The organism is Roseibium algicola, assembly GCF_001999245.1.
Lineage (GTDB): Bacteria > Pseudomonadota > Alphaproteobacteria > Rhizobiales > Stappiaceae > Roseibium > Roseibium algicola.
Map to the genome: position 1 here is coordinate 1,425,841 of NZ_CP019630.1, position 227,701 is coordinate 1,653,541.

The following is a 227,701-nucleotide window of genomic DNA, read 5'->3' on the forward strand; positions in this document are numbered from 1 at the left end:
AGAAACCACTTCCGATTACGACCGTGAGAAGCTCCAGGAGCGTCTTGCAAAGCTCGCAGGCGGCGTTGCCGTTATCCGCGTTGGCGGTGCGACCGAAATCGAAGTGAAAGAGAAAAAAGACCGCGTCGACGACGCTCTGAACGCAACCCGCGCTGCCGTTGAAGAAGGCATCGTCCCGGGTGGCGGTACCGCTCTGCTGCGCGCCAAGAAGGCAGTCGAAGGCCTGGCCTCCGACAACGCCGACATCGCAGCTGGTATCAAGATCGTCCTGCGCGCTCTGGAAGCTCCGATCCGTCAGATCGCTGAAAACGCTGGTGTCGAAGGCTCCATCGTTGTTGGCAAGATCCAGGAAAACGACGATCCGTCCTTCGGCTTCAACGCTCAGACCGAACAGTTCGTCAACATGATCGAAGCTGGCATCATCGACCCGACCAAGGTTGTCCGTACTGCTCTGCAGGACGCAGCTTCCGTCGCTGGTCTGCTGATCACCACCGAAGCCATGGTTGCTGAACTGCCGAAGAAAGACGCTCCGGCAATGCCGGGCGGCGACATGGGCGGCATGGGCGGCATGGGCTTCTAAGAAGCCCAAAGCTCACAAGCTTTGCAGAAAGGGCGGTCTTCGGACCGCCCTTTTTTCTTGGCCGCCCATCATCTCATGCTTGTGCCGCCTCGCGGCACGGGCTTCTAAGAACCTCATAGCGTCAACGATTCAGCTTGCTGCGAACGCGGCCATCCGGACTCCGCAAACGATCATCAGCAAAAGTCCGGCTATGACAGAAATCACTCCAACCGCAATTGCGTGAAGCCATTGGCTTGCCGCTTTCGACAAGTAAAAAGCATCGTGATTACCCCGGACAGGACCCAAAGGCGACCTTGGTGACTGTTTCCAACCATTTGTCTTCAGACTAATTTTGGTGACCGGAAAATCCGTCCGATCGAACCTTGATCCGGACTGGATAGCAAGTTGGTCGGCAAAACCTGAATTTTCGTAGACAGGAATTATATCGGGCGCTGGATAGTTTTCGCTGACGCCGGCACCTAATGCTTTCAGGCCGAAACCGGAAAGTAAAAACGATATCAATACAAATCGTCTTACCTGCCGCAGAATACGGTAGACATATTTTTTGCTCTTACTTGAGTGGCCGTTCGCTGCCGCTTCCCCCAAATATGCCCCCTTACAAAGCCCGTTCCTCAATACAAATGTTGAAGGAATCGAGCCAGCTAAACCATAGGTGTAGATTTCCTGGCTCGAATTCAATCGGAAGTGCAAGATTTCAGATTTAGAACGACCTTCCGTTCAACCAAGCGGCGCACTTGCCCTTCTTGCTACCTCTGTGTTTTCATATCGGTCCAAGATAGCCCTGCTCTTCGCGCATCCTTCAAATGTCCAGCCCAGCCAATGTCTTTCGAGAACTGCACGAGACCGGGTGCTTTATCGTGCCCAATCCGTGGGATGCCGTATCCGCCAGGCTGTTGGTGCACTGCGGCTTCAAGGCACTGGCCACCACGTCGTCGGGATATGCCTTCACGACAGGCCGGCGCGATAGTTCCCGGCAAATTTCCGGACAGGAAGCAATCGACCACGCATCGGCATTGTCCCGTGCAACTGGCCTTCCCGTCACGCTGGACGGAGAAGACTGTTTTGCAGACACACCGGAAGGTGTCGCGGAGACGGTCGCACGTGCCGTGAAAGCCGGGCTTGCCGGCATCTCTATAGAAGACCGGGACACGTCCAATCCCGGTCACATAAGACCATATTCCGAAGCTCTCGAGCGCGTTCACGCCGCTGTCTTGGAGGCCCGGAAATCCGGGATCGTGCTGACGGCTCGCGCCGATGGTCTTGGCAAGGGAGCCTATGATCTTGATGAGGTTCTTCGCCGTCTGTCCGCTTTTGCCGAAGCAGGGGCAGACGTCGTCTACGCCCCGGGCCTACCTGATCTTGAAGCCATACGGACGGTCTGCGCATCGGTACCTGTTCCGGTCAACCATGTCATCGGGCAAGGTGCAACGGGCCTGTCCTTCGACCAACTCGCAGACGCTGGCGTGCGGCGGATCAGTCTTGGCGGATCATTTACCCGCGCGGCCCTCAATGCGATCAATACACTGGGTCAAACCATCGCCGCGGGAGATTTTACCAGCCTTGATGCTGCTCCCGCCTGGTCAAGGCTTTGTTAGATGCCAAAGCCCAACACCCGCCTCGCCCGGCGACAGATCAGGGCCGCGAGATTGACAACATACCAACTGGTCGGTATCTTTTGATTGCCTGGTGGCCGATCGGCAAGACCACTGGCTATGGCCACATGTAATTCAGCCACGGCTGCACCTGAAATCGGCCTGAACACACCGCTGTTTCCAACTACCGGTCAATAGAGGAACCACTATGCCACTGTCCCCGGGACTTCGTTTTCTGTCTGTACTTTGCGGTGTCGCAGCGGTGCTGTTGCCATCACGTGCTGCAAATGCAGGTGACGCCGCGACAGCTCTACCGGCAGGCGGTTACAAGATCGACAAATTCCATTCGACGCTCGTCTTCCGGGCAAATCACCTCGGCTTTTCGTACTACAGCGCATCCTTTGCTGACTTTGACGCCGCGCTGGAACTCGATCCCGCTGATCCGGCCAACGCCAGCCTGAGCGTCGACATAAACGTCGCATCCCTGCATCTGACAGCAACGCCACCCGATGGCTTTCGAGACATGCTGCTTGGCCCGGACTGGCTGAATGCAGGAGATCACCCGAAGATCACCTATCGATCGACCAGCATTGAACTGACCGGCGCTGAAACTGCCGTCGTGACAGGCGACCTGTCATTCAGGGGAGAAACGCGGCCAGTTGAGCTCGACGTGCGTTTCAACGGCGGTTATCCGGGCCTGGCGGTTTACGACCCACAGGCTCGGATCGGATTTTCCGCAACAGGTACGCTGAGAAGGTCCGATTTCGGCATGTCCTACGGACTTCCGCCAGAAGGCTCCAACCTCGGGGTGGGGGATGATGTTGAGTTCGTTATCGAAACGGAGTTCAGCGGCCCACCACTGAAAGAGGCTGAAGCGCAGTAGTCCGGTCAGCATCCGTTCTTCATGCGTGACCGTTTCACACGGTTTTCGGAACCTTAGCCGCCTCTGACGGTTTTCTTCCTAGAATTGAACCATGGAGGGACCGATGGCACAGAGTATGCGACAGACTGCGTCAGACCAGTATGAGAATGCCGATCAACTCAACAGGACGATCGCCCAGGATGCCCAGACCGATCAGGAACTGGAATCCCAGGTTCCCCCGGTTTCCAGATATGGCACCATCTGGCGGGTCGCAGCGGTGATCATCCTGCTGCTGGCATTGCTGACTTCGGTCGTCTTCCTGGCCTGATCAACACCGTTTCACGTTTAGTCGCGCGAGGGAATGTTGACCGCCTTCTGGCTTGCCGGACGGCTCATGCAGGTGTCGACCCAGCGAACCACATTGGTGTGGGACGCGAAGTCGGTCACCTCGCCGGCCTCGTAGAAGCCGTTGAGATTTCGCGCCCAGGGCCAGCAGGCCATGTCTGCAACGGTATAGTCACTCCCCATGATGAAATCGCGCCCATCCAGCTGCCGGTCCAGAACGCCAAGCAGGCGTTTCGTCTCGTCCCGGTATCGCTCGAAGGGCCGACGGTCTTCATAGTCCCGGCCCGCGAACTTGTGGAAGAAGCCCAACTGACCCGCCATCGGGCCAAATCCACCCATCTGCCACATCAGCCACTGCAGCGTTTCGGCGCGCCTTGCCGGCTCCTGCGGCAGGAACTTGCCCGACTTTTCCGCCAGATAAATCAGGATCGCGCCGGATTCCCACAAAGGCAGCGGCTCGCCGCCTGGGCCGTGCGGATCGATGATTGCCGGGATCTTGTTGTTCGGATTGAGCGACAGGAATTCCGGGCTCAACTGGTCATTGCTGCCGAAATCGACCACATGCGGCTCATATGGCAGGCCCGTTTCTTCCAGCATCGCCGAAACCTTGATGCCGTTGGGCGTCGGCAGCGAATAGAGCTGAATACGGTCAGCGTGTTTGGCAGGCCATTTGCGGGAGATCTCGAAGTCAGACAGATCGGTCATGTAGCCCTCGTTGGGGATTGCAGGTCCCGACCCCTGTCAGGATTACGCATAGATATAGCGCAGCTTCGCGCGGCGCAAACTCACAGTCCGCTAACAATGAGAGTTGGTGTTTCCCTGCCGCCGCAATATACCTGCCTCGACAGACATCGGGCGGGTGCCGAAAGAAGCCACATAGCCCCAGGACGACGCAGGAGACACCCATGGCGGACGACAAAGAAGCGCGAATTGAGAAGCTCGAGATCGATCTCGCCCATGCGCTCAACACCATTGATGAACTGAATACGGTCGTCTTCGATCAGGGACGCCAGCTTGACAGGCTCAACCGGCTCGTCACCAACATGACAGACCAGGTCACGGAACTGATGGAGAACGTTCTGCCCGGCCACCAGATTGAAAAGCCGCCGCATTACTGATCTTCGACGAGGGCGTCACCTGATCGCGCTCTTGAGGCACACGTCTGGCCAGCCTTTGCGCGCTGGCATCCTCGTTTGATCCAGGCCATGGCGTTCCTCGCTCGAAACGTTATTGTGGCGGCAGATCCGGCAAGGGTGTGCCATGCGCTTTTTAAAACTTTTGATATTTGTTCTGCTGATCGCGGGAGCCGTCGCGGGCTCACTTTGGTGGTTCAAGAAACCGCCGGAAGTGCAGACCGTGATGCCGACGACCGGGCGGGCGGCCGAAGTGGTCTATGCCACCGCAGTCGTTGAACCCGTCCGATGGGCGAAGGTTACCAGCATCATCCGCGAGCGGATCGTCTCGCTGTGCGGCTGCGAGGGTGACCAGGTCCAGAAAGGCGACCAGCTGGCGGAACTGGACAGCGGCGATGCCCGTGCGACGCTTGCCGAACTGGAAGCCCGCCAGGAGCTGGCACAATCCGACAAGGAACGTGCGCTGCAACTGCTGGAACGCCGCGTCGTCAGCCAGCAGGTTTACGACAAGGCCCAGAACGAACTGATCCGCATCAACGCCATCACCGCGGCCCAGAAGGAACGGCTGCGCGACTATGTCATCGTGGCGCCCATGGACGGCATGGTTCTGAGGGCGGACGGGTCGGTGGGGGAAGTTGCCGAACCCGGTGAAATTCTCTTCTGGATCGGTCAGCCTTCTCCCCTTCAACTGGTGGCGGAAGTCAACGAGGAGGACATTCCCAAGGTCGCCAAGGGTCACAAGGCCCTGATCCGTGCAGATGCCTTTCCAGGCAAGGAACTGACGGCGGAAGTTGCCAGCATCACTCCGAAAGGCGATCCGGTGCTGAAGAACTACCGGGTCTATCTCGATCTCCCGGAAGACACGCCGCTGCGCATCGGCATGACTGCCGAGATCAATATCGTCACCTCGGAGAAGGACGACGCGCTGCTTCTGCCGACCGCGGCCTTCGACGGCTCGAAACTGCTGACGCTGGATGGGGATAACAAAATCGTTCTGCTGGAGGTCGAAACCGGGATCAAGGGCACCCGCGCCACGGAAGTGCTGAAGGGGATCACCGGAGATAACCGGGTCGTCTTTCCCTATAACCCGGATCTGGCAGAAGGACAGAAGGTCAGGCCGGTTCCCGGAGACAGCAAATAATGCTTCTCCTGCGCATCGCCTCCACCCACATTCGCAACCGCTTGCGCCAGACCATTGTCTCAACGCTTGGCGTTGCACTTGGTGTCGGATTTTCGGTGGCGATGGCGAGCCTCATGGAAGGGTCTCAGCGGGATTTTACCGCAACACTGATCGACGCCATTCCCCATGTGGAGATCCTGGACGAGCAACGCGCACCGGCGGAACAACCGGCCAGTGCAGTCTATGACGCTGTCACCTATCATGGTCTCAGACCGAAGGAAGACCTTCGCGGCATCCGAAATCCGACCGAAGCGCTTGCCTCGCTGCGCGACTGGGTGAACGGATCGATGGCGCAGCGTCTGAGCGGCCAGGCGGTGCTGCGCTATGCCGGACAGGACATCGGCATGACCCTGGTTGGTGTGGAACCCAAGCGCGAACTGACCGTCTCCAAGATCGGCGAGGATATGCGCCAGGGCTCCTTCGAGGACCTGGACACGACGTCAAATGGCCTCGTTGTCGGCGACAAGGCCGCGGAACGGCTGGGGGCGGACCTGGGCGATACCGTGACCCTGACATCCGCAAACGGTGTCGCCAAGCGCTTCAAGATCGTCGGCCTGTTCCACAGCGGCATCACCACCAGCGACGAAGGGCTTGCCTATGCGCCGTTGAAAGCCGTGCAGATCCTTCTGGAAAAACCGGACGTCATCAATTCGATCGCAATCCACCTAAATTCCATCGCCGAAGCCAACGCGGTTGCCGCACGGGCCGAGCGGCAGCTCGGCTACAAGGCGGTTTCCTGGGAAGAGGCCAACGAGGGGCTGATGGAGGCCTTCTTCGTACGCAACGTGATCATGTACACGGTTGTCGGGGCCATTCTGGTGGTAGCCGGCTTCGGCATCTTCAACATCGTCTCGACGATCGTGCACGAAAAGGCGCGTGATATCGCGATCCTGAAGTCACTGGGATTTCCGGAAGTCGATATTCAGCAGATCTTCGTGCTTGAAGGGCTGGTGATCGGTATCCTAGGCGCTATTGCAGGTTCGGCGCTCGGCTTCGGACTGTCGAGCTATCTCGCGTCGGTCAAATTCGAATTTACCCAGGACGTGGAGATGACCCACCTGCCGATCTATTTTTCCGCCCTGCACTACATCATAGCCTGCCTGTTGGCGCTGTTTTCATCCGGGATCGCCGGCTACATTCCCGCCAGGAAAGCCGCCCGGCTCAATCCTGTCGACATTATCCGAGGGGCGACATGACCCCTTCCCCGGAAAAACAGACGGCTCCCGGCCACGTTCTGCTGGAAGCGAGCAACCTCACCCGCATCCTGCCGGCCATCGTGCCGGTGACACTGGTACAGGATGTCAGCTTTCAGGTTGGCGAGGCCGAGTTCGTTGCCATTACCGGTCCGTCCGGTTCCGGCAAATCATCGCTTCTGTATCTGCTTGGCCTTCTGGACAGGCCGACGTCCGGCGAGGTCCGGATAGACGGCCTTCCCACCCATGCGCTGACATCTGCCGAAATGGCGCATCTTCGCCTGGAAAAACTCGGCTTCGTCTTCCAGTTTCACTTCCTGCTGCCGGAATTTACCGCACTGGAAAACGTGATGATCCCGATGCAGCGGCTCGGCAAACGCAGCCCCAAGGCCCAACTCGACCATGCGACGGAGCTTCTGGCGGCGCTGGGTCTGGAAGAGTTTCTTCACCGCCGGCCGGAGCAATTGTCCGGCGGCCAGCGACAGCGCGTCGCTGTCGCCCGAGCACTTGCCAATTCACCGCAGTTGATCCTTGCTGATGAACCGACCGGCAGTCTCGACAGTGTATCGACGGAACAGGTGTTTGAAAGTCTTCAGGCCATTGTGAAGACCGAAAGGACCACCGTCGTCGCCGTTACCCATGATATCGATCTCGCCGACAGGATGGACCGGCGTATCCACCTGGTCGACGGCCGCATCGATTACGACCGGCACCACCAAAGGGAAGAAGCACCCGGCTTGGGCGCTTAATTTTCGGCCTAAGTAGCTGGCACCGGTTTCAGGCGACTTGAGGCTCATGCACCGGCTGGACTATCGCCAGCAGCATCAGGAGCGCAACAGGTATCGCAAGCGCCCAGAACCCCATGACGGTCATCAGGAAACTCGCCAGGAGACCTCCGGCCGCGAAGGCCATCAGGACGAAGGCCTGGTGACGGATCCGGGAGCGGCTGTCGGGCCGCGTTTCGGGATGCGTGAAATAGTCGGCGATGCCGAGCACAAGCTTCAGCGTATTGCCGGTCATGATGGTCGTGGGAACATGCCTGTTGAGCAGGGTCAGCATGATGACGTTCTGCAACGACATGGCCACGGTCGAAAACCCGACTGCCGTCAGAGTGACGGCAGACAACGGTCCTCCGGCTGACGGATCTCCAAGACCGGCGACGAACATGAAGCCCGCCACCAGCAAAGCTTCGAGCGCGAACAGATGCCGGACGGCAATCCTGTTTTTGCGCACCAGTGCAGTGACCGAAACGAACCAGAAGAGCGTCGAACCGAAGAAAACCGCGAGCACGAAAACCTTCAGAGCCGCGTTTTGCCCCTGGTGAAACACCTCCGTGCACAAGACGACAAGCGTTCCGGTAATGAATGCCGTGAAGGTGTGAAACAGGCCGAGAATGCAGACCACATCGATGAAGCAGGCACAAAAGGCGAGCAGGATCGGCACCAACGGCCGACTGTGATGCAACATGGATCGGTCCAATTGCGGAGCTCCCGAGCTAGTCCTTTCAGGAAGATGTGCCATGCACTGGCGGACTTGCCAAGCCGGATTGGACATGGCATAAGCGCGCCATCATCAAGAGAAGGGCTGGCGCCCTCGCCAACCTGCCATTCCGGGCAAGGTGGTTTCCGCAACAGGGATGCGGCTGGTCAGACCCTCAACCGAGGCTTTCCGGCAACTAAGCGGTTATTTTGCATGCGCCAGTCCTCCTCGGGCAACCGATGGAGGATTTTTTGTCTCAGGACCCTTTTGCCGGACGTGCGGCAGATCTGATCGAGAACCATGTGGCGGCGAGCTCCAAGCTTGCCGGAACGGATATCTGGTACCAGGCCGCTGAAGACTGCGTGCTGGCGCGGATCAAATCCCTGCGCATCCTGGGTGGGCTGCCGCGGCACAAGGCGCCGCTCAGCCAGACCGCCCGCACCGAGCGTTTGAAAACACTGCTTCAACTGTGGGCGAACGGCTGCACCTGCGCTGTCGACGAAGACCTCTTTGCCGATATTCTCAACCGGCACGGACCCGTCAGGCACTGACGGGGCGTGCCCCCGTGTGGTGCACAACGTCTGCATTCTGCCAATTTCTTTGATACAGGCGTGCTGCAACAACTCGCACTATCCTGAGGAAGGCCCAAGGCCTGTCTCGAAGGCCCGTATCGAGCGATGGGCCGCTTGCTCATCAGAATGCCGCCCATCCTTCGAGACAGCGCTGAAGCGCTTCCTCAGGATGAGGTTTTTTGGGGAACCAAGCCGGATGAGATCGCGGCGCTCAGTCCCTCTTGGGGACCGGGCGCGGCTTGCCGCCGTCATCGACGGCCACCATGGTGAAGACCGCTTCGGTCACCTTTTCACGGTGACCGTAGCGATGGCGCAGGGCCCAGGATTCAAGCTTGATTTCCATCGACGAATTGCCGACACGAAGGACTTCGGCATAAACGCACAGCACGTCGCCCACATGCACAGGCCGGATGAATTTCATCTTGTCGACCGCGATGGTCACGACACGTCCCTCGGCCCGTTGACCGGCTGCGATACCGCCCGCCAGGTCCATCTGCGACAACACCCAGCCCCCGAAAATATCTCCCGAGGCATTGGTATCGGCAGGCATTGCCATGGTGCGCAATGTCAGATCGCCTGTCGGCTTTTCGTCGTACACGCCTGAGCCCCTCCGCTGATTCTCGCAAGAAGACTAGGTCATCACCTGCAAGAATAGAAGTGGTTGATCGGAGGGCCTCAGAAGGAACTGCGGATCAAGTCCACCGTCAAAGGACAAACATCAGGATTGCCATGATCCACAACGGCATGGGGGCAGCGACCCAGATCAGCAGGATCGGCAGGCCGCGATGCAGAAGGTTGGAGGTATTCATTTCGGTTGCTTTCTAACTAAAGGCCTGGATTTCAAGGACTGTCATCGCCGAAAGGGCGACGATACCGGTGATGAAGGCGAGTTTCGCGCTGCCGATGAGTGTGCGGCCGGCGACATCCAGTTTCGGCAGCGGCATGCCGCGCGAATCCAGATACATGGACAGAAGCATCAGCGAAAAGACGGTGAACCAGACGAACACCAGCACTTCCGCTATCAGGACAATCGTTACCAGCATGATCCGCTCCATTCAGAGGATTGCGATGTCAGTTCGGCAGGCGGATTGGCTCCGGGGGTTCCGAAAGTGGCCAGCCACAGGCTCTGCGCGATGCGTTCGGCAATGGCCACAATCTCGTCTGCAAGGTCCGGCACGAACAATTCACGGATCACGGGCCGGAAGACACTGAGCCATTCGCCATAATCCGTGCTTACCAGCTCCTTCTGCTTCAGGTGAGCCGGCACGGGCTTACCCTTGTAGGCGCCGTTCTTCATCAGGACGGATTGCCAGAAGGCTTCCATCTTCGGCAGGTGCTCTTCCCACCGGCCAGCCAGACGGCGCTCGAAGATACCTCCGAGCCGTGGATGCTGGCGAATGCAGCCATAGAAGGTATGCACCATCACATGGATCGCCTGTTCATCGACCTTCTCGTAACGGCGGAGCCGGTCGCCCTGGTCCGGCGTTTCGCGTCTCTTCAGCTTGTATCTGTTGGTACTGGAGTTAGGGGCTTCCATAGCCGCCTCCATAACATTCATTTAAGATGCATCTTTTAAATGGCACAGCAACCCGCTAAAATCAACATATAAGATGAATGTTTAAAGAGACCCAGCCATGCGCCTCAGTCAGGCCAGCGATTTTGCCTTGAGAATTCTGATGGCGACCGGCCAATCCGACGACCCGCAAACCGTCGACAAGCTTTCGCGGCAGCTTGGCCTTGCCAAATCACATGTCATGAAAATCGTCGCTCATCTCGCCAAGGGTGGCTATCTGGAGACGACGCGCGGGCGTGGCGGCGGGATACGGCTGGCGAAAACACCGGACATGATCCGGCTGGGGGATGTCGTGCGGCTGATCGAGCCGGACCTTGGCGTCGTCGCCTGCCTGAAGCCTGAGCCCACAGTCTGCGCCTTCCTGCCCCGGTGTGCCCTGAAAGGCGCAATGGCGCGAGCCTCGGAAGCCTTTCTGGAAAGCCTCAATACCGAAACGCTGGCATCCATTCTGGCCGGAACACAGATGGCATTGCCGGTCGAAACCAGCGCCTGAGGCAACCCCGGCTGCAACGAGGCAGACCGGGACCATCCGTTTCGAGCCTGGTTTTCCTAGAGCGTCGAAGCCTTTTCCAGGAAGTCCATCTGCTCCAGGCAGTAGTAGCCGGAAATCCGGCTGATGGTGCCTGCCCTCTTCCAGTCGTTGAGGACGCGGCTGACGTTTTCGCGCGCGGCACCTGCCATGTTGGCGATATCTGCCTGGCTGAGCTTGTAATGGATCAGCAACCGGCCATCGTCGAGCGGCTTGCCGAAGGTCTCCGCCAACTGCAGCAGGGTCTGGGCGACCCTTCCCGGCAAGGGTAGGAACGAGCGTGCCGCCAGCACATCATTGGCATGGCGCAGCCGCTTGCCGACGATCGACAGCATATGCCGGTAGACGGCCGGGTTCTCGTCGGCAAACCGCTGGAAGGCGGCCTTGTCGATGAAGGCAAGCTGGGCTTCCTTCAGGGAGATGACCGTTGCCGACCGCGGACGGCCATCAAGCAGGGCCAGTTCGCCGACAAGATCGCCAGGGCCAAGCACTGCAAGCAGCTGCTCGTCGCCTTCAACGGACAGAAGCGATACCTTGAGCGAGCCCTCCAGAACCGCGTAACAGCCGTTTCCGGGATCGCCATTTTCGAAGAGAATGGTGCCAGCCGATATTTTCATCGGCCTTGCAAGGCGCGACAGGCCGACAGCCAGTTCCGGGTCAAGCCCTTCAAGCGAAAAGCTATTTTTTAAAAAATCCTTGATTTCAGCCACACCTTACCCCTGCCAAAAGCGCTGCTGCCCGCGAAATTACAAGATCAAACGCCATCTTGTGATGCCCATCACGTGCATTCCAGCAAAATAACCCTATATCTAAGGACATGGAAGCGGGGCCGCCCCTCCCCTCTTCCGGACCTCCACGAAAAACGGCCCTGTACCCCGCAGGGCCGTTTTTTCGTTTCACCACTTCGTTAGACTCACCGGCCGATCCGAATTCGCAAGTCCGAAATAAACCTCACAAAAGCCTGACTGCCAGCACCTTAAGCGAAAGTTCGGCGTCAGTTCAGAAAAACGTCCTTCTTCTCCAGCGTCTGAAAGAACCTCTGGCTGGAAAGAACCTCAAACTGGCATTCGCGTATCGCAATCTTCCGGCGCGGTTCGTCCCGCCGCAGGCGATCATCCGAACGGCCGGGAATGGCAGCCACGAAACTGAGATCGCTCATGCCGTCAAAATGGTTATGCAAAAGAGCGTGCAGCGCTTCCTGATCCTCGGTCTCCGGCAAGGGATCCGCCTTGGGAAGCAGCTTCAGGCCGTGCGCCTTGGCAAGCCGTGCCAGGCGGACAGCCTTGAGACCTGATTGCACCGGCGAAATCAGCAGTGGCGGTTCGGGATAATCGGCATGCTCGATCGCCTTCAGAACGGTCCGCGCAAGGGACGTGCGCTCCAACAGACCTTCACGCACCGCCACGAAATCCGGCTGACGTTTCATCAACACGCTGTAGCGGGCAAGCTGAGCCTGGGCTTCCTCCTGCAGAAGCTGGTCCGGCAGAAGCCGCAGCAAGGCACGGCGCTGCAGTTGTTCGCGCGTAAACATCCGGTCGCCATAGATTTCCTGCATGCGGGCGCTGACCGGCGAAACACGATCACCGCTGAAGGCCAAGGTCACCCCGAAGAGTGCCCGTTTGCCGACCTTCTCCGCGGTTTCCTGCAACGGACGGAATTCGCGTGGCCACAGCTCGGTGGCAACCATGGCTCCAAGAGCGCTCAGGCGCCCCCGTTCCACAAGTTCACGCAATGCGCGATCGACCCCGAAGGCAAGGCCGTAGTCCAACGCTCCAAGTGTAATTCGCTTCATGAAATTCCGCAGGCGGACCGGACAATGTGAATATTAAGCCACATCCCTGCGTCATTCAGCCAAGCAAATCAAGTCGGATGTTGGGTGGAGCCGACATCTCCTGCCGGTTCAATTTGGGTCAACCGGCTCGAACACCGGGCCGATACGCCCCTCAACCTTGTAGACGACAAGCTTTTCCAGCGGCACATGTTTAACCTTGCGTGTCAGCTCGGCAACTTCCTCGACGTTGGCAAAGGACTGCCGCAGGTCGCCTTCCCGGTTCCGGCGCTTTTCAGCAACATAGAGCCCCGGCCCGTCGAACAGCGACAAGTCAGGCGCAGGCTGCATGACATAGCGGATACGCTCGGTCAGCTGGAACACCGGCAGGTCGTCTTTCATCAGGAAATCGAGCTGGCCGTTGAGGCCGTAGCTGGTCGTTGCCACGAAACCGGCCCCCTCCCTTTCTGCCAGTTCCTTCACTTCCTGTCCGATCTCCGGCCACCCGCGTAACTGGAAGGTCGGGTCCTTGCGGGCAAAGGTACCCGTCAGCGGCCAGACTGCGTGCAGTTGCACCACGACGGCAACTGCAAGTCCAAGGACGACACCGGCTTGCGCCAGACGCTGCCACAGGGCTGGGCTGGCAGGCCGGCTGGTGACAAAGACCGCAGCCATCATGGCAAAAGCGGGAAAAAGCGGTGCCGGCCAATTGGCCTGCACGCGCGAATGCAAGGAGTGATACCCGAGATAGAGCAGGAACGGCAAAACGGTCAGGAGCAGGAGAGACGCCGCGTTTTCCCGCGCCCGAAGCCCCTTGAAAAGCCTGGCGGCACCAGCAAACGCCAAAACAGCGATCAGCGGGTTCATCAGCCCGACAAGCGCGCCCAGGAACTCTGGAATATATCTTGCCGTGTAACCGCCGGTGCCAGCCCGGCCGAACTGCTTGTAGAAGCTGACCCATTCGTGGACGTGGTTCCAGTAAAGCACCGGCGAAAAGCAGAGCAGCGCGATCAGTCCACCGGCCCAGAGTTGCCAACAGCGCCACCAGCGGCGGGCATCCGGCACCCAGATCAGCCACAGGACGATGCCCGCGCCAAGAAACAGAACCGAATATTTGGCAACCAGGCCGCAACCGGCCATCAGCCCGACCACGAACCACCAGTTGGCGTTTCTGGACGTTGACAGTTCTGTCAGCGCCCACAGGCTGAGGCCCCAGAACAGCACTGACGGAGCGTCGGGCGTTGCCAGAATGCCGCCGATGCCCACCAGCAGGCTGGCGTTGAGGAACAGGACGGACCAGGCCGCGGCAGTGCGTCCAAACAAAAGGGAGGCTGTGCGCCACAGGGCCAGGGAACCGATCACGCCTGAGGCGATGACAAGGGCGCGAACCGCGAAGACCGTGTCACCGAACAGTGCCTGACCGATACCGATCCACCAGCCGATCATCGGCGGATGGTCGTAATAGCTGAGCGCCGGCGAAAGCCCCCAGAGGCGGTAATAGGCTTCGTCCTCGACAAAATGCGAGTGGCTGGCGGCAAAGATTTTCAACGCCGTCAACAGGCCGACAATCAGGATCAGGCCTGCGGGCCGCAGGTAGAAAGGCAAGGATCCGGTCTGAGATTCAGCGGTCACAACGGGCCTTTACGACTTGCGCCAGGTCAGGGCGGAGCTGGCCGCGTAGTTCCAGACAGCCCCCATGATCGCCCCCGCCGTACCGGCGAACCACCAGTAGGATGGATCGGCGTAGATCAGGTTGGCGACACCGACGTTGGCCAGCACGCCGACCGAACACACCGCGTAGAAGGTCAGGAGGCCGACCAGCGCCCTCATGCCGTTCAAGCGGCGGTCGCGATAAGTCAGCTGGTTGTTGAGAAAGAAGTTCGAAGTCATTGCGACGAAGGACGCCGCCGTCTGGGCGAGGTTGAATTCCATGTCGCTCAGCAGGAACACGCGCAGCGCCGCCAGATGGACGAAGAGACCGCTTGCCCCTACGAGGCCGAACATCAGGAAACGGACCGAAACGATATTGCCGAAATATTTCGCGAGCAGCAGACCGAAATAGTCGAGCGTGACCAGCGTATCCAGCTTGCTTTCGCCGTGCTGGCGTTCGCGGAAGGTGAACGGCAGTTCCTTGATCTTCAAGGTACCACCCGCACTGGAGACCAGGTCGAGCAGGATCTTGAAGCCCTGGGGCGAGAGCTTCGGTGCGAGAGCTTCAGCCTTGTCCCGGCGGATCATGAAGAACCCGCTCATCGGATCCTTGAGGGTGACGTTCAGCAGCTTCTGAGCGAGGCCGTTGGCGAGGTTGGAGCCCCAGGCGCGAAAGGACGACAGGCCTTCGCCAATGGTGCCGCCATCGACCTTGCGGCTTGCGACGACCAGGTCCGTCTCGTCTGCCTTCAGGGCGGCCAGCATCTTCGGCAGCATGGTCTCGTCGTGCTGCAGGTCCGCATCCATGACGGCGACAAAGGGGGCGGAGGACGCCAGGATGCCCTCTATACAGGCCCCCGACAGGCCCCGGCGGCCAATACGGCGGATGACCCGGACGCGCGCATCGGTCCGGGCAATCTCGCGGGCAACCTCGGTGGTTCCATCGGGCGAATTGTCGTCAACGACGATCGCTTCCCAGGCGATCCCGGCGAGCGCCTCGTCCAGGAGGCCGATCAGGATTGGAATGTTCGCAGCTTCGTTGAAACTCGGCAGGATGACACTGAGTTCAGCGGCCTTCGGCCCTTTCAGAGCCTCGGCCCCAACTTCGCCGGCATTCCCGTCCGCCATGCGCACCGCACTGTCCATACTGAGCCCTGTCCGCCGGTCCCGTGCCTTCCTTGCAGCACCGGGACGGCCCTTTTCACCCGATCCGCGCGGACCATAGCCCGGCAGAGATTAAATACAAGAAAAGACAATGGATGCCCGCACTGCCCGGCCGATTTACCGGCCCAATGTGCTTCACCTGTCTTTTGCAGCTGCACTTCCACTGTTCCTGAAGCGCCCTTTTACCGCGAACTGTGATGCAAACAAGGCACGGACTGCAGAATTGCTTCCCTGTCGCTGGTCCCGCACGACATTCACTGGTTCGCGGCCAGAACCACCAGCTTCGATCGAACGAACCGGCAGGATGTTGCACCGCCTTGCCCTTGCGCCTTGTTTCGTCTACGACAGCCGCAATATCAGACAGCCGGATGCGAGAGGTTTCCTTGGGCGCGTCCGGCCGGGAACTCGCCAGGATTCAAGACCTTTATGGCCAAAAAACCGAACAAGCTGAAAGCCCGCCTGCCGCGCGGCTTCGTTGACCGCTCTGCCGAGGACATCCGCGCCACCGACGAGATGCTGGCGAAGATCCGCGCTGTCTATGAGCGTTACGGTTTCGATCCCGTCGAAACCCCTGCCTTTGAATATACCGATTGCCTCGGCAAGTTCCTGCCAGACACCGACCGGCCCAATGCCGGCGTCTTTTCCGTACAGGACGAAGACGAGCAGTGGATGAGCCTGCGCTACGACCTGACCGCACCGCTGGCCCGACATGTTTCGGAAAACATCAACGAGATCCAGCTGCCCTATCGCACCTACCGTGCCGGCTGGGTGTTCCGGAACGAAAAGCCCGGGCCGGGCCGTTTCCGCCAGTTCATGCAGTTCGACGCCGACACCGTCGGTGCGCCCGGCGTCCAGGCGGATGCCGAAATGTGCATGATGATGTCCGACACGATGGAAGCGCTCGGCATCGCGCGCGGGCAGTATGTGATCCGCGTCAACAACCGAAAGGTCCTGGACGGCGTGCTGGAAAGCATCGGCCTAGGCGGTGAAGAGCACGAAGAACGCCGGCTGACGGTGCTGAGAGCGATCGACAAGCTCGACAAGTTCGGGATTGAAGGCGTTCGCCTGCTGCTGGGCGACGGGCGCAAGGACGAGAGCGGCGACTTCACCAAGGGTGCGGAACTCGACCCGGCTGCCATCGACAGCATCGTTGCCTTCGTCTCCGGCACGGGCACGCTTGAGAATGATGGCATCACCGAGCTCAACACCATGGCGGAAATCTTCTCAGCCTGTGGTTATGGCGAAGACCGGATCAAGATCGACCCGTCCGTCGTGCGCGGCCTGGAATATTACACCGGCACCGTTTTCGAAGCCGAACTCCTGTTCGACGTGACCAACGAGAAGGGCGAAGTCGTCCAGTTCGGGTCTGTCGGCGGTGGTGGCCGTTATGACGGGCTGGTCAAGCGCTTCACCGGACGTGACGTGCCCGCGACGGGCTTTTCCATCGGCGTTTCCCGCCTGATGACAGCACTGAAGAACCTCGGCAAGCTCGGCACGTCCGACGTTGTCGCGCCGGTGCTGGTCACCGTGATGGACGGCGACGTTGCCGCGCTCGGACGCTACCAGAAGATGGTACAGGACCTGCGCGAGGCCGGTATTCGCGCAGAGATGTACCAGGGCAACTGGAAGAAGTTCGGCAACCAGCTGAAATATGCCGACCGGCGCAACTGCCCGATCGCCATCATCCAGGGCTCTGACGAGCGGGAAGCCGGCGAAATCCAGGTCAAGGACCTGATCGAGGGCAAGCGTCTTTCCGAAGAGATAACCGACAACATTACCTGGCGTGAAAGCCGTCCGGCGCAGGTCACCGTCAAGGAGACGGAACTCCTTGCGACCGTGCGCGGCATCCTGGGCGGGCAGGCGGAAGACCGCCAGCGCCAGAACGAGGGCTGATCATGAGTGGGGCGGCACAGGTGACCGGACTGGCTCCGGAGAAGATCGAGACGGTTCTTGGCCTCTTCAAGGCCGCGGGCCATGACGAGGTCAGCCCGCCGATCCTGCAACCGGCGGACGTCTTTCTGGATCTCACCGGCGAGGACATCCGACGTCGGCTCTATCTGACCAGCGGTACCGACGGGCTGGACCTGTGCCTGCGCCCCGACTTCACCATTCCGGTTTGCCGTCATCATCTGGCGCAGGACGCCGTCAAGCTTCCGGCCGCCTATTGCTACAACGGCCCGGTGTTCCGCCAGCGCCCGGACGGCCTGGGCGAAATCCCGCAGCTCGGCGCGGAAAGCCTCGGCCGTACGGACACGGCCGAAGCGGATGCGGACCTGCTTGCGCTTTCCGTCAAGGCCCTGGAGGAATTCGGCCTGTCGGACATCGTCATCCGAATTGGCGACGAGACCCTGTTTGCCGCCGTGCTGGAAGGGCTTGACCTGCCGACCGTCTGGCGCCGCCGGCTGCGTGATTTCTTTGGCGAGACCGACCGTCTGACCGCCGCGATCACCCGCATGGCCGGAGCCTCCTCCTCCAACGATGACAGCCGCGACGTCCGCCTCGGTTTCCTGTCTGCGCTGGAAGGGGCTGATCCGGAGGCAGCTCATGCAGTCGTCGAGGACCTTCTGTCGATTGCCGGAATTTCCGCCGTCGGCGGACGCACGCCCAGCGAAATCGCAGACAGATTTCTGGAACAGGCAGCCCTTGCCAGCGGTGCCCGCGGCCATGACAAGGCGGCGGAAACACTTTCCGCCTATCTGGCCCTGAAGGCGGATGGCGCCAGCGCCGCCGGAATGCTGCGCGATTTCTCCCGCGATTTCGGCCTTGGCCTGGATACGCCCATCGCCGCCTTCGAACAGCGCCTTGCGGCCCTTGAAGCCAAGGGCATCGATCCCGCCCGGCTGACATTCGCAGCCGAGTTCGGCCGGCGTCTTGATTACTATTCCGGCTTTGTCTTCGAGATCCATGCAGTCAATCCACCGGTAGAAGGACCGCTGGTCGGCGGCGGGCGCTACGACAAGCTGGTGACCCTTCTTGGGGCCGAAGACGACGTACCGGCCATCGGCTTTTCCATGTGGCTCGACCGGATTGCAGCGAGTGTTAGGTCATGAGCAAACTGATTATCGCCATTCCCTCCAAGGGCCGTCTGCAGGAAAACACGCACGAATTCTTCGGCCGCGCAGGCCTGAAGGTGGTGCAACCCGGCGGTGCGCGGAACTATCGCGGCGCCATCAAGGGTCTGCCGAACGTCGAGATCGCGTTCCTGTCGGCTTCCGAAATCGCGCGGGAACTTTCCGACGGCACGGTCCATTTCGGGATTACGGGTCTGGATCTGGTGCATGAAAACATCGCCAACCCGGAAAGCACCGTTCACATCGTCACGCCGCTTGGCTTTGGTCCGGCGGATGTGGTGGTTGCCGTGCCGAAAGCCTGGATCGACGTTGAAACGATGGCGGATCTTTCCGATGTCGCTTCCGATTTCCGCAATCGCCATGGCCGCCGTCTGCGCGTTGCGACCAAATACGTCAATCTCACGCGCTCGTTCTTCGCCGGTCACGGCATTGCCGACTACCGCATCGTGGAAAGCGCGGGGGCGACCGAAGGCGCACCGGCAGCCGGATCCGCTGAACTCATCGTGGACATCACCACGACCGGCTCGACGCTGCAGGCCAACAACCTGAAAATCCTTTCAGATGGTGTGATGCTGAAAAGCCAGGCCAATCTGGTGGCCTCCCTCAACGCCGACTGGTCCGCCACCGCCCTTGGCGCTGCCCGCGCGATCCTCGACCGCGTGGCCGCGGAAGAAGCAGCGCGCAACGTCAAGCTGGTCAAGGCCGTGGTTGCCGACCGCACACAGGCCCTTCGATCTGTCAGCAAGGTTGGCGCTCTTCAGCGTTTTTCCGAAGTCGACGACCTGCACCACGTCAGCGTCTTGTGCCCCAGGGACGCGGTTGCCGACTGTGCCCAGCTGTTGATCGAAGAAGGCGCGGAAACGGTTACCGTCGAAACGCTCGACTATGTGTTCTCCAAGGAAAACCGCCTGTTTTCGCCGCTGAAGGCGAAGGTGAACGGGTAAGCACACAGCAGCGTTTCCGAGCCGCGTGACATGATTGCGGAGGTTGCTTGCGGACGTTGTTTTTCGGCTTCGCCGAATACCCCCTTCCCTAACCCTTCCCCACAAGGGGGAAGGGAATCCAGCCGAGTAACTCGTCAGGACCCAGTCACCTTCAGCGCCTCACAGGACGCTTGAATGCCGTGCGTGCGGCTTCAACGCTTTCCCGGCAGCAGCAGCCTTCCAGGTGGTCGTTGACCATGCCCATGGATTGCATGAAGGCATAGACGGTGGTCGGGCCGACAAAGCTCCAGCCGCGTTTCTTGAGATCCTTGGAGAGTTCGGTGCTTTCGGCCGTCTTGCCCAGGGTCTTTGCCGTGGCGAAGTCCAGCTTCTCAGGCCGGTTTTCCGGTTTCGGCTCGAATGACCAGAAGTATGCGGCAAGCGTGCCGAACTCCTGCCTCAGCTCCAGTGCCCGCCGGGCGTTGTTGATGGTGGATTCGATCTTGCGGCGGTGACGGACGATGCCGCTGTCCTGAAGACAGCGTTCGACATCCGCCTCGGTAAACTCTGCCACCCGTTCAAATTCGAAATTGGCGAAAGCTGCCCGGAAGGCGTCGCGCTTGCGCAGGATGGTCAGCCAGGACAGGCCCGACTGGAACCCTTCCAGGCAGATTTTCTCAAAAAGACGCCTGTCCTCGTCAACCGGCCAGCCCCACTCCGTATCGTGATAGCGCTGGTAGTCCTCCAGACCGCCATGCCACCAGCAGCGGTTCCTGTCGTCCTCGCCCAGCAGCAGACCTGTTACCGGATCGCGTTCCGCTTTTGCCGTTTCCGCCGGTTTCTGCTCTGCCATACGCCACCTTGATATTCACTGTTTGTTCCCATCTTGGTACCCTCCCCGATACCTTGAAGCAACCCGAAATGCGAGCCCGGCTTCAAAAACAAAAAACCCGGCCAGGCCGGCCGGGTTTCGAATTTTAAAGGCTAGAGACCTTTCTCAGGCGAACAGGGCGTCGATATCGTCCTGGGTCGCCACATCGATGTCGCTTTCCAGTGCGGGACCGTTGAGAAGGGCAGCGTCGCCTTCCTTCAGGTCGCGCTGTTCGACTTCGATATCCTTGAAGGTTTCGATGCCGCCCCAGATATCCATCATCTGCATGATGCGGTCTTCGACGAACCGCAGCGTCGATACCACCTTGGTGATGCGCTGGCCGGTCAGATCCTGGAAGTTACAGGCTTCGAAGATCTGGATGACCTTGTCCTGGATGTCGTTTGCAAGTTCGGCGTCTTCCTTGCCAAGTCGCGCGGACAGCGTGTTGGCGGTCTCGTCGATGAACTCTGCAGACGACAGGATCGTTTCGGTCGCCCCTTCCGTTCCGATCACCACGGCGTCAAGCTCGTTGGTGACCCGGGTCATCTCCTCGCCCTTGGAACCAGTGGTGTGATGCAGCGTCGCGATCTCGCGCTTTGTCTGGGCGATTGCCTCGTAGATGGCGTCGAGTTCAACCTTCAGCTTGGCGGCCTCGGACAGTTCCTTGCGGAATTCGGCCATGAACTTTGCGCTCATGGCTTCCGGATCAAGCGGTGCCTGTTGGTCCGGTCCGCTTTTCAGCATGGATTTGAGGCTGGCGATCTCTGCCAAGACTTCCTGGTGACGACGTTCTTCGGCATAGGCGGGGTTCTCGTTCGCCCCGGAATTCATGCGTATCAAGCTTTCCGCTCGAAAGGATCTTTTCACCGCGGCCATGCCTACTCCCGTTCCCCGCCCCTGCAGGCTTTCTTAAATCGCAATACCGACCCTTATAGCGCGGGAAGTTTAAAGAATTGTTTTTTCAATGCTTGGCGCGCCTTACGGCATAATTTGGTGTTTGGTAACGGTTTCTTGGCTTTCCTCGCGGCGGCGCTTTGGTTATCCTCGCGCAGATTGACAACGAACTGCTGCGCGCATGATCAGGCATGACCCTCAGGCCAATGTGGCTGCAAACGGTGCTTTGACCTAGATGAATTTCCTGCGCATCCTTTTGACCTGCCTGCTCTTTCTTACGGCCTCGATCACGCTGAGTTCCCCTTCGGCCGCAAACGATTCCTTTTCAACGGAAGAGCTGCTGGAAGGATTCGAGAAGACCGTATTCGGGCTTGAATACCGCAGCTGGAGCTGGCGTCCCTATCTGGTCAAGAAGTTCACCACCCCGGTCCTGTTCTACGTCCATAACCTGTCCGCGCGCGACAGGACACAGACGGTCCATCGCTTCATAAAGGAAATCGACAACCGCATTGGCGGATTGACGACCGGCGTCACGAACGATCCGGCCAAGGCGAATTTCGAGATCTATGTGGTCGACCGGGCTCAGTACGAACCGGTGGTGAAGAAGGACATTTACAAGAACGAACATGCCCGGGTTCCAGGCAGGTGCCTTGTTCGTGTCGTTTCCGGCCGCAAGGGCATCAAGCGCTCGGCAGCAGTCATCGTTTCCGACGAAGGCGAATTTCTTTTCAAGCGTTGTCTTGTCGAGGAACTTCTGCAGGGGCTGGGGCCGATGAACGACGACGAGCAGCTCACCCATTCGGTGTTTAACGATTCCTCGCGCCACAGCCGCTTTACGGTGTTCGACCAGATCATTTTGAACATGCTTTACGATCCGCGTATCAAACCAGGCATGTCGATGCAGCAGACCCGGCCGATCCTGCCGCTGGTGGCGCGCGATGCCAGAAGGCGCGTGCGTTAACCAAGGAATCGCGGAAAGCTTTGTCTTTTCAAACCACCTTCAAAGGTTAATCCGGCGACGACCGAAGCGCCTAGGATTTCATTAAGCCTGTTCCTCAACCAACAACTAACCATAAGAAAAGATTACCTGATTTCCGTGCGCCGGATTCATCTTTGCAACAGCCTGAGCTGCTTATCATCCTTGCCAATCCGTTAACCGGCGGCTGTAAAAGGCCGCTGAACGTGGTCGATGACAAGTTGATGAGTACTGCCATGTTGCTGCTGCGAAATATGTTTCCCAAGGCTCTCGCGTTTGCCGGTGTCCTGGTTCTTTCCACCGGCCTTTCCGGCACTCCGGCAACCGCGGGCCAGGTCTCGCCACCGCCGCTCGTGCTCAGCCCGAACCTGACAGAACCCTGGATGCTGCAACTGCAGCCCCAGGTCCAGCGGCGTTCGACGGCGCAGCGCTACCAGTTCAAGCAGCAACGTGTGCAACGGCCACGTGTCCAGCAGCAACAGCCGCAGGTGCGCCGCGCCAACTGGTGGTCTCCCCGCCAGCAGCCGGTCCGTCAGCAGCCGCAACGCCAGACACGAGCCCCGCAGTCGCGGCAGATTGCACCGCAGTTCCTGCCGACCATCGTGAACTATGACGGTCCGCACAAGGCCGGTACGATCGTGATCGATACCAACGAACGCTTCCTCTATCTGGTTCAGAGCGACGGCACCGCGCGGCGCTATGGTGTCGGCGTCGGCAAGCCCGGTTTCGAATGGGCCGGCACCCACAAGGTCACCCGCAAGGCCGAGTGGCCGGACTGGCGCCCGCCGGCGGAAATGCGCAAGCGTCGTCCCGACCTGCCGACCTTCATGGCCGGCGGACCGGAGAACCCGCTCGGCGCACGCGCCATGTATCTCGGGTCCACCCTTTACCGCATCCACGGCTCCAACCAGCCGTGGACCATCGGCCACGCGGTCTCCTCCGGCTGTATCCGCATGCGCAACGAAGACGTCATGGATCTCTACGAACGGGTCAAGGTCGGCACCACGGTGCACGTGATCTGACGAAGTTTTCCGCTTTCCGGCAAACGGAACACAGACGCGCGGCTCTGCCGCGCGTTTTTGTTGCCGGCACCTGCTTTTCTTTGCAGTCTGACGTCACGACAGGTCGAATCGCCGGCCTAGAGCAGTCTCCCTAAAGTCTCTTTCAGGACCGCGGCATGAAAGCCCCCCACATCTCCTTTTCGGTTCGATCGGATGCCGCCTATTTTCTCAAGGCGACGCTGGTCGGCATTCTGGTTGGCGGTCTGGCAACCGGATTTCACACCGGACTCGATTTCCTATTCTCCCGTTATGCGGCACTGCGACTGGCTCTTGGCCCGGGATACATGCCTTATGTCGTATCCATGGCCATTTCGGCAGCCTGCGTCACGGGAGCCTTTCTGCTCATCAGGCGGGTTGCCCCGGAAGCGGCAGGAAGCGGGATCCAGGAAATCGAAGGGGCCATGGAAGACAAGCGGCCGCTGCATTGGCCGCGCGTCCTGTTCGCCAAGTTTTTCGGCGGTCTGCTGGCGCTTGGGTCAGGGCTTGTGCTCGGCCGGGAAGGCCCCACCATCCACATGGGTGCGATGACCGCCGAGGCCCTGTCGCGGTCGCAGGACCTTTCGCCCGATGATCACAAGGGACTGCTGGCGGCCGGCGCAGCCGCGGGACTGGCCGCCGCTTTCAATGCCCCCCTGGCCGCGATCCTGTTCATTGTCGAGGAAACCCGCCGACAGTTTCCCTTCGGCTATCGCACCTACATGGCCGTCATCATCGCATCGATCCTGAGTGCGGCAATCACCGAACAACTGACCCATATCGGCCCGCCCCTGCAGGTGGATGTCGGCTATGTTCCGGTCTGGAGCTTCGCGCTGCTGGCGGTTCTGGGGGTTTTCCTCGGCGCGCTTGGCGTTTTCTTCAACCGGGCGCTGATCACGGTCATGGATCTCTTCCTGAAGATCCCTTCCGGCTTGCGCTGGGTCCCGGCGCTTGTCATCGGTGCGGTAACAGGCCTGTTGCTCAACGCCCTTCCCGCCGCGACCGGCGGCGGCGAAGAACTGGTCCACAACCTCATTTTGTCGAACTATGGCGTGATCACGTTACTAGTGCTGACGCTCCTGCGTTTCGGCGGGGTGCTGTTTTCCTACGCATCCGGTGTTCCCGGCGGCATCTTTGCGCCGATGCTGTCGATCGCGACCTGTGCCGGCCTCGCCTTCGGTGTCGCGTCGGCCGAATTCCTGCCGGTGGAAGACGATTTCCGCAGTGCCTGTGCCGTTGCCGCCATGGGCGGCTTCTTCGCAGCCTCTGTGCGCGCACCACTCGTCGGTGTTGTGCTGGTCATGGAACTGACCGGCGCCTATTCGCTGATCATGCCGGTATTGATCACCTGCACGACGGCATCATTGACGGCACACCACATGGGTGGTCGCCCCATCTACGAGGAATTGCTGGAACGCACGTTGCGGCTGGCCGGACAGCCTGTGGACGGCCCTCCGGACGGAGACAAGACACCGGTTCAGCTGGGCACACGGGAGAGCTGACGGGCTGAAAACAAGCCCGCGAGCCACTCGTCCTGCCGTTCAGCTATTCCGCTGCCTGACGCTGCTGAAGTACCGGCGTCAAGCTGTCGGGCTGAGGGCCGCCATAGACCCAGTCGAGCAGTTCCGCCGTGTGCAGGATCGGAATTTCCGTGCCAAGACCGATTTGCGTCATGCAACCGATGTTGCCGGTTGCGATCACATCCGGCCGGGTCTTTTCGATATTGGCAACCTTGCGGTCGCGCAGGCGGCGCGCGATCTCCGGCTGGAGAATGTTGTAGGTGCCGGCAGAGCCGCAACAAAGGTGGCCTTCAGGAACGTCCTTGACGGCAAAGCCTGCAGCTTTCAGGAGATCCTTCGGCTGCCGGGTGATCTTCTGGCCGTGCTGCATGGAACAGGCGGAGTGATAGGCAACCGTCAGGCCGGGCTTCATCGGCGGTTCACCGAGATCGACACCGGTCAGGAACTCGGTCACGTCCTTCGCAAGAGCTGACACCCGGGCCGCCTTTTCGGCATAGGCCGGATCGTCCTTCAGCATGAAGCCGTAGTCCTTGATTGTGGTGCCACAGCCGGATGCCGTGATCAGGACGGCATCCAGCCCTTCGCCCTCGGCTTCCTTCATCCACACATCGACGTTGCGACGGGCGTTTTCCAGCGACGCTTCTTCCTTGCCCATGTGATGAACAAGCGCACCGCAGCAGACTTCCCCCTTCGGCATCACGATCTCGTACCCGGCCCTGCGCAAGAGCCGGATGGTCGCGTCGTTGATGCCGGGATTGAGCACAGGCTGGGCGCAGCCGCTGAGGAGTGCAACACGCCCCTTGCGTTTGGGGCTTTCGGCCGCAAAGACCCCCGGTCCCTCCAGCTGGCCGCGGCCCGGCGCCTTTGCCGGGGCCAGTTCCAGCATGGCGCCCATCCGGGCAAGCGGGCCGCCCATCATCTTCAGCAGCCCGGCGAATGGCCGGCCGAAATAGGCGCCGATCAGCGCCAGCCGGAACCGTTTCGGATAGGGCAAGACAAACGCAAGGACCGAGCGCATCAGGCGGTCGGCAAACGGTCGCTTGTAGGTCTTCTCGATGTGGATGCGTGCGTGATCGACCAGATGCATGTAGTGCACGCCGGACGGACAGGTGGTCATGCAGGCAAGGCAGGACAGGCATCTGTCGATATGCTTGACGATGGTTTTGTCTGCTGGACGGTCGTTTTCCAGCATGTCCTTGATCAGGTAAATCCGGCCTCGAGGGCTGTCGAGCTCATCTCCAAGCAGTGTGAAGGTCGGACACGTGGCCGTACAGAAACCGCAGTGCACGCATTTGCGCAGGATCTTCTCCGACGCTGCAACGTGACTGTCCTTGAGCTGCTCTGCGGTGAAATTTGTCTGCATTGCTCCCCGTATCCCTCAATGACCCGTCGTTGCGGGTTTCTCCTTCCGAGCGAGGCGGATCGTACGGTCAGAAGGAAAACGGCACAAGGCACCTTTGTGGCACAACGGTTTTGCCGGCACGGACTTTCTGCCTCACCACCTCCCCCTTCCCTGAACGGACAGATGGAACATGAACCCGGGATAAACAGTGCACTCAGAACCGGTTCAACCGGGTCTGCCTAAGTTCCGAAGCGTGGGCGAAAGAAATGCCAACCAAGGAATTGATTTGATGATTAAGACGATTTCAAAAACTGCCGTTCTGACCGCTGTTCTCGCCAGTGTCGCAACCGGAGCCATGGCCAAGGACTGGATCGAGAAAGTGGAAGTCAAGCGCGACGGCATCGACGTCATTCCCGTCGAAGTGAAGGCCAACGCCTACAATTACACCAAGATCAAGTCCGGCAATCACCGGTTCCTGCTGCGCCTGTCGGCAAAGGCGACGAATGGCGAGCGGATTGTTGCCATGAAGGTCGGTTCCTTCAAGGACGTGCTTTACTTCGAAGGGGACGGCAACCTTTGGAGCAAGAGCTTCCAGAACCGCGACGTCGGCGCGGGCACGAAGCGTTCGGTTTCCATTTCCTACACGCCGGTTATCCCGATGGCGAACGTCAAGTGGCAGGGCTGGGATCCGGTCCAGGCCTGCTCGCTCAACCTGGACAAGGTTCTTAAGAGCGGCATGAAGAAGTCGGTCGCGCTCAGCAAGACCTGGACGGTGTCGGCCAAGGCCTATTTCGAGCTGGACGCTGTGGCCGCGAAGAAGAACAAGGCCGAAAAGAACAAGTGGTCGTTCAAGAACACCACGCATCAGCGCGATGGTTATGGTTACGACGTGACGGTGAAGTGCCTGCCGGCGCAATGACGTTCGCCGCACCGGCAGCCTGGTAAAGGTTCATGGCCCGTGCCGCGCCTTGCGGACGGGCCTTGCCCTCTTGTCAGAACATCCAGGTTTCCGGGTTGGGCACAGGCTCGTTACGGCCTGCAAGCTGAAGCCCCTTGATGCAGCGGACGATCATCCAGATCAGTACGGCAATCAGCATCAGGAAGCCGATCAGGATCAGGGTCAAAAGACCACTGACGATGCCGAACAGCAGCCCGATCCAGAAAGTGCGGATCTGATAGGTGTAGTGACTATCAACCCAGGCCGAGCCCTTGCCCCGATTGAGATAGGCAAAGATGACACCGACAATGGCGGTGAACGGCACGATGATATTTGCCAGATAAAGAATATAGATGAGCGTGGCGTTCTTGCCGCCTGGCTCCATGTAGCCTGAAACGTCGGACTGTTGATCCATGAAGGCACTCCGTTGGAAATGCGTGTGACAATTATGGCCTCACACTACACACCACTGACCATTTTTCCAGGATTTAGAATGCCTTTCGGGTCGAACTGTTCCTTCAGGCGGCGAGACAGTGCCGCGAGCGGAGCAGGCTGCGGGTGAAACACCGGCACATTGGACCGCTGGGACGCATCGGCCCGCACAAGTGTTGCGTGACCGCCGCCGACGGCATCGATCGCAGCCCTGATTTCCGCCTCATGCAGGCTGCCATCCAGACACGAGAGCCAGACAAGGCCGCCACTCCAGTCGTAATAGGCCTGAAGCTCGAACGCCTCCCCCAGGTTGGCAACCAGTTGCGGCCCTGCGGTCGGGGCAACGGAAAGCCGCCAGACCGGGGTTTCACCACCCGCGTAGGGTTTGACATCCCGGATCGTCTGCCAGAGAGCACCTGTTTCCGATGCCTCCAGTCGCGACGGCGTGCCATAGGTGCCAAGCAAGGCCTGCAGGGTCTTGAAGCGGTAATCCACCGAGGTCGAGAATCCTTCCAGGCGCAATACGGTTGAGCTGCTGCCGCCGTTCACCCCCGCAGGCAAATGGGCCGCGCCAGACACTTCCGCCGACGATCCCATGGCCTTGCACAATGCCTTGATGCCATCGTCGTCATCGAGCCCGGAAAGCACGAATGTTGCAGAGGTCTCCGGCTTGGGATTGACCTTCAGCGTCACGGTCGTTGCAACGGCAAGCGTGCCATATGCGCCGCACAGAGCCCGCGGCAGGTCATATCCGGTGACGTTCTTGACCACCTTGCCGCCGGAATTGAAGATCTCGCCGCGCCCGGACACCGCCTCCATGCCAAGCACATGATCGCGAGCAGCCCCGGCCTTGATCCGGCGGGGGCCGGAAAGGTTGGCTGCAAGCACGCCGCCGATTGTCCCCTGTGCCGGTGTAACGCCCAGGAGCGGGCCGAAGTCCATCGGCTCGAACGAAAGCTCCTGACCGTTGTCGTCGACCAGCTTTTCCACTTCGGCAATTGGCGTACCCGCCTTGACCGTCAGCACCAGTTCCGCAGGTTCATAGCTCTCGACCCCGGTCAAACCCGACAGGTCCAGCACATGAGCGGCCTGCACAGGGCGTCCGAGCGTTCGTTTCGAGCCCTGACCGATGATTTCCAGCGGCTGGTCTTCGGCAGCAGCCCAGGCCACCACCTTTTCCACGTCGCCGGTGTTTCGCGGTTTCATTGTCGCGTCCATGCCCCTACCCTCAGAACCGCGGAATATCTGGAAAGGGCAACTGGCCCTTGTGTACATGCATCTTGCCAAGCTCGGCGCAGCGGTGCAGCACCGGAAAAACCTTGCCCGGATTGAGAAGATGCTTCTGGTCGAAAGCGCATTTGACCCGTTGCTGCTGCTTCAGGTCCGCTTCGGAGAACATGTCTGTCATCAGATCGCGTTTTTCGATGCCGACACCGTGCTCGCCGGTCAGAACGCCGCCAACCTCAACGCAAAGTCGAAGAATATCGGCTCCAAAGGCTTCCGCCGCATCGAGTTCACCCGGCTTGTTGGCGTCGTAAAGGATGAGCGGGTGCAGGTTGCCATCACCGGCGTGAAAGACATTGGCAACGCCCAACCCGTGTTTTTCGGCCAGCTCCCGCATGCGGGCCAGCACCTTCGGCAGTTCGCGGCGCGGGATGGTACCGTCCATGCACAGGTAATCCGGGGAAATGCGGCCCACCGCCGGGAACGCGGCCTTGCGGCCGGCCCAGAAGGTCATGCGCTCTTCCTCGCTTTCTGAAATGCGCACGTGGCTGGCCTGGTTGGCCCTGGCGATTTCCTCGACACGGCCGATCAGGTAATCGACCTCGCGCTCCGGCCCATCCAGTTCCACGATCAGCAAGGCCTCGACATCACGCGGATAACCTGCGTTGACGAAATCCTCCGCGGCGTGGATGGCGGGCTTGTCCATCATCTCCATTCCGCCTGGAATGATGCCGGCGGCGATAATATCGGCCACACAGCGCCCCCCGTCCTCGCTGGTCGGAAAGCCGATCAGGAGCGCCCGCGCCGTTTCAGGCTTTTGCAGGATCCGCACGGTGACTTCGGTGACGACGCCGAGCAGGCCTTCCGAACCGGTCATCAGCGCCAGCAGGTCATATCCCTCGCTGTCCAGATGCTTGCCGCCGAGGCGAATGACCTCGCCGGTGACAAGCACCATTTCAAGGCCGAGAACGTTGTTGGTGGTCAGGCCGTATTTCAGGCAGTGCACACCACCGGAGTTCTCCGCGATGTTGCCACCGATGGAACAGGCGATTTGCGACGAGGGATCCGGCGCGTAGTAGAAGCCCTCGTGCTCGACCGCACGTGTAATGCCCAGATTGGTGACACCCGGCTGAACGACCACGGCCCGGTTGTCATAGTCGATATCGAGCACGCGGTTGAACTTCATCATCGACAGCAGAACGCCATCTTCCAGAGGCAGCGCGCCGCCGGAAAGCGAGGTGCCCGCCCCGCGTGGCACGACTTTCACGTCATTGTCATGACAGTATTTCAGAACCTTCGATACCTGCTCGACCGTCTCCGGCAGGACGACGATCAGTGGCAACTGGCGATAAGCCGTCAGCGCATCGGTCTCATAGGCGCGCATCTCGCGTTCGTCATGGATTACCCCTTCTCCGGGCACAATCGCCTGAAGCGCGCTCAGGATTTCCTGGCGGCGGGCCAATACGGCCTGATCTGGCGCGGGCATCGCAATGGCGGTCACGAAATGAACTCCTTCTACTTTTTAATACGTTGATCCAGTTGAATTGGTCCTACGTAACATGAGATGGCAGTGAATTACCCTTGCTTAAGTGTGGCAAGGTTCGCGCCCGAGGAAAACGACCGGCAAATACTAATTGTCTTTCTGAGAGATTGAAAATGAGCAATCTGACCGACATGGAGATTTTCGCAAGGGTGGTAAGCGCCGGCAGCATGTCGGCAGCCGGCCGCGAAATGAGCCTGTCGCCCGCAGTCGTCTCCAAACGCATCCGGCGTCTGGAAGAAAAACTCGGTACCAGACTGCTGCAACGGACCACTCGCCAGATCGCCATGACGGAGGCCGGACAGGGCTTTTACGAGCGCGTTGTGGCCATTCTTGCCTCCGTTGAAGAAGCCGAATCATTTGTCTCGCGCGGCTCGGCCAAGGCACGCGGCAACCTGAAGGTGGCCGTTCCGACGTCCTTCGGCCGGCTTCACATTGCTCCGCACCTTGGCAAGTTCCTGGCTGAAAACACCGATCTTTCGGTCAATCTCGATCTGTCCGACGATTTTGTCGACATCGTCGGTGACGGCTATGACCTTGCCATCCGCATTGCGGAGCTCTCCGATTCCAGCCTCGTCGCGCGGCGCCTGGCACCGGTCCACCGCGTCCTGTGCGCAAGCCCGACCTATCTCGAAAAATACGGCACTCCGCAAAGCATCGAGGATCTTGTCGCAAACCATGTGACCATTGCCGCAACCAACCAGGACCCTTGGCGGCTCGCCGGTCCGGACGGGATCGAGACCGTCCGCACGCAGGCGCCGGTCAAGACCAACTCCAACGAGGTCGTGCGCGAATGCCTGTTGGCCGGCGTCGGCGTTGCGCTTCGATCGACCTGGGACGTAGGTCCGGAGTTGCGTGAAGGCAAACTGCAAATTCTCCTGCCCGAGTACCGGGCCTCGAAGGATGTCGGACTTTATGCCGTTTACCCCAGCCGCCAGTTTCTGCCGGCCAAGGTGCGTGTCTTTATCGACTTCCTTGCCGGGCTCTATGGCTCATCCCCCTATTGGGACCATGGGCTTGAGGACTGGTTACGCCTGCCGAGCAACGCCCGCGCAGGCTGACCTTCCACCCGGACGCCAAACGATCCCAGTCGGCGATCGCAGCTTGGCATGCGGGATGCGACGGTCCGTCACTTGCATCAAGGCCTGACATCCTGTTCTGTTGACGGGGGTTTTAAACACCCAAACCGAGGGAGATATACATGCAGCGACTGCTGATGATCGCCGGAACCGCGCTTCTGGCCCTGACCGTTCAGGCAAGCGCCGAAGGCGACCCTGCCAAGGGTGAGAAAGTATTCAAGAAATGCGCCGCTTGCCATGCGGTTGGACCCGAAGCCAAAAACAAGGTCGGTCCGGAACTGAACGGCATTGTCGGCCGGGCATGGGGCGCGGTTGACGGCTACAAGTATTCCGCCAACCTGCTCGAATTGGCCGATGGCAAGGTGTGGGACGCCGAGACGCTTGACGTTTACCTGACCAAGCCGAAGGATCTGATTCCGAAAGGCAAGATGGCTTTTGCCGGCCTGAAGAAGGAAGACGACCGCGCCAACGTGATCGCCTATTTGAACCAGTACAACGAAGACGGTTCCAGCAAGTAAGCACTGCTTGCCGACTGACGACAAAAGGCCGGGATTACCCGGCCTTTTTTTCTCTGGTGAAGCCTCTCGTCAGTCATCCCGGACGCAGCGAAGCGCGCTGCCATTTACGTCTTCAGTGCTCACCGTGTTGCTGACGGATGCGCTTGACGGTCCACCAGATCACCAGCACGACCAGCGGCACGGATATGCCGGTCATCAGGTTGGAGTCAGGCAGAGGCAAGCCGGTTTCCTTGGCGGCTTTCGCCAGATAGGAAATCAGGCCGACGACGTAGTAGCTCACCGCGGCAACGGACAGGCCTTCGACGGTCTGCTGCAGGCGGAGTTGCAGATGGGCACGCCGGTTCATGGATTCCAGCAGCGAACGATTCTGCTCTTCCAGTTCGACGTCGACCCGCGTGCGCAGGAGCGTGGTTGCCCGCGCCAGTTTGCGCGAGAGCATCGCCTGACGGTCTTCGATCGCCTGGCAGGTGCGCATGGCCGGGGCAAGCCGGCGGACGAGGAAGGACGCCATTGAAAGTTCGCCGGGGGCAGCCTCTTCACGCAAGGTTTCCAGCCGTGCCCGGACGATCTGGTCATATGCGCGGCTCGCGCCGAACCGAAACGTGCTGGCGGTTGCCCCCGCTTCCAGCGCGGCGGCAAGGCCGCTCAGTTTGTCCAGAAGCTCCTGATTGGCGCCGAGCGCGGAGGTCTCCTGCATCTGGCCGGTCAGTTCCGCAAGCTCGATCTCGAAACGCCTGATATCCGGCTGAAGTCTGGTTGCCTCGAACAGGCCCAGCATGGCCAGCGTTCGATAGGTCTCGACCTCGAGAAGCCGCTGGACAACGGCGCCGGACTGAACGTCGCTCAAGGTCCGGTTGCAGACCAGGAGCCGCGTGAGCCCATCGCCATCCTGCCGGAAGTCGGTCGCCACCATCGCAGCGCCGTCTTCAAGGTTGGAAACCGTCAGGCTGGCTTCATCGAACTGGCTTCGCCATTCCTTGCCTTCATCACCACCGCGCAATTCCAGCCGGACGGCGACCAGCAGATCGCCGGGCGCCCGAAACGCAGCGCCAAAGGGGTGCTTGATCGGCACCTGCCCGAAAATCGTTTGTTCGTGGGCGCTACCATCCCAGGTGTAGGTGGTGAATTCCGCGTGCTGTTCCCAGCTCAAGGTGCCACCGCCGAAATTGACGGTGTGATGACGGGCTCCGGGCGCAGGACCGTGGCCACCGCGGGAAATGCAGAACTCAGACAGCCAGGCATGATCTCTGGCGGCTTCCTCAGCATCTGTCAGGAAAGCGTAGTGAAGCACCGTCCGCGGACAGGGCAGCGGACGAAACGGCCGCGCATGAACCTCCCCCAACACCTTTTCCCGCAAGGGAGATGTGCGAAAGGCAGGAAAGGTGGACCCGTTTTCTGATCCCTGATCCAAGGAGCAACCCCGACTTTGGAAATGTTCTGTCAATTCTACATTCCGCTAAGGCACCGCCGAAACCAATCCGCATTTTTGCCGCAGCAGACAATTGGGTTTCCGGAGAGACATTTCAGCAACAAATAATTGGACAAAAAAATTGACCAATTTTGAAAGCGGCGCTATTTTCCGCGCCAACAATTGGAGCGGGAGCGGCATGTTTCAGCCGGTCGATCATCAGAAGACGGCAAATGCCGTGGTGGAGCAGATCGAAGATCTGATCCTGAAGGGCGTGCTGCAGTCCGGCGACAGGCTGCCAGCCGAGCGCGACCTTGCCGACCAGATGAACGTCTCCCGTCCTGTGCTTCGCGATGCCTTGAAGACGCTTGAGGACCGCGAGCTGATTTCGTCGCGCCGGGGTGGCGGCACCTATGTTGCCGAGCTGATCGGCCCGATCTTTTCCGAAGCAGTGGTGCAGCTGATTGCCCGGCACCCGGGCGCGGTAAACGACTATTTCGAATTCCGGCGGGGCATCGAGAGCCAGGCGGCAGCCCTTGCAGCCGCACGGGCCGCCCCATCCGACCTTGCCCGGCTGCAGGACATAGTCCGCCAGATGCAGGAAGCGCATGACAGCGAGGACCTGCCTGCAGAAAGCCGGCTGGACGTTGCCTTTCATCACGCGGTCGGTGAAGCGGCCCACAATGTGGTGATGCTGCACACTCTCAGGTCCTGTTACCGGCTTCTGGAAAACGGCGTCTTCTACAATCGCGGGCGCCTTTACCACCACCCGTCGGCACGGATCGAGCTGCTGCAGCAGCACAAGGCCATTGCCGACGCCATTCAGACCGGGGATGCCGACCGCGCGAGGCAGGCCTCGGAAAACCATATCGACTATGTGCGCGGCACCCTTGCCGAAACGAAGGATCTGGACCGGCGCGAGCAGCTGGCCGGCCTGAGACGGACCCGAAAACCGGCTCGCGCGTGAGCCTCAGGAGGAATTCGATGACTGTTGTGACCGATGTTGCCGACATGCAGGCCCTTGCCCGGCGCCGGGTACCGAAGATGTTTTACGACTATGCGGATACCGGTTCCTGGACGCAGAGCACCTACCGCGAGAACGAAGCGGCGCTGCAGCGCCAGAAGCTGCGCCAGCGCGTGGCCTGCAACATAGACAACCGCTCGGTCAAGACCACCATGATCGGCCAGGACGTAACGATGCCGGTTGCCCTTGCCCCTGTCGGCCTGACCGGGATGCAGCGCGCCGACGGTGAAATTCTCGCGGCCCAGGCCGCAGAAGAATTCGGTGTCCCTTTCACCCTGTCCACCATGAGTGTCTGCTCGATCGAGGATGTCGCCGAGAACACCAAGAACCCGTTCTGGTTCCAGCTCTACGTCATGCGCGACAGGGGCTTTTCGGAAAACCTGATGCAGCGTGCAACGGCTGCCGGCTGTTCGGCACTCGTTCTGACGCTTGATCTTCAGGTTCTGGGCCAGCGGCACAAGGATCTGAAAAACGGCCTGTCCACGCCGCCGAAGCCCAAACCGCACGTTCTGCTGGATCTTGCCTTCAAGCCGCGCTGGTGCTGGCACATGCTGCAGACCAAGCGCCGCCAGTTCGGCAACATCCATGGCCACGTGTCCGGTGTTGGCGACATGACCTCGCTTGCCGAATGGACCAACAGCCAGTTCGACCCGACCCTCGACTGGTCCTCGGTGGAATGGGTGAAGTCCCATTGGAAGCGCAAACTCATTCTCAAGGGCATCAACGATGTGGAGGATGCGAAGATCGCGGCGGACGTCGGGGCCGACGCGATCGTCGTCTCCAACCATGGTGGCCGTCAGCTTGACGGAGCTCTTGCCTCCTATGAAGTGCTTCAGGACATCGTCGATGCGGTCGGCGACAAGATCGAAGTGCATTTCGACAGCGGCATCCGGTCCGGTCAGGATGTCTTCAAGGCCGTCGCGATGGGAGCCAAGAGCACCTACATCGGCCGCGCCTTCATCTATGGCCTCGGCGCCATGGGCAAGGAAGGGGTCTCGAAGGTGCTGCAAATGATGCACAAGGAACTGGACGTCACCATGGGCCTTTGCGGCGAAACCGACATCAAAAAGGTCGGCCGCCACAACTTGGTGCTCTGACGGATCAGCGATCCGGGCGCGCGAACTTGGAGGGACTGACCCCGAGGCGCGTCCGGAAACTCGCCGTCATGTGGCTTTGCGAGGAAAAGCCCGACCTGAGGGCGATTTCCGCAAGCGGCTTGCCGGTGGAAACGATGAGCGCCCGGGCGCGTTGCAGCCGCCGGCTGACGATATAGTCGTAGGGCGACTGCCCACAGTAAGCCGAGAAGGCACGGCTCAGGAAACTGGCCGAAACGCCGATTTCCTGCGCCAGAACGGCAACGGACAGATTTGACCCAAGATCGGCCTCGATCCTGTCCGCCACTTTCCGAAACCGGTTGCCTGTCATCCATCTGGCAGCCTTGCCAGGGCGCTGCGGCTTCAGCCCCGCCTCTGCAAGTGCGTTGATGCACGCTTCGGTTTCCAGATGATCCAGAGGCGTATCCGACAACATCCACTTGCGCAGTCTGCCTGCGGCCATGGAAGCAGATTTCGACAGGATGTTGGTGCGGTAACACCCTTCCGTCAGACGGATTTCGCGACCGCTGACCAGAAGATATTCACCGCCCATTTCTGACTGGGAGCGGATGTCGCAGCCGCTGGGTGTCAAAGCCAGCGTGTTGGGCAAGCGAACGAAATCTTCTCGCCTGTCCGAAGCGATGGCATGGCTGCCCGCCTGACAGTCAAACGCAAAGCCGATGGTTCCCGTATCTGCCACGAAACCGACATCGTAACCGGCGGCCGGCAAAAGGCAGAGCCCATATCCGGCGACCTCCCGGTGGATGGGCACAGATCCAGGCTGGGTATGAACAGTGTCCGTTTGCATGGCGCGCAAACCTGACGCAGGAACAGGGGCCGCGCAAGTCCGAATAGGTTCAGGATCCTGAAAGACAGTGCGGAGAACGCGGATATACTTGCGGCCGACCAACACCAGAAACCGGACCTGACCACGCCCATGACCGCTCTCTTCACCCTGGACGACCTTGAAGCCGCTTTTCCGATCGTGCGCCAGCTTGTGCCGGAAACGCCAAGTTATGCCTGGCCACTCCTGAAGGAGCGGTTCGGCCTGGAAATCGCGGTCAAACACGAGAACCACACCCCGATCGGCGCCTTCAAGGCGCGCAGCTCCATCGTCTACATCCAGAAACATATCGAAGAACACGGCCGCCCCAGCGGCGTCGTAACGGCCACCCGCGGAAACCACGGCCAGTCCATGGCGCTGGCTGCCCGAACGCTTGGCCTGCCCGCCACCATCGTGGTGCCGGAAGGAAATGCGGAGGGCAAGAACCGGGCGATGAAGGCCTTTGGTGCTGATCTCGTGATCGACGGTCGCGACTTCGACATTTCCCGGCGCACTGCCGAGCGACTGGCCCGTGAGAGCGGTTTCCTGATGGTGCCGAGCTTTCACAGGAACATCGTCCTTGGCGTTGCGACCTACGCGCTGGAATTTTTCAGGGCGCATGACGATCTCGACGTGGTCTATGTCCCCGTTGGCATGGGTTCCGGCGCCTGCGGACTGATCACGGTGCGCGACCTTCTGGGGCTTAAAACCGAGATCGTGCCTGTCGTCACGGAAAACGCCCCCGCCTACAGGCTGTCCGTCGAGGCGGGAAAAATCGTGACCACGGAAACCGCAGCCACTTTCGCCGACGGCATGGCCTGCCGGGAGCCGGTACAGGCGGCGCTTGATATCCTGCAGACCGGCTCCAGCCGGATCGCAACGGTTACGGATGACGAGATCGCTGCCGCCATCCGCGTCCTGTTTGCAGATACGCATAATCTCGCCGAAGGTGCAGGTGCTGCCGCCCTCGCCGCATTGATGCAGGATGCGCCAAAGCTTCATGGCAGGAAGGCCGGTATCATTCTGTCAGGAGGCAACCTGGACGAAACAGCAATGCAGACAGTTCTGACCGGTGGAACACCGGTGGTCTGAATACCGGGATGATAATACCCCGGGACACAACCCCGGAACCAGAAGTGCGATAAGTCTCAAAGCAACGACAGCCAGGCCTTTGCAATTGCGGCTCCGGTCTCGTCGGCCTTTGCTGCATGGCGGGACGCTTCGGTGTCGAAACGGCTGTGCCAGTCCGGCGTATGCGCACGAATGTCCTCACTGAAGGCTTCGCTCCAGTTACGTACTTCCGGAAGGCCGGTTTCGAAATGGAACTGGATTGCGTAGGTCAAATCGCCCATGCGGAAGGCCTGGACCGGTGTCATGGCGCTGCTCGCCAGAAGCACCGCCCCGTCCGGCAGCGTTACGGTGTCGGAATGCCAGTGGAACTGAGGAGCACCGGCCCCGAGCTTGCCGACCACGGGGTCTTCCAGCCCTGCGTCGGTCGGTGTCACGTCGCGCCAGCCGAATTCAACCGGCAAGCCCAGAAGGTTCTCTCCACCAAAGGCGCGGGCGATCAGCTGCGAGCCCAGACAAATGCCGAGGACGGGCTTGCCGGCATCGTCAAAGGCACGGATCAGGTCGCAGACCTTCGGCAGATGCGGGTAGGCTTCGTCCGCCAGCGCATCCTGGGCTCCGCCCAACACGACCAAGCCGGCAAACGCATCGGTGGCTTGGGGTAGCGGCTCGCCTTCAAATGCCTTGACGGTGTGCCAGCTGTGACCTTCCTGCGTAGCGACACGACCGAGAATGCCAAGTTCCGTATGCTGATAGTTCTCAACGACGAGAAAATGCATGTTGTCCTCTAACCTGCTCACAAGCCTTACCGCTTCAATTCCGGCAGGACTTTATCCATGCGCAACCTTGATGAAAACATCAAAAACAATCATTTGCATTGAAGTGTCCTGACCGCCAATCTTAGGAACAACATCCCCATAAAGATCGGTTCATTCATGAGCGTTGCATCCCCCAGCCTCCGGCCCGGCTCTGCCGGTTTCAGTGCAACCGACTATGGTCTTTACGCGGCGACGGTTCTTGCCTGGGGCTTCAGCTGGATTGCGATGAAGGGCCAGGTGGCAACGGTCGCGCCTGAAGTGTCTGTGTTCTGGCGCTTTGTGCTGGCAGCGTCGATCATGATGGCGTGGGCACGCTTTCGCGGACACCATCTTGCCTTCGGCCTTCAGGATCACCTGCGGTTTGCCGGACTTGGCGTGTTTCTGTTTTCCACCAACTTCACGCTGTTCTACTACGGCGCGGCCATTTTGCCGTCCGGTTTGCTGGCGGTGATCTTCTCGACCGCCTCGATCTTCAACCTGTTTCTGGGACTGATCCTGTTCGGCCAACGGCCAAGCCCGATCGCTCTCGGTGCCGGGCTGCTCGGCTTTCTGGGTATCGGCCTGATGTTCTGGCCGAAGCTGGCCGGGGCAGAGTTCAATGATGAAGCTGCCATTGGCCTCGCCATGTGCGTCGGCGGCACATTGTCCTTCTGCCTGGGCAACATGCTGTCGGCTGACACCCAGCGGCGCGGCATCGGCGTTACACCTGCTACCGCCTGGGGCATGGTCTACGGCATGCTTTTCCTGGGGGTCTTCTCGGCCCTGCGCGGCCAGAGTTTTTCCGTCGAATGGTCCGTGAACTATTTCGGAAGCCTGATCTATCTGGCTGTTGTCGCCTCGGTCATCGCCTTTGCTTCCTACCTGACCCTGCTCGGCCGCATCGGCTCGGCGCGGGCAGGCTATGCCACCGTGATGTTCCCGGTGGTCGCTCTCACTCTGTCGACCATTTTCGAAGGCTATCAGTGGACGCCAGTGGCCGCCGCCGGTCTGGCCTGTGTCATCGGTGGCAACCTGATGATGCTGCGCGCCCGATAGGTCTATCCCTGACATGAGAAGAAACCGGACGGCGGAGGTTTATTCCGCCGCCAGTTGCGTTGTGCCGCTGCCAACGTTGCCGATGGCTGCCACCAGGTGGTTGCACAACGTATCGTGCATGGTTTCGCGTGCCGTATCCGAGCGCAGCAGGGCGATGTCGCAATAGGGCAGCGTCGGAAAGCCGTCCTTCTCGTCCAGAATACGCATGCCGTCTCGAATCGCGCTTTCAGGAAACACCGTCACGGCAAGTCCGGCCTGAACCGCACCGACGAGAGCCGCCGCGCTGGAGCTTGTGTAGGAGACCCGGTAGGGGCGTCCCGACCGGTCGAGCGCATCCATCGAAATCCGGCGCCAGCCACAGGTGACCGGTCCGAGTGCCAACCGGACAACGTCCTGTGTGTGGGCGCAATGTTGGTTAGACGTAACCCAGTAGAGCGGCTCACGGCGAATGATTTCACCGCGCAGGTCCATCGTATCCTGGGAGGTCGTGATGGCGACGTCGAGCGTTCCTTCCCGGATCGCATCCGTCAGCCGGGCACTGGACAGACATTCCACCTGCACTTCAATGGAAGGATTGAGCCGGTTGAAGGCCGCCAGCACCTGCGGCAGCAGCCGGTCGGCATAATCGTCCGGCACGCCCAGCTTCACATGGCCGACTTCCTTCTGGCCATTGAAGGCAGACAGGGTCTCGTCATTCAACATGATCATCCGGCGGGCGAACTCGACCAGCCGCAGGCCGTTTTCCGTCAGCCGGGACTGGCGCCCGTCCTTGATGAAGATCGGCTGACCAACACGCTCTTCCAGCCGCCGCATCTGCATGGAGACTGCCGACTGCGTCTTGTGCACAGCCTCACCAGCCTTGGTGAAGCTTCCCAACTCCGCGATCGCCAAAAACGTTCGAAGTTGGTCGATGTCCAGTGCGTGATGCATGCAAGGACCCTATGAAATGAGCCACAAACCGGTGGTGAAATTTGAGATTCGAATTGATTTACTAAAGATACATCACAACTTCTTACACTTCAATCGATATTTGGCCAGCAGGACAAATCAATACTCTAGGTAAGATTTTGAAATCGTTCCGGGAATTCCGTTCGCCTGCAACTATTCGGCCGCGAGTGGAACCGAAAGGTTGTCGAGCGATGAAACAATGTGCTCGACCAGGGCATCCGTGACCCGGGAATTGTTATGCCAGGACCGCATGATACCTATTTCGCAATCGGGCAATTTCGGGAAACCCTCGGCTTCCGTCAGGACCCGCATGCCGGACCGAAGCGCAGATTCCGGCAGAACGGAAATGGCAAGCCCGGCCAGGACGGCGGCGCCGACTGCCGTAGAGTTCCAGCTTGAATAAAGCAGGCGATGTTCGCGCATCTGATCGCTGAGCGCATTGATCGCAGCCCGGCGCCAGTCGCAGGTAGCGCGTCCCAGCGCCAGAGGCAGGGGCGACTCGTTTTCCACCGCGTGGCGGGCCGAGACAACCCAGAGCAAAGGTTCGCGCCGTACCAGATCTACGTTCTTGCGACCACGCTTCTGTACGTGGGTGATGATGGCGACATCCAGCTCACCCTCGGCGATCATGTCGGCCAGATTGGGTGTCGGGGCGCAGACGACGCTGACCTCCGCCTTGGGGTTGGACCTGGAAAAGCGCGCCAGAATTTCCGGCAGGAACCGATCTGCGTAGTCGTCCGGTGTGCCCAGACGCACGAGCCCGGCAAGTTCCGTGTCATCGAAAGCGGCAAGCGTCTCGTCGTTCAATTGCACGAGCCGGCGCGCGTAGTGAAGCAGACGCTCGCCATGTTCGGTCAGGCGGGACTGCCGGCCAACCCGGACAAAGAGCGGTTTGCCGATCCGCTCCTCCAGACGGCGCATCTGCATCGACACCGCCGACTGTGTCTTGTGCACATTGTCCGCCGCCTTGGTGAAGCTGCCGCTTTCGGCAATGGCCACAAAGGTCCGGAGCTGATCCAGGTCGAGCATGAGCGCCTCACTGATAAAGGATGCTCATATTTAACATGGCATCCATTTAAAGGGGAAATGATTTCGCGAAGCGGCCGCCTTGCTTGAATCGAAGCGCTTTGGGGATTTTGACTTCACAGAAAGTGATAATTTCAATCACAAACATTCGTTGGATTAATAGCAGCAAACAGTCCACATAGGAGATGTTCCACAACAAGCGACGCCAAATCAGGCTCGGAACAGGCAGTCGGAATCCCTCCGTCCGCCAACAGGAGAATTTTGCCATGACACATACAGCAAGCACCCCGTTCTTCGCTCTCTTCGGGCAGATGGTTGCCCGTGTATGGCGTGTGTCCAAAAACCGTCGTCAGTTCGCGGAACTGAATGACTGGTCCGACGAGCAGTTGAAGGACATCGGCCTGACGCGGAGCGACGTTCGACGCGCATTGGCCCAACCGTTCTATACCGATCCGACATCCTTGGTGAACGGATCTTCAGCGCTCCGCGAGACCATCGGCTATAGCGCCGCCAATTCGGCGCAGGACAAGCCGATGATGACGCTCGTGACCGAAAGCAAGACCCGCCAGCTGGCGGCCTGACCTTTCGGCTGACCTCCCCTCATTTGCAGCCCCTGTCGGCAAGCCTTGCTGACGAACCTGACCCGCCTCCCGGCGGGTCTTTTTTTTGCAAAAAGCGTTAAGGGCGGCCCAAACCTGAAGACGGCTCAAACGTCGCGGAAATCCTTGGCGGCCTTTTCGAAGAAACTGTCGAAAGCCTTGAACTGGTTGGACTGGAAATCACGGCCGGCGGACATCCAGCTCGAAACCATTTCCTCAAACTCGGACGCATTGCCCTCAGGGGCGTCCGGCTCGTCGTCCGGGGGCAAGTCTTCTTCCTGCGGCTCGGGCTCAGGCTCTGGTGATGCGGATTTCGTAACAATGCTGGCCGGTTGCAGGAACGCGCCCCAGAAGGATTGCATCGCCTCGGCATAGCCTTGCAGGTAGTCGACCGGGGTCGGTTGCGGTTTCGGCCGGCCTCTGGCAAAGCCGCGCAGATAGGCGTCAAGCAGGTTACGAGCTTCACCGTGGACAAAAGGCCTGGCGATCTGCCCCATGGCAAGCGTCGCCGCCACGGGCATCATTTCCTGGATGGCATCGCGCTGAAGGCCTGTGAGGCCGGAAATCTGGCTGGCAAGCGCCTTTTGAACAGCTTCAGGCCCGAAAAAGGGTGTCAGGGCCGCATCGGACGGACTCTGGAACAGACCTGCGTAGCCGGCAAAGGGGTTTTGCGCGACTGTGCCAAGCGGCGACGTCTGCCCGAGGAACTCCGAAAAACCCGGTACCGTGCTGCCGAAGTAGCGGAAACCGTTGAGCGCGGCAGGCAGGAGCTGCTCCATCACCCGGCTAAGGTCTTCATTCGACCAGCCGAAGCGGTTGCGCACATCTTCCGACAAGGAAAAGATGTCGAAGGGAGGAGCTCCCGTCTCGCTGCCAGTCATTTGCGTCGCTCCGCTCACGCTGTTGCAAGGCCTTGAGAAAAAAGACCGATCACAGACAGAGTGACGCTTCGCGGGCCTCAGGTCAATTCAGGCCTTTTGCGGACAGTGCCGGTCGCCCACAACTTGATGCTGCGGGCGGAGCTTGTTCAGTAGGCGTAGTCGCGGAAGACCTGGCTGATATCGCCCTTCCAGGAACCGTTATAGCGCTGCAGCAGAACGTCTGCCGGGCACATGCCGGAGGCGAGGCCTTCCTCGATCGGAGCCAGATGCACGCGCTCGTCCAGATCGCCATCGCTGAGGCGATTGCGACGCTTGAGACCTTCCTGGGACAGGGCAAGCACCTGTTTGGCGACATCCAGAACGGTGCCTGAGCGGAAAGGTGTCTGCAGGGCGGTTTTGGGAACGCCTGCACGAAGAGCCGCGCGCTCTTCCTGGGTCCAGTCCTTGACCAGTTCCCAGGCCTGATCGAGCACGCCCTTGTCGTAAAGTAGGCCGACCCAGAGTGCCGGCAGAGCGCAGATGCGCCGCCACGGGCCACCGTCTGCGCCGCGCATCTCGATGTATTTCTTCAGACGGACATCGGGGAAAAGCGTGGACAGGTGGTTGTTCCAGTCACCGATATTTGGCGTTGCATCCGGAACCTTGCCTTCCAGCGCGCCATTCATGAACTGGCGGAAAGTGGTGCCCGTAACGTCGTAGTAGGTCGAGCCGCGCTTGACGAAATACATCGGCACATCAATTGCCCATTCCACATAACGCTCGAAGCCGAAGCCTTCCTCGAAAGCGAAGGGCATGTCGCCGGTGCGGTCGTGATCGGTGTCGGTCCAGATCTGGGCGCGGAAGGACTTGAAGCCGTTCGGCTTGCCTTCCGTGAACGGCGAATTGGCGAAAATGGCGGTCGCGATCGGCTGCAGAGCCAGGCCGACGCGCATCTTGAGGGCCATATCGGCTTCGGACGAGAAATCGAGGTTCACCTGGATGGTTGAGGTCCGGTACATCATGTCGAGACCAAGCGAGCCGACCTTCGGCATATAGTTGGTCATGATGTCATAGCGGGATTTGGGCATACGCGGCATGTCGGCACGTGACCATGTCGGGGTCATGCCGATGCCAAGGAAGCCGATACCGAGCGGTTCGGCCACGCGGCGCACATCGGCAAGGTGCTGGTTGGCTTCGCGGCAGGTCAGGTGCAGGTTGTCGAGCGGCGCGCCAGAAAGTTCGAACTGACCGCCCGGCTCGATGGAAATCGCGCCGCCGCCGCGGTCGTCGGCCAGACCGATGATCTTGCCGGCGTCCTCGATCCGCTCCCAGTTGATCAGCTTTTCCATGCCGGTCAGGATGGCCTCGACGCCCTTTTCACCGCCATAGGGAATTGGCGTCAGTTCGTTCAGGCAGAAGCCGAATTTTTCGTGCTCGGTGCCGATGAGAAACTTCTCTTCCGGCTTACAGCCCTCCTCGAGCGTCGCGGCAAGATCCGCAACCGTTTCAATCGGGGTGGAGTCGACCGTATCGCGGGCCATGAAAGCGTCCTAAAAACTGCGCGGCCCGTCAGGCTGCCCCCTACAAACCGCAGTGATCCGGCGCGTTCCGGGAGGAACGCTTTTGAGCCTCGGTGATTTAGGTTTCTTGAAACAAGAATGCAAGCAAGGAAACGACACCGAAGTGTGCGTGGTGATCATGCCGGTCCGTTTCAGGAACGCAAGCCGTTCGTCGGGGAATGTGCAACCGGCTTCTGCAACGGTGCCGATCCCAGCTTTGCCCTGACCTCGCAGAGGAGCGATACCAGATCAAGCAAGGTCCCTTCCCCCAAAGCTTTCACGTGATCCTGAACATGAATAACGGTTCCGTGCAGCCAGAAAGCCGGACAGCCGCCTACCTCCAGTCGCCCACCGTTGCCTGCAGAACCGCCAGGGCTGCGACAGCTGCCGTGTCGGCGCGCAGGATACGTGGGCCCAGGGGAATTGGCGTGACAAAATCGAGACTGCACAGAAGAGACCGCTCCTCCTCGGAAAAACCGCCTTCCGGCCCGATCAGTATGGCGAGCGGCTTCGGACCGCTTTCCTTCATCTGGGCCAGGGTCAAAAGCGGATTGTTTGTCCCTTCCGCTTCATCGCAGAACAGCAACCTGCGGCCGGGCTGTGCTTCGTTCCAGACCGCAAGCACATCTGTCAGCGGCTGGGGCGCAAGAACTTCCGGCACGGCCAGAACACCGCATTGCTCGGCCGCTTCGATCACATTTGCTTCCATCCGCTCGAGATTGATTCGACTGGCCTGGGTATGCTGGGTCAGCACCGGCTTCAGGCTGCCAGCTCCCATCTCCACGGCCTTTTGCACCATATAGTCCAGCCGGGCGTGCTTGAGCGGCGCGAACATGTACATCAGGTCATTTGCCGAGGTTTGCTCACGGGTGCGTTCCATCAGCTGCAAAGTGCAGTCGCGCCGGCCATTGCTGACAATCTTGGCCAGCCATTCACCATCATTGCCATTAAAGACAAGCACGTAGTCGCCATCCTTGAGGCGCAGAACGTTCAGCAGATAGTTCGCCTGGCTGCGGTCCGCTTCTATGCGTGCGCCATCGGCAAGGATATGTCGCAGGAACAGTCGTTGCATATTGAACTCGTATTTGGCCATGGTGCTTAGGTATGCGCTCGATTGTGAGGGTTTCAAGGCGGTTCGGATGGCTGTGGAAGCTTCCACAGCCTATTCGATTCTTACGCGCCTGCTTAAGCCGTATCTTCTTTTCCCAAGCCTTGGGCAAAGGCGGTCCGCACGGTCCTTGACCCTGCCTCCCCGAACGGCCACTTTCGGGGCAGAAGAGGAATCACCTGCGTGAGCGAAACCCAGTCCAACGTCGCCGAATTCTCAGTCTCCGAAATTTCCTTCTCCATCAAGCGTACGATGGAGGATGCTTTCGGTTACGTGCGTGTGCGCGGCGAGCTGGGCCGGATCTCCCGGCCGGGGTCCGGTCACATCTATCTGGACCTGAAGGACGACCGCTCGGTCCTGTCCGGTGTTATCTGGCGCGGAGCAGCCTCCAAGCTGAAGATCCAGCCTGAACAGGGGTTGGAGGTGATTGCCACCGGCAAGATCACCACGTTCCCGGGCCAGTCGAAATACCAGATGGTGATCGACTCCCTGGAACCGGCGGGAGCTGGCGCCCTGATGGCGCTGTTGGAAGAGCGAAAGAAGAAACTTGCTGCGGAAGGCCTTTTCGCGGAGGAGCGCAAGCGCCCGCTGCCGCCCTTGCCGAGTGTCATCGGCGTGGTTACTTCGCCGACCGGTGCCGTCATCCGCGATATCCTGCACCGGATCGCAGACCGCTTTCCGCTGCATGTGCTGGTCTGGCCGGTCCGCGTCCAGGGCGAGACCTCGGGTGCGGAAGTCGCCAACGGCATTCGCGGCTTCAACGCCCTGCAACCCGGCGGACCGATCCCGCGACCGGACGTCCTGATCGTAGCCCGCGGAGGCGGCAGCATCGAGGACCTGTGGGGCTTCAACGAGGAAGCGGTCGTCCGCGCAGCCGCAGACAGCCAGATCCCGCTGATCTCGGCCGTCGGACATGAAACCGACTGGACGCTGATCGACCTTGCCGCCGACCTGCGCGCCCCGACGCCGACAGGCGCAGCCGAATTTGCCGTGCCGGTGAAGGCCGAGCTGATGGCCATGGTCGACGACCGTTCCCGCAGGCTCAATTCGGGCCTGGTGCGGTTCGTGACTTCCCGGCGCACAGAACTGCGCGCCGCCAGCGCCGCCCTGCCCGCGCCGCAAGACCTTCTCGCCCTGCCGCGCCAGAAATTCGACACGCTGGCCAGCAGCCTGGAACGCGCACTGATCGTGAGCACCAGAACGCACCGGACCCATTACCAGAATTTTGCAGGACGCCTGTCACCGTTGCTCCTGTCTCGCCTGAGCACGAAAGCCCGGCAGGATCTTGTCCAGGCGAGCGAGCGGAAGCAGCGCGCGCTGCAAGTCGCGGTCTCGCAAAAGCGGCATGCCTTCGAAGCCCTGGCCGTGCGGCTGACACCGGCCCGGCTCGCCCAGCAGACGACGCTCGGGACCGAGCGCCTGTCCGGTCTGGGTGACCGGCTTGACCGGGCCTATCTTGCCCGTCTTTCGCAGGAAAAGGCGCGCCTTGACGGTTTGCAGAAACTCCTGAAGTCGCTTTCCTACAAGGATGTACTTGCACGCGGGTATGCCGTGGTGCGCGACGACAGCGGGCAGCCGGTACGCTCGGCAGCAGCGATCGCGTCTGGTGCAGCCCTTTCCATAGAACTGGCGGACGGTACGGTTGACGCCGTCGCGCTCAGCGACAGTGCCGGCCCGAAGCCTGCCAAAGTGAAAAAACCGGCGACCGGCAAGGGACCGGCAACCAGCCAGGGCAGCCTTTTCTGAACGGGTAGAAAACCCTCCGCAATTTCACCAAGATTTAACCACGTCCCTTACGTCAATCTTAAGCCGGCTCGCGTAAGGTTACCTTCGTTCTGACAAGAAATTTTCGGACGGGGGATACTCATGCCTGTGCAGCGCAAGCAATTTGGAAAACGTGGACTGGACCCGCAAGGTCAGGGCCAGTGGGGCCCGAGCCAGAACGGCTATTCGGGCAACAATGCCTATGCTTCGAGCGCCGGCGGGTATGCGCGCGCCGGAGGCGCCGCCGTTCAGGTTGCCGGCGACAGCAGTCTTTCCATCATCGATGCGGTGATGCAGTTCCTCGGTTTCTTTTTCAGCTTCAACGGCCGCATCGGCAGGCTCGGTTACTGGGGTATCGGCACATTCAACCTGATCATGATGGTCGCGGTCATCTTTGCCTATTTCACCGCGATCGAGAACGAGATTCAATACTACGCAAACGCGGACGAACTACTGGCAAGCGGAAGTGGACTGACCATGTGGTTGCTGATCCTGCCGTTCTCCATTTCGAACCTCTCCGTTCAGGTTCGCCGGTTCCACGACAGGGATGTGTCGGGCTATTGGCTGCTCGTCTGGTTCATCCCGATTGTCGGCAGTCTTTTCGCCCTCTGTCAGGGGTTCGCCAACATGTTCTTCTCCGGCACACAGGGACCCAACCGGTTCGATACGCCGCAGAGCCAGGCTCACATCTTCGATTAACCCGAACCCGGGGCAATTCCCCGGCCAGCAACAAAAAACGCCGCCGGAAAGACCTTCCGGCGGCGTTTTGTTTTCTTCATCTCGGCTTTCCCGTCAGGCCATCAGCTCGGGCAGGATGGTGATGATCGAGGGGAATGCCAAAAGGCCTGCGATGGTCAGGACGTCCGCGACGAAGAACGGTACGCAGCCGCGGAAAACTTCCTGCACCGGAATATCCGGCCGCACTCCCGAGACAACGAAACAGTTCAACCCGATCGGTGGTGTGATCAGACAGAGTTCCGCCATCTTCACCACCAGAATGCCGAACCAGATCGAACAGGCCTCACCCGACATGCCGAACGCACTGTCGGCAGCCGACACGCCTTCACCGCCGTTCAGCGCCATCACCGCAGGATAGACCACCGGCAGCGTGAGGATGAGCATGCCGATCGCATCCATGAACATGCCGAGAACGGCGTAAGCCAGGAGGATGCAGACCATCACCACCCAGGGCGAATAATCCAGGGCGACGATGAAGTCCCTGAAAGCGTCCGGCAGGCCGGCGAAACCCAGGAACCGCACGTAGACAAGCACGCCCCAGATCAGGGTGAAGATCATCACCGTCAGTTTCGCGGTCTCGTGCAAGGCCTGGCCGAGCTGCTTGGTGCGCATGCCTTTCATGAACGCAACGACCAGCACCACGAAGGCTCCGAGCGAACCGGCTTCGGTCGGGGTGGCCAGACCGAAGAAGAACGAACAGAAGATGATCGCGACGACGGCGATGATCGGCAGGGTTCCGGGGACGCTTTCAAAGCGCTCTTTCCACGTAAAGCCGCCGACCGGTGGTGCATCGCCACGCCAGGCGGCAACGGCCACGATGATGCCGACGTAGATCAATGCCGAGAACACGCCCGGCAGGAAACCGGCGATCAAGAGCTTGCCGACCGACTGTTCCACCAGAATGGCGTAGATCACCAGGATTGCGGACGGCGGGATGAGCGAGGCCAGCGTGCCACCGGCGGCAACGACGGCAGCCGACAGTCGTTTGGAATAACCGGCGGCCAGCATTTCGGGAATGGCGACGCGCGCAAAGACCGCGGCCGTTGCCACAGATGCACCTGATACAGCTGCGAAACCGGCGGTGGAGAACACCGTGCCCACGGCCATGCCGCCCGGCAGCCAACCCAGCCAGCGCTTCGCCGCTTCGAAAAGCTGCTTGGTAAACCCGGCGTAGAAAGCCAGGAAGCCGATCAGAATGAATGTCGGCAGCACCGACAGGGCATAGGTGACCGACTTGGAATGCGGGATCGTGCCGGCCATCTGCAAGGCCACGAAGAAGCCTTTCGAGAATCCCATTTTCAGGGAGAACAGCACGATAAGGCCGACCAGTCCCGTAAAGGCCGCGGCAAAAGCCACACGCACACCCAAGACAACGAGGACCAGCAGGACGCCGGTCATCAGGAGGCCAACTTCAAACGGCGTCATCGCGCGCCTCCTTCTTCCACGTCATCGCCAAAGGCTTCTTCGATCTCGTGTTTGGCGTGTTCCTCGACACCCTCGATCATCGGCACGCAATAGGCTTCACGAGACGGGTTCACGACCAGACGGGCGTACCCGTAGATCTGCATGCACAGGCGCAGGAACAGGAGACTGAGCGCGACCGGAACCATCAGCTTGGACGGCCAGGTTGGCAGGCGGATATCCATGGTGCTGTCGCCGATCGTCCAGGACCGGTCGAAATGGTACCAGGAGCCCCAGATCAGGAGCGCGACCGTGAAGGCGATCAGGATGACACCCAGCATTTCGCAGATGTAAAGCGTCCGGCCGCTGAGCCGGCCGAGCACGATCTCCATGCGGATATGGCCCCCGACGCGTTGGCAATAGGCAATACCGGCGAAAGCGAAGATGGCCATTGCCTGTTCGGTGATGTCGATGAAGCCGGGTACCGGGGTGTTGAAGCCCAGGCGGCCGACAACCTGAAGGACAGCCAGCAGCATCAAGGCCAGGATGGCTCCTGCGGCAAACAGGTTGAAGGCATTCTCGACGTGAGCGAGCCAGCCGTCAAAGCGGATATAGGTGACCGGGCGCTCCGAAACGGAACGTCCTCCGGGATCGATTGTGTTCATGAGTTAAGCCCCGAGCATTGGCTTCCCGGCGCAGGTCGCGCCGGGAAGAGTGTGAAACAGTCCAGGCTTGCCGGGCTTATTCCGCGAGGGTCGACTTGACCATGTCCAGGATGTCCTGCGCCGGCAGACCGTTGGCGGACTGCTCTTCCACCCAGGCGGCCTGGATCGGACCGGCCTTTTCGGCAAAGGCAGCCAGTTCGGCATCGGAGAACTCAATCTGCGTCACACCGCGGCTTTCCAGTTCCGGCCACCACTTTTCGTAGACCTTGTCATAGGTCTCCAGGTAATGCGCCAGGGCCGGCTCAACCGAGCTGTCGAGAGCTGCCTTGAAGTCGTCCGGAAGGGCATTGTAAGCGTCGATGTTCACGATCACCGGGCACTGCACGGTTCCCGGGTTCAGGTTCTTGGTCCACCAGTTGGCGACTTCAACCACCTTGAACGACAGATGCGCATGCGGTGCGAAGCTGGCAGCCGCCACCGTGCCGGAATCAATCGCCTGATAGGTTTCCGAAGCGGTCACGGAGGTCGGCACCGCGCCGACAGATTCCATCAACTGGCCGATGCCGCCAAGGGCACGCACGCGCATGCCGTCAAAGTCGGAAATCGAGCTCGGCACATCGCCCTTGCCAGCAAAGTTGTACTGCGGCATCGGCGAAGGCATCAGAGCCTGAGCGTTCCAGCGGCCAAGGTCTTCCTTAACGGCGGGATGCTCATAGAGCTTCATCGATACCTTGATTTCCTGGTCTAGGTCCTTCACGCCCAGGAACGGCAGTTCCAGAACCGTCAAGCTCGGGTTCTTGTCCGGGTGATAGGAGGCGCAGATCTGCGCCATTTCGAACGCACCGAAGGAAATACCGTCGAGGTTCTCGCGAGACTTCGACAGGGCTTCGCCGTACTGCAGTTTGATTTCGAACTTGCCGTCGGTCTTTGCGGCCACTTCTTCGGCCAGCTTTTCGACATGCTCGGTAAACGCACGGCGCTTGCCCCAGAGCGACACGTTCCAGGTTACGTCGGCGGCGAAGGTTTCGGTGGCGAATACCAGAGACAGCGCAGCCGCGGATACAGCGGTTGCGGATTTCAGTGAAAAGAGCATGCAATCCTCCCAAGACGTTTGCTCATTTCCTTGACAGCTCGGCCTGAACACCTCCGCGCACAAGCCCGTGCCAAGTCGATGAGCCTGTAGCATGACCCGTGCCAGTTCTTGCTGGCAACACTTTCCGGCAGGAAATCGATGCTTCTTTCCGCCCCACCCTCGAATTGCTGCAGTGCAGCTCGGCAAGATCTTGCCGATAGCCCGATACCCTCGGCGGATTTCCGCCGGTTCGGGATGATGTGGGGAGCTTGTCTGCCAGCTTCGAACCGCCGTCTCATGTCCCGATTACCTCCATCCTGAGGAGGACCATCAGGTCTTTCTCGAAGGATGCGCAGCACACTCGGGAGCCAGCGGCCCGTCCTTCGAGACAGCGCTCACGGGCTTCCTCAGGATGAGGCTGGATGTTGGAGCATCGTTCGGGTGAATGCTCTCGGGAATGCCTATCCCTCGACAGTCTCGGCATTCGCCTGATCGCGGCTGAGGCCGAGGCGGGTCATTTTTTCGTTGAGCGTTCGCCGCGGCAGGTTGAGTTCCTGCATCACGTCGGCCATCCGCCCACCGTGACGACGCAAGGCACCTTCGATCAGGTTGCGCTCATAGGCGTCCATCAGCTCCTTCAGTCCACCTTCAACGGGAACCGGTCCCGTTTCCCGCTGGCCGGTCACCAGTTCTTCCAGCGGCTGCGGCGAGACCGGTGCGTTGAGCACGAAGCGCTCGGCGGCGTTGCGCAGCTCCCGGACGTTTCCGGGCCAGCCATAGGTCTGCAGGAACGCCTCGTCGCGAGCGCTTGTGGCCGGGGCATCCAGACCATACTGGGCGGCGAAGCGGTTCAGGAACGTGTCGAACAGCAGGAGCGCATCACGGCCTCGTTCGCGCAGTGGCGGTACCCGCAGTTCAATCGTATTCAGCCGGAAGAGCAGGTCCTCGCGCAGCCGTCCGCTGCGCACAGCTTCCCTGGGGTCGACATTGGCGGCGCTGACCAGACGGATATCGACATCGACGGGTCTTGTGCCGCCGATACGGTCTACCTTTTTCTCCTGCAGCACGCGCAACAGCTTCGGCTGCAACGCCAGCGGCATGGAGACAATCTCGTCCAGGAACAGGACGCCGCCACTTGCCGCCTCGATCCTTCCTGTCCTTTGCTTGTCTGCACCGGTGAAAGCGCCGGCCTCATGGCCGAACAGCTCCGCTTCCACCATGGCCTCCGGCAGGGCTGCCGCGTTGATCGCCATGAAAGGCCCCGCCTTGCGCGGGCTGAAATCATGCAGAGCCTGGGCAATCACTTCCTTGCCTGTGCCGGTTTCACCGGTAATGAGAACCGCAGCATCCGTTGCAGCAAAATGCAGGATTTGCTGGCGCAGGGCCTGCATGGCGGGGCTATTGCCGATCAGGCGGCTTTCCAGACCCGCGCTATCGAGCAATTGCGTGCGTAGCGAACGGTTCTCCAGAACAAGCGCACGCCTGTCACACGCCCGGCGAACCACGTCGGCAATCAGATCTGGATCGAACGGCTTTTCGACAAAGTCATAGGCCCCGGCCCGCATCGCCTCGACCGCCATCGGCACATCGCCGTGACCGGTAATCAGCACCACTGGAAGATCCGCGTCGAGCGCCCCGATCTTGCGCAGAAGCGAGACGCCGTCTTCCCCGTCCAGCATCACATCCGAAACGACGCAACCCCGGAATTCGGCGGACAATCTGGCAAGCGCCTGACCTGCCGTTGCAACTTCATGGGTTTCAAAACCTGCAAGTCTTATCCATTGCCGCAGGGCCGCGCGCATGGACGGATCGTCGTCGACGATGAGGACTGGAATCTTCTGGGAAAGGTCGGTCATTCTGCGGCTTCTGGTTCCCGTTCGGTCCTGGTGCCGGAGGCCCTGTCACCGGCGCTGTCACTGGCTCTTTCACTGGCTTTCTCGCCGGACAAGGCAGGCAGACGCAATTCGAACACAGCACCCTTGGGGGTGTTTGCACGCACCGACAAGCTGCCGCCCAGGTCCTCCGCGAGCCGCATCGATATGGCAAGGCCGAGCCCCATGCCCCCGCTGCTGGTCTTGGTGGAAAAGAACGGGTCGAAGATCCGTTCCTTCAGGTCCTCCGGGATGCCGGGGCCGTTATCGGAAATTGCCAGCACCAGCTCTGTCCCTTGCCGTTCCGCGTGCAGTTTGACTTCACCGGCCTCTTCGCCCGCCGTTGCATCGGCACCGTTGCGCAAGAGATTGACCAGGATCTGCTCGATCCTGAGCGGAGCGGTTTCCGCCTCCAGCGGATCGGGCGGAAGGTCCAGTTTCAAAAGGCAGCCGGTCTCTTCAAACCGGGGCCGCACGATCTTTTCGGCGGTCCGGACACTTTCTGTCAGGTCAATCTTCTCGATACGGCTTTCACCGGGCCGCGCAAAGCGCTTCAGTTCCTGCGTGAGGCTGGCCATGCGCATCTGCAGGGAATCGATTTCGTCAAGGTTTTCCGAGGCGGTTTCCGTGTCGCCCTTTTCCAGGAACTTGCGTGTTCCGGCAACGAACATGCGCAAGGCCGCCAGCGGCTGGCTGAGTTCGTGCACGACTGCCGCGGACATTTCGCCCACAGCCGCCAGACGGCTGGAGCGGGCAAGGCCGCGCTGTGCTTCCAGAAGCTCTTTTTCAACGCGCCGCCGTTCCTGAATCTCCTCCACCAGACGGGTGTTCAGCTCTTTCAGTCCGGCCGATTCCTGACGCAGCAACGCGGAGGCCTGGCGCAGACGCCGACCGCGCAGTACAAGGACAATGACCGCATATACAAGGCAGAGCGAAATGGTTGCCGCCCAGATCGGCAGCACGCTCTTGCGGGTCTCTTCCACCGGGACCAGGAAATGCAGGGTCCAGCCAAGCAGGCCGACATCCGCCGAATTGTGCCGGTAGTTCTTGCCGTCGATGACGAGCTGCTGTCTTTCCTGATCCAAACTATCGCTGACCGGGGACAATTCCCGACCGGCATACTGGCGCGTTGCCTCAATCATCTGGCGCACCTCCTGCGGCAGCGCCGTCAACGTCCGGTAGCGCCAATCGGGCTGGCTCGACAGGAAAATCACGCCATTGGCGTCGGAGGCAAAGACGGTCTCACCACCTTCGGCCCAGGCTTCTTCCAGGGGGCCCATGTCCACCTTGACCACAGCCACACCAACCGGCTTGCCGCTGACCGGCGTCGGCCGTGCCAGGAACAAGCCCGGCTCGTCCGAGGTCGCGCCGATTGCAAAGAAGCGACCTTCCTCGCCTTCAATGGCGGCTGAAAAATAAGGCCTGAAACCGTAGTTTCGGCCGACCAGCGACAAGTCTTCCTGCCAGTTGCTGGACGCCAGGGTCGTGCCTTCAGCATTCATGACATAGAGCAGATCCACGCCTGAATTTTCGGCCATTTCCTGCAGGAACCGATTGGCGCTTTCCGATGGCTGGCCAAGGCCCAGCGCTGACGTTGCGCGGGGATCCCGCGCAATCATGTAAGGCAGATAGCGGTACTTCTGATATTCGCCCAAAATCGTCTGGCGATAAAGCGTCAGCCGCTCGGCGGCCTTCCTGTCAACGCTGTCCTCATCCAGCTCCATGAAGAGCTGAACCAGCATGAAGGCGACAGCCACGAGCAGGAACGGTGGCAGGGCCAGATAGAGCCAGCGGTTTGACATGGCTCCATATTGCGCATTTTTTTCATTCCCGCCACCCGACCGGCTATCAGAACAAGTTGGTGACATTGATGCGCGTCAAGGACTCACCACATTCAGACCTATAGATTTTTAACGAGGCTGGTTCGATGACATGATACCGGCCGCTGGAGGGATATATGCCTATCAAAGATATTTTGACCGTTCTGGATCTCGCAGGTGACCAGCCGGCCGCCAAATACGCCCTGGAATTCGGCCGAAACTACGATGCCCATGTCACCGGACTGGCTGTGTCGTTCGAGCCGGTCGTTCCCGCATTCGCGGCCGCGCCGATGCCGGTCGACTATTTGCAGGCAGCACACGAACAGGCGGTTGCCGCGGCCACCGAGGCCAAGAAGGAATTCGACGAGCTGGCCCGTCTGGCAGGTGTGAAGAGCGAAAGCAGGCTCGCGGAAATCCTCACCGGCGGCCCCCTGGAAAACGTGCTGGTTCATTGCCGCCCGACAGACCTGGTGGTCATCGGTCAGGCCAATCCGGACAAGCCGGAGCCGATGCGTGAACTCTTGATCGAGACCGTCCTGTTTGAAAGCGGCGTACCGGTTCTGCTTGTGCCTTACATCGGCAGCAAATCCTTCCAGCCGAAGAACGTGCTGGTTGGCTGGGACGGCAGCTCCACCGCGACACGGGCCATCCATGCGGCTCTGCCCGTTCTGGAAAAGGCGGAGAAGATCACGGTCCTGGTCGTCGAGAAGAAAGCCACGAAAGCAACCGGCCAACCGGGTGCCGACGTCGCCAACTATCTGGCACGCCACAACATGGATGTCACCGTCGAGGTTGTCACCAACCCGCAAGCCGGCATTGCCGACACGGTGCTCAACCATGTCTCCGACAACAGCAACGATCTGGTTGTGATGGGCGGTTACGGCCACAGCCGCATGCGTGAATTCCTGTTCGGCGGGGCAACCCGGGAAATCCTGGAAGCCATGACCGTACCGGTTCTGATGGCCCATTAAGCCACTGGCGCACACTCGATCGCCGAGATTTTGCGATGCATGAAGCCCGCGAACCTGACACACTCCGGTCCGCGGGCTTTTTTTGACCGGAAAACATGATGAAACTGCAGGCTCGAAACACCGGCAAGGCCGGACGCTCGTCTGCAACCACCCTGTTGTTTTTCGCTTCTTGTTCGTGAATTTTGCGACGCGAGACCTAGGTTCGTTTCAGACGCCTTGTTCCTTGCGGAGCTTTTCAAAGGATCGATCTCATGACCATTCGCAACCTCGACGGTTTCTTTGCGCCAGGATCGATAGCCATTATCGGCCCTTGCAGGCATCCGGGCGTCCTGACCAGCAAGTTGATTTCCTGCCTGCAGGATATCGAGGCCGGCCATCCGGTAACGCTCGTCGGGATCGACGAGGATGTCCCTTTCAAGGGCCGAAAGGTCGCTCGGCTGGCCGATCTGGAGAAAATGCCGGATCTGGCAATTTATCTCGCCAAAGCGGAAGCGCTGCCGGAAAAGATCCGGATCCTTGCTGCCGGTGGAACCAAGGCCGTGCTTATCCCTTCGCCCGGATTTGAAACTTGGCCTGAAGAGTTGCTTCAGGAGTGCCGCGAAGCCGCGCAGGCGACGAACTTGCGACTTATCGGACCAGGCACGCTTGGCCTTGCCGTTCCCGCCAGGGGACTTAACGCACTCCTCAGCGCGGAGCGCCCCGAAAAGGGGGAAGTCGCGTTTTTCGCTCGTTCCGGTACCGTGCTCAATGCAACGCTTTCCTGGGCGAAGACCCACAACACCGGATTTTCCGCTGTCGTTTCTCTCGGCGCGCGGATGGATGTCGATATCAGCGACCTGATCGACTATTTCGCGCAGGACTATCATACCCGTGCGATCGTGCTTCACCTGGAAGGCATCGCGGTCCCGCGAAAGTTCATTTCCGCCGCCAGGGCAGCTGCCCGCAGCAAGCCGGTAATCGTGATCCGCTCCGGCAAGAGCCGGGATACAGGCGGCTCGGGCAGAACCCACGCCGGGCGACTCGCACGAACTGACCGGGTCTATGAGACCGTGTTTCGCCGCACCGGCCTTTTGCGGGTGCATGATCTTGACGAGATGTTCGAGGCACTGGAAACCCTCTCCCACATTCGCGTTCCCCGCTGCGACAAGCTTGCCGTCATTGCGAACGGGCGCAGTCTTGCCAGTCTTGCCGTCGACAGGCTGATGGATCTGGGCGGCTCCTTCGCCGAGCTTGGCACCGAAACTCGAACAGCCCTTGAAGACACCAGCCGGAGCCATGCCGGCCTGTCGGTGACACCCGCTGCCGATGGTTCGGTAATCCTGAAGGAGAACGTGACACCGGAACAGATCACCGAGGCAATCGTCACGGTGTTGAAAGATCCGAATGTGGATGGTGCGGTCGTGCTTCAGGCTGCCAGTGCCTTCCAGCCCTTGTCGGCCATCGCAAAGGCAATTGCCGATGCGGCGGCACTGGACAGGCGACGCACCGGGCGGCGCAAGGCCCTTGTCGCCGGTCTTATCGGTGGTGATGGGGCAACGCGTGCTGCCCTTTCCCAAGCGCGCATCCCGAACTATGCCAGCCCGGCAGAGGCTGCCCGCAGCCTGATGCATCTGGCGCATGATGCGCAGGCGCGCGAATTCCTTATGGCGGCCCCGGCCAGCCTGCCCAGCACGTTTTCACCTGATGTTGCGCGGGCACGCGGCATTGTCACAGCGGCGCTACAGGAAGACCGCACCTGGCTCAGCCCGCCGGAAGTGGTCTCCGTTCTGGAAGCATATGATCTGCCGATCATGGCAACCGCCATGGCGACAACGCCAGAGGAAGCCGGCAAACTGTCGGAGCCTTTCTTCAAGACCGCGGCTCATTGCGTTGCCAAGCTGATTTCACCGGATCTGCCGTTCAAGTCGCGCATCGATGGTGTGCGGCTGGGGCTGGAAAGCCCTGAAGCCGTCCGTCACGCGGCACAAGAACTGATCGAAAAGACCAGACGGGACTACCCGGACGCCCGGATCGCCGGGCTCTCCATTCATCCGATGCTGGAAGACCGGCACGGGCTGGAACTTTATATGGGCGTTGCCGAAACACAGGACTTCGGCCCGGTCCTGGTGTTCGGCCATGGTGGTACCGCAATCGAGGAAAGCGAAGACGTCGCGCTGGAATTGCCGCCGCTGGATCTCAATCTGGCAGAAGCACTGATTTCCCGCACACGAATTGCCAGGCTTCTGGATGGCGGACCGGCGCGCCCAGCCCTCGACAAGGCAGCCCTTGCCCAGGCGCTGGTGAAACTCTCCCAGATCACCATCGATATTCCCGAGATACAGGAACTCGACATCAACCCACTGGTTGCCCTGCCGAGCGGGCTTATCGGGCTCGATGCCCGCATGACGTTGTGCCATCCGGAAAAGCGACCGGGACGTGCCGGCAGTTCCCGCCTGGCCATCGCCCCCTATCCCCAGGAATGGGAACAGACACTTGAGTTGAAGGATGGGCACGAGATCTTCATCCGGCCCGTGCGCCCGGAGGACGAGGACCTGTTCAAGACGTTTTTCGAGCAGGTAACACCCGAAGACCTGCGCCTAAGGTTCTTTGCACCTGTGCGCGATTTCAGCCACAGGTTCCTGTCCCGGCTGACGCAGCTCGACTATGCCCGCGCAATCGCCTTTGCTGCCATCGAACCCAAAGACGGCAGTTTGCTCGGCGTCGTCCGCCTGCACGCGGATCCCGACCATCAAACCGGCGAATACGCGATCATGGTCCGCTCCGACCTGAAGGGACAGGGCCTCGGCTGGACCTTGATGAAACTGCTCATTCGCTACGCCAGGGAAGACGGCATCGAGGTCATCAAGGGCGAGGTTCTGAAAGAAAACACCTCGATGATCTCCATGTGCCAGTCGCTCGGCTTTTCCGTCGGCACTTCTCCGGACGATCCCGGCATAGCCCTCGTGACGCTGCCTGTGGCGGAAGTGCCGGAACAAATCTGAACGCGTTGCGCAGTCCGCAACGCATCTGATTGCCGTTTGCCTGTCAGCACGCCCACATGGGCGTTGCCCCAAACAAAAAACGCTCCCCGCAAGGAGGAGCGTCCCGGGTGGTTCATCTGCAGATGCTCAGTGCGTTGCGGCCATACCGAAAGGCAGTTGTTCGCGGGCGTTCTTGTACCATTCGATGATCTTCTTGCGCTCGTCTTCTTCCATGAAGGAGACGTTGGCGGGCGGCATGGCGTTGGTAACGCCTGCCTGGAGGTAGATCTGCTTTGCGGCGCGCACGACGTCTGCCTTGGTTTCCAGATGCAGGCCCTTGGGTGCCCAGTGGATGCCTTCGTAGAAGGGTTCGCGGGCGTGGCACATGCCGCAGCGGCCGGGAATGATGTTCATGACATCATCGATGCCTTCCGCATTGGCGAATACCTGTTCGGTCTGCGTCAGCGGACGGGCCTCCGAAGCTTCCCAGGTATCCTGCTGGAGCGGTGCCATGGACAGCTGGATAATGGCGACGAACAGGATCGCCGTTGCCAGCCAGGTCCAGGTCGGTGCCGGAGCACCCGTGTGCTTGGTGTTGAAGTAATGCCGGATGGTGACCCCCATCAGGAAGACAAGGGCAGCGATCAACCAGTTGTATTCCGAGGCGAAGGCGAGCGGGTAGTGGTTGCTCAGCATGAGGAACACGACCGGCAGGGTCAGGTAGTTGTTGTGGGTGGAGCGCAGCTTGGCGATCTTGCCGTATTTTGCGTCCGGGGTCCGCCCTGCCTTCAGGTCCGCCACCACGATCTTCTGATTCGGAATGATGATGAAGAACACGTTCGCGGTCATGATCGTCGCGGTGAAGGCACCGAGATGCAGCATGGTGGCGCGGCCGGTGAAGATCTCGTTGTACCCGTATCCCATGGCCACCAGCAGCGCGAACAGCAGCAGCATCAGCAGCGTCGGGCTTTCGCCGAGCTTCGACTTGCACAGCCGGTCATAAACCAGCCAGCCGATGGTCAGAGAACCGGCGGAAATCAGGATACCCTGCCACAGGGCAAGATCGGCCTTTGCCGGATCGATCAGGTAAAGCTCGCCGCCGACCCAGTAGACGACCATCAGGAGAGCCGCGCCGGACAGCCACGTGGAATAGCTTTCCCATTTGAACCAGACCAAGTGTTCCGGCATGTTTTCCGGGGCCACCAGGAACTTGCGGATGTGATAGAAGCCGCCGCCGTGGACTTGCCATTCCTCGCCATGGGCACCCTTGGGCAGGTCCGGGGCTTTCTTCAGGCCAAGGTCCAACGCGACGAAATAGAACGACGAGCCGATCCAGGCCATCGCCGTAATCACGTGCAGCCAGCGAACCGCAAAGGCGATCCAGTCCCAAATGATGGCAATGTCCAGCATTGCTTCCCCTCCAAATTCGTTTGACCCAAGCTAGCTCATGCAAGAATTTTCTGGTATCTCGGGATAATTCCGAGCAGTTTCAAAAAAATCGGAACAATAAACCGGCCCGGTTGGACATCCTCATGGCGTATCTGGAAAACATCCGAACCTTTCTGCGCGTTTACGAGCTGGGCAACATGTCCGCCGCCGCACGCGATCTGCGGATTTCCTCCGCCGTCGCGTCGTCGCGGGTGTCCCAACTGGAAGAGCACCTGAACGTTCGCCTGTTCCAGCGAACCACCCGAGCCCTTAGCCCGACAGAGCATGGCAACTTGTTCTATCGCGGTGCAACAAAAATAATCGAGGCGGTGGAAGAAGCAGAAGCGGAGATCAGCAATGTCACCCGTTCACCGCGCGGCACGCTGTTTGTTGCCGCCCCCATCGGCATGGGCCAGCGGCTGATCGCCCCGGCGATCCCGAAATTCAAGGAAGCCAATCCGCTGATCGACATTCGCCTGCGCCTGTCCGACCGCAAGGTCGACCTGACGGGCGAAGGTCTCGATGCCGCGTTCTTCCTTGGCCTGCCGGAAGATTCCAATCTCAAGATCCGCAAGATCGCCGATTGCGACCGGCTGCTTTGCGCCTCTCCGGAGTATCTCGCCCGCAAGGGCAACCCGAAAACAAGCGACGAGCTTGCCGCCGGCCGCCATGACTGCCTCAACATGCGTTATCCCGGTGCACCGGAATTCCAGTGGCCGCTGCAGACGGAAAATGGCGTCAAGCGCGTCGCAGTGTCCGGCCCGTTCGAATCCGACCATGGCGATGTCCTGACCGGCTGGGCGCTGGAAGGCCACGGCATCGTGCTGAAACCGACATTTGAAGTTGCCGACTATCTGGCTTCGGGAAAACTGGTGCCGGTGCTCGAAAACGAACCGCCAATCCCGGTGCAGATGGCCTGCCTTTACACGCACCGCCGCCGCCAGGACCCGAAAGTACGCCTGTTCCTGGATTTCATGGTGGCGCATATCCAGAAGTCACTGGCGGAGTTGGCGAACGCCCACTGAGGGTTAGCCTTCTCACCTCTTCACCAAGACCTCATGGAAGATCGCGGAGACCGGCGGCTCTCTCCACGAGTGCCTTGATCTCGGCACGCAAAACCTCAGCAAAGCTTTTCACCAGCAGGGAAAGCGGCCGGTTGGCCGGAGTAAGCAGCGACATGTTGAGGAAGCACTCCGGCTTGAAAGGCCGGAAGACCAGGCTGTTCCGGTCGCCGAAACTTTCCTGGTGGCTGATCGCCGACAACCCCTCGCAGATCGTGTAGCACAGACCTTCGGAAACCAGCTGCAGCGCGGGCAGAAACGTCCTGAGCTCGAAGCGTTTGTTGAGCCTTGCTCCCGCCTCATTGAAGGCCTTGCGGGTCTGTTCGCTGATCGAGTGATCGTCAAACAGCATCGCCATCGGCTTGCCATCAAGATCAGCGGGTGTGATGACTTTCTTGCGGGCAAGCGGATCGTCCTTCGGCACAGCGCAGACCCCCGGCAAGGCAAAGACTTCCGAGATAATGGTCCGCCGCGGCTCCGGTGTTTCGGCAAAGCCGATATCGTATTGCTGGGAGGCGATCCAATCGGTGACGACGGGCGATGAGCGCATCATCAGCGAGGCTTCGATGTCCGGTTTATCCCGCAAGAAGTTGGCCAGAACCCGGGGCATGAAGAAACTGGAGGCAGCCGGATTGCAGGCAATACGCAGCTTGCCTTTTTCCAGGTTGCCGATGTCCTGCAGCGTGCGGGTGGAACGTGTCAGCCGTTCCAGTAGAAACTCCGCTTCCTCCAGAAAATAATGCGCTTCGGGCTTGGGCACGAGGCGGCCGCGTTCTCGCTCGAACAGCTGGAAGCCGACCTCCCGTTCCAACCCTGCGATCATGGCGCTGACGGCAGGCTGCGTTCGCCCCAGCGCACGCCCTGCTTCGGAGACGGATCCGGTGCGCATCACCTGCACGAAAGTCTGCAATTGGCGGAAGGAGAGGTTCATAACCAAACTATAAAGTCACTCTATCAAAGTAGCAATATTTCGAATTTGCCTTTATGGATTAGCCAACTCCATACTCCCCTTCCAGACAGAGGGTGTTCGAGCGCCAAAAAAAGGGCGCCAACAATACGGGGGTGGTTTTGGAACGGTTCACGCAGTGCCTTTTGACGGCTCTGATCCTGATCGTTGCGCTTGGCCAGTTTGTTCAGGTCGTCACGCGCTACGTGCTTCAGGTCCCGGTGATGGGGCTGGAAGAAACGATCATGTATCCGACGCTGTGGCTCTATATTTTCGGCGCGGTCAACGCCTCGCGGGAAAACAGCCACATCCGCGCCAACGTCCTTGAAATCTTTCTCAAGACAGAGCGCCAGCACACCATACTGGCCATCGTCGGCGAGTTGATCAGCCTCGTTGTCGGCATCTGGCTGCTGACCTGGGCGTGGGACTACACCCGCTATGCCTGGCGGGTCTGGCGCGAGAGCCCGACCCTTTACATCCCGACCTTCTATGCAGATGTCGCGCTGGTCGTCGGGCTGGTGCTGATGATGGCCTACACCGTCACCTATCTGCTGATGCATGTCCGCAGCCTGCGGACGGCGGAAGGAGGCGCACGATGATCGAGATCGCGCTTCTGGCCATTCTTGTTCTGGTTATCACGCTGACCCTGGGCGTCCCGCTGCCCTGGTGCTTCGGCGCCGCACTGATGGTCATGTATTTCATCGGCGACGTAACCATGAAAGGCATGGTACTCTGGGGCTTCCAGCAGCTCGGCAACCCGGCGCTGCTTGCCATTCCTCTGTTCGTTCTGGCCGGCACCATCATGTCGGAAAGCGGAATTGCGGCGGCCTTACTGCGGTTCGTCAATGCCTTTGTCGGTCATGTCCGTGGTGGTCTGGGTGTCGTCGCGGCGGTCAGCTGTGCCATCATCGGTGCAATTTCCGGTTCGGGCCTCACCGGTATTTCCGCCATCGGGCCTCTGCTCATTCCCGAAATGGAAAAGCGCGGTTATCCGCGGGAATACGCCACCGCGCTGATCGCAAACTCGTCGATCCTCGGCCTGTTGATCCCGCCGTCCCTCTCCATGATCCTGTTCGGCTGGGTAACGGACACGTCGATTGCAGCCTGTTTCCTGGCAACGCTCGGCCCGGGCCTCCTGATCATGTTCAACTTCTCGGCCGTGAACCTCTGGATGGCGCGCAAGTTCAACCTGGTTCTGGACGAAAAGCCGACTGCGCGAGAGTTCACCGCCGATATCACGAAACGCGGCATCTATGCCTTTCCGGCCCTCCTGATGCCGGTGATGATCCTTGGCGGCATCTACGGCGGCATCATGACACCGACCGAATCCGCCGCCCTTGCCGTCATCTACGCAATCCCGGTCGGCTTCCTGATTTACAGGGGCCTGCGTCTCGACAACTTCCTCTTTGCCGGCAAGGAAGCGGCAACGGCTGTCGGCGCGATCATGCTGATGATCCTGTTTTCCATGATCCTGGGGCAGATGTTCGTCTATGAGGGCGTGCCGCAGAAACTGGTCAGCGTCATCTTCGGCATCACCGAGAACAAGGTCGTTCTGCTGATCCTCATCAACATCCTGCTCTTCCTGATCGGCATGGTCGTCAACGATGCCACCGCCATCATCCTGGTGGCGCCGCTTCTGCTGCCGCTGATGCAGGCGCTTGACATCAGCCCGGTCCAGTTCGCCGCGATCATGGGCGTCAACACCGCCATGGGTGGGGTCACCCCGCCCTATGCGTCGATCCTCTATCTCGGCGCACGCATCGGCAAGGTGAAGGTCACCAAGGTCATTCCGCCGGCGATGTTCCTGGTGCTCACGGGATATGTGCCGGTGGTCTTCCTGACCTCTTTCTGGCCGGATCTTTCACTCTACCTGCCGCGTCTCTTTGGCTACTGAGCCGGCTCATAAACACAGAACCGAACCGACTTTCTTGGGAGGACAAACATGAAAACCACGGGGAACACCAATATGAAGAAATTTCTGACCGCGACCGCCGTCGCAACACTGATCGGGCTTTCCGGCGCTGCCCAGGCGGCCGATTTCAAGATGAGCCATGTCCGCCCGCAAGGCGCCACCATAGACGTTGAACTGAAGGCCTATGCCGAAGCCGTGAAGGAAGCCACCGGCGGCGACGTCAACATCGAGATCTACGCCGCTTCGGCACTAGGTGACTACACCACCGTCCAGGAACGAGTTTCCGTCGGCGCCATCGAAATGGCAACCCAGCCGGCGGCAACCGGCACGGACCGGCGCATGCAGATCGCGTCCGTGCCGTTCCTTGCCTCCAACTGGGAAGACGCCCGCAAGATCTATGGGCCTGGCGGTGTGCTGCACGAGACCATGGCTGAACTGTTCTCAAAGCAGGACATCACCATGCTCGCGGCCTATCCGGTCTATTTCGGCGGTATTTCGCTTAACCGCGACGCTGTCACGCCGGGCACCACCGAGCCGAAGGGCATCAAGGTTCGTGTCCCAGGCATCAAGAGCTTCCAGCTCACCGGTGAGGCGCTCGGCTATATTCCGGCACCGATCCCCTTCTCCGAAGCCTTCACGGCCATTCAGGTCGGCGTGGTCGACGGTGTCATCGGCTCCGGCGCGGAAGGCTACTACGCGTCGTTCCGGGACGTGACCAAGTCCTACATTCCAGCGAACACCCATTTCGAGGTCTGGTTCATGATCATCTCCAACGAGGCGCTTTCCGGTCTCGATGAAGACGACCAGGCGGCCATGAGGAAGGCTGCTGAAGATTTCGAGGCGGCACGCTGGGTTGTTGCCGAGGAAGACCAGGGCAAATGGGAACAGCGTCTTGCCGACGAACTCGACGCGAATGTGGTTGAACTCACCGACGAACAGCTTGCAGGCATGGCCGCCAAGGTTCGCGAAACGGTCTGGCCGGAGCTTCTCAACGATGTCGGTCAGGAGTGGGGCCAGTCGATCCTAGACAAGGCCCTGAACTGAGGGGCCCCTCACTGAGGTGTGCTGAACTGACAGCCGTGAACCGCTGGGCGGCAACCGCCGCCCGGACATTGATCTTATTCGGGAAACATCATGGAATCGGACTACGCCATCATTGGTGGAGGCGTCGTGGGGCTTTCCGTTGCCTGGGGTCTGCTCCAGCGCGGCAGGTCGGTCACCGTTCTTGACGGTGACGACGGCAGTTTCCGCGCCAGCCGAGGCAACTTTGGCCTCGTCTGGGTGCAATCCAAGGGCATGAAACAGCCTGCCTATGCCCGCTGGTCTCAGCGCTCCGCCGCCGCGTGGGCAAATTTCGCAGCCAGCTTGCGCGAAGCCACCGGCTTTGACGCTGCGCTGGAGCAGAAGGGCGGCTACGATCTCCATTTCTCGGACGAGACACTAGCCGAGACAGTTGCCCAGTATGAAATTCTGAAGGCAAAGCTTGGCGGTGATTATCCTTATGAAATCCTGGGCCACAACGAACTGCGCCGGGAAGAGCCGGAAGTCGGCCCGAAGGTTGCCGGGGCCATTCTTCATCATCAGGACGGCCACGCCAATCCGTTGAAGTTGCTGCGAGGCCTTACTGCCGGTGTACGCGGCAACGGCGGAACCGTGCTGAACGGCAAGACGGTCGACACGGTCACGCGTGACAGCTCTTTCAGGATCAACTGCAGCGATGGCACCGTGGTCGAAGCGAACAAGCTGGTGCTGGCTGCCGGTCTCGGTTCGGCTGCACTCGGCCCGAAACTCGGCTTCAAGGCGCCTATCCGGCCGCAGCGCGGCCAGGTTCTGATTACGGAAAAACTGCCCAGAATCCTCAACCGGCCATCCCTGATTGCACGCCAGGTCGATGAAGGTGGCATACAGATCGGCGCGACCAACGAAGAAGTCGGCTTCAACGACAAGGTCACCGCCAAGGGGCTTGCCGGTCTCGCGGCGGAAGCGATCGCCGCCTATCCCATTCTGGCCAAGGCTCAACTGGTGCGCAGCTGGGGTGCCTTGCGCGTTCTCTCGCCTGACGGCCTGCCGATTTATCAGGAAAGTCCGGAGATGCCGGGCGCGTTCCTCGTGACCTGTCATAGCGGCATCACGCTAGCCGCCGCCCATGCCTCTTTCCTGCCCGACTGGCTGGAAAAGACAAACACGGCGCCAGACCTGGAGGTGTTCAGTGAAGACCGCTTCGCCCTTTCGTGAGCTGGAACAAGGTACCGGGCGGGTCCGCGTTCGCTTCGCCGGCAAGGACCTGATGCTGCGCGACGGTGGTAATCTGGCAGCCGAACTTCTGGCTGCCGGTGTCCGTTCCTTCCGGCAGACGCCCGTTTCAGGCGCAGAGCGTGGGCCGTTCTGCATGATGGGCGCCTGTTTCGACTGCCTGGTTGAAATAGACGGCGTTACCCGGCAGGCCTGCATGTGCGAGGTCAGCGCCGGCATGAATATTGGCATGCCGGGCACCGGAGGAGATGGTGATGCTTGAAGCTGATCTCCTTGTCCTCGGCGCCGGTCCGGCGGGAATGGCGGCTGCCAGAACGGCTGCGGATGCTGGGCTTTCCGTTCTGCTTCTGGACGAGCAGGCCCGGCCTGGCGGACAGATCTATCGCAGCGTCGGAAACGCGCCGGAAGGCCGGGCGCAGATCCTTGGCAGCGATTACACCAAGGGTAACGCTCTCACTGAGGAGCTGGATCATCCGATGATCCGGCATCTGAGCGGCGCAACCGCGTGGCAAATCGAAAAAGGGCCACGCGTCTCCTTCACACGAGACGGTGCTGCCTCCGCCGCAAAAGCCAGACGCCTGCTGATAGCCACCGGCGCGCTGGAACGGCCGATGCCAGTCCCGGGCTGGACCCTGCCAGGCGTGATGACCGCAGGTGCGGCGCAGATCCTGCTGAAGCAATCCGGCCTCATGTGCGAAAGGGCGGTTCTGGCCGGAAGCGGCCCACTGCTTTATCTGGTCGCCGCCCAGATGTGCCGGGCAGGCACACCGCCCCTGGCTCTGGTGGAAACACAGACATTCGCCGACAGGCAGGCAGCGCTGCGGCATTTGATCGGAGCGCTGCGCGGCTGGCGGCTGCTTGCCAAGGGTTTGGGTCTGCTTGCCGAAATCCGCAAGGCGGGCGTTCCCCGCTACACCGGCGCATCGGCAATAGCCATTCAAGGCAAGACGCAGGCCGAAACGATAAGCTTCACGTCGGGAGGCAGAGGCCACAATCTGGAGTGTGCAACGGTGCTGCTGCATCATGGTGTGGTTCCTAACACCCAGGCTGCACGCTCCATCGATGTGCCGCATCACTGGAACGAAGTTCAGCAATGCTTCGTGCCGGAAAAGGATGGCTGGGGCCGCACGCAGCTTCCGGACGTATTCATTGCCGGTGATGGCGCGGGTATTGGCGGTGCAACAGCTGCGCAACTTCAAGGCAGGCTGGCCGCTCTGGCAATCGCTTGCGATCTCGGCAAAACCACGCCGGCAGATCGTGACCGGAACGCCGCCCCACTGGATCGGCAACTGGAAACCGAACTGGCCGCCCGGCCATTCATAGACAGGGCCTATCCGCCCTTCCGCGAAGCCTTGCTGCCTGCCGACGACACCATCGTCTGCCGCTGCGAGGAAGTCACAGCAGGCGATATTCGCCGCTATGCCGGTCTGGGCTGCGTTGGACCCAACCAGACCAAAGCTTTCGGACGGCCCGGCATGGGCCCGTGCCAGGGCCGCTATTGTGGCCTGACGGTCACGAACCTTCTTGCGGACGAAAGTGGACGTTCACAGGACGACACCGGCTATTACCGCATCCGGCCACCCCTGAAACCGGTCACACTCGGTGAGCTGGCAGCCATGACAGATCTAGAAACCGACGAACAGGAACCCGTCACATGATAGAACGCATCGAAACCGGCCCCCGCATGAGCAAAATCGTCAAGCACAACGGCGTTGCCTATTTGTGCGGACAGGTGGGCGATGGCACGAGCGTCGCCGACCAGACCCGGGATTGCCTGTCGCGCATCGACACTTTGCTGGAAAAGGCAGGATCCTCACGCAAAAATATTCTGCAAGCCATCGTCTGGCTGTCGGACATGAGCGACTTCGCCGACATGAACTCCGTCTGGGACGCCTGGGTGCCCGAAGGACATGCCCCTGCACGGGCCTGCGGCGAATCCAAACTTGCCCGGACGGAGTTGAAGGTCGAGATCATTATCACCGCCGCCTGCGACTGATGGCGGTCTGACAGTCGTCGCTTGGCGTAACTTGAGTGCTTGCCAGCAAGACCTCAGAAGCAAACATACGCCGGTGTTCATCCCTTGAAGTCCCCCCGGGCGAGCAAAGCAAGACCCGGGGGCTGCTCATTTCCAGAATTCAGGTGTGGTTCTCAATGCGACCGCTTCAGCGAGCTGGCTCTGCGAGTAGGCCCCGGATTTGCGCTGCGCTTGTCCGGGGTGACTGTTTTGCACAGGGTGAGACTTGAGCGAAAACGGCACTGCCGGCTATGGCAAACGAAACGTCTGCGGTTGGCAAGGTATCCCAAAGCCTGTCCGGCAACAGAGACGATCTTCCAGCCCCCCAGCCCCCAGCCCCCTCATCCTGAGGAAGCGCGCAGCGCTGTCTCGACGGATGGGCCGCTTGCTCCGGATTTGCCGCCAATAGTTCGAGGCATCGGCCAACCTCGGGATGAGCGATCCTCTCTGGCAAATTCACGGACAGAGTGTTGCTCGCCAGACACCCCTTGATCAAATTCCGTCGCAAATTCAAGCCTGTGTCCGGTGCAATCCCCTAGCTTTGCTTCAGGTGTCTTGCACCTGTCACCGATCCTTGAAATGAACACCCCATGATCGGCTACTCGTCCTACATCCTGTGCACCTCCCCCCGTAGCGGCAGCACGCTGCTCTGCAAGCTTCTGGCGGCGACGGGTGTTTCCGGGCATCCGGGCTCCTATTTTCACGAGCCGTCCAAGGAGGATTGGCTTGAGGACCTGAATGTCGATGTTGTGCCGGGGGAAAACGAGCAGGCAACGCTGCGCCGCATCTTTGCGGCAGCTATCGAAAAGGGCACTCGGGGCAAAGGTCTTTTTGGCCTGCGGCTGCAGCGGCACAGCTTCGATTTCTTCATGAAACAACTTGCCATCCTTTATCCGGACGGTTCGAGCGATCTGACGCGTCTTGAAGCAGCCTTCGGCAAGACGCTGTTCATTCACCTGACCCGTGCTGACAAGGTCGACCAGGCAGTTTCCTTCGTTCGCGCCGAGCAATCCGGCCTCTGGCACAGGGCTCCGGACGGCACCGAGCTCGAGCGATTGTCGGAACCGCGCGAATTGCAATATGACGCCGCTGAAATCCGCGCCTGTCACGATCGCTTCACCCGGTTTGACCGCGACTGGCAAGCCTGGTTCGAAATCCAGGGTATTTCCCCACTTCGGATTACCTATGACGCGCTTTCGGCAGATCCGCAGGCCACGCTGAGACTGGTTCTTCAACGGCTCGGCCTGGATGCGTCAGCAGCGGAGGGTATCGTGCCCGGCGTTGCCAGACTGGCAGATGCCACCAATGCCGACTGGGTGTCCCGTTTCCGCGCTGAGCTGGAGATCGACAGCGCCACCTAAAGCCGCCTGTGTGAACCACCTGTGCGGCCGCGCCGTATCCTTCTCGAAGAAGCACGCGTTTTGCAGCCGCCTTGGCCGCGGGCCAGGAATGCTGTTAAGCTGTTGATGCTTCGACGGGAAACAGACGGACGGGTGGTTTGATGAACCTCGAAAGTTTCGTTGCCGAACTTCAATCCTGGGCCACGCTGGCTCTCAGCTACCTGACGGCGCCCTGGTTTGCCTATCAGCTCGCCATCATCGTAGTTCTGTTCGGCCTGGCCAAGCTGCTGAGCCTTCGCGTCGAGCCGAGGCTTGAAGCCCGTGCACGTGAAATCAGAGGCCATCCGGGCCTGCTTCGTGTGGTGGTGGCCCTGCTCCGGCGGATCGAGTGGATCTTCTTCAGCCTGTTCCTGTTCATTGCGCTTACGGTGATGCGCAGCGTCACCTGGCCGAGCCGGAGCCATTTCATCGCGATCGCCCTGTCGCTGTCGCTCGCCTGGCTGTTTGTCTCGGTTCTGTCGAGGGTTATCCGCAACCGGCTGGTGGCAAGAACGCTCAGCTGGCTCGCCTGGATCTATGTTGCGCTGGTCATTCTGGGCTTTGACGACGAGGCCGGCACCTTCCTCGACAGTCTGGCATTGCCACTCGGCGAGATGCGGTTGTCCTTGCTGCTGATCCTGAAGGCGGTTCTGCTACTGTTTGCAACCGTCTGGGTCGCGGTGGTCCTCGGGCGCTATTTCGATGAGCAGGTACAAAAGTCGGATGAGCTGACCCCGTCGATCCGCGTGTTGATCGGCAAGGTCGCCAAGTTCGGGCTGATCCTGGTGGCCGGAACGGTTGCGCTTTCCTCGGTCGGTATCGATCTCTCCGCCTTCACCGTCTTTACCGGGGCGGTCGGCCTCGGTCTCGGGTTTGGCCTGCAGAAGGTCATTTCCAACTTCATTTCCGGCATCATCATCCTGCTCGACAAGTCGATCAAACCGGGCGACACCATCTCGCTGGAAGGCACGTTCGGCTGGATCCGCGAGTTGCGCGCCCGCTTCGTTTCCGTGGTAACGCGGGACGGACGCGAATATCTGATCCCGAACGAGGACTTCATCACCCACCGTGTGATCAACTGGTCCTTCAGCGACGAACTTGTCCGCCTCGACGTCAATTTCGGCGTCTCCTACGACGCCGACCCGCATGAAGTTTCGAAGCTTGCCATCGAAGCGGCGATGACGGTCGGCCGGGTGGAAGGCTCCCGCCGTCCGGTCTGCTGGCTTACGGGCTTCGGCGACAGTTCGCTCGACTTCGTCCTGCGCTTCTGGATCCGGGATCCGCAGCAGGGACTTACCAACGTACGCGGCAAGGTGTTGCTGGCGCTTTGGGACACCTTCAAGGAAAATAAGGTCGGCATCCCTTATCCGCATCGGGAGATTATTTTGAAGAAGGAGACGGGCAATGGATTGCCTGCCGAGGCGTTCCATGAGGTCCGCGGAAAGCAGAAAGAAATCGATTAGCCGGTAGCGCTTCAACCTTGTCCGGACGGGTGTTCACCGATCGAAGCTGTCGATACCCCAGCTCAGCAAAAAACCTCATCCTGAGGAGGACCTTGGGTCCGTCTCGAAGGATGGGCCGCTTGTTTGGAGCAAGGGTCCCATCCTTCGAGACGCGAGCAGGCTCGCTCCTCAGGATGAGGCTGAAACTTTGGAAAGACACTCGAAACAGCGACTTTCCTCAACTCCCCCGGTAAGTCGAATAGCTGAACGGCGAGACCAGAAGCGGCACGTGGTAGTGGGCTTCTTCCGACATGCCGAACCGCAGCGGCACCGTGTCGAGGAATTTCGGGTCCGGCAAAGCGATCCCAGCGGCGTCGAAATAGGCGCCGACATGGAACACCAGCTCGTAGGTTCCGGTCTTGAATTCGTCTTTCGGCAGGATCGGGCTGTCGGTGCGGCCGTCGTCGTTGGTTTCCAGGCTGCGGACGTAGGTCCTGTTGTCACCATCAATTGCATAAAGATCGATCTTGATGCCTTTTCCAGGGCAACCCTGGGCGGTGTCGAGCACGTGAGTCGTCAGGTAACCGGCCATCTTGGCCTCCTCCAAATGTCAGTTTGCGCGCATGATGCTGTGGGCCTCAATCGAAGGGCACCCGTGGTTCACAGGAAGCACTTTCTAAAAAGACGAGAAAGTCATGTCCATTATTCTGTTTTATAAGAAGACAACATGCCAGCCCTTGAATGAGGCATAGTCTTTGCTTGGTTCAAAACACGTTGGTATCACGAGGAGGTCCGTCTTGAATCGCTATTCCCGGAACATGCGTGGCTATGGTCAGAACCCGCCGGATCCAAAGTGGCCAGGCGGGGCCAGAGTCGCTGTCCAGTTCGTGTTGAACTACGAGGAAGGCGGCGAGAATTGCGTGCTGCATGGCGATGCGGCGTCCGAGGCGTTCCTGTCCGATATTCCGGGTGCCGCCCAGTGGCAGGGCAAACGCCACTGGAACATGGAATCCATCTATGAATACGGCGCCCGCGCCGGTTTCTGGCGCCTGCACCGGCTGTTTACGCGGGCTGATATTCCGCTGACCATCTATGGTGTCGCTTCCGCTTTGGCCCGCAGCCCGGAACAGGTGCAGGCCATGAAGGACGCCGGTTGGGAAATCGCCAGCCATGGCCTGAAGTGGGTCGAACACAAGGATATGCCCGAAGCAGAGGAACGTGCGGCCATTGCCGAGGCGATCCGACTGCACACGGAAGTGGTCGGCAGTCGCCCGCTCGGCTGGTACACGGGCCGCTGCTCGGAAAATACCGTTCGCCTCGTCGCCGAGGAAGGCGGTTTTGCCTATATTTCAGACACCTATGATGATGATCTGCCCTATTGGCTGGATGCCGATGGCCGTGATCAGCTGATCATTCCCTATACGCTGGAAGCCAACGACATGCGCTTCGCGACGGCACCGGGATGGACGGATGGAGAGGATTTCTTCCTCTATCTGAAGAACGCCTTCGACTTGCTCTATGAAGAAGGCACGACGGACACGCCGAAGATGATGTCCATCGGCCTGCATTGCCGCCTCGTCGGCCGTCCGGGCAAGATCATGGCGCTGAAGAAATTCATCGATCATATCCAGGCTCATGAAGGCGTCTGGTGTCCGCGCCGCATCCAGATTGCGGACCATTGGGCCAAGACGCACCCGCCGCAGAAGGGTCTTCGCCCCAGCCGCATGGAAAAAGCCGAGTTCGTCAAAACCTTCGGCGGCATCTTCGAGCACTCCCCCTGGATCGCCGAACGTGCCTTCGAGCTGGAACTCGGCCCGGCTCATGACTGTGCCGCCGGTGTTCACAACGCGCTTTGCCGGATGTTCCGCTCCGCAAGCGAGGAAGAGCGCCTCGGCGTTCTGACTGCCCACCCGGATCTTGCCGGAAAGCTGGCACAGGCAGGCCGCCTGACGGCGGAAAGCACCAACGAGCAGGCCAGCGCCGGTCTCGACATGCTGACCGACGAGGAACGCGAGACCTTTACCCGGCTGAACAATACCTACGTCGAAAAACACGGCTTCCCGTTCATCATCGCGGTGCGCGATCACGACAAGGCCTCGATCATGGCCGCCTTCCAGCGCCGGATCGACAACGACCGGGCGACCGAATTCGAAGAAGCCTGCCGCCAGGTGGAACGGATTGCCCAGTTCCGGCTCAAGGACCTGCTGCCGTGAGCCGTCTCATTGCCCCATCGATCCTGACCGCAGAGGCCTTCGCCCCCTATGGCGATGTTCTCGAGGTGGCGGGCGCGCCCGACAAAATCATAAATCAAGGCATGTGCGGCCGTCATCATGACCGGGCGAAGCTCGACTTCGGCGAAGGCCGGGCAGGCATCAGCCTGTTCGATGCCAAGGCCCGGTCGTTTCCCTATGTCGTCGACATGGTCGAGCGACACCCGGAAGGCAGTCAGGCCTTCATACCACTGGACGGTGTGCCGATGCTGGTTGTCGTCGCTGACGACGAGAATGGCCTGCCGGTCAACCTGAAGGCATTCATCAGCCAGCCCGGACAGGCGATCAACCTGTATCGCGGCACCTGGCACGGTGTTTTGGCCCCGCTCTGGCAAGCGGGCCGCTACGCGGTCGTGGACCGCATCGGGGACGGAACCAACCTGGAGGAACACTGGTTTCCCGACCCTTGGACAGTGGAGGCCGACAACAAGGAATAAGCCTCCCTTTCAGAACGATCCCTGCCCGCTCAACGAGGCGGAGACGTTCACACGACCTTCAGAGGAGCAGAAATGTCTAATTCATCGATCGGATCTCCGGAGCAGCTCCGGGATCCCAATTACACGCCACCGCTTTACAAGGCGATCCCGCTCGGCATCCAGCATGTCCTGGCCATGTTCGTCTCCAACGTCACACCTGCCATCATCGTGGCCGGTGCAGCCGGGTTCGGCTTCGGGTCCAATTCTCCCGACTTTCCCGAACTGCTTTATCTCATCCAGATGTCGATGGTCTTTGCCGGCGTCGCGACCCTGTTGCAGACGATCACCCTCGGCCCGGTCGGTGCGGCATTGCCGATCGTTCAAGGCACATCCTTTGCCTTCCTGCCGATCATGATTCCGCTTGTTGCCGGCAAGGGGGTCGACGGTCTCGCGGCTCTGTTCGGGGGCGTGATCATCGGCGGTTTCTTCCATGCGTGCCTTGGCCTCGTCATCGGCAAGATTCGCTTCGCCCTGCCTCCCCTGGTGACAGGACTTGTGGTGACGATGATCGGTCTCGCGCTGGTTCAGGTGGGCATCCAGTATGCCGCCGGCGGCGTCCCCGCCATCGGCACGCCGGAATACGGCTCGCTGCTCAACTGGGCGGCCGCTCTGGTGGTGATCGTGGTGACACTCGGGCTGAAGTTCTTCGGCAGGGGCATGATGTCGGTCTCCGCGGTTCTGCTCGGGCTGATTGCCGGTTACATCTTCGCCCTTGCCACCGGCATGCTGACCTTTGAAGCCGTCTCCACGTCCTGGGACCGTGCGGCTGTCTTTGCCCTGCCGCAGCCGTTCAAATACGGCTTCGAATTCTCGTTCGCGGCCGTGCTCGGCTTCTGCCTGATGGCCTTCGTTTCCGCGGTGGAAACCGTGGGCGATGTATCCGGCATCACCAAAGGCGGCGCCGGCCGGGAAGCGACCGACAAGGAAATCGCCGGTGCGACCTTTGCCGACGGTCTCGGCACGGCTGTCGCCGGTTTCTTCGGCGGTTTCCCGAACACCTCTTTCAGCCAGAACGTCGGCCTCATCGCCATGACCGGCGTCATGAGCCGCCATGTGGTGACTATCGGCGCGATCTTCCTGATCGTCTGCGGTCTGATCCCGAAGGTCGGCGCGGTCATCCGCACCGTTCCGATCGAGGTTCTCGGCGGGGGGGTCATCGTGATGTTCGGCATGGTTGTTGCCGCCGGTATCTCGATGCTGTCGGATGTGAACTGGAACCGGCGCAACATGGTGATCTTCGCCATTTCGCTTTCCATCGGTCTCGGACTGCAACTGGAACCGGGCGCCCTGCAGCACATGCCGGACACCGCGCGTATCCTTCTGACCAGCGGCCTGCTGCCGGCAGCCCTGATCGCCATCGTCCTCAACCTGGTGCTGCCGGAAGAACTCTCCGACGAATCCACCGAAGAGGTTTCCGGTGGTCTCTCCGGCCACGGACGCGGCTCCCTGCCGAAGGAAGAAACCGCGTAGGGGCAAGCGTTACACGAGCATGAGAAAGGGCCGCGTGAGCGGCCCTTTTTTTGTGATCGGTCACCCGTCCTTCTGGACGCGAACATTCCGGACCGGGTTACGAGGCATTCGATAGATAACGTGTGACTATCCAGTCTCGTTGGTCCCCGATCCCGGCTCGCACTTCGTTTGGCCGGGATGACGATGGAGGGGGGCTGCAGGGAAGAATTTCAGGCGTTTCAGCAGTTGCCCCCCTCCGTCATTCCGGACAAGGGTGTTGCAGCCGGACGCAGATCCGGACTCCATGCATATTTCGCGCTGAAGGCGCGTCTCTATTTTTGAGAAGTCTTCGCTTTGCTCACGCTGACGCGCTGGGTTCCGGATCTGCGTGCAGCCAAGCTGCACTTGTCCGGAATGACGGGGGAGGAGAAATTGTGTCCCTACCGTCCCGCCATCAGCCGTGCCATGTCGATCATCCGGGCAGAAAAGCCCCATTCGTTGTCGTACCAGCCGAAGATGCGCACCTGGTAGTCATTGGCCTCAAGCGTTTCAGGCAGATGGATGACCAGGGATTCCGGTCGGGCACGCATGTCCGTCGAAACCACCCGGTCCCGTACGAAGCCGATCACAGGATTGCCGGAAAAGATCTCGAGCAGCCTGGTGTTGAAGGGGGCCTTCACGGGCTGCGCGAGCGTCACGGTCAGGTCGACCGCGGAAACGCTGATCGCTGGCACCCGGACCGCAGCGCCGCTGATTTTGCCCTCAAGCTGCGGCAGAACCTTGCCGACAAGCTTGGTGGCGCTGGTGGTGGTGGGCACCATGGAGACGCCGCCGGCACGACTGCGCTCCAGCGGCCCCCTCGGGGCGTCCACCATCGGCTGACTGCCGGTGTAGCAGTGGATGGTGGTCATGTGCCCGCTCTTGATGCCGATAGCATCATCAAGACCGCGTAGCAGAGGGGCAAGCGCGTTGGTGGTGCAGGAGCCGTTCGAGACGATGCGGTGATGGCCTAGCTGGTCTTCGTTCGCGCCAAGCACCAGGGTGATGTCGGCTGCCCCGGAGGGGCCTGAAATCAACACGTTGGCAGCGCCGGCTTTCAGGCCACGTTCCGCAATCTCGCGCGTGTCGGCCTTGCCGGTGCATTCCAGCACCACATCCACCTGGGAAAGATCAAGGAGAGACAAGTCGGGTTCAGCGGAGAAGACGATCTCGCGTCCGTCTACCGTCAAGGTGCCTTCGCCCGCTGTTACTTCGCCCGGCCACGGGCCGAAGACGCTGTCATACTTGAAGAGATAGGCACAGGTCTCAAGCGGTGCGATATCGTTGATCCGCACCACCTCGATGCGTTCCGTTTCCGGAAGCTTCAGCACTTGACGCAAGAGGGTCCGGCCGATCCGGCCGAACCCGTTGATCACAATCCGCATTTTCCACGGTCCGTCTAGAAATCCACTTCGATCGCGACGCCCTTCTGGATTGCCAGATCGACCGCGGCGGATGCCACGGCAAGATCCTGAAGACCGACGCCGGTACCGTCGAAGAGGGTGATATCGCTCTGCGACGTCCTGCCTGGATGATTACCATTAATGACCGCGCCGATCTCAATTATATTGTCCTCAGAGACAATTCCGCTGGCCACCGCATGCTGGCATTCACCGATCGTCGCCGACTGAGCGACTTCATCCGTGAAGAGCTTTGCCTTGGCAACAAGCGCAACATCGACTTCCTGTTTGCCCTTGGTATCGGTACCCATGCACGCGATATGCGTGCCCGGCGAAACATGCTCTTCCATCAGGATCGGATCGAAGCTGGAGGTGATCGAGATGATCACGTCGGCTTCCGCACCCAGCCTGGCCAGATCGACGGATTCGTAAGGCAGACCGAGTTCGTTCGCGGTTTCCTCCAGACGCACCAGCATCTCCGGATGAAGGTTCCAGCCAAGCACCTTTTCGAAGTCGCGCTGTTCGGCGGCGGCCCGCATCTGGAACGCGGACTGGTGGCCGGCTCCGATCATGCCAAGCACCTTCGCGTCCTTGCGTGCCAGATGCTTGATGGAAACCGCAGATGCTGCCGCTGTTCTGAGGGCGGTCAGCAGGTTGCCGCCGACGACGGCCTTCGCCTTGCCGGTATCGGCATCGAACAGGAACACGGTCGACTGGTGGTTGGTCAGGCCCTTTGCCATGTTGCCCGGCCAGTATCCGCCGGATTTCAGGCCGAGCGCGAGCGAGGACCGGTCAAAGCCCGACTTGAACCCATAAAGCGCATCGGCATGGCCGATTGCCTCGCGAATAACCGGAAAATTATAGGCCGCCCCGCCCGCCATGGCGGCAAAGACGCTTTCGACAGCGTCAAAGGATTCCTGGCGGCCGATCAGGCCGGCGATTTCCTTTTCAGGAACGATGATCATGTGTGTCTCCAGCAAAACATCGTCTTCCCCCGACCTCATCCTGAGGAGGTGCGAAGCGCCGTCTCGAAGGATAGGCGGCTCGCTCGGAGTGTTTGGCCCATCCTTCGAGACGGGCTTGTCTGCCCTCCTCAGGATGAGGTGTTGGTGTTCGTTTGCGCACTTAATGCCAAACCCTCCATCGTCATCCCGGACGCAGCGTAGCGGAGATCCGGGATCGGTGAGCCGGGGCGTATCGGGTTAAACCCGAAGACCAGGTGGCTCTCCGGTCCCGGCTCGCGCTGCGCTTGGCCGGGATGACGAAGGGGAGGCCTTAAGTCGTAACTTCAGTAAGCCTTGCCGCGGGCCGAGACCGGCCAGACCGTCTCGACCTTGCCGCCCCGCACGCCGACATACCAGTCGTGGACGTTGGCGGTCGGGTCGCAGTGGCCGGGCACCAGCTTCAGCTTCTCGCCCACCTGCAGAACACCCTTCGGGTCGGCAATGACCCCGTGCTCGTCCGAGCACTTGATATATTCGACATCGTTGCGGCCGTAGATGAACGGCAGACCGCTGTCGACGGACTGGGCCTTGAGGCCCGCGTCACAGATCGCCTTGTCGGCTTTCGCGTGGCTCATCACCTGGGTCAGGATGAAGAAGGCGTTTTCCCATTCCCCCTGGTCGATGCGCTTGCCGTCCTTATCGAGAATGCGGCCGTAGTCTGCATCCATGAAGGCATAGGAACCGCATTGCAGCTCGTTGTAGACGCCAGAATTGGACTCAAAATAGTAGGAGCCCGTGCCGCCACCAGAAACGAGTTCCGGCTCCAGGCCTTCCTTCTTCAACGCCTCGACGGCGTCCTTGACCATGGCAATGGCAATGTCGAGCTTGTCCTTGCGGGCTTCATAGCTGTCGATGTGCTGCATGGCGCCCTGGTAGGCCTGGATGCCGCTGAACTTCAGGTTCCTTGCCGCGTCCACAGCCTTGGCAATTTCGACAACCGCCTCGCTCGTGGTAACGCCGCAGCGACCGGCACCGCAATCGATCTCGATGAACACTTCCAGCGTGGTGCCGTGTTTGGCAGCGGCTTCAGACAGATCGGCAACATTGGCGAGATCATCGACGCAGACGATGGTGCGGCAGCCAAATTTTGGCAGCCGGGCCAGACGATCGATCTTGGCCTTGTCGCGAACCTGGTTCGACACCAGGATGTCCTTGATACCGCCACGGGCAAAGACCTCGGCTTCCGAAACCTTCTGGCAGCAGACCCCGACAGCACCGCCGAGCCGTTCCTGCAGCTTTGCGACATCGACCGACTTGTGCATCTTGCCATGCACCCGGTGACGCATGCCGTGGGCCTTGGCATAGTCGCCCATCTTCTTGATGTTGCGCTCCAGTGCATCGAGATCGAGCACCAGGCAAGGCGTCTGGATATCGGCCTCGTCCATGCCGGGCAGGGCGGGAATGTCGTAGCCGACTTCGAGCTTTTCAAATCCGGTTTGTGCGTTCATTTTTCTTCTCCAAATGGCTCAGGCATTCCAGATCAACCAGCTTTCGGAATTCATCCGAAGGCTGAAAAGTTGATCGTTTTTAGAGCGATGGAGCATCTTAGCTGCGGTCCTCGGAACGCAGGATGCTCCAGGGCAGCTTGCCGAGATCGACATTGCCGCCGGTGATGATGATGCCGACACGTTTGCCGGCAAAGACGTCCCTGTTCTTCAGGATGGTTGCCAGCGGCACGGCGGAAGATGGTTCCATGACGATCTTCATCCGCGCCCAGATCAGGCGCATGGCGTCGACGATTTCCTGTTCCGACGCGGTCAGGATGTCGGTGACGTGGTTCGAGACGAAGTGCCAGGTCAGCTCCTTGAGCGGCACCTTCAGCCCGTCGGCAACAGTTTCCGGCGCATCGTCGGCAATGATGTGGCCCGCCCTGAAACTGCGGGCTGCATCATCCGCCTGCTCCGGTTCGGCAGCAAAGATCTTCACTTCGGGCGCCAGGTTCGACAGGGTCAGGCAGGTGCCTGAGACCATGCCGCCACCGCCGATCGGTGCGACAACCGCATCAAGACCATCTGTCTGCTCCATCAATTCCTTGGAACAGGTGCCCTGACCGGCGATGACACGCGGGTCATTGTAGGGATGAACGAATTCCGCTCCGGTCCGGGCCTCGACCTCGGCAAAGACCGCTTCGCGGCTGGAGGTGGACGGTTCACACTCGGTGATGATGCCGCCGTACCCACGAACGGCATCCTTCTTGGCCTGTGGCGCCGTTCTCGGCATGACCACGTGGCACGGAATGCCCCGCCGACCTGCCGCATAGGACAGGCTGAGCGCGTGGTTGCCGGAGGAATGGGTCGCCACACCGGCCTTGGCGGTTTCCTCGTCCAGACCGAAGACGGCGTTGGATGCACCGCGCACCTTGAAGGCACCTGCCTTCTGGAAGTTCTCGCATTTGAAGAACAGTTCCGCACCGGTCAGCTCGTTCAGGAACGAGGAGGTCAGAACCGGCGTCCGGTGGATATGCGGCTTGATGCGCTCATGCGCGACGAGCATGTCCTCGAGAGTCGGGATGTACTGGGTCAGGGCGTCGGTTTTCATGCGGCTTCCTTCGAGGCAATGGCGCTGTCACTGCGATAGACTTCCTGGGCGGCCGCAACACCGGAGCCCAGTTGGATGTCGAGGCCGAGATCGGCCATGACCATTTCGGCAGTCGCCAGCCCCGACAGCATCATGACGTCGGTCAGGCTGCCCAGGTGGCCGATACGGAACACCTTGCCTGCGACCTCTCCGAGGCCGACACCGAAGGCGACGCCGTATTTCGCGGCGGCGTGGGTAACGATGCCGGTGGCGTGGAAGCCCTCGGGCGTGCGGATCGCGCTGACCGAATCCGAATAGACGTCCGGTGTCTGCGCGCAAAGCTCCAGGCCCCAGGCCCGGACCGCGGCGCGCACGCCTTCTGCAATGCGGTGGTGGCGGGCAAAGACATTGTCGAGGCCCTCTGCCAGCAGCATGTCGCAGCTCTGCTTCAACCCGTTCATCAGGCCGACGGCCGGCGTATAGGGATAGGCGTTGTTGGCGTAGGCTTTCATCATGTCGCGAACATCGAAGAAGGTGCGCGGCAACCGTGCGCTTTCAACGGCGGCCTGTGCCTTTGGCGACAGGGCGATGATGGCGAGCCCCGGTGGCAACATGAAGCCTTTCTGGGAGCCCGTGACCGCGGCATCGACACCCCAATCATCCATGCGGAAATCCATCGAGGCAATCGAGCTGACGCCATCGACAAAGAGCAGCGCCGGGTGCTTCGCGGCATTCAGCGCGCGGCGTACCGCGGCAATGTCGGATTTGACGCCGGTCGCGGTTTCGTTGTGGGTTGCCAGCACCGCCTTGATCTCGTGGTTTGTGTCCGCGGCGAGTATTTCCTCATAGCGGTCTGCCGGCAGCCCGGTGCCCCAGGCTGCCTCGACAACCTCAACCTTCAGGCCGTGGCGCTGGCACATGTCGATCCAGCGATGACTGAACATGCCGTTGCGGGCAGCCAGGATCTTGTCGCCGGGGCTCAAGCAGTTGGTGATCGCGGTTTCCCAACCGCCGGTTCCGGTCGACGGAAACAGGAACACCTCAGCGGTTTCCGTCTTCAGCACCTTTTTGACGCCTGCAAGCGCGGGCTGCAGGATCTCACCGAACAGCGGCGAGCGATGGTCCAGGGTCGGCATGTCGCACGCTCTGCGGAGCGCTTCCGGCATGTTGGTGGGGCCGGGAATGAAAACAGGATTTTGGAAGCTCATGGCCGTTTCCTCTTATGGATTTTGAGAAACGGTACCGTGCAGGGGCGGAGCTCCGCAATTTTTTTAAAATATTTTTTCAAAAATAGATTTTGTATAAATTGCCAATCTTGTCAGTATGTTATATTTTTCATATGGTGAATTGATTTTTCAAAATTCGAAAAATGAGCTGATGACAGATCTCAAATCCGATAGTTCCGCCACCAGACGCGCCCGTGGGCGACCACGTGCCTGGGACGACAAGACCGAACAGAACACCATCAAGTCGCTCGACCGGGCGATGGCGGTGTTCGAGCATCTGAGCACCCAGTCCGGCGTCTCTCTTTCAGCCCTGTCGGATCAGCTTGGAGAATCCACGGCAACGCTCTATCGCATCCTGTTCACGCTGGAGACACGTGGCCTGGTGGAATTCGACCAGGCGCAGCAGCTCTGGCACATAGGTCCGGGCGCCTTCATCATCGGCGCTCGATTTTTAAGGCGTACCAGTCTGGTGGAACGGGCGCGTCCTGTCCTGCGCTCCCTGATGGAGCAGACAGGGGAAACGGCCAATCTTGGTGTGGCACAGGCGGACCAGGTGCTGTTTGTCAGCCAGGTCGAAACCCACGAAAGCATTCGCGCCTTTTTCCCGCCCGGCACCTTGTCACCGCTGCATGCCTCCGGCATCGGCAAGGCGCTTCTGGCTTTCATGGACGAGGATCAATGCAAGCGTATCCTGAAGCAGCCCGACCGGGAACGCTTCACCGAGCACACATTGTGTGACGCGGGCCTGCTGGCCGCGGACCTGGAAGCGATCCGTGCACGCGGGTTCTCGATCGACGGGGAAGAAAAGAACCTCGGAATGCGCTGCATCGCGGCACCCGTGTTCAATCACTATGGCGAAGCTGTCGCCGGTCTGTCCGTCTCGGGCCCGACCAGCCGGGTCAGCCCGGACAGGATCGGGCCTTTCGCAGAAGCAGTGAAGGCGGCGGCCGCTGCACTGACCGCCGCCCTCGGCGGCGAAATCGCTCCGCCGCAAACGAAGACCGTGGAATAAGGACGCTTGCTTCACTCCCGACCCGATCCAGAGGAGTTCGTTACACCCACACCCTGAAGCGGCCAATCCCACCCTCTCCCTCGTCCTGAGGAGGACCGTCAGGTCCGTCTCGAAGGATGAGGGTGCAAGGAGGAAGGGGCTTTTCTCTTTACTCCGCGGCGCTGCGGAAGCTCTGCCGGGCACCGGCCTCGAAACGACCTGCCGCCTGCAGCTTCATGTGGCGGTTGACGTCCTTGTAAAGGAGGTAGCGGAACGGGCCCGGGCCACCGGCATAGCAGGCCTGCGGGCAGAAGGCGCGTAGCCACATGTAGTCGCCGGCTTCCACCTCGACCCAGTCCTGGTTGAGGCGATAGACCGCCTTGCCTTCCAGGACATAAAGCCCGTGCTCCATCACATGGGTTTCCGCAAACGGGATGACGGCACCCGGCTGGAAGGTGACGATGTTGACGTGCATGTCGTGGCGCACGTCTTCCGGATCGACGAAGCGGGTCGTCGCCCATTTACCGTCTGTGCCGGGCATTGCCCGCGGTTCGATGTCGTTTTCGTGGGTGACGAAAAGTGTCGGTCGCTCCAGGCCCTCAACAGGCTCGAACGCCTTGCGAACCCAGTGGAACCGCACCGGTTCACTGCCTGTGTTCTTCAGGCTCCAGTCGGTTTGCGGCGGCACGAAGGCGTAGCTTCCGGGCCTCAGGTCGTATCGCTGTCCGTCGGCTGTCAGAACAGCTTCGCCTTCGACAACGAACAGCACGCCTTCGGCGGAAGGGTCTGTCTCCGGCCGGTCAGAGCCGCCACCCGGCGACACCTCAACGATGTATTGAGAGAAGGTTTCGGCAAAACCTGACAATGGGCGCGACAGCACCCACAGGCGGGTCTTGTCCCAGAACGGCAGATAGCTGGTGACGATGTCACGCATGGTGCCTTTCGGGATGACCGCATAGGCATCGGTAAAGACAGCCCGGTCTGTCAGGAGTGTTTCCTGACCGGGATGACCGCCGGTCGGCGCGTAATAGGATCTTGGGGGCATGGACTGGGACACGGCCAACCTTCTTCTTCAACAAAACCAGTTGCCGGGAACTATGACCTGCCTTTCGAGGCCGGACCACGGGGCATGTCCGAAGAGCTCCTTTCGGAAAAACAAGATAATCGTCCCTTGATTTTCTTATTCTTCCGATCAATTGAACCCGTGCCTCAAGCCCGCGCGATGGCGATGTTGAGCAGAACTTGCCGCTTTTCCTCCGTCGCCACCTTGATGGCACGTTCCAGCGCTACCGGCAGCGCGTCGCCTTCCGTCACCGTTTCGGTGTAGGCGCGGCTGGCTTCCGCGGTTCTGGTAAAATCCGGGCTTGGCCGAAGGGACGTCAGCGGCACATCGTTGGCCTTGCTGGCAAGACCATCCTTGTAAGTGCCCACCACCGAGTGACGCACCGCGCCCCACTCCTCGTTGTTCAACACAAGCGTGATCACCGGCAACTCATGCGCCTCGGCAACCATGTGGCAGGCCGTCGGGTTGGCGAACATGTAGCTGCCGTCGCCGATGGTTGCGAAGACCAGCCGGTCGCGGTCGGCAAGCTGTGCGCCAAGCGCCGCTGCGAGACCCCATCCTAGCCCCCCGGAATGCGGTTCCTGGAAGTAGCTGTTCGGCTGCTCCAGGTCGAGCGGCTCGAGCGGACAACCAAGCTCATGGAAGATTGTGGCCTTCCGCCCCTTGATGGCGCGGCCAAGGCAAAGACTGACCCAGTCCTTGCTCATCGGGCCGGCATTGCCGCGCTTGGCCCGGGCGACAACCTCCGCACGATTGGCGGACGACAGTTCGGCAATACGATGTCTGCGGGCGTTCAAAACGGCTTCGTCACGCGGACGGCTCTGCATTTCGGCAATCAGCGCCAGCAGCGTTTGCGCGGTTTCTCCTGCCAGGGTCACATCCGCCTGGAAGTTGCGGATAGGCGTGCGGGTGAACAGGGGATCCGGCCCGAGCTGGATCACGGTGACATCATCGCGAAGGGCGACCTTGTCCGGCCACCAGGGTGCCAGAGAATTCATCACCAGCACCACGTCCGCCTCGGCAAGCAGGGCTTCCGGCGACGCACCGACCTGCATCGGATGCGACAGGGGCACGGAAAGCTGGTTTGCCCAATAATGCGACAGCGGCAGGGCCCAGTCCGTCAGGAACCGTCCGAGGGCCGCAAAGGCCTCTTCCGATCCGGCTCCTCGCTGACTGATGATCAGCGGGCTTTTGGCCTGCGCCAGCAGGTCTGCTGCCCGTTTCAGGGACGAGGGATCCGGCGCTGCGATGACCGGTGCCTGTTTCGACGGGGTATCAAGGCCGTCCGGCGGAGTTTGCTCGCACAGAACTTCACGCGGCAGGCTGAGATAGACGGGGCCCTTGGGCGTGGAATTGGCAATCGCCCAGCCCCGGTCGAAGAGATCCGCGATCTGCTCGGGAAAACGCAACTCGTAGTCCCATTTGGTGACTTCGCGGATCAGCGCGGTCTGGTCGAACATTTCCTGTCCCCAGCCGATCGGCACCGTGCGCGCGCCAAAGCGGCCGGCTTCCATCACCGGCGTGCGACCGGACATCATCAGTACGGGGATCTGATCGCACCAGGCGTTGATGGCGCCGGTAATGCCGTTGGAGAGCCCCACGTTGGTGTGCAGCATGACGGACTGGATCCTGCCGGAGATCTGGTAAAAGCCGTGCGCCATACCGACGGCAACATGTTCGTGCGGCACCGTGATCGGCACCGGAAGGTCGAGCCCGTTCTGCGTTGCCTCGATCAGTCCCTCGATGATCGGTGGAAAATCTGTGCCGGAATTTGCGAAGACATAGTCGACACCGAGCGCCTTCAACTTGCCGAACACCGCTCCACCCGCGGTAATCGTGGTGCTGTCCATCCTGTCGGCCATGCCGTCCTCCCATGTTCCTTTTGGATGCAGAATGCAGAAATTGCGAGGCAATTCAGGCTCTTGCGGGAGAGGAGCCCCTCCGCGAACCGCCGCCTTCGCATCTGCTTTGACGCGCACCCTAGACGATAAAAAACGGCAATGGGAACAAGGAATTTTCTTTCCAAAATTGGAAAGTATAATGGCTATTATCTCATTTTACATTACCAAACTAATTAGTGAAGATGATCGCGGAGCTACGTTCCCTGCTGGCTGCAAATCTGCAAGAGGTGCGCCCGAAAGGTCTTCCGACTTCGTTGAAGGGCGTTCCACGATCGCACACATTGAAGGTTGGCCAGCAAGTTACAGACCGGGAGTCGACAAGAGCTTCCGATGGGAGGAGACAACATGAGCATTCTCAAGAACGCGTTTCTGGCCGCTGCCATGATCGCCGCCGGCGCATCGTCCGCAGCCGCGGCCGATTACGAATTCAAGCTGCACCACTTCCTGGGCGAGAAAGCCCCTGCGCACACACAGATGCTGGTGCCGTGGGCCAAGCAGGTGGAAGAAAATTCCGGTGGCAAGGTCCATATCGAAATCTATCCGGCCATGACGCTTGGCGGCCGTCCGCCCGAACTGATCAACCAGGTGCGTGACGGCGTGGTCGATCTGGTCTGGACCGTGAACGGCTATACGCCTGGCCTCTTCCCGCGCACCGAGGTGTTCGAACTTCCGGGCATTCACACCAACGATCCGGCGGCCACAAACCAGGCGCTGATGGATCTGTACGAAACGGACCTGAAGGACGAGTACAAGGGCGTTGAAGTAATGTTCCTGCATGTGCACGCCGGCCAGGCCATTCACATGCGCGACACGGAAGTTCACTCCCCGGCAGACCTCGCCGGCAAGAAGATCCGCATCCCGACCCGTACCGGTGCCTGGGTGATCGAAGCACTCGGCGCTTCGCCGGTCGCCATGCCGGTTCCGGAACTGCCGCCTGCGCTGCAGAAGGGTGTTATCGACGGCGCTTTCATTCCGTGGGAAATCATTCCGCCGCTGAAGATCCAGGAGCAGACCGAGTACCAGATCGAAGGCGTCGACAAGGAGCGTTTCGGCACCACCACCTTCCAGGTTTCCATGAACCAGGAACGCTGGAATGGTCTGCCGGAAGACATTCAAAAGGCCTTTCGTGATGCCTCCGGTCCCGGGTGGATCGTGAAGGTTGGCGAAATCTGGGCTGCATCGGATGATTTCGGGATCGGTCTGGCCACCAAGGCGGGCAACACGCACATCACCTTGACCGAGGAAGAAACCGAAGCTTTCCGTCAGGCGCTGGCTCCCGTTGCCGACCGCTGGGTCGAGGAAGTCTCCGCAAAGGGTATCGACGGTGCCGCGCTGGTTGAAAAGGCCCGCGCAGCGGTGGCCAGCCACTCGGCCAACTGATGTCGAACACTCTCAAAGCCAGCAGCTCCGGGTTCACCGGGGCTGCCAGCCGCCTGATAACGCTCTGGGCCCTCCTTGGTGGCGGCGTGCTGTTGCTGGTCGTCGCTGTCAACATGCTGTCGATCATCGGCTCGGTTTTCGGCACACCTTTTCCGGGCGATTTCGAGCTAACCGAAATGGGCGTGGCCATCGCGGTCTTCGCGTTCCTGCCCTATTGCCAGTTGGTCGGTGCAAACGTCTCGGCAGACATCTTCACCGCCGGCGCGTCCAGACGGGTGATTGCCTTCTTCACCCTGCTCGGGTCACTGGTTGCCCTTGTGTTCGCGCTGCTGCTGATCTGGCGCATGTATTACGGCATGCTGGACCAGAAGGACTACGACTACATAACCACCATCCTGCAGATCCCGCACTGGATGGCCTTCGTGCCGATCCTGATATCGCTTGCGCTGCTGGCACTGGCCGCGCTGGTCACGCTGCTGCAGGACATGACCGCGCTGTCGAGAGGACACCACTAGAATGACGGACGCACTTGTCCTCGGGCTTGGCGCTCTCGTGGTGCTGATCGCCCTGATCGCGATCCGCATGCCCATTGCCTATGCGATGATCCTTGTAGGCGGTGTCGGCACCATGATGCTGAACGGCCCCGCCCTCGTCCTCAGCCAGCTGAAGACCCTCGCCTACGGCCAGTTCTCCATCTACGACCTTTCCGTCGTGCCGATGTTCGTCCTGATGGGGGCGATCGCCTCGAAGACCGGCCTGAGCCAGGCTTTGTTCCGGGGGGCGAATGCCTGGCTCGGCTGGCTGCGTGGCGGCACCGCCATGGCGGCCATCGCCGGCTGCGCCGGGTTCGGTGCGGTCTGTGGCTCGTCGCTTGCAACCGCCTCCACCATGGGCAAGGTCGCCCTGCCGGAACTCAAGCGCTACAATTATTCCGGTGCGCTGGCGACGGGAACGCTCGCCGCGGGCGGCGTGCTTGGCATCCTGATCCCGCCCTCGGTCGTCCTGATCATCTATGCCATCATCGTGGAAGCAAACATCGTCACCATGTTCATGGCGGCGTTCCTGCCAGGCCTGCTGGCAGTGGTTCTCTTCCTTCTGACCATCGCCCTCTATGTCACCATCAAGCCGGAAGCCGGGCCCAAGGGAGGTGTTGCCGACCGCAAGGAATTCCTGGAGGCGACTGCCGGCATGATCCCGGTGCTGATCATCTTCGGGCTGGTCATCGGCGGCATCTACTTCGGGTTCTTCAACCCGACACCGGCAGCTGCCGTCGGCGTTTTTCTGGTCCTGCTGTTCGGGCTGTTGCAGCGCAAGTTGTCCGGCCACGACTTCATTCAGGCGCTCAAGGAAACCGCGTCCACTTCAGGCATGATCTATCTGATCATCCTTGGAGCGGAACTCCTCAAGATCTTCATGTCCCGCGTTGGCCTGCCTCAGGAAACCGCTTCCTGGATCGCCAATTCCGGGCTCGAACCGATGACGGTGCTGATCCTGCTGCTGATCGCGCTCATCCTGCTCGGCTGCCTGATGGACAGCCTGTCGATGATCCTGCTGGTGATCCCGTTCTTCTGGCCGGTTCTGGTCGAGATCAACGGTGGCATCTACCAGGGAGCGGAAGGGGCAGGCTTCGGCATGAGCACGGAAGACCTGAAGATCTGGTTCGGCGTACTCGCCCTGATCGTGGTCGAACTCGGCCTGATCACGCCACCGGTCGGCATGAATGTCTTCGTCATCTCCTCGCTCGATCGGGAAACGCCGATGATCGAGACTTTCAAGGGCGTTGCGCCGTTCTTCTGTGCCGAGATCCTGCGCGTAATCCTGCTGGTCTGTTTTCCGATCATCACCCTGTGGCTGCCGCAGGTGCTGAGGTAGGCATCGAAAGCCCCCATAAATGAAAAAGCACGCCCGGGTAACGGGCGTGCTTTTTTCGTTCAAGGCTGGGCTTTTACTTTCCCTGTGCCGCCGCGCGGATCTGGCTGAGGCTGGCGGCCGGGGTGATGGCTTCCGGGTCCAGCTTCAGATGCAGGATTGCGGGTGTGCCGGCGGCACGGGCACGTTCGTATGCAGGACCGAAAGCGTCTGTCGTTTCGACCGTCTCACCGAAGGCACCATAGCTGCGGGCAAGCGCTGCGAAATCCGGATTGACCAGCTTGGTTGCCGACGGGCGGCCGGGATAGGTGCGTTCCTGATGCATGCGGATGGTGCCGTACATGCCGTTGTCGATCACAAGCACGATGATGTTGGCACCGTCCTGACAGGCGGTGCCAAACTCCTGCATGGTCATCTGCAGGCAGCCATCGCCTGCAAAACAGACGACTTCGCGCTCCGGAAAGGCAAGCTTGGCGGAAACGGCTGCCGGCAGGCCATACCCCATGGAGCCGCTCGTCGGCGCTGCCTGGGTGGCGTAGCGACGGAATCGATGGAAGCGGTGCAGCCAGGTGGCGTAGTTGCCAGCCCCATTGGTGCAGACCGCATCTTCCGGCAGGTTGGCTTCCAGCCATTCCATGACACCGGCCATCTGGAGGTTGCCGGGAACCTGTGGCCGGGCACCGGACCAGTCCAGATAATCCTGGTGGGCCTTGGCCGCTTCGCCTGCGCCTTTCAGTTCGGACGGCGGCTGAAGGCCTTCGGCCGCCTTGCAGAAGGCAGTCGGGCTGGCATGAATTGCCTGCGCCGGCCGGTAGACCCGGCCGAGTTCCTCGGCGTCCGGATGGACATGCACCAGTTGCTGTGTGGGAGAGGGAATCTCGAGCAGCGAATAGGACTGGCTCGGCATTTCCGACAAACGGCCACCGACAAGCAGGATCAGATCGGAGGACTTCACCCGTGCCAGCAGCTTCGGATTGATGCCGATGCCGACATCGCCGGCATAGTTCGGATGCAGGTTGTCGAACAGCATCTGGCGGCGGAACGAGCAAGCAACCGGCAGGTCGAAACGCTCGGCAAAGCGGGTAAAGCCGGCGACGGCCTCTTCCGACCAGCGGCTGCCGCCCAGAATGGCGATCGGCCGCTCGGCCGCCCAAAGGCGCTTCTGCAGTTCCGCCATCTGGGTGAGGCCCGGATGCGTTTCGACCTGGGTCCACGCAGGCGGCTGCGGGGCATCCGCCTTTTCGACCAGCATGTCTTCCGGAAGCGCCAGAACCACCGGTCCCGGACGGCCGGACGTGGCAACATGGTAGGCGCGCGAAATGAATTCCGGTACGCGATCCGCGTGATCGATCTCCGCAACCCATTTGGCGATGCCACCGAACATTTGGCGGTAGTCGATTTCCTGGAACGCTTCACGCTCGCGCATGCCACGCTCGATCTGTCCGATGAACAGGATCATCGGCGTGGAATCCTGCGCCGCCACGTGGACACCGGCAGAAGCGTTGGTGGCCCCGGGACCGCGGGTCACCATGCAGATGCCCGGCTTGCCGGTGAGCTTGCCCCAGGCATCGGCCATCATTGCAGCCCCGCCTTCCTGGCGGCAGACCGTGACCGGGATCGACGCATCGTAAAGCGCATCGAGCACGGCAAGGTAACTTTCGCCGGGCACACAGAACACGCGCTCTGCCCCGTGGCGCTCCAGCGCCTCCACCAACAATTCACCGCCGGTCTTCTGGTCCATGTTCCGGGTCCTTACGAGAAAGATGATCTGTTCATTCTATAGCGTATGAAAATCCCGCCTGTTAGAGGAGAAAATCAGATTAATTGGCAATAGGGTCATTCCGATTTAGAATAATATATCTCCGACAACGGACTTGCAGCCCATCCTTCGAAACGCGCACAAACGCGCTCTTCAGGATGAGGTTTAATGTGTTGTAAGGCCGCCTGATTGTGCCACACACAGTCCTCATCCTGAGGAAGCGCGAAGTGCTGTCTCGAAGGATGGGCCTCATGTCATGGTAGGCCTTGCCGGTAAGCTTCGGCGCTGCAAACAAAAAGGGGCACCGGTTTCCCGGCACCCCTGCCCCCATTCGTTGTTATGTCTTGTTATGGGAAGCTGATCTCAGATCGACTGAACCGTCACCACCTGGAAGGTGTGCATCTCGCCATCCTCGTCCTTGATGGAGACGTATTCACCCGGGTTGAAGGCATGAGCGCCGAAACGGTAGCCCGCCTCGTCGTCGTCCTCGCCGTCGATATCGTAATGGAATGCCCAGGAGCCACCCGGACGGTGGATGAGGTGGCCGACTTCCTCTTCCTCGGCGCCCCAGAATCGCCGCACACGGCAATGGTCGCGCTGCTTCTTCCAAAGACCGGCGTCGATATGGCCGGTTTCGTCAAGCGGAGCGGTGAATTCATAACCGTGGTTCGCCGAACCTTGCGGGAAATCCTTGGTTCTGGCCAGGTTCAACCTGATCTTTTTCAAAGCCGGATAGTCGCTCATGGGGCCCTCCTTTACTGACAATCCGGTTTATTTGTGCCACATCCGGGGCACCTCACATTGAGAAGGATCAAACCGGGTCGTTTGCATGTGAGGCATGTATTGCCACGTGTCAGCAAAAGGGACGGAAGATGGATCAGGCCGAAACCCAGAACCAGGCGCTCGAGTTCCTCGGCAGCCTTCCGTCCGACGATCCGGCGCGGCCCGAGGTGAAGCGGATCGACACCCATGCCAATATCGTCTTTCTGGTGGGCAGCAAGGCCTACAAGGTCAAACGGTCGGTCAAGTTTCCCTTTCTCGATTATTCGACGTTGCCCTTGCGCGAAGAAGCCTGCAAGGCGGAAATAACCTACAACCAGCCGAACGCACCTCAGATCTACCGGCAGGCCTTGCCTGTGACGCGGGAGGCAGATGGCACGTTGGATCTTGGCGGCACTGGAGAGCCCATCGAATGGGCAGTTGAAATGAACCGGTTCGAGCGACAGCACGAACTGGACTCCGTCGCTGGAACCAGCCCGCTTCCGGACACTCTGACGGACAGGCTGGCGGACATGATGGTGACTGCTCATGACGTCGCGCCACTGCGGCAGGGCAACGGCTTCTACGCGGAGCTTGCAAGCTATGTGGAGCAGAACGACGCCGCCTTTCGCGAGCACCCCGATCTGTTCGAAGCCGAGGCGGTCCGGCATCTGACCGAGACTTCCCGCACTGTCTTGTCGGCTCTGCACGAGTTGATCCTGCGCCGGGGCGAACAGGGCCTTGTCCGTCGTTGCCACGGAGACGCCCACCTTCGCAACATCGTCATGGTTGATGACACCCCGGTCCTGTTCGATGCGGTTGAATTTTCAGATGCGATTGCTACCGGCGACGTTCTTTACGATCTCGCCTTCCTGCTGATGGACCTGTGGGACCGGGGTCAACAGCGTGCGGCCAACCGGGTGTTCAACCGCTACATGGACAAGAGCCGCCTGGACACGCATTCGGAGGGCCTGGCAGCCCTGCCCTTCTACCTGATGATGCGCGCGGCGATCCGCTCCAAGATCGCGGCCAGCTCCGCTCTCAACCAGTCGGACCCGAACCAGAAACAACGTGAGCGCGACCAGGCCCAGGCCTATTTCCGCCACGCAGTGGACTTTCTGGATCCCTCACGCCCACAACTGGTTGCCATCGGCGGCCTTTCCGGCACCGGCAAGACCACGCTTGCCTACGAAATTGCCCCCGGCATCGGCCGGGCACCCGGCGCGCGCGTGCTACGCACGGACGTGATGCGAAAGCGCCTGCTGGGCATTGAAGAAACGGAAAAGGCGCCGGCGGAAGCCTATACGCTGGAGGCTTCCCAGAAGGTCTACCACGCGCTGGACGACACCATTCAGACCGTCCTCGCAGCGGGTCACTCGGCAATCTTCGATGCCGTTTTTGCCGCCGAGAGCGAACGGGACCGTATCGAGGCCATCGCGAATAATGTTGAATGCGGTTTCTGCGGCCTGTGGCTGACTGCGCCGGCAAACATCCTGAAAGCCCGGGTCTCCGCGCGCGGGGACGATGCCTCGGACGCAAACGCTGACGTTGTCGATACCCAGCTTGGCTACGACCTCGGCCAGATGAACTGGGTGGAAATCGACGCGGGCAGCAATGTCGACGAAACCGCCGGACAGGTTCGGAAAATCCTGAACCGCTAGTAGCCTACAGTCCGGCAGCCCTGAGGGCTGCCGCGGCTCCGGCTGCACAGAAGACGGCGACATATTCCTTGCGCAGGGTCACCTGCGCCGCTGCAGCAACGACAAGGCACAGCGCCACGGCCAGCCCGCCCTTCAACACGATGGGCAGAATGGTGGAAACGATGATCGCGCCCGGCAAGGCCTCCAGCCCCCGCCGCACCCGCGGCGTGATGGGCAGCCGGCCCATGACCCAGTATCCACCCGCCCTCAGGGCATAAGTGACCGCCGTCATGCCAAGCACGGCCAGGACGAAGATCGGGTCGGCGGTGAATGCTCCCTCAGTCATCGAGATAGGCCCCCGCGAAAGCACCGGCGATGGCACCGGTGAAAATGCTCCAGTAGCCACCGACCAGATACCAGGTCAGCGCGGCGATACCGCCGGCGAACAGCCAGCTGACTGTCTGGCGCTTGCCCTTCCAGAGCGGCACGAGCAGTGCAGCGAAGAAAGCCGGCAGAACCACATCGAGGCCATAAACCTTCGGGTCCGACACGAGACTGCCTGCGAAATAGCCCGGAACGACGGAAAGCGACCAGACCGACCAGGTGAAAAGACCGCTGCCGAGATAGATCCCCCAGTCGCGCGTGCCCTTGTCGTATTCCGACAAGGCCAGCAACCAGTTGAGGTCCGTCAGCAGAAACAGGGAAGGATAGGTCTGCCAGGCCGGCACCTGGCCAAGCCAGGGCCGCAGGCTTGCACCGATCAGCAGCATGCGCATGTTGACGGCAGCGGTAACCCCGATCATCGCCACGACGAGAGCATAATTGAGCGGATCGCTGTAGACTTCCATCGCGACAAACTGGCTGGCGCCGGCGAAGACCAGCGAGTTGATCATGATCGTTTCGAGGAAGGTCAGCCCCTTTTGCGCGGCGACCGTTCCGAAGACCAGTCCAAGCGCGATGATGCCCGGGGAAACCGGAATGCACATCGTGGCGCCCCGCACGCAGCCTTGCAGGCTGAGGGTCACATTTTTGTTCAACATGTCTGTCCAAGAGTGTCAGGCGGCGGGCAGCCCCCGCAAAGAAAGGTCAGTATTGCTGATAAATCGCCTCAGAACCAATGAAACCTTTTGATTTACCCATCAGCGATCCTGTAGCCGGGACCAGGACACCGGTCAGAACACGACGCCGTAGATCATGCGCAGGCCGGTAAAACCGAGGAACAGCGCGAACACGAGCTTCAGCTTCGACGGATCGATGGCATGGGCGATCTTCGCGCCCCAGGGTGCAGCAAGGGTGCTGGCCGGAATAATCAGGAAGAAGCCGATCAGGTTGACATACCCGAGCGAGAACGGCGGGCGCCCCTCCTCGCCCCAACCGAAGAAGATCGACAGCAGGGTGCCCGGAACGGCAATGATGAGGCCGATGGCCGCCGCGGTGCCAACCGCCTTGCGGATCGGATAATTGAAAAGGGTCAATGTCGGAACGCCGAGCGTTCCACCGCCAATGCCCATCATCACCGAGATCCCGCCAATCAGGAAACCCAGTGTTTCCTTGATCGGAGATCCGGGAAGCTTGTCGGCCAGATGGGAGCCATCCTTGCGGAACATCATGTTGGCCGACACGGCCAGAGCGACAATCCCGAAGACCAGCGTCAGTGCGCCACCCGAAATGTTCCCCGCGAGCGTTCCCCCGGCGATGACGCCAAGAGCGATCGCCCACCACCAGCGTTTCAGGAGATCCATGTCGACGCTGCCACGATTGTAGTGGGCGCGCGCCGAAGACGTGCCGGTCGCCAGAATGGTTGCGAGCGACGTTCCCACGGCCACATGCATCAGAACCGACGGGTCGATCTTCAGGGCGGTGAACATGTAATAGAGCACCGGCACGATGACGATGCCGCCACCGACGCCGAGCAGGCCTGCAATGATCCCGGCCACAAGCCCGGTTGCCAGCAGCGCAACAGCCAGAAGGCCAAGGGAGAAAAGGCTGAGATCTTCCACGCGATTATCCTCGTTGCCGGTGCCGCGCTCATGCCGGCCACCAAAGTCTTCTTCCAGCGCTTAGACCAGCTGCGCGAATTTTTCCAGCCGCATGCGTGGACTATCTGTTTTGCGACGCTTGCAACCTCTTGCGACACGGGTGAATTGCAGCCAGTCTCTGCCGGGTGTCATTCAGCGGCGAGGAAGCATGAACGGTCACTGGCTTGCGCTCTATACATTCGGCCAATTTCGTACGCGGGCGGACCACCCGGTTGTGGAACCCTTTCACCAGGCCGAGCCGCTTGTGTGGGCTGCGATGGAGCGAGCCGAGGGTTTCGTCGCCCGGTCCGGCTACGAAGACGAACCGGGACCGGACAGCTGGGGCGAGCAGGTTTTTCCCAGGTACTGGCAGGACAATGGCGACGGCTGGGCACCCTCCACCATCTCGCTTTGGCAAGACCTGGAATCAGCGCTTGCCGCCGTCTACCGAGGGCCGCACGCCGAGATCCTGAAAAAGGGCCCGGACTTCATGCGGGAAGACCATGCCTACCCCGCCTATGCCCTGTGGTGGGTGCCGGAAGGCCACCAACCGGACTGGATGGAAGCGATCGACCGCTTCGAACGCCTGGGCGACGCGGGCCCCACGCCCGCGGCCTTCACATTCAAATCCGCTTTCGATCCTTCCGGAAAGCCCACAACAGTGAACGGCGGCGTATCGAAACAGATCGCGGAACGAAACCGGACCCGGACCGAAGCTCCCAAGGCTGTTCAATAGGGATTGTTCAAAAATCGATGACTAATTGTCCAGATTTGGCAGAATTGTAAAACAATCTCCCAATGGCAATCTTAGGTCCAACAGCGCACGGACATTCCCGTGCCAGAGATTGGGAAAGGATTGAACCATGAACCAGATACTCCGTCCTTCGGATGCTCGCGGCGATGCCGATTTCGGCTGGTTGAAGAGCAAGCACACGTTCTCCTTCGGGTCCTATTTTGACCCGAACCACATCGGTTTCGGTGCCCTGCGGGTGATTAACGAAGACCGTGTCGCCCCCAGCGCCGGCTTCCCGACCCACCCGCACCAGAACATGGAGATCATCTCCTATGTCGTTTCCGGTGGTCTGGAACACAAGGATTCGCTCGGTACGGGCTCAGTCATCTGGCCGGGAGAACTGCAGCGCATGAGCGCCGGCACCGGTGTCCGCCACAGTGAGTACAATCACTCGGACACGGATCCGGTCCACTTCCTGCAGATCTGGATCGTTCCGGAAGCTGACGGAATCTCGCCAAGCTACGAGCAGAAGGCCTTTCCGGAAGACGGCCGCCGCGATGCGCTGCGCCTGATCGGATCGCGCGACGGGCGGGACGGATCCGTTACCATTCATCAGGATGTCGATCTCTACGCGTCGCTTCTGTCCGCGGATCGCAGCCTGGCCTTCGACATCCGCCCTGGCAGGAAGGTCTGGCTGCAGCTGGTGAAAGGCAAGATCAGCGTCAACGACCAGCCGCTTTCCGCAGGCGACGGTCTCGGTCTGCTTCAGACAGGCGCAATCTCGCTGACAGCCAGTGAGAATGCCGAATTCCTGCTGTTCGACCTGGCAGCCTGACACGAATTGGGGCGGGATTGTTCCCGCCCCATCCCCATGTACTTCCCTGGAAACGAACAGACAGATTGAACACAGAATCAGAGCAATTGCTTTCATCCACTTCAGGAGACCGACAATGGTAGAGACAACTTCCCCCGACATCACCCTGGAACAGGATGGCAGCAAAGGCCGCTATGTGGCGAAGGTAGGCGGGATCACCGAGCCGGCCGAACTAACCTTCTCCATTGTCAACGAACACTTGATCATTGCCGATCACACCGGTGTGCCGGACAGCATGCGTGGCATGGGGGTTGGCAAGGCACTGGTGGAAAGGCTTGTTGATGACGCCCGTCGCAAGCAGGTGAAGATCGTGCCGCTGTGTCCTTATGTGAATGCGCAGCGGCGCAAGCACCCCGAATGGGCGGATGTGTTTCAGGCCTAGGCGAAAAGAAACATGCTCAGCTCGAAGGCTCGCTGTCCTCTACCGCCGTCTCGCACCCCCGCAAGGTGTAGAGCGCACCGGTCAGCATGTCGCCGGCCTGTTCGAAAGCGGTGTCGGTGATTTCCGGTCCGGCTGCGCTCAGACCAACTGCCGCCAGCCTGATGTCGGCAAGGTTCCGATTGAGTTCCTTCAGTTGCTGCGCCACTTCCCAATGATCCCGGAGGTCGGGATCAGAGAGTTGCGCAGCAAGCGTGGTGATCTTGCCGTCGAGCGCTTCGATCCGGGACTTGAATTCGCCCGGAGAGACCTGCAACCGGGCGAGCGCGGCTTCTGTCACATTGCCGGCGATACGTTCGCCCGCTGTATCGACCCTGTTCAACACAAGGAGCGACAGCACGCAGGCTGCAATGACAAGCAGCGCCGTCGCATTCACGAGCGCCAGAAGCAACTGGCCGGGCAAACGGACCAGACGGCGGCCAAGGCCGGGGGCATCGTGATAGGACATTGCATGCTCCTTAGAGATCAGGTGCTCTCATTCAGACAGAGTCCCGCATGACACACAACGGCCCCCGAGCCGTGAACCGTCAGAAAGACCTGATTTCTTGGGAGAACCAACCGACCATCCGTTCACCGTATCAGAGCCCCTGGCATCTTCTGCCTGTAGCCCAGCCTACACTTTATCCGGGAAACGACACTTACCTTTAACGGAAAAAGGGTTACTCCGTTCCCATTCAAAACACCGATAGGGCACGGATGAACTACGGCCGCCTGATCACAGCAATATTGTTCCTCTGGATGACGTCCGCCCTCTTCAAGTACGGCAACCAGAACTACGAGGCACTCAAGGCGGACTTTGGCCTGCTGGCTCCATTGATGTGTTTCATCGCCGGCGTCCTTCTCGGCTGCAGCGCCATTGTCCTGCTCATCAAGTCTTTCAGGAAGACATGATCGCACTTCGGCAGCTATCAACCTGCTGCGAGGTACCATCAAACTTCAAGACGGCTCGCCAAGCACGGAGCAGGTGTCTATTTCGCGTCGTGGAAGATGATCCCTGCGGTGTGTCTCGTGCCGGAGCGCACGCGGCTCACACCGTGGCGCAGGCTCACGCGGTAACTACCTCTCGTTCCCTGGACAGGCCGGTTGTGAACGGCAAAGGCCACGGCATCCCCCTGGCGCAGGCCGACAACCTCAACGCGGCTCTGCATGCGCGGGCGCTGTTCGGTCATGCAGAATTCGCCACCCGAGAAATCCTTGCCCGGCTCCGATAGCAGAATCGCGACCTGAATCGGAAACACCAGATCGCCGTACAGATCCTGGTGAAGGCAGTTGAAGTCGCCTGCGCCATACTGCAGCAACAAAGGGGTCGGCCGGACCTGGCCCGCCTTGTGGCATTGCTCCAGATACGCGTCGTGAGTAGCCGGAAATCGTTGATCGAAGCCCATGGTTTCGTTCCACGTGTTGGCAAGACCGGCGAAGCGGGGATAAAGGGCGGTCCGCAATCCACCCAGAATATCCGGCAGCGGATATTTGAAATAACGGTATTCCCCCTTGCCGAAGCCGTGCCGCGCCATGACGACATGGCTTCGGAAATGTTCTTCATCGGTATAAAGCGACGAAAGGGCACGACATTCCCCGGGCGACAAGAGCTGAGGTAGCGTGGCACAGCCGAAACCGTTCAGCTCTTCGTGGATAGCAGCCCAATCATAACCGGCAACCCGAGCCTCTAAAGAGGTCGCCAAAGCATCCGAACGATCCTCGTTGGCGGTAAGCTTTCTCATGCCCGTTTCTCCCTCTCGATGAGATCGCGCTTGCGCTCCACACCCCATGCGTAGCCGGAAAGTGCACCGCTGGTTCGAACCACGCGGTGGCAGGGGATTGCCACTGCGAGCTTGTTGGCAGCGCAAGCCCGGGCAACAGCCCGTGATGCCTTGGGTGCCTTGATACGCCGGGCAACCTCGGCATAGGAGACCGTTTCTCCGGCAGGGATTTCCTGAAGAGCTTGCCATACCCGTTGTTGAAAGACGGTTCCGCGGACATCCAAAGGCAGGTCCAGACCGATCTTTGGACATTCGACGAAGCCCACCACCCGGGCCACCAGACCTTCATAGTCGCGATCCGCCCCAAGCAGTGTTGCCTTGGGAAACCGGTCCTGCAGATCCCGGACCAAATCCCCCGGGTCACTTCCGAGAAGAATCGACACAACGCCTTTCTTGCTGGACGCGACCAGAATGGCACCAAGCGTCGTCTGGCCAACCGCGAACCTGATCTCCTCGTCGGCTCCGCCGGCACGGTATTGCGTGGGTGTCATACCCAGCATCCCGGTGGATTTTTCATAGAACCGTCCGCTGGAATTGAAGCCTGCGTCATAGATTGCCTCGGTCACCGTTATGCCGGAACCAAGTCCATCACGGACCTTGTTGGCCCGATGCGCTGACGCATAGTCTTTTGGCGTAAGCCCGGTCGCCGCCTTGAACACCCGGTGAAAGTAGCTGGGGCTACGACCGACGGAGCGAGCAAGATCATCCAGTGACGGCTCTTCTTCGCTGCCTTCAATGATGCGGCAGGCCTTTGCGACAATCGCTGCATTCTCGGCACTGGCAGGCAAGCCTTCCGGCTTGCAGCGCTTGCACGCCCTGAAACCGGTCGCCCGGGCGCTTTCGAGCGTGGTGTGAAGCTGTACGTTTTTCGGATTGGCCAGGCGCGAAGGGCACGACGGGCGACAATAGACCCCGGTTGTCGACACCGAATACCAGAACTGGCCGTCTGCGGTCTTGTCACGGGCTGCTATGCGCGCCCATCGAGGGTCCTCTGCCAGAGGCAGCTTGGTCTGATTGTCGTTCAAGGCTTCCATTGGTGCGTCTTCCCGAAATTGTTGTCGTCAACTTCGCCAATCCTGTCACCGGCTTCACGACCGTGCACTCCGGTCCTTACCTTCAAATCGGGATCTTCAGCGACCCGTTTTCCGAGCTGCTGGCATATTTGAATTTCAAGGCAAGGGACGGAGCGGAGGCTCTGTTCAAGTCTGTTGAAAAGGCGCTGTTGCCTGAAACAGGCGGTCCGGGATTTGCCACAAGGCGGCGCTCCGCCTTGTGGCAAAGCGTCCGGTCAGGTCAGCCGAATGGACATGCCGCCATCGACAATCGTCGGGCTGCCCGTCATGAAACTTGCGCGGTCGGACAGCAGGAAAAGCGCTGCCTGTGCGATCTCCCTTGCGTCGGCCATGCGTTTCATGGGGTGCAAACCTGCAATGAACGCCAAGATGTCCGGATTACCTTCGCCACCGGCCGGTGTAATTGTGCCACCCGGCATCAAGGCATGAGCCCGAATACCCTCCGCGGCGTGGTCTGAGGCAAGTGATTGCACCAAGCCGTTGAGACCGGCCTTGGAAGCCGCATAAGCGCCCATGCCAGGCATGCCCGCGTTGCTGAAACCAACAAATGACGATGTGAAGACGATCGAGCCACCGCCGGTTTTCTTCATGACCGGTATCTGCGCTTTTGCAGCCAGAAACGCCGCCGTCAGGTTGACAGTCAGGACCTCGTTCCAGTTGCCGATACCCATGTCCGGGACCGGCTCCATGGCCCCGACAATGCCTGCATTGTTGAAGGCACCGTCCAGTTGCCCGAACTCCTTCAGGGCGAGGTCGACCAGTGCCGCGGCATAACCTTCGTCCTTGACGTCGCCCTCCAGGAAAACGGCCCTGCCGCCGGCTTCACGGATTTTGGACACAACAGCCTCAAGTTCCGCGGAACGCCTGGCACCGAGGATGACATTCGCTCCTTCGGCCGCAAAAAGGGTCGCTGCAGCAGCCCCGATCCCGCTGCTTGCCCCGGTGATGATGATCGACTTGTTTTCGAGTTCCATGACGTTTTCTCCTGTCTGTCATTGGCCCCGGCCTGAGCCAGGGTCCGAGCGACAGGTGTCATGATCGGGCCGAGCCGAACTATCCGTTTCTTGTTGTCAAATCCATAAGAAGGGCTTGAGCACGTCGATCAGGTCAGGGGTATACCAGCACACAGGCAGCCTATTTAAAACATGTTGGGCACGCTCAATGAGGCCAACGACGTCTGTCGATAAATGTGCGAGTGGACTTTAGGAGCGGCAACAGCCTGCTTCAAAGGTGACCTGATATCTACTTGCCGTATCCAGCCGCACTTGAGGCTTCTCCGTATGACGAACCTGTCCCGCAACATATTTTCATCACATAGGTATTGCCCATAGTCACAAAACTATCGCTCGGGATGGCACCCTCTTTTTTCAACCCCTTGGTGAAATAGAGGGCTTGCTCTTTATCCAACGGCTTAGCGATCGTCACCGCATACCATCCGTTGGTCGCAAGGTAGACCGCCAAAGGGAGATCTCTGGCCATTGCGTAGCTAACCGCTTCGTCGATGTTGTCGAAACTCTTGACTTGAATGAGCCTAAGTTCGCCAGGCGTGGCATCGAATTGATCAACTCGTATCCACGTATGGTGCATATACCCAGTTACGCCCGCAACAGTCACACGATACCAGCGGTCTTCCTCACCTGTGATTTGCACAGAAACGCCATTTGTGAAGCGACGTAAACTATGAGCTTTCCCGTTAGGTGACGCCTTCATTAAAACTGAACCCTTAGGGTGTCGGACACGTCCAGAACGAGCAACGGGAATGGTAGCTCTGCTCGGCTCAATTTGCTTCGGACTTGTCGAAACGGAAGGTCGTGATGCTACATACGGCTTTGCTTCGCTTGAAGGCTTGGAGATTGCCGCCGTGTCAGTGGCACCCTCAGACAAAGTAACTCCAAAATTAGCCATCTCCTGCCCAGAGAGATATCGAATGTCATTCGCTTCTGTCTTGAATGCGAGTTGCAAGAGTGCAGGGTTCACTCCCATCTCTACCATGTACCCAATGATGTCCGCAGTGACGTCCTGAACAGCAGAAACAGCCTCCTCCTTGTTGAAAGGAGTTGTTGGCGAGAACGAAGACTTGTGCACCCCGATGGAACCCGGTTCAGCATATCGAGATCGGCCTCCCATGAATGCCAGGGCGCAGGCAGAAGCGCATTCAAGCTGACGGAGTTGTATCGTGGCCAAACCGTTTGATCTGATGATCCGACCAAGTTCCATCGCCTTGAAAATGTTCCCGCCGTCGCTGTCAAAGCCGATCACATTAGGATTGAAAGAACGAATGACTTTCTCGAATTCGGACAGGTCATCACTGGGTGTGAAGGTACCCTCAATAACAACAAACCTCAGACCATCGTCCCCCTCTCCCGAATTGTAGCTAAGTTCGGCCTTTCCCACAGAAGGAAGGATGGTGACCAAAAAGATCATGAGGATTCGGATGATCATGGGTAATCACACACTCAGGTACAATTCATTGACACCGCAATTCAGTGTATTCGAGCGACTTAAGGTATTGCAACCAGACTTCACGCCATATGGTTGATCTGCTCAGCCCAAATTTCTGTATTTTGAGGTAAGTCTGTTTCCCAGTTAAGATTACAGGCTATGAAACGATCTAGATTATGCGAAGAAAGATCAGCCAAGCATTGCGGCTTCGTCGGTCTTTGATTGCCTGTAGGTGCGCAACCTGCAGTGCAGTCGCAGCATTATTGGAACCCTTTACTGCAGCGCTCAAGCCGAAGCAATTGCAGCAAGATTGACTTGCGTTCCAAAAAAATTCTGAAAGTTCATGAAGAGGGAAATGGTACAGACGAGTGGATTCGAACCACCGACCTTCGGAGCCACAATCCGACGCTCTAACCAACTGAGCTACGTCTGCTTAAAGGCGTGAGGTGACGCGGACCATACTGACCCGTGCCGCCATTTGCAAGGGCGTCTTCTAAACTCGTTTTTTCCAACCCGCAAGCGGGAATTTGCGGAAATTTTCGAGCTGTTGAAAAGCAAATGCCCGGAGCGTTGCCCCGGGCATAACAACCGTTTGCCGATGTCATCGGCATGGCCCTGCCGAACCGCAATCAGGTGACTGCGGACGGCAGGATGCCGGATTAGTTGACCTTGATGTCCTTGAAGGACTTCTCGAACGCTTCCTTGACCGGTGCGGAAACGTCGGTACCGAGCTTGGTAGCCAGTTCGTGCATTTCCTTGGACTGGGCGCTCAGAGCGTCAAACTGCTGGCGAGCAAACGTGGACTGCAGCTCGATAGCTTCAGCCAGGCTCTTCGCAGACATGATGTCCTTCACGAAAGTGAAAGTTGCGTCGGCGTTGGCTTTGGCAGCATCAACGGCCTTGTGGTTGAATTCTACAACGCCCTGGCGGGAAGTCTCGAAAGTGTCTTCCATCAGGTCGGTTGCGTCTTCAGCAGCGTTTTTCACTTTTGCATAGGCTTCGCGAGCGTTCTCGATGCCTTTTTCGGTTGCTTCACGGAACATGGCCGGAACTTCCATTTTGGGCATAGCAAAAGCCTCAAAGTCAGGGAAAGCTACACCAGCAGCAGCGGTTTTGGCTTTGGTGGTGCGAGCTTTCGGCGCCGGCTTTGCCGGAGCAGTGGTTGTGGTGTCAGTCATGATCTCATCTCCTTGAGTCCGGATGCGATCATTGGTGCAAGTTCATTCCGCCGATACGTGTGCCGGCGGACCCTGTCGTCATCCGCAAACACTACATAGTGCATGCCGTGCTGCATTGCAACATTTTTTTGCACTGCACAACAAACTTGCCGTCGGGGATTTCTGGTGTTTCGTCGGTTCCGTTCTGCAAAAAGCGGAGCGGACTGCAGCCCTTTGTCGGTAAGCCATTGGCTGGACAAGGGAAGACGAAAACAGGCAATCAGGACCGGAAAAACATTACAACCAAAGCAGGAAATATTCAATGAAACACTTGTGACACCTTGCGCGGGGCTCTGGTGCCCTGCGCAAGGAAAAATGCCGGCCGGATTATTTTTTCTGGGTGGCCTTGGCCGCGTCCTGAACGGCCTTCGTCGCCGAGTTGGAAAACTCGCGCGCCTGTTCGCCGAGGGACTCCATCTGCCGGCGCAGATAGTCCTGCTGCAGCTTCATCATGTCCTCGACATTTTGCGCCTTGACCAGTTCCTGCGCAAACTTGAAAGCCGCATCGACATGCTCTTCGGCATAGTTCAACGCCTTCTTGTTCACATCCGCAGCACCGGCCTGAACCGCATTTGCGCTGTCTTCCGCATTGCTGACAGCCTTGTGGGTCGCGCCCATGAAGTCGTCAAAGGCCTTGCGGGCCTGGTCGACGCTCTTTTCCGCGAAATCGCGCATCTGGTCGGGAATTTCAAAACCGGTCTTGTCTGTGCTCATGTCGGCGCTCCTCAGGTCGACGAAAGATGTCAGGCAGGTATCCTGAAATCCTTCCATGCCAAAAATTCGTAACACGACGATGGCATTCCGGCAAACTTGTCCGGTCGGATTAACCACGCCTTCATGTAACCCCTTTAGCAACCTTGCTTTACGTGGACTGTGTTGGAGATTGCTTGTATTAACGGAGTGTTTACCACTTTGGGCAAATCCGGCCGCCACGCACCCGTCAACCGGTGTTGCAGACCAGTTTGGAGCAGAGCCATGGACGAACAAACCCTATCATTCCTGGAACTGACTGCCATGGATGATCTGGTTCAGCTTGTCGCCGACAAAAGGGCAGCCTGGCTCTGGTCGGCCGATGGGGCGCGTATTCTATGGGCGAATGCTGCCGGTGCTTCCTTTTTCTCCGCACAGTCCGTAGCCGACCTGGCCAACCTGACGTCGCTCGAGCGCTCACCCGCCCGTCCGCATATCGCCCGCATTGCCGAATCCGGCCCTACAGACAAGTTCAGCATCGACCGGCTGCGGTTTTACCGGGGTCTCAGGGTCATGCTGCTGACCTGTCAGTGCATGCGTATCGAGCTGGAAAACGGTGAAGCCGCTGCCCTGATTGTGTGCGGTGACAAGGGTCTGTCCATGACGAAAGACCCGGTGCCGGCTTTTGCACAGATACTGCGTGCCGATGATGCCACCGTGTTCGTAACGGATGCCGGTTCGGTGGAAGGCTGCTTTGGCGAACTGAAAGGAACACCGGAAGACCTTGACCTGCCGGACGGACAGACGGCGCTTTTCGGTCCTCTGGAACTCGATGGTGACTTTCATGAGGGCGTTGTTCTGAAGGTGACGGACCGCCAGAAGCTGGTGGTCCTGGAAAACCTGCCTCTGGCGGATCCCGGCACTGAAGCCGGGGAAGACAGCTCTGAAAGCGCGCAAGAAGCGGACGCCTCCGCAATTGAAGCCGGGCTGCTGGCCGCAGGCGTTGCCGCCGGAGCTGCAGTTGCCGCTGACACTTCGTCCGCGGACGAGGAAACAGTTTCCCGGATCGGTGAGGACGACGCCGGTTGGGTACGGGCCGACGAAGACGAGTTTGAAACCGCTGACGATATGGCCGCAACGCAGGCCGCCCCTGCCCCACCCGTTGAAGAACCTTTTCAGGAAGACCTCGACGACCTGGCTGCCAGTGAGCAATCCATTGCCGCTGGTGTTGTCACCTCAGACGACATCTCCCCGATGGATGCCGGAGAGGCGGACCTTGAAGCCGCGTTGTCCGACCTGGAAGAGATTGAAGACGACGACGGCGAGACGGCTGAAGACGTCTCGGCCGATGCTGAAGAGCACGACGGCCTCGAAGAACTCGACCTCGAGGAAAGTGTCCTTGAGGAGAAGACCGCCAAAGTCGTGGCCGAAGACACCTCTGATGACGCTGCAATGGAAGGTGGGGACGGCTTTGTCTTTCAGCCACGGCGCAGACCTGTGCGCTTTGCCTGGAAGATGGACATCGACCAGCGCTTCACCTTTCTGTCCGACGAGTTTGCCGAAGTTCTTGGCCCTTCCTCGACCGACATTATCGGTCTGACCTGGAAGGAAGTGTCCGACGCCTTCGATCTCGATCCCCGTGGCCATATTGCGCGGGCACTCGACCGACGCGACACCTGGAGCGGAAAGACAATCGACTGGCCGGTTTCCGGTGCGGACTTGCGCGTACCTGTCGACATGGCCGCCCTGCCCGCCTTCGACCGGAACCGGAAATTCGAAGGCTATCGCGGCTTCGGAGTTTGCCGGACTGCAGATGCCGTGCCGGAGCATGGCAGCCAGCCCTCCGGCCCGACGCTGGCCGTTGTCGGGGCATCCGACACTGACACGGACGAAACCGGACGCGACACACTTGCGGAAGACGAAGCCACCCACGCCGCAGAAACGCTGCAGGAAGACGCGCCCGGTGCCGAAGCTGCCGACGTGCCCGTGGCGCCAGAGGTGGAAGGTGACATTGCCACCGCGGGCGACGACAACGGACATGAAAACGTCCGCTCTGAAACAGGTGATGAAACAACAGATACATCGACTGGTGAGGCTGGTACCGATGAAGCTGGTTCACCAGACGCAGCAGAGCAGCAGGCAACCGCGGAGGCAGCAGCCAAGCTTGCGGAATTGAAACCGGCAAAACCGGATTCTTTCGCGGGAAAGACCTTTCTTGGCGCAAGTGCGGCTGCTCTCGTCGGGTCCCTGGCAAAGTTCACCGGCAAGGCTCCGCAGCGCCCGGCAGACCCGCCGGTAAAGGCAGATGAACCCGCCAAGGCGGATACCCGACACCTTGAAACCGACACGTCTCCAGAGGACGTTGCCCCGGATGCCGACAAGGATTTCGACGATCTGCCCGGCGCAGCTCTCGACAGCAAGTTCAAAGCCCTGGAATCCGGTCTGCAAGATGCACCGGAAGACGAAGCTCTTCCCGAGGAAAGCGACGTTCCGGAGACTGGCGAAGACAAGCCCGTCTCCGGCAGCGATGAAACCGTTCCTGAGGACAATGCAAGCGCTGAGGACACCGGAACTGCAACCGACGAAACGGACGATGCGCCGGAAACAGTCGTCGATGACGCAGATGCAGTAGCTGATGACGAAGACCCCGAAGACGAGGTCAGCGACACAGCGAGCGAAGATACCGCCATCGATGATGACAACATTGAACTGGCAGACGAAGACGAAGCGGACGCCGACAGCGAAACCAATGCTGAGAGCGACGAGCTGACCGGTGATGAGACAGGGGACACCACCACAGCCGTTGCAGTGCCCACTCCAGCGAGTGCCGAACCAACCGGTATCTCCGGGCCAGCGGCGCTGAAACCGGCTGAAATCGAAAGCGCGGTCAAGTCGCTCGCCAAGGCTTACAAAGAGGCGGAAAAGAAGTCTCGCGACCTCTTTGAGGAAGAAGAAGACCCCACGGCCCCGGAAGACGACGACATGTCGTCCACAGCCGTCGCAACTGCCGAAAGTGACGAGGACCAGCAAACGGGAACCGATGAGGCTTCGGCTGGCGACGAAGATCTGTTCGAGCCCGAGCCTGCCTTTGAAGACACCCATTTCGATCTTGTTGAGGAGGAAGACCGCGAGATCGAAGCCGTGGCTGCGTCATTGGAAACGGACGATGCGGCTGAAGAGCGCGAGTTCTTCGAAGAAACCGCTGCGTTCGAGAGCGAGGACAAGGCTGCCGAAACCGCCGACGCCGATGAGCCGGCCGAACCGAAACCGACAGGCCAGGTCATCCCGCTCGCAACGGTGAAACCGCGCGTTGTTCCGGTGGATACCTCCGGTCTTTCCCGGCCCGAACGTCAGGCTTTCCGCAAGATCGCCGAAGCCCTTGGAGCACGGCTGGAGGGCGACCTTGAAGATTTCGATGCACCCGATCCGGTGGAACCGGTCGAAGAGCTGCCGCCCGAAGTTCCGGAAGCCGGCCCTATCGACCCGAGCCTCCTGGACCGCCTGCCCATCGGCATCGCCATTGCCCATGACCGGGAAGTTCTCTACGCCAACAAGGCGCTGCTGAGCATGCTTGGCTACAAGTCGATCACCGCGCTCTCCGAGGCCGGCGGGTTGGAAGCACTTTTCATCGACGATGCGGAAGAGCTGCCGGACGCCGAAGGCATGGATGGTGAAGTCGACGAGACCATGAAGATGCGCCTGTCGGATGGCGGTGTCCTCAACGTCGACGCTCATATGCATTCCGTTCCGTGGAACGGCACCCGCGGTCTGATGATTTCCATCACCGAACGCAAGGCCAAGCCGGCACCTGCGACCGCTGCTCCGTCTTCGCCGAACTTCTTTGCGGAAGTCCGCTCGGAACTTGATAGCGCGCGCAACCAGATCGCCGAAATGGACACCATTCTGGAAACGGCGACCGACGGCGTTCTCGTGCTTGATCAGAACGGCACGATCCTGAAAGTGAACGGCTCCGCGGAGGCGCTCTTCAGCGCCAACCGGTCCGACATGATCGGAGCGCCCTTCACGGATTTCCTGGCGCCTGAAAGCCACCGGGCGGCGGCCGACTACCTGGACGGATTGTCGCGCAACGGCGTTGCCTCGATCCTGAACGATGGCCGCGAAGTGCTTGGCAAGGTTCCGACCGGCGGGCTCATCCCGCTGTTCATGACCATCGGTCGGATCAGCGGCAACAAGGACGACGTCAAATACTGTGCGGTGCTGCGCGACATCACCCAGTGGAAGACGGCAGAAGAAGAGCTGACCCAGGCCAAGCGCCAGGCTGAAAACGCAAGCTCTCAGAAGTCCGATTTCCTGGCGAAGATCAGCCATGAAATCCGCACCCCACTGAACGCGATCATCGGCTTTTCGGAAGTCATGATGGAAGAGCGCTTCGGCCCGATCGGCAATGACCGCTACAAGGACTATCTCAAGGATATCCGCACATCCGGCTCGCACATCATGAGCCTGATCAACGATCTCCTGGACCTGTCCAAGATCGAGGCGGGCAAGCTGGATCTGAAGTTCTCCGCCGTCTCGACCAACGACGTCATCAACGAATGCGTTGCCCTGATGCAGCCGCAGGCCAACCGGGAGCGTGTCATCATCCGTGCCAGCCTGCCGGAATCCGTGCCCGATGTCGTGGCAGATCCGCGGTCTCTGCGCCAGATCGTGCTGAACCTTCTGTCCAACGCGATCAAATACAACAAGTCTGGTGGGCAAGTGATCCTGTCGACGGCGCTGGAAAGCAACGGCGAAGTCGCGCTGCGGGTTCGCGATACCGGCACCGGCATGACAGCCAAGCAGCTGGCTGCGGCGCTTGAGCCGTTCCGGCAACTGCATACCTCCAGCCGCGGCGGTGGAACCGGGCTTGGCCTGCCGCTGACCAAGGCACTGGTGGAAGCCAACCGGGCCAGCTTCCATATCGATTCCACGCCGGATCAGGGCACCCTGGTGGAAATCATCTTCCCGACACAGCGGGTGCTTTCGGAGTAATGCCGGGCTCCCGACAGGAGAGCGCCTTGGTTGAAGTCGACAGCAATATCTGGATCCTTGAAGGGGACACTGTCTCCTTCTACGGATTTTGTTACCCGACCCGCTGTGTGATCATTCGCCTGCCGTCCGGCAAGCTGTGGGTCTGGTCACCCATCGCCTTGACGCCGGCGGTCCGGCAGCAGATCGATGCCCTGGGAACCCCGACACATCTCGTCAGTCCCAACAAGATCCACCATCTCTTTCTGCAGGACTGGAAGGCGGCGTGGCAGGAAGCCAGGTTCTGGGGACCACAGAGCACCATTCCCAAGCGTACGGATCTCGCCTTCGAACCGGCGCTGGACGAGGCGGTGCCAGATGCATTCGAAAGCGTCATCGACATGGTGCGCTTTTCCGGTTCTCCGGTGATGGACGAGTTGGTGTTTCTGCACCGGCCCTCGGCAACCGTCATCCTGGCAGATCTCAGCGAGCATTTCTCGGAAGGTTTTTTGCACCGGCACTGGAAACCCTGGCAGCGCTGGATTGCCGGTCTATGGGGCATTGTCGAAGGCAAGGGCTATGCGCCCCTGGAATGGCGGCTGAGCTTTTTCGACCGCCGAAAGGCCCGAACCTGCCGGGACAGGATCCTTGCCTGGTCACCTGAAAGGGTGATCATGGCGCACGGCGTCTGGCAGCCAGGCAATGGCACAGCCTTCCTGCGGCAGGCGCTTGCCTGGGTGTGACAGTTTTTCACGCCAGTCGGTAACGCGTTCGTGATCAGTCTTTCAAAGCAAGCTTCAATGACCATCAGACCTAAAGTCGAGTCTTAAACTCCTGTATTCTCACCGGTTTTCGGCAAAATAGTGGAATGCAATCCTCCAGTTAGTTTTGAATCATTCTAAAGTATTGATTTTGCTAGATTTATTGACTTGAAGCCCCACTAACGACATATTCCCGGCAAGCTTCGGACCCCGCTTCCGAGCAACAAGAACCATATCAACGGGAGAGTTACATGAATTCCACTTTCCGCATCCTGGCAGGCGCTGCCCTGCTGTCTTCGGCAACCCTTACCGCTGTACCCGCATTTGCCGACGGGGAAGTGAACATCTACTCCTATCGTCAACCTTATCTCATCGAGCCGCTGCTCGACGCATTCACCAAGGAAACCGGCATCAAGACCAACGTGGTCTTTGCGGCTGAAGGCCTGGGCGAGCGTATTGCGGCAGAAGGCGCCAACTCTCCGGCCGACGTTCTCTTGACCGTCGACATCGGGCGCCTGGACGGTGCCAAGCAGCTCGGCATTTCGCAGCCGGTTGTTTCTGAAATCGTCAATGAAAATGTTCCGGCAGAATTCCGCGACCCGGAAGGCCACTGGATCGGCCTGACCAACCGTGCCCGCGTGATCTACGCTTCCAAGGAACGCGTCGACCAGGACAGCATCACCTATGAGGAACTTGCCGATCCGAAGTGGAAGGGCCGCCTGTGCACCCGCTCCGGTCAGCATGTGTACACCGTCGGACTGGTCGCCTCGATGGTCGCCCACCATGGTGCGGAAGAAACCGAAAAGTGGCTTGAAGGCGTTCGCGACAATCTTGCCCGCAAGCCTGCCGGCAACGACCGCGCCCAGGTCAAGGCCATCTTCGCCGGCGAATGCGACATCGCACTCGGCAACACCTATTACATGGGCCTGATGCAGACCAACGAGAAGGAACCGGAACAGCAGACCTGGGCCGACAGCGTCCGCATCCTGTTCCCGAACACCGACGACCGTGGCAGCCACGTGAATGTTGCCGGCGTCATCCTGACAAAGAACGCACCGAACCAGGACAATGCTGTCAAGCTGATCGAGTTCCTGTCTTCCGATGAAGCGCAGCAGATCTACGCCGAAACCAACCATGAATATCCGGTCAAGCCGGGCGTAGCGGTTTCCGAGCGCGTTGCAAGCTGGGGCGAGTTCAAGAAAGACACCCTGTCACTCGCCGACATTGCCAAGAACCGCAAGACCGCCAGCGAGCTGATCGACGAAGTCGGCTTTGATGACGGCCCGGCCTCCTGAGGCCATATCGACAAAAAAGACGGGCGCCGCATTTTGCGGCGCTTTTCTGTTGAGAGCAAGGAAGGCGGACTTTCAAACTATTCTGGGGCCCGTCATTGCCGGACTTGATCCGGCAATCCATGCCGTTCCCTGTCGACAAAATTCAGAGGTGACGTCGATCCGATCCTCAACGGCATGGATGCCATGGTCGAGCCATGGCATGACGAAAAGAAAACCACCGCAAAAATTCAGGTCACGCCTCGAGATCTCTTGGCTTTTGCATTTTCCGGGTTTTGCCTATAGAGCTTCCTGCGAACCATTCTCAAAGAAATGACAGGCCTTGCTGCGCACGCCCACCCTCACTTTTGCTGACCGTTTCTGGCAAATTGCATCGCTGGCAATTGCCACGCTGGTGCTGTTGCCACTGGCGGCGATCGTGTGGATCGCGCTGACACCGACGGGCGAAGTCTGGGGCCATCTTCTGACAACGGTTCTGCCCGGCTCCCTGCGGACCACGGTTTTGCTGATGCTCGGGGTCGGCCTGACCACAGGCATCACCGGCGTTGCCACGGCCTGGCTCGTGACGATGTGCAATTTCCCGGGAAGAAAGGTCCTCGACTGGGCTCTTCTGGTGCCCCTTGCGGTGCCGACCTATATTGTCGCCTTCGCCTATGTCGAAGTGCTCGATTATACCGGGCCGGTCCAGAGCCTGATCCGCACGCTTTTCGGTTTCAAGACGTCCAGAGACTACTGGTTTCCCGAAATTCGCTCACTGGGCGGCGCCATATTCGTCATGGGGGCGGTGCTTTACCCTTATGTCTATCTGACGACCCGAGCGAGCTTTCTGATCCAGTCCGCCTCGACGCTGGATGTCTCGCGTACCCTTGGCGCTTCGCCTTACGGGTTGTTCTTTCGTGTCGCCCTGCCATTGGCACGCCCTGCTATCGTCATCGGCATTTCGCTTGCCTTGATGGAGTGCCTCAACGATATCGGCGCGGTGACATTCTTCGGCGTGAAGACCCTGACCTTTTCCGTCTATGACACCTGGCTGCACCGTTCCAGCCTCGGTGGCGCAGCCCAGCTCGCGCTGGCCATGCTGGTGATGGTCTTCCTGCTATTGTGGCTGGAACGGTTCGGGCGGCGCAAACAGCGCTTCGACAGCGGCGGTGGCTCCAAGCACCGGCCGCCGACACGCTTCGAACTTGGACGCTGGCAGGCTGCGCTTGCGTTGCTGTTATGCCTGACGCCGGTCTTTGTCGGCTTTGTGGTTCCCGGGCTGCTGCTTGCAGACCTGGCCAGCCGGCGCCTGGAAGGTTTTTGGGACAGCGGATTTCTGGATGCTGTCTGGAACAGCCTCAGCCTCGCTGCCATTGCAGCGCTGATCACCGTGCTCATTTCCGTTGCCCTGGCCTATGCCCTGCGTCTCAACCCCAGGGGCCCATTGAAGTTTGCCGTCCGGCTTGCCTCGATCGGTTACGCCATTCCGGGCACGGTTCTCGCCATCGGCATTCTGGTGCCGTTGGCCGGCTTCGACAATTTCCTGGATGCCCGCATGGAAGCCTGGTTCGGTATCAACACCGGCCTGCTACTGCTGGGGAGCGGCACTGGCCTGGTGTTTGCCTATGTGGTTCGCTTCCTTGCAGTTTCCTACGGCCAGGTTGAAGGTGGCTTCGGCAGGATCACACCTCATCTCGACATGGCGGCGCGCACGCTTGGCCGCAACAGCGGTCAGACCCTGACGCAGATCCACCTGCCGATCCTGAAGCCGGTGCTGTTGTCCGCAGCCCTGCTCAGCTTCGTCGATTGCATGAAAGAGCTGCCCGCAACGGTTCTCCTGCGTCCGTTCAATTTCGAAACCCTGGCAACGACCGTGTTCGAGGCCGCCTCGCGCGAAGCCTTTGGCGAAGCGGCCCTGCCCTCGCTTGCCATCGTTCTGGTCGGTCTCATCCCGGTCATCTATCTCGCCCGTTCCAGCGCCTCGTCCTTCCGCACGCAAACGTCCAAGCGGCAACTGGAGCCGGTCGTCTGAACCAGGGCAGCCATGCCACCTCGTGCCCACCTCGTGCCTTGACAGCCTCCGGGCGAACCGCGTCAATGGCGGCATAGTTCAGACAATTGCCGGGACAGTTTCACGATGGAAAAGAAACACCAGATAAACCTTTGGTACGCCTTCATTGCCATGATGCTGGTGCTGATGTTCCAAAGCTGGTGGACCACCTACAAGACCGTCGAGCAGATCCCCTACAGCCAGTTCGAGCAGTACCTCAAGGATGGAAAGATCGAGGAGATCGCCGTCAAGGAGAACTTCATTGAAGGCAAGTTCAAGGCGGAACTGAAGGACGGCAAGCAGTATTTCGTCACTACGCGCGTCGAGGTTCCGCTCGCCGACGAACTCAGCAAGTACGACGTCAAATACACCGGCGTCGTCCAGAACACCTTCATTCGCGACATCCTCTCCTGGGTGCTGCCGGTCCTGCTGCTGTTCGGCCTCTGGATGTTCTTCATCCGCCGGTTTGCCGAAAAACAGGGTCTTGGCGGCATGATGACGGTCGGCAAGTCAAAGGCGAAGGTGTTTGTCGAAAAGGACGTGAAAGTCACTTTTCAAAATGTCGCCGGAGTGGATGAAGCCAAGCGGGAACTGAAGGAGATTGTCGATTTTCTGAAGGAACCAGCTTCCTATGGCCGTCTGGGGGCACATGTGCCCAAGGGCATCCTGCTGGTTGGCCCTCCGGGCACAGGCAAGACGCTTCTGGCGCGCGCCGTTGCCGGTGAAGCCGGTGTGCCGTTCTTCTCGATCTCCGGCTCCGAATTCGTGGAAATGTTCGTCGGCGTCGGCGCCGCACGAGTGCGCGACCTCTTCGAGCAGGCCCGAAAGGCCGCCCCTGCCATCATCTTCATCGACGAGCTGGACGCACTGGGCCGGGCGCGTGCAGCCGGCCCGATGGGCACCAACGACGAGAAGGAACAGACGCTCAACCAGCTTTTGACCGAGCTCGACGGGTTTGATCCGTCCAGCGGCATCATCCTGCTGGCAGCGACGAACCGGCCGGAGATCCTCGATCCCGCCCTTCTGCGCGCCGGGCGCTTCGACCGGCAGGTGCTGGTCGACCGGCCGGACAAGATCGGCCGGCGCGCGATCCTCGATGTCCATGTGAAAAAGATCAAGCTGGCCGCAGATATCGACCTCGATCAGGTTGCCCAGCTGACAGCAGGGTTCTCCGGCGCCGACCTTGCGACGCTGGTCAACGAGGCGGCCCTCCTGGCAACACGTCGGCAGGCGGATGCCGTTACCCTGCTGGACTTCAACGAGGCAGTGGAGAGGGTGATTGCGGGACTGGAAAAGCGCAGCCGGATCCTGTCGGACAAGGAACGAAAAACCGTCGCTTTCCACGAAATGGGCCATGCCCTGGTTGCCGCCAACCTGGAAGGCTGTGATCCGGTGCACAAGATCTCGATCATCCCGCGCGGCATCGGCGCGCTCGGCTACACGATGCAGCGGCCGACCGAGGATCGTTTCCTGTTGTCCTCTCTCGACCTGGAAAACCGCATGGCTGTCCTGATGGGCGGCCGGGCGGCTGAGGAGATTGTCTTCAACGAGATCTCTACCGGGGCTTCCGACGACCTGCAGAAAGTGACCGAAGTCGCCCGCGACATGGTCATGCGATACGGCATGGATCCCGACCTTGGCAATCGCGCCTACGCCACCCAGCGCCAGAACTTTCTCGGCCAGCCTGCCGGAGACGTTGCCGAGGTTTCCGAACAGACCCAGCGGGAGATCGACCTTGCCATCAAGCAAAGGGTGGAAGCTGCCTTCCAGCGCGCCAAGGCGCTCCTGAACAGCCATCGCGGCGAACTGGACGAAGGGGCTTCATTGCTGCTTGCAAAGGAAACACTGACCGATCAGGACTTCCCCGCAATCCGCCCCCTTGCCGAACGCCGGAAGACCGAGGCGGCGGAGTAAGGCCGGTTCGTGTCAACGTCGAATTGCCTCACGCGGCGAACGTGCTGCCGCCTTTTGGCTGTGCTCCGGCGGCCAGGTGCTGATGGTTGCCATCCATCAGAAATGCCTTCGACCAGGCTTCGAAATGTTCTGCCGGCATCGGCCGCGCGAACAGGAAGCCTTGCGCAGTCGTGCAGCCGTTCTCAGCCAGGAAAACGTGTTGTTCTTCCGTTTCGACGCCTTCGGCGACAACCTCGTAATTGAGGCTTTTCGCCATTGCCAGAATGGTTTGAACGATCGAGCGGCTGTGATGGTCATCGGCAAGACCGCTGATGAAACTTCGGTCGATCTTGAAGGTGTTGAACGGCAGACGCTGAAGATGCGCCAGACTTGAATAGCCGGTGCCGAAATCGTCTATCGCAAAGGTAATGCCGGCTTCCAGAAGTGGCTTTGCCGCCTCCGAGATTCGCTCCGGATCCCCCATGGCAACAGTCTCCGTCACCTCGAGTTGCAGCAGCTCGGCCGGAAAGCCCGTGATTTCCAGAATGTCGAGGACGCGGGCGGTGAAGCCCGGCTTTTCAAGCTGGCGAATGGAAACATTCACGGCCAGCGGCAGACGTTGGCCATGATCGAGCCAGACCCGACCCTGGCGGCAGGCCAGTTCCAGCACCCTGTCACCCAGGCGCGTGATCAGATCGCTTTCTTCGGCAACATCGATGAAACATCCCGGTGCCAACAGGCCACGTTCGGGATGGTCCCACCTGGCCAGCACTTCGGCACCAACCACTCTCAACGTGGCGCAATCGATCTTGGGCTGAAAGGCGATGGTGATCTCGTCCGCCAGAAGGGCCCGTTTCAGTTCCGCTTCCAGACGGATGCGTTCGTGAGAGCGGGAATCGCGTTCGATCTCGTTGAAGAAGCATGCACGGTTGCCGCCGGTTCGCTTGGCCGCATACATGGCAATGTCCGCGTTCTTCAGGATAGCGGTGTAGTCCTCGCCGTCATCCGGATAGGTCGAAACGCCGATGCTGGCCCCAACGGCCATTGTCAGACCGTTGATTTCCAGCGGTTGCTCGACGCATTGCACCAGTTGATCCGCGAGTGTGTAGACGTTGGACATGCGCTTTTCAGCAGGCAGGACGATGGCAAACTCATCACCGCCGAGCCTCGCGACAAGTGGTGAAAAAGCCGTCTTGCCTGCCGCAACCTTGTCCGAGGAGTTCAGCAAGCGCTGCAGCCGCGCCGCCACTTCCTTCAACAGTGCGTCGCCATGATCGTGTCCGTAGCTGTCATTCACCCGCTTGAAGCGATCAAGGTCAATAAACAGAACGGCCATCCGGACCGGCGTGCCGTCCGCAAGCTGCATGTTTGAATTGAAATGCTGACGGAAGCTTTCCCGGTTCGGCAACCGCGTGACCGGATCCACATAAGCAAGTTCGTGGATGCGGGCCATGTTGTTCCGAATGGTTCCGACCATGTCTCGATAGGCGCGGGCGAGAACACCGATCTCATCGGTTCGTTCGACCGGGAAAGGCGCGTCGAAATTGCCGGCACTGACCGTGTGGGCGGTCTGGGTAAGCGCCTTGATCGGCCGGACGAAATTTTCCGCAAAATGAAACGTCACCGGAACACAGAATATCAGGAGTACCAGGGTGATGACGATGTTCCGTCCCCAGATGGCGAACAGCATGCCGTTGGCCTGAAGCCGTTTGACCGACACCAGCGCGACCCCGAGAACCGGGCTGTTTGCCGTCTCGCGCACCGGCAAGGCTATTTCGATCCTGTCTCCGGTCTGGCGGATCTGATCGAGCCCGGTTTGCAGCGACAGCGTGATCAGCGGATGCTGGTCAATTTCGTCGAAGTAGCTCGTGTCCGGATCGCTGTCGATAGTGACCGCACGCGCAGGATCGTGAACCTGCGCCAGTTCGACCACGCCGCTGCCGGCAATGCTTTCCAGTTCCTGTTCAAGGATCAGATAGTGGTGGTTGGTCAGATGCGGTACGGCCAGTCGGCTGACGGTCGCCCCGATGGCTCGCGCGTCCGAGACCACCCTTTGCTCCTCGTCCCGCAGGTCCAGGTAGCTCGCCACCATGATCATCACGACCGAGAGCGCCAGAAACAGGCCGGCCACCAGCAAGACAAAGCGGGTGCGCAGGCTGGGCAGCCAGGTCGACAGGACTTTTATCAGCTTTGAGACAGTCCCATGCGTTCCAGGCACGCCAAACACCCCTTGCGAATACCTGAATACCATACAGAACAAGTCTTGAAGGTGGATTGAAGAAGGTAAATGCCGACAACCAGATCACGTAAACACTGATCTGTTCTTTAGCCGGGAAATCGTCTTTCCCGGCTTTTAAAGGATAACGGGTTATCTATGCTTGATTTATGCGGATTAATCGCAAATCGATCTATTAACGAATTTGGAAATTTCCTCGGCAATTCTACGAATTGGTTCCAATTCGGGACAAATTGCGCCTGCGACACGTTCAAACAGTCTGTTTTTATTGAAAAATCGACGAGCTGGGTGAAGCGGCCATGAAAAAAGGTGCCTGCGGGACCGCAGGCACCTTGATTTAAAACGACGCCGAAGCGCGCATCCTGCCTTATGACTGAAGCGTTGCCTGGGTCTTTTCCTTGACCTCATCCAGCGTTACGCCGTCAGCGAGTTCAACCACCTTCAGGCCGCCTTCGACAACATCGAAGACACCGAAATTGGTGATCACGCGATCAACGCATTTCACGCCGGTAAGCGGTAGCGAGCATTCTTTCAGAAGCTTGGGGTCGCCAGCCTTGGAGGTGTGATCCATGATCACCACCACGCGCTTGACGCCGGCGACGAGATCCATCGCGCCGCCCATGCCCTTGACCATCTTGCCAGGGATCATCCAGTTGGCGAGATCGCCGCCCTCGGACACTTCCATAGCGCCCAGGATCGACAGGTCGATATGACCGCCACGGATCATGCCGAAGCTGTCGGCAGACGAGAAGTAGCTGGTCTGCGGCAATTCGGTGATGGTCTGCTTGCCGGCGTTGATGAGGTCTGCATCAACCTCGTCGTCAGTCGGGAACGGGCCCATGCCGAGCATGCCGTTTTCCGACTGGAGGGTCACATGGACACCTTCCGGAATATAGTTGGATACCAGCGTCGGAATGCCGATGCCCAGGTTCACATAGAAGCCGTCTTCCAGTTCCTGCGCGGCACGCTTTGCCATGTCATCACGAGTCCAGGCCATGATGTTTTCTCCCTCAGGCTGCGCGCGTGGTGCGCTTTTCGATACGTTTTTCGTGGCTGCCGACGATGATACGGTCGACGAAGATGCCGGCGGTGTGGATGTTGTCCGGATCGAGTTTACCGATCTCGACAATCTCCTCGACTTCCACGACACAGGTCTTGCCGGCGGTTGCCATCATCGGATTGAAGTTACGCGCGGTCTTGCGGTAGATCAGGTTGCCTTCCTTGTCGGCCTTCCAGGCCTTGACCAGCGACACATCGGCCACGAGGCCGGTTTCCATGATGTAGGTCTCGCCGTTGAAGTCCTTGTGCTCCTTGCCTTCGGCAATCAGCGTACCGACGCCGGTCTTGGTGTAGAAGCCCGGAATGCCCGCGCCACCTGCGCGAATGCGTTCGGCCAGCGTGCCCTGAGGGTTGAATTCAAGCTCAAGCTCGCCGTTCAGGTACTGCTTTTCAAAGGTCGCGTTTTCACCCACGTAGGACGAAACCATCTTCTTGATCTGGCGGGTCTGCAGCAGAAGACCGAGGCCAAAATCATCGACACCGGCATTGTTGGAAATGGCCGTAATGTCCTTGGCTCCGGAATCCCGGAGCGCCACGATCAGATTTTCCGGAATGCCGCAGAGGCCGAACCCGCCGGCCATCACCGTCATGCCGTCAAAGGTCAGCCCCTCGAGGGCGGCCTTTGCGTCCGGATAAATTTTGTTCATGTTTCACTCCCGTTTAAGACCGCTACATGCGTGAGGCGCACATTCGCCGCTTGGTTCGACCGGGTCAAGAGCTCTTTCCCGCGTTGCAGCGAAAAACATGAATGGTCCGTCACTTAATCGATTTGCGTCACTTTGCCCGGCGCCAAACTGCCGTTGCAGCGCGGGTTTGGGCGGTTTCCGGCAAGTTGTTTATGGTTTGTAAATCCTTAACGGCAAGAATTGGGCACCGTTCGCGGAGCGTTACCGCCACTCTCCAGCGCACCGGATACCTTGAGCCTACTGAGAGACACTACGCACCGTGTTCCCGTTTCTGTCGACATTCTTCAAGATCGCGGTCATCTCGCTGCTCGTCGGCGCGGGTCTTTCCTTCGTGAACATCACCGCGCAGGACATTCTGGGCTCCGTCGGCATGAGCCCTCTGGAGCTCTGGATCTATCTGCTGGAGTTTCGGGACTGGGCCATTCCCAACATGATCCTGGGCGCCTTCATCGTCGTGCCGATCTGGCTGGTCATCTACCTGATCCGACCACCGCGAGCGGGATGACATTTCCCGATCAGGCTGTCTGAGCGGTTTTCCGATGTTTCCAGCGATCAACGGTTTCCTGGAAACTCCGTTTTGCCTTCAGTGCAGTGATCGCCGCGTGGCCTTTGACCGTAAGCGGCAAAAGCAAGCGTCGTGTCGGCTGTTCCGTGGCGCCGAACCTGCTTTTGTAACCCTGGTGACCCGTACCGAAACCATAGACCCGAATGTTATTGTCCCGCGCCCAATAGATCGATTGAACCAGTGCCACCATGCCGGGTGAAAACCGGTGCCATTGCTCTGCCCCGATCGAAATCAGAATAAGGGTGGCGTAGCCATCTTCCACCAACATCGCAACCACGGCGATGGCGTCGTGACCGGACCTCAACGCCAGAACCTTCAGGGGGTTTTCCAGCCCCGCTTGGGCCGCCAGGGCGCGATAGAAGTTTTCCCGGTTGTCCTGTTTCATGGAATTGGCGCGGCCGAGTGCTTTGAAACGCTCCTCCTTGGAGACGATCAGAGCTTCGAGAATTTTCACACGCTCTTCAGGGGTCGCTGCTTCGACCAACTGAACGTCTTCGCTTTGAAGCTTGCGAAGGTTGACCCTTGCCTTCTTGTAGATACTTATCCCGGATTTGACCCCGGCGGCGAGCAGGGCGTCAGTTTCCAGAAAGAGGCTGCTGCTTTCCGGGCTCGCATTTGGATGCACAAAAAAGGGATTATGAGCGCTGCCTATCGATACGTGCAGTTTCTTGATGTCGACCACATCCGCACCCGGGATGGCTTCGATCATGGCGGACATGACCGCCTGCACCGTTTCATCGCCTTCGCTTGCGAGCGCCTCGCTCAATACCGGGCCGTTCTGGTCTGCCACGCCGAGGTCGGGAGTGGATGCGATGCGAACCGGACCTTTCCTGAAACGGATCAACGGCACCAATGCAAGCGGGTCCTGCAAACCGGTGCGATAAGCGGCAAGCACTCCGAAAGTGTCGCAGGCAGCAGGTGCCATTTCCTGAAAAAAGCACTCGACGAACCGCGGTGCCTGAAACGCCGAACATATGGCTCCGCCGGGTAGTGAAGCCCAAAGCGAGCGCAAAAGGTCCGCACCGGGCTTCTCATGCCAGACAACATGAAGCTTCTGCCCAGCCACCTGCCCGCGGAAGGTCTCCTGTCCTGCCACGTCCGACATCTCCGTCACGTATCCACCCCATTCCTGCGCAACGCGATCTGAAGCATATCCTGAGCGGCACGATGCGCTTCACGGGCACCGACAAAGAGCCGTCCACGCGTGCTGAGTGGCATAAGAAGACGTCGGGAAGGTTGCTCGACCCCACCGAACCGTTGCTTGTATTCCTGTTGTCCTGTGCCGAAGCTGAACCAGCGAACACCGGTTTGCGCAGCGTGCTCTATCGCCTTGGCAAACAACACCATACCCGGCGAAAAGGCGTGCCACCGCGGATCCCCGATGGACACCAGCACGGCGGTCGCCTGGGAACCAGACATCATCAACACCATGGCCGCAACGGTCTCTTCTCCGCACTTCAGCGCGATGGCTCTGAAAGGCGAGGATGAAGCTTCCATCTGCGCAAGGCGGATGTAGAAGTCAGCACGGTCTTCACGTTCCAGACTGTCTTTCCGCCCGAGCTGTCGGAACCTGTCGCTGCGCTGCGCCGCAAGTGTCTTGAACAATTCAGTTCGCTCTTCAGGCGTTTCAGCCTCAACCAGGCTGACACCTTCCTTCACGAGCCCGCGAAATTTGGATCTGGTCTTCTTGTAGATGGACTTGCCGCACCAATTGTCCGATCCCTCTCCATCGCGAAGATCGAGGAGAAGGGAACTGTTCTGGGAAATGGTTTCCGGCATGAAGTTCAATGGGTTTTCCCGGGCGTCGATCCGGCCATGCAGTTTATGTATGTCGACGATATCCGCATCGTGGAGACGCTCAAAAAATGCCCGGATCATTGCAACCCGGCACTCTCTGGAGGCCCGGCATCCTGCACCAAGAACCGGTGCATTCTGATCGGCGAGACCAAAATCCGGCATGCCAACGACCCGGATTGGGCCACGCTGGAACCGCACCAGCGGCAACAGCATTGAGGGAGAGGCTTCCTCGCCTTGCTCCGCGAAAACGCCCACTGAAAATCGGTAATCGCCTGTCTTCAGTTTGGTTTCCTGCAAAGCTGCAAGAAACTCCGGCGTCTGAAACGGCGTCGATACGACGCCGCCCTTCAACGAAGACCAAAGACCGCTCATATCCGAAAGCGTTGGAGCTTCGAGTTCACGAACCTTTATCCGGGAAATAGCGCTGCTTTCCAGAGCCAGTAGATGCTCTGTTTCCCGCAATGCCATCACTCGCAATACCCCAATAAAAACCATCGGCCCGGACACACCAATGAAGTGTACCGCCCGGCCGTAAAATAGGCATGGTTTTGTTAAAATTCAGTATTGTCTACAGAATATCACCGACTTCTGGAAGCTTCGGAAATCATCACCCTTCCGCGCCAAAGGCCGCCCTTTCGTCTCGTTCTTTTTGCGCCTGTTGCCGCTTGGTAGCAATGGAGGCGGCAATCACGCCCATGGTGACCAGAGCAACGAGAATGGTACAGACCGCATTGATTTCCGGTGTCACGCCAAGACGCACCTGTGAGTAGATCTTCATTGGCAGCGTGGTGGCGCCTGGTCCCGTGGTGAAGCTGGCGATCACCAGATCGTCCAGAGACAAGGTGAAGGCCAGCATCCAGCCGGCAATGACCCCTGGAAGGATGATCGGCAAGGTGATCAGGAAGAAGGTTTTCACCGGTGGGCAGCCGAGGTCTTCTGCGGCTTCCTCGATCGACTTGTCGAAGCCTACCAGACGCGACTGGACGACAACGGCCACATAACAGCTGGCAAAGGTGGTATGCGCCAGCATCACGGTCCAGAATCCGCGCGTATAGTCCATGGCCACGAACAGCAGCAGCAGCGACAGGCCGAGGATCACTTCCGGCATCACAAGCGGCGCGAAGATCATGCCGGAAAACAGAGACCGGCCGACGAAGCGTCCGGACCGCACCAGCACAAGTGCAGCAATGGTGCCGATGATCGTTGCCAGTGTGGCCGACGCAAAGGCAACCCGCAGGGTCACCCAGGCCGCATCGAGCAACTGATCATTCTGCAGCAGCGACGCGTACCACTTGGTGGAGAACCCGCCCCAGACCGTCACCAGACGGCTCTCGTTGAAGGAGTAGATCACCAGCAGCACGATGGGCAGGTAAAGGAACGAAAAGCCTACCACCAGCGAGGTGATGTTGAACCAGGTCGGGCCGCGCGTCATCCGTCTCTCTCCGACATTTTCTGCTGCTGGTTCTGGAAGAGCACGATCGGAACCACCAGGATCATCAGAAGGATCACGGCAACCGCAGAAGACACCGGCCAGTCGCGGTTGTTGAAGAACTCGACCCAAAGCGTCTTGCCGATCATCAGGGTGTTGGACCCGCCAAGAAGATCCGGGATGACGAATTCACCGACGGCGGGAATAAACACCAGGAAACACCCCGCGATGACACCGGGCAGCGACAACGGCACGGTGATTTTCCAGAAGGCCTTCCAGGGTGGGCATCCAAGGTCTTCGGCGGCTTCCAAAAGGCTGCCGTCCAGCCGCTCCAGGCTGGCATAAAGCGGCAGAACCAGGAACGGCAAGTAGGAATAGACGATGCCGATAAAGACCGCGATGTTGGTATTCATGATCACCAGCGGTTCGTCGATGATGCCGAGCATCAGGAGAAGCTGGTTGAGCAGGCCTTCGTTTTTCAGGATGCCGATCCAGGCGTAGACGCGGATCAGGAAGCTGGTCCAGAACGGCAGGATCACCAGCATCAGCAGCGTCGGACGCAAGGATTGCGGACTGCGTGCCATGCCATAGGCAATCGGGTAGCCAATGATGAGCGTCAGAAGCGTTGAAATAGCCGCGATGACAACCGACGACAGATAGGATTTCCAGTAGAGGTCGTCTTCCGTCAGCCAGACATAATTCTCGAAGGAGAATTCCGAGACGCTTTGCCAGATACCGTTCCAGCCTTCTGCCAGATCGAAGGTTGGTACATAGGGCGGAATGGCGACGGCCACCTGGGACAGGGAAATCTTGAAGACGATCAGGAACGGCGCCAGAAAAAAGATCAGCAGCCAGATGTATGGAACCGAAATCAGCAGCCAGCCGCCGAGCGTCCGTTTGGGTTGAGCGGGAACGTGTACGTCGGACATCGTTTCCTCCTACCCTTTTAGAATGACGCCGGCGTCCCGGTCGAAGGACATGACGACCTCGTCATCCCAGGTGATCGGGTTTTCGACCATGCGCGAGACATTGGCGAAGGTCGCGCGCAACGTATCGCCGTCGTCGTCACCGACTTTCGAATGGATGATCGACATGTCCCCCAGGTAGGCGATGTCCCAGACAACGCCGTCGATCCTGTTGGGGACGCCCTTTTCGCGGCGCCCCTGGGCAATGCGGACCTTTTCCGGACGAATGGCATACCAGACCCGGTCGCCGACGGCGGCATCGGTCACCTGATCACTTTCGATGGAGAAGTTGTCCGCGACCGAACGCAGCTTCGTACCGGCGTCCGACTTCTCGACGACGTTGGCTTCGATCAGGTTGATGTCGCCGATGAAGTCGGCAACGAACTTGGAATTGGGCGCTTCGTAGATTTCGGCCGGGGTCGCAACCTGCACAAGTTCGCCCTTGTCCATGACGGCAATACGATCGGCCACTGTCATGGCTTCTTCCTGGTCGTGGGTCACGATCAGGAAGGTCATTTTCAGTTCTTCCTGAATGTTCATCAGCTCGAACTGGGTTTCCTCGCGCAGCTTGCGGTCAAGCGCGCCGAGCGGTTCATCCAGCAGCAGCACCTTGGGGCGCTTGGCGAGCGAGCGAGCCAGCGCGACGCGCTGGCGCTGACCGCCGGAAAGCTGGTGCGGACGACGTTTGGCAAATTGTTCCAGCTTGGTCAGCCGCAGCATTTCGGACACGCGCGCTTCAACTTCCGAGGCCGGCAACTTGTCCTGCTTCAGACCGAAGGCAATGTTCTTCTCGACGCTCATGTGCGGAAACAGCGCGTAGGACTGGAACATCATGTTGGAGGGACGCTTGAAGGGCGGAATTCCGGCCAGGTCCTGGCCATCCAGAAAGATCTGCCCTGATGTCGGCGTCTCGAAACCCGCCAGCATGCGCATCAAGGTGGTCTTGCCACAGCCCGAGCCACCAAGCAGCGCGAAAAACTCGCGCTCGTAGATTTTCAGGGACAGGTCTTTGACCGCGGTGAAATCACCGAACTTCTTTGTGACATTCCGGAATTCGATAAATGGTGCCTTGTCCGGATCGTCCCACGGGCTATAGGCCCGACGCACCGGTCCAATCGATTTCTTCGCCAAAACAATCTCCCACCCCTAAGAGACCTTCCCAAGACTAAATCGCCGGACCCTTGGAAAGGGCCCGGCGGTGTTCGTGTTCGCTTACTGTCCGCTCTTGACCGAGGTCCAGGTGCGGGTCACGACCCGGTTCACCTTCGGAGGATAGGGGGTGACGGTGTAGAGGTTCTTCACCGCTTCCTCGGTCGGGTAGATCGCCGGATCCCCGATCACGTCCTCGTTGAGGAATTCCTGCGACGCCTTGTTGCCGTTGGCGTAGTAGACGACGTTGGAAGCCTTCGCCATCACTTCAGGACGCATGATGTAGTTCAGGAACTCGTGCGCCTCTTCCTTGTGCGGAGCATCGGCCGGGATCGCCATCTGGTCGAACCACATCAGCGCGCCCTCTTTCGGGATCGAATATTCGACGGTCACACCGTTGTCGGCTTCCGCCGCACGGTCGCGCGCCTGCAGAACGTCACCGGACCAGCCGACCGCAAGGCAGATATCGCCATTGGCAAGAGCGTTGATGTATTCGGAAGAATGGAACTTCTGGATGTACGGGCGAACCGACATCAGGAGCTCACCGGCCTTTTCGATTTCCGCCGGATCCTTGCTGTCCGGATCGAGACCCAGATAGTTGAGGGCAGCCGGGATCAACTCGGTCGGAGCGTCCAGGATGAACACGCCACAATCCTTCAGCTTCTCGATGTTCTCCTTCTTGAACAGGAGATCCCAGCTGTCCACCGGCGGGTTGTCGCCGAGCGCGGCCTTCACCTTGTCGACATTGTAGCCGAAGCCGGTGGTGCCCCACATGTAGTTGATCGAGTGCTTGTTGCCCGGATCATACTTGTCGACGCGGGCCTCGATGTCCTTCCACATGTTGGACAGGTTGGTCAGCTTGGACTTGTCGAGTTCAGAGAAAACACCGGCCTGAATCTGGCGAGCCAGGAAGGTTCCGGTCGGCACGACGACATCGTAGCCGGTACCGCCTGCCAGCAGCTTGGTTTCCAGCACTTCGTTGCTGTCGAACACGTCGTAGACAACCTTGATGCCGGTTTCCTTGGTGAAGTCTTCCAGGATGGTCTCGTCGATGTAGTCGGACCAGTTGTAGACATTCACGACCTTGTCCTGGGCGAATGCAGCACCGCTCATCAGGCTGAGAACGGCGACCCCGGTCAACATGGATTTAAACGTCATTTGAGAACTCCCCTCAGAGTTTTGTCAGTGGCCCTTTGATGGCCTAGTGCCTGAATGCAAATGGACATTTGCGCTGTTTGCGTCTTGTCTGTCCCGCAGATTGGCTATGGCGCCGGTTTTTGTCCAGCGTCGATTTTGGGCAGCAGCCGATCACAAATACGTCTGTCGCTCAAGCGACGAGATCTCCCGCCCAAATTCGTTCAGTTCCTCCCGTTTGATCTCGGTAAGTACCTTGTGCATTTCCTTTCCGACCGCCTGTTTCATCAGCTTGGAGGCTTCAAAAGCATCAATGGCTTCGTCCATCCAGGGGGTCAGTCGCTTCTTGCGTTTCTCATACGCATTGCCGGTCACGGGCGCAGGCGGATCCTTTTTCAGCCTGAGGCCTTCCATCATGCCGGCGAGAATGCCCGTCAGCACAAGATAGGGGTTGGCGTCGGCGCCCGCGATCCGGTGTTCGACACGGGCAGCTTCCGGTGTCGAGGCCGGAACCCGCAGGGCCACGGAGCGGTTGTCGTACCCCCAGCAGATGGAAGCCGGAGCATAGGATCCCGGCTGCATTCGGCGGAAGCCGTTGAAGGTGGAGATGAACAGCAACAGAGCTTCCGGCATGGTCTTCAAAAGACCGTTGATGGCATATCCCAGCCGGTCTGCGCCGGTTTCCGGATCCGCGAACAAATTGCCGTTATCGTCTTCCATGGACACGTGCACATGCATGCCGTTGCCGGGCCATTCCACGAAAGGCTTGGCCATGAAGGACGCCTTGAGTTCGTGCTTGCGGGCAACACCTGCCACCAGGCGGCGCAGCATGACAACGTCATCGGCCGCCAGGAGCGGGTTGCGGCGATGGTGCAGGTTGAGTTCGAACTGGCCGGGCGCGGCTTCGGAAACTGCGGCGTCCGCCGGAATGCCCTGAACCTCGCAGGCCTTCCGCAGATCGTCCACCACCGGCAGCAAGGCCTCCAGGTCGGACAGCGCGTACATGTTCTGGCGGGCAGGGCCGAGATGGGTGGAGAACAACGGCTTGGGCTGCTCCGTCCAGTCGCCGTCACTTTCCTCGAACAGATAGAATTCCAACTCGAAGGCGCAGGTGGCGGTCACGCCGAATTCGTCCTTCAGCCGGTCGACCATGTTTTCCAGCACGTGACGCGGGTCTGCCAGGAACGGATCGCCGTCCCGATCGTACATGGACAAAAGCACCTGGGCGGTCTTGCGGTCGGTCCAGGGAACAAGCTTCAGCGTTTCGGGGATCGGCCAGCAGACACCGTCCTTGTCACCCGTTTCCAGATGCATGCCGGTGGCCTCGACCTCGCGCCCCCAGACATCAAGCCCGTAAAGCGAATAGGGAAAGGCCACGCCGCCCTCGAATACCTTTTCGAGCGCCTTGCCCGGCAACCACTTGCCGCGCAGCACGCCGTTGGTATCGGGTAGAATGACCTCGAGCGTATCAAGATCGGGATGGGCGGCCATGAAGGCCTCGAAGTCCGTCTTCCAGCCGGGCAGCGCCGGATGCTCGAGGATCTGGTGGGGAAGCTCGTTCATTTAGAGTTTTTACGCCCCTGCGTCTTGCTGGACTGAGCCGTCCGCACTCCTGCGGCGGCCGGCAGCTTTTGTTTGCGTCCTTTTCAAAAATGTGATCACTTTCGGAAAACGCTGTCAAGCGGGATCGCATAAATTGACCGTTTGACTTTTTCGGGAGGACGTCTTTGGCCCTTCGGCAATCCGCTTTGCAATCCGGCCCCGTGAAGGAGGCCAGCGGCCCCTCCACGTCCCGTGGTGCAACCCGTGGGCAGGTCGACAACGCCGTCCGGTCCGGGCTGCTTACAGGCCGTTTCATACCTGGAAAAGCCGTGACAATCCGGGGGCTTGCCGCAGAACTTGGCGTCAGCCCGATGCCAGTGCGCGAAGTGTTGCAACGGCTTGCGGCAGAAAACGCTCTCGAGGTGAAACCGAACGGCCGGGTACAGATACCGGACATGACCCCGGCCCGCTTCGACGAGGTGCTGAAAGCAAGACTTCTTCTGGAACCGGAACTGGCCGAATTGGCCCTGCCGCACCTGACATCCAAGGATGCAAAGGACCTTCAATCGATCGATGACGACATCGACGAGCGGCTCACAAGTGGCGATGCAGAAGCCTACATGCGGCTCAACCACGCCTTTCACTTCCGCATTTACAGGGCGTCCGGATCCAAGGTTCTGCTGCCGCTGATCGACAGTCTCTGGCTGCAGTTCGCGCCATTCATGCGTACGGTTTACGGACGGGTCGGCACTGCCAGTCTTGAGGACCGTCACAAGGAAGCCATCCGCGCGATCGAAGATCAGGACGGCGCTGCACTGCGGGCTGCGATCGCGGCCGATATTGCCGACGGCATGGGGCTTCTCGGCAAGGAAATCCTGTCAAATGCATCAGGCGGTTGATCCTTTTTGAAAGCCATGTCATTTTGTGATCACAAAATGATTTCTCCGACCCGGGACAGCCCCATGCAGACAGGCACTTGATAACGCCCCTGTTTGCCGTCCAAATGGCCTTCCCTGCCCCGGCCAAAGTGCCAAAACCATTGGAGCTTCTTGTGACTGCTGAAACGCCTGCCAGCGAAAGCGAAAATCCGATCGACAGCCTGCGCGGCGTTCCCGATGTCGATGCGGCCCGTGACTGGCTCAACGCGCGCAACATCCAGGACATCGAATGCATCGTTCCGGACCTTGCCGGTGTTGCCCGCGGCAAGATGATGCCGACTGGCAAGTTTTTCTCCGGCCCGGTGATGACGATGCCTGCTTCGATCTTCGCGCAGACGATCTCGGGCGATTATCCGGACGACGACGACTGGTTTCAGCACAACCCCATCGACGGCGATCTCTATTTCAAGCCCGACTACAGCACCCTTACCACCGTGCCCTGGGAAAGCGACCCGACCGCGCAGCTGATCCACGACGCTGTCACCCGGCAGGGTGCACCGGTCGAGACCGCCCCGCGCAATGTCTTGAAGCGTGTTCTCAAACTCTACGAGGACAAGGGCTGGGAGCCTGTCGTGGCGCCGGAAATCGAGTTTTACCTCGTCCGTCCGAACACGGATCCTGACTATCCGCTTGAGCCGCCGCGGGGCCGGTCCGGCCGTCCGGAAGTCGGCCGGCAGTCCTATTCGATTTCCGCGCTGAACGAATTCGACGACCTGATCGACGACATCTACGACCTGTCGGAACAACAGGGCCTCGAGATCGACACCATGATCCACGAGGAAGGCGCAGCGCAGATGGAAATCAACCTGCGCCATGGCCAACCGCTGGCCCTGGCCGACCAGGTGTTCCTGTTCAAGCGCACCATCCGAGAGGCCGCGCTTCGTCACGAAATGTATGCCACCTTCATGTCGAAGCCGATGTCGAACCAGCCCGGTTCGGCGATGCATATTCACCAGTCGGTGGTCGACAAGGAAACCGGCCTCAACATCTTCGCGGATGAAAACGGCGAGGAAACACAGGCGTTCCTTTCGTTTATCGCCGGTCACCAGCGGTTCCTTCCGCGGGTCACCTGCATCATGGCGCCTTTCGTCAATTCCTATCGCCGGTTCTCCAAGACCTCGACGGCACCAGTGAATGTCTACTGGGGCTACGACAACCGCACGGTGGGTTTGCGTGTGCCTTATTCCAACGCCCAGGCACGTCGTCTGGAAAACCGGGTACCGGGGTCCGACGTCAACCCGTATCTCGCGATCGCCGCAAGCCTTGCCTGCGGGTACCTGGGAATGGTCCACGGGCTCAAGCCGGATTCGCCGAAATCCGACGACTGCTCGGAACGGTCCAAGTCCCTGCCGCGAGGTCTGCCAGAGGCGCTGGCCAAGTTCGAAAAATCCGACGAGATGATCGAGGTGTTCGGCGAACAGTTCGTCGCCACCTACCGCGCGATCAAATACGAGGAATTTGAAACCTTCATGTCCGTGATCAGCCCCTGGGAGCGGGAATACCTGCTGCTCAACGTCTGATCCCGTCTGTCACTATCCGGAGCGTTCGCCAATGACGGCCCATTCCAACATCTATCCGACCAAGGCCCTTCAGGAGCTCGATGCCGCCCATCACTGGCATCCTTTTTCCGACATGAAGTCGCTGAACCAGGAAGGCAGCCGGGTGATCACCCATGCCGACGGTATCTGGCTGACGGATTCGGAAGGCAACCGGATCCTCGACGGCATGGCCGGTCTGTGGTGCGTGCAGGTTGGCCATGGCCGCAAGGAGATTGCGGATGCGGTCTACAAGCAGATGAACGAGCTGTCCTATTACAACACGTTCTTCAAGACGACCCATCCGCCCGCAATTGCCTTGTCTGAAAAGCTGGCGAAACTGGCACCCGATCACATCAACAGGGTGTTCTACTGTTCGTCCGGGTCCGAGGCCAACGACACCGTGTTCCGCATGGTCCGCACCTATTGGGACAAGATGGGCAAGCCGGACAAGAAGGTGATCATCGGCCGCTGGAACGGCTATCACGGCTCGACGCTCGCGGGCACCAGCCTCGGCGGCATGAAGGGCATGCACCAGCAGGGCGGCCTTCCGGTTCCGGGCGTGCATCACATCGACCAGCCCTACTGGTTCGGTGAAGGCCATGAAATGAGCCCGGAAGAGTTCGGCGTCTTTGCCGCGCGCAAACTGGAAGAAGCCATTGACGAGATCGGCGAGGACAAGGTTGCGGCCTTTATCGCCGAGCCGATCCAGGGCGCCGGTGGTGTCATCATTCCGCCGGAAACCTATTGGCCGGAAATCCGCCGTATCCTCGACGAACGGGATATCCTCTTCGTTTCCGACGAGGTCATCTGCGGCTTCGGCCGTCTCGGCGAATGGTTCGGTTCGACCCACTACGGCATGAAGCCGGACCTGATGCCGATCGCCAAGGGCCTGACTTCCGGCTATCTGCCGATGGGCGGTGTCATGGTGTCCGATCGCGTGGCCGAAGGCCTGATGCTTTCGGGTGAAGAGTTCTACCACGGCTACACCTATTCCGGTCACCCGGCCTGCGCCGCGGCTGCACTCGCCAACCTGGAAATCATCGAACGCGAAGGCCTGGTCGAGCGCGTCAAGACCGATATCGGTCCCTATCTCAAGGAACGCTGGCTGAAGCTGGGCGATCACCCTCTGATCGGCGAAGCCCGCATGACCGGCCTTGTCGGTGCACTGGAACTGGTGCCGGACAAGAAAAATCCGCATCGACCGTTCAAGGACGTCGGCACGGCCGGCACCATCTGCCGCGACATTTCCTTCGGCAACGGCATGGTCATGCGCGCAGTGCGCGACAGCCTGATCATTTCGCCGCCGCTGGTCCTGACCCACGAGGAGGCAGATATTCTGGTGAAGACCGCCGAGAAAACCCTCGACGAGACCTATCAGGTCCTGAAGCGTGACGGCTGGATAGGCTGACACCGACAGCCGAACCGGTTGCGGGGACGATGAAACATGCGTCATCTTGGCATCGGTTCGGCTTCTCTTAATTTGCTAACATCCGAATATAACCTGATCGGTGATCGAACCGGCTCGGGGCCGGCGTGCTGCCTGCCTGAAGGCGGTCCACCTGCAAAATGGTAATCCTGGGTGAGAGGCATTGATGTTCGGACGTGTTTTCAGACTGGGAAAGCGGGATTTCTCATCCCTTTCCGAACAGGAAATCCTGGCGCTTGCGATTTCCTCCGAGGAGGACGATGCCCGCATCTACAAGGCCTATGCCGATGGTCTGCGTGACCAGTATCCGCAATCGGCCAAGGTCTTCGACGACATGGCCGCAGAGGAAAACCAGCACCGGCGGAGACTGATCGAACAGCACCGGGCGCGGTTCGGCGAAACGATCCCTCTCATACGCCGGGAACATGTGCGCGGCTATTACGACCGCAAGCCCGACTGGCTGGTGCGCCCCCTCGGGCTGGAGAAAGTCCGTGCCATGGCCGAGGAAATGGAGGCGCAGGCCTATCGCTTCTACACCGAAGCTGCCAAGCGCACTTCGGACGCAGGAACCCGCAAGCTACTGGGCGATCTTGCGGTTGCCGAGAAAGGCCACGAGAGTCTCGCCCAGCGCCTTGGAGCCAAACACACGCCCGACGACGTGCAGGAACAGGAGCGCGAGACCGAACGTCGGCAATTCATCCTGACCTACGTCCAACCGGGCCTTGCCGGTTTGATGGACGGCTCGGTATCAACGCTGGCTCCGATCTTTGCCGCCGCCTTCGCGACGCAGGACACCTGGCAGACCTTCCTGGTCGGCCTGTCGGCCTCCGTCGGGGCGGGCATTTCCATGGGCTTTACGGAAGCGGCCCACGACGACGGCGTGCTCTCGGGACGCGGATCACCACTGAAGCGCGGCCTCGCCTCGGGCATCATGACCGCCCTCGGCGGTCTTGGTCACGCCCTGCCCTATCTCATTCCCGAATTCTGGACAGCGACAACTGTCGCCGCATTCATCGTTTTCATCGAATTGTGGGCGATTGCCTGGATCCAGAACCGCTACATGGAAACACCGTTTCTGCGGGCAGCCTTCCAGGTTGTCCTCGGTGGTTCGCTGGTCTTTGCGGCAGGCGTTCTCATCGGCAACGCCTAGAAGATCACACGGACTGAAGTTGCCCGGCTTAACGGCCGGCAACTCTCCCTTTCGGCCAGGCCATGTCCTGATCGCAGGCAAGTTTTCACTTTTTTTCGGTCGGCTGTCGGATAAGCTCGCGCCTGCACGTTCCTTGGGTATCAATCCAAGCAACCGGAGGGACCCACATGCTTTTTTCCGTTTTGATTTACGCCAGCGAAGATTTCATTGATGCTCTGCCACCGGAAGAGCTTGCCACCGTTTATCAGAAACACGGCGCCTTTCACGAACACACCAAGACAAACAACTCTTTCGCCGTTGCAACCAAGTTGATGTCGACGGGAACGTCGGTCACGATCAACAAGGACAAGGACGACTTTATTGTCACCGACGGGCCTTTTGCCGAAACGAAAGAGCAGTTCATGGGCTTTTACGTGATCGACTGCCCGACACTGGAGGACGCCATCGAGGCGGTGAAGATCCTGCCGCTGGATCATGGTCGCATAGAAATTCGTCCGGTGGAATTCTTCGAGGGAGCCGATTTCAAGAATGCCGAGCGCCTGGTTATCAGCGCATCTTAGGGCTGCCCGCCCGCGCGTCCTGGCAGCGCTAAACCGCGTCTTCGGCGACATTGACCTTGCCGAGGATGCTTTTCAGGACGCCTCGTTGAAAGCGCTCAAGGTGTGGTCACCCGACCGGATGCCGGCGGATCCGGTTGCCTGGCTGATCATAGCCGGACGCAATGCCGGCATCGATACGCTGCGGAAACGGAAAAAGGAAACCCTCACCGCACCGGATGATCTCGAGCCTCTTCCCGAAGGCCCGCACCCGGAAGACGAACTGACCCAATCGCTGGATCATGCCGTCTACCGGGATGACATCCTGCGCCTACTATTTACCTGCTGCCACCCGGTGCTGCGCCGGGACCAGCAGATTGCCCTTTCCCTGAAAATTGTCGCTGGTCTTGCTGTGGAGGAGATCGCCCGTGCATTCCTGGTACAGGCCAAGACCATGGAACAGCGCATCACGCGCGCCAAGAAACGGCTGCAGGCGGCCAAACTGAGCTATGAGGAACCGGACAGAACGGCCCGAGCCGAGCGACTTTCCGCCGTAGCCAATGCCATCTATCTGATCTTCAACGAAGGCTATGCGGCTTCACAGGGTGAAGAACTGATCCGCGAGCCCCTGTGTGAGGAAGCGATCCGCCTGGCCCGCCTGATCGTTCGGCTGTTTCCCGAAGAACCGGAACTGCGCGGCTTGCTGGCCCTTTGCCTGATCCAGCATTCCCGCCGCAAGGCCCGGCTGAGCCGGAGCGGCGCTGCCGTAACGCTGGAAGACCAGGACCGTTCGCTTTGGGACCGGAAACTGATCGCCGAAGGCAACATTCTGCTTGAGGCCGCCTTGCGCAAGGCGCGGCCCGGCCCCTTTCAGATCGAGGCAGCCATTGCCTCGACCCACACCCAGGCTGCAACCTACGCAACCACCGACTGGGTCGAGATCGACCGGCTCTACCGTGCCCTGGAACATATCCGGCCTTCACCGGTTGTGGCGCTCAACCGCGCCGTGGTCCAGGCAAAGCTGAACGGTGCGCAGGCCGGCTTGTGCCGCCTGGAGAAACTGGCTGGCTCTCTGGAGCGCTACCCGAACTTTCACGTTGTCCGCGCTACCTTTCTGGAAGAACTGGGCCTGGCTGAAGAGGCTCAGGCCGCTTACCGCAAAGCGCTGGAATTTGCGGGAACCGATGTCGATCGCGATCATATCCGCCGGAAAATGAAGGTTTCTGGCGGACCATAGGCCTGCTTCGAGCCTCGTCTTGCTCAGATCCGATCAGAAAAAAATATTTTTTGGTCCCCCTGTCGGGTCTGCCTGTCGCCCGCCGTCCTCTGATCACCTGGCACTGCCAGGCAATTGTTTTCAACACAGAGGATGAAAGACATGAGCACTCCGTCGCAAACACATGGCGCGTTCAGCTGGATGGAACTTCATTGCGCTGACGGTGCCAAGGCGCAGGCCTTCTACTCCGACCTGCTCGGCTGGGGCACAAAAACCGTGGATGTGGGCGTAGGCCCCTACACCATGATCATGAACAATGAAAACATGATCGGCGGCTTCCCATCCATGGAAACTGAAAGTCCCCGTTGGCTGCCGTATGTGACTGTCGACAGTGTCGATGCGCGTGTCGAAAAGGCCCGTGCGCTTGGCGCAACGATTGCAATGGAACCAATGAGCATTCCAAACGTCGGCCGCATGGCAACGATTGTCGACCCGCTCGGAGGCGTGATCGCGATGATCACATACGAAGAGCCGACAGACGCGTGATTGCGTCTGCCACTTGAACCTTCAGCAGCCCCGGCCTTGTGCCGGGGCACGCCTGGTGGAATGCGGCCAGCGATAACCTTTCAAAAATTCTGGCTGACGGAGCCACTGATGCAACGGATGACGTTCTGGCGCTGGTGCGCTTCGTGGTTTTTCCGGGAAAGGTTCCGGCACAGTTTGACCGCGTCAGAGCAGCTTTCCGTGCAGACCGCCGATCAGAACTTGTACCAGAGAAACAGACCGCCATGGCCGTTGAGCGCCTCTCCCCGGTCTTCAACGATCGGGCTATCAGCCATGCCGCCGAGAAGTACCGACCCGCCGACGAGGCCACCAACGCCCCAGTTTTCGGTTACGGCAAATCTTGACGAAACATCCACGCTCACGTCCCTGAAGCCTGCGTCGGCCTTGTATTCCTTGAGACCGCTTGCGGCCGCGCCTTTTGCGGTCACGGAATAGTAGGCGTCAGCATAGGTGCCGTCGACAAAGGTCGTGGAGACATCAAGGCCGAAAGCCAGACGCTGGGTCGCGTTGATTTCGTAACCCAGGCTGAATGTGGCCGTTGTGCCGCTGTCGCCGATGACGTCATGGGCAATCTCGACACTGGCACCAAGTGAATCGCGATCAAGCAGCAATCCGGCGTAACCACCACCTGCCGTGGCACCAACCCAGAGCTCCTCGTCAACATCGGGAAGCTTGTCGACAACATTGTCGGACACATCCTTGCGGCCCGTGCCGTAGCCAATAAGCGGTCCGGCGTAAAAGCTGTCGAAAGGCAGCACGTTGGCGGTCGCCGTCAAACCGTTGAACTTGACGAAATAAGGCCCCTTTTGCACAGACGCGATGATGCCGGGAACGAAACCGTAGTCCTTGGAGCCCAGATATTCCGGACCGAAGAAGGGACCAGCGCCAACCAGTACGCTCCAGTCCTTCTGTTCCTCCCCCATGGCAGGACATGCGACAAGCGCGAGACTTGCAAGGACGGTAGTCCGCACATAACACTTAGACGACATAAGACAACCCTTCTGCATTGCGACCCCAGCAATGTTGCCACTGTCTATATGCGGAATTTTCAGCCGTCAACGAAAATGTTGACAGTGTCTACTTATGGAGGAAAAAGGCCTGAGCGACCCGAAATATCACCACGGCAATCTGAAAGAGGCCCTGATCCAGGCAGGGCTGGACATTCTGCGCGAAGATGGACTTGAGGCCCTGTCGCTGCGGGCGTGCGCCGCCCGTGCCGGCGTTTCCCATGGAGCGCCGAAGAACCACTTTGCCAATCTTGCCGTCCTGCAGGCAGCCATCGCGACGGAAGGCTTCCGGCAGTTTGCGGGCACGATGCGCCGGCATATGGCGGATGCGTCCAACGACGCCCGTGAACAGATACTCGCAAGCGCCCGCGGTTACATCGCCTTCGTTGAAGAGAACCCGCATCTGTTCCGGCTGATGTTCTCCATGGAACGACAGATCGACATCTATCCGGAGCTTCAGCCGGCCAGCCGCGAAGCCTATGCGGTTCTAAGGGAGGTCTCCGAAGGACTTTCACCGGAGAACTGCGAGAACCCCGTTCACCGGACTTCCGTTGAAACCATGCTGTGGGCGTTCATTCACGGGTATGCCAATCTGAAGGCAAATCGGCAGTTCTACACGGCCAATGCGGAATCCGGACGTGACCCGGCGCTGGAGGAAATCTTCCCGCAATTGCTTTACCTGACCAGAAACAAGGAAGTCTGACGGCCGCCTGTCCGAAAACCCTATGCCGCTCCGCAATGCTCCACGCGGTTCCGGCCGCGTTCCTTCGCCTGGTAGCAAAGCCGGTCTGCTTCGGCCAACAGGGCATCAAGACAGGCTGCCTTGTCGTGTTCGACAGCGACGACGCCGAGGCTTGCCGTCACGCGAACCAGTTTTCCGTCTCCTGCGGCAACCGGCTCACTGCAGACGCTTTGCCGAATTTTCTCGGCTTCCGCGACTGCGTCCATGATCTGGCTGTTCGGAATCATGATGGCGAATTCCTCGCCGCCCATACGCCCCAGAAGACTGCCTGGCCGCAACGTGCCTTGCACACGCCGCACGAAGCTGACCAGTACGGTATCACCGGCGGCGTGTCCGTAGGTGTCGTTGACCGACTTGAAATGATCGAGGTCGACCATCAGCAGGGCAAAGCCGTTCATGCCAAGGGAGAGACTGCGGGAGACCTCCTCGCGGAAAGCGTTGCGGTTGAGCACGTCGGTCAGTTGGTCGTGCGTGGCAAGATATTGCAGACGGACCAACAATGCATTCCGGCTCTGAGTGACGCAGGACAACATGATAGGCGCCAGAGCAACAAGGGAAATGCCGAGCCGGATGGAAATGAGCGTCATCACGTCGAGTTGCAGGGAGCTGCTGTCGCCAAGCCCGTTTGACAGGATGACGAGACCCCACACGCCAATGCACAGCGTCAGTATCGCTGTCGGAAAGACCGGATAGACGACACCACACCACAAGAGCGCCGGAACCGGAAACGCAATGGCGCCAGGTCCTCCGACGACTGCTCCAGCAATACAGGAGATCAGTAGCAGGATCAGCGGTGCGCGTTTTTCCTGCCTCAACCGGGCCAGCAGACCGGAAAAGTCCGGCAACGTTCCTTCCAGCTTCGGTGCCGACAGGATAACCGGCAGAAAGGAGATGTAGTTGACCAACTCAGTCGTCGACCAGAATATCCAGCCGGGAATGACGCCCCCGCCGAAGAGGATCGGATTTGCGATGCCCCCGACAACCCCTGCCAGGGAAGCGGCGATAGCCGAAGCCACCGCGAGATGGAGAAGGGCCAAGGGTTGTTGCAGCCGAACGGAGGAAGCAGGCAAGTACTTGTAGACCTGATACCCGGCAGCCACCCCAACCATGTTGGCCGCATTCAGCAGCACGGCCTTTTCGAGCGTCGCTCCTGTCAGAAGATCCGCTGCCAGATAGCCTACGGCAGCAGCAACCCAACTCTGCCAACAAGCCGACTTTGGCACACGGACCAGCAGTCCAAGGAGGATTGCGTTGGCCGGCCAGACTGCCGCCAGGAACCCGGTCGGCCGGGTAAGAATGCCGAAGATGCAAGCCAGGAACACCACCAGACCCAGCAAGAACGGTACGCGCATTTCAGGCCTTGCGACCCGGTCCAGGACACCACCCTTTCCGTATAAATTTGCGACCAATTTTCTCTCCATCTGCGACAGCTCGAATTAAGATAATTCAGGCATTCGCCGTCGGACGTTCCGCAATTTCCCGAAGTGCGCCCTTGGTTTCGGAAGGTTTCGGCAACCGAATCCGTTGATCCCTCTGAGGCATGGTGAGGGTGTTTATCTAACGAACCAATAAAAACACAAGCACAAAGTATGCATTAACTTCCGGAGCACGGATGTTTTGCATTAAGTTCACGTGGAGCGTTGACTTGGATTAGGCTGAACGACGTGCGGCATCACGAAAAGACCACGACGCCGAACCAGCCACCGGCTTAGAGAACCGTGTGCCGCAGACCGCCGTTGACTTGCAGGATCTCACCCGTCATTCCGCCGGAAAGATCACTGAGCAAATAGGCAGCAGCTCCGGCAACTTCCTCTGCAGTGACACCGCGGCGCAGGAACGACTGCCGCGAGAGAACTTCATGAACCTTGCGGAAGTCGGGCAGGACGCGCGATGACGTGGTCGGGACCGCGCCGGCGGAAACACCGTTCACACGGACATTCTCATGGCCAAGTTCCGCCGCAAGCGCCCGCACGGAGTGTTCCAGGGCAGCCTTTGCGACACCCAGGACCTCGTAGCCGGGCACCACCCGCTCACCGCCCAGGAAGGTCAGGGCAACAACGGATCTGAGGTTCGGGTTGCGACGCTGCACCTCCCGCACCAGGGCTATGAAGGCATAGCAGCTGGTGCTGATCGTCTTCAGAAAGTTCTCTTCGCTCGTCCCCAGCAGACCGTTCTGTCCGGCTTCGCCGATGTCGGTCTTGGCCAGGCAGAACACCATGCCGGTCAGGTCGGTCAGATCGTCAATCGCGTCGATGGACTGCGGATAATCCAGGAAGCGGATGTCGTGATGCGGCGTTTTGGCAGACAGCTTTTCCGGCCGACGCGACGTCAGCACGGTTTCCCAACCGTTCTGATACATGTGCTCGCCGATTGCCAGGCCGAGCGATCGCTTTGAACTGACCCCGACCACAAGCACCTTGTTGGTCTTTACTGCGGGCTTCCTCAGATCGAAGAGCGTTTCGAGGGTGCGAGTGACGGCCATTGAGCGACATTCCTGCTGAGGACCGGAACCGGCCTGCGGTATTGGATTTCGGGAAACAATTGGCAATGCCCCGGTATCCCCGTTTCGACGCCACATTGCCTCGTGCGCCAGTGCCGGTTCGCCGGCAAATCACTTTGCCGCCAGACCATATGACGTATAATAAGTCAGTCTTGTGACAATGCGATTCACAGCCTGTAACCGGATGTTTCAATCCACTGACGAACTGCATTCCGGTTGCTGACACAAACTGGACGGGCAAAACGCTTGCCGTGGTTCGGTTTCACCTTTTCCTTCGACAGCAAATGACCTTGGGCAAGCACCTGTAGTCTTCGGCGATGCCGACGGCCTCTTGCAAGGATCGCCGATCGCAAACAAATAGGGACCCCGCCTTGCGAGGTCCCCTGAAACGCTCGTTCGAATTTTGTGCGGCCGGCCTATGACCATTGTCGCAAGACGGGCAGGCCGGTTCCGCTTACTCCGCGGCGACCGCCAGATCCCGGTGGGAGCGGCGCGCCCACGGGCGTGTTCCTTCCGGGATTTCATCAACCGTGCCGACCGGCTGCAGATATTTGGTCACTTCGGGCCATTCACCGGCCTTCAGAGCTTTCAGCACTTCCGGCTTGGAAATCTCGAACGTCGACACACCGCAGCGGCGTGCCAGCGGCACCTGGTCGAGAATGTATTTCCCGAGCGCGCGGATATCACCCTTGTAGCCGATCTGCTCACGCAGGATGCGGGCTGCGGAAAAGCCGCGACCATCGGAAAAGCTCGGAAAGTCGACGGCAACCAGTGCCAGCCGGTCGAGATAATTTTCGATCAGCTCGACATCGTCACCAGCCTCGACGATGACCGCGGTTTTGCCCTCGCGTGCCAGATATGCATCCGGGTCGATGAGAAACACGGTCATCGGTACAAGTGCATCGCCTTCGACTGCAGTGCCGGTTTCGGCATCTGTCCGCGCCCAGCTTTCCTCGACGAAATCGCCGTCCTTGAAAATCGTTGCCATTCTTTGCGTCCTCAAAATCCTCTATCGGCAGCGGTCAGATACCGCTGCCGTCAACTTCCTTGCCATGGGTCGGCCAGTGAATGCCGCATTCCGTCTTGTCCTGGCCACGCCAACGTCCAGCCCGGGGGTCTTCGCCGGGGGCAACCTTGCTGGTGCAGGGCAGGCAGCCAATCGAGGGGTAGCCTTGCGCCACCAGCGGATGCGGCGGCAGATCATGGGTCTTGGCATAATCCAGAATTTCGGCAGCCGTCCAGTCCGCCAGCGGATTGACCTTCACCCGGCCTTCGTCGATTTCGAAGAACTCCAGGCTGGAGCGACTTGCGCTCTGGAACCGCTTGCGGCCGGAAATCCAGGCTTCGAACCCGTTCAAGGCCTCGGCCAGCGGCACCACCTTGCGAATATGGCAGCAGGCGTCGGTATCGCTCATCCAGAGCATGCCCGCGGGATCTTCCCTGGAGAGATCATCCTTGTTCGGCTTCTGGGTGCGGACATCGGTCAGGCCGAGCTTCTCGATCAGCTCATCACGATAGAGCAGCGTGGCCGGAAACAGTTTGACCGTGTCGACGAAAACGACCGGCGTCGACGGGTCGATCTGGGCAACCATATGCAGGAGCACTGCGGAATCGGCCCCGAAGCTGGAGACCATGGCAATGCCACCGGCGAACTGGTGGCGGATGGCCGCCCTCAGGACGTCGTCCGCGGTTGCATCCTCGAACTGGGCGTTGAGTGCGGCGACTTCCGCCTGCAAGCCCAGCTCCGGATCAACACCTAGGCTGAATGTCTCATGCAGCGCCATAAAGGGCCTCCTTGAAGGGATCCTCCCCAACCCGGCGATAGGCTTCCAGGAAGGTCTCTTCTTTGCCGTTCCGCAGGCCGAGATAGGTATCGACCAGCTTCTCGATGGCATCGACCACTTCTTCAGACGAGAAGCCGCGGCCGACGATTTCACCAATGGACGCGTTTTCGTTGGCGGAGCCACCAAGCGTCACCTGATAGAATTCCTCGCCCTTCTTCTCCAGGCCGAGAATGCCGATGTGGCCGACATGGTGGTGACCACAGGCGTTGATGCAGCCGGAGATCTTGATCTTCAGCTCACCGATCTCGGCCTGCCGTTCCGCAGCACCGAAGCGTTCGGAGATCCGCTGCGCAACCGGAATGGAGCGGGCGGTTGCCAGGGCGCAATAGTCCATGCCCGGGCAGGCGATGATGTCGGTGATCAGACCGGCATTGCCTTCCGCGATACGCGCGGCCACCAACTCGTCGAACAGCGCCGGCAGGTCGTCCAGCTTCACATGCGGCAGGATCACGTTCTGCTCGTGGCTGATGCGGATCTCGTCATGACCGTATTTCTCGGCAAGGTTCGCGATCACATCCATCTGCTCATCCGACGCATCACCCGGGATGCCGCCGATCGGCTTCATGGACAATGTGACGGACGTATAGCCAGGGACCCGGTGCGGGTTGAGGTTATGCGCCGTGAACTGGGCAAAGGCTGCATCCGCCGCCTTGCGTGTTTCAACGGCAGCCGAGGTCGCATTGCCCACTTCCAGCGGAGGCGGAGCAAAATAAGCTTCGATGCGGCGCACTTCCTCGTCCGGCAGGCGCAGGACCCCGAAGCGGATCTTTTCGAATTCGGCCTCGATATCCGCCTTCAGTTCGTCCAGACCGGTTTCATGGACCAGGATCTTGATGCGGGCCTTGTACTTGTTGTCGCGGCGGCCGTAGCGGTTATAGACGCGCAGGATCGCTTCCGAGTAGGCAAGCAGATCTTCCTCGGGAAGGAAGTCGCGCACCTTGCGGCCGATCATCGGCGTACGGCCAAGTCCGCCACCAACGAAGACCACGAACCCGATCTCACCGGCATCGTTGCGTGCGAGCTGCAGACCGATATCGTGAACCTGGACGGCAGCACGGTCGTTCGGTGCGCCTGTGATGGCGATCTTGAACTTGCGCGGCAGGAACGAGAATTCCGGATGCAGCGATGACCACTGGCGCAGGATTTCCGCATAGGGGCGCGGGTCGGCGATCTCGTCGGCGGCAGCACCGGCGAAGTGATCCGCGGTCACGTTTCGAATGCAGTTGCCCGACGTCTGGATGGCATGCATCTCGACTTCTGCCAGCTCTTCCAGGATCTTCGGCGTATCTTCCAGTTTCGGCCAATTGAACTGGATGTTCTGGCGCGTGGTGAAGTGGCCGTAGCTCTGGTCGTACGTGCGGGCGATATGGGCAAGCTTGCGCATCTGCTGGCCGTTGAGCGTGCCATAGGGAATGGCAACGCGCAGCATGTAGGCATGGAGCTGCAGGTAGAGACCGTTCATCAGGCGCAGCGGCTTGAACTCGTCCTCGGAAAGTTCGCCAGCCAGACGGCGGCGGACCTGGTCCTTGAACTGCTCGGTACGCTGGTTCACGAAGCTCGCGTCAAATTCGTCGTAACGGTACATGTCTCAATCTCTCCTCAGCGGGCGCTGCCATGGAAGGCGCTGCCCTGCCCTTCATTGTTGTTTCAGGCGGAAACCGCCTGGGCCTGCTTGCCCAGTTCCGGGTGGGTGGTCGGGCCGGTTGCCCGGATCTTTTCGCGCAGGCGCACCGGTACGATGACGCCCTCTTCCACGGTCACGTCCATCTCGTAGACACCAACGACTTTCTGGTTCTTCTCGGCTTCAAGACCTTCGGCCAAGGCTGCCGCGACCGCTTCCTTGCCGTCATAAACCTTAGCCAGCGTAATGCGCTCGACCCAGGAACCGTTTTCCGCGAGCCAGACAACATCGCCGTTCAAAAGGCGGTTGGCGGTGATGACTTTCATGTGCGTCCACTCTCTTCAAGTTCAGGCGGCTACAACCCGGGCGGCGAGCTGCGGCGCCAGGGGTTCGGCCTTGTCCATTGCGGCATGGCCCACGGCCTCGCCGATCACGATCAGAACCGGTCCGTCGATCACCGCGCGGTTCGACAGCACCGCGAGTTCGGACAGGGTTCCGGCAAATTGGCGTTCGTCCGGGTGTGCCGCATTCTCGATCACGGCAACCGGTGTTTCAGGTTTCAGGCCTGCGCCGATCATCTTCTCGGCAACGGCAGCTGCCACGGTCCGGCCCATGTAGACGGCCACCGTCGCGCCCTTGAGTGCCAGCCCAGCCCAATCCGGCAGGGTTTCGGACTTGGCATTGTGGCCGGTAGCGAAAACCAGGTTGGAGGCGACACCGCGCAACGTGAGCGGGATCTGGGCTGACGCTGCCGCGGCGAAGGCTGCCGTGACGCCTGGAACAATTTCAAAGCCGATACCACCTTCGCGAAGCGCTTCCATTTCTTCCGCCGCACGGCCAAAGATCATCGGATCTCCAGCTTTCAGACGCACGACTTTCAAGCCCTTGCGGCCAAGCTCGACCAGGAGCTCGGAAATTTCGGACTGCGGCACGGAATGAGCGCCCTTGCGCTTGCCCACTGAAATGCGCTCCGCATCGCGGCGGCCCATGGCAACGACATTTGCCGGCACCAGCGCATCGTGAACGATGACGTCGGCTTCCTGCAGCAGGCGCTGCGCGCGCAGGGTCAACAGGTCTTCCGCGCCCGGCCCGGCACCGACAAGCCAGACAAAACCGGGCTCGTCCGCCATCGAATTCAACAACCGCTGTGCCTCGGAACGGGCGACATCAGCCTTGCCTGCATAGAGATTGGTTGCGACCGAACCGGAGAAGAAGCGCGCCCAGAAACTGCGGCGCAGCCCCCCGTCGCGGATCACCTTGGTTGCGGCATCGCGGAAACTTTCGGCAAGACGCGCCAGCTCGCCGGTCGAACGCGGCAGCATGGCTTCAATGCGCGCGCGGATGTGGCGCGACAGGACAGGACCGACACCGGTCGAGGTTATCGCAACGGCGATCGGTGCGCGATTGACCAGGGCACCGGTGTAGAAATCGCACAGTTCCGGCTTGTCGACCGCATTGACTGGAACGCCCTGCGCCCGTGCCGCATCGACAACAGCCTTGTCGAGGTCCCAGTCTTCGCGTGCGGAAAAGACCAGAGCGGCGTCCTTCAGATGACCAGGCTGGAAATCCTCGGCAAGATGCTCGGTCTCGAAGAGGTCAATAGCCTCCTGCAGATCCGGTTCGACAATTTTGCAAACGACGACGATCCGGGCGTTGGTTTCCCCCAGGAGACGAACCTTTGCAGCAGCTTCACCGCCGTGCCCGACAACGAGCACACGCCGGCCGGCAACCTTCATGAAGGCCGGAAACACGTCGAGCCGGTCTTCCGGCTTTTTCAGTGTTTTCAGAGTGTCGCCACCACGGCTAGTCATCGTCAGGGTCTCCAGTCCCAGTTTGATGGGTCTAATGTAATCGGCAGCCCTTGCCTGCGCCGGGCACCGGATTTCAAAGCTGGAAACAGAAGCGGAATAGTTTTTTGCAATCCTCTGATTTGGCCAATTTCAATTCCCGGCAGCCGGTCAGAGTGATTTTTGCGAGGAAAAATTTCCAACGGGCCTGGTCCGGTTGAAAGAGTTTTCCTCCTGTTAAAACGGGCAGTGAACGCCCCGTTCAGCCCTCACTTGCAACGGCGTTCAGCCTTCCGGGGAAGCGTGCGTCTTTCTTGATGCCGCAGCGGAATTCGCTTAGCTTTTCCAGATGGCTGGCACTCGGCCGGAATGGCATCAAGGGGGTATGATGCGCCTTGTTCACTCATTGGTTGCCGCGGGACTACTGCTCCTCGGCAGCCTCGGCATCGGTCATGCGGCCGTTGTCGACAAATTTCGTATCGGCAGCTGGAATGGCAGCGCTTTCACGGACGACCAGAACGGCGCCTTCTCGACCTGTGTTGCATCGGCTGACTATCGCAGCGGCATCACGCTGTATGTTCAGGTCGACACGAATTACAACTGGGCCATCGGCTTTTCGGCACCTCACTGGAACATGAAGGTCGGCGCGGATATTGCGCTTCAGTATCGCATCGACCGGGGCGCGTGGCAGAGTGGCGTTGCCAAGGCAACATCGAAGGATCTGGCGCGCATGCAAATGCCGAGAGGTGGCTACATCATCACCCGGTTCCGCCGGGGCCGAACGCTCTACGTTCGAGATGGCACCTACAATTACGAATTCCGCCTGACAGGCACCTCTCGCCTGATGGCACGTCTTGCCAAATGCGTGGAGCAGAACATCGCACGGTACGGTGCGGCACCCGTTGCCGGCGCTCCAGGCGCCAACTCTCAAGGCGGCCTCGGACATTCCGCCCCGACCAAGGACGAAGCGGCGGCATCCAGTTCGGCGACCGACCCGCAACTTGCCATCGAAGCGACCCAGGCCCTGTTCAACCTGATGGGCAGCGCTGGCCTGTCCGGACTAAAACTTATTCCCGACGGCCAGCGCGAAGAAGATCTGAACGGCCTTCATGCTGTTGCCACCAACGACGCACGCACGATTGTGGCGCATATTTTTCCGGCAGGCAGCTACCAATCGGAAGAAGAACTGATGTCGCTTATTGTTGCCGACAGCCAGAAGAAATGTGCGGAAGGCAAATTCACCTCAGGTTCCGAACGGATCAACGAGAACGGCAAACCGATCTATACAAGTTACGCCAACTGCGAGACGGGCGACTTCCAGTTGATCGAGCGGGTCGCCATCGCAAAGCGCAACGCAGGCGGGGTCTTCATTTACGGCGTGGCGGATACTTACGTCGGCGAAGGCGGCGGCGCACCGGTTTCTCCGCCTGAACTGACGGATCCGGATTTCTACTCGGCAATCGCAAACGCTGCGGAGTAAGTCTAAACGGACAACCTATCGCCCGATCCAGCCCGGCCAACGATTTTTGCGAATATGTCATCGCGTAAGAAAATGCCTGATCTCGCGAACAAAAAAGAGGGCGATTTCCCGCCCTCTTCCAAAACATTTTCAGACGCAGATTGCCTGCCGATTACTTCATCGCCTGCATCACGGACACGAAGTTGGCCACCGCGGCACCACCCATGTTGAAGATGCCGCCGATCTCGGCGTTCTTGACCTGGATTTCGCCGGCAGTGCCTGTCAGCTGCATGGCAGTGAGCACGTGCATGGAGACACCCGTGGCGCCAATCGGATGGCCCTTGGCCTTCAGACCACCGGACGGGTTCACCGGCAGCTTGCCGCCCATTTCCGTCCAGCCTTCCAGCACGGCGCGAGCGCCCTCGCCTTCCCTGGTGAGGCCCATGGCTTCATATTCGATCAGCTCGGCAATGGTGAAACAGTCGTGGGTCTCGACGAAAGACAGATCGTCCAGCGCCAGATTGGCATCGCCGAGTGCCTGACCCCAGGCCTTGTAACAGCCTTCGAACTTCAGGATGTCGCGCTTCGACATCGGCAGGAAATCCTGCACATGGGCAAGAGCGCGGAAGGCAACCGCCTTCTTCATGCCGAGAGCCGTTGCAGGATCGGTCAGGACGAGTGCGGCGGCACCGTCGGACACCAGCGAACAGTCGGTGCGCTTCAGCGGACCGGCGACAAAGGGGTTCTTTTCCGATTCCGCACGGCAGAAGTCGAAACCGAGGTCCTTGCGCATCTGGGCGTAGGGGTTGCCGACACCGTTCTTGTGGTTCTTCGATGCAATCTTGGCCAGGGCATCGGACTGGTCGCCGTACTTCTGGAAGTACGCGTCGGCGATCTTGCCGAAGACGCCGGCGAAGCCTGCCGGGATATCGCCTTCTTCCTTCAAATAGGAGGCCTTGAGCAGGTTCTTGCCGATTTCCGGGCCGGGCGTCGTGGTCATCTGCTCGACACCGACGACCAGCACGAAGCGGGCGTCGCCCGAAGCAATGGCGCGCACGCCCTGATGCACGGCGGCAGAGCCGGTGGCGCAGGCGTTTTCGACACGGGTTGCCGGTTTGAAACGCAGCGCCGGATCGGCCTGCAGCACCAGCGAAGCGGTGAAGTCCTGTGCCGAGAAACCGGCATTGAAATGACCGAGCAGGATCTCGTCGACATCTCCCGGCTCGATACCCGCGTCCTTGATGGCATCGACCGCCACCTTGACGATCATGCTTTCAACCGTCTCTTCCGAATGCTTGCCGAAGGGCATGTGTGCCCAACCCACCATGGCTGCCGTCATGACACTTCCTCCAGGTTTTTCGCCCGTAAGATGAAACCCGATTTCCGCCGGATCTCTTGTCCGTGCGGGGGGCTCCATCTTACGTAAGTTCTGTGTGCGGGGACAGTTCCAGCTTCCATGTTGCTTTGCAAGAAGAAACTGACCTAAACGTCATAACAATATTTTTCCATGTTTTATTTCAGTTACTTAACTAAGATAGTCCAAAGAGATAACACGCGTTGGCCACGCAAGCGCGGCATGTCGGGGGCTTCCGTCTTCAGCGAGGCCCGGAGCAGGCAAACTTAATGAGATGGTCACACCCCTGTCACTTAAGCCATGTAGGAAAAGCGCGTTCCGGACAAAATCGTGTTTCGTTCCTTTTCAGTAGCTCCACCGGTCCTGCCTCGCAGGGCCGGTTTTTGCATGTGCTCATCCTCCCCGTTCCACATGTGCGACGCAATTCACACATCGCTTACCGAAAGCAATTGCCGAACGACTTTTTCAACACTGTTCACTTGACCTGAGAAGGCGCTGGATATAGCCATTCAAAGCGCTTTGAAACCCATTAAGACCGCCTCAGAAGCGGAACGGAGACAACCGGCAATGTTCGAAGAAGCCGAAACGGGCCTGGAGGCTGATGTGCCGTCAGACATGAAGAATGACCCGGATTGGTGGCGTGGAGCGGTGATCTACCAGATCTATCCGCGCTCCTTCAACGACACCAATGGTGATGGCATAGGCGACCTCAACGGCGTCAGCGAACGCATGGACTACATTGCCTCGTTGGGCGTCGATGCCATCTGGCTGTCGCCTTTCTTCACCTCGCCGATGGATGATTTCGGTTACGATGTCTCCGACTATGAAGATGTCGACCCGATGTTCGGCACGCTTGCCGATTTCGACCGCATGCTGGCTGCCGCTCATGCGCGCGGCCTGAAGGTGATCATCGATCTGGTGATTTCGCACACCTCCGACCAGCATCCCTGGTTTGTCGAAAGCCGTTCGTCACGCGACAATGCCAAGGCCGACTGGTTCGTTTGGGCCGACGCCAAGCCGGACGGCACGGTGCCGACCAACTGGCTTTCGATCTTCGGCGGCCCGGCCTGGGAATGGGACAGCCGCCGGCGCCAGTATTACATGCACAATTTCCTGACCAGCCAGCCGGATCTGAACTTCCATAACCCTGAGGTTCAGGACGCGGTTCTGGGTGCCGCCAGGTTCTGGCTCGACCGCGGTGTCGACGGGTTCCGCCTCGACACGGTGAACTTCTATTTCCACGACAAGCAGCTCCGGGACAACCCACCCCTGAGCGCGACTGAAATGCCGTCCACCGTCGATCCGACCAACCCCTACGGCTATCAGGATCACCTTTACGACAAGACCCAGCCGGAAAACCTGTTGTTTCTTGAGAAGCTGCGCGCGCTCCTGGACAAATATCCGGGCACGACGTCCGTCGGTGAAATCGGCGCAGACGGACAGGCCGTGGAACTGACGGCCTCCTACACGGAAGCCGGCAAGCGCATTCACATGGCCTACAGCTTCGACCTGCTGACACCCCAGCATTCTGCGCCCTACATCCGCAAGATCGTGGAAGAGATGAACGCCGGCATCGGCTCCGGCTGGGCCTCCTGGGCGCTGTCGAACCACGACGTGAAGCGGGTCGCCAGCCGCTGGGGTGAGGATCTGGACATTGCCCGGTTCGCACCGCTTGAAACTGCACTCTGCGCCTCGCTGCGTGGCACCCCCTGCCTTTACCAGGGCGAAGAACTCGGCCTGCCGCAGGCTGAAGTTCCTTTTGAAAAGCTGCAGGATCCCTACGGCATCCGCTTCTGGCCGGAATACAAGGGCCGCGACGGCTGCCGGACACCAATGCCGTGGGTGAAAGACAACAGCAACGCCGGTTTCTCCGAAGCCGAGCCCTGGCTTCCGGTCGCGCAGGATCATCTGGCGCTTGCCGCCTTCGAACAGGACAAGGACGAAAGCTCCATCCTGAACCGGAACCGGGCCTTCTATGCCTGGCGGCAGGCTCAGGATCCCCTGAAGAAGGGCGACATGGTGTTTCTGGACAGCCAGGACAACACGCTGGTCTTCACCCGCAGCCATCAGGGTGAGACCGTGCTGTGCGCCTTCAACCTCGGCACCGAGCCGGCCACCGTTACCTTGAGCGGACTGGAGCTGGAAGACCTCAATGCACCCGGCTTCAACGGCACGCTGGAGGGCGCCACGATTGTGCTCCAGGGTCTCGACGCGCTGTTTGCCCGCGTGAAATCCTGATTTCGCGCCTTCAATTCGGGCTCCGGCACGGCTAAATAGTCGCGCCGGAGCTTTTCCGGCCTAGCAAACCAACGCCGGACCTTTCATGACCGACCGACTGCCCCTTTCCGTTTTCATCATCGCCCGTGACGAAGCCGACCGGATCGCCCGACCGATCGAAAGTGTCATCGGCTGGGTGGACGAGGTCATCGTCATCGACAGCGGATCAACAGACGAGACTGTCGCCGTGGCCGAACAACTTGGCGCGCGGGTCATCCGCAACGACTGGCCTGGCTACGGTCCGCAAAAGCGTTTCGGCGAAGACCAGTGCCGCAACGACTGGCTGCTCAATCTGGATGCCGACGAAGAGGTGACGCCCGGGCTCGCCGCGGAAATCAAAGCCAAATTCGCAGACGGCAGTTACGCGGACGCCGATGGCTGGCGCATCATGATCCGCGATCTTTACGCCCATGAAACCGCCCCTGCCCCCTGGGCCTACGGGTATCATCAGATCCGCCTCTACGACCGGCGCAAGGGCCGGTTCTCTGCCTCGACGGTTCATGACACGGTCCGGCCCGAGGAAGGTGCGCGCATCTCGAACCTTTCCGGCATCATGGCGCACCGGTCCATCCGGTCACTGGATTTTCAGGTTGGCAAATACAATCGCTATTCCGGCATGCAGGTGGACGACATGCGCGCCCGCGGCCGCAAGCTGCCGAAAAGCCGCCTCCTGACCGAATTCCCGGTGAGCTTCTTCAAGGCCTATTTCGTGCGCAAGTACCGCAAATACGGCTGGTGGGGCTTTATCCTGGCCATGAATTACGCCCACGCCCGCTTCCTGCGCGTCGCCAAGGCCTATGAGGCCGAGTTGCTGGACAGGACCAAAACGGACTGAGGCAAGAGCTGCGCATTACCGTTGTCGCAGCCCCCTCACCGGACCTGTATCGGTCTTGCTGAGCCGTTCCATACTAGGCTGCAAAAATGGCAACCGGTTTGCCGACGCCGCGCAGGGCATGTTCGCCCATGGCATTGAGACCGGTCTGGAGGTCGCCGGAAAGAGCAGCGCGTACCGGTTCTGTCAGGAGCAAGGCGCGGCCGAGAGGTTTGCACAGGGATTCCACCCGGCTGGTCTCATTGACGGCGCGGCCGATCACCGTGAAGTCGAGCCGTTCCTCACCACCGACATTGCCGAAGAAGACTTCACCCCGGTGAAGGCCGATACCGATCTTTAGCGGGTGCCAGTGGATCGGGTCGGGAAGATCCTCGGGTGGATTGCGGTTCAGCTCATCAATGGCCTCCAGTGCAGCCTTGGCGGCCTTCACGGCGGCGTTCGCCGCCGCTGTTTCACCAAATGTCTTCTGATCGAACACGGCCAGAATGCCGTCGCCCATGAACTTCAGGATATCGCCGCCGTTGTTGAGCACGGCATCCGAGATCCTGTCGAAATAGGCGTTGAGGATAGCCGTCACTTCCGGTCCGCTCAGCCTGTCGGCGAGTTGAGTGAAGCCGCGCATGTCGGCCATGAAGACCACCGCCTTGATGGCCTCGCCATCACCGCGCTTGATCTCGCCGTCCAGCACGCGCTGTCCGGCGATCGGCCCGAGATAGGTGTCGGCAACGTTGCGGGCAATCCGCTGAACGATGTGGCGCTCGATGTGCAGCGCCAAAAGGTCGATCAGATTGCGGATCAGGTCTTTTTCCGCCGGAGGGAACCCACCGGGTTTGCGGGTTGCCAAGGTCATGGCATTCCGCTTTTCGTGCGAGGAACTGAGCGGCAGGGCGACATAGGTCGTGTATCCCTGATCGGCAAGTTCGCGCATCAGCGGAGCGGAATTGGCTCCTTCCTCGCTTTCCAGATCGACCTTGATGGTCTGGCCTTCGTTGATGACGTGGAAAAGCGGATTGCGGGTAAAGGCTTCCGATTTGGTCGCGTTGGCATCTGCGGCAACCTCGTCGCAGAAATAGTCCTGACTGTTCCAGACCCAGGAAAAACCGATGACGCGCGGATGCAGCGTACCGATATGAAGCGTTGCCCGATCGATGGCGAGGCCGGCAGCCTTGCAGCGCCACATGAACTCCTCGAACATCAGCATGACATCATCGATCCGCGTCGCTTCATGCAAGAGCCACGAATTCAGCTGGTCGATGCTGAGTGTCTCCGGCGCACAGGAAGGGCCTCTGCTGGAGCGGGCAAGCAGATAGACATGAGGCGCGTATGTGCGCGGGGCTGGGTCAAGAAAGGCTTTGTTCATCGGGGCTCCGTGAAACGCTCTGGCTAATATCTCGGGCGCCGGAGATCAAACTTCAATCGGCAAAAAACCGAATGGTAGGAAATGCCCTAAATTGGCCCAAGGGAAACATCGACCCAAGGGCAACTGGGCATCGAGGACAACCGGCCCAACCCTCGAGACGCCGCTTGCGCGGCTCCTCAGGATAAAGACGCATGGAGTGACAGGCAGCTTGATCGTACCACACACGCCAGCGCTGTCCTGAAGAAGCAGGAAACGCCGCCTCGAAGGTTGGGCCAAGCTGTTCTAGGTGGAACGAGAGACAGCGCCTTAAAACGCCGCCTCTACACCGCCCATTTCCACATAAACGCTTTTGGTCTGGCTATAATACTCGATCGCGGCATGGCCGTTCTCGCGGCCGATACCCGACTTCTTGTAGCCGCCGAAAGGCATTTCGATCGGGGTCAGATTGTAGGTGTTGATCCAGCAGGTGCCTGCCTGCAACTGGTCGATCACCCGGTGCGCCCGCTGAATGTCCCTGGTGAAAACGCCCGCGGCAAGGCCGAAGTCGGTGTCGTTCGCGCGGGCGATGACGTCGTCCTCATCGGTGAAGTCGAGCACGCTCAGAACCGGGCCGAAGATTTCCTCGCGGGCAATGCGCATGTCGTCCTTCACGTCGGCAAAGACGGTCGGCTGCACGAAATAGCCGTCCGGGAAGCTGGCGACAGAGGCTGAACCACCGCCGCACACCAGCCGGGCGCCCTCATCCTGACCGATCTGCATGTAGTGGAGCACCTTGTCGAGCTGCTGTTTGGACACAAGCGGACCAATATTGGTTGCCTCGTCCAGCGGATCGCCCAGAACCGCCTTGGCGGTGCGTTCGGCGAGCCGTGCCACAAAGGCTTCCTTGATCGCTTCATGAACGAACACGCGCGTCCCGTTGGAGCAGATCTGCCCGGTGGAATAGAAGTTGGCGTTGATCGCGGCGGACACCGCGTTTTCAATGTCAGCGTCCTCGAACACGATCAGCGGGGATTTGCCGCCGAGTTCCAGCGTTGTCTTTTTCAGATGCTCACCCGCAAGGGCCGCCACTTTGGCGCCGGTCGGGACAGAGCCGGTTAGCGAAACCTTGGCAATGGCCGGATGAGCGACCAGCTTTGCACCGACATCACCAAAGCCCTGAAGCACGTTGAAGACACCAGCGGGCAGACCGGCCTCGGTAAAGGCCTCCGCCAGTTTCAAGGCGCTCAGCGGGGTGACTTCCGAGGGTTTGAAGATCATGGCATTGCCGCAAACGAGTGCGGGAGCAGACTTCCAGCAGGCAATCTGGATCGGATAGTTCCAGGCGCCGATGCCGAAACAGATGCCGAGCGGTTCGCGCTTGGTGTAGGCGAAGGAGCCGCCCAGATCGATATGTTCGCCGGTAAGCGTTGCGGCCAGACCACCGAAGTATTCCAGGCAGTCGGCGCCGGACGCAGCATCGGCAATCAAGGTTTCCTGCAAGGGCTTGCCGGTGTCGAGCGTTTCCAGAATGGAGAGTTCCCGGTTCTTTTCACGCAGGATCTCGGCCGCCCGGCGCAGCACGCGGCCGCGTTCGGCTGCTGGTGTTGCCGCCCAGACCTTCTGGCCTTGCTGGGCAGAGCGGATTGCCGCCTCGATCACGGCATCGTCGGCCGCGCGGATCTGCGCGATGACTTCTCCGGTTGCGGGATACAGCGAGTCAAAGGGAGTGCCGCTCTGGCTCTCGACATATGAGCCGCCGACATAGTGGGACGCTTGCGGTTGGGCGCGCATGGGTTGGCTCCTTGATCTGTGTGTCTGCCGTTGGACTGCCGGGGATCATCGCTGGCTGGATTGCCAGTCCGGGTGGATCCACGGTTCCTGGTTGGCCGCGGGCAGCGGGGTCTTGCCGAGAATATGGTCCGATGCCTTCTCCCCGACCATAATCGAGGGGGCATTCAGATTGCCATTGGTGATTTGCGGAAAGATGGAACTGTCGGCAACACGAAGCCCGTCAACGCCGATTACCCGGCATTCAGGGTCGACCACGGCCATGGCATCATCCTTCGCCCCCATCCGGCAAGTGCCGCATGGGTGATAGGCGCTTTCCACGTGTTCGCGGATGAAGCCGTTCAGGTCCTCGTCGCTCTGCACACTGTCTCCTGGCTGGATCTCCTTGCCGCGATAGGGGGCAAACGCCTCCTGGCCGAAGATCTCGCGGGTCAGGCGGATACAGGTGCGGAAGTCTTCCCAGTCGTCTTCGTGGGACATGTAGTTGAACAGGATCGACGGCTTGGCCTTCGGGTCGCTGGAGGTCAGCTTGATGCGGCCGCGCGATTTGGAGCGCATCGGTCCGACATGGGCCTGGAAGCCATGGCCTTCGGCTGCTGCCTGTCCGTCGTAACGCACGGCGAAGGGCAGGAAGTGATACTGGATATCAGGATATTTCACGCCCGCCCTGGAGCGAATGAAAGCGCAGCTTTCGAACTGGTTCGATGCACCGAGACCCTGCTTCAGGAACAGCCACTGAGCCCCGATCACCGCCTTGGAGAACAGGTTCCAGTGCTTGTAGAGCGTGATCGGCTGGGTGCAGGCCTGCTGAAGATAAAGCTCCAGATGATCCTGCAGGTTGGCACCGACGCCCGGCCGGTCGGCCACGACGTCAATTCCCATTTCGGCAAGATGCGCCGCCGGGCCGATGCCGGACTGCATCAGGATCTTCGGTGAATTGATGGAAGACGCCGACAGGATCACTTCGCGGACTGCTTTTGCCTCGCGGACCTCGCCGCCGGTTTCGAATTCCACTCCGACCGCGCGCTTGTCCTCGATCAGGATCCGGCGCACGAGAGCACCTTTGATCAGGGTCAGGTTACCGCGCTTCAGTGCCGGCTTAAGATAGGCGTTGGCGGCAGACCAGCGCCGGCCCCGATGGACCGTCATTTCCATGTCGCCGAAGCCTTCCTGACGCTCGCCATTGTAGTCGGCGGTCACGCCATAGCCTGCCTGCTCACCGGCTGTCTTGAAGGCGTCGAACAGCGGGTTCCACTTGGTGCCGCGCTGGACATGCAGCGGACCGTTGGTGCCGCGCCAGCCGTCCTGGCCGCCATGGCTGTGCTCCTGGCGCTTGTAGTACGGCAGCACATGGCGATATCCCCAGCCGCTCGCGCCCATCTCTTCCCAGGTGTCGAAATCACAGGCATGGCCACGCACATAAACCATGCCGTTGATGGAGGACGATCCACCGATCACCTTGCCACGCGGTGTGGCCAGGCGCCGGCCCTCCAGATGCGGTTCCGGTTCGCTGGTGTACCCCCAGTCATACAGCGGCATGTTCATCGGGTAGGACAGGGCAGCCGGCATCTGGATCAGCGGACCGACATCGGTGCCGCCGAATTCCAGCACAAGCACCCTGTTGCTCGGGTCTTCCGACAGGCGGTAAGCCATCGCACAGCCGGCGGATCCGGCTCCGACGATGATGAAGTCGAACTGGTCGCTCATGTTGATCCTAGCTGCTCAATTCTTGGTGTTGCGCGCCAGGTGGACGGCAATCTGGGTTTCCACATAGTCCTCGACCAGCTCGATCGCGGCCGGCCGGTCGGTCTTGCCGTCGCGCAGGGCTTGCCGGATCCAGACGCCGTCAATCATCGACGCCGTGCCTTCGGCAATCCGGCGTGCTTCGTCCTGAGGCATGAAGGCCCTCAGGTTGTGGGTCAGGTTCGAGGCAAGCCTTGCCGAATAGATATTCAAAAGACGATTGTTGCTGTCGGTGGTACGCGACTGAACGTAGAAGGCGAGCCAGGCCGCGATCACGGCGGGCTGAAACTGGTCGACCGCAAAGTTGCCTGCAATGATTGCCGAAATACGCTCGCGCGGGGTCTCCGCCTTTTCCAGGCTCTCGCGGATCGCCCGGCCGAGTTCGGTCAGGAGATGGCGCATCGTTGCGGCAAGCAACTGGTCCTTTGAGCCGAAATAGTGATGCACGAGACCGCCGGAAACGCCTGCGCGCTTTGCGATCTGCGCCATGGTCACGTCGCTATAGCCGCGTTCGTGTATGGCATCGACCGTCGCGTCAATCAGACTGCGCCGCCGTTCCGCTTCCATTCCGACCTTGGGCATTTCAACCTCCGACACAGGGCGAGAGAAGAATTCGGCTCAGCGTTTCTGGCGATGATCAGACAGCGGCACATCCGGACAAGAACAAGTCCGGTTACCGATCGTCACGATCATGGTGCAGCAGCGTCAAGGAGAAGGAAAAGCCTTCTCAAGAGCCTCTGAATGCGCCTTGCCGCGTTCGTCTCACATCCAAGTTTTATTTTTAATTGATCAGTCAATCAATGAAAACTTGCAATTTTTTCCCGTGGATGTTTGGATCTAGGTTAGGCAGGCTGTGGGCAGAGGAAACTGAGGGCGTTAGAACCACACTGACACCCCATGCCCTGCAGAAAAACAAGAAAACAGACTTTCCATAGGAGGTATACATATGAAAGTAGCAGCGAAACTCGCTGGAGGCCTGGCGCTCGGGCTGATGCTCACGGGAACCGCCCTGGCAAACGATCCGGAAAGCTGCCAGACGGTTCGCTTCTCCGACGTCGGCTGGACTGACATCACGGCAACGACCGCCGCAACCTCGGTCGTCCTAGAAGCGCTCGGCTACAAGCCGGAAGTTAAAATCCTGTCCGTTCCGGTGACCTATGCGTCGCTGAAGAACAAGGACATCGACATCTTCCTCGGCAACTGGATGCCGACCATGGAAGGTGACATCAAGGCCTATCGCGAAGACGGCTCCGTGGAAACGGTCCGGGCCAACCTGGAAGGCGCGAAGTACACGCTTGCCGTTCCGGAATACACCTACGAAAAAGGCCTGAAGAGCTTCCAGGACATCGCCAAGTTCAAGGACGATCTCGACGGCAAGATCTACGGCATCGAGCCGGGCAATGACGGCAACCGCCTGATCATCGGCATGATCGATGAAAACCTCTTCGAACTGGAAGGCTTCGAAGTGGTGGAATCCTCCGAGCAGGGCATGCTTGCGCAGGTCGCCCGTGCAAACCGCCGCGAGGCGGACATCGTCTTCCTCGGCTGGGAACCGCACCCGATGAACGCCAATTTCAAGATGAAGTATCTTGAAGGCGGCGACGACATTTTCGGCCCGAACTATGGCGGAGCCACCGTCTACACCAACGTGCGTGCCGGCTATGTCAAGGAATGCCCGAACGTCGGCAAGCTGCTTGAAAACCTGGAATTCTCGCTGCCCATGGAAAACGAGATCATGGGTGCCATCCTGATCGAGGGTGAGGATCCCAACAAGGCGGCAGCCGCCTGGTTGAAGGAGCATCCGGCAACCTTCGAAAACTGGCTCGTCGGCGTGAAGACTTTTGATGGCGGCGACAGTTTCGCGGCCGTCAAAGGGGCTCTCGGTCTCTGATCGCTGACCAAAATCTGGCGCCGGTGCGGGTCTCCTGCCCGGCGCCACTGGTTTTCCAAGAACAATAATACCGGAGCAGTGGCGTGGACTGGCTCACAGAACACAAGCTGCCGATCGGGCCGTGGGCGCGCACCTTGGTCGATTGGCTCACCGACAACGCCTATTGGGTGTTTGACGGAATCTCGGCAATTCTCGAAACGCTGATAGACGGAATCCTCTGGTTGCTGCAGACGCCGCATCCATTGGTCATCGTTGTTGTCGCCGTCGCCATCGGCTACCTGGTCCACAGGACCATTTCCTTTGCGGCTTTCGTGGCAATTTCCCTGCTGCTGATTATCAACCAGGGCTACTGGGAAGAAACGACCGAAACCCTGGCGCTGGTGGTTGCCGCGTCCGTGGTCTGTATGGTGGTCGGCGTGCCTGTCGGTGTGCTGGCCGCGCATCGCCCCCGCTTCTACGCGGCACTTCGCCCTGTGCTGGATCTGATGCAAACCATCCCGACCTTCGTTTACCTGATCCCGGCACTGATCCTATTCGGCCTCGGCATGGTGCCCGGTCTCATCGCGACCGTCATCTTTGCCATTCCCGCACCGATCCGTTTGACGCAGCTTGGCGTTTCCTCGACGCCGACCGCGCTGATCGAAGCCGGAAAGGCCTTTGGAGCCACCAAATCGCAGCTGCTCTGGAAAATCGAGCTGCCCTACGCCCTGCCACAGATCATGGCTGGCCTGACGCAGACGATCATGCTGTCGCTGTCGATGGTCGTGATTGCCGCCCTTGTCGGTGCGGACGGCCTCGGCGTGCCGACGTTGCGCGCCCTGAACACGGTGAATATCGCCCAAGGTTTCGAAGTTGGTGTCTGTATCGTCCTGATCGCCATCGTGCTTGACCGCTTCTTCCGCGCCGAAGAGGGAGGCAAACGATGAGCGAGACCAACAAATCGGCTGTCGTTTCCTTCAAGGACGTCGACATCGTCTTCGGCGAAAAGCCTCACACGGCTCTGCCCATGATCGATGCCGGCAAGACCCGGCAGGAAATCCAGGCAGAAACCGGCCAGATCCTCGGCGTTGCCGGTGCGACCTTCGACATCTACGAAGGCGAAGTCATCGTGCTGATGGGGCTGTCCGGCTCCGGCAAGTCGACGCTGCTCCGGGCCGTCAACGGTCTTAACCCGGTCATCCGGGGTGAGGTGCAGGTTCATGACGGCAAACGATACGTCAATCCGGAAACCTGCTCTGAAAACGATCTGAGGGAATTGCGCCGGCACCGGATCGGCATGGTGTTCCAGCAGTTCGGTCTTCTGCCCTGGCGCACGGTGGCGGAAAACGTCGGCTTTGGTCTGGAGCTTGCCGGCATGCCCGCAAAGGAGCGAGCCGCAAAGGTAGAGGCGCAGCTCAAGCTGGTTGGCCTGAACGGCTGGGGCGAAAAGCATGTACACGAGCTATCGGGCGGCATGCAGCAGCGCGTTGGCCTCGCTCGCGCCTTTGCGACCGACGCGCCGCTTCTGCTGATGGACGAACCGTTCTCGGCTCTCGACCCGCTCATCCGCGACAAGCTGCAGGACGAGTTGCTCGACCTGCAGAAGGAACTCAACCGGACCATCATCTTCGTCAGCCACGATCTCGATGAAGCGGCCAAGATCGGCTCGCGCATCGCAATCATGGAAGGTGGACGGGTGATCCAGCTGGGCACGTCGCAGGAAATCGTCAAGTCTCCGGCAACCGACTATGTGGCCGAATTCGTCAGCCACATGAACCCGCTGAACGTGCTGCGCGCGCGCGACATCATGGTGCCTCCCGGCAGCTTGCCGGGTTCGCTCGCCAGCGCCCTGACCTGCGATGCCGACGCTTCGGTGCGTGAAGTCGCCCAGCTGAAAAAGTCCAGCAAGGATCCGGTTGTCGTGAAAGCAAGCGGCTCCATCGTCGGTGTCATTGGCGAGAAGGAACTGCTGGACTGCATGGCGTAAGGCGTGCGGCGATCTGGAATTTTTCCGCACATTGAGCCTCATCCTGAGGAGGACCGCCAGGTCCGTTTCGAAGGATGGGCCCACTTGTTCAGGAGGTTGCCGCCCATCCTTCGAGACAGCGCTGAGTGGGTGAAGATACGAGGCTTGGTTTCATCCTCAAAAACAAACAAAAAACGGGACCAGAAGATCCCGTTTTTCGTTGTTCAATCCGCGCCAGCCGTCCCCGGACGGAGGCTGCAGCCTGAAACCTTAGAGCAGCTCGAGCTGAGCTGCCTGCTTGCCGCGGCCGCGACGGTCGTCTTCAGCAACGAAGGAGATCTTCGCGCCTTCGACGGGCGTTCCGATACCGGCCTGCTCGAATGCGGTGATGTGGACGAAAACGTCCTTGGAACCGTTTTCCGGAGTGATGAAGCCAAAGCCACGGTCATGGTTGAAGAATTTAATGGTGCCGTTCTCGCGCATGGAGAAACCTTTCCGCTGGTTGGATGCGCCATCCCGTTTCCGGCAGGCGCGGATAAACGAGAAGTCAACAAGAAACGGAAAGCTTGGAAATTCAGAGCAGCGCTTGATGGAGCCCTGCCGAAGTCAGTCTCACCGGGTCTTTCGTCAGTCCCGTACGGCACAACGCGTACCGATGGAGAATAATGTAGGTCCAGGTGGCGCTTACGGCAAGCGAAAGATTTTTGCAGTGGTCAAACCGAGGCCACAAAGCCGATAAATCCTGTTTCGGTGACAAAGTGACAGCTTGTGACACCAGTCACAGAGCCCGACCGGGGGGCGGGTTAGTTTCGTCTCATGAGTTGAGGCGGACAGCAGGGCCTCACGACACTGGAAGGGACACCGTCATGTTCAAGAAGTTTGCAGTTACCGCCTCTGCGCTGGCTCTTGTTGCCGGCGTCACACTGACCTCTCAGGCCACACCCGCACATGCCGCCAAGGGCTGGCAGGTCGGTGTCGGCGTCGCCAGCGGCCTTGCCGCCGGCGCGATCCTCGGGTCAGCACTTTCCCAACCGCGTTATGTCGCTCCGCCCCCGGCCTACTATCCGGCCCCACCGGCCTACTATCCGGCACCGGCTCCGGCCCCGGTCATCTACCGTCCGGCTCCGTGGAGCCCGGCCTGGTACAATTACTGCAGCCGCAAGTATCGTTCGTTCAATCCGAACACCGGCTACTTCCTGTCCTATTCCGGACAGTACCGCTTCTGCCAGTAAGGCAGTTTCCAACTTCGCCGGGCCATAACCGGCCTGAAAAGGCCACCGGCCACTCCCTGCAAGGGTTTCCTCCCCTCCTTGCAGGGAGTTTTTTGTTTGAATGCGATCAATAACTGGAATCCTTATTTGATGGAACGCCGACTCTCTGAAAGAATTGGTTAGAATTGAGCGTTTTACATCATCTTAAATTGCAATTACTTGTGTTTTTCAAGTCTTCTCCGTCTTCCTAGAACGGAGAAATACCTTCCGATCATCCAGATGTCCTCGGCGCTTCCGCTACATCTCTTCCGATCGGGCTGGGGGAAACACATGATTGCGAAATACCTTGGTGTGCTGCTGCCGCTCACTGCGCTGTGCATGACGATTACGCCCGCAAACTCACAACAGACGCTACCTGCCGTAGACGGGATCAGCGGCAAGATGTCCGTCACTGGCGGCAGTTCCGACGGAAGCGCGGTTGGAGGTGTGGAAGGCGCAATCACGATGCCGCTCGGACACAGGTTCGGCCTGCAGCTTGATGCCGGTGTCGGTGGCTACGATGAACCCTTTGCAGGACAATCCGCCTATTACGGCGCCGGGGCACATCTGTTCTGGCGAGATCCGTCAACCGGCATGATCGGCCTTGAAGGTTCGTATTCCCATCTCGACGCTTACCAGGGTGTCGACGTGTTTTCCGCTGGCGTCGAGGCCGAGCGATACTGGGGTCCAATCACACTCGGGGGCGTCGTCGGGGTGACCGATGGCAGCCGCGCGATCGAAACTAACGGACGCAGTCAATTCAGATATGATCTCGATGCCACGTTCGTGGCCGGCTCGAAACTCACCTGGTATCCTGACGAGAACCTGGCCCTGTCTGTGTCTGGCAGGGTGTCGGGTGGTGATGCATCCGGGGGGCTCGGCGTCGAATGGGCACCTCTACGTGATACGCAGCTTCAACCCAGCCTGTTTGCGCGCGCGGCCCTGCGCGAAGGCGGCGAAGCCTACGCACTTGCAGGCGTCAGCATCTATTTCGGCGGCAAGTCCAAGTCCCTTATCCGTCGCCACCGGGAGGATGATCCCCCGATCGCTAATGTGATGACACTCGGACATCTGGGTTTTACCCTGGGCGCGATCATGAAGTTCAAACAGCACAAGGACAATCCGACCCAGCAACCTAACGGGACGCCTCCGCCTCTGTAGCTACTTGGCTTGCATCAAAAGGGCCTCCGGCAAGCAAAAACCGGCGCTGCCGGCATCAGGCCAACATTCGCTTTGCCGCGCGCATGGTGGTCTCAAGCTGGTTCAGAAAGCGCGATCTGTCGGCCTTGGTGAAGCCAGGCCCGCTTTCGCGGATCTCGCCTATTTCACGCAGATGCGTGTTGAGATCCCGCATGGCAAGGCGCATGCCGATGGCATCCTCGCGAAACGGCTTGCCTGTCGGACCGATGACAAGAGCGCCCGCCTTCACACAGCGTGCCGCAAGCGGCACATCGGCCGTCACCACAACATCACCCGCCACCGCACGTTCCGCGATCCAGTTGTCGGCTTCGTCCGGCCCTTCAGGAACGACAACCCGCTCGATCAGATCGCCTTCGGGAAGCCGCATCCAGCTGTTGGAAACGAACTTGATCTCAACATTGTGGCGCTCGCCCACGCGAACGGCTTCGTCCTTGACCGGACAGGCATCGGCGTCGATGTAGAGCACGGTCATGTTGTTTGCTCTCCTTTCGAGCTTTGGAGAAAGGCCGCGATGCCGGTTGCTGCCCTGGCACCTGTCGCAAAACACGCCTGAAGCAGGTAACCGCCTGTCGGCGCTTCCCAGTCCAGCATTTCACCCGCGGCAAAGATGCCCGGCATCTTCTTTAGCATCATGCCTTCGTCCAGTTCGTCCAGCGCGATGCCTCCGGCGGAAGAGATCGCCCGGTCGATGGAATAGGGCGCGTCCAGAACAACGGGAACGGCCTTGATGCAGCGTGCGAGGCTTTCCGGATCGGAAGGAACATCGCCGGCTTCGCGCAGCAGCGCCATTTCAACGGGGCTCAGCCGAAGGACCTTCTTGAGGAACGTGGCTGCAGACTGCTTGCCCCGGGGTCTTGAGAGTTTCGCTGCCAGTTCGTCAATTCCGGCCTGCGGCCGCAGATCGATGTGCAGTGTCGCCGAACCGGTCTCGTTGATTGTTTCGCGCAGTTCGGCGGACAAGGCGTAGACGGCACCACCTTCAAGGCCCTGAGCCGTCAAGACCGCCTCCCCTTGCACCCTTTTACCGGCATGGGACAGGGCGATACGTTTGAGCGGCGTACCGGCAAACCGCTCTTTCAGGAAATCGCTCCAGCCGGTCTGAAAGCCGCAATTTGCCGGCTGGAACCGGTTGATGCGAACACCGCGCTCTTCCAGCATCGGCACCCACGCGGCGTTGGAACCGAGCTTCGGCCAGCTTGCACCACCCATGGTCAGAAGGCAGGCACGTGCAGTGAGGGATTGCAGGGCGCCTTCACCTGCAGTGTCTTCGGCGGCAGTTTCATCCCGTGCCCTGAGTTGAAGCGGTCCGTCTCCTTCAATGGCACAAAGTGCATGCCGGGTCAGCAGGCGGACGCCATTGGCATCGAGCCGGCGCAGCCAGGCGCGCAGTAAGGGGGACGCCTTCATGGATTTCGGGAAAACCCGTCCGCTGCTGCCGACAAAGGTTTCTTCGCCAAGGTCTTCGCACCAGCGCCGCAGCGTTTCGGGCGGAAATTCCTGGATCAAGGGCGCCAAAAAGGGTTGGGCCTGCCGGTAGCGCGCGAGGAACGCGGTCAGGTCTTCGCTGTGGGTCAGGTTCAGGCCGCCTCGCCCAGCCATCAGGAACTTGCGCGCTGGCGAGGGCATGCGGTCGATAACCACAACGCTATACCCGTTTTCGGACAGGCGCTCCGCAGCAAAGAGGCCGGCCGGACCGGCACCGGCAATCAGGACGTCGAACATGCGGCCTTATAGTTCAAGGCGGGCTGCAAAGACCACCATCGATTTTCATCAGAGCCGGTGTTGGTGTGTCGAGAATTATTGCAAGTATTTGTTATCAGTCTCATGAGAATATCATCCAGGGGGCGTACCTGCGGAAGTTTTCCCGGCGGGTCTGCTTCCCGTGAAAGGAGCCGTGAATGGAAAAAGGCACGGACCTGGTAGTCGTTGCCGATCCGGACAAGGACGTTCAGGCAGGCTTTGAACGCCTGTTCGGCAGTCACATGAGGGTTGCCTGCTTTTCCGAAACGGAAGCTGCATTGCAGTTTCTGAAGCAGAACCATGGCACAGCCGTCATTTTTTCCTGTTTCAATCTGCCGGGCCGTGGCGGAACAGCCTTTCTGCGAGCAGCGGAGACCATTGCGCCTCAAGCCGCGCGGGTCATGCTGACCCGGGAAAACTCGGCAGATGCGATCAAGAAGACGCTGAATGAAGCCCATGCCTTCATGTATTTGGAAAAGCCCTGTCAATCGACAGATCTGGCCAGCGCCATGGAAACAGCTCTCTCCCATCATTTTCAGCTCGCCAAGGACCGGGCACTGCTGGAGCGGACACTTGCCGGATCCGTCAAGTTGCTGATCGACATGCTGGCGCTCTTCCACCCGGAAGCGTTCCGGCGCACGAGCACGGTTCGCAAACAGGCCCTGCGGCTGGCCAAACGCCTGGGCATGAAGAAAACCTGGGAACTGGAAATGTCGGTGATGTTGTCACCGCTTGGCGAGGCGTTGCTGCCCAAACAGATCCTTGCCCGCTACCGTGCCGCACGCGGCCTGACCGAGCAGGAGCGCAATATCCTGGACCGGGCACCGGACCAGACCCGGGATCTTTTGAAGAACATACCGCAACTGGAGAAAGTCTCCGAATACCTGTTTCTATCCGGCCGCGGTTTCGACGGCTCGGGTTTCCCAAAGGACGGGCCGACGGGCAAGGAAATCCCGATGATTGCCCGCATCCTCAAGCTCTTGACGGATCTGTGGTACGCAAGCCCGGAAAGCGGACCGGATGCAGCGGCCTTCGAGGCGCTTACCATCAACAAGCGCAAATATGATCCGATGCTGCTGGAGCTGGCCAAGGAAACGCTGATGGACGACGTGCCGGAGGCACGCAAGAAACTTGTTGCCGAATGCTACATCCGCTCTCTCCGGCCAGGCGATGTGCTGATCGACGACGCCTTGACCGAAACCGGTCACGAACTGGTTCTGTCCCGCGGCCATATGCTGACACCCACCACCATCCGGCGGCTGGAACATTTCCACCAGGCCGCAGGCGTTCGCCAACCCATCCGCGTCGAACGCCATTCGGCACCCGAAGAAGCTCTGATCGATACGGCTTGAAGGTGGAGAACGAAAGGCTGTGGTGAGAGCGCCGGGCATATCGCAGTCTATAGAGAGGGCGCTCCCTCTGCGCACCCCTTCCCCGCAAAAGGGAAGGGATGTCAGCCCGGCAAAATCATTTCGTCAGGATCAGCTTGCCCTGCTTGGTGATCGACAGACGGTAGGTTTCGTCGTTGTGGCGGATCTGGATCTGGCGCTGGCCGCTGAACAGGTCGCGTGTGTCGAGTTCCGATTTCTGCTCACGCGGCGGTGTTGCCGCAAAGGCGCGCGTGGCGCGGCTGCTGGAACCCAGGGAGAGGCGGTGCTTCTGGCTGTTGGCGGTCGGTGTCATTGCGCGCAATCGGTCCTTGGCCTTTGTGTTGCTCCTGAAACTGTTCAAAAAATCAGCTTCTTGGCGGAGCGGTGGGACATCGGAATCAAAAGATGAGTTTCAAACTCAACTTTATACTTGACACTCATACTCAAGTTTTCCTATCAAGGCAATGCCTGATCGAAACGGAACCGGAAATCGCGTCCTCTGGTTTCGGATTAGACAGGACCTCCGGGCAACCGGAGTGACAAATGCCAGGCCAGCCAACCGCCCTCTCCTCTCCCTCAGCGGCAAGCCAGCCCGGCCTTTTCCTTGAGAGAGGCCGCGCAAGACGCATGGCATGCCTTTCCTTTTCCCGACCAATCGTCACATGTTCGAGACATACGAAACGAAAAAGGCGCCGACCGGATGGTGGCGCCTTCGAAACTTCTTATGTCGACAAAACCTTACGCGTTGGCCGCGATCGGAGCCTTGGTCATTTCGATCTTCAGGAGATCGCGCATGCCGAAGCGGTCCTCCGAAAGGTCGGCAATCGACTTGCCGTCCAGAACTTCCATAAACGCCTCGAGCGCTTCATGCAGCAGGCCATTGAAGCCGCAGGACATGATGAGCGGGCAATCCTTGCGGCCACTGTCGAAACATTCGGCAAGAAGGAAGCTTTCCTCGGCGGCGCGGACAACTTCGCCAACCGAAATATTCTCTGCCGGACGAGCCAGCATGACCCCGCCGTTCCGGCCACGAATGGTCTTGATCAGATTTGCATCGACCAGAACCTTCATGATCTTGAACAGGTGGGTTTCGGACATGTCGAAGCTGGCCGCGATATCAGCGACCTTGCTTGGTTTGTCCGGGTTGACGGCGCAGTACATCAGCGCGCGCACGGCATAGTTTGTCTGTTGTGTCAAACGCATGCCATAGATATGAGGTGCGCGATCTGAAAGGTCAATTCAAAATTTGAGTGTGAGAGGCGACTTTTTGGCAGGAATGCCGGAAAGACGCCCAGTTTCAGGGATCAGACAGGTCGTTCGGCGGTGTCTGATGGCTCCAGATCCCCGGGCAGATTGTCCTTCAGGAACACATCGATGCCGATACGCTCCTGCCCTTCGATGATCGGCACACCATCACAAAGCGCTTTCAGGACGCGGATGGCACTGCGGATCTCGTGCCCCGGGTCCTGCGCGATCACCGCATCCAGCACGTCGTCCTGAAGCGCTTCGCGCGTATAGGGCGTCAGTTCGTGTCCGACAAAGACGATGCCCTGGCTGCGGCCGCTTTCCTTCAGGGCCGCAATCGTGCCGCGGTTGCCCGCGCCGATATTGTAGAGCCCGGCAAGATCGGGATGTTCCGCAAGAAGCTTTCGCATCAGGTCCGCATTGCGGGCGTTGTCGTCCCTCCCCTCACGCACCTTCAGCAATTCCAGATGGGGATAGTCCTGCTCGATGACTGCCCGGCAGCCCTGATAGCGCTCCGCATGATCGCGAAGGCCGAGCGATCCGGCAATGATGGCGACTTTGGCCGGGGATCTGGAAAGGAAGCGACCGAGCAACCGTCCGGCGGTGCGCCCGGCGGCGACGTTGTCGATGCCGACAAAATGCTGGCGGCTGGAGGAAGGATGATCGGAAACCAGCGTCACGACGGGCACCCCCCTGTCCTGCAGCCGGTCGATGGCTGCCTGAACCTCCGGGAACGCGGGCGCGACCACCGCGACACCGTCGCACTGCGAGCGGTCGAGGATCGCAAGCGTACCGGCCACCCTGTGCCCGTCGAAGGCGTCGATGGGCTCGACATGCACATGCATGCGGTCACCGCTCATGGTTTCGGCGTGGGACAGCGCTTCGCGGGTCAGGTCTTCCATGAAGGCGTTCGGGCCATTTGGAATGAGGAAGTGCAGGCGGTAGACCCGTTTCTTGGCAAGGCCAGCGGCAAAGACATCCGGTTTGTAGTTGAGCGCCTCGACCGCCTGCTTGACCTTTTCGATTGTGACCTTCCGGACACCCGGCCGCCCGTTGAGGACACGATCAACCGTTGCCAGGCTGACACCCGCTGTTTCGGCCACATCGTGGATCGTTACGCGCTTCATTCATCCCCCCGGACGTCAGCCATTTGCCGTTACTTCGCACCGGCACAGACCTTTTCCGCGGGAAGAGGACACTCAAGGCAACGGTGAAAGAGCGGCTTGGTTGCAAGCCTTCTTTCAAGCCACTATAACCAGCTTTGAGGGGCGATCATCAAAAAATGCTGCGCCGCGCAAAGTCTTCTACCAATTGATGATTACGAAACTCAGGCCACCTGCCCGGCGGCATGACCGGACGCCCAGGCCCACTGGAAATTGAAGCCGCCGAGATGGCCGGTGACATCGACCACCTCACCGATGAAATAGAGGCCCGGCACCTTCGTGCTTTCCATGGTCTTGGAGGAGAGTTCCTTCGTGTCCACGCCACCAAGCGTGACTTCCGCCGTGCGGTAGCCTTCGGTGCCGACCGGCGTCAGCTGCCAGCGGTTCAACTGTTCTGCCGCCCGGCGCAGGACCTTGTCCGACTGGTCTGCCAGACGGCCTTTCAGGGCAAACGCCTGCGACAACTCATCGGCCAACCGGTTGGGCAGCAATCCGCCGAGTGCTGTCTTCAGGTCCTGTTTCGGGTTCTCCTGCCGGGCTTGCCGCAGGGTTTCGAAAACGTCGGCCTCAGGAGACAGGTTCACCGAGATGGGCTTGCCTTCCTGCCAGTAGGACGAAATCTGCAGCACCGACGGCCCGGACAGACCCCGATGCGTGAAGAGCAGGCCTTCGCGAAACGACGTCTTCTGGAACGAAACGATCGCATCCACCGAAACACCGGCAAGCCGGCCGCACAGTTCCTTGTTGGTATCGGAAAAGGTCAGCGGCACCAGCGCCGCGCGCGGGGCAATCACGTTGTGGCCGAAGCGCTTGGCCAGATCATAGCCGAAGCCGGTCGCGCCCATCTTGGGGATCGAAGGCCCGCCTGTCGCCACAACAAGCGATGCCGCCCGCAACGGCCCCTTGGACGTTGACACGGAAAACCGGTCGTCCGGCTTTTCAATCGCCTTGATGTCCGTTTCCAGCTGCAACGTGCCGCCGGCCGCTTCCAGCTCGGACAGCAGCATCCGGATGATGTCCTTGGCGCTGTTGTCGCAAAAGAGCTGGCCGAGTGTCTTCTCGTGCCAGGAAATGCGGTGTTTTTCGACCAGTTTCAGGAAGTCCTGCTGGGTATAGCGCTTCAGCGCGGAGACGCAGAACCTCGGGTTCCGGGAGAGGAAATTAGCCGGCGAACAATGAATATTCGTGAAGTTGCAGCGCCCCCCGCCGGAAATGCGAATTTTCTCCGCCGGGTTTCTGGCATGGTCGATCACGAGCACCTTGCGCCCGCGCTTTGCCGCCTCAATCGCACACATCAGCCCCGCGGCACCGCCACCAAGCACAAGAACATCCAGATCACGCATGGCGGGGTGTATAGCGGGAATTTCGGGAGGGGGTAAGGGAGATGTGAGCTTGTTTTCTCTACCCCTCCGTCTTTCCGGACAAGCGCAGCCAATGCTGCACGCCGATCCGGAACCCAGTGCGTAAGCGTGAGCATGAGCGAACACTTGTTTGACAGAAAAGGAAGCAGCCGCGCGTGCGCGCGAAATAAGTCTAGTTTCCGGATCTGCGTTCGGCTTTGCCTCACTTGTCCGGAATGACGGGGAACCGAAGCGATCGAAACAGAAAAACCGGCGGCCCTTTCAGGTCGCCGGTCTCTTAAAAACGCTTCTTGCGAAGTCGCTTATTTCATTTCGGTCAGGACTTCGAAGCCATTCGCACCGACTTCCCAAAGGGCGTAGGTGCCCGGGACGTCGCCCTTTTCATCGAAGTTGTGGTCGCCGGCAGCGCCCTTGTAATCGATGGCCGTACCGGCTGCGATCAGCTCCTTGGCCTTCTTCCACTCGCCCGGACGGATCGCTTCGCCTTCGCCGTTGGAGACTTCGGCCATTGCCGCTGCAACGTCTTCCTTCTTGCCGCCGGCCTTTTCGACCGCCAATGCCAGCAGGAACGCCGCGTCATAGGAGGTGGTGGCAAAGATCGCATCCGGATCGCCGCCGATGCCCTTGAAGGCTTCGTTGAAGATGTCGAGGGATTCGGACTGTTCGCCAACCGGCGAGGACGAAACGAAGGTGGCCAGGTTTTCGGCACCCAGCTCGTTGATGACTGCTTCGGACTTCATGCCGTCGCCGCCGACGAACTTGTCGAAGAAGCCGTTTTCGAGAGCCTGACGCAGGATGGTGAGGCCGGTGCCGTCGCCGTAGTCGAAGATCACCAGCGTGTCCGCGCCGCCCTTGGCGAGTTCGGCAAGGTTGGAACGGTAGGAGGCCTTGCCTTCCTCATGCGCTGCGAACTGCGTGATTTCACCGCTGAGTTCATCGACGAATTCCGCCTTGAACGCATTGGCAAGACCGGTGCCGTAGTCGTTGTTGAGGTAAGCGACGGCGACCTTCTCGTAGCCCTGCTCCTTCAGGGTACGTGCCAGTGCACGGCCCTGATAGTCGTCGGACGGCACGGTGCGGAACACGGTGCCCTTGTCGTCGAGGGTGGAGATTTCCGGCGAGGTGCCGGACGGCGTGATCATGGTGATACCAGCCGGAATGGTGACGGAACCGGCAGCAGCCAGAACCGCGCCCGAGCAATGCGGACCGACGACGCCGATGACGCCTTCGATGTTCACGGCCTTGGTTGCGGCATCAGTGCCGTTCTGCGGATTGCAGGCGCTGTCGCCGACAACACCGACCAGCTTTTCGCCATCGCCGATGCCGCCCTGCTCGTTGACCTGCTGAAAGGCCAGCTGCGCGGCGTCGATCATGGCCGGAGCCATGGCTGCGATCGGGCCGGAGATGCCACCGAGCAAGCCGATCTTGACATCGGCCTTTGCCGGCACGGATGCCAGCGCGGTTGCGGTCATCAGACCGGCTGCAAGTGCGAGAATCTTGGTTTTCATCAAAGTACCTCCTCATTATTCCGGTCTTCGCCGGGACTTTGGATTTTCGAGGCTCCGCCTCCGGATACCGGGAAGCTAGCCTGAGGAACGGACCTAAGTGTGATCCGCACCGGATCTTGTTGCACGCCGGTCGCCTCTCAGCGGTTCCGGCAGCAGGCCTTCCGGCCGGAAGCGCAGCACCAGCTGCAGCATCAGGCCGATCAGGAACAGGCGAATATATTTGGCCTGGATGGCATATTCCGTCGGCAGGCGGTCAGTTGCGATTTCCGACATCGACCAGATGATCCAGACCACCGCAGCTCCCAGAATGGCACCGCGGTTGTTGCCGGAGCCTCCAAGGATCAGCATGATCCAGACCAGGAAGGTCGCGACCATCGGGTCGATGGCTTCCGGGGTGATCGAGCGGTTGAAATGCGCGAACAGCGCACCACCCAGCCCCATCAGGGCCGAGCCGAAAATGAAGGCCTGCAGGCGGCGGAACTCGACATCCTTGCCCATGGCCTTGGCGGCGCCTTCATTGTCGCGGATGGCGCGCATCATGCGACCCCAGGGCGCGTTGAACTGACGCTCGACCAGCAGGTAAGCCGCAATCAGAACGACGATGACAATGGCAAGATAGGCAGCCTGAGACGCCATGTAGGCGCTTTCCTGCGCCAGTGACGGAAACTCCGCCGCAGGGCGCGGAATACCGGAAATACCGCGGGCACCATTGGTCAGCACCGGTTCGGACTTGACCACAAGTCGAATGATTTCCGCAATCCCGATGGAGGCAATCGCCAGATAGTCGGACCGGAACCGCAGACAGATCTTGCCGATAGGCCAGGCCACGAGAGCTGCGGCAAGCATTGCCCCGATCCAGCCGACGAAGAACGGCATGTCAAAGCCGCCGATACGGCCGTCGGCATGTTCTGTCGTCAGGATCGCGGAGGTATAGGCGCCAACTGCGAAGAACCCGGCAATGCCGGCGTTGAACAGACCGGCAAAGCCCCATTGAATGTTGAGCCCCAGCGCCAGCAGCGCGTAGATGCCGATGAAGATCGCCATGAAGAGGGCGTAGTTGAGAAGACCGAGATATTCCATTTTCTCCCTCCCCTTACAGCACTTTGCCCTTGAGCAGCCCGGTCGGGCGCACAAGCAGCATGAACAACAGGATGGCGAAGGCCATTGCGGCCTTGTATTCGCTCGGGATCACCAGAACCGACAGCTCCTCGGCGATACCGACGATCAGCCCGCCAAGCACGGCCCCCTCGATCCGGCCGACCCCGCCCAGGATGGCGGCAGCGAACATCGGCAGCAGCATCTGCCAGCCCATCAGCGACTTCAGTTCCGTGTTGAGGCCGAGGAAGACACCGGAGGCAGCACACAGACCACCTGCAATCACCCAGGTCAGCATCACGACCTTCTTGTTGTCGATGCCAGAGAGCAAAGCCAGATTGGGGTTGTCCGACATGGCGCGCATGGCCTTGCCCCACTTGGAGCGGGTCAGGAACAGCTGCAGTCCGCCGACAAGCGCGAGCATGGCGATGACCGTCAGGATTTCACGGTCACGGATGCGCAGGCCGAAATAATTTTCCGGACGGACGATGCCGCGGGAATAGGTTTCCGTATCGACACCCCAGACCACCTGCACCACGGCGCGGATCATAAGCGCTATGCCGAGCGAGGCCATCACGGTGACGATTTTCGGCCGCTCGCGCAGATGTTCATAGAACACCTTGTCGATGCCGACGGCAACGGCGGCGGTTGCGATGATGGCGATCGGCAAGGCCAGCAGTGGCGAGACGCCAAGACCGGTGACAACCGCTAGCGCAATGAAGGCACCAAGCGTCGCCAGATCACCATGCGCCAGATGGGCGTAGCGCAGGATGGCGAAGATCAGCGTGATGCCAACGGCGCCAAGTGCATAGATCGAGCCGAGCACGATGCCCGGAATGACGTAGAAATTGATGAGCTCAAGAAAATCCATACCGCTCAGCCCCCCAGGAACATTTCGGCGACTTCACGGTCGGCCAAGAGTTCGGCACCACTACCTTCGTGGCGGTTCTTGCCGGCGGCCAGGACATAGCCCCGGTCGGCAAAGGCAAGCGCCTGCTTGGCGTGCTGCTCCACCAGGAGAATGGCGACACCGGTGTCGCGCACGTCCCGGCAGATCTGGAAGATCTGTTCCATGTATTTGGGCGAAAGCCCGGCGGTCGGTTCGTCGAGAAGCAGAAGCTTCGGATCGAGCATCAGCGCCCGGCCCATCGCCACCATCTGCCGCTGCCCGCCCGACAGGGACCCTGCAAGCGTCTTGCGGCGTTCCTTCAGGTCCGGAAACAGGGTGTAGACCCGGTCATAGGCAGCGCTGAGGTCACCCTTCTTCAGGAAGCCGCCCATCTCCAGGTTCTCGTGGATCGACATCTCGCGGAAAATGTTGTCGACCTGCGGGACATAGCAGATGCCGCGCTGGACGATGCGGTTGGGAGCCCAACTGGTAATGTCGTCGCCGTCGAACAGCATGCGGCCGCCGCGGATGGTCAGGAGACCGAAAACGGATTTCATGGCTGTGGACTTGCCGGCACCATTCGGGCCGACGATGACGACGATCTCGTCCGCATCCACATGCATGGAGACGTCCTGAAGGATGTCGGCGTCACCATAGCCTCCGGTGATGCCGTCCATGGAAAGAAGTGCTGTCATGCGGCATCTCCCGTGGTTTCGCCCAGATAGGCTTCCAGCACCTGAGGATTGGACCGCACGGTCTGGAAATCGCCCTGGATCAACACCCTTCCCTCGGCCATGCACACAACGGGATCGCAGAGTTTCTCGATCATTTCCATGTCATGTTCAATCAGGATGAACGTGTAGCCGCGCTCCTTGTTCAGGATCTCGATCTTGGTCTCGAGCTTGCGCAGCAGGGTGCGATTGACGCCTGCCGCCGGTTCGTCGAGCAGCACAAGTCTGGCATCGGTCATCATGGTGCGGCCCAGTTCCAGAAGCTTCTTCTGGCCACCGGAAAGGTTGCCGGCCGGCTCGTGCGCGACGTGCGTCAGCTCCAGGAATGCCAGGGTCTCATAGGCCTTTTTCTCGACCTCGGCCTCGGCAGCCTTCACCCGCCCCCAGGCGAGCCAATTGGAAAACAGGCTTTCGCCCGGCTGAGACGGCGGCACCATCATCAGGTTTTCCAGCGCCGTCAGCTTGTGAAATTCATGCGGGATCTGGAATGTCCGCACCAGTCCCTTGTGAAACAGCTCATGGCTGGCCAGGCTGGTGACGTCCTCGCCCTGAAACCGGATGCGTCCGCTTGTCGGTTGCAGTGCCCCTGCGATCAGGTTGAAAAGCGTCGTCTTGCCAGCCCCGTTCGGGCCGATCAATCCGGTGATACTGCCTTCCTCGACGCGGAACGAGCAGCCATTCACCGCCCGGAATCCGCTGAAATCCATAACGAGCTGATCAAGCTCCAGCATTCACGCTCCTTGCCGCTCCCAACGGTCAGTCTTTTTCTTATTCCGGCCGCGCTTTCCCGTTTCCCGGAATTAGCGGAGCGGGCGCAAAATGGCCCGAACCGGCGCGGCGTCCAGCCCTTCTAACTTCATTGGCAGCGCAATCAACTCATAATCACCGGGTTCCACCGCAGAAAGAGCAAGATTTTCCAGAATCAGCATGTCACGGGAACGGGCGATCCCGTGACTGGGCAGGGTTTCGGAAGGATCCGGGTCGACGGAGGGCACATCCACGCCGATCAACTTGACACCGGCGTCCGCCAGCAGGCTCATGGTTTCCGGTGCCAGAGCCCTGTAGCCTGCCGGCCAGACCGTAACGTCTCGTTCTTCGGCAAGCCGCACAAGCACTCGAGGCGGGCAGCCTTCAAGGAACGCTTCCAGCTCTTCGGGCTGGCAAAGCGGACCGGTACCGCGTGCATCGATCAGCCGGGCCGGTCCGACGAAATCATGCAGATCAAGCTGATCGATCGTCAGACCGTCCGGGTCGTAGTGCAGCGGTGCATCGGCATGGGCTCCGCAATGGCTCGACATGGAAAACTCGCCGACATTCACCGGGCAGTCCTCTGAGATCGTCGCCGTCCAGGAGCTGCGATAAGGCGCGTCGCCGGGATAGACCGCTATACCCGGCCGCACGGGCGGCGTGATGTCGAACAGATCCGTCATCTTGAAATATCCTGCTGAAGGGCAATTGCCGCGTTTCAGACAGTTTGAAACAACCATGGCTGGCAAGTGTTGTAAAGCTGAGCGGACACGCCGGCGACAGGCAGTCAGTTGGCGCAAAACCAGCGCGATACGGCCTTTTGCAATCGGGGAAAGCTCAAATCCGGCATCCAAGGTGTCGCACAACAATCTGTTGGCGTTTGATGCAAGTTTTATCTATCGGCACTATTCTAAATTCAGAAACTGAAAGTATCACCAGATCTCGTTAAGTTTGTCAGCGGTTTTCCCGATTTTAAATTGAATGATATATTCACGTTCCTTACACTTCTGCAAAGTTGCAAATTTGCGTTGCCAGACACGAACTGGCGGCTTCGTCCGTCATGATTTCTGATTTCGAATGCGTTCATCCCGGAGAACGACCCTGTCACACATGTCCGATCTTTCCCAGACGCAGCGGGCAACCGAAAAAAGGAAAGCGTCCCTGCCTTTTACACTCGATGACGGCAGGGTGGATCAGGAGCTGATCTTTTCGATTTACGATCGTCTCGACACCGGTATCTGGATTTTCGATTTCGACGAGAAATGCATTGTGTGGGCCAATCGCAAGGCGCTTGAGATTACCGATGCCGAATCGCTGGAAGAGCTGCGGGCACGCGACATGGGCTCGGACATGTCCCATTCGGTGGAACAGCGCCTGCGGCAGTACCAGCAGGATTTCACCAAGCACGACGTGAGCTTTTCGGAGATCTGGACACTCTATCCGAATGGCAAGGCTCAGGTCCTGCAGGTTGTCATGAGCGGCATCCGGCTGAATGATGGTCGTATGGCGCTGCTGTGCGAAGGCCGTCCGCATCACGAGCAACAGCCGGAAACGCTCCGAAGCGCCGAAGCGCTGATGCACACCACGGTGATGATCTCGCTGTTTTCCGAAGACGGGCAACCTCTTTACCGCAACACGGCCGCGAGGGCAGCCTGCACCGATCTCGCATGCACCTTGTGGGATCATTTCATCGATCAGGTTCTCGCCAAGAACGTGATGGGCGTCCTCACGGAAAAAGCCACGACCAAGTTCGTGGCGGAGGTCCGGACGAGCGACGGCCTGCGCTGGCACGAAATCACCATCCGCCGCTGCCATGACGCCGTTACAGGAAAGCCTGCCTTTCTGCTGAGCGAGATCGATGTCACGGAGCTTCACCAGACCAAGGAACGCGCCCAGTATCTTGCAAGCCATGATGCGCTGACAGGGCTGTCGAACCGGACCTATCTGAAGGAACGCCTGTCGCATGTGAGACAGACTGCGAAGGACAACAACCTGATCGCAACGCTTTATCTCGTGGATCTGGACGACTTCAAGATGGTCAACGACACGCTTGGCCATGCTGCAGGCGACCATCTTCTGCAGCTTGTTGCATCCAAACTGAAGGATCTGGCCGGAAACAACGACATCGTCGCGCGTCTTGGCGGCGACGAATTTCTGATCTGCCACCTGTCCTCGCCCGAAAGCCCGCGACCGGACTGGTTCGGACAGGCGCTGCTGCAGGCCTTTACCAGTCCGCATCTGATTGAGGGCAAGCCTCGTCATGTCGGGCTGAGCATCGGCTATGCCCATTATCCGGCCGACGGTACGGACATCGACCAGCTCATGCGTCATGCGGACCTTGCGCTTTACCAGGCCAAGTCGGAGCGGAAGAACAAATGCGTCCGCTACAAGGAATACATGCGCAAACTCCGGGACAAGCACATGTCCCTGAAGAAGGATCTCGAACGGGCAATCCGCGAGAATGAATTCCTGCTGTATTACCAGCCGATTGCCTGCACCCGCACCCAACGTGTTGTCGGCGCCGAGGCCCTGTTGCGCTGGCAGCACCCCGAAAAAGGCCTGGTCAGTCCCGACGACTTCGTGCCGGTTGCAGAGGAAACCGGCCTCATCAACGAGATCGGCACCTGGGTCAGCCGGAATGTTGCCTACATGCAGTCCGGGCTCAAGCTGCTGAACGTTTCCGTACCGCTGTCGATGAACGTCTCACCCAAGCAGCTTTCGGACCCCACGTTTGTTGCCCGCATGCAGAGCCTGCCGAAGGAAACCGGCTGCAATGCGAACGACATCTCGCTGGAAATCACCGAAAGCGTTCTGCTTGGCGATATTCCGCATGCCTACGAATCCCTGACGAAGCTGAAAGCCGCCGGCTACCGGATCGTTATCGACGATTTCGGCACCGGCTATTCCAACCTGGCCTATCTGCACAACTATCCGATCGACGGTATCAAGATCGACCGGATGTTCATGAACGACATTGCCACCGGCGGCGCCATCGTGAAGCTGATCCTGTCGCTGGCATCAGCGCTTGATGCCAGCGTTGTCGCCGAAGGGGTGGAAACCGTTGAACAGCGGGCCTGGCTGTCTGAAAACGGCTGCAACCGTTTCCAGGGCTTCCTCTATTCCAAACCGGTGCCAGAACAGCAGTTTATCGACATGCTGCAGGCCCAGGTTCGCGTCGCGGCTATGTGACCTTTGCGCGGGTCTTGAACTCCGGCCGGTTCCAGCTTTCCGTATCCAGAATATCCTTCAGGATCTCAACCGCGTCGACAATGTCCTGATGCGACAGGTACAGCGGCGTGAAGCCGAAGCGCATCACGTCGGGCGCTCGGAAATCACCGATCACGCCGCGGTCGATCAGCGCCTGCATGACGGCGTAACCTTCCTTGAAACGGAACGAGACCTGGCTGCCGCGGGCATTCGGATCCCGCGGGCTGGCCAGTTCCAGTTGCGGGCACTTGGCCTCGACTTCAGCGATGAACAACTCGCTGAGTGAAACGGACTTGCGGCGGATGTCCGCCATGTCGACATCCTCGAAGACATCAAGGGCCGCATGAAGGCTCGAAAGCGCAAGAATGGCGGGCGTGCCGACCGTCATCCGGCTGATGCCGGAAACCGGCCTGTAGTCGAGATCGAACGCGAAGGGGGCCTCATGCCCCATCCAGCCGGTCAGCGGCGAGGTGACCTTGTCCTGGTGCTCGGGGGCGACATACAGAAATGCCGGAGCACCCGGGCCTCCATTCAGATACTTGTATCCGCAACCAACGGCAAAATCCGCTCCAGCCCCGTGAAGATCGACCGGGATCGCACCGGCAGAGTGGGCAAGGTCCCACATCGCCAGGGCACCTGCGTCATGGGCCGCGCGGGTGATATCCGCCATGTCATGAACCCGGCCGGTGCGGTAGTCGACCTGCGTCAGCATCACCACCGCCACGTCTTCATCAATGGCGTCCTTCACCGCTTCCGGATCGACAACCTTCAGTTCATGTCCCTTGTCGAGCAATTGCTTCAGGCCGGAGGCGACATAAAGATCGGTCGGGAAATTGCCGTTGTCGGAAAGAATGACCTTGCGCTCCGGCCGCAGCGCCAGGGCTGCGGAAAGGACCTTGAACACATTGACAGAGGTGCTGTCGCAGGCGACGACCGTCCCGGCCGGTGCGCCGATCAACTTGCCGATGCGGTCACCTGTGCGGGCTGGAAGGTCGATCCAGCTGTGGGTGTTCCAGGCCCGGATCAGGCTGTTGCCCCATTCCTCGTTGATTACCTGCGCAATGCGGGCGGGCACGTGTTTCGGCAGCACACCAAGCGAATTGCCATCCAGATAGATGACCCCGTCCGGGATCTGAAACGCCTGTTTTTTGGAAGCCAGAACATCTGCTGTGTCGGCCGGGTGCTGCGAGGTCATGAGTAGCTCTTGTGTCGGATAGTTGCATTTGAAAGGAAGCGGCACGCTATCAAAGGGGCATTTCGCAAACAACTGTTTCCGCGAACCGTTTGATCCGGTTCCAACCCGCACGGGAAAACGTCTGTTTCAGCCGCATGTCGCAAATAACACAAAAATGCCCGTTTGAATGGAGGACATCCGGGCGCTATCTGTTAGCGTGACCTCAAAGCGCCGGCAGGGCCGGTGCATCTGACATATGCGGTTCAAGAGATGTTCATCAGCGTCTTCGACATTTTCAAAATCGGCATCGGGCCGTCCAGTTCTCACACGGTGGGCCCGATGGTTGCCGTTCACCGTTACCTTGACCGGGTGCGGGGCCTGTCCGGCGCGGAAAACCGCGCGACGCGGCTGACCGTCACCCTGCATGGCTCACTTGCCTTCACCGGCAAGGGCCACGCCACGGACAAGGCCGTGTGTCTCGGCCTGCTGGGAGCCAGGCCCGATTCCATCGATCCGGACAAGGTCGACCCGATGCTGGAAGAGCTGGAGCAGACCAGGAAGCTGAAAATAGACGGCCTTCCGGAGCTGCATTTCGAACCGTCCCGGGATGTCATCTTCGACTACGGCCCTCCACTGGCGCTCCACGCCAATGGCATGACCTTCCATCTGCTGGATGCTGCCGGCGCCGTCATCGACACCTTTGTCTATTATTCCATCGGCGGCGGTTTCGTGGTCAGCGAATCCGAATTGCGCAAGACCAGCAACGAACCGGTCAACGAGCTAGCCAAGCAGGATGTGCCATTTCCCTTTGCCAACGCCAAACAGATGCTGGAAATGGGCCGGGACGCCGAGCTTTCCATTGCCGAGATGAAGCTGCGCAACGAATGCAGCGACAAGCCTCAGGCTGAAGTGGAAGAAGGCATCGACCGTCTTTGGTCGGCAATGGATTCCTGTATCAACCGCGGCATTTCCCAGACCGGCATTCTGCCCGGCGGCCTGAAGGTGAAACGCCGCGCCGCAGATATCTACCAGAAGCTCATTCGCGAAGGCCGCACGAACCCGCCTTTCGAGCACAACGTGGTCGACTGGCTCGGCGTTTACGCCATGGCCGTCAACGAGGAAAACGCTGCCGGAGGCCGTGTCGTGACGGCCCCGACCAATGGTGCTGCCGGGGTCATTCCGGCCGTGACCCGCTATTACCTCGATCACTGCCCCGGCGCGGACCAGGCCGGCATCAGGACCTTCCTGCTGACGGCGGCTGCCGTTGGCGGCATCATCAAGGCCAACGCCTCGATCTCAGGTGCCGAAGTTGGCTGTCAGGGCGAAGTCGGCTCGGCCTCTGCCATGGCGGCTGCCGGTTTGTGCGCAGCGCTTGGCGGCACCAACGAGCAGATCGAGAATGCGGCGGAAATCGCCCTGGAACACCATCTCGGCATGACCTGCGATCCGATTGCAGGCCTGGTGCAGGTCCCTTGCATCGAGCGTAATGCCCTTGGTGCGGTCAAGGCCGTTACGGCTGCCTCTCTGGCGCTTCGCGGCGACGGTTCGCATTTCGTGCCGCTGGACGGCTGCATCGAGACCATGCGCCAGACCGGCATGGACATGATGGAGCAGTACAAGGAAACCTCGAAGGGCGGGCTGGCCGTCAATATCGTGGAATGCTGATCCGCCTTTTCCCGCCCGGCGTAAGCTGAACATCCCCGGCGGCCAGAACCTGCGTCGCCGGCTCTCTCTTTCAAGGGGCCGACATGGCGCTTTACATCACCCCGCTTTTCGCGGGCCTGCTGACGCTGCTTTACATTTTCCTGAGTGTGCGGGTGATCGGCGTGCGCAAGAGCGAACGCATCGGCCTCGGCGATGGCGGCCATGGCGGTTTGCAAAGACGCATGCGCGCCCACGGCAACTTTGCAGAATATACCCCGCTGGGGCTGATACTCATGCTGCTTCTGGAGCTGACGGGCGCCACGCCCTGGCTGCTCTGGGCTCTTGGGGTGGGTCTTTTCACCGGCAGAGCCCTGCACGCCTACAGCGTCAGCCAGGAACCGGAGCCGCTCAGGTTCCGGATTGCAGGCATGGCTCTCACATTCACCGTTCTGGTTGTCGCGGCACTGATGTTGTTAGCGCGCTCAGCAAACGGTCTGCTGACCGGCTGATCAGATCTGCTGCAACCGGGTCTTGTGTGCGTGCGCAATGTGAAGCCGGGCAGCGGCTTCTGCTGCGGCACAGTCGCCCCGTAAAATCGCGTCAACGATTGCGGCATGTTCCTCGACCGCAGTTTCGCGCCGTTCCGGCGTATCCAGCGTCGTGCCCGCCATCAGGATGAGCGACAGGCGCAGGTGGTCGATCTGGTCGACCAGATAGCGATTGTGCGAGGCCAGGCACAGGCGGCGGTGAAACTCCCGGTTCGAGCGCACCAGGCTGTCCTTGTCCGCAATGCGCTTGCGATCGGCGCTGACCAGATCCTGCAGGATCTCCACTTCCGGCTTTGACGCATGCTTGGCGGCAAGTCCGGCGGCCGTTCCTTCCAGAACTTCCCGCATGAAGTAGACTTCGTTGATCTGGCCATGATCAAGGGTCGGCACCACCATGCCACGGTTGGGCTCGTGCACCGCGAGGCCCTGGGCCTCAAGCCGTTTCAGGCCTTCGCGGATCGGCGTTCTGGAGACGCCGAATTCTTCCGCCAGGTCTGCCTCGCGCAATCGGTCGCCGGGTTTCAAGACCCGCTCTTCAATGAGGCCGATCAGCCGGTGGTAGATTTCAGATCCGTTCATGATGTCTGGTTAGCGGCAAGCTGGGGTTCGCGCAAGCAATTGCAGCTTTCGGGCCGCTTGACCTTCCGAAACAATGTCTTCCGGAAGAGAAGCGTTTTTGCGATTACCGGGAGACGCACCTCGCTACGCACGCTCAGGTGCCGGGCGTAAACAGTTTGCCGCCGACAACCGGCTGGCTGACACCGGTCGTGCCTGGAAAGGTGGTTGGCAGACCGGCCTGCAAACGCGCGCCCAGGAATGCCATTGCCTGGGCTTCCAGGGCATCGCCGTCGATCCGGTAGTCGTCCGCCGACACGACATCTCCCGCAAGAAGCTTCGCCAAGGCTTTCATCAGAACCGGATTGTGCCGTCCGCCGCCGCAGACCAGCCAGAGCCGAGGAACCCGCGGCAAAAGCTTTTCCGCGCTGGCAATGGTGGCTGCCGTGAAGGCGAGCAAGGTGGCAGCGCCATCCTCCAGGCCAAGACCTTCAGCAAATTCGCCGGAGAAACTGTACCGGTCGAGGGACTTCGGCCCCGGCTCGGCCAGGAACGGATGGGTGAGCGCTGCCAGAAGACGATCTTCATCGACCGTGCCCTTTGCCGCGATCGCCCCACCCGCGTCATAGTCGCCGGCACCGTGCTTGCGGACCCAATCGTCCAGGAAGGCATTGCCCGGTCCGATATCGAACGCCAGCAGCTTGTCGCCTTCAATATAGGTGAGATTGGAAACCCCACCGATGTTGAGGAAACACAAGGGCTCCTTGTCTTCGCCAACCAGTGTCTTGGCGAGCGCCTGGTGATAGACCGGCACCAAAGGGGCTCCCTGCCCGCCTGCCACCATATCTGCCAGGCGAACGTCGCCGATCACCGGAACGTTGAGATCCGTGGCAAGAGACTGCGGATCACCCAGCTGAACCGTTTCGCCCTTGGCCGGATCGTGCCAGACCGTTTGGCCGTGAAAAACCACGGCATCCGGCGCGAGACCGTGCGTTGCCAGGAACCCCAGGATCGCCTCGGCATGGTCGCGCGTTACCGCAGCGGCGATTTCCGGCCAGTCGTCGCGTCCGGTTCCCTTGCGCGCAGCAGCTTCCAGCACCCGGCGCTTTGTCTCTGGCCGGTAGCTTGCCGTTTCCGCAGGGCCGAACCGGGCGACCGTCCGACCGTCGGTTTCGATCCACGCCAGATCGATACCGTCGGCCGAAGTGCCCGAGATTGTCCCAAGGATAGAGTAGTGATCGCTCACAGGCTTTCCTGAACCGCCTTGAGACCGGCTTCTGCGATGTCGAACAACTCGTTCACCTGGGCTTCGGTAATGATCAGTGGCGGACAGAAGGCCATGGCGTCCAGCATGTTGCGCGAAATCAGGCCCTTGTCGTGGAACATTGCATTGGTTTTCGCGCCGAGCGCGCCGGGCGTTGCCGCAAGCGCCTCATGCGACAGTTCCGCGGCACCGATCAGCCCGATGCCGCGCGTCTCGATTACCAGTGGATTTTCCGCAAGGCCGGCAAGGCGTTTCTGGAAGGTCGGTGCGATGGCTCTGACATGACCAACCAGATCGCGCTCCTCGATGATCTTCAGGTTTTCAAGCGCGACAGCTGCTGCAACCGGGTGCCCGCTGCCGGTGTAACCATGACCAAGCACGCCGATCTTGTGGCTTTCGTCTGCGATCGGCTGATAGACCGTGTCGTTGATCAGCAGCGCGGAAATCGGTTGGTAGGACGACGACAAAGCCTTGGAGAGGGTCATCATGTCCGGCTGCAGATTGTAGGTTTCCGTGCCGAACATGTTGCCGGTCCGGCCAAATCCGCAGATCACCTCATCGGCGACGAAGAGAATGTCATATTTTTTCAGAACCGGCTGAACTGCTTGCCAGTATCCGTCCGGCGGCACGACCACGCCGCCGGCGCCCATCACCGGCTCGGCAAAGAAGGCCGCGATCGTTTCCGGGCCTTCGGCCAGGATCAGGTCTTCCAGGTCCTGTGCACAGCGCTTTGCGAAATCCGCCTCGCTTTCACCGTCCTTTTTCATGGTCCGGTAGTGCGGGCAGGTGGTGTGCAGGATCTGCGGCAGCGGCAGGTCGAACGAGCGGTGGTTGTTGGGCAGGCCCGTGAGACTGGCCGAGGCGATGGTGACACCGTGGTAGCCGCGCACGCGCGAAATGATCTTCTTGCGCTCCGGCTGGCCAAGCGCATTCGACCGGTACCAGATCAGCTTGATTGCCGTGTCGTTGGCCTCAGACCCGGAGTTGGTGAAATAGGCCTTCGACATCGGCACGGGTGCCATCTCGACCAACTTTTCCGCCAGCTCGATCGACGGTCCATGGCTCTTGTAGGTGAAGGTGTGGTAGTAGGGCAGCTTCTCCATCTGCCGGGCGGCCGCATCGACCAGGCGCTTTTCACCGAAGCCGACGGCAACGCTCCAGAGACCGGCCATGCCTTCGATGTAACGCTTGCCGTTGATATCCTCCACATAGATGCCCTCGCCCTTCTCGATCACCAATGCGCCTGTCTCTTCCTGACGGCGGGCGTCGGCGTATGAATGGAGCTGGAATGCCGTGTCGCGGGCTTCAAGGGAATTCGGCAGCTGTGCCATGAAGGGTCTCGTCTCAAATGCGGTTGGAAAGATCCGGCCGCAGGCGACTCAAAGGTCCCTGCGCGGTGGGGCACACGGTAGGCCATAGCCTGACAAAATTGAAGAGATTGCTTGGGACGATTTTTCCTGCAAACGAGCTTCGAAAGGCCGGAGCCACGTGCGAGGTATCGCAAGTCGCGATCTTTGGCTGCAGACCGTTTTGCCTGTGAGGGCCGTCACATGTCTTCGGGGCTCAGCCGGGCTACTTACATCTTGTCCGCAGAAACGGACACACCACTGGCAGGAGCAACCCTCAAGCAGATGGCCGGTGGAGCAAACGGGCGGAGGCAGAAAGCTTCCGCCCGTCCGCTTTTCGGCCAACCCGGGATCGCCTACCGCACATTCAGTTTGTCGCAGAAAGCGCGCGCCGCTCCGGCATGGCTTCGTCCGCTGTCCAGAGCGCAACTTCGAGCTCCTGCACGCGCCCCCTGATTGCGACGGCTTCCCTGCGTGGCGGCATTCCCAACATCTCACCACCTGCCTCGGCGGCTTTCGTCAGGGCGGTGGAAAGGACGATCGAAGCGCCACGTGACTTGCCGACTTCCATCAGCCTGCTGGCCACATTCACGCAGTCGCCGGTTGCCGCGATCTGCTGCTGGTTCTCATGCCCCAGACGCGACAGCACCACCGGACCGAAATGGCCGCCAAGGCGTACGTCGCGAATTTCGGCGTCGAGCCCGGAGGCAAGGATCCAGCCACGCACGGCAACAACGAGATCAAAGGCACAGCGACAGGCGTCAGCGGCATCCTTTGGTCCGGCGTCCGGAATGCCGAATCCGATCATCGCCCCGTCTCCCATGAAATCCAGTACCAGCCCCTTGTTGCGCGCGGCCTCATTGACGACCAGCGTATGAAAGGCTTTCAGAACATCCCGGGTTCGGGCAGGACCCAGTTTTTCCGAAAGGGCGGTGTATCCGGCCAGATCAATGAACAGGATCGCAACCGGCTGCTCCCGCGGGACCAGCAGAAAGCCGGGATCATCGGCAATACGCCGGGCAAGATCCGGCGCCTGAAACCGGCTGAGAGCCTCCCGGGCCGCCACCAGCCGGCGCACCCTGAACCATTCGAAACCTTCCCTCAGCACAGCAAGCGCGACAACCGGCGGCACGCTTGCCGCAATCGGCAATGCCGCGTTGAGCCAGATGCCCTGGTTGAAACAGATGACGACGACAGTCAGCCAACCCAGCAATAGCAGTAGGTAAACGATGGTTGCGCTGGCCAGCGGCAGGAACACGACAACGGCCATGCCCAGTAGCGTAATGGAAACGGCAGCGAGTGCATCGAAGCTGCGGACCCGGCTGTCGCGTAGCAGAACCGATCCGTCCAGCAGGTTGGCAATCCCCGTCGACAGGACCTCCACCCCAGGCAGGATAGGGTCGAACGGAGATGAAAACCGGTCACCAACAGCCGACGCGGTGACACCAAGAAGCACCAGACGACCGCCAAGAGCTGCCTTGGCGGCTGCGGCATCCTGAAGAAGCGATTGCGCGCTGACGGTTCTGATGGTGCCGCCCTTGCCATAATAGTTCAGCGGTTGCTGCCACTGCAGGTCCAGCGACTGCACTCGCCCGGAAATCCGGATGCCTTCTGCGGTCACCGATGGAGGTGCACCCAGGAACCCGGCAACAGCCAGCATGCCAAACGAGGGAGCCAGCCCCTGGTCGGTCTTGAAAATAAGAGGGATATGGCGCGGCGTGCCGCCGGCATCGGTCGAGACATTGACGAGGCCGACGCTGGCTGCTTCCGCAAAGGCTTCAAACGGGCGCAACTCGGTTTCGGGAGCCGGCACCAGTACCGCCGCAGCCCTTTCAAGCGGGAACTGGCCACCGGCCGCAATCACCGTAGGCAGAGAAGCAAGCGCCGTCGCAAGGCCGGTGTCTGCTGCCTCGTTCGATTTTCCCATCAGCAGAATATCGATGGCCAGGGCCTTTGCGCCTGCGTCCCGGATCCGGTCAACCAGCTCGGTCAGAAACACCCTGTCGACCGGATAGTGACCGGCTGCGGCCACCGTCTGATCGTCGATGGCCACGATCACCACATCCTGCGGCGCTTCGCGCGGTCCCTTGATATGGATACGAAGATCGAGAAGCACCGTTTCCAGCCGGTCAAGCACGCTTGCCCGTCCGGCAACATGGCCCAACGCCAGGGAGCCTGCCCAGACGGCCCCGACGATCATCGCCAGGACCACGAGACAGACGTAGAGCTTCAGTTTCATTGACCGAAACGGGACATAAGCCCTGCGGCCCTTTCCGCTGACCATGTGGCCGGTGCGAAGGGAAGGCCCGGGGCGACGTCCGCTCCTTCACCGGCTGCGAGCAGCACCGTATCGCTGCCATCCGGCCGGGACACCGACACGTGACCGCGCAAAACGAAGACTGACGTGCGCTCCGGCCCGACATCCACCGCGTAGATCGTGCCACGAACGGCGGCAATGGCGTGAGGGGTTCGCACCTGGAACGGGCCACTGCCCGGCTCGACCTCGATCAGCATCGCATCGGTTTCGAGATCGACGTCTTCCGGGCGCGTGGCGCCTGCGGCGGTGTCGATGTTGAAAGCACTGGCTGCTTCTGCTTCGATCACGAGACCGTTCGCGCACTGATACACAGTCCTGGGCGGATCCTGGACCTGTGTGCGTTCGCAGCCGTTCACATTTTGCGCCATGGCCGTGGAAGAAGCTGCGAGCATCAACCCGATCAGGGTTCCGGCCAATTTCAATCGTCTTGTTGACATTGCAATCCCGATAGGCTTGTCAATTTTAGGTAAGGCATCGCCGTGAGATACCACCATGGTATGACACAACAACCGTTGTAACCACCGTTGTACTGGTGCTCGCATCACACGACAAAGAGAGAATATGGCTACCGAAGAGAGTTTGAATAAGGAAAAGCTCCTGGGACAGAGCTTTATTTTCGAAGCGCTGGATGACGAGAGCCGCAAGGATCTGGCCGCTTTCGCACATGTCAAACGCTACACCGCAGGCGATATCATTTTCGACATGGGAACGCCGGGGCAAAGCATGATGGCAATTGCGGAAGGCTCGGTGCGCGTCAGCATGCCGACGCCCAGCGCCCGCGATGTGACCTTGTCGGAACTGCATCCCGGCGACATCTTCGGCGAAATTGCCCTGCTCGATGGCGGCGAGAGGTCAGCAAACGTGCGCGCCTTGACCAACTGCAAGCTGGTCGTGGTCGAACGGAGGTCTCTGCTTGAAGTGCTCAATCGCGATCCGGCTCTTTCCATCCGGCTGATCGAGCTGCTTTGCCAGCGCGTTCGCCGGTCGGACGAACGGATGATGGAAATCGGTTTTCTCGGTCTGCCGGAACGTCTCGCCCGCCTGCTGCTCCGCATCACCGTGACCGCTCCCGGCACTGAAGAGAAGCCGCTGACCAAACTGTCGCTCTCCCAGTCGGAAATCGCAGAGATGATCGGCAATACGCGAGAGACAGTGAACCGGTGCCTGCGCAAGTTCCAGAAAGCAGACCTGATCGACCTCAAGGAAGGCTGGCTGATCATCCGAAACCGGGAAGGCCTGGAGGACGTCGCGGACTTCGTGTGAGGAACACGAGAGCCGTTTTGGCCAGAACTCGGGACGCGCTGGCTGTCATCAGACAGCCGATGTCGGGGCAGTGTCGCGCGTCACAGGCCCCGGCGAATAATCTCTCCTAGGTAAGAGGGACAGGCGAACATCACATCGCCTTCACCAAGCCAAAGGAAGATCCAGATGTTCAGGAAAACCATCTTCACCGCCGTTGCCGCCGCAGCCCTGGCAACAACGACCTTCGCCCCTGCCGCCTTTGCCGGGGGCTATGGAAAAAGCAACCACAAGGGCTATCAGCACCAATGGGCGTTTGGCGCTCGCGATGCGGTTGTGACACGGCATATCGACTGGTGCTTTGGCCGCTACAACTCCTATCGTGTTTCCGACAACACGTTCCAGTCCGGGCAAGGCTCGCGCCTGCAGTGCTCGTCTCCGTTCATTAGCCGCTGACCATTCGCCTGACAGGAGACATTTGCCGGCAAAGCGGGCAGAGCACGGAGATCATATCCCGGCTCTGCCCCGCCGGAATACGCTTCCGACAAGAGCCAAAATCAGATGCCGTTTTCTTCAAGAAAGCGATGGATGGCACCAAGGCACACCTGCCAGGCAGGTTCCTGATCGACCAGAATGTGATTTCGGCTTTCCAGTGCCACGAATTGCGCCCCCGGGATACCTGCCGCAACAGCCTGGCCGAGTTCCAGCGGAATGCGCTGATCGTATCTGGAGTGCAAAACGATTGTCGGCGCCTTTACCTGCCCAAGGCGGTGGCGGACATCGATACGGCCGAAGGCTTCCTGAAACCGCGCCGCGTTTTTCGGCGAGGTTGTCTGACGCTGAAAATCATCGAACCAGTCCAGGGTTTCCGCGCTGGCATCCGGCATGAAGGTTTGCGTGAAAATATGCCGGTAGGCCGGATTATCCGTTCCCCAGCCAAGTTCCGTCAGCGTGATCACCGCTTCGCGCCGGGCCTGCTCCTCCGAAGAGGCGAGATATCGCCAGCCGGCAGCATACCCGCTGATCAGGATCAGTCCGGAAACGCGCTCGGGATGACGCACGGCGTATTCAACCGACACGGCACAGCCCTGAGAAATACCCACCAGCGGAAACCGCTCCAGCCCCAGGGTATCGGCAACGACCTCAAGATCCTCGACAAAGGCGTCGAACCCGAGATCGTCCACGTCCCAATCTGACAGACCGCAGCCTCTCTCGTCGTAGCGGATCAACGTGCGGCCGCGGGAAAGCTCTGCAAAGCTTCTGCCCCAGATCGGGCTCGACCAGTCGAACTCCAGGTGGTTCAGCCAATTGGCCGCCTTCAGAATAGGTGGGCCGGACCCGATGCTGGCATAGGCGATCCTGGTGCCATCTGCCACGTCGCAAAATCCGATATTCTGCGCCCTGAGCGCATGGGCACGGGCCTTGCGAACCCTGTCTGCGGGGTCGGCCGAACTCGTCTCGGCAAGCACGACGTGGTCTGACAAAAGACCCGGGGGTGATGTGCCCCGCTGAAGGCCTGCCGGCGACGGATCACTTTGCATCCGCTGGTGCACCTCTGCGCCTTCCGGGTCGGCTTCCAGCCACAGTCGCTGCCACTTCCGACTGGCAGCCGGGCCAATATCCCTGTGGGTCGCCAGACGCCTGTAAACTTCCACCTGTGCCAGATGGACGTCTTCACGTTCAGCCGTCAGCCAGGCATCGAAAGCCTCGTCCCCGGCACCGTCCAGGCCGTCCAGCAACATGTTCCCGAGCCGCGTGGCCATGTCCTCAAGCTCGATGACGCCAAGCATCCCTGCCTGGTTCCGAAGCCTTGCGTGAATATCGAGAATGTCGATACCGATGCCTTCAGCATCGAACTGGACGCGTTCGCGGTCGGCGATGATGCGCAACCGGTCCGGCGTATCGACCGCCCGCCGCAGCTTGCTGAGTGCCCAGCGCAGCGCCGCTTTCGGATCGTCCGGAAGGTCCCAGAACAGCTCACACAATCGCTCACGCCGATGCGGCCGCCCCGTCGCAACCAGAAACGCCAGAAGCGCCCGTGCCTTCTTGGAGGCCGGCAGAACAATTTCCTGCCCCATGGCCCTGACGCGCAGTTCCCCAAGGAGCGAAATTTCCAGCGCCTGGGACATGTATGTCTCTGAACTCACTTTGGAAAAACACTTCGCGTCTTTGTAGCACCTAAAAGAAGGCTGGTAAAACAAACCTGTCAGAACTACCGCCTGCGCCTTCGCCGATTGCCAGGTGCTACGTCCATTAACCGGAATTCCGTTATTACCCCTGGGCCTGCACCCAGCCGAGATGACCCATCACCCGCCAAAACGATCCTGAAATCGGATCAAAACGAATTATTATTGCTAAGTTTCATCGCCGCAAAAATTCTTTTCAAAGAAACAGGAAATGCGCCTTGTTTTGGACACGGTTTCAACTTAGGTAACGGGCATCGATATTGTTTGTCGAACTTTGTGACTGCGCGGTTTTCCGTGTTCTGAACGATCTTCCCATCAACGTCGACCTAACCGCGCTGCCCCGCATACCGTGAGGCGCGCAAACTACCATGACCGATTGAAAGGAAATCGTTATGCCAGTAGGTACCGTAAAATTCTTCAACACCACCAAAGGCTTTGGCTTCATTCAGCCGGAAGATGGCGCTGCCGACGTGTTCGTGCACATCTCCGCTGTAGAGCGCGCAGGCATGCGCAGCCTGGTCGAAGGCCAGAAGGTCAGCTTTGAAGTTGTCCAGGACCGCCGTTCCGGCAAGTCCGCTGCTGACAACCTTCAGGAAGTCTAATTCTGCATCCAACTCTGTTCGGTGACCACGGATGTACTGGCACCGGGCAGCAGGATGAATGGAAAAGGCCGGGGTAACTCCCGGCCTTTTTTGCAACTACCACCAGTGAACGGTTGGAGACGTGCAGATGACTTCGTCCAAGGATAATGAAAGCCCGCTTCGCACACGACGGGAAACTGCGGAAAGCAAGGCGGAAACAACGCGTCGGGTCGCGCGTGAAATCAATGAGGCCGAGACATCTGCCCGCGACGCCAAGACGGCCCGGCTGAAAGCTGCAAGACTGGCGAACCAGGACAAGCAGGCAGCCGCCGCCACGAATACCGCCAAGGGCAAGTCAGCCCCGGCAAAACCCCGCAAACCCATTGTGCCCAAGACCTGACACCAGGTTTCATTCCTCTTTTTCCTAGGGCTTCTTGCGAGTTCCGTGGGCTTCTTGCGGGCACTGTCGGCGAGGTGAGTGAAACGGGCATTCAAAATGGATCGCCCCGATTGCCGTTCGGCGATCGCTTCTGCTTCTCCGGCCAAAGCCCCGGAACCATGGCCCACCCTCAGGCGGTCACCAGTTCCATGACCAGCGCCGGCTCCCTGCAACCGGGCAAGGGCTCGTATTCTACGCGTTCTACAACTGCAAATCCCAAAGATCCGTAAAAGGCGACTGCACCCACGCTGGCGCATAGCACCGTGACCTGAAGCCGCCTTGCGCTCAAACCTTCACGATGAACATGCCGGATCAATCTGCGTCCAGCCTCCGATCTCTGAAACGCTCGCCTGATGTAACAGCCTCAGACATAGACAGTTTCCCCTCGAGCTGCGTAGACGCAGCTTCCGACGATCCGATCGTCATGAAACGCGAGGACCACCCGTTCATCCGTCGCAGGCAGAATGCCACCCAGATCTTCTCCGGCAAGGGATTCGACCATCGCGGTGGCAGTGTCGCTACCCAATTGTTCCTGGTAGGTTTCCCGCCAACACGTCGCAAGAAAAGCCCTGAGACGGGATCTGGGCAGGCCGTCTGATAGTTCGCCATCAGACGCAAATTCGACCAGTTCCACCACGTTTCCTGTTCCTGGTTCATCAGGCAATCACAGATGAGGAACACCTCTTCTCGCGCACGGGCAGAACCGGTTCTCCAGCAGCCTAACGGTGGCTTGAACCGAATGTTTTTTCAAGCAGCGTCGAGTTGGAACCAGAAGCAGCTTCGCCAACCGCTTCAAGTTGATCCTGCGTGGTCATGCGCTCGTACGCTTCCCCATCGGACTGTATGCGATACTGCGGCATGCCATCGCGAGCAGGCAACCTGCCTGTCACACGATACGTCAGGCCGGACATGCCCTTGCCACCGAATACGTTTTTCAGGCGCACGGCCTGCCCTATCCTGAAACTGTGGTCCGAAGAGCCACCCGAGGCTCTGCCCTGGCTGGTATTTGTGACCGTTTTCCTGGTCATGATAACTGGGTATCCTTTGATTTGAAGAATTTGCCGGCTGAGATCCGCCAAGTGACGCTATGCTATCGACAGATACGTGTATCGGCCTTTTCAACCGGCAAACGGTGGCCACTTCCGTGAACTGCTCTTGATCCAACGAGGCCAAATGCGTGACGGCAAGCGGCAAACATCTGCGCCGCCAAACGTGTCATGACCGGTTTCGCGGGCACAGTTGTCTAGGGAGGGCGCAGGCCTAAGCAGCACCCTGACAAGGAAAAAATACACTTATGTACTTTGAGTTTTTATGACAAAACAGGCGGTAAGAATGATTTATATTTTATGCCGCGCTTATTTTCTTAATTTTCAGCATACACATTTTACAATAATAATCAAACATCAAAATATTTTGAGATTTTTATTTCTTCCAATTCTTATGAAAAGACCCCAAACGGCCCCTAGTAATGGGGACCATCCAAGCCGGGCGACCGTAATCACCTGCCCAAGAACATGCGGCATGTGTCATCGGAACCAAGATCCGATTTTCCGGATCAGGCACGTTGGGATTCGGCAAATCACCCGCTGACGACCTGGCCTTTAAACGACATTAGCCCCCACGAGAACCTGTCCGGTCCATCGCATGGAAAGCGGGAATCCAAAGCACGAATGTAGCTATTGCGGAAACGGCAAATGCTGAAATTGCTTCCTGGAAACTGTCCAGACAGACCGACAACGCTTCAGCGCAACACACACAGGTGCAAGCAGATCAAATACTGATGGTGCGGGAAAAGTGGCGCACCGGGGAGGATTCGAACCCCCGACCCCCAGATTCGTAGTCTGGTGCTCTATCCAGCTGAGCTACCGGTGCGTATTTGCGAAGATCTTGTCATCTCGGTTGAACCTGGAGATGACCGGTCTTGGCGCTGTGGGGCGTGTCGTGTGCCCCGGACAGGGCGCTTACCTACTGCGGTCCGATGGGGATTGCAAGAACCTTTTTGAACTTTTTTTCAAAGAACTGTCACACAGTTCGGAAAGCCGCAGAACTCCTCGAGACTTAGCGGTGAATAAGATCGCCCTTCCCGCTCATGGCTTGCGGTCGGGAACCTCGAAACAGAAACACGTGCCGGTCCGGTTGTCTTCCAGCCGCACCGATCCGCCATGCGCCTTGAGCAATTCGGCGACAATCGCCAGCCCGAGACCGACGCCGCCGTTTTTCGAACCGCTGTGAAAAGCCCTGAACAGTGCCTTGCGGATATTCTCCGGAATGCCCGGCCCCGTGTCGGAAACCCGGACGCGGACGCAAGTGCCCTCACGCTCGGCCTCGATGGTGATCCGGCGGACCAGCGTTTCGTCCTTTTCCGCCTCCAGTGCCTGAAAGGCATTGCGGACGAGATTGAGCATCACACGGAAGATCTGTTCCGGATCGGCGTCGATCTCGATTTCCACCGGGACCTTGTTGTCGAAACGCACCGTGGCATGATCCACGAGACCCAGCACGTCCGCCACGTCGTCACCGACACGCTTCAGCGCCAACAGACGGCGTTGTGGTGCCCGTTCCTGGGCCTTGCCGTAGGACATCACAGCCTGCGTGTAACCGACCGCCCTGTCGAGCGTTGCCAGGATCTTGGGGGCAAGGCGCTTGACCGTCGGGTCCGGCACATGCTCCAGGCGCTCCAGAAACAGCTGTGCAGAGGCCAGCAGGTTGCGGAGGTCGTGATTGATCTTGGAAACGGCCAGACCGAGGTCAGCAAGCCTCTGCTTTTGATGAAGCGCCCTTGAAAGAGCCTCCTCCATTCCGGCCAGACGGATTTCGGCGTCGCCGAGCTCGTCGCGGCGGCCGGAAATCGACATGATACGCGAGGTATCTTCCGGGCTTTCGGCAAACCGCTCCATGGAGCGCGTCAGGCGGCGCAACGGCCGGATGAACAATGCCCTGAGGGTGATGTAGACAAGGCTGGCGGTGATGATCGAGATCACCAGCGACAGTGCAAGAATGCGGCCGGAGAAGGCCAGCATGTCCTGTTGCAGAAGGCGTACGGGCAGGACCACATCGACATGCTCGGTATGGCCCATCTGGCCGACACCGATGATGCGCATGGCGCCGTCGCCGCGATAGGTGAGGATCTCGAAACTGTGCAGGATGGCCGACCAGGGGGTGACTTCGGCCATGTCGACAACGAAGTCCATCTCGCCCGGCACATTGCTCATGGCGATCAGGCTGCGCCGCGAGCCTTCGTCGAGGGAAATCGCGAGCGCACCGGTCGTGCGCAGCAATTCTTCCTGAAGACGCGGGGCGATGGTGTTGGTTTCTGCAAGCACAGAGGCCGCGACACCTGCCGTGGTCAGCCGATCGGTAAGCCAGGTGTTTCGAAAGTTGGCGATCGAGGGCACATAGATGAGGATTTCCGCGAGCATCACGAAAAGCACCGTCATCAACAGGAGTTTGCCCGACAGGCCACCAAATCGATAATGCCCGAAGCCATCGCCGGGAGAAGCGGGCGTGGCGGCGGGTTCTTGCGGGACAGCCGATCCTTGCGGCGCGCCCTCATGTTTCATGTCACGTCTTTCCAAATCCCAAGGCCCCGGCCCCGCATCAGCGATGGTACCACAGCTTCTCTAAAACAGACGGCACCAGCGGTCACCCGAACAGACGCAGGAAACCGATCGCTTTGCGCAGCCAAGCATTTTTGGGCGCTTCCGCATAGTAAGAAATTGCCGCACGGCGTACGAGTTCACCCAGTGTCGGATAGGGCGCAATGAACCCGGCAAGGTCCTTCATGGTCATCTTCTTCGACAGGGCGAGCGACAGAAGATTGATGACCTCCCCGGCCTGGGCACCCGCGATATCCGCGCCAAGCAACCTGCCGCGCGGCCCGGCAATCAGCTTCAGGCGCCCCTTCGTGAGGCCTTCTGCCTGCGCTCTGTCATTGCTGGAATAGTCCGCCGTCAGCACCTTGACCTTGTGGCCATAGCGCGAGCGGGCCTCGGCTTCGCTCAGGCCGACATGACCAAGTTCCGGCGATGTGTAGGTAACCCAGGGCACAATGTCGCTGGTCATGGAGACCGGCAGCCGGAACAGGATGGAGCGAATCGCAAGGCCTGCCTGATAGCCGGCGACATGCGTAAACTGCAGACCGCCGGCAACGTCGCCAATGGCATAGACGCGCCGGTTGCTCGTTCGCAAACCCTTGTCGATCGCAATGCCTTTCCGGTCATAATCGATGCCGGCTTCTTCCAGGCCGAGCCCGTCGACGTTGGGCGCACGGCCGGTCGCCACCAGCAGATGAGAGGCCTCCACCGTGACCGGCTTTCCGTCCGCCTCCTTCGCGCTGATCGCCAATCCCGCACCGGATCGCCCGACTTTTTCGACAGCCGTCTGTTCCAGAATGTCGATGCCTTCGGCACGCAGGGTATCCAGCACCAACGCCGCCAGTTCCGGATCGTCCTTACCAAGAGCCTTCTGGGCTTCGAACACGGTGACTTTCGAACCAAGACGTCGGTGGGCCTGCGCCATTTCAAGACCGATTGGTCCGCCGCCGATAATCGCCAGATGCTCCGGACGATCGCGTAGCTGGAACAGGGTTTCATTGGTCAGATAGGGAACGTCCTCGAGGCCCGGAATAGGCGGAACGAAAGCGGAGGACCCCGTTGCGATGACAAAACGCCGGGCCTTGATACGGACCGCACCGGCCAACACCTCATCGGATCCGGTGAACCTTGCCGTCTCGCGCAGGACGGTGACGCCGAGGCCTTCGAAGCGTTCCTGGGAATCATGCGGCTCGATGGCGGCGATGACCTTGCGGACATGATCGTTCGCTTCGGCAAAATCGACTTCCGGCTTGTCGCCATGCACTCCGAACCGGCTCGCAGCTTCCTGCGTGTGCGCGGCCTTGGCGGCGGCCAGAAGCGCCTTGGAGGGCACACAGCCGTAGTTGAGGCAATCGCCGCCCATGAGCCCCTTTTCGATCAGCACCACCTCGACGCCAAAGGCCGCCGCGGCTGCGGCAACGGACAGGCCGGCGGAGCCTGCGCCAATCACGCAAATGTCCGGGGTCAGCAAATTGGCCATGACGGGCTCCGATTCGGCAGGAAACTGGCGGAAAGTTTAACGATTGCGGACTTTTTTCAATATCACCGGAATGAGGCTGGCGATTCCGAGCGCAAAAAACGCCGCCAGCAGCTGTGGTGTTACCAGGGCAGCAACGTCGATCTGGCAGGTTCCTGACGCCGCGCAGCCGGGGTTGGCGGCTTCCTGTGCCGCGATGACACTGTCGAGGCCGGAACCGATGAAGGTGAAGGCAAAGGTGCCCGGAATGATGCCGACAAACGTGGCGAGCGTGTAGGAAGGCAACGGCATCTTGAAGATTGCCGGGGCGATGTTGACCAGCCAGAAAGGGAATACCGGCGTCAGCCTCAGGAACAGGAGGTAGTGAAACGCATCCTTGCGAAACCCTTCGGCCAGACGGGCAAGGAAGGGGCCGGCCCGATTGGTGAGCACCTCACCAAAGGAGGATCTTGCAACAAGAAAGACGGCGCAGGCGCCGATCGTCGCGCCCAGAACCGTTGCGACACCGCCAATTACCCAGCCAAACAGAAAACCGCCCGCAATGGTCAGCAAGGATGCCCCGGGAAACGACAGAGCGACCGCCACGGTATAGATGGCCACATAGGCGAGAATGGCGAGCACCAGGTTCTGCTCGACATAACCGGCAAGGTCCTGCCGCTGCATGATGAGGTTCGACAAGGTCAGCTGCTTGTGCAGGCCAAGCGCGAATCCGAGCACCATCAGGCCTGCGAGAACCGCCAGTGGCAGCCACTTTCTGAACCTTTCGGCTGCCGTGCGTTCCTGCGTCTTTCCGCCAGTCTGCCCCGTGTCCTTCGGCGGCGTCATCCTGTTGGCCTCGTCACCCAGCATCCACTCTTCCATCAGCTCGCTTCTTGTCGCAGGGGCGCCCTGCTTTTTTGTTCTGATAGGCAGATGTACCTTAAACCTCGTAAAAAGAACTGTGCTTCACTGATAAGTGACGCTTGCCCGTTTCAGGTTCACCTGTGCGTGATCGAAAGGAAAACGCAGAATCTTAGGCGTGCAAAGTTGACTTGAGGCGGCATGGCCCTTATAAGCGCGCTCGACCGGGACATGCATTCGGACCCAAGGCTGGAAAAGCCGCGCTCTTCATGGCGCTTCGGGTGCTTCCTCCAAAGAATTTAAAAAATGAACAAGGGCCGCGCTCTTAGCCGCGCGGGGAAGAACAATGAAGCGTACGTATCAACCGAGCCGTCTTGTCCGCAAGCGTCGCCACGGCTTCCGCGCACGTATGGCCACCAAGAATGGCCGTCAGGTGCTTGCTCGTCGCCGCGCGAAGGGTCGCAAGAGCCTCAGCGCCTAATCGGCGACCAGCCCGCAGTGCGCCGGGTTGGCGGCGACTGCCAACACCAATCCGCCGCTATGGACACTTTGAAAAAGCGCTCCGAATTCCTGGCGGTCGCCAAAGGCGGCCGGCTGGGCCGGCGCGCTTTTGTCGTTCAGGGCTTGAACCGCGACAGCGACGACGCGTCGCGGGTTGGCTACACGGTTACCAAGAAAACCGGCAATTCGGTTATGCGCAGCCGCATAAAGCGGAGGCTTCGAGCCGCCGTGGCCGAACTTGCGCCCGAAGATATCCCGCAAAAGGCGGATTTCGTGCTTGTCGCTCGCGACAGCGCACTCACTCTTCCCTTTGAAAAAATCGTTGCAGACCTTAAGTCTGGCCTGAGCCAGGTGCTGGATCCGCAAACGCCGCGCGGACGGGGAAAACCGCGCCGGCAGGGCTCGCAGCCCAATCGAAACAGCGCAGGAAACAGGGGTAAATCCAGTTGATTTCTGAAAACCGCAACACGATTCTCGCGATCGTTCTGTCCCTGATTGTTCTGCTCGGCTGGCAATATTTCGTTGCCGCGCCTCAGTTGGAACGCCAGCAGGCCGAACTTCAGGCCCAGCAGGAGGCCGCTCAAAAGGCCGCGACCGGCACAACAAACCCGGATGCACCGCAACCGACCGGTTCGCAGGGCGCCAACACCGCGGCACCGGCGGCCGAGCAACAGGCCGCCTTTGCCAACCGGGATACTGCGCTTGCCGCTTCCCAGCGCGTGACCATCGATACGCCCAGCCTTGAAGGGTCGCTCAATCTGAAAGGCGGCCGCCTCGACGATATCCGGCTGAAGGACTATCACGAGACCGTCGACAAGAGCAGCCCAACCATCGTGCTGTTCTCACCGTCCGGCAGCCCCAAGCCCTACTACGCTGATTACGGCTGGGTCGGCGATCCGGGTTCGAACATCGCCCTGCCCGGCCCGGATACCATCTGGTCCATCGACGGCGAGACGACACTGACCCCGTCGACACCCGTGACACTGTCCTGGGACAATGGTGCGGGCCTCACTTTCAAGCGCACCTTCTCTGTCGACGACAACTACATGTTCACCGTCAATCAGGCGGTCGAAAACACTGGCGCCGACGCGGTAACGCTCTATCCCTACGGCCTGATCGCTCGAAAGGGCATGCCGGAAACCAAGGGTATCTACATTCTCCATGAAGGTCTGCTCGGCGTCTTCGGCGCGGAAGGCCTCAAGGAAGTCGATTACGACGATCTGATGGAAGAAAGCTCCATCCGGCCGGCCAAGGTCGATCAGGGCTGGCTCGGCATCACCGACAAGTACTGGGCCGCGACGCTCATCCCGACCCCGGGTCAGGAATTCCAGCCGGGCTTCAGCCACTCCGCCACCACCGACGTCTTTCAGGCCGACTATCTCGGCAACGGTGTGACCATTGCAGGCGGTTCGACCGGCGAAAGCAGCTCGTATCTGTTTGCCGGCGCCAAGGAAACCAAGGTTCTCGACGGTTACGAGGAAGCGCTCGGCATCGAACGGTTCGAACTCCTCATCGACTGGGGCTGGTTCTACTTCCTTACCAAACCGATGTTCTTCGCGATCGACTGGTTCTTCCACCTGTTCGGCAACTTCGGTGTCGCCATCCTGGTCGTCACCGTTATCGTCAAGCTGATCTTCTTCCCGCTGGCCAACAAGTCCTACGTCTCCATGAGCAAGATGAAGCTCGTGCAGCCGCAAATGACGGAAATTCGGGAGAAATATTCCGACGACCGGCAGAAGCAGCAGCAGGCGTTGATGGAGCTCTACAAGAAAGAGAAGATCAACCCGCTGGCCGGCTGTCTGCCGATCCTGGTGCAGATCCCGGTGTTCTTCGCACTCTACAAGGTGCTGTACGTCACCATCGAAATGCGCCACGCGCCGTTCTTCGGCTGGATCCAGGATCTTTCGGCACCGGACCCGACCACCATCTTCAACCTGTTCGGCCTGATCCCCTGGGATCCGCCGCAGATGCTGATGCTGGGCGTCTGGCCGCTGATCATGGGGATCACCATGTTCATCCAGATGAAGATGAACCCGGCTCCGCCCGATCCGACCCAGCAGATGATCTTCACCTGGATGCCCGTGATCTTCACCTTCATGCTGGCCTCTTTCCCGGCCGGTCTGGTGATCTACTGGGCATGGAACAACACCCTGTCCGTGACGCAGCAGTATGTGATCATGCGCCGTCAGGGAGCCAAGGTGGAGCTCTGGGACAATCTGGGGGCGCTCTTCAAACGCAAGAAGCCAGCTCCCGACGACAAGAGTTAGTCCTCTGGCAGTTGCCTGAAAACAATAAGCCCCGCCAACCGGCGGGGCTTATTCATTGAGAGGCCGGTCATCGAACCTTTTGATGTTCTTATGATGCCCCCCTGGCTTCCGTCGGCAGGACATTGCCGACTTTGTCCCGCTCCGCCTGTCGAGTGAATGTTCGGTATGGAAATGACCGGCAAGAGTTCGCCATTTCTCGACAAGACCCAGCGTTGACCACTTCAAGGCCCATGCGAGCGCAGTGACGGGCGTCACTGGCCATTTGGCTCTTCTTCCATCAAATTGTCTGCCAGAGACGCAACAGCTTGTGCGGCCGGGTGCTCGCAGCCGAAAGCGCCTGCTCAATACCCGGTGACACAAGCAAGCCAGCCAACACCTGAAACAGAAACCGGCACACAGCAAAGCGTGCGCCTGATCCCTTTTGTGCGGCCGCAAGCATGGCCACATCGTGGAGAACGTGAACATGTACGCAGACTACGACGCCTTCAAAGCAGCGGTTGAACCTCACTGGCAGCGTTACTGGGACGACAACGCGTGGGTTCAAAGCTGGTCCAACTGGCAGGATCGGGACAAAATGGACCAGTTTTGCCAGGCTGCTTACAATCTCTACAGGGCTGCCGCAAATAACCGATTGCCATACACCTTGCTTGGCGGCACCGGTATCCGGATGTGCAAAAACCTGATCGCAAACTTCGGTGTCACCGCTGCCAGCGGCATCCAGGAAGACGTAACCAGGAAGCATGTCCAGACGGAACAAAGAGCCCGCAACGTAGGCAAGGGCACGCACACGGACGCGGACAGGAATATCATCCCTTCCGTGCCCGTCATAGGCGGCGCCATCCTGAGTGAAAAGAAGTGGACGCCTCTTCTCAACGATGCACTCATCATCGGTGCGATCACTGCCCACAAGACCTTCAGTCTGACGCTGGAAACCGCTGAGGCCGGGCTTTTTCGCCAGTGCGGCGAGGATTTGCTGGACGAAGAGGTCCCGAAACTGCAGAAGATTCTGCCGCATGTGACCAACCGGAAAGCTGCAGAGCACCTTGTGAAGGGAACCGTGGACTATCAAAAGAACCACTGGAAGGAGTTCATGAACCGGAACGCCGGCATGTTCTGGACCTTCGGACAGTACACGGACAGACACACCAACAGGAAAGCATCATTCCAGAACCCGCGTGTGCTGGCGCGCGAACTGCTTGGCCTGGCGTTTTTCGGCTATCAGCCTGCGTTCGGACAAGGTGAGCTCTATTTCAAGCCACCGCAGGACAACGCCCCGGACCCGACATTCCAAGCCTATGTGAGAGGGCTTAATGATATCGGATTTCACGAAGGCAACAGACACACACGCATCAGGTTGATGTCGAGAATCTCCGAATTCCTGTTCAACGACCCGAGGGCAGTCCAAATGCCGCAGGACAGGGCTTTTGGTGAAAGGCGTGTCGACGCCCGGGTTCGCATTCCCACCTGAACACGACTCCAGAAACCGGCACCACCTGTCCGGTCCACTTTCGACGGGGTTCTTGACCGACCCGAAGAACCCCACTCAAGCAGGTCTTTTCAAGTCGTCGCCTACCACACATCCCCGCAGCCCTCGATGTGAAAAACGCAGGCAAGTGCCGTCTTTAGGCCTCGTTTCCATCATGACAGTGCCCGCTTTGCCCGACACGGTTCGAGATATGTTTCCGGAGGTGTCCCTTGCGCGTGCTCAAAATCCTTTCCGCCCTCGTCCTGCTTCTGACTGCCGCCGCCTTTGTTTACGGATTTGCCGGTTATCTCGATGCCCGAGCCGATGCCTTTCGCCTGTCCGCGCGCGCCGACAGGCTGATTGCCGGCGGCCGAGGCGGTGTCGATCTTGGGCAAAGGCAACTTGCGAAATTGCTGCAGGTCGAGGATCCCGGCTTTGTGGACCATTCCGGTGTTGATCTATCCAGTGCCGGAGGCGGTCTCACCACAATTACCCAATCGCTTGCCAAACGCGTCGGTTTCGAAACATTCCAGCCCGGTATCGCCAAGATCCGGCAGACTGGTTACGCAATCGGGCTGGAACATGAGCTTACAAAGCAGGAAATTCTGGCTCTCTGGCTCGACACCCTGGAAATGGGCCATGGGCCTGACGGTTGGATGACCGGGTTCTTCAGGGCAAGCAATGCCATTTACGGGAAAGCTCCGGCAGAGCTTTCCGAGAGGGAATTTCTCTCCCTTGTCGCGGTCCTTATCGCCCCGTCCACATACCATCTTGGAAAAGACGATCCGAAACTTGAAGACCGAGTTGCGCGGATCGAACGCCTGATTGCCGGCAGTTGCACACCGCTGGACAATGGCGACGTCTGGCTGGAAGGCTGCAGGGACAAATAGACAAGCCCTAAAACGTTCCACCTTGACCGGCGCCGGAACCTCGTGTTTTTATCCGGCACCTTGACGCGAGGCTCTCGCGTCTTTCAACCGATCCCGTTTGGAGTGCCTGGACCAATGATCCGATAAAGCAAGACCTGATCCGCAAGGCGAAGCCGCTCACCGGCAGGTCAACCGCGTCCGACACGCGTTTTCCAGTTTCCCTTGTTTTCTTGCTTTTAAGGAGGCCCCATGCACGGCCCGTCCCCCGACACGCTCCATCCCTTCAATGGCGAACCGCACACGGTTTACCTGAAAAACGTGATCACCCGCCCTACCATCGAAGTGGGCGACTTCACCTATTACAACGATGAAAACCACGCGGCCGAGTTTGAAAGCCGCAATGTGCGCTATCACTTCGACTTTGTCGGCGACCGGCTGAAGATCGGGAAGTTCTGCGCGCTGGCGCAGGGAACGACGTTCATCATGAGTGGTGCCAACCATGCCATGACGGGTTTTTCGACCTACCCTTTCAACATCTTCCAAAACGGTTGGGAACAGGGCTTCGATCCTGCGACCATTTTCGACCACCTGAAGGGAGATACCATTGTCGGTCATGATGTCTGGTTCGGAACCAATGCAACAGTGATGCCCGGTGTCACCATCTGCTCCGGGGCAATCATCGGCGCGCACGCGGTGGTCGCGTCCGACGTCCCGCCCTATGCGGTGGTGGTCGGCAATCCTGCCCGGGTGGTAAAACTCCGGTTTGATGAAGCCACTATCGAACGGCTGCTTGAAATCGCCTGGTGGGATTGGCCGGCCGAGACGATCTCCCGGAACCTCGATGCGATCCGCGGCGCGGATATCGAGGCCCTGGAGGCGGCCGCGACAGGGTTGGGCAGTGAGTGTGATGCCAAACGAAACCGCGCCTGATCCGAACAGTCAGGCCGTGCGGACCAAAAGACCTGCAAGGCGTCCCTTTCAAATGGGTGCGCCTTGCGGGGTTGCAGGCTTGAGCCGGCACGCCAAAACTAGTGACGGTTGCTTTCAGGCAGGGTAGAAGGCGCTTATGAGCGAAGAACAAAAATATTCCGATGAAGACCTCGAAGCCGGCCGGCTGATGTTCTGCCGTCCGTGGGATTTTCTCACCAGCGTCACCGACATGGCCAACCTGCCGGAAGCGGCCGGAGCGGAGATCGCCTTTGCGGGACGGTCGAACGTCGGCAAGTCCAGCCTGATCAACGCGCTGACCGGACGCAAGGACCTTGCCCGGACTTCGGCAACCCCGGGCCGGACACAGATGCTGAACTTCTTCATTGCTCCCGAGACGCCGCTGACGATCGTCGACATGCCGGGATACGGCTATGCGCAGGCGCCCAAGGAACTGGTGGAAGCCTGGACCCAGCTTGTGTTTTCCTATCTGCGCGGTCGGCCGAACCTGCGCCGCGTGATCCTTCTGATCGACAGCCGTCACGGCATCAAGAAGAACGATCTCGAAGCGATGGAACTGCTCGACAAGGCAGCCGTCGTCTATCAGGTCGTGCTGACCAAAGCCGACAAGATCAAACCGCCGCAACTCGTTCGCCTCATCGAGGACACGAAGGCAATCCTGCGCAAGCGGGTCGCCGCCCATCCGGAGATTCTGGCCACGTCCTCGGAAAAGAACCGCGGTGTCGACGAACTGCGGGCGGAGCTGTTTCTTCTGGCCACCCAGTGACCCGTCACTCCTGCGCCGATTGTGAAGCCACTTCAAACCGGCTATAGCAGGGGACTTTCGCGAGACATTTCCCAGCCACGGTGAGTATTTCCGTTCCATGACCACGCCTGACACCGCCACACGCGCCAACATCATTGCCCATGCCCTGCCTTACATGCAGCGCTACGACAACAAGACCGTTGTCGTGAAATACGGTGGCCATGCCATGGGCGATCCGGAACTCGGCCAGGCCTTTGCGCGCGACATCACGCTGCTGCGCCAGTCCGGGGTCAATCCGGTGGTGGTTCATGGCGGCGGGCCGCAGATCGGCAAGATGCTGCAGCGGCTGAACATCGTCAGCGAGTTCAAGGGCGGTCTGCGCGTCACCGACAGGGCCACGGTGGAAGTGGTCGAGATGGTTCTTGCCGGTTCGATCAACAAGGAAATCGTCCAGCTGATCAATGCCGAAGGCGGCCGCGCGGTCGGACTGTGCGGCAAGGACGGCAACCTGGTGACCGCCCGCAAGCTGACCCGGACCGTGGTTGATCCGGACAGCAACATCGAAAGCGTTCTCGATCTCGGCTTCGTCGGCGAACCGGACAAGGTCGACCCGACCGTTTTGAAGCTGGTGCTCAAGGAAGACATCATTCCGGTTGTCGCCCCGGTCGCCCCGGGCGAAGACGGCGAGACCTACAACATCAACGCCGACACCGCTGCCGGCGCCATTGCGGGCTCGCTCAACGCCAAACGGCTGCTGTTCCTGACGGACGTGCCCGGCGTTCTGGACAAGGACGGCAACCTGATCAAGCAGCTCACTGTTGCCAAGGCGCATGAGCTGATTGCCGACGGCACCATTTCCGGCGGCATGATCCCCAAGGTCGAAACCTGTATCGAAGCTTTGGACCGCGGCGTTGAAGGCGTTGTCATCCTGAACGGCAAGGTACCGCACGCGGTGCTGCTGGAACTGTTCACCGACGGCGGCGCAGGGACGTTGATCCGCCCGTGACAGGAAAACGCCCCCTGCCCTACGAGGGCCCGCAGGCTCATCGCCGCGACCTGAGGATCTTCAAAGGCGTCGAAGCCTGGGTCTTCGATCTGGACAATACGCTCTACCCGCACGAGAGCGACCTGTTCCCGCAGATCAACGAGCAGATCTCGCGCTATGTGCAGAAGATCCTGAACCTGCCGCCCGATGAGGCAATGGCGCATCAGAAGGAACTCTATCACGAGTTCGGCACGACCCTGCGCGGGCTGATGACCAACCACGCCATCGACCCGGACGATTACCTGCGTTTCGTCCATGATATCGACTATTCGACCCTGAAACCCGATCCGGACCTTGCAGCCGCGATCGAGGCCTTGCCGGGCCGGAAGTTCATCTTCACCAACGGCGACCGCCCACATGCGGAACGCACGGCGGCTGCGCTCGGCATCGCGGATCATTTCGAGGATATCTTCGACATCGTCTCGGCGGATCTTGTGCCCAAGCCCAACAAGGTCACCTACGAACGTTTCCTGGCACATACCGGCGTCGCGCCGGCACGTGCTGCCATGTTTGAAGACCTGGCCAAGAACCTGAGCGTGCCGCATGCGCTTGGCATGTGCACGACGTTGATCCTGCCGACCGGCACGCGGGACGTGTTCCAGGAAACCTGGGACATGGAAGGCGAACCCTATCCGCATGTGGATTTCGTCACCGACGAACTGACCGGTTTCCTGAAGGCCGTGCTTGGCGCCATCAGCTAGCGCCCGACCGCAGGTCAGCCCGCAATATTGCAGAAAACTGTGAAGGCACTGCACAGTTCCTGCACATCGCCAGATGCATAGAAGACCTGCCGGCCGCTTGCGGACCGGCCGGTATCTTCAGCTGAGGCGTTACATGTTACCCACCGGGATCGTCCAACCTCTACAAACCCCCTCCCGTCCAGGCTCCGGAACGGAAAGGCTCATAAATCACCTCCTGCACAGGCTGCGTCCGATCTTCGGCAAGGGCCTGTTCGGTCTGGCGGCGACGGAGTTTCTCGCCTTCGGCCTGAAGCAGGCCTATGCCTGCATCTTCGGCGGCCTGTTGCTCGCAATCATCCTTCTGACGCGGTTCGTCTATCCGGAAGACGCCGCACTCAGTCGCTACGACTTCCTGTTTCTCGCGGCCCTCGGTCTTCAGATCGCAATGCTGGCCACGCGTCTGGAAACGCTGGACGAAGCCAGGATCATCCTGATCTTTCATGTGGTCGGCACGGTCATGGAGATTTTCAAGACCTCCGCCGGGTCCTGGATCTATCCGGAGGAAAGCCTGTTCCGCATCGGTGACGTGCCCCTGTTCACCGGGTTCATGTATGCCTCCGTCGGCAGCTATCTCGCCCGCGTTTCCCGGATCTTCCACTTCGCCTATAGCGGCTATCCGCCCTTGTGGACCACATGGCTGTTCGCGCTCGCGATCTACGTGAATTTCTTCAGCCACCATTTCATCATCGACCTGCGGGTTGGCCTTTTCGTCTTCTTGTTTTTGCTCTTTGGACGAACCTGGGTCCATTATTCGGTGTTCCGCTACAGGCACAAGATGCCGCTGGTGCTGGGCTTTTTTCTGGTCGCCCTGTTCATCTGGATTGCGGAAAATATCGGCACTTTCGCCCGCGCCTGGCAGTACCCCGACCAGGCCGATGCATGGACACTGGTTTCAATCGCAAAGTTGAATGCATGGGTGCTTCTGATGATCATTTCCTTTGTACTGGTCACGCTTGTGAACAGGCCGAAAAGGGAAAGTTCCGCCGAAAAAGCCTGACCCATCTCGACAGGGTCTCCGGGGTTCATTATTGAAGAATATTCAACTTTCCGGAGATCGACCATGGCGTCCCTGCGTGCGCTACATGCCTTTTCCCTGCTGGCCCACCACGGGCGTGCGTCGCTTGCGGCCGAAAAGCTCGGGGTTTCGCCTTCGGCGCTGTCCCACCTGATGCGCAAGCTGGAAAACGAGCTTGGTGCGACGCTGGTCAACCGGGATGGGCGCGGGCTCACCCTGACAGAAGAAGGACAGCGCCTGGCCCTGAGCATGGGCGATGCCTTCGACCGCATCGAAGAGGCTGTCGACAGCTTCCGTCGGCGCGGCCGGACGGAGCTGAGGATCAGCACCGTCTCGACCTTTGCCACCCGCTGGCTGATCCCCCGCTTGCCGGATTTCCAGGCGAGCCAGCCGGATGTGGAACTGCTGTTGTCCGCGTCCACTCGCATGGTTGATCTCGATCGCGAAAACTACGATTGCGCCATACGGCTGGGCACCGGCAACTGGCCGAGTGTCGAGAGCCACCTCTTGTGGAAGGAACACCTGGCGGTGGCCCTGGCACCCGGCCTGCTGCGTGGCAAGGATGCCACCGACACATCCGTTCTGAGCGGCCTCAGGCTTCTGCACAGCGCCTCGCGGCGTGGCGACTGGGTGCGCTGGCTGGAGGAGGCCGGGCTCAGCCATTCCGACACGAAATCGGGAACCGTGCTGCAGAGCCGGGACCTTGCCATCCAGGCTGCCATAGCAGGGATGGGCGCGATCGTGATCGACAGACGCTTCGTCTCCCAGGAACTGGAGGCAGGACACCTGATCATGCCGGACTGGAAACTGGTTGAACTGGAGACCGGATACTGGTTTGTGCGCTCGCCCGCCCGCACCTTGACCCGCCCCGTGGCCGCCTTTCGGGACTGGCTGCAAACCACTGTCTGAACACTGCAATTGGCGACACCTGCTTGCCATCCTCTTCAAAAAGGCCCCATTATTTGCGCGAGCTGCCAGATAACCATTCAACACAATGGTCCGGCGCAGCTTTTCATGGGGATACTTTGGGGGAAGTATTATGCGTAAGGGGCTTTTGAGCGCCGTCTTGTTGGCGTTCTCATTTGTTTATTTTGCCGCCGCTGCCTTGCCGGCATCAGCGGAAACACTGCACTGGCGGTTCGAAAGCAAACATCCGAACATTGTCGATGTGGAACTCTATTCTGATACCCGCCGCGGACACGTCTGGCCGGGCAACAAGAAGATCTACGTGCTCGACGACTTTTCGACGAAGACGATCAACATATCCTGCCAGCGCGGCGAAAAGGTCTGCTATGGCGCCTGGGTGCGCAATCGCAACAATCTCTACTGGGGCGTGGGCTACAAGAACCGCAATCGCTGTTCCAACTGCTGCTACACCTGCAATGGCGGCCAGACCAAGGTGATCGTCCTCAATCCTTGAGGAACTGAAAGCGAAACGGCCAGGCGTGATGCCCGGCCGTTCCACCTGACAATTACCGACCGACGATCAGACGCCTTCGAGCGCGATCGCGATACCCTGGCCGACACCGATGCACATGGTTGCAAGGGCGCGCTTTTCGCCGCGCTGCTGCAGCTCCAGAGCAGCCGTGCCGGCAATGCGTGCGCCCGACATGCCGAGCGGGTGCCCGAGTGCGATGGCGCCGCCATTCGGATTGACGTGGGGTGCATCCTCGGCAATTCCAAGCTGGCGCAGGACGGCAATGCCCTGGCTTGCGAAGGCTTCGTTGAGTTCGACGACATCGAAATCAGTCGGCTTGATGCCGAGCCGTTCGCACAGCTTTTTGGTTGCCGGTGCCGGGCCGATACCCATGATGCGCGGTTCGACGCCTGCCGTCGCACCGCCGGAAATGCGGGCGATCGGCGTCAGACCGTACTTGCGGATCGCTGCCTCGGACGCAACGATCAGGGCTGCCGCACCGTCATTGACGCCGGACGCGTTGCCCGCGGTGACGCTGCCGCCTTCGCGGAAGGGTGCCCGCAGTTTGGCCAGAGCTTCCAGCGAGGTTGCGCGCGGATGTTCGTCCCTGTCGACGACAATCGGATCGCCCTTGCGCTGGGGGATGGTCACCGGCGTGATTTCCCCTGCCAGACGTCCGTTTTCCTGTGCTGCCGCCGCCTTTTCTTGCGAGCGCAGGGCAAAGGCGTCCTGGTCTTCGCGGGAGACGGCATAGTCTTCGGCAACATTCTCGCCGGTTTCGGGCATGGAATCGATGCCGTATTGCTTCTTCATCAGCGGGTTGACGAAACGCCAGCCGATGGTGGTGTCGAAAATCTCGTTCTGGCGTGAAAACGCTGTTTCCGCCTTGGGCATGACGAAGGGAGCGCGGGACATGGATTCCACGCCGCCGGCAATCGCCAGCTCCATTTCACCCGCCTTGATGGCCCGAGCCGCGCTGATGACCGCATCCATGCCCGAACCGCACAGGCGGTTCAACGTGGTGCCGGGCACGGTTTCCGGCAGCCCGGCAAGCAGCAGGCTCATGCGCGCCACGTTGCGGTTGTCTTCACCAGCCTGGTTGGCGCAGCCGAAAAAGACTTCCTCAACCGCCGCCCAGTCCATGTCCTGATTACGCTCCATCAGCGCTTTCAGCGGAATGGCGCCAAGGTCATCGGCGCGGACGGAGGACAGCGCCCCGCCGAAGCGGCCGATGGGCGTACGGATATAGTCGCAGATAAAGGCTTCAGCCATTTCACACCTCGGGAACAACAAGATCGGCGACAGCGCCGGGAACAAGAAGCTCAGCACCGGTCACCGCCTGAAGATCTTCAAGCGACAGTCCGGGCAGTTTTTCACGCAGCACGAAGCGGCCGTTCTCGATATCGATCACCGCAAGGCTGGTATAGACACGAGTGACGCAGCCAACACCGGTGAGCGGCAGCGAACAGCGCTTGACCAGTTTCGGCTGGCCGTTCTTGGTGACGTGGTCGGTGATAACGGCAACCCGCTTGGCACCATGCACGAGATCCATCGCCCCGCCGACGGCAGGCACACCCTTGGGGCCGGTCGACCAGTTGGCGAGGTCGCCGTTTTCGGCAATTTCATAAGCGCCCAGAATGGCCACATCCAGATGACCGCCGCGAACCATCGCGAAGCTGTCGGCATGGTGGAAAAAGGCCGCGCCTGGCTTCAACGTGACGGCTTTCTTGCCGGCATTGATCAGGTCCCAGTCCTCCGAACCAGGCTCCGGGGCCTGGCCGAAACCCAGAAGTCCGTTCTCGGTGTGAAAGATCGCCTCGCGTCCCTCTGGCTGAAACTGGGCGACCTTTTCCGGGAAGCCGATGCCGAGGTTCACATAGGCGCCGTCGGCAATATCCTGTGCCGCACGCCAGGCGATCTGGTTGTTTGAAAGCTTTTCCATCTCAGGCCTCCAGCGGATAGGCGGCATTGGCGCGGTTGAGGTCTTCTTCCTGCAGCGGATTGGCCACCTCAACGACCTTTTGAACGAAGATACCCGGCGTGACGACGACCTCGGGATCGATCCCGCCCGCTTCGACGATCCGGCTTGCCTGCACGATGGCCTCCGCGGCAGCCATGCACATCAGCGGATTGAAGTTACGGGCTGCCATGCGATAGGTCAGGTTTCCAAAGGTATCCGCTGTTTCGGCTTTCACCAGCGCAACATCCGCCTTCAGCCAGCGTTCCTGCACATACATCCGGCCGTCGAATTCGGCGACCGGCTTGTCCTTTGCCAGATCCGTTCCGTAGGAAGACGGTGTGTAGAAGGCGGGAATACCCGCACCGCCCGCGCGGATCCTTTCCGCCAGCGTGCCCTGGGGCACTAGTTCCAGCTCGATGCCGCCTGCCAGGTACATCTCGGTGAAGACCACCGGATCGGCAGAGCGCGGGAAGGAGCAGATCAGCTTGCGCACCATGCCCGCCTCGATGAGCGCGGCCAGGCCCACATGACCGTTGCCGGCATTGTTGTTGATGACCACGAGGTCCTTCGGATGCCCCGTCTCGCGATAGCGGTCGATCAGCGCGTGGATCAGCTCGATGGGAGATCCGGAGCCGCCGAAGCCGCCGATCATCACCGTCATGCCGTCCTCGATCCCCGCCACGGCGGTGGCAAGGTCGGAAACCGTCTTGTCCATCATTGTCTCCTTCTCGCGCATCACCTGAAGCGGCCGGCGCTTGCAAGAGGACAGGCTGTCTCCTGAACTCTGGGCCAGCCCGCCAACAGGCTTTGCAGTGCCAAAGGAGATAGCGACGGCAGGTGTCTTTCGTCCAACTGATTTGTGCGATATGCTTCATTTGTTTACATATCGCACAAATCGACATCAGATGAGACAAATCACATGATTGCGGAACGGGACATCATGGGGGGCCTGGCCAAGGGCTTGCAGGTTATCGAAACCTTCACCGCAGACAGTCCTCGCCAGTCGATCTCCGAGGTTGCGAATGCATCCGGCCTTGACCGGGCAACCTCCCGCCGCTGCCTGCTGACACTGGCGCACCTGGGATATGCCAACTGGGACGGCAAGTTCTTCACGCTGACCCCGCAGGTGCTGCGGCTGGGGACCGCCTGCCTTGCCACCATGCCCTTGCCCCGTGTGGTGCAGCCTCTGCTCGATCACCTATCGGAGCAGATCGGCGAAAGCTCGTCGGTGTCGATCCTTGACGGCGACGAGATCGTCTATGTGGCCCGCGCCGCCCGAACGAAGGTCATGTCGATTGCGCTGATGCCGGGTTCGCGGTTGCCGGCCCATTGCTCGTCGATGGGCCGCGTCATGCTGGCCGCTCTGCCGGAGAACGAGGCCAAGGCGCGGCTGGAGGCCATGACCCTGACTGCGCTGACACCAAAAACTCTCACCCGGGTGGACGCCATTCTGGCCGAACTTGCCAGTATCCGCAGCCAGGGCTTCGCGATGATCGATCAGGAAGTCGAACCCGGACTGTGTTCCATCGCGGTCCCGGTTCAAAATTCCCACGGCCACACGATTGCCGCGCTCAATGTCGGTTACGCCAGCACATCCGCCGCGCCGGAAACGGCAAAAACAAAGTTCCTCCCAGCCCTGCTGAACATCCAGACGGAGTTGAGCCCGCTGCTGACGTGAGCTGTATTTGAATGAGGAGCAGATGGATCTGCTTGCGAAACCTCTCCCGCCAGGTCGGACTTCCCCCGAGGTTGGCAATTAACCTTCTCTCTCACCCTCTCCGTCGTCATCCCGGCCAAGCGAAGCGCGAGCCGGGATCGGGGAGCCCCGGAAATTACTTCTTTGTACGCAAAACGAACGGTCTCCGCGCCCCGATCCCGGATCTTCGCTGCGCTTCGTCCGGGATGACGATGGAGAGGGAATCGTGAGCTGAGGAAGCCGGCGTCTGCCGCCGCCCCCTTTTTGATCACAGCGCATGACCACTTTGTCATTTCAGCCCCATTCAAGCCAATGACCGGACCTCTTGTTCCTCAGCCCGAACCGAGCCTGTCTTCGTGCCCGTGATCGCCTGCAGCATCGGGGCAAGTTCCGGGTGGCGAAACCTGAAACCTGCGGCGACCAGTTTCGCCGGCACCACACGCTGGCCGGCCAGCATCGTTTCCCGGCCCATGTCACCGAGCGCCGTCGACAATAGCCAGGCAGGCAGGCGCAGGAATGCCGGGCGGTGAAGCGCCTTGGCCAGAGCGCTCGTGAATTCCGCATTTCGAACCGGCACGGGTGCCGTAGCGTTGACGGGGCCGGACAAATTTTCATCGGCCACCGTGCGGGCAATGATACGGACCAAGTCGTCCCGCTCGATCCAGGACATCCACTGGCGGCCAGACCCCATCACCCCGCCGCCACCGAATTCAAACGGCGTCAGCAGCTTTGCCAGAATGCCGCCCTCGACACCGAGAACGAGACCGATCCGCAAGAGCACGACACGCACTCCGTCCCGCTCCAGCTTTTGGGCCGCCTGTTCCCAGCGCTCGCAGACTTCGTGGACGAAGGCAGGGTCGAAGTAGGCGTCTTCGGTCAGTGTTTCATCACCGCGCAAACCGTACCAGCCGATGGCGGAGCCGTTGATCAGGCAAGCCGGTTTGTTGTCAAGACGTCCGACCAGTTCCTGCAATGCTTCGGTCATTTGAACACGGGAGTCGATGATCCTTGCGCGTTTACGGCTGGTCCACAAGCCATTCGCGATCGGGTCTCCTGCCAGGTTGACGATGGCATCGAAGCGCTCGGCATTGTGGATCCGGTCAAGACTGGTGATCACACGAACAGGGTGTTCCAGGTCATCCGCCTTGCGCAGGTCTCGCGTGAGAACCGTGACGAAATGCCCCCCTCGCACCAGCGCTTCCACCAACCGCCGACCTATGAACCCGGTGCCGCCCGTCACAAGGATATGCCGGCGCGGTGGCAGGGCTGCAACCAGTCCCGCCGGATCTGGACCACCAAGCCTGTCGCTGCGCGCGGCCGCAAGCAGATCCCGCGCGCTGAAGAGCCCGACACCAAGTGCCGAAACCGTGGAAAGCACACTCCACCAGCCGTAGCTGACGGGCACCAGCGCGCTGGGGAGGAACGACCATTGCCACAGAACCGGCGCGGCCAGGACCAGGATCGCACCATAGTTCAAGGCCAGCAGCGTGTGGTTGATCCTTTCGGTCCATGGCAGCTTTCGGGTCATGTCTTCCTCGACAAAATCCCAAAGCGTGATCAGCACCTCGGCGACAAGGATTGCCGTCAACAGCATGGTGAAGACCCCATGCGGTTCCAGCCAGCCGAAGCAGAGGAAGATCACCGCGTAGAAGAAATTTCGCACACCGTGCAGCCGCAGTTCGGTTTTCTGCGACGGACGCCAAGCCAGGCGCTCGCTGCCTTCATGGTGCACGAGCGTATCGAATGCGCCCATCAATATCTGGATGGAGATCAACGTCCAGAGAACGGGATTATCCATGATCAAGTCTCCATGTCATGAAAGAGTGCATCCTGGTGAACCAGTTCACCGAAGACGCGGCTCTTGAGGGAAAGGGTGAACAGGAAACGGTCCTTGCCGAGATCCCGGTGCGTGATCGTCAAAGCTCCGGGCCGGAGCCAGGCGGGCAGCCGCAACCGCCACCGTCCGGCCTGCAGAAAATAGTGGTCGCTTTCGAAACTGAGACCGTCTGTGAGGGCATTCACCCGCAGTGCCATGCCAATCCCCGCACCGATATATTCCTCAATGCCGGTCGGGCCCTCGAACCGCTTGGAACTGTGGATCACTTGCGGAAAGCCAGAGCTACGCCCGTATTGGCGGATCCAGAACTGGCCATCGCTCGCAATATCTTCTGTGACGGTGACAACGGCAGGCTGGTTGAAAGAGGATCTGTCAAAGGGGAGTGGACCGCCGACAAGCCGCGCGAGCTGCGCCAGAATGCTTCCGGCAAGGTTCATCCGCATGGTCACGACCAGGCCTTGATAGACGACACTTGCCCCGCCGCTCAGACGTTTGCCGAACCGGCGGCGGACGGCCGCTGGCAGGCCATGCCAGGCGGCTTCTCCCAGAAGATCGCGAAAACGGCGATCGCCAGCTTCGGGCCGCTCCAGAGTGGCGCTTGCGTTTCGCATTTCCAATCCCTCCTGTTATGTCGGTTATTTCTGTATAAAGAGAAATTACTTGGCAAAAAATTTTGAGCCTGAAATCGGGCGGCAAGCCTACTGGCCTCTCACCCGATCTTATCTCGCTGTCCGGCACTTCCATGGGAGCTGCTGGTAAGGCGAAAACCTGACTCGCCCCAGCTGTCAGCCCTTCTTGCCGCCGATCTTGAGCAGCGAGAGAACCTTGTCGCCCATCTTCATCAAGCTGGCGAGTTTCGACTTCGGCACGCTCAGCATCTGCTCCGACCAGCGATCGGCGGTGGTCAGAAACTGGTGCATCTCCTGCATCCGCTCCAGAGCAACGGGGTCAAGCGTCTTTTCCTTTTCCGCCTGGCGCACACAGACATCGATAGCGCGGATCGCCGGATCGATCTCCCGTTCCTTGCGGCCCTTCGCAATCAGCAGCGCCATTTCCCAGACGTCGGTCTCGGCCACGAAGTGCTCCCGGCGATCCCCCGCGACAGGCACTCTCTGGATCAGCCGCCATCCGACAAGTTCCTTCAGGGAGTTGGAGACATTGGACCGGGCAATGCCGAGTTCCTCGGAAATCTGCTCCGCATTCATCGGCACCGGGCTCAGGAACAGCAATGCATGGATCTGCGCTACCGAACGGTTGACGCTCCACTGGCTGCCCATGTCCCCCCAATAGAGGATGAACTTCTCTTTTGCCGACGGATCGGCCTTGTCGGTAATTTCTGTCATGACAGAAATTTGTGACGAAAATCGATTGATGTCAATGGCGAAGTTCGCCAGGGGATGCGGCGCGTGTCAAAAACTCAGCAAGACTGTCCGTCAGCGCCCGCTTGCGTGAGGCTCCAGATCGACACGGCCTCTGCCGGGCGTGCCAGAACCCCGGCCTGGAACAGGGGCATTCATCCCGGATCCGGCGCCACCTTTCTCGTCTGCGCTCACCGATAGAGCTTCTTCCAGCACGGTCAGGCGGTCGAGAATGGCTTCGCGTTTCGCTTCAAGATCGGCGCTGAGCCGGTCGATGTGCTCAAGCTTTTTCAGAAGCTGCGGAATACCGCCTTCGCAAGGCCCGGATCCTTCGTCCGACAGACAGGCGGCCATCGCACGAACTTCGCGCGTCGAAAAACCCGTGGCAATGAAATCGCGGATCCGGGCGGCACGGCGCAAGTCCGCGGCACTATAGCTGCGATAGCCGTTTTCCGAACGGCGAGCTTCCATCAGGCCCGACTTTTCATAGTGTCGCAGCATCCGTTCCGTAATGCCAAGCCGTTCGGCTGCTTCCTTGATCTGCATGTCGCCCCCTTTCAACACCGGACTAGGGTGTGGACCCTAGCACCTTGACACTAGTGTCAGGGTCAAGCCCTGTTTTCCCGGAAGTGCTCGCTTCAGGCCTTCAAGTGGCGAGGGGCCCCCTCCCCATCAAGGGGAGGATGCCCATATTTGCCCTTGGTCGCAAATGCTCAGCCTGCCTGGCCCCGAAGCGACCAGCCACCGTCAATCGTGATCACCTGTGCGGTGAGCCACTCGTTGGCGGAACTGCCGAGCTGCAAGATCCACGGCACAAGATCGGAGGTCAGTCCGCGCCGTCCCATCGGAACCTGAGCTGCTTCTGTTTCCTCGATGGTTTGCGCGACTTCCGGCGGCAGGCCCATCATGCCCGTGAGAGCGCCGCTCTTGACGGGACCGGGAGAGACGGCGTTCACCCGTACTCCGTCGCCTGCAAGCTCGATGGCCCAGGACCGCGTCAGATGCTCAAGCGCCGCCTTTGTGGCCGCATAGTGCGCCAGGCCCGGCGCCGCATTCTGGGAAACAGCCGTACCGATGTTGACGACAGCCCCCTTGCTGTCCCGCAAGGCCGACTGGGCCTCCTTCAACAGAAGGGACGGCGCAACGATATTCACCGCACAGATTTCCGAAAGCGTTTCGGCATCATAGGACTCGATGGGCAGCGGTTTGCCCGCGCCCGCATTGTTGACGACAAGATCCAGGCGGCCCCATCGCCCCAGTGCTGCCTCGACAGCGCGCCGGCTGCCTGCCGGGTCGGCACTGTCGGCTTGCACGGCCTCGATTGCCTCGCTCTTGCCGGCAACACCGGCAAGCTTTGACGCATTACGTCCGGTGATGACAACATTCGCCCCCTGCCCGGTCAATGCCAGCGCGGTGGCCTCTCCAATTCCGGAGCTTCCGCCTGTTACGATGGCAACCTTGCCCTGCCAGTTTGTCCGTTCATTCATCTTGGCTTGCTTTCCTGAATTAACACCTGCGCATTGCGCGCCAAGCCGGTGTTAGCCGGTTGACGTTAGTGTCAGGGTCAAGCCCGATTTATTGAAAAAATACCCGCGTCAGGCTGGGTGCTGCTGGACGCTGAGGCCGCCATCGACAGTCAGGCAGGCGGCGTTCATGAAGGGGCATTCGTCGGAAATCATGAAGACAGCCGCCCTGGCGATTTCTTCCGGCGTGGCGATACGCCCGCCCGGATGCAGTCGCAAGGTCTCCTGCCGGGCCGCCTCGGGATCGGGAAAACTGTTCCAGTAATCGACCACCTTCTGGGTCTGGACATAGCCCGGCGCCAGGGCATTCACCCGGACATTCCGTGCGGCATATTCCAGCGCAAGAGACTTGGTAAGCCCCAGTAGGGCGTGTTTGGCAAGCGGGTAGGGAAAGGTGTGCGGGATGATGGTGAAAGCATGCGTGGAGGCAATGTTGAGAATGACCCCGCCATCCTGTTCAAGCAGACCCGGCAACACGGCTCGGGCGCAATTCCACGCCCCCTTCAGGTTGACGTCGAAGCAGCGGTTCCAGTCTTCATCGCTCAGGGACAAAGGCTCGTCGAAGACATTTACCCCGGCATTGTTGATGAGCGCGTTTAACGGACCGATGGTCTGCTGCGCGCGAGCGACCACAGCGGCAACGTCATCCGTGTTCGTGATGTCTCCGGCAAGAGCCGTCAGATACTCTGCCTCCCCGCCCAGATCCGCAACGCTACGGGCAAGCAGCGCTGCGTCCCGGTCCATCAGAACCACGGCAGCGCCTTCGCCGAGGCAGGCTCGGACGATGGCAAGACCAATGCCCTGTGCGGCGCCAGTGATCAGGATACGCTTTCCTGAAAGCCGATCAGCCATTGTTCTTCTCCCTGGTCTCCGACACATGCAGAAATGTCATCTTTATCGTTCCCGCCAGTTCCTCCCCCGGCTCCAGAACGCTCAACCCACCGAGATCCGGCAGATTGTGACCGTTCGGCAGATGGCTCATGGGTTCCAGACAGACAAAGTCTGCAGGTGCCTGCGGGGCAAAGATCATCACCACGTCGAACACCGGATCGCAGCTGAGATCAAGAGCGAGCTCAATATCCGGCCAGTGCAGCCGGGCCTTGCCGGAAAAACCGTCGAAGGCATTGTTGATCCAGCGCGGCGGCACGATACGTGGCATCGAAAAATCGAGTTCGGAAGGAATGTGCTGCAGACCGTCCGGAAGATGTCCCTCGCCTTCCCGCCACATGTTTTGCACCTTCGTCTGCAAGGTCATGTCGGGCGCTCGCCGGAAAAACGGATGAAACCCGATGCCGAACGGCAGGGCCTTTTTGCCGAGGTTCGTCACGCGAAGGCTCAGGGACAGGCAGTCCTCTTCCAGATGAACCTTCTGGTGCGCCTTGAAGGCGTAGGGACTATGGGAGGGTTGCTCCCTGACCAGGTCCAGCTCAAGCGAATTGTCGGTCTTTTCCGTCAGGTTCCAGGTATCCAGCCAGCCGTCACCATGCAGAACAAGCGGTTCGTTGGTGTTGGGCTGAAGCGTAAAGCTCTCCTCCCGGAAGGTGAAGCAATTGCCGGCGATCCGATTTCCGAAGGGCACCAGGGGAAAACAGGCTGCCTTCCCCTCCGGTCCACCGGCAGCTTGCAGGATCGGCGTGCCTCGCCACGCGGCCTGGACAATTGAACCTCCCTCCGGGCTGGCGGAGACCACCAGATCCCCTTGCGCGAGCGTCCAGTCATGCCCGGCCTCCACGAACATCAGCGGCTTGCTGTGGAGCGCAGGTTGTCGAGAAGAACTGCGATGAGCAGGATCAGGCCACGCACGACATACTGGTAGAAGGCCTGAATGTTCAGGAGGTTCATAACATTTTCGGCAATGCCCATGATCATGACGCCGACAATGACACCCGTCATGGCGGCGCGGCCACCGGCCAGGGAGACTCCGCCGAGGACACAGGCGGAAATCACCGAGAGTTCAAGGCCGGTGGCTGCATTCGGTTGGCCGGATGTGATGCGCGAGGCAAGCATGATGCCTGCAACAGCGCAGATCAGGCCCTGCAAGGCAAAGATCCAGATCCGCATGGACACCACATTCACCCCGGCAAGACGGGCCGCTTCCGGATTACCGCCAATCGCCAGCGTGTTCTTGCCGAAGACCGTGCGGTTCAGCAGAAAGCCGAAAGCGATGAAAAGCGCACCCATGACCCAGATCGGCGTCGGGATGCCCAGGAAACGGGACAGGGCGAGCTGGTAGAATCCGGGGTCGTTGATGCCGACGGCCCGGCCGTCGGACACAATCAGCGCCAGTCCCCGGACGATCTGCATGGTGGCCAGGGTTGTGATCAGCGCGTTGATGCGGAAACAAGCGATGACGAAGCCGTTGACCGCCCCCACCAACGCGCCGCTAAGCAAGGCTATGATGAGCCCCATCACGATGGAGCCGGTCATGTTGGAAGCAATGACGGCGATCATGCCGGTGAAAGCGACCGTCGATCCGACCGAAAGGTCGAAATCGCGCGAAGCGAGGCAGAACATCATCGTGCAGGCGACAATGCCGATTGTCACCACCGACTGCAGCAGGCCGAGGATGTTGCGCTCGGTGAGAAAGTTGGGAACGGTCAGGGAAACGATTGCGAAGGCCACCGCGAAGATGACGACCAGGCCCTGGTCTCCGAGCAAAATTTTCTTGAGAGAATTCATCTGAAACGGCCCCGTTCACACCGTGTGGGCAGCATTTCTGTCCGGCAAGGCCAGGGTCAGAATGTTGCGCTCTTCAAAGGTTTCCCGCGCGAATTGGCCGACCATGCGGCCTTCGCACATGACGATGATGCGGTCGGAAATACCCATCACTTCGGGCAGCTCGCTGGAAACGACCACGATGGCCATACCGCCTTCCGCAAGCTCGTAGAGGATGTCGTAGATCTCCGACTTGGCGCCGACGTCGATGCCGCGCGTCGGCTCGTCGACAATCAGCACCTTCACACCCTGTTCCGACAGCCAGCGACCCAGAATGACCTTCTGCTGATTGCCGCCCGAGAGATTGACGATGTCCTGCTTCCGCGATGGCGTGCGCACCTTGAGCCGGGCGATGAAGCGATCCGCAAGAGCTGCTTCCTTGCCAAGCTGGAGAATGCCGAAGGAGGACATGTGCCTGCGTGAGGAAATGGCTATGTTTTCCTCGATGGACCGCCCCTGGATAATGCCGTCGTGTTTCCGGTCTTCCGGACACAACACGAGTCCTGCATTGATGGCACCGCGCGGATTGTCCGCAGGCACTTCCTTGCCGTCGATGGTGACCGTGCCGCCGCGCCGCGTGTCCGCACCATAGACAAGGCGCATCAACTCGCTGCGTCCGGCGCCAATCAGGCCGAAGAAGCCCAGGATTTCGCCCTGCCGAACCGTGAATTCGGCCGGTCCGGGAAGCTTTTCACCGCACATGCCGGACACTTCCAGCCGCACCGGCCCGAACGACCGCTCACGCCAGCCCCAGATGTTGCCGATTTCACGCCCGACCATCTCGGCGATGATCTGGTCGCGGGTCACATTGGCAATGTCGGGGTGATGGGCTGCAAGACGGCCATCCCGCAAAACCGTCAGGCTGTCGCAGAGGTGGAAGATTTCCTCCAGCCGGTGAGACACATAGAGGATCACCGTGCCCTTGGCCTTCAACCGGGCGATCAGATTGAACAGGATCTCGCTTTCCCTGGAGGACAGGGACGACGTCGGCTCGTCCAGTGCGATGACCCGGGCCTCCATCATCACGGCCTTGGCGATTTCCACCATCTGGCGCGCACCGATGGACAGTGAAGCGACCTTGGCATTGGGATCGACATCGACGCCGATCTCCTCAAGCCGGTTGCGCACGGTCTCGACCAATCGCCGGCCTTCGAGGACGCCACCCCGGTTGGGAAACCGGCCCAGCCAGAGATTTTCCGCCACCGTCAGCTCCGGCACCAGCTGAAGTTCCTGGTGGATCACGATCACTCCGGCCTCGAAGGCATCGCGCACAGACCCGTAGTTCTGCTCGATCCCGTCGATGGAGATGGATCCGCTGTCCGCGGACTGGTCGCCGGAAAGCACCCGGATCAGGGTGGACTTTCCGGCACCGTTCTCGCCCATCAACCCATGTACGGCTCCCTTCTCCACCGAGAAGGAGATGTCCGACAGGGCCTGAACGCCCGGGTAGCTCTTGTATATGTTTTGTACTGACAGATAAGACATGACGCTCGCGCAACAGTTCCCCGGCGACCGCAAGACCGGTCGCCGGATCAGGTGTCAGTCGGGACGGATCACTCGATGCCCAGGTCCTTGCGCACGTCCACATAAGTGTCGCGCAGGGCCAGCGAGCCGGACGTCAGGATGAGCGGCTCCGGTGCCTTGTTGTTGGCAATCCACTCGTACATGTTGAGTGCGGTTTCATAACCGTGGCGCTTCGGCGAGATAATGACCGTACCGTAGAAACCGGTCGCGCTCGGTTTCTTGAACTCGTTGATGGCCGATTCAGCACCGCCGATGCCAACGCCAATGACGTTCTCAGCCGGGATGCCGACCGATTCTGTGGCCCGGACCGCGCCGAGAACGGCTTCGTCGTTCAGGCCGAAGGCAATCCACTTCTTCACGTCCGCGTGCTGGTTGAGCACGGTGGTGGCAGCGTTCAGGGCCGCTTCGGTATCGGTCTTGGCCTGGGGCGCGTCATAGATGTTTTCCGCGGGGAAGCCGGCAGCCGTCAGAGCTGCGATAGCGCCTTCGACCCGATCGACGGCCGTCGGAAGCTGGTCGTAGGAAACGCGGATCGCGCCCACTTCGGACATGTCCCAGCCGCGCGCCTCGATCTCGGCCGCAATGGACTGACCAACGGTCTCGCCGATCTTTACCGCGGAAATGCCCATGTGCGGCACGCTTTCGATGGGTTCGCCATCAGCGCCGACAAGTCGGTCATCCACGGTCATCAGCTTCAGGTCGTTGGCGGCTGCCTTGGCCACGATCCCCGGTCCGAGCTTCACATCCGGCACGCAGATGATGAAGCCCTGCGCGCCCTGCGCACCCAGGTTATCGATCGCTGCCTGAACCTTCTCTCCATCCGGTGCGCCGATTTCAACAAGGGTGAACCCCTTTTCCTCGGCAGCCTTCTGGGCAAACTTCCACTCGTCCTGGAACCAGGGCTCCTCCGGCTGCTTGACGACGAACCCGATTTTCACGTCAGCGGCATGGGCAGAACCGACGAGGGCAAGGGCCATCACTCCGGTCAGAACGGCTTTCTTCAACACACGCATTGCAGAACCTCCCAATTCATTTCGAGGCGCCCAGCCTCCCGGGGCGCTTCAACAGACCTACTGTGAATCATCATACCAGTCAATTGCCTTTGTATGATGTATCGGATAAGATTGCCCGACATTCGAAGACGGACAGTGAAACGCGCAGTTCGCGCAGAGCAAAAAATCCGCTAAAAATGCGGGATCTCATTCCGCCACAAACAGGGAGCAGGCCATTGGAAACGTTGAGGGAGGAGACAGCGACCGCTGATCAGAACAGTGGCAAGCGCCCTCGCGTGCGAAAGAATGTGACGGCTGCTCTGGCGGAAGACATCTGCTCTGAAAAATATCCGGTCGGCGCTCAGCTCCCCCGCGAAAACGACCTGTGCGAAATCTATGGCGTCAGCCGCACGGTCATTCGCGAATCCATCAAGGTTCTGGAATCCAAAGGCATGCTGCGGGTGAAGCCTCGCGTGGGAACCGTGGTGACCGACCGGGAGGACTGGAACATACTGGATGGGGAAGTGCTCGATTGGATCGGCCCCTTCATCCATGAGTTCGACCTGCTTGGATGCATCCTGGAAGCCCGGCGCACGATTGAGCCGGCAGCAGCGGAATTTGCGGCCAAACGCGCCACCTTGCAGGAAATTGCGGCGCTGGAAGCGGCCTGGTTGCGGATGCGCGACTCAAATTCCGACCCTGAAGCCTTCACCGAGGCGGACGTCGATTTCCATAGCGTGCTTATGGCCGCCAGCCACAATCAGGTGTTTCGGCGTCTTTCCAGTGCCATTCATACGGCCCTGCATTATACGCTGCATGCGTCCAACACCGCGGTGGAGAGCCGGGACCTTGCCATCGAACTGCATGGCGAACTTGTGGATGCCCTGCGTCTGCGCGATGCACCGCGAGCCCGGGAAGCCTCGAACCGGATGCTTGACCTGGCCGAGCATGACCTGACTGCGGCCCAGGCTGCTGCAGGGCGTGTCGATCTCTGACCACCCCTTCGCCTGCCGCCCGATGACTGCGCCTTTGCCGGAAGCTTACAGAATGAAGATCACCAAACTCACGACCTATATCGTGCCGCCGCGCTGGCTTTTCCTGAAGATCGAAACCGATGAAGGCGTCATCGGCTGGGGCGAACCCGTGGTCGAAGGCCGTGCCCTGACCACGGAAGCGGCTGTCCATGAACTTGCCGACTATCTCATCGGCAAGGATCCCTTTTTGATCGAGGACCATTGGACGGTGCTTTATCGAGGCGGATTTTACCGGGGCGGCGCGATACACATGAGCGCCCTTGCGGGCATCGACCAGGCCTTGTGGGACATCAAGGGAAAGGCTCTCGGCCAGCCGGTTCACTCGCTGCTTGGCGGCCAGGTGCGGGACAGGATCAAGGTCTATTCCTGGATCGGTGGCGACAGGCCTTCGGAGCTGGCACACAACGCCAGGCAGGTGGTCGAGCGCGGCTTCAAGGCGCTGAAAATGAATGGTTGCGCCGAGCTCCAGATCGTCGACAGCAACTCACGGCTGGACAAGGCTGTGGAGGCGATCGCGAGCGTGCGCGAAGCCGTTGGTCCGGACATCGGCATTGCGGTGGACTTCCACGGGCGGGTGCACAAGCCCATGGCCAAGGTTCTGGCGCGGGAACTTGATCCCTACAAGCTGATGTTCATTGAAGAACCGGTGCTTTCCGAAAACAAGGAAGCCCTGCGCGATATCGTCAATCACACCTCGACGCCGATTGCCCTTGGCGAAAGGCTTTATTCCCGCTGGGACTTCAAGTCGGTTTTGTCCGACGGCTATGTGGACATCATCCAGCCGGATCTGTCACACGCGGGCGGGATCACGGAATGCCGGAAGATCGCCGCGATGGCCGAGGCTTACGATGTTGCGCTCGCGCCTCATTGCCCGCTTGGCCCCATCGCCCTTGCCGCCTGCCTCCAGGTCGATGCGGTGTCCTACAATGCCTTCATTCAGGAACAGAGCCTCGGCATCCATTACAACAAGTCCAACGACCTGCTGGACTACATTACCAATGCCGATGTCTTCGCCTATGCGGACGGCTTTGCCGCCATCCCGCAGGGACCAGGCCTCGGCATCGAGGTGAACGAGGATTATGTCATCGAGCGCGCCAAGGAAGGTCACCGCTGGCGCAATCCCATATGGCGTCATGAAGACGGAAGTCTCGCCGAGTGGTGACTTGAACCACCTTGAATGAACCCTGACGGGGCGTCTCAGGACGCCTCGCGCCAGCGCTCCTCGCGAACGAATTCGATCAGCCTGTCCGAGGGCATCGCCGGTGCAAAGGCATAGCCCTGCAAGGCATCGCAGCCGAGGTCGCGCAGGATCCTGGCATGCTCCATGGTTTCCACGCCTTCGGCGACAACCTTGATGCCGAGCGACTGCCCGATTTCGATGATCGATGCCACCAGGCGGCGCTGGCCTTCCGAATGGGTGATCGGGATGACCAGCTGACGATCGATTTTCAGCCGTTTCGGACGCAGGTGAATGAGGCTGACGATGGAGGCATAGCCCGTGCCGAAATCATCGATCTCGATGTCGATGCCCATGTCCCGCAGGTGTTCGAAATTGGCGGCGATAAGATCGTTCTTGTCGTCCAGGAAGATGGATTCCAGAAGTTCGAACGACAGTGAACCGGGTTCGAAGGCAAGACCGTCGAGGCTCTGCATCAGATTGGCATCGTTGAGCCTGCCAGCCGACACGTTGACCGACATTTTCGGAATGTGGATCCCGGCCGCTTTCCAGCGCGCGGACTGCCACAGGGTCTGTTCCAGAATAATCCGGTCGATCAGGGGCACCACATTGAGCTCGTCCGCCGTTTTCAGAAATATGTCCGGTGTCAGAATGCCTTCGGTGGGATGGTTCCAGCGCGCCAGTGCCTCGACACCGGTGATCGCCAGCGTTCTCGCATCGAACTGCGGCTGGAAGTACGGCAGGAATTCCTGACGTTCCAATGCACACAGGATGTCGTCGGCAACCTGTTTGTTGCGGACGATTTCCGACTTCAGCGTGTCGGAGAAGAATTCGAACCGGTTGCGGCCGTTGCTCTTGGCCCGGTAGAGGGCAATGTCGGCATCGACCAGCAGGTGCCGGCCGTAGTCGCTCAAGGTCGTGTCGGCCATGGCAATGCCGATGGACACGCCGAAGCGGCATTGATGATTTTCGAAAGTCACCGGCTGACGCATCTGCTCGATGATCTTTTCAGCAAGGGCAGCCAGGCTTTTCTCGTCGGTCGGCTCGGTGATGGCAATGACGAACTCGTCACCGCCGATGCGGGCGACGAACTCGCTGGAACTGACGTTTTCCATCAGCACCGACGCGGCATGGGTAAGCATCGAGTCGCCGGCAGCGTGGCCAAGCGTATCGTTGATATGCTTGAAGCGATCGAGATCGATATGCAGCAGCGCCGTCGGCTTGTGCGGGGCCTGCTCGTCCAACAGCTGCCGGTCCAGGAACCTGCGGTTCGGGAGGCCGGTCAGACTGTCGTGCAGCGAATGATGCTCCATCAGCGCACGGGCATCTTCCAGTTCGCGGTTCCGGTCTTCGGCATTCTGCTTGGCGTTGAGCAACCGGGTCTTGAGCTGGAAGTCCCGGGAAACATCCCAGTTGACGCCCAGAATGTAACGTTGGCCGCGAGTGTTGGTGTGAACGGCGCCGATGGCCCGGATCCAGCGGGTGGAGCCGTCCTGAAGGATCACACGGAAGTCGGAATGATAAGTTCCGCCGGTGTCGATCGCATCCCAATATTCCTTTTCGGCCCGTTTCAGATCCTCCGGGTGCAGGCACTCGGACCAGACATCGTATTGCGACGTGTCGCGCCACTCCGGAATATCGTAAAGTTCCCGCATCCGGCTGTCCCAGGTCAACACACCTGTGTCCAGGTTCAGTTCCCAGATGCCTATCTTGGAGGTATCGAGGGCCAGCTTCAGGCGCTGAGACAGGCCTTCCATCTGCACCTGCCGGCGTCTCAGTTCGCGGATATGCCCGCGCCGCTGGTCGTAAAGCTGTCCGGCGATGAAGATCGGCAACAGGACCAGCAGCCCTCCGGCCAGCATCAGCAACCGGACTTTCCAGGCGTTGTCCGGCATTGCCGACCAACCGCCACGCGGGATCGCCGCAATCCGCCAACGCCCGGTCGGCAGAACCACTTCGGACAACACCGGGTTCTGGGACAGAATGTTCTCGTCCCCGAAGAAAACCGACTTGTCCGCCATGGTCGCATCGCGGCCCATGATCGCGATATCCACCGGGAGCGTGGCGTCCAGCAAGCCGCTGTCGGCATAAAGCCTGTCGGCGTCGACGACAGCAGCAACCAGCCCCCAAAGGCGCCTTGTGCCATCATCATTTTCGATAAAGACAGGGAAGCGTCCGACGAACCCCTTGCCCCCCTGCAAAAGATCGACGGGCCCGGCGAGCACCATCTCGCCTGAATTCACCGCCCGAAGGGCCGCATCACGCTGCTGCTCGTTTTTCCGGTAATCGAGCCCGATGGCCTTTTCGTTACCGGTCATCGGATACATCAGCCTGACGACAAGATCCGGTGCGCCGGCGACATTGCGAAGCTGCGAGTGATTGCCGATGAGACCGCTGGAAATCCGGCCGAACTGGTCCTGATCTATATCAGGCTGTGTCGCAATCAGCGCAACAAGCCCCCGGACAAGCTGCAGGTTGCTGTTGATGTTGCCTTCCAGCCGTGCACGGACAATGCCGAGTTGTTCGGCGACATTCGCGCGCGCACTCTGCAGATGCACGGACCGGTTCTGAACTTCCGCGAATATTCCAGCAGCAATTGTCACGGCAAGGGCAATGCCGATCGCCGCAACGCTGGCCAGGCTGGGCCGTGTCAGAATATGACTGGCTCCAATTCGGGAAAAAAATGTCTTCGGCATCTCATCTCGTTAGGTCGAGAAATCTCCAATGGCCAACGATCAGGACACCGCAGTCTTGGAGCTTATCTCAGAATAACCTTAAAAACGAAACAAATGCCTAAAGGTCACTTTACAGTTTGACTGAAGGGATTGAGCGATATTGCTTCAGAGCTTTTGGGCTGTTCTAACGTAGCAGGATAACCCCCACGACCGCCGCAACGATGAGCATGCAGCCGAAAATCTCGGACCGGGCGATCGCTTCCTTGAATACCAGCCATGACACCAGAAAGGTGAACACGAGTTCGACCTGGGCAAGTGCGCGCACATAGGCGACATTTTGCAGCGTCATTGCCGTGAACCAGCCGACAGACCCGGCCACGCCGGAAGCGCCAACCCAGACGGCTGCTCGCCAGGCGCGAAGGCTGGCGCGCAACTGGTCGGGTTCACGCAGCACCATCCAGCTTGCCATGACGATTGTCTGGAAAGCCGTTGCATAAACCAGCGCGTAGGCGGCCTGCATCGGCACCCCGGTGCCCTCCAGCGACAGTGAAGCCGTGCGGTAGGCGACGGCGGACGCTCCGAAAAAGGCAGCCGAGGCAAGACCGATCAACGCCGGACGTCCGACTAGCGACGTGCGGATGGCAGCCAGTGTCAACGGAACCCGTGCCAGGGAAATGACCACCACACCGATGACGCCGACCAGAATGCACAGCCCAGCCGCCAGGGAAATGTGTTCGCCGAGAACGACGAAGCCGAAGAGCGCAGCCTGGATCGGTTCTGTCTTGGAATAGGCGGTCCCGACGGCAAAGTTGCGGAAGGAGAACAGGTGGATCAGCAGAAACGTGCCGAGGATCTGCGCCAGACCACCCAGGGCACCGGCAATCAAAAGCGTTGGTGTCGGTTCAGGCAGCGGGAACTTGAACACGACGTGCAGCACGGCGGCATAGGCGATCGCGAAAGGCACGCCGTAGCCGAACCGCACAAATGTTGCCCCGGTGGTGCCAAGCTGACCTTTCAGGTGTTTCTGAAGGGCCGTGCGTAGGTTCTGGCAGAACGCTGCTGCAATGGTGATCGGGATCCATAATTCCACGGAACGTACTCTTGTCGATTTTGTTGAATTGATTTCACCCTAGCGATTTGGTCACCGCTTTAAACTGCCGTGATCGCAACCAACATTTTATTTTTTCTCAACTCATCGACCTGGACGACAGGTGTAATCCAACCAGCATTCCCCCGAGAATGGCGGCTTGTTTGACGGCTACAGGACATCTGCCGACCCTCCCGTGCTTGACAGCGCCTTGCCGGGCGGCTTAGGTCCGCGCCAGAAATGTTAACGCCCGGAGACCATCTGCCTGATGACCCACGATCTCGCTTCCCTGTCCAAGATCATCGTCGCCGCCTTCGAAGACCGTGCCGCCATCGACACCACGACCACCGGTGAAGTCCGGGACGCGGTCGAGGAAACTTTGAACCTGCTCGACCGTGGCAAGCTGCGCGTTGCAGAGAAAAAGGATGGCGACTGGGCGGTCAACCAGTGGGCCAAGAAGGCTGTTCTGCTGTCGTTCCGCCTGAACCCGATGGACATCATCAAGGGCGGCCCCGGCGACGCCACCTGGTGGGACAAGGTGCCGTCCAAGTTCGACGGCTGGCGCGGCATGGATTTTGAAAACGCCGGTTTCCGCGCCGTGCCGAACTGCATCGTTCGCCGCTCTGCCTTTATCGGCAAGGGCGTGGTCCTGATGCCGTCCTTCGTCAATCTCGGTGCTTTTGTTGACGAAGGCACAATGGTCGACACATGGGCGACCGTCGGCTCCTGCGCCCAGATCGGCAAGAACGTCCACCTGTCCGGCGGCGTCGGCATCGGCGGCGTTCTGGAACCGCTCCAGGCCGGTCCGGTGATCATCGAAGACAATTGCTTTATCGGCGCACGCTCCGAAGTGGTCGAAGGCTGCATCGTGCGCGAAGGTTCCGTGCTCGGCATGGGTGTCTTCATTGGCCAGTCCACCCGCATCGTCAACCGCATGACCGGCGAGATCACCTACGGCGAAGTACCGCCCTACTCCGTAGTTGTCGCAGGCTCCATGCCGACGTCCAGCGTGATGGGCAACGGCGAAGCCGCTCCGAACCTTTACTGCGCCGTAATCGTGAAGACGGTTGACGAAAAGACCCGCTCCAAGACCGGCATCAACGAACTTCTGCGCGACTGACGCAGACCAGGGAGCGCAACGAGCGCCTTGATATCTGGAAATCCGGAAAGCCCCGCCCTAACCCGGCGGGGTTTTTCATGCGCCCCACAAAAGCCCGACCACCTGGGAAATCACGAGCGTGAGCAACACATCCAGGACGACGACGCCGATGGTCAGGCTCACAGTTGTCTGAAGCGCGATGCGGGCGACCTGATAGCGATACCAGATCACGACAAAGAGGCAGGTCAGCGACAACAAGAC

212 protein-coding genes, 2 tRNA genes and 1 riboswitch (2 of these 215 running past the window's edge) are annotated in these 227,701 nt (G+C 59.9%); of the genes, 96 read left to right on the plus strand and 118 right to left on the minus strand.

Features of this window, described 5'->3' with window-relative positions:
* Nucleotides 1–580: the 3' end of a chaperonin GroEL gene (gene groL, locus B0E33_RS06640; RefSeq protein WP_031269757.1), read on the plus strand. Its footprint begins 1,061 nt before the window's first position; only the last 580 of its 1,641 coding nucleotides appear in the window; the start codon falls outside the window, past its left edge; it ends in the stop codon at nt 578–580.
* Between the two features lie 129 nt (nt 581–709).
* Here the strand turns inward: groL and B0E33_RS30855 are convergent, their stop codons facing one another.
* Entirely contained in the window at nt 710–1,258 is a 549-nt protein-coding gene (locus tag B0E33_RS30855; RefSeq protein WP_156912351.1) for a hypothetical protein, read from the minus strand.
* 125 nt (nt 1,259–1,383) lie between these two features.
* Between B0E33_RS30855 and B0E33_RS06645 the strand changes: the two genes are divergently transcribed.
* The 3 genes from B0E33_RS06645 to B0E33_RS06655 all read left to right on the plus strand — a co-directional run bounded on the left by B0E33_RS06645 (nt 1,384) and on the right by B0E33_RS06655 (nt 3,362).
* On the plus strand, nt 1,384–2,175 hold the full coding sequence (locus tag B0E33_RS06645; RefSeq protein WP_077290752.1) for an isocitrate lyase/PEP mutase family protein: 792 nt from the start codon (nt 1,384–1,386) through the stop codon (nt 2,173–2,175).
* A gap of 205 nt (nt 2,176–2,380) precedes the next feature.
* The gene (locus tag B0E33_RS06650; RefSeq protein WP_077290753.1) at nt 2,381–3,055 is read left to right on the plus strand and encodes a YceI family protein; all 675 of its coding nucleotides are present in this window, start codon (nt 2,381–2,383) and stop codon (nt 3,053–3,055) included.
* Nucleotides 3,056–3,158: 103 nt separating this feature from the next.
* The gene (locus B0E33_RS06655; protein ID WP_023002073.1) at nt 3,159–3,362 is read left to right on the plus strand and encodes a hypothetical protein; all 204 of its coding nucleotides are present in this window, start codon (nt 3,159–3,161) and stop codon (nt 3,360–3,362) included.
* Between the two features lie 17 nt (nt 3,363–3,379).
* Here B0E33_RS06655 and B0E33_RS06660 read toward each other — a convergent pair whose 3' ends face one another.
* Nucleotides 3,380–4,084 (minus strand): glutathione S-transferase N-terminal domain-containing protein, encoded by a 705-nt coding sequence (locus B0E33_RS06660; RefSeq protein ID WP_023002074.1) that lies wholly within the window; start codon nt 4,082–4,084, stop codon nt 3,380–3,382.
* Between the two features lie 200 nt (nt 4,085–4,284).
* Between B0E33_RS06660 and B0E33_RS06665 the strand changes: the two genes are divergently transcribed.
* The 4 genes from B0E33_RS06665 to B0E33_RS06680 all read left to right on the plus strand — a co-directional run bounded on the left by B0E33_RS06665 (nt 4,285) and on the right by B0E33_RS06680 (nt 7,634).
* On the plus strand, nt 4,285–4,497 hold the full coding sequence (locus tag B0E33_RS06665) for a SlyX family protein (RefSeq protein WP_023002075.1): 213 nt from the start codon (nt 4,285–4,287) through the stop codon (nt 4,495–4,497).
* A gap of 142 nt (nt 4,498–4,639) precedes the next feature.
* Nucleotides 4,640–5,653 carry an efflux RND transporter periplasmic adaptor subunit gene (locus B0E33_RS06670; RefSeq protein WP_077290754.1) on the plus strand — a complete coding sequence of 338 codons (1,014 nt, stop codon included), beginning with the start codon at nt 4,640–4,642 and terminating at the stop codon, nt 5,651–5,653.
* Nucleotides 5,650–6,888, plus strand: a complete 1,239-nt coding sequence (locus B0E33_RS06675) for an ABC transporter permease (RefSeq protein WP_062490308.1) — start codon at nt 5,650–5,652, stop codon at nt 6,886–6,888. Before B0E33_RS06670 ends, B0E33_RS06675 begins: the two co-directional genes overlap by 4 nt.
* Nucleotides 6,885–7,634 (plus strand): ABC transporter ATP-binding protein, encoded by a 750-nt coding sequence (locus B0E33_RS06680; RefSeq protein WP_055657743.1) that lies wholly within the window; start codon nt 6,885–6,887, stop codon nt 7,632–7,634. The genes B0E33_RS06675 and B0E33_RS06680 overlap by 4 nt, the downstream gene beginning before the upstream one ends.
* A gap of 28 nt (nt 7,635–7,662) precedes the next feature.
* On the opposite strand, the gene B0E33_RS06685 is transcribed toward B0E33_RS06680, so the two are convergent.
* Nucleotides 7,663–8,352, minus strand: a complete 690-nt coding sequence (locus B0E33_RS06685; protein ID WP_158514212.1) for a YoaK family protein — start codon at nt 8,350–8,352, stop codon at nt 7,663–7,665.
* A gap of 97 nt (nt 8,353–8,449) precedes the next feature.
* Nucleotides 8,450–8,574, plus strand: a riboswitch (SAM-I-IV-variant riboswitch).
* Between the two features lie 41 nt (nt 8,575–8,615).
* Here B0E33_RS06685 and B0E33_RS06690 point away from each other — a divergent pair.
* Nucleotides 8,616–8,915 carry a hypothetical protein gene (locus B0E33_RS06690; protein ID WP_156912352.1) on the plus strand — a complete coding sequence of 100 codons (300 nt, stop codon included), beginning with the start codon at nt 8,616–8,618 and terminating at the stop codon, nt 8,913–8,915.
* A 232-nt stretch (nt 8,916–9,147) separates the two neighbouring features.
* Here B0E33_RS06690 and B0E33_RS06695 read toward each other — a convergent pair whose 3' ends face one another.
* From B0E33_RS06695 to B0E33_RS06705, 3 genes are all read right to left on the minus strand, one after another.
* Entirely contained in the window at nt 9,148–9,492 is a 345-nt protein-coding gene (locus tag B0E33_RS06695) for an acyl-CoA thioesterase (RefSeq protein WP_051990218.1), read from the minus strand.
* Nucleotides 9,493–9,757: 265 nt separating this feature from the next.
* Nucleotides 9,758–9,979 (minus strand): hypothetical protein, encoded by a 222-nt coding sequence (locus B0E33_RS06700; protein ID WP_031269763.1) that lies wholly within the window; start codon nt 9,977–9,979, stop codon nt 9,758–9,760.
* Nucleotides 9,970–10,473 carry a group III truncated hemoglobin gene (locus tag B0E33_RS06705; protein ID WP_208997777.1) on the minus strand — a complete coding sequence of 168 codons (504 nt, stop codon included), beginning with the start codon at nt 10,471–10,473 and terminating at the stop codon, nt 9,970–9,972. The genes B0E33_RS06700 and B0E33_RS06705 overlap by 10 nt, the downstream gene beginning before the upstream one ends.
* 97 nt (nt 10,474–10,570) lie before the next feature.
* Here B0E33_RS06705 and B0E33_RS06710 point away from each other — a divergent pair, with 97 nt between their 5' ends.
* The gene (locus B0E33_RS06710) at nt 10,571–11,002 is read left to right on the plus strand and encodes an RrF2 family transcriptional regulator (RefSeq protein ID WP_075284384.1); all 432 of its coding nucleotides are present in this window, start codon (nt 10,571–10,573) and stop codon (nt 11,000–11,002) included.
* Nucleotides 11,003–11,058: 56 nt separating this feature from the next.
* On the opposite strand, the gene B0E33_RS06715 is transcribed toward B0E33_RS06710, so the two are convergent.
* From B0E33_RS06715 to B0E33_RS06730, 4 genes are all read right to left on the minus strand, one after another.
* Complete coding sequence (locus B0E33_RS06715; RefSeq protein ID WP_023002086.1) at nt 11,059–11,748, minus strand: Crp/Fnr family transcriptional regulator; 690 nt, start codon at nt 11,746–11,748, stop codon at nt 11,059–11,061.
* Between the two features lie 284 nt (nt 11,749–12,032).
* Nucleotides 12,033–12,830: a ChbG/HpnK family deacetylase gene (locus B0E33_RS06720; protein WP_167579499.1), complete on the minus strand. Its 798-nt coding sequence runs from the start codon at nt 12,828–12,830 to the stop codon at nt 12,033–12,035.
* 108 nt (nt 12,831–12,938) lie between these two features.
* Complete coding sequence (locus tag B0E33_RS06725) at nt 12,939–14,438, minus strand: glycosyltransferase family 39 protein (RefSeq protein WP_208997778.1); 1,500 nt, start codon at nt 14,436–14,438, stop codon at nt 12,939–12,941.
* 9 nt (nt 14,439–14,447) lie between these two features.
* Complete coding sequence (locus B0E33_RS06730) at nt 14,448–15,602, minus strand: glycosyltransferase family 2 protein (RefSeq protein WP_023002089.1); 1,155 nt, start codon at nt 15,600–15,602, stop codon at nt 14,448–14,450.
* Between the two features lie 444 nt (nt 15,603–16,046).
* Here B0E33_RS06730 and hisS point away from each other — a divergent pair, with 444 nt between their 5' ends.
* From hisS to hisG, 3 genes are read left to right on the plus strand one after another with little or no spacing between them, the layout of a single operon-like run.
* Entirely contained in the window at nt 16,047–17,513 is a 1,467-nt protein-coding gene (gene hisS, locus B0E33_RS06735) for a histidine--tRNA ligase (RefSeq protein WP_077290758.1), read from the plus strand.
* A 2-nt stretch (nt 17,514–17,515) separates the two neighbouring features.
* The gene (locus tag B0E33_RS06740; RefSeq protein WP_077290759.1) at nt 17,516–18,670 is read left to right on the plus strand and encodes an ATP phosphoribosyltransferase regulatory subunit; all 1,155 of its coding nucleotides are present in this window, start codon (nt 17,516–17,518) and stop codon (nt 18,668–18,670) included.
* Entirely contained in the window at nt 18,667–19,635 is a 969-nt protein-coding gene (hisG, locus tag B0E33_RS06745) for an ATP phosphoribosyltransferase (RefSeq protein WP_055657728.1), read from the plus strand. The genes B0E33_RS06740 and hisG overlap by 4 nt, the downstream gene beginning before the upstream one ends.
* Before the next feature lie 151 nt (nt 19,636–19,786).
* Here the strand turns inward: hisG and B0E33_RS06750 are convergent, their stop codons facing one another.
* Nucleotides 19,787–20,467 (minus strand): DNA-3-methyladenine glycosylase I, encoded by a 681-nt coding sequence (locus B0E33_RS06750; protein WP_023002093.1) that lies wholly within the window; start codon nt 20,465–20,467, stop codon nt 19,787–19,789.
* A gap of 144 nt (nt 20,468–20,611) precedes the next feature.
* On the minus strand, nt 20,612–21,361 hold the full coding sequence (locus tag B0E33_RS06755) for a protein phosphatase CheZ (protein WP_075284389.1): 750 nt from the start codon (nt 21,359–21,361) through the stop codon (nt 20,612–20,614).
* 253 nt (nt 21,362–21,614) lie between these two features.
* On the opposite strand from B0E33_RS06755, the gene B0E33_RS06760 reads away from it, so the two are divergent.
* The 3 genes from B0E33_RS06760 (at nt 21,615) to clcA (ending at nt 24,894) form a co-directional block, all read left to right on the plus strand.
* Nucleotides 21,615–22,340, plus strand: coding sequence for a DUF2927 domain-containing protein (locus B0E33_RS06760; RefSeq protein WP_077290760.1), 726 nt, complete (start codon nt 21,615–21,617; stop codon nt 22,338–22,340).
* A 239-nt stretch (nt 22,341–22,579) separates the two neighbouring features.
* The gene (locus B0E33_RS06765) at nt 22,580–23,377 is read left to right on the plus strand and encodes a L,D-transpeptidase (RefSeq protein ID WP_228148066.1); all 798 of its coding nucleotides are present in this window, start codon (nt 22,580–22,582) and stop codon (nt 23,375–23,377) included.
* 155 nt (nt 23,378–23,532) lie between these two features.
* Nucleotides 23,533–24,894 (plus strand): H(+)/Cl(-) exchange transporter ClcA, encoded by a 1,362-nt coding sequence (gene clcA, locus B0E33_RS06770; RefSeq protein WP_023002097.1) that lies wholly within the window; start codon nt 23,533–23,535, stop codon nt 24,892–24,894.
* 43 nt (nt 24,895–24,937) lie between these two features.
* On the opposite strand, the gene glcF is transcribed toward clcA, so the two are convergent.
* Nucleotides 24,938–26,275, minus strand: a complete 1,338-nt coding sequence (gene glcF / locus B0E33_RS06775; protein ID WP_023002098.1) for a glycolate oxidase subunit GlcF — start codon at nt 26,273–26,275, stop codon at nt 24,938–24,940.
* Between the two features lie 268 nt (nt 26,276–26,543).
* On the opposite strand from glcF, the gene B0E33_RS06780 reads away from it, so the two are divergent.
* Complete coding sequence (locus B0E33_RS06780; RefSeq protein WP_156912353.1) at nt 26,544–27,173, plus strand: hypothetical protein; 630 nt, start codon at nt 26,544–26,546, stop codon at nt 27,171–27,173.
* A gap of 73 nt (nt 27,174–27,246) precedes the next feature.
* Here B0E33_RS06780 and B0E33_RS06785 read toward each other — a convergent pair whose 3' ends face one another.
* Genes B0E33_RS06785 through B0E33_RS06795 form a run of 3 tightly spaced genes read right to left on the minus strand, consistent with a single transcriptional unit; the run spans nt 27,247 to nt 30,333 of the window.
* A complete protein-coding gene (locus tag B0E33_RS06785; RefSeq protein WP_023002100.1) occupies nt 27,247–27,606 on the minus strand; it encodes a DUF4870 family protein in 360 nt (119 codons plus the stop codon).
* A gap of 44 nt (nt 27,607–27,650) precedes the next feature.
* Nucleotides 27,651–28,829 (minus strand): glycolate oxidase subunit GlcE, encoded by a 1,179-nt coding sequence (glcE, locus tag B0E33_RS06790; protein ID WP_208997779.1) that lies wholly within the window; start codon nt 28,827–28,829, stop codon nt 27,651–27,653.
* A 22-nt stretch (nt 28,830–28,851) separates the two neighbouring features.
* A complete protein-coding gene (locus B0E33_RS06795; protein WP_023002102.1) occupies nt 28,852–30,333 on the minus strand; it encodes an FAD-linked oxidase C-terminal domain-containing protein in 1,482 nt (493 codons plus the stop codon).
* 170 nt (nt 30,334–30,503) lie between these two features.
* Between B0E33_RS06795 and B0E33_RS06800 the strand changes: the two genes are divergently transcribed.
* Nucleotides 30,504–31,448 (plus strand): LysR family transcriptional regulator, encoded by a 945-nt coding sequence (locus B0E33_RS06800; protein WP_077290764.1) that lies wholly within the window; start codon nt 30,504–30,506, stop codon nt 31,446–31,448.
* 140 nt (nt 31,449–31,588) lie between these two features.
* Nucleotides 31,589–31,984 (plus strand): c-type cytochrome, encoded by a 396-nt coding sequence (locus B0E33_RS06805; RefSeq protein ID WP_023002104.1) that lies wholly within the window; start codon nt 31,589–31,591, stop codon nt 31,982–31,984.
* 112 nt (nt 31,985–32,096) lie between these two features.
* On the opposite strand, the gene B0E33_RS06810 is transcribed toward B0E33_RS06805, so the two are convergent.
* Nucleotides 32,097–33,395, minus strand: coding sequence for a DUF3422 family protein (locus B0E33_RS06810; RefSeq protein WP_062490338.1), 1,299 nt, complete (start codon nt 33,393–33,395; stop codon nt 32,097–32,099).
* 196 nt (nt 33,396–33,591) lie between these two features.
* On the opposite strand from B0E33_RS06810, the gene B0E33_RS06815 reads away from it, so the two are divergent.
* Nucleotides 33,592–34,359, plus strand: a complete 768-nt coding sequence (locus B0E33_RS06815) for a FadR/GntR family transcriptional regulator (RefSeq protein WP_023002106.1) — start codon at nt 33,592–33,594, stop codon at nt 34,357–34,359.
* Between the two features lie 17 nt (nt 34,360–34,376).
* Nucleotides 34,377–35,513 carry an alpha-hydroxy acid oxidase gene (locus tag B0E33_RS06820; protein WP_023002107.1) on the plus strand — a complete coding sequence of 379 codons (1,137 nt, stop codon included), beginning with the start codon at nt 34,377–34,379 and terminating at the stop codon, nt 35,511–35,513.
* A 4-nt stretch (nt 35,514–35,517) separates the two neighbouring features.
* Here B0E33_RS06820 and B0E33_RS06825 read toward each other — a convergent pair whose 3' ends face one another.
* Nucleotides 35,518–36,318 (minus strand): helix-turn-helix transcriptional regulator, encoded by an 801-nt coding sequence (locus B0E33_RS06825; protein WP_077290765.1) that lies wholly within the window; start codon nt 36,316–36,318, stop codon nt 35,518–35,520.
* A gap of 129 nt (nt 36,319–36,447) precedes the next feature.
* Between B0E33_RS06825 and B0E33_RS06830 the strand changes: the two genes are divergently transcribed.
* Nucleotides 36,448–37,425 (plus strand): threonine dehydratase, encoded by a 978-nt coding sequence (locus B0E33_RS06830; protein WP_077290766.1) that lies wholly within the window; start codon nt 36,448–36,450, stop codon nt 37,423–37,425.
* 56 nt (nt 37,426–37,481) lie between these two features.
* On the opposite strand, the gene B0E33_RS06835 is transcribed toward B0E33_RS06830, so the two are convergent.
* Nucleotides 37,482–38,180, minus strand: a complete 699-nt coding sequence (locus B0E33_RS06835) for a type 1 glutamine amidotransferase (RefSeq protein ID WP_077290767.1) — start codon at nt 38,178–38,180, stop codon at nt 37,482–37,484.
* A gap of 156 nt (nt 38,181–38,336) precedes the next feature.
* On the opposite strand from B0E33_RS06835, the gene B0E33_RS06840 reads away from it, so the two are divergent.
* On the plus strand, nt 38,337–39,254 hold the full coding sequence (locus tag B0E33_RS06840; RefSeq protein WP_023002111.1) for a DMT family transporter: 918 nt from the start codon (nt 38,337–38,339) through the stop codon (nt 39,252–39,254).
* 39 nt (nt 39,255–39,293) lie between these two features.
* On the opposite strand, the gene B0E33_RS06845 is transcribed toward B0E33_RS06840, so the two are convergent.
* Both B0E33_RS06845 and B0E33_RS06850 read right to left on the minus strand, forming a co-directional pair.
* Nucleotides 39,294–40,184: a LysR substrate-binding domain-containing protein gene (locus B0E33_RS06845; protein WP_023002112.1), complete on the minus strand. Its 891-nt coding sequence runs from the start codon at nt 40,182–40,184 to the stop codon at nt 39,294–39,296.
* A gap of 171 nt (nt 40,185–40,355) precedes the next feature.
* Nucleotides 40,356–41,231, minus strand: a complete 876-nt coding sequence (locus B0E33_RS06850; RefSeq protein ID WP_006935582.1) for a LysR substrate-binding domain-containing protein — start codon at nt 41,229–41,231, stop codon at nt 40,356–40,358.
* Between the two features lie 263 nt (nt 41,232–41,494).
* On the opposite strand from B0E33_RS06850, the gene B0E33_RS06855 reads away from it, so the two are divergent.
* Nucleotides 41,495–41,809, plus strand: a complete 315-nt coding sequence (locus B0E33_RS06855; protein WP_023002113.1) for a DUF1127 domain-containing protein — start codon at nt 41,495–41,497, stop codon at nt 41,807–41,809.
* Between the two features lie 125 nt (nt 41,810–41,934).
* On the opposite strand, the gene B0E33_RS06860 is transcribed toward B0E33_RS06855, so the two are convergent.
* The 3 genes from B0E33_RS06860 to B0E33_RS06870 all read right to left on the minus strand — a co-directional run bounded on the left by B0E33_RS06860 (nt 41,935) and on the right by B0E33_RS06870 (nt 45,339).
* The gene (locus B0E33_RS06860) at nt 41,935–42,708 is read right to left on the minus strand and encodes a DUF937 domain-containing protein (RefSeq protein ID WP_077290769.1); all 774 of its coding nucleotides are present in this window, start codon (nt 42,706–42,708) and stop codon (nt 41,935–41,937) included.
* A 146-nt stretch (nt 42,709–42,854) separates the two neighbouring features.
* Entirely contained in the window at nt 42,855–44,228 is a 1,374-nt protein-coding gene (locus B0E33_RS06865) for a glutamate--cysteine ligase (protein WP_023002115.1), read from the minus strand.
* 352 nt (nt 44,229–44,580) lie between these two features.
* Nucleotides 44,581–45,339 (minus strand): 16S rRNA (uracil(1498)-N(3))-methyltransferase, encoded by a 759-nt coding sequence (locus B0E33_RS06870; protein WP_077290770.1) that lies wholly within the window; start codon nt 45,337–45,339, stop codon nt 44,581–44,583.
* Nucleotides 45,340–45,537: 198 nt separating this feature from the next.
* On the opposite strand from B0E33_RS06870, the gene xseA reads away from it, so the two are divergent.
* Nucleotides 45,538–47,100: an exodeoxyribonuclease VII large subunit gene (gene xseA / locus B0E33_RS06875; RefSeq protein WP_077290771.1), complete on the plus strand. Its 1,563-nt coding sequence runs from the start codon at nt 45,538–45,540 to the stop codon at nt 47,098–47,100.
* 120 nt (nt 47,101–47,220) lie between these two features.
* Complete coding sequence (locus tag B0E33_RS06880) at nt 47,221–47,817, plus strand: DUF805 domain-containing protein (protein WP_023002119.1); 597 nt, start codon at nt 47,221–47,223, stop codon at nt 47,815–47,817.
* 93 nt (nt 47,818–47,910) lie between these two features.
* Here the strand turns inward: B0E33_RS06880 and B0E33_RS06885 are convergent, their stop codons facing one another.
* The 5 genes from B0E33_RS06885 to B0E33_RS06905 all read right to left on the minus strand — a co-directional run bounded on the left by B0E33_RS06885 (nt 47,911) and on the right by B0E33_RS06905 (nt 54,667).
* Nucleotides 47,911–49,281: a TRAP transporter large permease gene (locus B0E33_RS06885; protein ID WP_077290772.1), complete on the minus strand. Its 1,371-nt coding sequence runs from the start codon at nt 49,279–49,281 to the stop codon at nt 47,911–47,913.
* Nucleotides 49,278–49,922: a TRAP transporter small permease subunit gene (locus B0E33_RS06890; protein ID WP_023002121.1), complete on the minus strand. Its 645-nt coding sequence runs from the start codon at nt 49,920–49,922 to the stop codon at nt 49,278–49,280. The genes B0E33_RS06885 and B0E33_RS06890 overlap by 4 nt, the downstream gene beginning before the upstream one ends.
* 76 nt (nt 49,923–49,998) lie before the next feature.
* Nucleotides 49,999–51,015, minus strand: coding sequence for a C4-dicarboxylate TRAP transporter substrate-binding protein (locus tag B0E33_RS06895; RefSeq protein ID WP_075284590.1), 1,017 nt, complete (start codon nt 51,013–51,015; stop codon nt 49,999–50,001).
* 440 nt (nt 51,016–51,455) lie between these two features.
* Nucleotides 51,456–52,850: a sigma-54-dependent transcriptional regulator gene (locus B0E33_RS06900; protein ID WP_077290773.1), complete on the minus strand. Its 1,395-nt coding sequence runs from the start codon at nt 52,848–52,850 to the stop codon at nt 51,456–51,458.
* Nucleotides 52,847–54,667 carry a sensor histidine kinase gene (locus tag B0E33_RS06905; protein ID WP_077290774.1) on the minus strand — a complete coding sequence of 607 codons (1,821 nt, stop codon included), beginning with the start codon at nt 54,665–54,667 and terminating at the stop codon, nt 52,847–52,849. Before B0E33_RS06905 ends, B0E33_RS06900 begins: the two co-directional genes overlap by 4 nt.
* A gap of 155 nt (nt 54,668–54,822) precedes the next feature.
* On the opposite strand from B0E33_RS06905, the gene B0E33_RS06910 reads away from it, so the two are divergent.
* Together B0E33_RS06910 and B0E33_RS06915 are read left to right on the plus strand one after the other, a co-directional pair.
* On the plus strand, nt 54,823–55,656 hold the full coding sequence (locus B0E33_RS06910) for a universal stress protein (protein ID WP_055657672.1): 834 nt from the start codon (nt 54,823–54,825) through the stop codon (nt 55,654–55,656).
* A 251-nt stretch (nt 55,657–55,907) separates the two neighbouring features.
* Nucleotides 55,908–58,637 (plus strand): bifunctional acetate--CoA ligase family protein/GNAT family N-acetyltransferase, encoded by a 2,730-nt coding sequence (locus B0E33_RS06915; protein WP_077290775.1) that lies wholly within the window; start codon nt 55,908–55,910, stop codon nt 58,635–58,637.
* Nucleotides 58,638–58,763: 126 nt separating this feature from the next.
* Here B0E33_RS06915 and B0E33_RS06920 read toward each other — a convergent pair whose 3' ends face one another.
* Nucleotides 58,764–60,026 carry a urate hydroxylase PuuD gene (locus B0E33_RS06920; protein ID WP_077290776.1) on the minus strand — a complete coding sequence of 421 codons (1,263 nt, stop codon included), beginning with the start codon at nt 60,024–60,026 and terminating at the stop codon, nt 58,764–58,766.
* Between the two features lie 122 nt (nt 60,027–60,148).
* Between B0E33_RS06920 and B0E33_RS06925 the strand changes: the two genes are divergently transcribed.
* Entirely contained in the window at nt 60,149–61,069 is a 921-nt protein-coding gene (locus tag B0E33_RS06925; RefSeq protein ID WP_077293173.1) for a LysR family transcriptional regulator, read from the plus strand.
* Between the two features lie 31 nt (nt 61,070–61,100).
* On the opposite strand, the gene B0E33_RS06930 is transcribed toward B0E33_RS06925, so the two are convergent.
* Complete coding sequence (locus B0E33_RS06930) at nt 61,101–62,036, minus strand: LysR substrate-binding domain-containing protein (RefSeq protein WP_077293174.1); 936 nt, start codon at nt 62,034–62,036, stop codon at nt 61,101–61,103.
* A gap of 137 nt (nt 62,037–62,173) precedes the next feature.
* Between B0E33_RS06930 and B0E33_RS06935 the strand changes: the two genes are divergently transcribed.
* The 9 genes from B0E33_RS06935 (at nt 62,174) to B0E33_RS06975 (ending at nt 71,072) form a co-directional block, all read left to right on the plus strand.
* On the plus strand, nt 62,174–62,650 hold the full coding sequence (locus B0E33_RS06935) for a TRAP transporter small permease (protein ID WP_055659371.1): 477 nt from the start codon (nt 62,174–62,176) through the stop codon (nt 62,648–62,650).
* Nucleotides 62,647–63,945, plus strand: coding sequence for a TRAP transporter large permease (locus B0E33_RS06940; protein WP_077290777.1), 1,299 nt, complete (start codon nt 62,647–62,649; stop codon nt 63,943–63,945). Before B0E33_RS06935 ends, B0E33_RS06940 begins: the two co-directional genes overlap by 4 nt.
* A gap of 48 nt (nt 63,946–63,993) precedes the next feature.
* The gene (gene dctP, locus B0E33_RS06945) at nt 63,994–65,007 is read left to right on the plus strand and encodes a TRAP transporter substrate-binding protein DctP (protein WP_208997780.1); all 1,014 of its coding nucleotides are present in this window, start codon (nt 63,994–63,996) and stop codon (nt 65,005–65,007) included.
* 90 nt (nt 65,008–65,097) lie between these two features.
* Nucleotides 65,098–66,198: an NAD(P)/FAD-dependent oxidoreductase gene (locus B0E33_RS06950; protein WP_077290778.1), complete on the plus strand. Its 1,101-nt coding sequence runs from the start codon at nt 65,098–65,100 to the stop codon at nt 66,196–66,198.
* Nucleotides 66,173–66,478, plus strand: coding sequence for a (2Fe-2S)-binding protein (locus tag B0E33_RS06955; protein WP_228148067.1), 306 nt, complete (start codon nt 66,173–66,175; stop codon nt 66,476–66,478). Before B0E33_RS06950 ends, B0E33_RS06955 begins: the two co-directional genes overlap by 26 nt.
* Nucleotides 66,471–67,874, plus strand: coding sequence for an FAD/NAD(P)-dependent oxidoreductase (locus B0E33_RS06960; protein WP_077290780.1), 1,404 nt, complete (start codon nt 66,471–66,473; stop codon nt 67,872–67,874). Before B0E33_RS06955 ends, B0E33_RS06960 begins: the two co-directional genes overlap by 8 nt.
* A complete protein-coding gene (locus B0E33_RS06965) occupies nt 67,871–68,212 on the plus strand; it encodes a RidA family protein (protein WP_055657656.1) in 342 nt (113 codons plus the stop codon). Before B0E33_RS06960 ends, B0E33_RS06965 begins: the two co-directional genes overlap by 4 nt.
* Before the next feature lie 608 nt (nt 68,213–68,820).
* Nucleotides 68,821–69,591, plus strand: coding sequence for a Stf0 family sulfotransferase (locus B0E33_RS06970; protein ID WP_077290781.1), 771 nt, complete (start codon nt 68,821–68,823; stop codon nt 69,589–69,591).
* Between the two features lie 140 nt (nt 69,592–69,731).
* Nucleotides 69,732–71,072, plus strand: a complete 1,341-nt coding sequence (locus B0E33_RS06975) for a mechanosensitive ion channel family protein (RefSeq protein WP_077290782.1) — start codon at nt 69,732–69,734, stop codon at nt 71,070–71,072.
* Nucleotides 71,073–71,289: 217 nt separating this feature from the next.
* On the opposite strand, the gene uraH is transcribed toward B0E33_RS06975, so the two are convergent.
* Nucleotides 71,290–71,643, minus strand: a complete 354-nt coding sequence (gene uraH / locus B0E33_RS06980) for a hydroxyisourate hydrolase (protein ID WP_077290783.1) — start codon at nt 71,641–71,643, stop codon at nt 71,290–71,292.
* Between the two features lie 226 nt (nt 71,644–71,869).
* On the opposite strand from uraH, the gene puuE reads away from it, so the two are divergent.
* The 3 genes from puuE (at nt 71,870) to B0E33_RS06995 (ending at nt 75,267) form a co-directional block, all read left to right on the plus strand.
* Nucleotides 71,870–73,264, plus strand: coding sequence for an allantoinase PuuE (gene puuE / locus B0E33_RS06985; RefSeq protein WP_208997842.1), 1,395 nt, complete (start codon nt 71,870–71,872; stop codon nt 73,262–73,264).
* A complete protein-coding gene (locus B0E33_RS06990) occupies nt 73,261–73,758 on the plus strand; it encodes an ureidoglycolate lyase (protein WP_077290785.1) in 498 nt (165 codons plus the stop codon). The genes puuE and B0E33_RS06990 overlap by 4 nt, the downstream gene beginning before the upstream one ends.
* Before the next feature lie 72 nt (nt 73,759–73,830).
* A complete protein-coding gene (locus tag B0E33_RS06995) occupies nt 73,831–75,267 on the plus strand; it encodes a uracil-xanthine permease family protein (protein WP_023002143.1) in 1,437 nt (478 codons plus the stop codon).
* A gap of 419 nt (nt 75,268–75,686) precedes the next feature.
* On the opposite strand, the gene B0E33_RS07000 is transcribed toward B0E33_RS06995, so the two are convergent.
* The 5 genes from B0E33_RS07000 to bhcA all read right to left on the minus strand — a co-directional run bounded on the left by B0E33_RS07000 (nt 75,687) and on the right by bhcA (nt 81,414).
* Nucleotides 75,687–76,670 (minus strand): type I glyceraldehyde-3-phosphate dehydrogenase, encoded by a 984-nt coding sequence (locus B0E33_RS07000; protein ID WP_077290786.1) that lies wholly within the window; start codon nt 76,668–76,670, stop codon nt 75,687–75,689.
* 14 nt (nt 76,671–76,684) lie between these two features.
* Nucleotides 76,685–77,650 (minus strand): iminosuccinate reductase BhcD, encoded by a 966-nt coding sequence (gene bhcD / locus B0E33_RS07005; protein WP_023002146.1) that lies wholly within the window; start codon nt 77,648–77,650, stop codon nt 76,685–76,687.
* Nucleotides 77,651–77,973: 323 nt separating this feature from the next.
* Nucleotides 77,974–79,137, minus strand: a complete 1,164-nt coding sequence (gene bhcC / locus B0E33_RS07010; RefSeq protein ID WP_077290787.1) for a 3-hydroxy-D-aspartate aldolase BhcC — start codon at nt 79,135–79,137, stop codon at nt 77,974–77,976.
* 97 nt (nt 79,138–79,234) lie between these two features.
* Complete coding sequence (gene bhcB, locus B0E33_RS07015; RefSeq protein ID WP_077290788.1) at nt 79,235–80,227, minus strand: beta-hydroxyaspartate dehydratase BhcB; 993 nt, start codon at nt 80,225–80,227, stop codon at nt 79,235–79,237.
* Nucleotides 80,224–81,414, minus strand: a complete 1,191-nt coding sequence (gene bhcA / locus B0E33_RS07020) for an L-aspartate--glyoxylate aminotransferase BhcA (RefSeq protein ID WP_077290789.1) — start codon at nt 81,412–81,414, stop codon at nt 80,224–80,226. Before bhcA ends, bhcB begins: the two co-directional genes overlap by 4 nt.
* A 169-nt stretch (nt 81,415–81,583) precedes the next feature.
* Between bhcA and bhcR the strand changes: the two genes are divergently transcribed.
* Nucleotides 81,584–82,444 (plus strand): HTH-type transcriptional regulator BhcR, encoded by an 861-nt coding sequence (bhcR, locus tag B0E33_RS07025; protein WP_077293176.1) that lies wholly within the window; start codon nt 81,584–81,586, stop codon nt 82,442–82,444.
* 148 nt (nt 82,445–82,592) lie between these two features.
* Here bhcR and B0E33_RS07030 read toward each other — a convergent pair whose 3' ends face one another.
* Nucleotides 82,593–83,468: a bifunctional allantoicase/(S)-ureidoglycine aminohydrolase gene (locus B0E33_RS07030; protein WP_077293177.1), complete on the minus strand. Its 876-nt coding sequence runs from the start codon at nt 83,466–83,468 to the stop codon at nt 82,593–82,595.
* A 164-nt stretch (nt 83,469–83,632) separates the two neighbouring features.
* Complete coding sequence (locus tag B0E33_RS07035; protein ID WP_206051412.1) at nt 83,633–85,348, minus strand: thiamine pyrophosphate-requiring protein; 1,716 nt, start codon at nt 85,346–85,348, stop codon at nt 83,633–83,635.
* A 384-nt stretch (nt 85,349–85,732) separates the two neighbouring features.
* Here B0E33_RS07035 and B0E33_RS07040 point away from each other — a divergent pair, with 384 nt between their 5' ends.
* The 3 genes from B0E33_RS07040 to B0E33_RS07050 are packed head-to-tail and all read left to right on the plus strand — an operon-like array spanning nt 85,733 to nt 88,639.
* Nucleotides 85,733–86,767 carry a TRAP transporter substrate-binding protein gene (locus B0E33_RS07040; RefSeq protein ID WP_077290790.1) on the plus strand — a complete coding sequence of 345 codons (1,035 nt, stop codon included), beginning with the start codon at nt 85,733–85,735 and terminating at the stop codon, nt 86,765–86,767.
* On the plus strand, nt 86,767–87,282 hold the full coding sequence (locus B0E33_RS07045; RefSeq protein WP_077290791.1) for a TRAP transporter small permease: 516 nt from the start codon (nt 86,767–86,769) through the stop codon (nt 87,280–87,282). The genes B0E33_RS07040 and B0E33_RS07045 overlap by 1 nt, the downstream gene beginning before the upstream one ends.
* 1 nt (nt 87,283) lies before the next feature.
* Nucleotides 87,284–88,639: a TRAP transporter large permease gene (locus B0E33_RS07050; protein ID WP_023002155.1), complete on the plus strand. Its 1,356-nt coding sequence runs from the start codon at nt 87,284–87,286 to the stop codon at nt 88,637–88,639.
* 73 nt (nt 88,640–88,712) lie between these two features.
* On the opposite strand, the gene B0E33_RS07055 is transcribed toward B0E33_RS07050, so the two are convergent.
* Together B0E33_RS07055 and B0E33_RS07060 are read right to left on the minus strand one after the other, a co-directional pair.
* Entirely contained in the window at nt 88,713–90,377 is a 1,665-nt protein-coding gene (locus B0E33_RS07055) for a thiamine pyrophosphate-binding protein (RefSeq protein ID WP_077290792.1), read from the minus strand.
* 381 nt (nt 90,378–90,758) lie between these two features.
* On the minus strand, nt 90,759–91,139 hold the full coding sequence (locus B0E33_RS07060; protein ID WP_055657628.1) for a hypothetical protein: 381 nt from the start codon (nt 91,137–91,139) through the stop codon (nt 90,759–90,761).
* 128 nt (nt 91,140–91,267) lie between these two features.
* Between B0E33_RS07060 and B0E33_RS07065 the strand changes: the two genes are divergently transcribed.
* Nucleotides 91,268–92,815, plus strand: a complete 1,548-nt coding sequence (locus tag B0E33_RS07065) for a bifunctional aminoglycoside phosphotransferase/ATP-binding protein (RefSeq protein ID WP_077290793.1) — start codon at nt 91,268–91,270, stop codon at nt 92,813–92,815.
* Nucleotides 92,816–92,819: 4 nt separating this feature from the next.
* Here B0E33_RS07065 and B0E33_RS07070 read toward each other — a convergent pair whose 3' ends face one another.
* The 3 genes from B0E33_RS07070 to B0E33_RS07080 all read right to left on the minus strand — a co-directional run bounded on the left by B0E33_RS07070 (nt 92,820) and on the right by B0E33_RS07080 (nt 94,794).
* Nucleotides 92,820–93,140: an AzlD family protein gene (locus tag B0E33_RS07070; RefSeq protein ID WP_023002159.1), complete on the minus strand. Its 321-nt coding sequence runs from the start codon at nt 93,138–93,140 to the stop codon at nt 92,820–92,822.
* Nucleotides 93,133–93,834 (minus strand): AzlC family ABC transporter permease, encoded by a 702-nt coding sequence (locus tag B0E33_RS07075; RefSeq protein ID WP_023002160.1) that lies wholly within the window; start codon nt 93,832–93,834, stop codon nt 93,133–93,135. Before B0E33_RS07075 ends, B0E33_RS07070 begins: the two co-directional genes overlap by 8 nt.
* A 132-nt stretch (nt 93,835–93,966) precedes the next feature.
* The gene (locus tag B0E33_RS07080; RefSeq protein WP_023002161.1) at nt 93,967–94,794 is read right to left on the minus strand and encodes a sulfite exporter TauE/SafE family protein; all 828 of its coding nucleotides are present in this window, start codon (nt 94,792–94,794) and stop codon (nt 93,967–93,969) included.
* Between the two features lie 187 nt (nt 94,795–94,981).
* Here B0E33_RS07080 and B0E33_RS07085 point away from each other — a divergent pair, with 187 nt between their 5' ends.
* The 3 genes from B0E33_RS07085 (at nt 94,982) to B0E33_RS07095 (ending at nt 96,801) form a co-directional block, all read left to right on the plus strand.
* Nucleotides 94,982–95,548 (plus strand): DUF3291 domain-containing protein, encoded by a 567-nt coding sequence (locus tag B0E33_RS07085; protein ID WP_167579501.1) that lies wholly within the window; start codon nt 94,982–94,984, stop codon nt 95,546–95,548.
* 127 nt (nt 95,549–95,675) lie between these two features.
* A complete protein-coding gene (locus B0E33_RS07090; protein ID WP_077290795.1) occupies nt 95,676–96,380 on the plus strand; it encodes a pirin family protein in 705 nt (234 codons plus the stop codon).
* A 115-nt stretch (nt 96,381–96,495) separates the two neighbouring features.
* Nucleotides 96,496–96,801 (plus strand): GNAT family N-acetyltransferase, encoded by a 306-nt coding sequence (locus tag B0E33_RS07095; RefSeq protein ID WP_023002164.1) that lies wholly within the window; start codon nt 96,496–96,498, stop codon nt 96,799–96,801.
* 16 nt (nt 96,802–96,817) lie between these two features.
* Here B0E33_RS07095 and B0E33_RS07100 read toward each other — a convergent pair whose 3' ends face one another.
* Nucleotides 96,818–97,306 (minus strand): hypothetical protein, encoded by a 489-nt coding sequence (locus B0E33_RS07100; RefSeq protein ID WP_077290796.1) that lies wholly within the window; start codon nt 97,304–97,306, stop codon nt 96,818–96,820.
* Between the two features lie 248 nt (nt 97,307–97,554).
* On the opposite strand from B0E33_RS07100, the gene B0E33_RS07105 reads away from it, so the two are divergent.
* Nucleotides 97,555–97,749 (plus strand): hypothetical protein, encoded by a 195-nt coding sequence (locus tag B0E33_RS07105; RefSeq protein WP_023002166.1) that lies wholly within the window; start codon nt 97,555–97,557, stop codon nt 97,747–97,749.
* Nucleotides 97,750–97,826: 77 nt separating this feature from the next.
* Here B0E33_RS07105 and B0E33_RS07110 read toward each other — a convergent pair whose 3' ends face one another.
* The 7 genes from B0E33_RS07110 to B0E33_RS07140 form a co-directional block, all read right to left on the minus strand.
* Nucleotides 97,827–98,579 (minus strand): 2OG-Fe(II) oxygenase, encoded by a 753-nt coding sequence (locus tag B0E33_RS07110; RefSeq protein ID WP_077290797.1) that lies wholly within the window; start codon nt 98,577–98,579, stop codon nt 97,827–97,829.
* On the minus strand, nt 98,576–99,652 hold the full coding sequence (gene ada, locus B0E33_RS07115) for a bifunctional DNA-binding transcriptional regulator/O6-methylguanine-DNA methyltransferase Ada (RefSeq protein WP_077290798.1): 1,077 nt from the start codon (nt 99,650–99,652) through the stop codon (nt 98,576–98,578). The genes B0E33_RS07110 and ada overlap by 4 nt, the downstream gene beginning before the upstream one ends.
* Before the next feature lie 254 nt (nt 99,653–99,906).
* Entirely contained in the window at nt 99,907–100,665 is a 759-nt protein-coding gene (locus B0E33_RS07120) for an SDR family oxidoreductase (RefSeq protein WP_077290799.1), read from the minus strand.
* Between the two features lie 268 nt (nt 100,666–100,933).
* Nucleotides 100,934–102,133 carry a COG3904 family protein gene (locus B0E33_RS07125; RefSeq protein ID WP_077290800.1) on the minus strand — a complete coding sequence of 400 codons (1,200 nt, stop codon included), beginning with the start codon at nt 102,131–102,133 and terminating at the stop codon, nt 100,934–100,936.
* A 356-nt stretch (nt 102,134–102,489) separates the two neighbouring features.
* Nucleotides 102,490–102,566 (minus strand) — tRNA-His (locus B0E33_RS07130).
* A gap of 226 nt (nt 102,567–102,792) precedes the next feature.
* On the minus strand, nt 102,793–103,311 hold the full coding sequence (locus tag B0E33_RS07135; RefSeq protein WP_023002171.1) for a phasin: 519 nt from the start codon (nt 103,309–103,311) through the stop codon (nt 102,793–102,795).
* A gap of 366 nt (nt 103,312–103,677) precedes the next feature.
* On the minus strand, nt 103,678–104,064 hold the full coding sequence (locus B0E33_RS07140; RefSeq protein WP_031269792.1) for a phasin: 387 nt from the start codon (nt 104,062–104,064) through the stop codon (nt 103,678–103,680).
* Between the two features lie 261 nt (nt 104,065–104,325).
* Between B0E33_RS07140 and B0E33_RS07145 the strand changes: the two genes are divergently transcribed.
* From B0E33_RS07145 to ftsH, 5 genes are all read left to right on the plus strand, one after another.
* Nucleotides 104,326–109,032, plus strand: coding sequence for an ATP-binding protein (locus tag B0E33_RS07145; RefSeq protein WP_077290802.1), 4,707 nt, complete (start codon nt 104,326–104,328; stop codon nt 109,030–109,032).
* A gap of 26 nt (nt 109,033–109,058) precedes the next feature.
* Nucleotides 109,059–109,751, plus strand: coding sequence for a DUF4336 domain-containing protein (locus B0E33_RS07150; protein ID WP_077293179.1), 693 nt, complete (start codon nt 109,059–109,061; stop codon nt 109,749–109,751).
* A gap of 269 nt (nt 109,752–110,020) precedes the next feature.
* Nucleotides 110,021–111,064 carry a Fe(3+) ABC transporter substrate-binding protein gene (locus B0E33_RS07155; RefSeq protein ID WP_156912354.1) on the plus strand — a complete coding sequence of 348 codons (1,044 nt, stop codon included), beginning with the start codon at nt 110,021–110,023 and terminating at the stop codon, nt 111,062–111,064.
* A gap of 319 nt (nt 111,065–111,383) precedes the next feature.
* On the plus strand, nt 111,384–113,072 hold the full coding sequence (locus B0E33_RS07160; RefSeq protein ID WP_055657593.1) for an ABC transporter permease: 1,689 nt from the start codon (nt 111,384–111,386) through the stop codon (nt 113,070–113,072).
* A 105-nt stretch (nt 113,073–113,177) separates the two neighbouring features.
* Nucleotides 113,178–115,004 carry an ATP-dependent zinc metalloprotease FtsH gene (gene ftsH, locus B0E33_RS07165; RefSeq protein WP_023002178.1) on the plus strand — a complete coding sequence of 609 codons (1,827 nt, stop codon included), beginning with the start codon at nt 113,178–113,180 and terminating at the stop codon, nt 115,002–115,004.
* A gap of 28 nt (nt 115,005–115,032) precedes the next feature.
* On the opposite strand, the gene B0E33_RS07170 is transcribed toward ftsH, so the two are convergent.
* The 3 genes from B0E33_RS07170 to B0E33_RS07180 form a co-directional block, all read right to left on the minus strand.
* Complete coding sequence (locus B0E33_RS07170) at nt 115,033–117,201, minus strand: putative bifunctional diguanylate cyclase/phosphodiesterase (protein ID WP_077293181.1); 2,169 nt, start codon at nt 117,199–117,201, stop codon at nt 115,033–115,035.
* Nucleotides 117,202–117,586: 385 nt separating this feature from the next.
* Entirely contained in the window at nt 117,587–118,216 is a 630-nt protein-coding gene (locus B0E33_RS07175; RefSeq protein ID WP_023002181.1) for a CoA transferase subunit B, read from the minus strand.
* A gap of 13 nt (nt 118,217–118,229) precedes the next feature.
* A complete protein-coding gene (locus B0E33_RS07180) occupies nt 118,230–118,925 on the minus strand; it encodes a CoA transferase subunit A (RefSeq protein WP_077290803.1) in 696 nt (231 codons plus the stop codon).
* Nucleotides 118,926–119,223: 298 nt separating this feature from the next.
* Here B0E33_RS07180 and B0E33_RS07185 point away from each other — a divergent pair, with 298 nt between their 5' ends.
* Nucleotides 119,224–119,469: a DUF6460 domain-containing protein gene (locus tag B0E33_RS07185; protein WP_006940008.1), complete on the plus strand. Its 246-nt coding sequence runs from the start codon at nt 119,224–119,226 to the stop codon at nt 119,467–119,469.
* 10 nt (nt 119,470–119,479) lie between these two features.
* Here the strand turns inward: B0E33_RS07185 and B0E33_RS07190 are convergent, their stop codons facing one another.
* The 7 genes from B0E33_RS07190 to B0E33_RS07220 form a co-directional block, all read right to left on the minus strand.
* Complete coding sequence (locus B0E33_RS07190; RefSeq protein WP_077290804.1) at nt 119,480–120,634, minus strand: GNAT family N-acetyltransferase; 1,155 nt, start codon at nt 120,632–120,634, stop codon at nt 119,480–119,482.
* A gap of 5 nt (nt 120,635–120,639) precedes the next feature.
* Nucleotides 120,640–121,794, minus strand: a complete 1,155-nt coding sequence (locus tag B0E33_RS07195) for a GNAT family N-acetyltransferase (RefSeq protein WP_167579503.1) — start codon at nt 121,792–121,794, stop codon at nt 120,640–120,642.
* Between the two features lie 139 nt (nt 121,795–121,933).
* The gene (locus B0E33_RS07200) at nt 121,934–122,758 is read right to left on the minus strand and encodes an ABC transporter permease (RefSeq protein WP_023002185.1); all 825 of its coding nucleotides are present in this window, start codon (nt 122,756–122,758) and stop codon (nt 121,934–121,936) included.
* Nucleotides 122,755–123,684, minus strand: a complete 930-nt coding sequence (locus B0E33_RS07205) for an ABC transporter permease subunit (RefSeq protein ID WP_077290806.1) — start codon at nt 123,682–123,684, stop codon at nt 122,755–122,757. Before B0E33_RS07205 ends, B0E33_RS07200 begins: the two co-directional genes overlap by 4 nt.
* Nucleotides 123,685–123,693: 9 nt before the next feature.
* Entirely contained in the window at nt 123,694–124,851 is a 1,158-nt protein-coding gene (locus B0E33_RS07210; RefSeq protein ID WP_077290807.1) for an ABC transporter ATP-binding protein, read from the minus strand.
* An 81-nt stretch (nt 124,852–124,932) separates the two neighbouring features.
* Complete coding sequence (locus B0E33_RS07215) at nt 124,933–126,027, minus strand: polyamine ABC transporter substrate-binding protein (RefSeq protein ID WP_031269801.1); 1,095 nt, start codon at nt 126,025–126,027, stop codon at nt 124,933–124,935.
* 150 nt (nt 126,028–126,177) lie between these two features.
* Nucleotides 126,178–127,566 (minus strand): glutamine synthetase family protein, encoded by a 1,389-nt coding sequence (locus B0E33_RS07220; RefSeq protein ID WP_023002189.1) that lies wholly within the window; start codon nt 127,564–127,566, stop codon nt 126,178–126,180.
* Nucleotides 127,567–127,730: 164 nt separating this feature from the next.
* On the opposite strand from B0E33_RS07220, the gene B0E33_RS07225 reads away from it, so the two are divergent.
* The 7 genes from B0E33_RS07225 (at nt 127,731) to B0E33_RS07255 (ending at nt 134,895) form a co-directional block, all read left to right on the plus strand.
* Complete coding sequence (locus B0E33_RS07225) at nt 127,731–128,444, plus strand: GntR family transcriptional regulator (RefSeq protein WP_208984407.1); 714 nt, start codon at nt 127,731–127,733, stop codon at nt 128,442–128,444.
* A 104-nt stretch (nt 128,445–128,548) separates the two neighbouring features.
* On the plus strand, nt 128,549–130,003 hold the full coding sequence (locus B0E33_RS07230) for a glutamine synthetase family protein (RefSeq protein WP_023002191.1): 1,455 nt from the start codon (nt 128,549–128,551) through the stop codon (nt 130,001–130,003).
* 31 nt (nt 130,004–130,034) lie between these two features.
* Nucleotides 130,035–131,429, plus strand: a complete 1,395-nt coding sequence (locus tag B0E33_RS07235; RefSeq protein ID WP_023002192.1) for an aspartate aminotransferase family protein — start codon at nt 130,035–130,037, stop codon at nt 131,427–131,429.
* 184 nt (nt 131,430–131,613) lie between these two features.
* Nucleotides 131,614–132,597, plus strand: coding sequence for an iron exporter MbfA (mbfA, locus tag B0E33_RS07240; RefSeq protein ID WP_077290808.1), 984 nt, complete (start codon nt 131,614–131,616; stop codon nt 132,595–132,597).
* Between the two features lie 167 nt (nt 132,598–132,764).
* Nucleotides 132,765–133,157, plus strand: coding sequence for a YciI family protein (locus B0E33_RS07245; protein ID WP_023002194.1), 393 nt, complete (start codon nt 132,765–132,767; stop codon nt 133,155–133,157).
* Nucleotides 133,126–134,370 carry an RNA polymerase sigma factor gene (locus B0E33_RS07250; RefSeq protein WP_077290809.1) on the plus strand — a complete coding sequence of 415 codons (1,245 nt, stop codon included), beginning with the start codon at nt 133,126–133,128 and terminating at the stop codon, nt 134,368–134,370. The genes B0E33_RS07245 and B0E33_RS07250 overlap by 32 nt, the downstream gene beginning before the upstream one ends.
* A gap of 141 nt (nt 134,371–134,511) precedes the next feature.
* The gene (locus B0E33_RS07255; protein WP_031269808.1) at nt 134,512–134,895 is read left to right on the plus strand and encodes a VOC family protein; all 384 of its coding nucleotides are present in this window, start codon (nt 134,512–134,514) and stop codon (nt 134,893–134,895) included.
* A 212-nt stretch (nt 134,896–135,107) separates the two neighbouring features.
* Here the strand turns inward: B0E33_RS07255 and B0E33_RS07260 are convergent, their stop codons facing one another.
* Complete coding sequence (locus tag B0E33_RS07260; protein ID WP_167579504.1) at nt 135,108–135,902, minus strand: MipA/OmpV family protein; 795 nt, start codon at nt 135,900–135,902, stop codon at nt 135,108–135,110.
* Between the two features lie 94 nt (nt 135,903–135,996).
* Between B0E33_RS07260 and B0E33_RS07265 the strand changes: the two genes are divergently transcribed.
* Nucleotides 135,997–136,623 (plus strand): TetR/AcrR family transcriptional regulator, encoded by a 627-nt coding sequence (locus B0E33_RS07265; RefSeq protein ID WP_077290811.1) that lies wholly within the window; start codon nt 135,997–135,999, stop codon nt 136,621–136,623.
* A gap of 20 nt (nt 136,624–136,643) precedes the next feature.
* Here the strand turns inward: B0E33_RS07265 and B0E33_RS07270 are convergent, their stop codons facing one another.
* The 7 genes from B0E33_RS07270 to cysG all read right to left on the minus strand — a co-directional run bounded on the left by B0E33_RS07270 (nt 136,644) and on the right by cysG (nt 144,438).
* The gene (locus B0E33_RS07270) at nt 136,644–138,071 is read right to left on the minus strand and encodes a GGDEF domain-containing protein (protein WP_167579505.1); all 1,428 of its coding nucleotides are present in this window, start codon (nt 138,069–138,071) and stop codon (nt 136,644–136,646) included.
* Nucleotides 138,072–138,370: 299 nt separating this feature from the next.
* Entirely contained in the window at nt 138,371–139,144 is a 774-nt protein-coding gene (locus B0E33_RS07275; protein WP_023002200.1) for an enoyl-ACP reductase FabI, read from the minus strand.
* 472 nt (nt 139,145–139,616) lie between these two features.
* On the minus strand, nt 139,617–140,150 hold the full coding sequence (locus B0E33_RS07280; protein ID WP_077290814.1) for a DUF934 domain-containing protein: 534 nt from the start codon (nt 140,148–140,150) through the stop codon (nt 139,617–139,619).
* Between the two features lie 34 nt (nt 140,151–140,184).
* The gene (locus B0E33_RS07285; RefSeq protein WP_023002202.1) at nt 140,185–140,946 is read right to left on the minus strand and encodes a phosphoadenylyl-sulfate reductase; all 762 of its coding nucleotides are present in this window, start codon (nt 140,944–140,946) and stop codon (nt 140,185–140,187) included.
* On the minus strand, nt 140,933–142,591 hold the full coding sequence (locus tag B0E33_RS07290; protein WP_077290815.1) for a nitrite/sulfite reductase: 1,659 nt from the start codon (nt 142,589–142,591) through the stop codon (nt 140,933–140,935). Before B0E33_RS07290 ends, B0E33_RS07285 begins: the two co-directional genes overlap by 14 nt.
* Nucleotides 142,592–142,653: 62 nt before the next feature.
* Nucleotides 142,654–142,953: a DUF2849 domain-containing protein gene (locus B0E33_RS07295; RefSeq protein WP_023002204.1), complete on the minus strand. Its 300-nt coding sequence runs from the start codon at nt 142,951–142,953 to the stop codon at nt 142,654–142,656.
* Nucleotides 142,954–142,974: 21 nt separating this feature from the next.
* On the minus strand, nt 142,975–144,438 hold the full coding sequence (cysG, locus tag B0E33_RS07300) for a siroheme synthase CysG (protein ID WP_077290816.1): 1,464 nt from the start codon (nt 144,436–144,438) through the stop codon (nt 142,975–142,977).
* 361 nt (nt 144,439–144,799) lie between these two features.
* Here cysG and B0E33_RS07305 point away from each other — a divergent pair, with 361 nt between their 5' ends.
* A complete protein-coding gene (locus B0E33_RS07305) occupies nt 144,800–145,894 on the plus strand; it encodes a hypothetical protein (protein WP_077290817.1) in 1,095 nt (364 codons plus the stop codon).
* A 151-nt stretch (nt 145,895–146,045) separates the two neighbouring features.
* Here B0E33_RS07305 and B0E33_RS07310 read toward each other — a convergent pair whose 3' ends face one another.
* Entirely contained in the window at nt 146,046–147,212 is a 1,167-nt protein-coding gene (locus B0E33_RS07310) for an acetyl-CoA acetyltransferase (RefSeq protein ID WP_077290818.1), read from the minus strand.
* Nucleotides 147,213–147,794: 582 nt separating this feature from the next.
* Here B0E33_RS07310 and B0E33_RS07315 point away from each other — a divergent pair.
* Both B0E33_RS07315 and B0E33_RS07320 read left to right on the plus strand, forming a co-directional pair.
* The gene (locus tag B0E33_RS07315) at nt 147,795–149,465 is read left to right on the plus strand and encodes an alpha-glucosidase family protein (protein WP_077290819.1); all 1,671 of its coding nucleotides are present in this window, start codon (nt 147,795–147,797) and stop codon (nt 149,463–149,465) included.
* A gap of 85 nt (nt 149,466–149,550) precedes the next feature.
* Entirely contained in the window at nt 149,551–150,339 is a 789-nt protein-coding gene (locus B0E33_RS07320; RefSeq protein WP_077290820.1) for a glycosyltransferase family 2 protein, read from the plus strand.
* 73 nt (nt 150,340–150,412) lie between these two features.
* On the opposite strand, the gene B0E33_RS07325 is transcribed toward B0E33_RS07320, so the two are convergent.
* The 4 genes from B0E33_RS07325 to betI all read right to left on the minus strand — a co-directional run bounded on the left by B0E33_RS07325 (nt 150,413) and on the right by betI (nt 155,788).
* Nucleotides 150,413–151,696, minus strand: a complete 1,284-nt coding sequence (locus tag B0E33_RS07325) for an adenylate/guanylate cyclase domain-containing protein (RefSeq protein WP_077290821.1) — start codon at nt 151,694–151,696, stop codon at nt 150,413–150,415.
* A 306-nt stretch (nt 151,697–152,002) separates the two neighbouring features.
* The gene (gene betB / locus B0E33_RS07330) at nt 152,003–153,466 is read right to left on the minus strand and encodes a betaine-aldehyde dehydrogenase (protein WP_077290822.1); all 1,464 of its coding nucleotides are present in this window, start codon (nt 153,464–153,466) and stop codon (nt 152,003–152,005) included.
* Between the two features lie 45 nt (nt 153,467–153,511).
* Nucleotides 153,512–155,170: a choline dehydrogenase gene (gene betA, locus B0E33_RS07335; protein ID WP_077290823.1), complete on the minus strand. Its 1,659-nt coding sequence runs from the start codon at nt 155,168–155,170 to the stop codon at nt 153,512–153,514.
* Between the two features lie 15 nt (nt 155,171–155,185).
* Complete coding sequence (gene betI, locus B0E33_RS07340; RefSeq protein WP_023002215.1) at nt 155,186–155,788, minus strand: transcriptional regulator BetI; 603 nt, start codon at nt 155,786–155,788, stop codon at nt 155,186–155,188.
* A 364-nt stretch (nt 155,789–156,152) separates the two neighbouring features.
* On the opposite strand from betI, the gene B0E33_RS07345 reads away from it, so the two are divergent.
* The 3 genes from B0E33_RS07345 to choV all read left to right on the plus strand — a co-directional run bounded on the left by B0E33_RS07345 (nt 156,153) and on the right by choV (nt 159,063).
* Entirely contained in the window at nt 156,153–157,097 is a 945-nt protein-coding gene (locus B0E33_RS07345) for a choline ABC transporter substrate-binding protein (protein ID WP_023002216.1), read from the plus strand.
* Between the two features lie 83 nt (nt 157,098–157,180).
* On the plus strand, nt 157,181–158,023 hold the full coding sequence (gene choW / locus B0E33_RS07350; RefSeq protein ID WP_055657561.1) for a choline ABC transporter permease subunit: 843 nt from the start codon (nt 157,181–157,183) through the stop codon (nt 158,021–158,023).
* Nucleotides 158,020–159,063: a choline ABC transporter ATP-binding protein gene (gene choV / locus B0E33_RS07355; RefSeq protein ID WP_023002218.1), complete on the plus strand. Its 1,044-nt coding sequence runs from the start codon at nt 158,020–158,022 to the stop codon at nt 159,061–159,063. The genes choW and choV overlap by 4 nt, the downstream gene beginning before the upstream one ends.
* Before the next feature lie 249 nt (nt 159,064–159,312).
* Here the strand turns inward: choV and B0E33_RS07360 are convergent, their stop codons facing one another.
* Nucleotides 159,313–159,525: a cold-shock protein gene (locus B0E33_RS07360; protein ID WP_006934329.1), complete on the minus strand. Its 213-nt coding sequence runs from the start codon at nt 159,523–159,525 to the stop codon at nt 159,313–159,315.
* A gap of 383 nt (nt 159,526–159,908) precedes the next feature.
* On the opposite strand from B0E33_RS07360, the gene B0E33_RS07365 reads away from it, so the two are divergent.
* Both B0E33_RS07365 and B0E33_RS31200 read left to right on the plus strand, forming a co-directional pair.
* A complete protein-coding gene (locus tag B0E33_RS07365; RefSeq protein WP_023002219.1) occupies nt 159,909–160,274 on the plus strand; it encodes a BA14K family protein in 366 nt (121 codons plus the stop codon).
* 309 nt (nt 160,275–160,583) lie between these two features.
* On the plus strand, nt 160,584–161,453 hold the full coding sequence (locus B0E33_RS31200; RefSeq protein WP_197923136.1) for a hypothetical protein: 870 nt from the start codon (nt 160,584–160,586) through the stop codon (nt 161,451–161,453).
* 55 nt (nt 161,454–161,508) lie between these two features.
* Here B0E33_RS31200 and B0E33_RS07375 read toward each other — a convergent pair whose 3' ends face one another.
* Entirely contained in the window at nt 161,509–161,964 is a 456-nt protein-coding gene (locus B0E33_RS07375; protein ID WP_077290824.1) for a YaiI/YqxD family protein, read from the minus strand.
* On the minus strand, nt 161,961–163,214 hold the full coding sequence (locus B0E33_RS07380) for a BaiN/RdsA family NAD(P)/FAD-dependent oxidoreductase (RefSeq protein ID WP_077290825.1): 1,254 nt from the start codon (nt 163,212–163,214) through the stop codon (nt 161,961–161,963). The genes B0E33_RS07375 and B0E33_RS07380 overlap by 4 nt, the downstream gene beginning before the upstream one ends.
* 176 nt (nt 163,215–163,390) lie before the next feature.
* Between B0E33_RS07380 and B0E33_RS07385 the strand changes: the two genes are divergently transcribed.
* Nucleotides 163,391–164,584, plus strand: a complete 1,194-nt coding sequence (locus B0E33_RS07385) for an HD domain-containing phosphohydrolase (protein ID WP_077290826.1) — start codon at nt 163,391–163,393, stop codon at nt 164,582–164,584.
* A gap of 115 nt (nt 164,585–164,699) precedes the next feature.
* Here B0E33_RS07385 and hemP read toward each other — a convergent pair whose 3' ends face one another.
* The 10 genes from hemP to kynB all read right to left on the minus strand — a co-directional run bounded on the left by hemP (nt 164,700) and on the right by kynB (nt 174,024).
* Nucleotides 164,700–164,915, minus strand: coding sequence for a hemin uptake protein HemP (hemP, locus tag B0E33_RS07390; protein WP_062491931.1), 216 nt, complete (start codon nt 164,913–164,915; stop codon nt 164,700–164,702).
* A gap of 425 nt (nt 164,916–165,340) precedes the next feature.
* Nucleotides 165,341–165,805, minus strand: coding sequence for an Rrf2 family transcriptional regulator (locus B0E33_RS07395; protein ID WP_075283567.1), 465 nt, complete (start codon nt 165,803–165,805; stop codon nt 165,341–165,343).
* Between the two features lie 101 nt (nt 165,806–165,906).
* Nucleotides 165,907–166,974, minus strand: a complete 1,068-nt coding sequence (locus tag B0E33_RS07400) for a LacI family DNA-binding transcriptional regulator (protein ID WP_077290827.1) — start codon at nt 166,972–166,974, stop codon at nt 165,907–165,909.
* Nucleotides 166,975–167,174: 200 nt separating this feature from the next.
* On the minus strand, nt 167,175–168,353 hold the full coding sequence (locus B0E33_RS07405; protein ID WP_077290828.1) for a BaiN/RdsA family NAD(P)/FAD-dependent oxidoreductase: 1,179 nt from the start codon (nt 168,351–168,353) through the stop codon (nt 167,175–167,177).
* A gap of 320 nt (nt 168,354–168,673) precedes the next feature.
* Nucleotides 168,674–169,879: an ABC transporter substrate-binding protein gene (locus B0E33_RS07410; protein ID WP_055657548.1), complete on the minus strand. Its 1,206-nt coding sequence runs from the start codon at nt 169,877–169,879 to the stop codon at nt 168,674–168,676.
* Nucleotides 169,880–169,972: 93 nt separating this feature from the next.
* Nucleotides 169,973–170,959 (minus strand): branched-chain amino acid ABC transporter permease, encoded by a 987-nt coding sequence (locus tag B0E33_RS07415; RefSeq protein WP_023002229.1) that lies wholly within the window; start codon nt 170,957–170,959, stop codon nt 169,973–169,975.
* A 13-nt stretch (nt 170,960–170,972) separates the two neighbouring features.
* Nucleotides 170,973–171,845, minus strand: coding sequence for a branched-chain amino acid ABC transporter permease (locus tag B0E33_RS07420; protein ID WP_023002230.1), 873 nt, complete (start codon nt 171,843–171,845; stop codon nt 170,973–170,975).
* A gap of 5 nt (nt 171,846–171,850) precedes the next feature.
* Nucleotides 171,851–172,558 carry an ABC transporter ATP-binding protein gene (locus B0E33_RS07425; RefSeq protein ID WP_077290829.1) on the minus strand — a complete coding sequence of 236 codons (708 nt, stop codon included), beginning with the start codon at nt 172,556–172,558 and terminating at the stop codon, nt 171,851–171,853.
* Nucleotides 172,555–173,325: an ABC transporter ATP-binding protein gene (locus B0E33_RS07430; RefSeq protein ID WP_077290830.1), complete on the minus strand. Its 771-nt coding sequence runs from the start codon at nt 173,323–173,325 to the stop codon at nt 172,555–172,557. The genes B0E33_RS07425 and B0E33_RS07430 overlap by 4 nt, the downstream gene beginning before the upstream one ends.
* 69 nt (nt 173,326–173,394) lie before the next feature.
* On the minus strand, nt 173,395–174,024 hold the full coding sequence (gene kynB, locus B0E33_RS07435) for an arylformamidase (protein WP_077290831.1): 630 nt from the start codon (nt 174,022–174,024) through the stop codon (nt 173,395–173,397).
* A 427-nt stretch (nt 174,025–174,451) separates the two neighbouring features.
* Here kynB and B0E33_RS07440 point away from each other — a divergent pair, with 427 nt between their 5' ends.
* On the plus strand, nt 174,452–176,530 hold the full coding sequence (locus tag B0E33_RS07440; protein WP_077290832.1) for a putative bifunctional diguanylate cyclase/phosphodiesterase: 2,079 nt from the start codon (nt 174,452–174,454) through the stop codon (nt 176,528–176,530).
* Here B0E33_RS07440 and kynU read toward each other — a convergent pair.
* Nucleotides 176,523–177,743, minus strand: coding sequence for a kynureninase (gene kynU / locus B0E33_RS07445; protein ID WP_077290833.1), 1,221 nt, complete (start codon nt 177,741–177,743; stop codon nt 176,523–176,525). The two genes, B0E33_RS07440 and kynU, sit on opposite strands and share 8 nt — an antisense overlap.
* A gap of 249 nt (nt 177,744–177,992) precedes the next feature.
* Between kynU and B0E33_RS07450 the strand changes: the two genes are divergently transcribed.
* Together B0E33_RS07450 and B0E33_RS07455 are read left to right on the plus strand one after the other, a co-directional pair.
* Complete coding sequence (locus B0E33_RS07450) at nt 177,993–179,387, plus strand: L-serine ammonia-lyase (protein ID WP_075284318.1); 1,395 nt, start codon at nt 177,993–177,995, stop codon at nt 179,385–179,387.
* 83 nt (nt 179,388–179,470) lie between these two features.
* Nucleotides 179,471–179,875 (plus strand): MAPEG family protein, encoded by a 405-nt coding sequence (locus tag B0E33_RS07455; RefSeq protein WP_077290834.1) that lies wholly within the window; start codon nt 179,471–179,473, stop codon nt 179,873–179,875.
* On the opposite strand, the gene B0E33_RS07460 is transcribed toward B0E33_RS07455, so the two are convergent.
* The 5 genes from B0E33_RS07460 to B0E33_RS07480 form a co-directional block, all read right to left on the minus strand.
* Nucleotides 179,876–180,493 (minus strand): GntR family transcriptional regulator, encoded by a 618-nt coding sequence (locus B0E33_RS07460; protein ID WP_077290835.1) that lies wholly within the window; start codon nt 180,491–180,493, stop codon nt 179,876–179,878.
* A gap of 133 nt (nt 180,494–180,626) precedes the next feature.
* A complete protein-coding gene (locus B0E33_RS07465; protein WP_077290836.1) occupies nt 180,627–181,715 on the minus strand; it encodes an anhydro-N-acetylmuramic acid kinase in 1,089 nt (362 codons plus the stop codon).
* Nucleotides 181,712–183,064 (minus strand): aspartate aminotransferase family protein, encoded by a 1,353-nt coding sequence (locus tag B0E33_RS07470; RefSeq protein WP_077290837.1) that lies wholly within the window; start codon nt 183,062–183,064, stop codon nt 181,712–181,714. The genes B0E33_RS07465 and B0E33_RS07470 overlap by 4 nt, the downstream gene beginning before the upstream one ends.
* 382 nt (nt 183,065–183,446) lie before the next feature.
* A complete protein-coding gene (locus B0E33_RS07475) occupies nt 183,447–185,318 on the minus strand; it encodes a CHASE2 domain-containing protein (protein ID WP_077290838.1) in 1,872 nt (623 codons plus the stop codon).
* Nucleotides 185,315–185,833 (minus strand): FecR domain-containing protein, encoded by a 519-nt coding sequence (locus B0E33_RS07480; RefSeq protein WP_077290839.1) that lies wholly within the window; start codon nt 185,831–185,833, stop codon nt 185,315–185,317. The genes B0E33_RS07475 and B0E33_RS07480 overlap by 4 nt, the downstream gene beginning before the upstream one ends.
* Before the next feature lie 124 nt (nt 185,834–185,957).
* Between B0E33_RS07480 and B0E33_RS07485 the strand changes: the two genes are divergently transcribed.
* A complete protein-coding gene (locus tag B0E33_RS07485) occupies nt 185,958–186,659 on the plus strand; it encodes a Crp/Fnr family transcriptional regulator (protein WP_023002243.1) in 702 nt (233 codons plus the stop codon).
* 165 nt (nt 186,660–186,824) lie between these two features.
* Nucleotides 186,825–187,091, plus strand: coding sequence for a BA14K family protein (locus B0E33_RS31550; RefSeq protein ID WP_023002244.1), 267 nt, complete (start codon nt 186,825–186,827; stop codon nt 187,089–187,091).
* Between the two features lie 101 nt (nt 187,092–187,192).
* Here B0E33_RS31550 and B0E33_RS07495 read toward each other — a convergent pair whose 3' ends face one another.
* Complete coding sequence (locus tag B0E33_RS07495) at nt 187,193–188,764, minus strand: bifunctional AfsR/SARP family transcriptional regulator/alpha/beta hydrolase (RefSeq protein ID WP_077290840.1); 1,572 nt, start codon at nt 188,762–188,764, stop codon at nt 187,193–187,195.
* A 449-nt stretch (nt 188,765–189,213) separates the two neighbouring features.
* Here B0E33_RS07495 and B0E33_RS07500 point away from each other — a divergent pair, with 449 nt between their 5' ends.
* Together B0E33_RS07500 and B0E33_RS07505 are read left to right on the plus strand one after the other, a co-directional pair.
* Complete coding sequence (locus B0E33_RS07500; protein ID WP_023002246.1) at nt 189,214–189,423, plus strand: cold-shock protein; 210 nt, start codon at nt 189,214–189,216, stop codon at nt 189,421–189,423.
* Between the two features lie 127 nt (nt 189,424–189,550).
* The gene (locus B0E33_RS07505; RefSeq protein WP_077290841.1) at nt 189,551–189,802 is read left to right on the plus strand and encodes a hypothetical protein; all 252 of its coding nucleotides are present in this window, start codon (nt 189,551–189,553) and stop codon (nt 189,800–189,802) included.
* Nucleotides 189,803–189,971: 169 nt separating this feature from the next.
* Here the strand turns inward: B0E33_RS07505 and B0E33_RS31620 are convergent, their stop codons facing one another.
* The 7 genes from B0E33_RS31620 to B0E33_RS07540 all read right to left on the minus strand — a co-directional run bounded on the left by B0E33_RS31620 (nt 189,972) and on the right by B0E33_RS07540 (nt 195,772).
* Nucleotides 189,972–190,157, minus strand: coding sequence for a GNAT family protein (locus tag B0E33_RS31620; protein ID WP_369126925.1), 186 nt, complete (start codon nt 190,155–190,157; stop codon nt 189,972–189,974).
* 48 nt (nt 190,158–190,205) lie between these two features.
* Nucleotides 190,206–190,475, minus strand: a complete 270-nt coding sequence (locus B0E33_RS07515) for a hypothetical protein (protein ID WP_077290843.1) — start codon at nt 190,473–190,475, stop codon at nt 190,206–190,208.
* Between the two features lie 85 nt (nt 190,476–190,560).
* Complete coding sequence (locus B0E33_RS07520; RefSeq protein WP_062490454.1) at nt 190,561–190,869, minus strand: hypothetical protein; 309 nt, start codon at nt 190,867–190,869, stop codon at nt 190,561–190,563.
* A gap of 767 nt (nt 190,870–191,636) precedes the next feature.
* Nucleotides 191,637–191,713 (minus strand) — tRNA-Arg (locus B0E33_RS07525).
* A 215-nt stretch (nt 191,714–191,928) separates the two neighbouring features.
* Nucleotides 191,929–193,401 carry a sensor histidine kinase gene (locus B0E33_RS07530; RefSeq protein ID WP_023002251.1) on the minus strand — a complete coding sequence of 491 codons (1,473 nt, stop codon included), beginning with the start codon at nt 193,399–193,401 and terminating at the stop codon, nt 191,929–191,931.
* Between the two features lie 82 nt (nt 193,402–193,483).
* Nucleotides 193,484–194,914 carry a dihydrolipoyl dehydrogenase family protein gene (locus B0E33_RS07535; RefSeq protein ID WP_077290844.1) on the minus strand — a complete coding sequence of 477 codons (1,431 nt, stop codon included), beginning with the start codon at nt 194,912–194,914 and terminating at the stop codon, nt 193,484–193,486.
* A 36-nt stretch (nt 194,915–194,950) separates the two neighbouring features.
* Complete coding sequence (locus tag B0E33_RS07540; RefSeq protein ID WP_077290845.1) at nt 194,951–195,772, minus strand: TVP38/TMEM64 family protein; 822 nt, start codon at nt 195,770–195,772, stop codon at nt 194,951–194,953.
* 325 nt (nt 195,773–196,097) lie between these two features.
* On the opposite strand from B0E33_RS07540, the gene rpmH reads away from it, so the two are divergent.
* The 12 genes from rpmH (at nt 196,098) to B0E33_RS07600 (ending at nt 206,766) form a co-directional block, all read left to right on the plus strand.
* Entirely contained in the window at nt 196,098–196,232 is a 135-nt protein-coding gene (gene rpmH, locus B0E33_RS07545; protein ID WP_006934271.1) for a 50S ribosomal protein L34, read from the plus strand.
* Between the two features lie 59 nt (nt 196,233–196,291).
* Nucleotides 196,292–196,702 carry a ribonuclease P protein component gene (gene rnpA / locus B0E33_RS07550; RefSeq protein WP_023002254.1) on the plus strand — a complete coding sequence of 137 codons (411 nt, stop codon included), beginning with the start codon at nt 196,292–196,294 and terminating at the stop codon, nt 196,700–196,702.
* Nucleotides 196,699–198,519 (plus strand): membrane protein insertase YidC, encoded by a 1,821-nt coding sequence (yidC, locus tag B0E33_RS07555; protein WP_206051413.1) that lies wholly within the window; start codon nt 196,699–196,701, stop codon nt 198,517–198,519. The genes rnpA and yidC overlap by 4 nt, the downstream gene beginning before the upstream one ends.
* A gap of 463 nt (nt 198,520–198,982) precedes the next feature.
* Nucleotides 198,983–199,987 carry a hypothetical protein gene (locus B0E33_RS07560; protein ID WP_077290846.1) on the plus strand — a complete coding sequence of 335 codons (1,005 nt, stop codon included), beginning with the start codon at nt 198,983–198,985 and terminating at the stop codon, nt 199,985–199,987.
* A 233-nt stretch (nt 199,988–200,220) separates the two neighbouring features.
* The gene (locus B0E33_RS07565; protein ID WP_228148112.1) at nt 200,221–200,874 is read left to right on the plus strand and encodes a transglycosylase domain-containing protein; all 654 of its coding nucleotides are present in this window, start codon (nt 200,221–200,223) and stop codon (nt 200,872–200,874) included.
* 228 nt (nt 200,875–201,102) lie between these two features.
* A complete protein-coding gene (locus B0E33_RS07570) occupies nt 201,103–201,783 on the plus strand; it encodes a CatB-related O-acetyltransferase (protein ID WP_077290848.1) in 681 nt (226 codons plus the stop codon).
* A 136-nt stretch (nt 201,784–201,919) separates the two neighbouring features.
* Nucleotides 201,920–202,567: a ribosome biogenesis GTP-binding protein YihA/YsxC gene (gene yihA / locus B0E33_RS07575; protein WP_023002260.1), complete on the plus strand. Its 648-nt coding sequence runs from the start codon at nt 201,920–201,922 to the stop codon at nt 202,565–202,567.
* Between the two features lie 97 nt (nt 202,568–202,664).
* Entirely contained in the window at nt 202,665–203,552 is an 888-nt protein-coding gene (gene argB, locus B0E33_RS07580) for an acetylglutamate kinase (protein ID WP_023002261.1), read from the plus strand.
* Nucleotides 203,549–204,292, plus strand: coding sequence for a pyrimidine 5'-nucleotidase (locus B0E33_RS07585; protein ID WP_206051414.1), 744 nt, complete (start codon nt 203,549–203,551; stop codon nt 204,290–204,292). The genes argB and B0E33_RS07585 overlap by 4 nt, the downstream gene beginning before the upstream one ends.
* A 133-nt stretch (nt 204,293–204,425) precedes the next feature.
* Nucleotides 204,426–205,328, plus strand: a complete 903-nt coding sequence (locus tag B0E33_RS07590; RefSeq protein ID WP_077290849.1) for a DUF817 domain-containing protein — start codon at nt 204,426–204,428, stop codon at nt 205,326–205,328.
* Between the two features lie 63 nt (nt 205,329–205,391).
* Nucleotides 205,392–206,255, plus strand: a complete 864-nt coding sequence (locus tag B0E33_RS07595) for a LysR substrate-binding domain-containing protein (protein WP_077290850.1) — start codon at nt 205,392–205,394, stop codon at nt 206,253–206,255.
* 130 nt (nt 206,256–206,385) lie between these two features.
* Nucleotides 206,386–206,766: a hypothetical protein gene (locus B0E33_RS07600; protein ID WP_208997781.1), complete on the plus strand. Its 381-nt coding sequence runs from the start codon at nt 206,386–206,388 to the stop codon at nt 206,764–206,766.
* A 66-nt stretch (nt 206,767–206,832) separates the two neighbouring features.
* On the opposite strand, the gene pcaF is transcribed toward B0E33_RS07600, so the two are convergent.
* The 3 genes from pcaF to B0E33_RS07615 are packed head-to-tail and all read right to left on the minus strand — an operon-like array spanning nt 206,833 to nt 209,438.
* Nucleotides 206,833–208,035, minus strand: coding sequence for a 3-oxoadipyl-CoA thiolase (gene pcaF, locus B0E33_RS07605; RefSeq protein WP_077290851.1), 1,203 nt, complete (start codon nt 208,033–208,035; stop codon nt 206,833–206,835).
* Nucleotide 208,036: 1 nt separating this feature from the next.
* On the minus strand, nt 208,037–208,705 hold the full coding sequence (locus B0E33_RS07610; protein ID WP_023002267.1) for a 3-oxoacid CoA-transferase subunit B: 669 nt from the start codon (nt 208,703–208,705) through the stop codon (nt 208,037–208,039).
* A 1-nt stretch (nt 208,706) separates the two neighbouring features.
* Entirely contained in the window at nt 208,707–209,438 is a 732-nt protein-coding gene (locus B0E33_RS07615) for a 3-oxoacid CoA-transferase subunit A (protein ID WP_077293183.1), read from the minus strand.
* Nucleotides 209,439–209,642: 204 nt separating this feature from the next.
* Here B0E33_RS07615 and B0E33_RS07620 point away from each other — a divergent pair, with 204 nt between their 5' ends.
* The gene (locus tag B0E33_RS07620; RefSeq protein WP_077290852.1) at nt 209,643–210,401 is read left to right on the plus strand and encodes an IclR family transcriptional regulator domain-containing protein; all 759 of its coding nucleotides are present in this window, start codon (nt 209,643–209,645) and stop codon (nt 210,399–210,401) included.
* Between the two features lie 322 nt (nt 210,402–210,723).
* Here B0E33_RS07620 and B0E33_RS07625 read toward each other — a convergent pair whose 3' ends face one another.
* The 10 genes from B0E33_RS07625 to B0E33_RS07670 all read right to left on the minus strand — a co-directional run bounded on the left by B0E33_RS07625 (nt 210,724) and on the right by B0E33_RS07670 (nt 220,389).
* The gene (locus B0E33_RS07625; protein ID WP_077290853.1) at nt 210,724–212,217 is read right to left on the minus strand and encodes a TIGR01777 family oxidoreductase; all 1,494 of its coding nucleotides are present in this window, start codon (nt 212,215–212,217) and stop codon (nt 210,724–210,726) included.
* 2 nt (nt 212,218–212,219) lie between these two features.
* Nucleotides 212,220–212,867 carry a DUF4166 domain-containing protein gene (locus B0E33_RS07630; protein ID WP_022999788.1) on the minus strand — a complete coding sequence of 216 codons (648 nt, stop codon included), beginning with the start codon at nt 212,865–212,867 and terminating at the stop codon, nt 212,220–212,222.
* Nucleotides 212,868–213,041: 174 nt separating this feature from the next.
* On the minus strand, nt 213,042–213,599 hold the full coding sequence (locus B0E33_RS07635) for a GbsR/MarR family transcriptional regulator (RefSeq protein ID WP_022999787.1): 558 nt from the start codon (nt 213,597–213,599) through the stop codon (nt 213,042–213,044).
* Nucleotides 213,600–213,689: 90 nt separating this feature from the next.
* Complete coding sequence (locus B0E33_RS07640; protein WP_077290854.1) at nt 213,690–214,160, minus strand: MerR family transcriptional regulator; 471 nt, start codon at nt 214,158–214,160, stop codon at nt 213,690–213,692.
* A gap of 167 nt (nt 214,161–214,327) precedes the next feature.
* Complete coding sequence (locus tag B0E33_RS07645; protein ID WP_077290855.1) at nt 214,328–215,101, minus strand: SDR family NAD(P)-dependent oxidoreductase; 774 nt, start codon at nt 215,099–215,101, stop codon at nt 214,328–214,330.
* Between the two features lie 108 nt (nt 215,102–215,209).
* On the minus strand, nt 215,210–215,989 hold the full coding sequence (locus B0E33_RS07650; protein ID WP_077290856.1) for an SDR family oxidoreductase: 780 nt from the start codon (nt 215,987–215,989) through the stop codon (nt 215,210–215,212).
* Entirely contained in the window at nt 215,982–216,875 is an 894-nt protein-coding gene (locus B0E33_RS07655) for an aldose 1-epimerase (protein WP_077290857.1), read from the minus strand. The genes B0E33_RS07650 and B0E33_RS07655 overlap by 8 nt, the downstream gene beginning before the upstream one ends.
* Complete coding sequence (gene araH, locus B0E33_RS07660; protein ID WP_022999782.1) at nt 216,875–217,816, minus strand: L-arabinose ABC transporter permease AraH; 942 nt, start codon at nt 217,814–217,816, stop codon at nt 216,875–216,877. Before araH ends, B0E33_RS07655 begins: the two co-directional genes overlap by 1 nt.
* A 15-nt stretch (nt 217,817–217,831) precedes the next feature.
* Nucleotides 217,832–219,337, minus strand: a complete 1,506-nt coding sequence (gene araG / locus B0E33_RS07665; RefSeq protein ID WP_077290858.1) for an L-arabinose ABC transporter ATP-binding protein AraG — start codon at nt 219,335–219,337, stop codon at nt 217,832–217,834.
* Nucleotides 219,338–219,405: 68 nt separating this feature from the next.
* Complete coding sequence (locus tag B0E33_RS07670) at nt 219,406–220,389, minus strand: arabinose ABC transporter substrate-binding protein (RefSeq protein ID WP_055657489.1); 984 nt, start codon at nt 220,387–220,389, stop codon at nt 219,406–219,408.
* Between the two features lie 224 nt (nt 220,390–220,613).
* On the opposite strand from B0E33_RS07670, the gene B0E33_RS07675 reads away from it, so the two are divergent.
* A complete protein-coding gene (locus B0E33_RS07675) occupies nt 220,614–221,363 on the plus strand; it encodes a FadR/GntR family transcriptional regulator (RefSeq protein WP_152533327.1) in 750 nt (249 codons plus the stop codon).
* Between the two features lie 52 nt (nt 221,364–221,415).
* On the plus strand, nt 221,416–222,564 hold the full coding sequence (dgoD, locus tag B0E33_RS07680; RefSeq protein ID WP_077290859.1) for a galactonate dehydratase: 1,149 nt from the start codon (nt 221,416–221,418) through the stop codon (nt 222,562–222,564).
* 35 nt (nt 222,565–222,599) lie between these two features.
* Here dgoD and B0E33_RS07685 read toward each other — a convergent pair whose 3' ends face one another.
* Entirely contained in the window at nt 222,600–225,275 is a 2,676-nt protein-coding gene (locus B0E33_RS07685; protein ID WP_156912357.1) for a bifunctional diguanylate cyclase/phosphodiesterase, read from the minus strand.
* Between the two features lie 163 nt (nt 225,276–225,438).
* A complete protein-coding gene (locus tag B0E33_RS07690) occupies nt 225,439–226,344 on the minus strand; it encodes an EamA family transporter (RefSeq protein ID WP_022999776.1) in 906 nt (301 codons plus the stop codon).
* A 262-nt stretch (nt 226,345–226,606) separates the two neighbouring features.
* On the opposite strand from B0E33_RS07690, the gene dapD reads away from it, so the two are divergent.
* Entirely contained in the window at nt 226,607–227,461 is an 855-nt protein-coding gene (gene dapD, locus B0E33_RS07695; protein WP_156912358.1) for a 2,3,4,5-tetrahydropyridine-2,6-dicarboxylate N-succinyltransferase, read from the plus strand.
* Nucleotides 227,462–227,536: 75 nt separating this feature from the next.
* Here the strand turns inward: dapD and B0E33_RS07700 are convergent, their stop codons facing one another.
* A protein-coding gene (locus tag B0E33_RS07700; protein WP_022999774.1) for a hypothetical protein crosses the window boundary here: on the minus strand, nt 227,537–227,701 show its 3' end. 429 nt of this gene lie beyond the right edge of the window; only the last 165 of its 594 coding nucleotides appear in the window; its start codon lies beyond the right edge, outside the window; its stop codon occupies nt 227,537–227,539.

Excerpts from the sequence above, each read along its gene's own strand:
- B0E33_RS06645 (WP_077290752.1), top strand. The coding sequence starts at position 1,384 with ATGTCCAGCCCAGCCAATGTCTTTCGAGAACTGCACGAGACCGGGTGC.
- B0E33_RS06650 (WP_077290753.1), top strand. The coding sequence starts at position 2,381 with ATGCCACTGTCCCCGGGACTTCGTTTTCTGTCTGTACTTTGCGGTGTC.
- B0E33_RS06655 (WP_023002073.1), top strand. The coding sequence starts at position 3,159 with ATGGCACAGAGTATGCGACAGACTGCGTCAGACCAGTATGAGAATGCC.
- B0E33_RS06660 (WP_023002074.1), bottom strand. The coding sequence starts at position 4,084 with ATGACCGATCTGTCTGACTTCGAGATCTCCCGCAAATGGCCTGCCAAA.
- B0E33_RS06665 (WP_023002075.1), top strand. The coding sequence starts at position 4,285 with ATGGCGGACGACAAAGAAGCGCGAATTGAGAAGCTCGAGATCGATCTC.
- B0E33_RS06670 (WP_077290754.1), top strand. The coding sequence starts at position 4,640 with ATGCGCTTTTTAAAACTTTTGATATTTGTTCTGCTGATCGCGGGAGCC.
- B0E33_RS06680 (WP_055657743.1), top strand. The coding sequence starts at position 6,885 with ATGACCCCTTCCCCGGAAAAACAGACGGCTCCCGGCCACGTTCTGCTG.
- B0E33_RS06685 (WP_158514212.1), bottom strand. The coding sequence starts at position 8,352 with ATGTTGCATCACAGTCGGCCGTTGGTGCCGATCCTGCTCGCCTTTTGT.
- B0E33_RS06695 (WP_051990218.1), bottom strand. The coding sequence starts at position 9,492 with ATGGCAATGCCTGCCGATACCAATGCCTCGGGAGATATTTTCGGGGGC.
- B0E33_RS06700 (WP_031269763.1), bottom strand. The coding sequence starts at position 9,979 with ATGCTGGTAACGATTGTCCTGATAGCGGAAGTGCTGGTGTTCGTCTGG.
- B0E33_RS06705 (WP_208997777.1), bottom strand. The coding sequence starts at position 10,473 with ATGGAAGCCCCTAACTCCAGTACCAACAGATACAAGCTGAAGAGACGC.
- B0E33_RS06710 (WP_075284384.1), top strand. The coding sequence starts at position 10,571 with ATGCGCCTCAGTCAGGCCAGCGATTTTGCCTTGAGAATTCTGATGGCG.
- B0E33_RS06720 (WP_167579499.1), bottom strand. The coding sequence starts at position 12,830 with ATGAAGCGAATTACACTTGGAGCGTTGGACTACGGCCTTGCCTTCGGG.
- B0E33_RS06730 (WP_023002089.1), bottom strand. The coding sequence starts at position 15,602 with ATGGACAGTGCGGTGCGCATGGCGGACGGGAATGCCGGCGAAGTTGGG.
- hisS (WP_077290758.1), top strand. The coding sequence starts at position 16,047 with ATGGCCAAAAAACCGAACAAGCTGAAAGCCCGCCTGCCGCGCGGCTTC.
- B0E33_RS06740 (WP_077290759.1), top strand. The coding sequence starts at position 17,516 with ATGAGTGGGGCGGCACAGGTGACCGGACTGGCTCCGGAGAAGATCGAG.
- hisG (WP_055657728.1), top strand. The coding sequence starts at position 18,667 with ATGAGCAAACTGATTATCGCCATTCCCTCCAAGGGCCGTCTGCAGGAA.
- B0E33_RS06750 (WP_023002093.1), bottom strand. The coding sequence starts at position 20,467 with ATGGCAGAGCAGAAACCGGCGGAAACGGCAAAAGCGGAACGCGATCCG.
- B0E33_RS06755 (WP_075284389.1), bottom strand. The coding sequence starts at position 21,361 with ATGGCCGCGGTGAAAAGATCCTTTCGAGCGGAAAGCTTGATACGCATG.
- B0E33_RS06760 (WP_077290760.1), top strand. The coding sequence starts at position 21,615 with ATGAATTTCCTGCGCATCCTTTTGACCTGCCTGCTCTTTCTTACGGCC.
- B0E33_RS06765 (WP_228148066.1), top strand. The coding sequence starts at position 22,580 with ATGAGTACTGCCATGTTGCTGCTGCGAAATATGTTTCCCAAGGCTCTC.
- clcA (WP_023002097.1), top strand. The coding sequence starts at position 23,533 with ATGAAAGCCCCCCACATCTCCTTTTCGGTTCGATCGGATGCCGCCTAT.
- glcF (WP_023002098.1), bottom strand. The coding sequence starts at position 26,275 with ATGCAGACAAATTTCACCGCAGAGCAGCTCAAGGACAGTCACGTTGCA.
- B0E33_RS06780 (WP_156912353.1), top strand. The coding sequence starts at position 26,544 with ATGATTAAGACGATTTCAAAAACTGCCGTTCTGACCGCTGTTCTCGCC.
- B0E33_RS06785 (WP_023002100.1), bottom strand. The coding sequence starts at position 27,606 with ATGGATCAACAGTCCGACGTTTCAGGCTACATGGAGCCAGGCGGCAAG.
- glcE (WP_208997779.1), bottom strand. The coding sequence starts at position 28,829 with ATGAAACCGCGAAACACCGGCGACGTGGAAAAGGTGGTGGCCTGGGCT.
- B0E33_RS06795 (WP_023002102.1), bottom strand. The coding sequence starts at position 30,333 with ATGCCCGCGCCAGATCAGGCCGTATTGGCCCGCCGCCAGGAAATCCTG.
- B0E33_RS06800 (WP_077290764.1), top strand. The coding sequence starts at position 30,504 with ATGAGCAATCTGACCGACATGGAGATTTTCGCAAGGGTGGTAAGCGCC.
- B0E33_RS06805 (WP_023002104.1), top strand. The coding sequence starts at position 31,589 with ATGCAGCGACTGCTGATGATCGCCGGAACCGCGCTTCTGGCCCTGACC.
- B0E33_RS06815 (WP_023002106.1), top strand. The coding sequence starts at position 33,592 with ATGTTTCAGCCGGTCGATCATCAGAAGACGGCAAATGCCGTGGTGGAG.
- B0E33_RS06820 (WP_023002107.1), top strand. The coding sequence starts at position 34,377 with ATGACTGTTGTGACCGATGTTGCCGACATGCAGGCCCTTGCCCGGCGC.
- B0E33_RS06825 (WP_077290765.1), bottom strand. The coding sequence starts at position 36,318 with ATGCAAACGGACACTGTTCATACCCAGCCTGGATCTGTGCCCATCCAC.
- B0E33_RS06830 (WP_077290766.1), top strand. The coding sequence starts at position 36,448 with ATGACCGCTCTCTTCACCCTGGACGACCTTGAAGCCGCTTTTCCGATC.
- B0E33_RS06835 (WP_077290767.1), bottom strand. The coding sequence starts at position 38,180 with ATGCATTTTCTCGTCGTTGAGAACTATCAGCATACGGAACTTGGCATT.
- B0E33_RS06840 (WP_023002111.1), top strand. The coding sequence starts at position 38,337 with ATGAGCGTTGCATCCCCCAGCCTCCGGCCCGGCTCTGCCGGTTTCAGT.
- B0E33_RS06845 (WP_023002112.1), bottom strand. The coding sequence starts at position 40,184 with ATGCATCACGCACTGGACATCGACCAACTTCGAACGTTTTTGGCGATC.
- B0E33_RS06850 (WP_006935582.1), bottom strand. The coding sequence starts at position 41,231 with ATGCTCGACCTGGATCAGCTCCGGACCTTTGTGGCCATTGCCGAAAGC.
- B0E33_RS06855 (WP_023002113.1), top strand. The coding sequence starts at position 41,495 with ATGACACATACAGCAAGCACCCCGTTCTTCGCTCTCTTCGGGCAGATG.
- B0E33_RS06860 (WP_077290769.1), bottom strand. The coding sequence starts at position 42,708 with ATGACTGGCAGCGAGACGGGAGCTCCTCCCTTCGACATCTTTTCCTTG.
- B0E33_RS06865 (WP_023002115.1), bottom strand. The coding sequence starts at position 44,228 with ATGGCCCGCGATACGGTCGACTCCACCCCGATTGAAACGGTTGCGGAT.
- B0E33_RS06870 (WP_077290770.1), bottom strand. The coding sequence starts at position 45,339 with ATGGCCAAATACGAGTTCAATATGCAACGACTGTTCCTGCGACATATC.
- B0E33_RS06880 (WP_023002119.1), top strand. The coding sequence starts at position 47,221 with ATGCCTGTGCAGCGCAAGCAATTTGGAAAACGTGGACTGGACCCGCAA.
- B0E33_RS06885 (WP_077290772.1), bottom strand. The coding sequence starts at position 49,281 with ATGACGCCGTTTGAAGTTGGCCTCCTGATGACCGGCGTCCTGCTGGTC.
- B0E33_RS06890 (WP_023002121.1), bottom strand. The coding sequence starts at position 49,922 with ATGAACACAATCGATCCCGGAGGACGTTCCGTTTCGGAGCGCCCGGTC.
- B0E33_RS06895 (WP_075284590.1), bottom strand. The coding sequence starts at position 51,015 with ATGCTCTTTTCACTGAAATCCGCAACCGCTGTATCCGCGGCTGCGCTG.
- B0E33_RS06900 (WP_077290773.1), bottom strand. The coding sequence starts at position 52,850 with ATGACCGACCTTTCCCAGAAGATTCCAGTCCTCATCGTCGACGACGAT.
- B0E33_RS06905 (WP_077290774.1), bottom strand. The coding sequence starts at position 54,667 with ATGTCAAACCGCTGGCTCTATCTGGCCCTGCCACCGTTCCTGCTCGTG.
- B0E33_RS06910 (WP_055657672.1), top strand. The coding sequence starts at position 54,823 with ATGCCTATCAAAGATATTTTGACCGTTCTGGATCTCGCAGGTGACCAG.
- B0E33_RS06915 (WP_077290775.1), top strand. The coding sequence starts at position 55,908 with ATGACCATTCGCAACCTCGACGGTTTCTTTGCGCCAGGATCGATAGCC.
- B0E33_RS06920 (WP_077290776.1), bottom strand. The coding sequence starts at position 60,026 with ATGCTGGACATTGCCATCATTTGGGACTGGATCGCCTTTGCGGTTCGC.
- B0E33_RS06925 (WP_077293173.1), top strand. The coding sequence starts at position 60,149 with ATGGCGTATCTGGAAAACATCCGAACCTTTCTGCGCGTTTACGAGCTG.
- B0E33_RS06930 (WP_077293174.1), bottom strand. The coding sequence starts at position 62,036 with ATGAACCTCTCCTTCCGCCAATTGCAGACTTTCGTGCAGGTGATGCGC.
- B0E33_RS06940 (WP_077290777.1), top strand. The coding sequence starts at position 62,647 with ATGATCGAGATCGCGCTTCTGGCCATTCTTGTTCTGGTTATCACGCTG.
- dctP (WP_208997780.1), top strand. The coding sequence starts at position 63,994 with ATGAAAACCACGGGGAACACCAATATGAAGAAATTTCTGACCGCGACC.
- B0E33_RS06950 (WP_077290778.1), top strand. The coding sequence starts at position 65,098 with ATGGAATCGGACTACGCCATCATTGGTGGAGGCGTCGTGGGGCTTTCC.
- B0E33_RS06960 (WP_077290780.1), top strand. The coding sequence starts at position 66,471 with ATGCTTGAAGCTGATCTCCTTGTCCTCGGCGCCGGTCCGGCGGGAATG.
- B0E33_RS06965 (WP_055657656.1), top strand. The coding sequence starts at position 67,871 with ATGATAGAACGCATCGAAACCGGCCCCCGCATGAGCAAAATCGTCAAG.
- B0E33_RS06970 (WP_077290781.1), top strand. The coding sequence starts at position 68,821 with ATGATCGGCTACTCGTCCTACATCCTGTGCACCTCCCCCCGTAGCGGC.
- B0E33_RS06975 (WP_077290782.1), top strand. The coding sequence starts at position 69,732 with ATGAACCTCGAAAGTTTCGTTGCCGAACTTCAATCCTGGGCCACGCTG.
- uraH (WP_077290783.1), bottom strand. The coding sequence starts at position 71,643 with ATGGCCGGTTACCTGACGACTCACGTGCTCGACACCGCCCAGGGTTGC.
- puuE (WP_208997842.1), top strand. The coding sequence starts at position 71,870 with ATGCGTGGCTATGGTCAGAACCCGCCGGATCCAAAGTGGCCAGGCGGG.
- B0E33_RS06995 (WP_023002143.1), top strand. The coding sequence starts at position 73,831 with ATGTCTAATTCATCGATCGGATCTCCGGAGCAGCTCCGGGATCCCAAT.
- B0E33_RS07000 (WP_077290786.1), bottom strand. The coding sequence starts at position 76,670 with ATGCGGATTGTGATCAACGGGTTCGGCCGGATCGGCCGGACCCTCTTG.
- bhcD (WP_023002146.1), bottom strand. The coding sequence starts at position 77,650 with ATGATCATCGTTCCTGAAAAGGAAATCGCCGGCCTGATCGGCCGCCAG.
- bhcC (WP_077290787.1), bottom strand. The coding sequence starts at position 79,137 with ATGAACGCACAAACCGGATTTGAAAAGCTCGAAGTCGGCTACGACATT.
- bhcB (WP_077290788.1), bottom strand. The coding sequence starts at position 80,227 with ATGAAAACCGACGCCCTGACCCAGTACATCCCGACTCTCGAGGACATG.
- bhcA (WP_077290789.1), bottom strand. The coding sequence starts at position 81,414 with ATGAGCTTCCAAAATCCTGTTTTCATTCCCGGCCCCACCAACATGCCG.
- bhcR (WP_077293176.1), top strand. The coding sequence starts at position 81,584 with ATGACAGATCTCAAATCCGATAGTTCCGCCACCAGACGCGCCCGTGGG.
- B0E33_RS07030 (WP_077293177.1), bottom strand. The coding sequence starts at position 83,468 with ATGCCCCCAAGATCCTATTACGCGCCGACCGGCGGTCATCCCGGTCAG.
- B0E33_RS07035 (WP_206051412.1), bottom strand. The coding sequence starts at position 85,348 with ATGGCCGACAGGATGGACAGCACCACGATTACCGCGGGTGGAGCGGTG.
- B0E33_RS07040 (WP_077290790.1), top strand. The coding sequence starts at position 85,733 with ATGAGCATTCTCAAGAACGCGTTTCTGGCCGCTGCCATGATCGCCGCC.
- B0E33_RS07045 (WP_077290791.1), top strand. The coding sequence starts at position 86,767 with ATGTCGAACACTCTCAAAGCCAGCAGCTCCGGGTTCACCGGGGCTGCC.
- B0E33_RS07050 (WP_023002155.1), top strand. The coding sequence starts at position 87,284 with ATGACGGACGCACTTGTCCTCGGGCTTGGCGCTCTCGTGGTGCTGATC.
- B0E33_RS07055 (WP_077290792.1), bottom strand. The coding sequence starts at position 90,377 with ATGGACCAGAAGACCGGCGGTGAATTGTTGGTGGAGGCGCTGGAGCGC.
- B0E33_RS07060 (WP_055657628.1), bottom strand. The coding sequence starts at position 91,139 with ATGAGCGACTATCCGGCTTTGAAAAAGATCAGGTTGAACCTGGCCAGA.
- B0E33_RS07065 (WP_077290793.1), top strand. The coding sequence starts at position 91,268 with ATGGATCAGGCCGAAACCCAGAACCAGGCGCTCGAGTTCCTCGGCAGC.
- B0E33_RS07070 (WP_023002159.1), bottom strand. The coding sequence starts at position 93,140 with ATGACTGAGGGAGCATTCACCGCCGACCCGATCTTCGTCCTGGCCGTG.
- B0E33_RS07075 (WP_023002160.1), bottom strand. The coding sequence starts at position 93,834 with ATGTTGAACAAAAATGTGACCCTCAGCCTGCAAGGCTGCGTGCGGGGC.
- B0E33_RS07085 (WP_167579501.1), top strand. The coding sequence starts at position 94,982 with ATGAACGGTCACTGGCTTGCGCTCTATACATTCGGCCAATTTCGTACG.
- B0E33_RS07090 (WP_077290795.1), top strand. The coding sequence starts at position 95,676 with ATGAACCAGATACTCCGTCCTTCGGATGCTCGCGGCGATGCCGATTTC.
- B0E33_RS07095 (WP_023002164.1), top strand. The coding sequence starts at position 96,496 with ATGGTAGAGACAACTTCCCCCGACATCACCCTGGAACAGGATGGCAGC.
- B0E33_RS07100 (WP_077290796.1), bottom strand. The coding sequence starts at position 97,306 with ATGTCCTATCACGATGCCCCCGGCCTTGGCCGCCGTCTGGTCCGTTTG.
- B0E33_RS07105 (WP_023002166.1), top strand. The coding sequence starts at position 97,555 with ATGAACTACGGCCGCCTGATCACAGCAATATTGTTCCTCTGGATGACG.
- B0E33_RS07110 (WP_077290797.1), bottom strand. The coding sequence starts at position 98,579 with ATGAGAAAGCTTACCGCCAACGAGGATCGTTCGGATGCTTTGGCGACC.
- ada (WP_077290798.1), bottom strand. The coding sequence starts at position 99,652 with ATGGAAGCCTTGAACGACAATCAGACCAAGCTGCCTCTGGCAGAGGAC.
- B0E33_RS07120 (WP_077290799.1), bottom strand. The coding sequence starts at position 100,665 with ATGGAACTCGAAAACAAGTCGATCATCATCACCGGGGCAAGCAGCGGG.
- B0E33_RS07125 (WP_077290800.1), bottom strand. The coding sequence starts at position 102,133 with ATGATCATCCGAATCCTCATGATCTTTTTGGTCACCATCCTTCCTTCT.
- B0E33_RS07135 (WP_023002171.1), bottom strand. The coding sequence starts at position 103,311 with ATGACTGACACCACAACCACTGCTCCGGCAAAGCCGGCGCCGAAAGCT.
- B0E33_RS07140 (WP_031269792.1), bottom strand. The coding sequence starts at position 104,064 with ATGAGCACAGACAAGACCGGTTTTGAAATTCCCGACCAGATGCGCGAT.
- B0E33_RS07145 (WP_077290802.1), top strand. The coding sequence starts at position 104,326 with ATGGACGAACAAACCCTATCATTCCTGGAACTGACTGCCATGGATGAT.
- B0E33_RS07155 (WP_156912354.1), top strand. The coding sequence starts at position 110,021 with ATGAATTCCACTTTCCGCATCCTGGCAGGCGCTGCCCTGCTGTCTTCG.
- ftsH (WP_023002178.1), top strand. The coding sequence starts at position 113,178 with ATGGAAAAGAAACACCAGATAAACCTTTGGTACGCCTTCATTGCCATG.
- B0E33_RS07175 (WP_023002181.1), bottom strand. The coding sequence starts at position 118,216 with ATGGCCTGGACTCGTGATGACATGGCAAAGCGTGCCGCGCAGGAACTG.
- B0E33_RS07180 (WP_077290803.1), bottom strand. The coding sequence starts at position 118,925 with ATGAACAAAATTTATCCGGACGCAAAGGCCGCCCTCGAGGGGCTGACC.
- B0E33_RS07190 (WP_077290804.1), bottom strand. The coding sequence starts at position 120,634 with ATGTCGGACGTGGCAGGACAGGAGACCTTCCGCGGGCAGGTGGCTGGG.
- B0E33_RS07195 (WP_167579503.1), bottom strand. The coding sequence starts at position 121,794 with ATGGCATTGCGGGAAACAGAGCATCTACTGGCTCTGGAAAGCAGCGCT.
- B0E33_RS07200 (WP_023002185.1), bottom strand. The coding sequence starts at position 122,758 with ATGACGCGCGGCCCGACCTGGTTCAACATCACCTCGCTGGTGGTAGGC.
- B0E33_RS07205 (WP_077290806.1), bottom strand. The coding sequence starts at position 123,684 with ATGTCCGACGTACACGTTCCCGCTCAACCCAAACGGACGCTCGGCGGC.
- B0E33_RS07215 (WP_031269801.1), bottom strand. The coding sequence starts at position 126,027 with ATGACGTTTAAATCCATGTTGACCGGGGTCGCCGTTCTCAGCCTGATG.
- B0E33_RS07220 (WP_023002189.1), bottom strand. The coding sequence starts at position 127,566 with ATGAACGAGCTTCCCCACCAGATCCTCGAGCATCCGGCGCTGCCCGGC.
- B0E33_RS07230 (WP_023002191.1), top strand. The coding sequence starts at position 128,549 with ATGGCCTTCCCTGCCCCGGCCAAAGTGCCAAAACCATTGGAGCTTCTT.
- B0E33_RS07235 (WP_023002192.1), top strand. The coding sequence starts at position 130,035 with ATGACGGCCCATTCCAACATCTATCCGACCAAGGCCCTTCAGGAGCTC.
- mbfA (WP_077290808.1), top strand. The coding sequence starts at position 131,614 with ATGTTCGGACGTGTTTTCAGACTGGGAAAGCGGGATTTCTCATCCCTT.
- B0E33_RS07245 (WP_023002194.1), top strand. The coding sequence starts at position 132,765 with ATGCTTTTTTCCGTTTTGATTTACGCCAGCGAAGATTTCATTGATGCT.
- B0E33_RS07250 (WP_077290809.1), top strand. The coding sequence starts at position 133,126 with ATGCCGAGCGCCTGGTTATCAGCGCATCTTAGGGCTGCCCGCCCGCGC.
- B0E33_RS07255 (WP_031269808.1), top strand. The coding sequence starts at position 134,512 with ATGAGCACTCCGTCGCAAACACATGGCGCGTTCAGCTGGATGGAACTT.
- B0E33_RS07260 (WP_167579504.1), bottom strand. The coding sequence starts at position 135,902 with ATGTCGTCTAAGTGTTATGTGCGGACTACCGTCCTTGCAAGTCTCGCG.
- B0E33_RS07265 (WP_077290811.1), top strand. The coding sequence starts at position 135,997 with ATGGAGGAAAAAGGCCTGAGCGACCCGAAATATCACCACGGCAATCTG.
- B0E33_RS07275 (WP_023002200.1), bottom strand. The coding sequence starts at position 139,144 with ATGGCCGTCACTCGCACCCTCGAAACGCTCTTCGATCTGAGGAAGCCC.
- B0E33_RS07280 (WP_077290814.1), bottom strand. The coding sequence starts at position 140,150 with ATGGCAACGATTTTCAAGGACGGCGATTTCGTCGAGGAAAGCTGGGCG.
- B0E33_RS07285 (WP_023002202.1), bottom strand. The coding sequence starts at position 140,946 with ATGGCGCTGCATGAGACATTCAGCCTAGGTGTTGATCCGGAGCTGGGC.
- B0E33_RS07290 (WP_077290815.1), bottom strand. The coding sequence starts at position 142,591 with ATGTACCGTTACGACGAATTTGACGCGAGCTTCGTGAACCAGCGTACC.
- B0E33_RS07295 (WP_023002204.1), bottom strand. The coding sequence starts at position 142,953 with ATGAAAGTCATCACCGCCAACCGCCTTTTGAACGGCGATGTTGTCTGG.
- cysG (WP_077290816.1), bottom strand. The coding sequence starts at position 144,438 with ATGACTAGCCGTGGTGGCGACACTCTGAAAACACTGAAAAAGCCGGAA.
- B0E33_RS07305 (WP_077290817.1), top strand. The coding sequence starts at position 144,800 with ATGATGCGCCTTGTTCACTCATTGGTTGCCGCGGGACTACTGCTCCTC.
- B0E33_RS07310 (WP_077290818.1), bottom strand. The coding sequence starts at position 147,212 with ATGACGGCAGCCATGGTGGGTTGGGCACACATGCCCTTCGGCAAGCAT.
- B0E33_RS07315 (WP_077290819.1), top strand. The coding sequence starts at position 147,795 with ATGTTCGAAGAAGCCGAAACGGGCCTGGAGGCTGATGTGCCGTCAGAC.
- B0E33_RS07320 (WP_077290820.1), top strand. The coding sequence starts at position 149,551 with ATGACCGACCGACTGCCCCTTTCCGTTTTCATCATCGCCCGTGACGAA.
- B0E33_RS07325 (WP_077290821.1), bottom strand. The coding sequence starts at position 151,696 with ATGAACAAAGCCTTTCTTGACCCAGCCCCGCGCACATACGCGCCTCAT.
- betB (WP_077290822.1), bottom strand. The coding sequence starts at position 153,466 with ATGCGCGCCCAACCGCAAGCGTCCCACTATGTCGGCGGCTCATATGTC.
- betA (WP_077290823.1), bottom strand. The coding sequence starts at position 155,170 with ATGAGCGACCAGTTCGACTTCATCATCGTCGGAGCCGGATCCGCCGGC.
- betI (WP_023002215.1), bottom strand. The coding sequence starts at position 155,788 with ATGCCCAAGGTCGGAATGGAAGCGGAACGGCGGCGCAGTCTGATTGAC.
- B0E33_RS07345 (WP_023002216.1), top strand. The coding sequence starts at position 156,153 with ATGAAAGTAGCAGCGAAACTCGCTGGAGGCCTGGCGCTCGGGCTGATG.
- choV (WP_023002218.1), top strand. The coding sequence starts at position 158,020 with ATGAGCGAGACCAACAAATCGGCTGTCGTTTCCTTCAAGGACGTCGAC.
- B0E33_RS07360 (WP_006934329.1), bottom strand. The coding sequence starts at position 159,525 with ATGCGCGAGAACGGCACCATTAAATTCTTCAACCATGACCGTGGCTTT.
- B0E33_RS07365 (WP_023002219.1), top strand. The coding sequence starts at position 159,909 with ATGTTCAAGAAGTTTGCAGTTACCGCCTCTGCGCTGGCTCTTGTTGCC.
- B0E33_RS31200 (WP_197923136.1), top strand. The coding sequence starts at position 160,584 with ATGATTGCGAAATACCTTGGTGTGCTGCTGCCGCTCACTGCGCTGTGC.
- B0E33_RS07375 (WP_077290824.1), bottom strand. The coding sequence starts at position 161,964 with ATGACCGTGCTCTACATCGACGCCGATGCCTGTCCGGTCAAGGACGAA.
- B0E33_RS07380 (WP_077290825.1), bottom strand. The coding sequence starts at position 163,214 with ATGTTCGACGTCCTGATTGCCGGTGCCGGTCCGGCCGGCCTCTTTGCT.
- B0E33_RS07385 (WP_077290826.1), top strand. The coding sequence starts at position 163,391 with ATGGAAAAAGGCACGGACCTGGTAGTCGTTGCCGATCCGGACAAGGAC.
- hemP (WP_062491931.1), bottom strand. The coding sequence starts at position 164,915 with ATGACACCGACCGCCAACAGCCAGAAGCACCGCCTCTCCCTGGGTTCC.
- B0E33_RS07395 (WP_075283567.1), bottom strand. The coding sequence starts at position 165,805 with ATGCGTTTGACACAACAGACAAACTATGCCGTGCGCGCGCTGATGTAC.
- B0E33_RS07400 (WP_077290827.1), bottom strand. The coding sequence starts at position 166,974 with ATGAAGCGCGTAACGATCCACGATGTGGCCGAAACAGCGGGTGTCAGC.
- B0E33_RS07405 (WP_077290828.1), bottom strand. The coding sequence starts at position 168,353 with ATGCGTGATCTGGATGTTCTTGTGCTTGGTGGCGGTGCCGCGGGGCTG.
- B0E33_RS07410 (WP_055657548.1), bottom strand. The coding sequence starts at position 169,879 with ATGAAAACCAAGATTCTCGCACTTGCAGCCGGTCTGATGACCGCAACC.
- B0E33_RS07415 (WP_023002229.1), bottom strand. The coding sequence starts at position 170,959 with ATGGAATATCTCGGTCTTCTCAACTACGCCCTCTTCATGGCGATCTTC.
- B0E33_RS07420 (WP_023002230.1), bottom strand. The coding sequence starts at position 171,845 with ATGGATTTTCTTGAGCTCATCAATTTCTACGTCATTCCGGGCATCGTG.
- B0E33_RS07425 (WP_077290829.1), bottom strand. The coding sequence starts at position 172,558 with ATGACAGCACTTCTTTCCATGGACGGCATCACCGGAGGCTATGGTGAC.
- B0E33_RS07430 (WP_077290830.1), bottom strand. The coding sequence starts at position 173,325 with ATGCTGGAGCTTGATCAGCTCGTTATGGATTTCAGCGGATTCCGGGCG.
- kynB (WP_077290831.1), bottom strand. The coding sequence starts at position 174,024 with ATGACGGATCTGTTCGACATCACGCCGCCCGTGCGGCCGGGTATAGCG.
- B0E33_RS07440 (WP_077290832.1), top strand. The coding sequence starts at position 174,452 with ATGTCCGATCTTTCCCAGACGCAGCGGGCAACCGAAAAAAGGAAAGCG.
- kynU (WP_077290833.1), bottom strand. The coding sequence starts at position 177,743 with ATGACCTCGCAGCACCCGGCCGACACAGCAGATGTTCTGGCTTCCAAA.
- B0E33_RS07450 (WP_075284318.1), top strand. The coding sequence starts at position 177,993 with ATGTTCATCAGCGTCTTCGACATTTTCAAAATCGGCATCGGGCCGTCC.
- B0E33_RS07455 (WP_077290834.1), top strand. The coding sequence starts at position 179,471 with ATGGCGCTTTACATCACCCCGCTTTTCGCGGGCCTGCTGACGCTGCTT.
- B0E33_RS07460 (WP_077290835.1), bottom strand. The coding sequence starts at position 180,493 with ATGAACGGATCTGAAATCTACCACCGGCTGATCGGCCTCATTGAAGAG.
- B0E33_RS07470 (WP_077290837.1), bottom strand. The coding sequence starts at position 183,064 with ATGGCACAGCTGCCGAATTCCCTTGAAGCCCGCGACACGGCATTCCAG.
- B0E33_RS07475 (WP_077290838.1), bottom strand. The coding sequence starts at position 185,318 with ATGAAACTGAAGCTCTACGTCTGTCTCGTGGTCCTGGCGATGATCGTC.
- B0E33_RS07480 (WP_077290839.1), bottom strand. The coding sequence starts at position 185,833 with ATGTCAACAAGACGATTGAAATTGGCCGGAACCCTGATCGGGTTGATG.
- B0E33_RS07485 (WP_023002243.1), top strand. The coding sequence starts at position 185,958 with ATGGCTACCGAAGAGAGTTTGAATAAGGAAAAGCTCCTGGGACAGAGC.
- B0E33_RS31550 (WP_023002244.1), top strand. The coding sequence starts at position 186,825 with ATGTTCAGGAAAACCATCTTCACCGCCGTTGCCGCCGCAGCCCTGGCA.
- B0E33_RS07495 (WP_077290840.1), bottom strand. The coding sequence starts at position 188,764 with ATGTCCCAGGCGCTGGAAATTTCGCTCCTTGGGGAACTGCGCGTCAGG.
- B0E33_RS07500 (WP_023002246.1), top strand. The coding sequence starts at position 189,214 with ATGCCAGTAGGTACCGTAAAATTCTTCAACACCACCAAAGGCTTTGGC.
- B0E33_RS07505 (WP_077290841.1), top strand. The coding sequence starts at position 189,551 with ATGACTTCGTCCAAGGATAATGAAAGCCCGCTTCGCACACGACGGGAA.
- B0E33_RS07520 (WP_062490454.1), bottom strand. The coding sequence starts at position 190,869 with ATGACCAGGAAAACGGTCACAAATACCAGCCAGGGCAGAGCCTCGGGT.
- B0E33_RS07530 (WP_023002251.1), bottom strand. The coding sequence starts at position 193,401 with ATGAAACATGAGGGCGCGCCGCAAGGATCGGCTGTCCCGCAAGAACCC.
- B0E33_RS07535 (WP_077290844.1), bottom strand. The coding sequence starts at position 194,914 with ATGGCCAATTTGCTGACCCCGGACATTTGCGTGATTGGCGCAGGCTCC.
- B0E33_RS07540 (WP_077290845.1), bottom strand. The coding sequence starts at position 195,772 with ATGGAAGAGTGGATGCTGGGTGACGAGGCCAACAGGATGACGCCGCCG.
- rpmH (WP_006934271.1), top strand. The coding sequence starts at position 196,098 with ATGAAGCGTACGTATCAACCGAGCCGTCTTGTCCGCAAGCGTCGCCAC.
- rnpA (WP_023002254.1), top strand. The coding sequence starts at position 196,292 with ATGGACACTTTGAAAAAGCGCTCCGAATTCCTGGCGGTCGCCAAAGGC.
- B0E33_RS07560 (WP_077290846.1), top strand. The coding sequence starts at position 198,983 with ATGTACGCAGACTACGACGCCTTCAAAGCAGCGGTTGAACCTCACTGG.
- B0E33_RS07570 (WP_077290848.1), top strand. The coding sequence starts at position 201,103 with ATGCACGGCCCGTCCCCCGACACGCTCCATCCCTTCAATGGCGAACCG.
- yihA (WP_023002260.1), top strand. The coding sequence starts at position 201,920 with ATGAGCGAAGAACAAAAATATTCCGATGAAGACCTCGAAGCCGGCCGG.
- argB (WP_023002261.1), top strand. The coding sequence starts at position 202,665 with ATGACCACGCCTGACACCGCCACACGCGCCAACATCATTGCCCATGCC.
- B0E33_RS07590 (WP_077290849.1), top strand. The coding sequence starts at position 204,426 with ATGTTACCCACCGGGATCGTCCAACCTCTACAAACCCCCTCCCGTCCA.
- B0E33_RS07595 (WP_077290850.1), top strand. The coding sequence starts at position 205,392 with ATGGCGTCCCTGCGTGCGCTACATGCCTTTTCCCTGCTGGCCCACCAC.
- B0E33_RS07600 (WP_208997781.1), top strand. The coding sequence starts at position 206,386 with ATGCGTAAGGGGCTTTTGAGCGCCGTCTTGTTGGCGTTCTCATTTGTT.
- pcaF (WP_077290851.1), bottom strand. The coding sequence starts at position 208,035 with ATGGCTGAAGCCTTTATCTGCGACTATATCCGTACGCCCATCGGCCGC.
- B0E33_RS07610 (WP_023002267.1), bottom strand. The coding sequence starts at position 208,705 with ATGGAAAAGCTTTCAAACAACCAGATCGCCTGGCGTGCGGCACAGGAT.
- B0E33_RS07615 (WP_077293183.1), bottom strand. The coding sequence starts at position 209,438 with ATGGACAAGACGGTTTCCGACCTTGCCACCGCCGTGGCGGGGATCGAG.
- B0E33_RS07620 (WP_077290852.1), top strand. The coding sequence starts at position 209,643 with ATGATTGCGGAACGGGACATCATGGGGGGCCTGGCCAAGGGCTTGCAG.
- B0E33_RS07625 (WP_077290853.1), bottom strand. The coding sequence starts at position 212,217 with ATGGATAATCCCGTTCTCTGGACGTTGATCTCCATCCAGATATTGATG.
- B0E33_RS07630 (WP_022999788.1), bottom strand. The coding sequence starts at position 212,867 with ATGCGAAACGCAAGCGCCACTCTGGAGCGGCCCGAAGCTGGCGATCGC.
- B0E33_RS07635 (WP_022999787.1), bottom strand. The coding sequence starts at position 213,599 with ATGACAGAAATTACCGACAAGGCCGATCCGTCGGCAAAAGAGAAGTTC.
- B0E33_RS07640 (WP_077290854.1), bottom strand. The coding sequence starts at position 214,160 with ATGCAGATCAAGGAAGCAGCCGAACGGCTTGGCATTACGGAACGGATG.
- B0E33_RS07645 (WP_077290855.1), bottom strand. The coding sequence starts at position 215,101 with ATGAATGAACGGACAAACTGGCAGGGCAAGGTTGCCATCGTAACAGGC.
- B0E33_RS07650 (WP_077290856.1), bottom strand. The coding sequence starts at position 215,989 with ATGGCTGATCGGCTTTCAGGAAAGCGTATCCTGATCACTGGCGCCGCA.
- B0E33_RS07655 (WP_077290857.1), bottom strand. The coding sequence starts at position 216,875 with ATGTTCGTGGAGGCCGGGCATGACTGGACGCTCGCGCAAGGGGATCTG.
- araH (WP_022999782.1), bottom strand. The coding sequence starts at position 217,816 with ATGAATTCTCTCAAGAAAATTTTGCTCGGAGACCAGGGCCTGGTCGTC.
- araG (WP_077290858.1), bottom strand. The coding sequence starts at position 219,337 with ATGTCTTATCTGTCAGTACAAAACATATACAAGAGCTACCCGGGCGTT.
- B0E33_RS07670 (WP_055657489.1), bottom strand. The coding sequence starts at position 220,389 with ATGCGTGTGTTGAAGAAAGCCGTTCTGACCGGAGTGATGGCCCTTGCC.
- dgoD (WP_077290859.1), top strand. The coding sequence starts at position 221,416 with ATGAAGATCACCAAACTCACGACCTATATCGTGCCGCCGCGCTGGCTT.
- B0E33_RS07685 (WP_156912357.1), bottom strand. The coding sequence starts at position 225,275 with ATGCCGAAGACATTTTTTTCCCGAATTGGAGCCAGTCATATTCTGACA.